Below are 222,374 nucleotides of genomic sequence, written 5' to 3' on the forward strand. Positions count from 1 at the left end.
CTCGTGCGGCACGCTCACGGGCGCACACCTCCGAGCGGATGCATACCCCGTGAACGCAGGAAGTCGTCGAAGGCCGCCGCGGTGGTGTACTTGGGCCGCCAGCCGAGCTCGGCCTCCAGGCCGGCGGTGTCGACCGCCCGGCCGTAACTCATCAGCCGCAGCTGCTCGGGCGAGTACTCGACGAGGCCCAGCCGGCGCACGGTGTTGCCGAGCGCGCGGAAGACGGGCGAGAACAGCGGCAGCGACACCCGGCCCGCCCGGCGCGCACACTGCGACAGCAGCAACACGCCTGCCCCGGCCACGTTGAACGTGCCGGGGTGGTCTTCGTTCGCCATCCTGCGCAACACCTCGACCGCGTCGTCCTCATGGACGAACTGCAACCGCGGGTCGAAGCCGAACACCGTCGGCAGGACGGGCTGGACGAAGTAACGCGTGAGCGGCGAGTCGACGCCCGGACCCATGAAGTTGGCGAAGCGCAGCAGCGACACCGTCACGTCGGGCCGGCGGCGCGCGAAACCGCGCACGTAGCCCTCGACCTCGGCCGCGTCCTTGGCGTAGCCGTGGACGGGACCGACGTGCGGCTCCAGGTCCTCGGTGAACACCGCCGGATCGCGCGGGGACGAGCCGTAGACGGCGGTGGTGGAGCGCACCACCACGCGCCGCACGGTCGACGACCGCTGGCAGGCACCGAGCAGTTGCATGGTGCCTATGACGTTGTGCTCCTTCATGGCCGCCCTGCCGTCGCTCTTGGACGGAGCGCTGACGAGGCTCATGTGCACAACGGTGTCGATGTCCGCGGCCGCGATCACCTGAGCGATGTCGGGGCTGCGTAGATCGACCCGGACGAACTCCGTCCGGCCCAGAGTGATGCCGCCGTCCCGCGTCAGCGAGGGGGGCGGCACGGTGTCCACTCCGATGACGCGGCTGATATGCGGGTCAGCCGCGAGGACGCTCGCCACCCGGGCGCCTATGTGGCGCGAGACCCCGGTGACAAGCACGGTGTGGGTCATCAGCGCCTCGCAGCTGCGTCGGTTACTTCTTGTTGCGCCGCTGGATGCGCGTCTTCTTGAGCAGCTTGCGGTGCTTCTTCTTGGCCATCCGCTTGCGGCGCTTCTTGATCACAGAGCCCACGGGACCCCCAGGTACTGATAGCAAGTCTGAATCGATGTGCGAGCGCACACCGGGTGACAGACTACCGGCGATCCGAGGTAGATCGCCCCTTGGGGGGGGTGAGAGCCCGGCCTTTTGGTGCGCAGGCCGGGCTTCTCCCGCGACCGAATTCACGGCGCGTTCGGGCGCGCCGCTACTTCAACCTGCCTCGATGTAGGCCTCCCGCAGATAGTCGTGGACCGCCTGCTCGGGCACTCTGAACGACCGGCCTACTCGGATGGCCGGCAGCTCACCTGAGTGGACGAGCCGGTACACCGTCATCTTGGACACCCTCATGACCGTCGCCACTTCAGCCACGGTCAGGAACTTCACCTCGCTGAGAGGTCTTTCGCCTGCACCCATCGGACGCCTCTTCCGCACGTGTTTCCGGGTTATCCCCACTGGTGCCATTGCTCACGCACGTGTACTGCCGTCAGCGTAAGTCGGGACTCCGGGTGCGCAAACCCCCTATTTTCTCAGTCTTCGGAGCCACCTGTCAGCCGGACCAGTAAAGTCGCTGGTTAGCAGCCGGGCCGAGCACCTCGCCTGGACCTTGGAACTGTCCAAGTTGCCACACATAAGAGTCGCCCAAGCACCATCAAAAGTTGGCAAAGGGACAGCGAGCCCCTTGGAATGCAGGCGCGAAAAGACGGTATGGGGAGGGCCGTTTTCGACTCAAAGGGCTCGTGAGACCAGAGTGACCAATCGCTCGGTCAGCGGAGTGTAATAGCGCGGTAGCACATTGTCGTCGAGTGGCACGACCACGTCGATCTTTCCCTCGGCCTCGCCGAGGAACAGGCCGGGGTCGTTGCTGTCGGCGAAGGCCACCGTCGGCACGCCCGCCTCGCCCGCCGCTCCCGCCCAGCCGTGGTCGGCGATCACCAGGTCGGGCAGCTCGCCTTCGAGCTCGTCGAGCATGTGCCGCATCGGGGCCGAGTCGTGGGTGTGCACGAAGCCGCCGCGGTCGTCGAGCATGGCGACGTCCTGGAGGTAGCGCAGGCGGCGCGGGCGGCCGAAGTCCGAGCCGGCGTACGTCCAGCCCTCGGCCGGGGTGAGCAGGGTCGCGCCGCGCTCGACGGCGAACCTGGCCAGCGGCAGGTGGACGGCGAGCAGCCCGGTCGGGTGCCCGGTGGCGAACAGCACGCGCGGGGCCGGCCGCGACAACACGGACGCGACGCGCTCGGCCATGGCGTCGATCGCGTCGATCGTCAGGTCGGGGTCGATGGTGTCCTGGCCCCGGCGGTGGCCGGGATCGGCGACCACGCCGGCCGACTTGGCCATCAGGTCGAGGACGTCCCGGAACGACCACGGCTGCTCGAACGTCAGGCCGAGCATGTAGTAGGGGTCGCGGTTGGCCAGCGAGCTGTAGTGGTCGAGGTTGTTCTCGCGCGACGTCGCGACGTCACCGGCGATGCGGCTTTGGGTCAGGTGTCGGCGGAGTTCGTCGCGGCTCAGCACAGGTCTTCCTCATCAGGGGCATCGAGGACGTCAAGCGTCGTCAGGGCATCGGGTCGAGGCCGTGCAGAGGGAACACCGCGTGCCGGGTCGCCATGACCGCACGGTCGATGGGGTCCGCTGGGTCATAACCGCCGGAGAAGTCGTGAAATTCCGGGTTTCGTCCGTCGGTCATGGTCAGCGGGGGCGCCTCGCCGGTGCGCTCCCTGACGTACTGGCGCCAGGCGTCGGGGGTGGGCGTGGCCGGATCGACCGGGTGGCCGGCGGCCTCGGCGATGAGGTGCGTCCAGATGCGCGGCACGACCTGGACGAGCTCGTAGCCGCCGCCGCCCACCGCGATCCACCGGCCGCCCGCCGTCTCGTGCGCCAGCCCGTGCAGGGCGGCGTAGGCGGCGCGCTGGCCGTCGATGCTGAGCATGAGGTTGGCGAGGGGGTCGAGCGCGTGGCTGTCGCAGCCGTGCTGGGTGACCATGATCTCGGGGCCGAACTCGCGCAGCAGCGGCGGCACGACCGCGTGGAAGGCGCGCAGCCAGCCGGAGTCGCCGCAGCCGGCCGGGAGCGCCACGTTGACGGCCGTACCGTCCGCGCCGGTCTCCTGGGGGAAGCCGGTGCCGGGGAACAGCGTGCGCGGGCTCTCGTGCAGGCTGATCGTCAGCACGCGGGGGTCGTCGTAGAAGACGGCCTGCACGCCGTCGCCGTGATGCACGTCGACGTCCACGTACGCCACCCGCGTGGCACCCTGCTCCAGCAGCCAGGCGATGGCCAGGGCCGGGTCGTTGTAGACGCAGAAGCCGCTGGCCGCGGCCGGCATGGCGTGGTGGAGCCCGCCCGCGACGTTGACCGCGTGCTCGGCCGCGCCCTCCCAGACCGCGCGCGCCGCCGCCAGGGACGCGCCGGCGATCAGCGCGGACGCCTCGTGCACGCCCTTGAAGGCGGGATTGTCGGTGGTGCCGAGCCCGGCCCGCAGGTCGGGCACGCCGGCGACCGAGACGCCCTTGACGGCCTCGATGTAGCCGCGGTCGTGCACCATGGCCAGCTCGTCGTCGCCGGCGGGCGCGCAGCCGGCCATCTCGACCTTGTCGAGCACGCCGAGAGCTCGGGCGAGCGCGATCGTCAGCTCGACCCTGATGGGGGCCAATGGATGGCTCGGGCCGAAATTGTAGGAGGTGAGAGCGTCGTCCCAGATGACCCGTGCCGTTCGGCTCATGCCCCGCCCTTCGCGCGTTCTCTCACCTTGCGCCGACGTTACCGCAGCGCCCTCTTCTCGTTGTAGCCCGGGTGATCGTCGGGGACGGCCTCGGTCGCATCGGAAATTTCGTGACTTAGTGTTTTATGGTGCGCTTGGCGCGGCCTTTCCTCAGAATCTTTAATTTCTTCCGACGTCCCCGGGTTTTCGACACCACGATCGTGGTCGTGCTCGTCGTGCTCGCGGGCCTCGGGCTGGTCCTGTCGTCCCTCCAGACGGGGGCCCACGGGGTGCTGGGGTCCGCGCACTTCCTGCTGACCAGCGTCCTGCTGCTCGTCCGCCGGAGCAGGCCGGTGCCGGTGGCCGGGGCCGTCACGGCGCTCGACGTGATAGGCATCGCGGCCGGACTGGTGACGTCGGCCAGCGCCCCGGAGGCCATCGCCTTCTACAGCCTGGCGCGCTACTCCTCCGGCCGTCCGTCACTGGTCATGACGGTCACGGGGATGGTCGCCTACGGCGTGGTGATGGAGATCAGGGGGCCGGGCATCGGCCAGTTCGCGGCCGGCGCCTTCGTCGTCGCGATCCCGGCCGGGGTCGGCGCGCTGGTCAAGGCCAGGGTCGAGCTGAACGAACGCGGCAGGCGTACGGCCGCCGACGCGGCCGTACAGGCGGAGCGGCGGCGCATCGCGAGGGAGCTGCACGACGTCGTCGCGCACCACATCACGGTGATCAACGCCCTGGTCGGCGGCGCGCGGGCCACCCTCGCGCCCGAGCAGGAGGTCACCCGCGAGGCGCTGGAGAGCGCCCAGCAGACCGCCCGCCAGGCGATGTCGGAGATGCGCAGGCTGCTCCACGTGCTGCGGGCCGACGGCAACGACGGGCCGGACGCCGCGACCGGCGTGGGGGCCGACCGGCTGCCCGCGCTCATCGGCGAGGCCAGGAGCGCCGGGCTGCCCGCGAGCCTGACCGTCACGGGCGAGCCGGTGACGCTGCCCTCCGCCGTGGACCACGCCGTCTACCGGATCGTGCAGGAGGCCCTGACCAACACCCGCAAGCACGCGGCCGGCGCCAGGGCCAGCGTGCGCCTGGCCTACGAGTCCGAGGCGGTCGAGGTCGAGGTGCTCGACGACGGCGTGCCGCAGCAGGGCGGCGCGCCGGGGTACGGGCTGGGCGGCATGGCCGAGCGGGTCGCGCTGTGCGGCGGACAGCTTTCGACCGGCCCGCGTCCCGGGGGAGGATTCCGGGTGCACGCCCGCATCCCCTTGGAGGCAACATGATCACGGTGCTGCTGGTCGACGACCACGAGCTGGTGCGTAAGGGGTTCAGGCTGATGCTCGACGCGCAGCCGGACCTGTCCGTGGTGGGCGAGGCCGCCGACGGCGAGCGGGCCGTCGACCTGAGCCGGCGGCTGCGGCCCGACGTGGTGCTGATGGACCTGCACATGCCGGGGCTCGACGGCGTGCGCGCGACCGAGCTGATCACCTCGGAGCTGCCGGGCGTGCGGGTGCTCGCGCTGAGCACGTTCGACCTGGACGAGAACGTGGTCGCGGCGCTCAGGGCGGGCGCCGACGGCTTCCTGCCCAAGGACGTCTCCCCCGAGGAGCTGATCGAGGGCGTCCGCGTGGTGCACCGGGGCGAGTCGGCGGTCGCGCCGCGCCTGCTGACCCGGCTGATCGGCACGTTCGTCCGGGCGTCGAGTCCGTCGGCCGCGCCCGCGCCGCCCGTGCTGGACGCGCTGACCGAGCGCGAGCGGGAGATCCTCGTCCTGATCGCCAGGGGCCGGTCGAACACCGAGATCGCCGAACAGCTGGCGGTCTCCCCCTCGACCGTCAAGAACCACGTGACCAGTCTGTTCGCCAAGATCAAGGTCAGGGACCGGGCGCAGGCGGTGATCGTCGCGTACGAGGCGGCGCTGATCAAACCTGGAGACTAGGACCAGGCTCCCAGGCCGCGCCCGGCAAGAACGTCCTCATGGCCGAAGAGAAACGCGGCCTGCCGACGGCACGCTTGAGTGCATGACGGCGATTCGCGCAACCAATCTGAGCAAGCGCTACGGCGGCACCCATGCCGTCGCGGACCTGTCATTCGACGTCGAGCCCGGGCTGGTGACCGGGTTCCTCGGGCCGAACGGCGCCGGCAAGTCCACGACCATGCGCATGATCCTGGGCCTCGACCGGCCCTCCGGCGGGTCCGTGCTGGTGGACGGGCGGCCGTACCAGGAGCATCGGCACCCGCTGCGCAAGGTGGGCGCGCTGCTGGACGCCAAGGCCGTGCACGGCGGCCGCAGCGCCCGCAACCACCTGCTGGCCATCGCCCAGAGCAACGGCATCCCGGCGAGCCGGGTGAACGAGGTGTTGGAGTCCGTCGGCCTGCGCGAGGTGGCGCGGCGGCGGATCGGCGGCTTCTCGCTCGGCATGTCGCAGCGCCTGGGCATCGCGGCCGCGCTGCTCGGCGACCCCGAGATCCTGCTCTTCGACGAGCCGGTCAACGGGCTCGACCCCGAGGGCATCCTGTGGATCCGCACGTTCATGCGCAAGCTGGCCGCCGAAGGGCGGACGGTGTTCGTCTCCAGCCACCTCATGAGCGAGATGGCCCAGACGGCCGACCACCTGATCGTCATCGGCCGGGGACGGCTGATCGCCGACACGAGCGTGCAGGAGTTCATCGGGCGCAGCTCCCAGGGCTACGTACGGGTGCGCTCCCCGCGCCTGGCCGAGGTCGCCGACCTGGTCAAGGTGGGCGACCTGTACGCGGACCACCTGCGCGTCACCGCGATGAGCACGCTGGAGATCGGCACCCTGACCGCGCGGGCCGGGATCCCTCTGGAGGAGCTGACGTTCGTGCAGCCCTCGCTCGAAGCGGCGTACATGGAGCTCACCAAGGACAGTGTGGAGTACTCGTCATGACAGACATCCTGCGGTCGGAATGGACCAAGATCCGTTCGGTGCCTTCGACGGTGTGGACGCTCGCCGTCACCGCCCTGCTCATGATCGGCCTGGGCGCGCTCATCTCGGTCGCGTCCAAGGCCACGGCCGACGGGCGGCCCATCCCCGGTGACCAGGCCGTCATGGCGAGCCTCACCGGCATCATGTTCGCCTCGCTGGCCATCGCCACGCTGGGCGTGCTGGTGATCTCCAGCGAGTACCGGACCGGCGGCATCCGCACGTCGCTGATGGCGGTGCCGCGGCGGATGAGCCTGCTCGGCGGCAAGGTCGTGGTGTTCACCGTGACGGCGCTGGTCGTCTGCACGGTCGCGTCGGCCGCCGCGGTGGCCGTCGGCCTGGCGATCACCCGGCCGGCCTCGGTCGACATGGGCGCGGCGGCGCGTTCGGTGCTCGGCGCGGGGCTCTACCTCACCGCCTGCGGCCTGTTCGGGCTCGGGCTCGGCACGCTGGTCCGGCACACGCCGGGCGCGCTCGTCTCGGCCATCGCGCTGATGCTGGTGCTGCCGCAGCTCGCCGGCGCGCTGCCCGGCCGGTGGGGCAAGGCCGTCTCCGACCACTTCACCACCAACGCCGGCCTGGAGGTCGTGCGGGACCAGCCCGGCAACCCGCTGGGGCCGTGGAGCGGGCTCGGCGTCTACTTCCTCTGGGTCGCCGTCGCGGTGGTGGCGGGGGCCGTCCTCATGCAGCGGCGGGACGCCTGAGCCCGGACGCGGCGCGGAGTGCGGCGACCGGGCTCCCCCGGACGCCGGTCAGCCCGAGGCGAGCTGGCGCCCCCGGTCGCGGGCGGCCTCGATGGCGGCCAGGAAGGCGGCGCGCACGCTGTGGCGCTCCAGCTCGGCGATGGCCGCGATCGTGGTGCCGCCCGGCGAGGTGACGGCCTCCCGCAGGATCACCGGGTGCTCGCCGGAGTCGCGCAGCATCACGGCCGCGCCGACGATCGACTGGGTGACCATGTCGAGCGCGGCGGACCGCGGCATGCCGAGCAGGATGCCCGCGTCGACCATGGCCTCGACCAGGTAGAAGAAGTAGGCGGGGCCACTGCCGGACAGCGCGGTCGCGGCGTCCTGCTGGGACTCGGGGATGCGCAGCACCTTGCCGACCGGCTTGAGCAGGCCCTCGGTGAGCTTCAGGTGCTCCTCGCCCGCGTGCGCGCCGGCCGAGATCACGCTCATCGCCTCGTCGAACCTGATCGGCGTGTTGGACATGACCCGGACCACCGGCACCTCGACGCCGAGCCGCTGCTCCACGAACGCGGTGGTGATGCCGGCCGCCGCCGTGATGACCAGGCGGTCGGCCGGGACGTAGGGGGCGATCTCGGCCAGCAGGGTCGCCATGTCCTGGGGCTTGACGGCCAGGATGAGGGTGTCGGCCACCTTGGCCGCCTCGGCGTTGCCGACCGTGCGCACGCCGTAGGTCTCGCGCAGCGCCTGAGCCCGCTCCGGCCTGCGGCTGGTCGCCATGATGTCGCCCGGCTCGAACCCGGCGCGCAGCAGCCCGGACAGCAGGGCCTCGCCCATCTTGCCGGTGCCCAGAATCGCGATCATCTCGACCTCTCGAAGGGGAACGGACGCCGGCCCAGCCTACTAGCCTCCCGACAGCAGCGATCTGAGGAAGAACGCCAGGTTGCGGGGGCGTTCGGCCAGGCGGCGCATGAGGTAGGCGTACCAGTCGGCGCCGTACGGGACGTACACGCGCACCTGGCCGCCGAGGCCGGCCAGGCGGCGCTGCTCGCGGGGGCGCACGCCGTACAACATCTGGTACTCGAAGCCGTTCAGGTCGCGGCCGTCGAGCACGGCCAGGGTGGAGGCGATCTGGATCATCCTCGGGTCGTGCGTGGCGATCATGGGGTAGCCGGTGCCCGCCATGAGGATCCTGAGGCAGCGGACGAACGAGCGGTCGATGTCGGCCGGCCTGCTGTACGCGCCGGGGGCGGTGTAGGCGCCCTTGCAGAGCCGTACGCGGGCGCCGACCAGCTTCTCGCAGCGTTCGAGCGCGTCCGGCAGGTACGCCTGGACCACGATCCCGACGTCGGGATGCTCCTTGCGCAGGGTGGCGTGCACGAAGTGCAGGCCACCGATCGTGTCGTGCTCCTCGGCGTCGAGCGTGACCGTGATGCCGCGGGGCGCGGCGGCCTCGCAGATGGTGGCCGCGTTGTCGAGCGCGACCTGTTCCGACAGCCGCAGCCCGAGCGCGGTCAGCTTGACCGAGGCGTCGCCGCCGGGCGGCAGCCGGTCGAGGAGCGCCAGGTACTCGCGCACGGCCGCCTCGGCCTGCCTCCTGTCGGTCACCTCCTCGCCCAGGTGGTCGACGGTCACGAGCAGGCCCTCGTGGGACAGCTCGCGGATGACCCCGCCGACGTCGTCGGCGACGTATCGCTTGACCACGTCCCTGGTCAGCGGCGATGTGGTGATGACGCGTTCGGCGCGTTCGCTCTTGGAGACGGCCAGCATTGCCTGACGAAGCACGTGACCCACACTAACCGCCCACTTCCTGGGTATATCGCTGAACCGCGGACCTGCCCTTTTCGTCTTAGGGATATGCGCACAATGACGACAGCGACTCTTCTCGCCGGTTCTCTGGTGCTCGCGACGAGTTGTGCCACATCGCCGCCGGCCGCCCGTCCGTTGCCGCAGGCGCCCGCCGAGCACGCCGTGACACCGGTCACCACCGCCCCGACCAAGGGCCCCGAGCCGGTCAAGCCCACCGGCGACGCCATCAACGTGCACAAGGCCCGCTGGACCAAGGCCACGCCCGTCTCACATGGCAAGCAGGTCAAGCTCACCTGGTGGTCGGGCGTGGAGCCGTGCACCGTGCTGGACAGGGTCAAGGTCAAGGAGACCGCCAAGAAGGTCACCATCACCCTGTACGAGGGCACCTCCCCCAAGGCCGAGAACGTCTCCTGCATCATGCTGGCCGTGGAGAAGACCACGACCGTCAAGCTCAAGCACGCCCTCGGCAAGCGCAAACTCGTGGACGGCGCGAAGCCCTAGCGTCCGAGGCGCCGGCAGTTCTCGGTGACGGCCGGGCGCGCGTCGGTCCAGCCGTTCCCCGGCAGGTACGTCACGGCGACCGGCACGTCCCCCGCAGCCCTGGCCTTCGCAGCGGCCAGGGCCTGGCCTCGCCCAGGGACGGGTCATGGCCGCCGCCCAGGGCTGTGACGAACACCTCGGCGGCCAGGTCGTCGGCCACGTCCCCGGGGAGGCGGCGGGCGATGTACCGGTGGATCTCGGCGAAGTGCAGGTCGAACAGGTCCGCCCCGCGATCGGGTGGAACCACCGGGCGTCCGCCCCCGTTACGCGTGTTGTGTGGAATCACGTTGCTTGTTGCCCGGATTGCCGGGAATGGTTTCACGCTCAGAGGGGTTGAGTCGGGTAGGCTCAAGTCGTTTGACAAAGACGACACGAATCCGTAGCTTGAGTCCGACCGACTCAACTTTGACTACAAGGACGTACTCATGGCACGTGCGGTAGGTATCGACCTTGGGACGACCAACTCCGTCGTCTCGATCCTCGAGGGCGGTGAGCCCACCGTCATCGCCAACGCGCAGGGCTCGCGGACCACGCCGTCCGTGGTCGCCTTCGCGAAGAACGGCGAGGTCCTGGTGGGCGAGGTCGCCAAGCGGCAGGCCGTCACCAACGTTGACCGGACGATCCGCTCGGTCAAGCGCGAGATGGGCACCAACTGGTCCCAGGAGATCGACGGCAAGAAGTTCTCCCCCCAGCAGATCAGCGCCTTCGTGCTGCAGAAGCTGAAGCAGGACGCCGAGGCGTACCTGGGCGAGAAGATCACCGACGCGGTGGTCACCGTCCCGGCCTACTTCAACGACGCCCAGCGCCAGGCCACCAAGGAGGCCGGCACGGTCGCGGGCCTCAACGTGCTCCGCATCATCAACGAGCCGACCGCCGCGGCCCTCGCCTACGGGCTCGACAAGGAGCAGGACCAGACGATCCTGGTCTTCGACCTCGGCGGCGGCACCTTCGACGTGTCGCTGCTCGACGTCGGCCAGGAGGACGGCCACGGCTTCGTCGAGGTCAAGGCCACCTCCGGTGACAACCACCTCGGTGGCGACGACTGGGACCAGCGCGTGGTCGACGAGCTCGTCAAGCGCTTCCAGAACGCCCACGGCGTCGACCTCGCCAAGGACAAGATGGCCCTCCAGCGCCTGCGTGAGGCCGCGGAGAAGGCCAAGATCGAGCTGTCCAGCCAGGCCGAGACCAACATCAACCTGCCCTACATCACCGCTTCCTCCGAGGGCCCGCTGCACCTCGACGAGAAGCTGACCAGGGCCGAGTTCCAGCGCCTGACGGCCGACCTGCTCGAGCGGACCAAGGGCCCGTTCCACCAGGTCATCAAGGACGCCGGCATCAAGGTCTCCGACATCGCCCACGTGGTGCTCGTCGGCGGCTCGACCCGCATGCCCGCCGTCACCGAGCTCGTCCGCGAGCTGACCGGCGGCAAGGAGCCCAACAAGGGCGTCAACCCCGACGAGGTCGTCGCCATCGGCGCCGCTCTCCAGGCCGGCGTGCTCAAGGGCGAGGTCAAGGACGTCCTCCTGCTCGACGTGACCCCGCTGTCGCTGGGCATCGAGACCAAGGGCGGCATCTTCACCAAGATCATCGAGCGCAACACGACGATCCCGACCAAGCGCTCGGAGGTCTTCACCACGGCCGAGGACAACCAGCCGTCGGTGCAGATCCAGGTCTACCAGGGCGAGCGCGAGATCGCCTCGTACAACAAGAAGCTGGCCACCTTCGAGCTGACCGGCATCGCCCCGGCGCCGCGCGGCATCCCGCAGATCGAGGTCACCTTCGACATCGACGCCAACGGCATCGTCAACGTCTCCGCCAAGGACCTGGGCACGGGCAAGGAGCAGACGATGACGATCACCGGCGGCTCCGCGCTGCCGAAGGACGACATCGCGCGCATGATGCGCGAGGCCGAGTCGTACGCCGAGGAGGACAAGAAGCGCCGCGAGGAGGCCGAGGTCCGCAACAACGCGGACGGTCTGGCCTACCAGACGGAGAAGTTCCTCCGCGAGAACGACGACAAGGTCCCCGGCGACATCAAGACCGAGGTCAACGACGCCCTGGCCGAGCTGAAGAAGGCTCTTGAGGGCACCGACACCGACGTCATCCGCACCTCCGCGGAGAAGCTCGCCACGGTCAGCCAGAAGATGGGCTCGGCCATCTACGCCGCCGGCCAGGGCCAGCAGGCCGGTCCCGAGGGCGCTCCGCAGGACGCCGCGGCCGGTCAGGGCGCCAAGGCCGACGACGACGTGGTCGAGGCCGAGATCGTCGACGAAGACCAGCCGAAGAAGGACCAGTGATGCCGGCGCGTGACAAAGGGCACGAGGAGCCGGTGATCCGCGACAAGCGCAAGATCGACCCGGAGACGGGCGAGGTTCGGGAGACCTCGGGCGAGCAGCCCGAGGCGCCCGCCGAGCAGGTGCCGGCGGCGGCCCACGACGGCGAGCTGGCGGCCCAGCTCGCCGAGCGGACCGCCGACCTCCAGCGCCTCCAGGCGGAGTACACGAACTACCGCAGAAGGGTCGAGCGCGACCGGGTCGCGGTCCGCGAGCAGGCCGTCGCCGGCGCGCTGACCGAGCTCCTCCCCGTGCTCGACGACATCGGAAGGGCCCGTGACCACGGCGAGCTGACCGGTGGCTTCGCGAAGGTGGCGGAGTCGCTGGAATCGGTGCTCACCAAGCTGGGCCTCAGCTCCTACGGCCAGAAGGGCGACCCGTTCGACCCGACGGTCCACGAGGCGCTGATGCACAGCTACTCGCCCGACGTGGCCGAGCCCACCGCGATCGAGGTGCTGCAGCCTGGATACCGGATGGGTGAGCGGGTGCTGCGCCCGGCACGGGTGGCGGTGGCCGAGCCCGAGGACGCTCCTCCCGCGTCCAATGACGACGAAGCAAACTGACAAAGGACGAAGGGCCGTAGATGAGCACCAAGGACTACCTGGAAAAGGACTACTACGCCGTCCTTGGTGTGCCCAAGACCGCCACCGCCGACGAGATCAAGAAGGCGTACCGGAAGCTGGCCAGGCAGTACCACCCGGACACCAACCAGGGCGACGCCGCCAAGGAGACCAAGTTCAAGGAGGTCTCGGAGGCGTACGACGTCCTGTCCGACGGCAAGCGCCGCAAGGAGTACGACGAGGCGCGCACGCTGTTCGGGTCCGGGGTGGGCGGTCAGCGCCCCGGCGGTGGCGGTTTCCCGTTCGACTTCGGCGACCTGTTCGGCGGCACCGCCGGCCAGCAGGGCGGGGGCGCCGGTGAGCGGCTCGGCGACCTGTTCGGCGGGCTGTTCAACCGGGGCGGGGCGGGCTCCACCCGTACGACGAGCGCGACCAGGCCGCGCCGCGGCCAGGACATCGAGTCCGAGGTCACGCTCTCGTTCACCGAGGCCGTCGAGGGCACCACGGTGTCGCTCAGGCTGACCAGCTCGGCCGCCTGCACCGCGTGCACCGGCACCGGCGCCAAGGCGGGCACGACCCCCCGGGTCTGTCCCACCTGCGAGGGCACCGGCGCGGCCAGCCGCAACCTGGGCAACTTCGCCTTCTCCGAGCCCTGCCGCGACTGCAAGGGCCGCGGGCTGCTCGTGGACGACCCCTGCCCCGTGTGCGAGGGCAGCGGCCGGGCCAAGAGCACCCGCACGATCCAGGCCAGGATCCCCGCCGGCGTGGCCGACGGGCAGCGGGTCAAGCTCAAGACCAAGGGCGCGCCGGGCGAGAACGGCGGCCCGGCCGGCGACCTCTACATCCTGACGCACGTCAAGCCGCACCACGTGTTCGGCAGGACGGGCGACAACCTCACGGTCACCGTTCCCGTGACGTTCACGGAGGCCGCGCTGGGCGCCGAGATCAAGGTGCCGATCCTCAAGGGCATGCCGGTGACCCTGCGCATCCCGGCGGGCACGCCCAACGGCCGCACGTTCCGCGTGCGGGGCAGAGGCGTCACCCGCAAGGACGGCACCAAGGGTGACCTGCTCGCCAGTGTCGAGGTGCTCGTGCCGAAGACGCTCGACGACAAGTCTCGCGAGCTCCTCACCGAGTTCAACACCGCGACCGTGGGTGACGACCCGCGCGCAGATCTCATTCAGCGAGCCAGAAGCGAGTAGCCGATGGACGCCAACTATTTCGACCTGTCCGACGACACGCCTGTTTATGTGATCTCGGTGGCCGCGCAGCTCTCCGGGCTCCACCCGCAGACGCTGCGCCAGTACGACCGGCTCGGCCTGGTCAGCCCGGGCCGCACCGCCGGGCGCGGCCGCCTCTACTCCACAAGAGACATCATCCAGCTCCGCGAGGTCCAGCGGCTCTCCCAGGAGGAGGGCATCAACCTCGCGGGCATCAAGCGGATTCTCGAGCTCGAGAACGAAGCTCTGCGGCTGCGTGAGGAGGTTCACCGCCTGCGCGCCGAGATGCGGATGGTCCGGGCGCTGATCCGCTACGAGCTGCCACCGGGGGCCTAGGTTATGGACTACAAGCTCACCCAGAAGAGCCAGGAAGCTCTCTCGGGTGCCATGCGGCGCGCCGCCGCCGAGGGCAACCCGGAGATCGCTCCGGCCCATCTGCTCTCCACGCTGCTCTCCCAGACGGGCGGCACGGCCGTCCCGCTGCTCGAAGCGGTCGGCGCCGACTGGCGCACGCTGCGGGCGCGCGTCGAGGAGCAGCTCGCGGCGCTGCCGAAGGCCCAGGGCGCGACAGTGGGCGCGCCTTCGAGCTCCCGGCAGCTCCTCACCGTCATGAACACCGCCGCCCAGCACGCCAACCGCCTCGAAGACCTCTACGTCTCCACCGAGCACCTGCTCGTCGGCCTGGCGGCCGACGGCGGCCCGATGGCCGAGCTGCTGAAGTCGCAGGGCGCGACCCCGCAGGCGCTGCTCGACGCCTTCGAGAAGGTACGCGGCCACGCCCGCGTCACCAGCGAGACGCCCGAGGACACCTACCAGGCGCTGGAGAAGTACGGCGTCGACCTGACCGAACGGGCCCGCGGGGGCGGCCTCGACCCGGTGATCGGCCGCGACTCGGAGATCCGCCGCGTGGTGCAGGTGCTCAGCCGCCGCACCAAGAACAACCCGGTGCTGATCGGCGAGCCCGGCGTCGGCAAGACGGCCGTCGTCGAGGGCCTGGCCCAGCGCATCGTGGCCGGCGACGTGCCCGAGTCGCTGCGCAACAAGCGGCTGATCTCGCTCGACCTGGGCGCGATGGTGGCCGGCGCGAAGTACCGCGGCGAGTTCGAGGAGCGGCTCAAGGCCGTGCTCTCCGAGATCAAGGAGAGCAACGGGCAGATCGTGACGTTCATCGACGAGCTGCACACCGTCGTCGGCGCGGGGGCCGCCGAGGGCGCCATGGACGCCGGCAACATGCTCAAGCCCATGCTGGCCCGTGGCGAGCTGCGCATGATCGGCGCGACCACGCTCGACGAATACCGCGAGCGCATCGAGAAGGACCCCGCGCTGGAGCGCCGCTTCCAGCAGGTCTACGTGGGCGAGCCCACGGTCGAGGACACGATCGCGATCCTGCGCGGGCTCAAGGGCCGCTACGAGGCCCACCACCAGGTGCAGATCGCCGACAGCGCCCTGGTGGCCGCCGCCGCCTTGTCCGACCGCTACATCACCAACCGCTTCCTCCCCGACAAGGCCATCGACCTGGTCGACGAGGCCGCCTCGCGGCTGCGCATGGAGATCGACTCCCGTCCCGTGGAGATCGACCAGCTCCAGCGGAACGTCGACCGGATGAAGATGGAGGAGCTGGCCCTGACGAAGGAGACCGACGAGGCGTCGGTCCAGCGGCTCGACCGCCTGCGCCAGGAGCTGGCCGACCGCCAGGAGGAGCTCAACGCCCTCGTCGGACGCTGGGAGCACGAGAAGGCCGGGCTCAACAAGGTCGGCGAGCTGAAGAAGCAGCTCGACGAGGCCAGGGGCGCCGCCGAGCGGGCCCAGCGCGACGGCGACTTCGAGGCCGCCTCCCGGCTCATGTACGCCGACGTGCCCCGGCTGGAGCAGGCGCTCCAGGCCGCCTCCGACGCCGCGCCGCCGGAGAACGCCATGGTCAAGGAGGAGGTCGGCGCCGACGACATCGCCGAGGTCATCTCCTCCTGGACGGGCATCCCCGCCGGGCGCCTGCTGGAGGCTGAGACGGCCAAGCTGCTGCGGATGGAGGAGGAGCTGGGCCGGCGGCTCATCGGCCAGCAGCGGGCCGTACAGGCCGTCTCCGACGCCGTACGCCGGAGCCGGGCCGGCATCGCCGACCCCGACCGTCCCACGGGCTCGTTCCTGTTCCTCGGGCCCACGGGTGTGGGCAAGACCGAGCTGGCCAAGGCGCTGGCGGACTTCCTGTTCGACGACGAGCGGGCGATGACCCGCATCGACATGAGCGAATACTCCGAGAAGCACAGCGTGGCCAGGCTCGTCGGCGCGCCTCCCGGCTACGTCGGCTACGAGGAGGGCGGCCAGCTCACCGAGGCCGTCCGGCGGCGGCCGTACACGGTGGTGCTGCTGGACGAGGTGGAGAAGGCGCACCCGGAGGTGTTCGACATCCTCCTCCAGGTGCTCGACGACGGACGGCTGACCGACGGCCAGGGCCGCACGGTCGACTTCCGCAACACGATCCTGATCCTGACCTCCAACATCGGCTCGCAGTTCCTGGTCGACCCGAAACTGGAGAACGACGCCAAGCGCGAGGCCGTCATGGGGGCGGTGCGCGGCTCGTTCAAGCCGGAGTTCCTCAACCGGCTCGACGACGTCATCCTCTTCGACGCGCTCGGCTCCGAAGAGCTGGCCCAGATCGTCGACCTCCAGGTCGACCGCCTGGCCCGGCGCCTGTCCGACCGCCGGCTGACCCTGGAGGTCACCCCGGCCGCCCGCGAATGGCTCTCGCTCACCGGCTACGACCCCCTGTACGGCGCCCGCCCGCTGCGCCGCCTGGTCCAGTCGGCCATCGGCGACAAGCTGGCCAAGGCCGTGCTGTCCGGCGAGATCGCCGACGGCGACAAGGTCAGGGTGGAGCTCGGCGACGACGAGCTGGTCATCCAGCGCGGCTGAGACCCCGCCACCGGAGCCCGGAGATCCCCGCGGATCCCCGGGCTCCGGCATGTCATGCCAGGGTCATATCCCGCCGCCGCGGGGTAAGGTTCCCGCCACTCTTCGCACAAGCCGCAGGCGACCTGCCGGACCCGTGACTACCTTCGGCGTTCGTCAGATCACCGATTCCGATCAGAGGGACATGCGGTGTCATCTCAGAAGATCCGAAGCATCCTCGCGGTGGCCGCTCTGACCGCCGGCGTCACCTGGCCGGTCGCCGGTCCTTCGCTGGCCGACACCTGCGGGCCGCGATCCCAGGCGGTGGCCTCGTACTGCGACGGCCGCACCAGCCTCCAGCTCAACGAGCACAGGACGAACGGCCACCGGCTCGTCACCGAGGAGGTCGGCAAGCTCGCCATGGCCGCCGGTGTCATGGCCAGGCGGCTCGGCCTGACCGGTCTGGCCGCCGCCAGGTCCGCCATGGGCCCGCTGGCCGACCTCGGCGGCGTCGGGGCGACCTGGGGCATGCCGTCGCTGACCAGCGCCTCGCCCGCGCTGTTCCCCATGGTCCCCGGCGACAGCGGCATGCGGGACCTGGCGACGACACTCCAGGTGCCCGCCCTGCCCGCGCTGCCCGCGTTGCCGCAGACGCCCATCGCGGCCCGGGTGCCCGCCGAGATGACGGTCGGCGAGAAGCCGACCGCCCCCGCGTCGGCCCGCTCGGCGCGGACCCAGGCGGAGGCCCGACAGCCGGTGCGGGAGGTCGGCGGCGACCTCATCTCGAACCTGCTGCCCAAGGCCGTGGAGGGCATCGAGGGCGCGTCCACGCTGCCCGGCGGCTACCCCGCCATCGACGGCTTCAGCCGCCTGCTGCCCAACCTCGACCTGCGCTGAGCCAAAGTGTCCGGGCGCGGGTCGTGCCCGCCGCGCCCGGCTTCCCCAGCCGGAGGGGCCGTGGCCACGCGCTGACGCGGCCCCTCCGGCCCGGCTTCGCGGGCGCGCGACAAGCAGGGCCCCGCGCGGGGCCCGCCGGTCCGGCCCCCGCGACTAGGAGACGAGCTCGTCGAGCTCGTCTTCCGGGAGGCCGAGGTCGACCCTGATCCGGTATCGCGTCCGCAGCAGCGCCACCTGCTCGGGGTCGCCCTCGTCACAGCCCAGCACCGCCTGGGTGGCCCATTCGAGGCCGCCCCGGAGATCGCCGTAGGCGACCAGGGTCTCCGCGATGGTGTGGGCGGTCGCCGTGGAGACGTCGCCCTCCGCGCGGATGGTCTCGATGAGCTCCCGGGCCTCGTCGGGCCTTTCGAGCTCGAAGAGGGTGTCGGCGATTCCGGCGCGCGGGTCGAAGCCCGCGTCGCCGCCGTCCTCCACGGCGCGCTGGAAACACTCCATCGCGCGTGCGGGCTGTCCCGCCGCCCGCCACTCCTCCGCGGCCAGGACGAGGATGGACGCCCTGGAGACGTCGCCGGACGAATAACCGAGCGCGACGTCGTAAAGCCGACTGGCCAAGGAACTGTGGTCGTCGGCCAGCAGGGCCTGCTCAAGCAGACGATCAAGGTGCTCTCGGGTCACATGCGCCACACCCGCGAGACTACCGAGCCGCCCGGCGCTTTGCCCGGTCAATGCGCATCGCCGGTCACATGCAAATTCGGCAACGTCTCGTCCAAGGCTGGTTACGCTGCGCGTGTCTGTGCAGGTCATAGGGCATATAGCCGATGCTTTGCGTCTCGCGGGCGGAGGGGGCTGTAATGGGCATGTCCAAGCAGATGACCTTCACGCTGGCTTGTGCCGTCGTCCTCTCGGCCCTCGGGCCCGGTGTGGCCGGGTATCTGTCGGCCCGCCTGGAGGCCATCCGGACGGCCGAGCGCAACCTGCACGCGCTGGAGGCCAGGCTCGACGTCAGGCAGGCCCGGGACGTCCGGCCGGTGTCCTTCCCGCTGCCGTGCCTCCGTACGCCGATGACGCCGCGCATCCAGCAGGTGCCCGCGACGGCGCTGGCCGACCGGGACCTCATGCGGCGCCGGCACCGGGAGGCTGCGGCCCTGCCGCCCGGGTCGCGGCAGTGGGCCGAGCCGGACGCTCAGCGGCCGGTCATCGCCGGGACCGCCCGGTGATCCGGTCGATCACCTGCGCGTAGATGTCGCCGCGTACCTCCTGGATGAGCGCTTCGAGCGGTGAGCGCCGCGGCGGCGTACGGGCGAGGTCCTGAGGCGCCGCCACCGACGCCCTCACCCGCTGCCTCACCGGCGCCTTCACCCGCTCCTTCACCGGTGCCTTGACCGGAGCCTTCACCTGGGCCACCACCGGAGGGCCCGCTCGGACGACGCTCAGGCGGGCGGGCCGCCGGATGCGGGCGCGCTCCCGGCGGACCCGCGCCTCGACGACGACCGCCGGACGCGCCACCGGACGCGCGGGCGCCTCGGCCTCGGCGGGTACGACCGCGGGCGGGATGGCGCGGCAGGCGACCACGGGCCGCACGGTCATCGCCGCCGCCTGCGTGTCGTCGGCGGCGTAACCGGCCGTGTAACCGATCATCCCGCCGGCGCCCACGGCCAGGACGAGCCCGAACGCGGCGTAGACCGGCCCACGCCTGCGGCGGGGATCGAAGGGAGCACTGCGGTGGAAGGCGGATGGTGGAAGATCGAACATCTTCACCTCCCGGGACCCGTGACGGACAGTGAATGAACGATCGCTCACTGCTGTCATGCCCAGATCTCGGTCAGCGTCCCACGTCGCCCTCGGTCAGTACGTGCGGCGACCATGATTTGAGCTGGCGCGACAGGAACCCGCGCACCAGATGCTTGGCCGCGTCGATGATGTCCGGCGCGCCGGCGGGGTCGCGCCGGAAGGCCAGCTTGAGCACCGCGTCGCCGGCCTCGACGGCGACCAGCACGGCCAGGTCGAGCGTCTCGCTGTCGGCCAGCCCGAACTCCTTGAGCAGCAGGCCGCGCAACCTGCCCGCGATGACCGTGTTGTTCTCGGAGTCGGAGTCGAGCAGGTTGAGGTCGACGATGTCGCCGAACTGCAGGCTCCTGAAGCCGGGGACCGTGCGGTGCATGTCGACGTACTCGTCGATGATCGCGTCGACGGCCTCCCACCAGCCGCGGTACTCCTCCTCCATGAACCGGCGGCCCACCCGCGCCACGAACTGCTCGACGTTGCGCCGGGTGAGCTCCTGGGTGATGGCCCGCTTGTCGGGGAAGAACTGGTAGACCGAGCCGATCGCGACACCTGCCCGCTCGGCTATGCGGGTGGTGGACAGGGCCTCGTAGCCGGTCTCGTCGAGAAGTTCGGCGCAGGCGTCGAGCATGCGCTCGACGCGCCGGGCGCTGCGGCGCTGGGCCGGCTGCCGCCGGAGAGCTTTGGGGTGGACGCAGTCATCATCCATTTGCGGCGAAGACACGGATTCATCTTCTCTCGTCTGCACGATCGTTACCTACTCATTTGCGGGATTTCTCGGACGGCTGTCCTGTCGCGTCGCCCATGGCGAAATCCACGGCATGGCATAACCGAATTTCCCTGCTGCTCGGCGGCCCGAAAGTGCGTGGCCACGCAGGTCGGCGCGGCAGGGCGGACGCCCGTCCGGCCCGGCGCGGCGGCTTCGGGGCGCGGCTCCGGATATCGCCCCGCGGATCGCCGCCGATGATATGTTCGAGAAAAGTCCCGCCGCCGGGACCGTCATATTGTTCGGCACAATGACCGGCACACTATATTGCGTGACGATATTTTGCGAATATTCTTCAATTTGAGCCGATATCAGTGACGTCGTGGGCCGGCGCCCGATCGGCGGGGGCGCGGCTTCGCCTCGGACGCGGCGGGTGCCGGGGTGACCGTGCGGCAGGAGAATCGCGGGAGCGCCCCCGCCGGACTCGACCTGCCGCATGGCGACCTCCTATTGGACGGATCGTCCAGAGGATGGATCGATCATGGCCGCGCGGCCAGCCCCGAGCACGAGCGCAGGGCCTTCCAGTCGTTCACGGCCTGGGTCCTGGCCGTGCCCGTCATGGGGATCGGGACGCCGCCCTGGATCGTGGCCGGGGTCCACTGGTCCTTGAGCACCTTGCGGCCGTTGATCGTCAGCGTCAGCACGCCCGTCCTGCCCGTGGTGCCCGGGGTGGAGTTGTAGAAGACGAAGTTGCCCATGCCGTAGCTGACGTAGGCGTTGTCCAGGTATCCGGCGCCGAGCAGGATGTGCGCGTGCCCGCCGACCACGACGTCGGCGCCCGCCGCGACCAGCTTGGGTGCGAGCGAACGCTGGGCCTCGTTGGGGCATTTCTGCATCTCGGTGCCCCAGTGCAGGTGCACGATGACGGTGTCGGAGTTCTTGCGCGCCTGGCGTACGGCCTTCAGCAGGCTCGCCTCGTCCTTGGCCGAGGCCAGCCCGCCCTTGTCGGCCGTGGCCGTCCACGACTGGATGAACTCGGCGTCGAGCACCTGCGTCGCGCCGATGATGGCGACCCGGTTGCCGTTCACGGTCTTGCGGAAGGGTTTGTACGCCTGCGCCGCGTTCTCCCCGATCCCCACGATCGGGAACCTGCTGCGCTTGATGGCCGCCAGGGAGTCGGTAAGGCCGCTCTCCATGTAGTCCATGCCGTGGTTGTTGGCCATGGAGGCGACGTCCACCCCGGCCGCCTTGAGCGCGGTGAACGCGGTCGCCGGCGCGCGGAAGGTGAACTGCTTGCCCGGCGCGGGCGTCCCGGCCGTGGTGATGGCGGTCTCCAGGTTGACCATCGTCAGGTCGGCCTTGCGCAGGACGTTCGCGATGGGCCCGAGGGCGGTGCCCGGGTTGGCGAGCCTGCCGCGCAGGACGCCCTCGAAGTGCACGTCACCGCCGAAGGAGATGGTGAAGGGCCGTCGCGCGGGCTTCGGCTTCCGGCTCGGCGACTCGGCCGCCTGCTGGTCGACCTGCTTGCTCTGCGGTTCTTTGTCGGGTGCCGACGAACATGCCGCGAGGGAGGCGGCGACGACCAGCACCGGTAGGACACGGGGGAGTCTCATCTACCGCCATTTCCGCTCGATCCAGACTTTTCCGGATCGAGCATTCTATGGGCGGCAGATTAGGACTTGGTATCACCACTTCCCATCAACCAGGCCAAAGCGGACCTAGTGGCGTCGTCCTTGGGGCTGTAGACGATCAGTCGCATCTCGGGCGCGGAGGAGGCGTTCAGGCTGGTCGTGCTGAAGCGGAGGGCGCCGACGACCTCGTGCTCGAAGACCTTCACCCGGGGGCCGGGCTCGGCCACGTCCTGCCTGGCCCACATGCGGGCGAACTCGGCGCTCTCGGCGCTCAGCCGCCGGACGAAGTCCTGCCAGCAGGGGTCGTCGGCATGCCTGCTGTAGGCGCCCCTGAAGACCGCGACCGCGCGCGGCAGCTCCGACTCGCGGTTGACGAGCCTGGTCGGAGGTGAGGTGTTGACGAAGGTCTGCCAGAGCGAGTTCCGCTCGCCGTCCGGGGCCGCGACGACGTGCGGGAACAGCGCGGCGTAGGCGGCGTTCCAGGCCAGCATGTCGGAACGGCTGTTGGCGACGGACGCGGGCATGTCGCCGAGCTGGTCGAGGATGCCCTGCATCTCGGGCGGCATGCGGCTGGCGTCCACGACGGCGGGGGCCTCGGCCTGGCCGGTGAGCCGGTAGAGGTGCTGGCGCTCGGCGTTGTCCAGCATGAGCGTACGGGCGACGGCGTCGAGCACCTGGCCGCTGACGTTGATCGGCCGGCCCTGCTCCAGCCACGTGTACCAGGTGACGCCCACCCCGGCGAGCTGGGCGACCTCCTCGCGGCGCAGCCCCGGCGTACGCCTGCGGGGGCCCGGCGCGAGGTCCACCATCTCGGGGGTGATGCGTGCCCGGCGGGTGCGGAGGAACGCCGCCAGATCAGTACGTCTTGCCTCGGTCACGGTCACACCTCCACTATGGGGGCATACGTGCTCACTTATCCAGGTGCCGCCAATACCAGTATAAAGGGACTCTCGTTACTGGTATCGGGTTCGCACAATAATGAAACACATGACCGAATCCGCCACTGTTTCCCCTCCTGTCCAGGTCACCCCACCGGACAGGGCCAAGGCCAGCGGTCTGCTCCTCGCAGTGATCCTCGTCGGGCAGTTCCTGGCCATCCTCAACGTCAACATCGTCAACGTGGCCACCCCGACCATCGAGGCGGACCTGCACTCCTCCGGCGCGGGGCTGCAGATGATCGTCGCCGGTTACACCATTGTCTATGCCGTCCTCTTGATCACAGGCGCCCGGATCGGCGACCTGTTCGGTTACCGCAACGCCTTCCTCGGCGGGCTGGCCCTGTTCACCGTCACCACGCTCGGCGCCGGTCTCGCGCCCTCGACGGGCTGGCTGATCGGCTTCCGCCTCGCCCAGGGCGCCGGCGCGGCCCTGATGATGCCGCAGGTGCTGACCTTGATCCAGCGCAACTACCAGGGCGCCGCCCGGGGACGGGCCATCGGCCTGTGGTCGCTGGTGATCAGCGGCGGCATCGTCGTGGGCCAGGCGCTCGGCGGCATCATGCTCGGCTTCGGCGCCGGTTGGCGGGTGGTGTTCCTGGTGCTCGTGCCGGTCGGGGCCGTGCTGCTCGGCATCGGGTTCCGCGCGTTGCCCGCCGACGAGGGCGGCGGCCGTACCGGGCTCGACCCGTGGGGCTTGGTGACCCTGTCGGCGGCCGTGCTGCTGTTCGTGGTGCCGCTGGTGCTCGGGCGTGACCTCGGCTGGCCGGTCTGGGGCTGGGTCTCGATGGGGCTCAGTGTCGTGATGTTCGTGGTGTTCGTCCGGGTCGAGCGCTGGGTGACCGGACGCGGCGGGCGTCCGCTGGTGGACGCCAAGGTGCTGGCCGCGCCGGGCATGCGTCCCGGCCTGGCGATCCTGCTGTTCGGCCCGGCGACCTGGGGCGCGTTCCTGTTCACCTCGGCCCTGCACCTCCAGGGCGACCTGCACTTCTCCCCGCTCGGCTCGGGGATGATGATGGTGCCTTGCGCGCTCGCCTTCGGCATCGTCGGGCTGCTGTGGCCGCGCCTGCCCGCCGGGCTGCAGCGCCCGCTCGTCCCGGTCGGCTACGTGGTGGCCGCGCCCGCCTACCTCGGCCTCGGACTCGCCGCCGACGGCGGCGTCGTCTACGCGGTCATGAGCGCCCTCATCGGCGCCGGGCTCGGCGTGCAGGTGGCGGTGACCAACATGGCGACCGAGCGGGTGGACGGCGCGTACGCGGCGGACGCGAGCGGCGCGCTGCTCACCGTGATGCAGCTCGGCCAGGTCATCGGCGTCTCGACCGTGGGCACGCTGTTCATCTCGCTGAGCCAGGGCCACGGCACCGTCTCGGCCTCCCTCATGGCCGCCGTCGCGATGGCCGGCCTGGCCGTACTGGCGGGCCTGAGCAGCCTCTTCCTCGTCCGCACCCGCCGCTGACCCGCTCCCCGGCAGCGTTCCCTTCCCGGGACGATGGTCTCGCCGTTCTTTCTCAAGCTGCTCGTCCCGGAGGATGCGCGGTGGCAGCAACTCAGCGCGGTCGGCGAGACCTATGGAGCCGCCTCGGCGATCCTGTCGGCTTTCGCGCTCATCGCCATCGGCTTCTCGCTCTATTTGCAGGCCAAGGAAATGCGGCTGTCACGCTCGGCCGCCGAACGCGCACCATTTCCAGCTCATGCAGCTCCAGATGACCCATCCGGTGCTTCGGCGTGGTTTGGGGCTGCCGGACAACGGCCTCGACCCGCGCCTGCACATCTATCTCAACCTCGTGCTGTCACACTGGTAAGCGGCTTATCTGCTCGGCGAGATGTCCGAGCGCACGCTCCTCACATATGCCCGCAACGAATTCTTCTCCACTCCTGCGGGCAAACGCTTCTGGGTGAGCACACGTGATTATCGACGAGCGACTGCGGACGGCAAGGCCGCTCTGCGATTCGTCGACGCGATCGACGGCGCCTGGCGAGAGAGCAAGATGTCGGCGCCGGATCATCTGGTCATCGGCCGCGCTCGGCCTGCCGCGCTGAACGCTGCGGCGGCTGCGGACCGGCTCGGGTGGATCCTGCGAGGCGGACCAGGCCGGCGAGCTCCGGCCGAGCCTCGTCATGGGCGGCCCTGAAGGTTGTGTCGTCAACTCGTCAGGGCCGCCTGTTCACCCGGCGGCGGCCAAGGTCTGCAGGTCGAACTCGCCGTCACGCACCCCGGCTGTGAAGGCGGCCCATTCGGACGGCGTGAAGACGAGCACGGGCCCGTCCTCCACCTTGCTGTCCCGCAGGGCGACGTTGCCGTCTCCCAGGGGGGCAACCTCGACACAAGAGGTCGCTCCATTGCAGAAGGTGCTCTTCCGCCAGTTCTGGATCGTACTGGTGTGCATTTTCTCCCCAAAAGGTATAAGCAGGCCCCATTGCCCGCCTACTGGGACCGCGTGCTCAGCGTCGCCACAACATGGCTTTGCGTTGGATGAGTACGCGGGATTCGTCCTCGTCGAGTGCCTCTGCCCACATGTGGTCAAAAGCGTTCTCATAACCGGCGACTCGTTCGAGATCGTCTACGAAGTGAGCAGTGTACAAGTGCTCCAGATAGACGACATCGTCGAAACCGGCGAACTTCAGATGAATGAACGCCCCGGTATTGACCGGATGGAGAGAGTCCAGCGGCAACACCCGGACGTTGACGTGCGGCAACATGGAGACCTCGATGAGATGCTCCATCTGCTCCCGCATGACCGAGGGCTCCCCGAAGCGTCGCATCAGCACCGCTTCGTCGAGCACCACGTTGAGGCGACAGGGATCGGGCCGGTGCAGAACCCGTTGCTGCCGGTCGAGGCGGGCCTCGACGCGGCTGCGCACGCCGCTGTGCGTGATCCGGACGATTCCGCGCGCGGAGAGGATGACCTCTCGCGCGTAAGCCTCGGTCTGGAGGAGACCGGACACCAACTGGGGTTCCCAGTTGCGCTGAACCGTCGCCTCCGCCTCCAGCCCGAGAAGCCTGATGTACTCCTCGGGCAGGGAGTCTTCATAATCTTCCCACCACCCACGCTGCTCCGCATCTCGCAGCAGGCCGAAGAGTTCGTCAAGTCTGTCGCTGTCAAGGCTGTAGAGCTCGCCGAGCGCCTTGATGTCGGCGGCGCTGGGCATGGTCTTCGCGGCTTCGATGCGGCTGACCTTGCTGGCCGACCAGCCGAGCTCTCTCGCCGCCCGGGCCCCGGTGAACTTCCGTCGTTCGCGAAGGAGGCGCAACTCCTGACCTAGGCGGAGCCTGCGCACTGTCGGACTGCCCTGCTGCGATGGCACCGTCCACTCTCCTTGTCGGGAATGAAGGTGTGGCGGGAACGGATCGTTTGGCAACCCGGTTTGTGGGCCGTTCACTCAATCTTACACTGCAACTTGCACGAACTATGCCGCGCGGGGTTGCTCGAAGGCTTTCACGGAGAGAGCGTAGGAGCAAGACAAGGCTTCACGTAGGTATAGAGGTATGGGCGAGGATTTTCGGCGCCCCTCACCGTCCCGAGAACCCCTGACAGAATGCGTGCAAGTTGCACAGCAACTGGAACAGCAACCTGCGAAGAAACTTAAATCTTCCCTTGCTCGATGTATTGCAGCATCACGGAACGCGGAGGACGATCGACCCAGGAGGGTTCTCGACCGACGAGGGGAGGCCGGGATGACGAAACGGCCCCGCCCGTCGGACTCTCCGCTCACGATCGGGCGCCCGCGCGAGGGCCGCCTCACCGGCAACGGAGCCGTCCCGGATACGAATGTCCGCCCCAGGGAGGCCGCTTGCCGGAAGGACCGTCCCATCGCCTGAGAAAGCGTCGCGACTGTCGCTCATCGGAGCACGAAAAAGAATGCCGGGCCGAGACCGGATCCGCGTTCGCCGCATATGGGCTGCCACCCTGCGGCGGGACGGGACCCGACCTGCGGCCCGGCGAAGAAGCCACCTCTGGAAATGCCGCGAAAGGGGTCTTCTATGTACTCACAAGGTACCAAGGGGCTCGGCCGAATCAAGTCCCGGATCCGGGAACTGATCGCCTGGACGGACCGCGAGATCTGCATGGAGCCGGACGAGTTCGCCATCTACCGGGGCTGGACCGTCACCAGCACGGGCTTCGGCGCCCGCCTCTACCGTGACCCACGCTTCGACCAGCTCACGGTGACGTCGTTGGTGCCCGAGGAGGTGTCCTGAGGTGTCGAGGAACCCGCGCAACCAGATCTACCCGGCCAACGAGGACCTCCCGGGCGCGGGCGGCGGCGGTCCGCTGGTACGGCTCTGGCGCGTCCGCAGCGAGCTCATGGTGCTCGGCCTGCTGGGGCTGTTCGTCCTGGCCCTGCTGGGGGCCACGCGGGACGGCCACTGGGTGCCCTTCGTCCTGCTGAGCAGCGCCGTCTCCGTGCCCGCCGCCACCAGGACCGGCCGCAACTGGGCCGTCGCCCACTTCTGGTGCGTGGTCTCCCGGCACCGCCTGCAACGGGTCTGCCTGGAGACCACCATGCACACCCGCGCGGGCCGGATCCCGCTGGTGCTCTGGATCACGCCGTCGGCCAGGGGCGAGAAGGCACTGGTCATGACGCGGGCGGGCATCTCGGCCGAGGAGTTCGAGGCGTACGCCGAGGAGATCGCGGCGGCCTGCTGGGCCAGGAGCGCCACCGTCCACAAGCACCGCGATCGGGCTCATCTGCTGGTCGTGGAGATCGTGCGGCGGGACGAGCTGCCCGGCGTGACCGCTCCCGGCCTGGAGCGCCTGTACGGCCGCCGCTCCTGGACGCCGCTCGGGTCCGACCTGAAGGAGCCGCCCGATCTGCGCACACCCTTGGCGTTGCCGCAGGTAGGCCGATGACCTGCCCATGACATAGGGAACCGCAGGAAGCACTCCCCGGGAACCGCGGGGGCTCCCGGGGGAGCAGGGCCTCGGCCGGGTCACCGAGCGGTACGGGCGTCAGGCGGTCGCGATCTACCTGGGCAACCCCAACGCCCACACCATGGCCGGCGCCCTCTACGCCGGGCCGCTGGTCAAGGCGCTCGGCACCCGGAACCTCTTCACCGCCGCCACCGCCGACCAGATGCCCAAGCACGTCGCCAGCGGCCTGATGTTCGGCCACCCGCTGGCCGTCCCGGTCCCCGACCTGGACAGGACCGACTTCCTGCTCATGCTGGGCGCCAACCCGCTGGAGTCGAACGGCTCGCTGTGCACCGCCCCCGACTTCCCCGGCCGGCTGAAGGCCCTGCGCGGGCGCGGTGGCCGGGTCGTCGTGGTGGACCCGCGCAGGACCAGGACGGCCGCGCTCGCCGACGAGCACGTGTTCGTCCGGCCGGGCACGGACGCGTACCTGCTGTTCGGGATGGTCCACACGTTGTTCGCCGAGGACCTGGCCAGGCCGTGGCACGAGCTCAACGGGCTGGCCGAGGTGCGCGAGGCGGCCAAGCACTTCCCGCCCGAGGCGGTCTCCCGGCGCACCGGCGTCCCGGCCGCGACGATCGTCCGGCTGGCCAGGGAGCTGGCCGACGAGATCGAGACGCCGGGCGAGGGTCAGGTCAGGATGCTGGTCACGGTCGCGGGCAACCCCGTGCTGTCCGCGCCGCACGGTGACCGGCTGGAGGCGGCCTTCGCCGGGCTCGACTTCATGGTGAGCGTCGATCCGTATCTGAACGAGACCACCCGGCACGCGCACGTCGTCCTGCCGCCGCCGCGCGTCCTGCAGTCGGGGCACTACGACTTCGCGCTGCTCGGGTTCGCCGTACGCAACTACGCCCGCTACTCGCGCCCCGCGCTGCCGCTGGACGGACGCCCCGGCGAGGCCCAGATCCTGGCTAGGCTCGCCATGATCGCGTCCGGCCTGGAAGGGCGGGAAGAGGACCTGGACGAGTTCCTGATCGGCGAGACGCTGCGCAAGGCCGTGCAGACACTCGGTTCCGGCGTGGAGGGACGCGACGTCGCCGAGCTGCGGGCCGAGCTGGACGGCGAGACGGGCGGCGAGCGCAGGCTGGACCTCATGCTCAGGCTCGGCCCGTACGGCGAGTGGGCCGGCAGGGGCGACCTGTCGCTGCGCAAGCTGCTCGACCACCCGCACGGCCTGGACCTCGGCGCGCTGGAGCCCCGGCTGCCCGAGGTGCTGAAGACCGCCTCCGGCGTGATCGAATTGGCCCCGCCGCAGCTCGTCGAGGACGTCGAGCGCCTGCGCGGCAGGCTGGAGGAGGAGCCGCCGGAGATCGTCCTGATCGGACGGCGGCACCTGCGCTCCAACAACAGCTGGCTGCACAACGTGGGCCCGCTGGTCGGCGGCACCAACACCTGCACGCTCCAGATCAACCCCGCCGACGTGGCCAGGCTCGGCCTGGCCGGCCGGGCCGTGGTCATCTCGGCGGCGGGCAGCCTCACGGTGACCCTGGAGCCCACCGACACGATCATGCCGGGCGTGGTGAGCCTGCCGCACGGCTGGGGGCACGCGGACAGCACGCAGCGGGTGGCGGCCCAACACGCCGGGGTCAACGTGAACGTGCTGACGGACGAATCCGACCTGGATATCCCAAGTGGTAACGCAGTGTTCAACGGAGTTCCGGTCACGATTTCACCAACCGGGGTGATCACCGCACATTAGGGTGTCGCGCGTGACTATCGCGCCAGAAGAGGACCGCCTGAACGCCCAGATCGCCTTCGCCGTCGAGATCGACAAGTTGAAGCGGGTCATCCGCCGCAACCATCTGATCGACGGTTCGCGGCGGGAGAACACCGCCGAGCACTCCTGGTACGTGGGCACGCTGGCGATGGTCCTCGGCGAGCACGCCCCGCCGGGAACGGACCTCCAGCGGGTGGTGGCCATGTTACTCGTGCACGACCTGGTCGAGATCGACGCCGGCGACACCTTCGTCTACGACCACGTGGCGGTCGCCGCCCAGGCCGCCGCCGAGACCGCGGCGGCCGACCGGATCTTCGGCCTGCTCCCCGGCGAGCAGGGCGCCCGGCTGCGGGAGCTCTGGGACGAGTTCGAGGCCAGGGCGACGCCGGAGGCCAGGTTCGCCAAGGCGCTCGACCGGTTCGCGCCGATCCTGGCCAACCACCACACCGAGGGCGGCACGTGGCCGCTGTTCAAGGTGACGGCCGGCGAGGTCAGGGAGAAGGTGCGGATCATCCAGGAGGGGTCGCCCTCCCTCGGCGCGTACGCGCTGGAGCTGGTAGAACTCTCCGTGGCCAGGGGACACCTCTCCGAGTGATCCCGTCGAGGCCGGGGTAGGGGACTTGTCGTGAAAGAGACAGTGCGAGCGAGACGTCGGCAATTGCGGGGTTTCGTCGGTCCGGTTGACCTCGCCGATCGACTTGAGAAGTCGAAGGCCATGGACAAACCGATCCGCGGGCTGGCCAAGGTCGTACGGGAGCGCCTGCGTCAGGGCGCCCTGCGCGATCTGCTGCACGGCGTGCCCACGGGCAAACCGCTGCACCCGCCGCTGGCCACGGTCACCCTCGGCTGCTGGCTGTCGGCCGCCGTGCTCGACCTGGCCCACGCCGATCCCAGGGCGAGCAGGCTGCTCCTGGCCACGGGCATCGGCAACGCGCTGCCCACCGCGGCGGCCGGGCTGACCGACTGGTCCTCGCTCCACCGTGAGCAGCAGCGCGTCGGGTTCGTTCACATGGCCGCGAACATGGCCGCCCTGGGCCTGATGTCCGCCTCGCTGGTGGCCCGGCTGCGCGGCGCCGAGCGGGCCGGGCGGGTCCTGTCGTACGCGGGGCTCGGGCTCGGCGGGCTGGGCGGCTACCTCGGCGGCCACATGGCCTACCGCCAGGCCGCGGGGGCCAACCACGCCCCGCAGATCACGCATCTCGTACCGCTGGGCTGGCACGACCTGTGCCCGCTCAAGGACCTGCCCGACGGCCGGCCGGTCGCCCGCCGGCTCGGCTACATCCAGCTCTTCGTGCTGCGCCAGGGCGACGGCGTGACCGTGCTGGCCGACCGCTGCCCGCACCTGGCGGGCCCGCTGCACCAGGGCCGGCTGGTCATGGAGGACGGTGAGGCGTGCGTGGTCTGCCCGTGGCACAGCAGCACGTTCCGGCTGGCCGACGGCTCGGTGAAGCACGGCCCCGCGACCGCTCCCGCGCCCATGTTCGAGACCCGCATCCGCCGCGACGGCACGATCCAGGTACGGCCGGGCTTGACCTGAAGTCGACTTGAGGTCTTATCGTCGGGCCCATGAGCAAAATTCTGGTGACCGGCGCGACCGGGAACGTCGGCAGTCATGTGGTCTCCCAGCTCGCGGACGCGGGCCTCGACGTGCGAGCGCTGGTCAGGAACCCCGACAGGGCGCGGCTGCCCGCGGGCGTGGAGGCGGTGCGCGGCGACCTGACCGTGCCCGAGTCACTTGAACCGGCGCTGCGGGACGTCGAGAGCGTCTTCCTGCTCTGGCCCGGCTACTCCGAGGCGGCGATCGCCGGCGCGGTGACGGCGATCGCCAGGCACGCCCGCCGCGTGGTCTACCTGTCCGCCGATGTGGAGGACCTGGCCGACGGCGAGGAGCCGACGCTGTTCCACCAGAGCGTCGAGCGGCTGATCCGGCATTCCACGCTCTCCTGGACGTTCCTGCGCCCCGGCGGCTTCGCCGCCAACACGCTGGGCTGGGCCGGCCAGATCAGGCAAGGGGTCGTGCGCTGGCCGTTCGGGCAGGCGGTCAGGGCGCTGATCCACGAGAAGGACATCGCCGCGGTGGCCACGCACGTGCTCACCTCCGCCGGGCACACGGGCGGCAAGTACGTGCTCTCCGGCCCCGAGCAGCTCAGCCAGGCCGAGCAGGTGCGAATCATCGGCGAGGTGGCCGGGCACGAGGTGCGCTGGGAGGAGCAGCCGCTGGACGAGGCCCGCGAGCACCTGATGGCCGCCTGGGGCGACCCGGGCTTCGTGGAGGGCGCGCTGAAGGGCTGGGGGGCGGCCGTCCACAGCCCCGAGCGGGTGACCGACACGGTGGAGCGGCTGCTCGGCCGGCCCCCGCTGACGTTCCGCCAGTGGGCCGAGGACCACGTGGCGGACTTCCGTTAGTCGTCCCCGGCGGCTTCGTCGGCCGGGTGCTCCACGAGTGCGAGGATCCGGCTGGACATGAAGCGGGCCGTGCGTACGGGCGTGCCGCTGCGGGTGACCTCGCTCACCTCCACCAGTCCGCGCCGGTTGGCCACCTCGACGCGCCGACCCGCGCGGGTGGCCGTGACCTCGTAGGTTCGCGGGGTGCCGCCCGCGTCGATGACGATCTCCACCCGATCACCCTTCATGTACTGATTTATACCCACTTAGTCCGGTATTTATCCGCACATGTGTTTGAGTCTTATCCTTCGCGATCCTTCGGGGCGGGCGGGGGCGGGGCGAACAGCCCGCCCAGCCCCTCCAGCACCTTGCCCATCTCCGAAGGCACGATCCAGAGCTTGTTGGCGTCGCCCTTGGCGATCTCGGGCAGGGTCTGCAGGTACTGGTAGGCCAGCAGCCGCTGGTCGGGGTTCCCGTCGTGGATGGCCTTGAACACCATGCCGATCGCGTCCGCCTGGCCCTTGGCCCGCATGGCCTGGGCCTCGGCGTCGGCCTGCGCCCGCAGTACGGCGGCCTCCGCCTCTCCCCTGGCACGCAGCACGGCCGCCTGCTTGTCGCCCTCGGCGGCCAGGATCGCCGCCTGGCGCTGCCCCTCGGCGGTGAGGACGGCGGCGCGCTTGTCCCGGTCGGCGCGCATCTGCTTCTCCATCGAGTCCTGGATGGAGACGGGCGGGTCGATGGCCTTCAGCTCGACCCTGTTCACCCGGATGCCCCACTTGCCGGTGGCCTCGTCGAGGCTGCCGCGCAGTTCGGTGTTGATCTCCTCGCGGGAGGTCAGCGTGCGTTCCAGGTCCATGCCGCCGACCACGTTGCGCAGCGTGGTGACCGTGAGCTGCTCGACGCCGATCAGGAAGTTGGCGATCTCGTACGTGGCCGCCTTGGGATTGGTGACCTGGAAGTAGATGACCGTGTCGATGGACACGACCAGGTTGTCGGACGTGATCACCGGCTGCGGCGGGAACGAGACCACCTGCTCCCGCAGGTCGATCATTTCCTTGATGCGGTCGACGAACGGCACCACCATGTTGAGCCCGGGCGTCAGCGTGCGGTGGTAGCGCCCCAGCCGCTCGATGACGGCGGCCGTGGCCTGCGGGATGATCCGGATGCTGCGGGCCACCACGAAGCCCATCGCCGCGACCACGACGAGGGCGACGACGAGCTGCTCGGTCGACATGGCGACGCTCCGAAGTCGAGGGGACCGACTCGGTGCATGATATTTCGTTTCACCTTTAGGCGACCGATATCCGCATAAATGGCGATCAGTGAGGTCAGTGTGCCCTGGCGTACCAGCGGCCCTCGGCACTCCTGTCGAGCGTCAGCGGCACCCCGAACGTCTGGGACAGGTGGTCGGCCGTCATCACGTGTTCCAGCGGCCCCTGCGCCACGACGGACCCGTGCCGCAGCAGCAGCCCGTGCGTGAAGCCACTCGGCACCTCCTCGACGTGATGCGTCACCAGGACCAGCGTCGGCGAGCGGTAGTCGCCCGCCAGCGCCGACAGGCGGCGTACCAGGTCTTCCCGGCCGCCCAGGTCGAGCCCGGCGGCCGGCTCGTCGAGCAGCAGCATCTCGGGGTCGGGCATGAGCGCGCGGGCGATCTGCACCCGCTTGCGCTCCCCCTCCGACAGGGTGCCGAACCGCCGCCTGATCAGGTGGGCCGCGCCCATCATGTCGATCAGCTCGACGGCCCTGGTCACGTCGTTGGAGTCGTACTCCTCCGTCCAGCGGCCCATGATGGCGTACGACGCGGTCAGGACGAGGTCGATGACCTTCTCCTCCGGCGGGATGCGCTCGGCCAGCGCGGCGCTCGCCAGCCCGATGCGCGGCCGCAGGTCGAACACGTCGGTCTGCCCCAGCCGCTCGCCCAGCACCTCGACCGCGCCCTCGGTCGGATAGAGCAACGTCGCCGCGACCTGCAACAACGTGGTCTTGCCCGCGCCGTTGGGACCGATGACGACCCAGCGCTCGTCCTCGTTGACCGTCCAGTCGATGCCGCGCAGCAGGGCCGCCCCGTCGCGCCTGACGGCGACGTCCTGGAGCCGCAGCACCTGACCACCCATCCCCGTTCCCTCCTTTGGACTCACCCTCGGGACAAACCTATTGCAGGGCGAGCGCTTATCGTGGATCGGTGCGCCCTGAATCACCTGTCTGTCCCTCACTGGTCGCCTGGGGCAACGCGTGGCTCTCCGGTCATGTCGGCCTCGACGAGGCGGCTGACCACGTGGAAGCCGTCGCGGGGCCCGTCGTGGCCGGTGACGTCCCGCTGCGTAAATACCTCGCAAACCTCCGGTCCGACGGTCTCCACGAGTTCCGGCTCGCCCTTCCCGCGCCCGGCGACCCGCTGGGCCTGTCGGGGCCGGCGGCGTTCAACTCCTCCGCGGTCGACGCCGGGCAGGCGGCGGTCGCCGTGCTCAGCGACCGGCGGCTCGGGCTGGTGCCCGTCCCCGACCTGCGCGGGTCCTCGTACGTGGGGACGCGGCTGGAGGTGCACGACGCCGGACCCGTACGCCAGGACCTGCCGTCGCTGGCCGAGGCCGAGCACGAGCTGTCGTCCGCCATGCGCGCCGCCACCGAGGCGCTGACCGGCGTCGACGGCCCCGCCCAGGCGCGGCCCGACCGGCCCCGGGACGAGAGCTCGGGCGGCGAGCTGGCCCCCGGCTACCCGGCCCGCGCCCACCGCGTCTCCACGCTGGCCACCCGGCTGGCCGCCGTCCTCGTCCTGGCCGACGACCGCGGGCTCACCTCGACCCAGATCGCGGCCAGGACCACGGCCCTGCGCGACCTCGACCGGGCCGTCCGCCGCGCCCTCGTGGCCGCCCACCACGCCATCTTCGAGCCGGTACGCCACTCGTAGGCGGCTCAGGACCCGGCGTCCCGCTTCGGCTTCCAGACGCGGATGACCTTGTCCTTGCCGGCCGACACGACGACCGGGTCACCGCCCGAGGGGACGATCCCGACCGCGTACACGCCGCGCTTGTGGGCCTTGACCGGTTTGCCCAGCGGCTTGTGGGTGTCGGGGTCCCAGAGGCGGATGGTCCCGTCGGTCGAGCCGGACAGCAGGACCGTACGGCCGCCCAGGGTGCCGAAGGACAAGGAGTAGACGATGTTCTTGTGACCCGCTAGAGGTGAGCCGATGGTCTTGCCGGTCTTCGGGTCCCAGATCCGGATCTTCCGGTCCTTGCCGCCGGACGCGACCACGATCCGGTCGCCGAGCCTGCCGGTCGTCACCGCGTACACGCCCTTCGCGTGCCCCTTGTACGCCTTTCCGTACGCCTTGTGGCGGGTGACGTCCCACAGGCGCAGGGTGGCGTCCTCGCCGGCGGACACGACGATCGCGCGGTCCCCGAGGTGCGTGGCGTTGAGCCAGTTCACGGACGTGCGGTGGGCCTTGATCGTCCTGCCGGTCGCCTTGCGCTTCTTCAGGTCCCAGAAGCGCAGCCAGCCCTTGGCGTCCCCGGTCACGGCGATCCACTTGCCGCCCGCCCTCGTCAGCGCGACCGAGTAGACGGCGTCGCCGTGCCAGCCGAGGACCTTGCCCTTGTGCGTCTTGAGGTTCCACAACCGGACGCTGCCGTCGTAGCCGCCGGACACCGCCATGGGGGTCTTGCCGATCATGACGGCGGCCACGGCGTACACCTCTTCGCTGTGGCCCTTCATGGTGGCCAGCGGCTTGTGCTTGCCGAGGTCCCACAGGCGTACGCGACCGTCCTGGCCGCCGGACACCAGCCAGGTCCTGCCGTCGCCCAGGGACAGGGCCGAGATCGTCTGGACGCCCTTGGTGTGGCCCTTGAGCGACTTGCCGTCCTGCTTGCCCAGGGCGGCGACGGCCTGCGACGGCGGGATCGTCTGGGTGGGGGTGGGGGTTGGCGTGAGCGCGGAGCTCGGGGCGAGGGTGGACGGCGGGGTGGGTTGAGTGGTGGGTTGAGTGGTCGGCTGGACGGTGGGCAGGCCGGGGCTCGGGGGGATCGTCTCGGTGGCCCCGGCCGCGTTCGGGGTCGGCGGGGTTTCCGGGCCGAACATCGTCGGGCCCAGGAACAGCACGCCCCCGGCCAGCGCGAGCGCCACGACGAGCGCGCTGGACACCATGATCGCGCGTCTGCGCCTGGCCTTGACCTCGTCGGGGCGGTCAACGGCGGGGGCGTGCCTGAAGAACGCGTCGTTGCCGCTCGCGGCCGGCTGGGGGCGCGCGCCCATGGGGTAGGGCGGCGGAAGCCGCTGCGGCGGGCCGTAGTGCGTGGGGGGCGCCTGCCGTACGTACCGCGTGTCCCCCTCCTGCTCCCGCCCCGCCTTTGGCCCAGACGACCCCACCACCGGTGCGCCGGACACCGGCGACCCCACCGACGGCACACCGGGCACGGGCGACCCCACCGGCGGCGCGCCGGGCGCAGGCGGCCTGGGCCCGCTCGGACCAGCCGCCGGCGCGCCAGGCGCAGACGGGCCGTGGCCCGGCGGGCGCCCGCCAGGGGCCACAGGAGGCGGAGCATAGGACGCCCCCGACGGATTGGCCCACCCGGTCGGCACAGGCGCCACCTGCGGCCCCGGAAGCCCAGAACCTGAGACCGGGGGGCCCGGGAGCGAGGGGCCAGGATGCCCTGGATCCGGGAGCGGGGGGCCCGGGAGCGGGGGCGTCGTAGGTGCGGGACGTGGAGGCGTGGGGGTGGGGTGGGGGTGGTTGGCGGCCAGTTGGGAGCCGGTGTTGAGGGCGACCTCGTCGTCGAGTTCGACCGCCGCCCCCTGGTTCTCCAGCAGGGCGAACAACGCGTCCGCCGCCGTCGGCCGGTCCTCGGCCCGCTTGCTCAGGCACGCCTGCACCAAGGGCCGCAGCTCGTCGGGCAGCGCCGACAGGTCCGGCTCCTCGTTCATCACCCGGTAGATGACCGCGGGCAACGTGTCCTGGCCGAACGCGGGCCGCCCGGTGGCGGCGTACAGCATGGTGAGCGCCCAGCTGAACATGTCGCTGGCGGGCCCGACGCGCTCGGCCGAGATCTGCTCCGGCGACATGTACGCCGGCGTCCCCACCACCCCGCTGCTGATCGTCACAGCCGAGTCCAGCGCCCTGGCGATGCCGAAATCGATCACGCGCGGCCCGTCGGTCCCGACCAGCACGTTGCTCGGCTTGAAGTCCCGGTGGACGATCCCGGCCCGGTGGATGGCGGCCAGCGCGGTCACGGTGCCGACGGCCAGCCGGTACAGCACCCCGCCCTCGCGCGGCCCCTCCCGCTGCACCACGACCTGCAACGACACCCCGTCGACCAGCTCGCTCACGATGTACGGCTGCTCGCCGTCCATGCTGGCCCCCAGCACCTGCGCGGTGCAGAACTGGGCGACCCGGCGCGCGGCGGCGACCTCGCGCAGGAAGCGTTCCCCGTCGAGCCCGGGCCGGTTGAGCAGCGTGTTCAGCAGCTTGATCGCGACGAGCCGCCCGTCGGGCCCCTCCGCCTTGAAGACGACCCCCTGGGCCCCCTTCCCAAGGCGCTCCAGCAGCCGGTAGACGCCCAGTGAACGCGGATCACCGGGCTGTAACGGGTGCGTCTCCGGCACCTGGTCCTCCCCTTGCGCTAAGTCCCCCGATAAGTCCCCCGATCGCAAGCGTGATGAGCCATGCGAACACCCGCAAGCCATCCCAAGTCACGAAAGATCATCGCTCTTTGCGAAAAATTTGCCCTACGCAATAATCACGGAGAAGATCGGGGATTTCCAGCACCGTAGGGGGAGCCGTCACATGCGCAAGAGCTTCAGCCTGTTCTTAGTCAGCGGCCTGGCCGCCGTGCCCTTGGTGACCCCGGCCCAGGCGGAGGCCGCGACGACCACGACCGCGACGACGACCACGACGACGACCACGCGTACGGTCGCGGCCCAGGCCAAGCCGTTCTCGAACTTCAAGATCTCCGTCAAGTACAACAACCGCACCAGACGCGGCGGAAAGATCACGTACTACCTCAAGGCGAAGAACCTGGGGCCGTACTACGCCGACTATTACTGGATCGGCGGACAGGTGCCCAAGGGCGTCGTGCCGACGCTGCGCTGGGGAGCGCCGAAGGGCACCAAGTGCACCTGGGAGGGCCGCTGGTTCTGGTGCTGGGGCAAGTTCGTCCTGCAGAAGGGCAAGACGGACTGGCTGAACTTCCAGGTCACCATGAAGAAGGGCACCAAGGGCGTGGCCGTCGCCAAGCTCGGCGTCATCGCGTACGACGTCGACCAGGGCATGGAGAACATCGACAAGGAAGAGCTCAAGCGCCTCGGCATCAAGGGCTACTACTGGCTCAAGACCGCCAAGACGACGATCGTGACCCCGCCGCGCAAGCCCACCAAGCGCTGGACGCCGCCGCCTCCCGTCAAGGAGTACAACCCGCCGGCCAGCCACGAGGAGTCGAACAAGAAGAAGGACACCTGATCGGCTGATCAGGCCAGGCCGTGCCGTACGGCGTACAGCGCGGCCTGGGTCCGGTCCTGGACGCCCAGCTTCATCAGCACATTCGACACGTGGGTCTTGACCGTCTTCTCCGCGACGGCGAGGCTCCGCGCGATCTCCCTGTTGGACCGCCCGGCCGCGATCAGCGCGAGCACCTCGCGCTCGCGCTCGGTCAGCGGCGCCGGCCCCGGCCCGGCGGCCGCGGGGGCGGACAGCATCGCCTCGGCCGCCTCCTGCGCGAGCAGCACCTGCCCGTTGTGCACCGCGCGCACGGCCTGGACCAGCGCGGACGGATCGACGTCCTTGTAGAGGAAGCCCGAAGCCCCCGCCCGCATCGCCGGGCCGACGTCGGACCGGTCGCTCACCGACGTCAGCACCACCACCCGCGTGGCCGAGCCGGTCAGGCGCTCCAGCGCGCCGAGCCCGTCGAGCATCGGCATCTTCAGGTCGAGCAGCAACACGTCGGGCGTCAGCTCACCGGCCAGCTCGACGGCCTGCGCGCCGTCGGCCGCCTCGCCGACGACCGTGATGTCGTCCTGGAGGTCGAGGAACGTCCGCAGCCCCTGCCGGACCACCGGATGATCGTCGGCGATCAGCACCCGGATCACACGCCCACCTCCACGCGTACGGTGGTCCCCTGGCCGGGGGCCGAGGAGACCGTCATGCCACCGCCGACCGACTCCGCCCGGTCGCGCATCGACACCAGGCCGAGGCCGTGCGACCCCTCCTGCTCGAAGCCCTCGCCGTCGTCGTGGACGGTCAGCGCCAGCAGCCCGCCCCCGAAGACCAGGCGTACGGAGACCCGCGAGGCCCCCGAGTGCCTGAGCGCGTTGTGCAACGCCTCCTGGGCCACCCGCAGCACGGCCACCTCCACCGGCGAGTCGAGCGGCGGCAGCTCGTCGCACTCGAACGTGACCAGCGAGGGGTGGAGCCGGTCGAGCATGCGTACGTGCTTGCGCAATGTCTCGGCGAGCCCATGGCGGTCGAGCTCGGCCGGACGCAGCTCGACGATCACCGCGCGCAGCTCCGACAGCGCCTCCCCGGCCAGCCGCTGGACGCGCTCCAGCTCGGCGCGCGCCCTCTCGGGGGCCTTGTCCAGCATGGTGGCGGCGGCCTCGGCGGTCAGCCTGAGCGAGAACAGCTTCTGGGTGACCGCGTCGTGCAGCTCGCGGGCCACCCGGTTGCGCTCCTCCAGCATGGCCAGCTCGCGCCCGCGCTCGTAGAGCCTGGCGTTGGTGAGCGCGATGGCGGCGTGCGCGGCGAAGAGCGTCAGCAGTTCCTGGTCCTCCTGCGTGAAGCCGCCGGGGGTGCGCTTGTTGGCCAGGAAGATGATGCCGATCACCTGCTCGGCGTCGCGGATCGGGACGCCGAGGAAGTCCTTCATCACCGGGTGCGCCTTCGGCCACCACTCGAACCGCGGGTCCTCCCGCAGGTCGGGCAGCCGGGCCGGGGTGCCTTCGCGGAGCATCGCGCCGAGCATGCCGTGCTGCCTGGGCAGCGGGCCGATGGCCTCCCACTGCTTGTCGGTGATGCCCTCGGCGACGAACTCGGCGAACGAGCCGTCGTCGTCGGGCACGCCGAGGGCGGCGTAGCGGGCGTCGAGGAGGCGCTGCGCCGACCGTACGATGACCTGGAGCACCTCGCGGACCGACAGATGGCGGGTGACCGCGAGCACGGCGGAGCTCACCGCCTGAAGGATCTCGTCTCGATCGGGTGAGCTCACGGACCCACTCTAGGGTCCCGCTCCAGGGGCGGAGTCCTAGGACGATGTGCCCAGGCGGAGGCGGGCCCTGCGCCCGATGCCCGCGCGGCGCGCCGATCCTAGCGTCGAGGGCATGACGAACACCGCTCTCATCACCGGCGCCTCTCGCGGCCTCGGCCTCGCCCTGGCGAGGTCCCTGTCGGAGGCGGGCTGGACCCTCGTGCTCACCGCCCGCGGCGCGGACGAGCTGCGCCGGGTCGCCGACGAGCTGGGCGCCACCGCGATCCCCGGCGACGTGACCGACCCCGAGCACGTCGCCCGGCTGGGACGGGCCGCACCCGAACTGGACCTCCTGGTCAACAACGCCGGCGACCTCGGGGTGACCCCGCTGCCGCCGCTGGCGGGCTACCCGCTGGAGGCGTTCAGGGTCCTGCTGGAGACGAACGTGACCGCGCCGCTCGCGCTGGTCCAGGCCACGCTGCCCGCCCTGCGAGCGGCCGGCGGGGCCGTGGTCAACATCACCTCCGACGCCGCCACGGGCGCCTACGAGGGCTGGGGCGGCTACGGCGCGACCAAGGCCGCCCTGGAGCAGCTGTCGAACGTGCTGTCCGCCGAGGAGCCCGGCGTGCGGGTCTGGTGGGTCGATCCCGGCGAGATGAACACCCGCATGCTCGCCGACGCCGTCGGGGCCGAGGAGGCGTCGTCGGCCACCGATCCCGCCAAGGTGGCCGCGGCCCTGCGCGACCTGGTCAGGTCCCGGCCGGCCAGCGGGAGGGTGAGTCTGCAATGACGGCGCTGCTGGACTTCGCGCTGCCCGCCGACCTGTCGGCCCACGAACCGCCCGAGGCGCGCGGGCTGGCCAGGGACGGCGTGCGCCTGATGGTCTCGCGCGGCGAGGCCGAGCCCGCCCACCACCGGTTCGGCGACCTGCCCGGACTGCTCGACCCCGGCGACCTGATCGTGGTCAACAACTCGGCGACGTTGCCCGCGGCGGTCCGGCTCGACCGGCTCGCGGTGCACTTCTCGACCGCCCGCGAGGACGGCACCTGGCTGGTCGAGCTGCGCCGCAGGACCGCCAAGGCGTCCGAGCCCTACGGGGGCGGCGAGCCGGGCGAGTGGCTGCCGCTGCCGGGAGGGGCCACGCTGCGGCTGATCGAGCGGGAGACGCCGCGGTTGTGGCGGGCGCGGCTGGACCGGGACGTGCCGGCGTACCTGCGCGAGCACGGCCGGCCGATCCGCTACTCGTACGTGCCGGCCGACTGGCCCATCGACGCCTACCAGACCGTGTTCGCCACCGTGCCGGGCAGCGCGGAGATGCCGAGCGCGGCCCGGCCGTTCACGCCCGAGCTGGTCACCGCGCTGGTCTCGCGGGGCGTGACGATCGCGCCCGTCACGCTGCACACCGGCGTGGCCTCGACCGAGAAGGACGAGCGGCCCTACGCGGAACAGTACGAGGTGCCCGCCGCCACCGCCCGCCTGGTGAACCTGGCCAGGCGGAACGGCGGCCGGGTGGTCGCCGCCGGCACGACGGTCGTACGGGCCCTGGAGACCGCCGTGGGCGTGGACGGCCAGGTCAGCGCCTCCTCCGGCTGGACCGGTCACGTCGTCACCCCGGCCGTCGGCGTACGGGCGGTCACCGGGCTCATCACCGGCCTGCACGAGCCGCGGTCCAGTCACCTGCTCATGCTGACGGCGATCGCGGGCGAGAAAGCGCTGGCGCGCGCGTACCAAGAGGCGCTGCGGAAGGGATATCTGTGGCACGAGTTTGGCGACACGCACCTGATTCTGGATAAATAAGCTTTACACGGATTTTGCCCTCGTGATAGGAACAGCCGACATTTACGGGGGCTTGTTCGTGTGCGTCCCCGTGCCACTTCCTCACCGGAGACGTTAATGCGCAACTCCCTCACTAAGGTCGCTTCGCTGGCTTTGCTGGCCGGCGCGCTGATTGTCCCGGCGGTTCCCGCCTCCGCCACGACGACGACCGCCGCCGCCCACACCGCCAAGGTCGCCGACGACCCGTTCGCGGTCTTCGACATCAACCTGAAGGCGTCCAAGACCGCCAAGGCGGGCGGCCAGATCAAGTACAGCCTCACCGCGACCAACACCGGCCCGTACTCGGCCGACGCCTGGTTCGTGGGCGGCCAGTTCCCGAAGGGCGTGGACCTGCGGAAGATCCGCTACAACGCCCCCAAGGGCACCATCTGCGCCCTCGACGGCCGCGCCCTGTACTGCAGCGTCCCCTACGTCATGGAGAAGGACGACTGGGTCCGCCTGGACTTCTACGCCAAGCTGAAGAAGAGCGCCAAGGGCACGCAGAAGGCGACGCTCGGCGTGATCACGTACGACGTCCAGCAGGGCATGTGGGACCAGGAGAAGGGCACGTGGTCGCTGGCCCAGGAGGAGCTTGAGCGCCTCGGCATCCCCGAGCACGGCTACGCCAAGACGGCCAAGACCAGGATCGTCCGCTAGTACCGCGACCGCTGCGCCCGTGTCCGAATGGCGAGCCTGCTGCGCGGGCACCGGACCGGGCGCAGTACCGTGGCTGGATGTGGACCAGCGCACCCTCCTGATCACCCTGACCGGCCCCGACCGGCCCGGTGTCACCTCCAGGCTCTTCTCCGTGCTGTCCGGGTTCCCGGTGACGGTCGCGGACATCGAACAGGTCGTCATCCGCGGCAGACTCACGCTCGGCGTGCTCGTCGCGTACGCCGGCGGCCCGTCCACCGGCACGGGCACCACCCTCGGCGCGATGTGGACCGCCGTCGAGCGGGTGGCCGAAGACCTCGGCATGGAGGTCGAGCTCTCCACCGGCTCCCAGACCAAGGAACAGCGCCGCCGCGGCCGCCTGTCGGTCAGCGTGCTGGGCGCCACCCTCCAGCCCGCCGCCATCGCGGGCATCGCCGGCCGCATCGCCGCCGCCGGCGCCAACATCGACCGCATCGAACGCCTCGCCCAGTGGCCCGTCACCTGCATCGAGCTGTCCGTCTCCGGCGCCAACCCGACCGCTCTGCGCGTCGAGCTGGCCGCCGAGGCCGCCGCGCAGGAGGTCGACGTCGCAGTCCAGCGCACCGGCCTGTCCCGCCGGGCCAAGCGGCTCATCGTCATGGACGTCGACTCCACCCTCATCCAGGGCGAGGTCATCGAGCTGCTGGCCGCGCACGCCGGCTGCCTCGACGAGGTCGCCCGGGTCACCGAGCAGGCCATGCGCGGCGAGCTCGACTTCGCCGAGTCGCTGCGCCGCCGGGTCGCGCTGCTCGAAGGGCTGCCCGCCGAGGTCTTCGAGCAGGTGCGCCAGGAGGTCGTGCTCACCCCCGGCGCCCGCACCCTCGTCCGTACGCTCAAGCGCCTCGACTACCGCTTCGCCATCGTCAGCGGCGGCTTCACGCAGATCACCGACGCCCTGGTCGAGGAGCTGGGCATCGACTACTCGGCGGCGAACGTCCTGGAGGTCATCGACGGGAAGCTCACCGGCCGCGTCGTCGGCGAGATCGTCGACCGGCCGGGCAAGGCCCGCGCCCTGGAGCGGTTCGCCAGGGAGGCCAGGCTGCCCATCTCCCAGACGGTGGCCATCGGCGACGGCGCCAACGACCTCGACATGATCGCCGCGGCCGGGCTGGGCATCGCCTTCAACGCCAAGCCCGTCGTCCGGGAGGCGGCCGACACGGCGGTCAACACGCCCTACCTCGACTCGATCCTCTACCTGCTGGGCATCTCCAGGGACGAGGTCGAGGCCGCCGACGCCGAGGACGGCGTGCTCACGTCCTGAACCGTGCGGTGACCTCGGCGGCCAGGTCGAGCGCGTCCTTGCAGAGCGACCTGAGCGCCGGGTGGGCGGTCACCGCGTGCCGCAGCCTCCTGCGCACCGCCGTGCCCTCCCCCGCCGCCGCCTCCTCCATCAGCGAGCTGACCTCCCGCGCCACCTCGTCGAGCTCCGACTCGAACGCGTCGGCCGCGGGCGGCGGCTCGCTCTCCCGTACGGCCTGCCCCACGGCGTCCAGCCGGTCGGCCACCGCGTCCAGCACGCCCGCGGTGGCGTCCGAACCCTGCTCGGCCCCGCGCAACACGGCGCCGAGCAAGATCGCGTCGTCCCTGAGCTTCCTGGCCAGCGTCAGCGCGGCGCGCAGCTCGGCCGGCGCGCTGCCGCCCGGTTCCTTGTCCAGCTTGTCCAGCGACTCGCGCAGCCGGTCGGCCGCCGTCCCGGCGCACTCCGTACGGTCGGGCAGCTGGTCCGGGTCGCGTTCGGCCAGCGTGCGGATGAGACGGGCGTGCTCGCGCAGCAGCTCGGCGGACAGGCCGCGCAGCCGTCCGGCCTGGCCGCGCGGCCACAGCAGCCGCGCCGCCGCCAGCGCCAGCACGCCGCCGCCCGCGGTGAGCGCCAGCCTGATCCCCGCCGCCTCCCAGTCGAGCCTGGTCGAGAAGTCGGTGAGCATCATGGCCAGCGGCGTCGCGAAGATCGACCAGTAGCCGTAGCTCACCTCGCGCAGCGCGAACCCGAGCGTGCCGAACACCAGCACCGTCCCCACGATCGTGTACGGCCCCGGCACCGCCGCCAGGATCAGCGCCGCCCCCGCCGCCCCCGCCACGGTGCCCGCCACCCGCAGCACCACCCGCTCGACCGTGTCCCCGTAGGTGGGCCGCACCGCCAGCAGCACGGTGAACACGAACCACTTGCCGTACTGCTCGTGCACCCCCAGCATCAGCGCCATCGCCACGGCCGCGGTGACCCCCAGCCGTCCGGCGTGCCCGGGCCCGGCGCCTCCCGTCGGCGGCTTCCACGGCAACCGCCGCCCGGAGCCTCCCGGCGGCGGCCTCCACGGCAACCGCGGCAACAGCCGGCGGCCCGCCGGAGGCTGCCAGGGCGGTCGAGGCAGCAACCCGTGGCCTGCCGGGGGCACGTGCCGGGCGGCCAGAAGGCCCACCGTGCGCACCCCCACCGCGATCCGGTCGAGGCAGCGCCGGGCCTGCCCGAGCACCGCGCCGCTGCGCAGCGCCGCCGGGTCGCCGCCCGGCTCGCGCGCGGCCAGGCGCTCGGCGTAGTCGGCGGTGACGGCCAGCGCCTCCACCACCCCGGCCCGCCGCCCGTCCGCGGCCTCCCGCAGGTCCGCGGCCAGCGTCGTGGCCACCTCGTCGATGCCGTCCTGCTCGTCCGGGGCCGCCGCGCGCAGGGCGCGCAGCGCCACCGTCTCGTGGAAGATCCGGACCAGCGCCTTGACGTACGCGTCGGCGGACCTGCCGGTCACGTCCATGCTCTCGAACGCCGCCGACGCCGTGGCCGCGGCGCCCAGGGCCTTGGACGCGCGTTCTCTGAGGCCGTCCCAGTCGTCGCCGGCCAGCCCGTCGAGCAGCCCGGCCGTGGCGTGGACGGCCTCGTCGAGCGCCGTCGTCAACGGGTCGAACCGGCGCAACGGCCACAGGGCCAGGGCGAGCACGGCGTACAGGAGGCCGCCGAGCACCATCAGCTCGGGCGGCCCGAAACCCGCGGGCACCGCCAGGTAGAAGCCGGTGACCAGGGCGAACGCGGGCGGCGTGCCCACGGTACGCCACCTGCCGCCCGCCGCGGCGACCAGCCCGAGCGCCAGCACCGCCCACCAGGGCCGGTCCGCCAGGTACAGGCCCAGCCAGCACCCGCCGGCGATCAGCACGATCTTGACGGCCATGAACCGGGCCCGCGCCGCGTACGGCTGCCCGTACGTGTCCCCGAACGCCGTCAGATACGCCCCGAGAGCCAGGAAGGCCCCCGACTGCGGCCTTCCCACCAGCACCCCGGCCAGCAGCGGCCCGGCCACCGCGAGCCCGCACAACAGCCCGTACCCCCAGGGCGGACGCGCGGGCAGCGAGAAGCCGGCACGCAGCGCTCTGGCGGCCCCCCGCATAGGCGTCGTCCCCGGTCAGTGCTCCTTGGGATCCCAGTGCGTGACCAGGCGTCCCTCCCCCGGCCACAGGTCTACCCACGCGGCCTCCACCTGGATCACCGCGAACGCCCCCGGCCGGAAGCCGTAGTCGCCGCCGCCCAGTTGCAGGGCCAGCTCGTGCACGGCGGGATTGTGCCCGCACAACACGACCGTGCCCAGCTCGGGGTCGCTCCTGCGAAGCAGTTCGAGCAGTTCCTCCGGATAAGCCTGGTAGATGTCGCGCTCGAAGCTGATCTCCACGCCGGGGAAGGCCAGCTCCGCGGTACGCCTGGTCCGCAGCGCCGGGGAGCAGAGCACCGCGTCGGGGCTCAGCCCGGCCGCCCTGATCTCGTCACCGGCCCGACCGGCGTCCCGCTCACCGCGCTCGGTCAGCGGACGGTCGCGGTCGGCGAGACCGGGCACCTGCGCGGCCTTGGCGTGGCGGAGCAGTATCAGGGTCCGCATCACGTCATCCCCTCGACGCCCAGATCCCGAGCCCCACGATCACGGCCAGGATGGCCAGCATCGCGAGCAGGATCAGGCCCAGCGTCTTCCCGCCCGAGGGCCGGTTGTCGTCTTCCACCCGCCCAGTTTCCCACCGCACCCCCAAGCCCCCACCCTCACCCCACCGCCCCCTCCCGCCTCGCGCGGTCCCGGCCTCGGAGACGTCCCCTGGGTTCCGTTTCCTCCCGCCCCCTGCACGCGAAGACGCCCGCCCCGGACCGGGGCGGGCGTCTCGTGAAGCAGCCGTTACGACGCCACGGGCTCGTGCTCGCGGTCGTTGTTGGCCGGCTCGCTCGTCACCGACCTGCGCTTGGAGATGATGATGGCCACGACCACCACCGCCACCGCCACCACCGTGATGCCGACCCGCAGCGCGGCGTTGCCCGCGTACAGGACGACGGCCGGCGCGACCAGCAGCGCGACCAGGTTCATCACCTTGATCAGCGGGTTGATGGCCGGCCCCGCGGTGTCCTTGAACGGGTCGCCGACCGTGTCGCCGATGACCGTCGCGGCGTGGGCGTCGGAGCCCTTGCCTCCGTGGTGCCCGTCCTCGACCAGCTTCTTGGCGTTGTCCCAGGCGCCACCGGAGTTGGCCAGGAAGACGGCCATCAGGGTGCCGCAGGCGATCGCGCCGGCCAGGAACGCGCCGAGCGGCGCGTACCCGAGCGCGAATCCGACCGCGATCGGCGTCATCACCGCCAGCAGGCCGGGCGTGGCCAGCTCGCGGAGCGAGTCGCGGGTGCAGATGTCCACGACGCGGCCGTACTCGGGCTTCTCGGTGCCGTCCATGATGCCCGGCTTGTTGCGGAACTGGTCGCGTACCTCGAAGACCACCCGCATGGCCGCGCGGCCGACCGCCGAGATCGCCAGGCCGGAGAACAGGAACACCACCGCCGCGCCGACGATCAGCCCCACCAGGACGTTGGGCTGGTCGATGCTGAGGCTGAAGGTCGAGAAGGCGCCCAGCGCCTCCTTGATGTCCTGTCCGGCCTTGGAGAGCTGGTCCTCCACCGCCGTACGGAACGCGCCGAACAACGCCGTCGCCGCGAGCACGGCCGTGGCGATGGCGATGCCCTTGGTGATGGCCTTGGTGGTGTTGCCGACGGCGTCGAGGCTGGTGAGCACCCGCGCGCCCTCGCCCTCGACGTCGCCGGACATCTCGGCGATGCCCTGGGCGTTGTCGGAGACCGGTCCGAAGGTGTCCATGGAGACGATGACGCCGACCGTGGTCAGCAGGCCGGTGCCGGCCAGGGCCACCGCGAACAGCGCGATCGTGACGTTCCCGAACCCGAGCAGGAACGCGCCGTAGACCGCGCCGCCGATGATCAGCGCCGAGTAGACGGCCGACTCCAGGCCGACGCTGATGCCGGCCAGGATGACGGTGGCCGGGCCGGTGGCCGAGCTCTCGACGATCTCGCGCACCGGACGCCGGGTGGTCTCGGTGAAGTAGCCGGTCAGCAGCTGGATCGCGCTGGCCAGCACCAGGCCGATCAGCACCGCGCCCACCGCGATCAGACGCGGGTCGGCGTCGGACGTGACGGTCGAGCCCGACAGGGCGCTGAAGCTGCTGGGCAGGTACCAGAAGGCCGCCGCGGCGACCAGCACCGCCGAGATGGCGGCCGAGATGAAGAAGCTGCGGTTGATCGCCGCCATGCCGCTGCGGTCGCGGTCGCGCAGCCCGGTGACGAAGATGCCGATGATCGCGGTCAGCACGCCGATCATGGGCACGATCAGCGGGAAGATCAAGCCCTGCTCGCCGAAGGCCACCTTGCCCAGGATGAGGCTGGCGACCAGCATGACCGCGTACGACTCGAACAGGTCGGCCGCCATGCCCGCGCAGTCGCCGACGTTGTCACCGACGTTGTCGGCGATCGTCGCGGCGTTGCGCGGGTCGTCCTCGGGGATGCCCTGCTCGACCTTGCCGACCAGGTCGGCGCCGACGTCCGCGGCCTTGGTGAAGATGCCGCCGCCGACTCGCATGAACATCGCCAGCAGCGCCGCCCCGAACCCGAAGCCTTCGAGAACGTGGGGCGCCTCGCCCTGGTAGATGAAGACCACCACGGCCGCACCGAGCAGCCCGAGGCCGACGGTGAACATTCCGGCGACACCGCCGGTGCGGAACGCGACGCGCATCGCGAGCTTCTCGCCCGACTCGTTGGCCGCGGCGGCGACGCGCACGTTTCCGCGCACCGCCAACCACATGCCCATGAATCCGGTCAATGCGGAGAACACCGCACCGACCACGAAGAAGATCGAGCGACCGACGCGTACGTCCATTTCGCCCGGTAGCAAGAGCAACAGGAAGGGAATGACGATCACGAAGATCGCCAATGTGCGGAATTGACGCGTGAGATAGGCGGCCGCGCCTTCCTGCACGGCTCGCGCGATGTTCTGCATGCGTTCGGTGCCCTGGCCGGCGGACAGCACCTCGCGTACGAGGCCGCCGGCGACGGCTAGCGCGATCAGCGCGACCGCGGCTACCACGATCACGATGGTGAGGTTGTTACCGCTCAGGGACAGATTGGGCGCTGGCGCCAATGCCAGCATGTGCCTGCTCATCGTTCTCCTCGGCAAGACCGGTCCTGCCCGAACGGTGCGCGGATTTCTCGGCGGGCGGGTGCGGCACCATCCGGGTTGTGGGTGCCGCTTCCGGTTGAATCCGCGGGTTCCGCCGGATCACCTTGGCCGGTGCCGGGAGTCTACGCAGGCACTGAACGGATATGAAGGCTCTCGGGGCGGCTATTTGCGCGGGCGTTCAGTAATCCCCAGACAGCAGGCCGGTTTGCGATCTGACAGGCGAAATTTCCTCGGGTTTACGGGCATGACAACCCCGCAAATCGGACCGCCCGAAACCCAGATTTAACCCAACGACACGCCGACCCCACCCCGCCAGCAACCCCACGCACCACCACGCCGCCCACAACCCGAGCCCCCAGCACGAGTCAGCAGCACCGCTTCACAGCGTCGGCTCCACAGCGCCAGTCCACAGCATCGCCCCCAGCACACGCAGCATCACGCTGCCGCGCCCGGAGCACACGCAGCACCGCTGACAGCGCAACCTCCCAACCCGGCCCGCAGCCCCGACCGCGAGCATCGCGAGCAGGCCACCCGCCAACACCACCCGCAGCACACCTCAGCGCCTCCTGGCAGCCCCGGTAGCTCCCATTAGGCGGTGTGGCGGGAACGCCAACCAGCCGGCGAGCGCCCTCACCCGCTGGATCTCGACGCCCCGCAGCACCGCGTCACGCCTCCCTCCAGCCACCGCCAACCGATCAGCTTCGGGAGCCATGCCCCATGCCGTCCCCGGCGCAGGCCACCTGCCCCCAAACCGACTATCCCCCGCCTATCCACAGCCTGTGGACAACTGTCCGCGGCCTTCCACAGGCGTCGCCGAAGCGAGCAAGGGTCCCGCGGCCCTGTCATGCCGCCCCCTCAGGCCACGCCAAAGGAGTCCAAGCAACCAGATACGACGGACCAGCATCTCAGCGCCCGGAACACCCCAGAACCACCTGGCTCACCAAACCGCGCCGAGCCCGCTACGAAGCCTGCCACGCACAGTGGGCCTCCGCACCAAGGTGCGCCTCCACCGCACTGCGCCTTCACGCCAGCCCAAGAACGGCAGCCTTGGCAACTCTCCGAGGGAGAGCCCAGGCATCTCGCCGCAGCGCGTACCGGCTGGGCGTGGCGACGGCGGGCATCTTGCCCGCCTAGAGACCCCACACCATGCGGCGCGGGCCCCTCGCACTGCTCGGCACCACGCCGGACCGCCCGCGCCGGACCCCGCAGACCCGCACACACGCTGCAGCCCCGTCGCAAGGCCAGCTCAGGCCGCCCGGGCGCGCCGACAAAACAGCCGACGCCCAACAGCCCCGGCACCCTCATAAGGGCACACAAAAGCACGACGCGACCCGACAGGGAGGAAGGCATGCCACAACCGGGCACCCCCTCATCCCCGTCTATCGCCCCTTGAACCACACCCGACCAGCTCGAACACAACCCCTCAGAATGCAAGGGACCGATCCAAGCGCCGTCAGGTCAGGAACCCGCCCCGTTGGAGGCGGGCCAGCTCATCCGGATGTTCGTCCCCTTGGGGCTGGGGAGGACCTCGACGTCATCGGCCAGACCCGAGATGACGGCGATGCCGAAGCCTGACATGAACGAGTCAGAGAGCATGCCCAGATCGAGCGGCTGCTCCTGTTTGATCTCGTCACTGGGGGCCAGATCGCTGACCGTGACCTCGAAACGCCCGGAGTCGTCACGTAGCTCGATGCGGATGGGCTCGCCCGGGCAGTGAAGTCGATGCGCCTCGACCGCCCGGGAACATGCCTCACCCACGGCAAGCCTGACTTCGTCCAGCAGCGATTCCTCGACGCCGGTACGACGGGCGATCGCCGTGGCCACCAGCCGGGCGGTCCGCACATGCGCGGGGAGAGCGCTGAACGTCAGCTCGACGGTAGCCATGCTACTTGTCTTTGCCGTGAGCTTCCTTGGCCTCGTCGACGGAAGCATAAATCCCGAAGACCTTGGTCAGACCAGTGATGCGGAAGATCTTGAGGATGCGCTCCTGGGTGCACACCAGCTCAAGCGAGCCGTCGTGCGCCCGGACCCTCTTGAGCCCTCCGACGAGCACTCCCAGCCCCGTGGAGTCGAGGAAGTCGACCTTCTCCATGTTCACCAGAAGGTGGAAGTTGCCCTTGTTCACCAGGTCGATGAGGAGCTCACGCAATCTCGGCGCCGTGTAGACATCGATCTCACCCTCGACCTCCACGATGGTGAGTCGGTCTTCGGTGCGGTGATCCAACTTCAGATCCACAGATCCTCCAGCGCCTCGCCTGCGAAAGTACTCTTGCGGGCCTGGCAATCTGGAGCGTGGCCCCAGACTGTCCGACCCTGACGCGCGGCATTCAACCACGCGTCTGGCTTGTGTCTATACGAAATCACGATTCCCGGCGACTTTGCCCATCGATGCAAGACTGGAAACAGTGACTTCCTCGGCATCCTCCCCACAACAGGCAGGTCCACTCCTCGCCCACCTGCTCGGAGTTCCCGCACGTCATGAGCGTGTCACCCATGTGGAGCATGTTCCAGCACGTCAGGCGGGTCAAGCCCGTTGGCCCGACTGGGCGCCGGAACTCCTCGTTACGCGCTTGGCGAACCGAGGAGTTACAGGACTCTGGCCCCACCAGTACGAAGCCGCCGACCTGGCTTTCCGTGGCCGAAACGTGATCATCAGTACGGGCACGGCCTCGGGCAAGTCCCTGGCGTACCTCACTCCGGCGGTCGCATCCTGCCTCGACGGCGGCACCGTCCTGTACCTGACGCCGACCAAGGCCCTGGCCGCCGACCAGCTCCGCGGCCTGCGCGAGTTGCGCATCACGCAGGTGCGCGCCGCCTGCTTCGACGGCGACACCCCCTTCGAGGAACGTACGTGGGTCCGCCAGCACGCCAACTACGTCCTGACGAATCCGGACATGCTCCACCGCGGTGTCCTGCCCCGCCACGCCCAGTGGTCCTCGTTCTTCCGCCGTCTCCGCATGGTGGTCGTGGACGAGTGCCACGGATACCGCGGCGTCTTCGGCTCGCACGTGGCCCAGATCCTGCGCCGCCTGCGCCGCGTCTGCGCCCGGTACGGCTCGCGTCCCACGTTCGTGCTCGCCTCGGCCACGGCGAGCGAGCCCGGCGTGTTCGCCATGAGGCTGACGGGGCTTGAGATGGACGAGGTGACCACGGACGCCTCTCCGAAGGGTTCAACCACCATTGCCCTCTGGGAGCCGCCCCTGACGGATCTGCGGGGCGAGGGAGGCGCTCCGGTGCGTCGGACGGCGACCGCGGAAACGGCCGACCTCCTCGCGGACCTGGTCCTGGCCAACGTACGGACGCTGGCATTCGTACGTTCGAGACGCGGCGCGGAGACGGTCGCCCTGTCCGCCCGCGCCAAGCTGGCCGACGTGGCCTTCTCCGTCACCGCCCCCTGGCCCTCTGAGGTCACCCCCCACGACTCCTCTCCCACCCGCGGTAGTGCCACCCCCAACGCCATGGCCCCGACCACCAGCACCGCGGGCGCGACCACCGACCCGGCCCACCCGGACGCCGGCGCGGCGGACCAGACAGCGGACACGACCACGCCGACCGCCAGCGCCGCGGACCCGAGTGCCAGCGCGGCGCGCCGGCCTGATGCCGGCCCCCAGGACCCGCGCCACCCCACGCCCGCAAGCCCCCTCACCTGGGCCATCCCCGACGACGTGGAGGATCTGGCCGCCCTCCCCGACAAGGTCGCCGCCTACCGCGCCGGCTATCTCGCCGAAGACCGCCGTCTCCTGGAGAAGGCCCTGCGCGCCGGCACCCTCATGGGCCTGGCCACCACGAACGCCCTCGAACTCGGCGTAGACGTCTCGGGCCTGGACGCCGTCCTGATCGCCGGCTGGCCCGGCACCCGCGCCTCCCTCTGGCAGCAGGCCGGCCGGGCGGGACGCGACGGTCAGGACGCCCTCGCCGTGCTCATCGCCAGGGACGATCCCCTGGACACCTACCTCGTCCACCACCCGCAGGCCCTGTTCGGCCGGCCGGTGGAGGCGATCGTCCTGGACCCGGACAACCCGTATGTCCTCGGCCCCCATCTGTGCGCAGCCGCCGCCGAGATCCCGCTGACCGACGACGATCTGCCCGTCTTCGGCACCACCACCCCCGACGTCCTGGAAGACCTGGTCGCCCAGAACCTCCTGAGACGCCGTCCGGCAGGCTGGTTCTGGACCCGCCGCGAACGCGCCACCGACCTCGCCGACATCAGAGGCGGCGGAGGCGCCCCGATCCAGGTCGTCGAGTCGTCGACCGGCCGCCTGCTCGGCAGCGTGGACGAGCCGTCCGCCCACACCACGGTCCACACCGGCGCGGTCTACCTCCACCAGGGCGAGACCTTCCTCGTGGAGACCCTCGACCTGGACTCCGGAGTCGCCCTGGTCGAGGCCGCCAACCCCGACTACTCGACGTTCGCCCGCGACATCACCGACATCTCCATCCTCGCCACCCAGCGCTCCCGCCCCCTCGGCCCGGGAACGCTGCACTTCGGCGAGGTGGAGGTGACCAGGCAGGTGGTCTCGTACCTGAAAAGACGCCTGCAGTCAGGCGAGATGCTCGGCGACGAACCCCTCGACCTGCCGCCCCGCACCCTGCGCACCCGCGCGGTCTGGTGGACCCTGCCCGCCACGGCGGTGGCCCCGCTCGTGGCGGCGGACATCGACCTCGGCGGCGCCGCACACGCCGCCGAGCACGCCTCGATCGGCCTGCTCCCCCTGTTCGCCACCTGCGACCGATGGGACATCGGCGGCGTCTCCACCGAACTGCACGCCGACACGGGCCTGCTCACGGTCTTCGTGTACGACGGCCACGAAGGCGGCGCGGGCTTCGCCGAACGCGGCTACGCGCGTGCCACCGACTGGCTGACGGCCACGCGTGAGGCGATCGCGTCCTGCGAGTGCGAGCGCGGCTGCCCGTCCTGCATCCAGTCCCCGAAGTGCGGCAACGGCAACGAGCCCCTGCACAAACGCGGCGCACTCCAGCTCCTCGACATCCTCCTCACCCCCGCCCCTCCGGTCTGACTCCCACCCTCCTCCGCCCGACGCCACATACGCCCGCTCGTCGTCGTCACCGGCCCGGGCAACGGGCACCCCCAGAGTCCGCTGATCTCCACGGACCATGGCGACGGGGGCAGGTAGCCGTCCCAGCGCTCCTCGACGGGGGTGGTACGACACACGCAAGCCCCGACGCACGAGCCGCCACGCCCTCCGGCTCACGCGCCACGGTTCGTGCAGCAAGACCCTTACATTCGTCGCGCGCCTGGCGACTTGTCGAAGAGAGCAAGCTCGTCATCGTCGGGGGCCTGGAAGAGCTTCCTGTACTCCTCCAGCAACTCACGGCTGATCGGGACCGTCCCCCACTCCCCCTTCGCGGCGCGGGCTTCGAGGCGGCGGCAGAGCTCGTCGATCGGCACAGCGAGGTAGTGGAGTTCGACAGGAACGCCGAGTGCACGGGCTCGGACACGTTTCTCATCCCGCTCGGAGACAGCCCAGAAGCCGAACTCCAAGATCACAGTCTGTCCCAGCCTCAGTAGTTCCTGAGCATGCTCCCAGAAGCGCTTCTCAAGCCGGTCTCGCGTTTTTTCGTCGAACAGGTCGATACCGAGATCAGCCATCCATTCGTCCGGGCACAGCCGCACCGCCGGGATCTCTTTCGCCAGGCGCTTGGCCAGTGTCGTCTTGCCTGCTCCAGGCAGGCCACACAGCAAGATCAGCCTCGGTTCCGGGTTCGCGTCCATTCAGAGGCCCTCACGACATCGCAGCAGGGTCACCCCGGCATGCTCGTCGAAGAACCCCAGCTGATGACAGTGGTTTTCTCAGTCCGAGCAACCGGTAGCCGGACTCGCGTGACATCTCCTGATGCCCACATGTGTCGCGGACATGTAGTCCCTGGCCGAGGACGGTGGCCTCGCGACCCGATCGTTCCAGCCGGTTCGATTCCGCAGGTCAACGCGGAGCCCATGCTTCAGCTCGTCACCTGGCGGGGTCTATCCACCCTCGCCAGGTGACATCTCGACCGGCCCTGCACGGGATCTCCCTGTGAGGGTGTGCGTTCCCGCGATCGGCAAGGTGATCGATAAAGAAGTCCGGACGTCCGCGACTTCTCCCGTGATCTCACAAGCAACCAGTCGGACGCCGTTCCTCCTGGCCAGCGCCAATGCCCTGCCGCAAGCGCCCTCGGGATCGACGATCGCCGACCTGGCGGCGGCCAAGGCGCTCAGATCGGCGGCGCTGTCAACACGATGGCGAGCCACACGAACCGCCCCCACGGAAGCCAGCCCGCCGGCGATCGCCATCAGGAGTCCCATGAGGGCCACACCCCATAAGGTCGCCGACCCTCGTTCCTTGCCTTTGATCATCCTTGCCCCTGGAGTGATTGAACGGCGAAAGGCCGTTATAGCTGGTGATTCATTCGCGTTCGCAAAGGTGCCGATCCTGTATTGCCATGAATTTTCGGCACGCGTTTGTGGGTTCCCTTGCCGACGCGCCCTCTTTCCGCAACAGAAGGCGTCGGTGCGGCGAAGCACCTTTTGCGTCTCGGGGTGTGTCTTCTCGCAGGCTGGTCCCTTCCGTTCGAGCAGCCGAAAGCCTCGCGCCGCTTTGGGCGGCTTCTGGCGCCTACCTCCGGCTCTGCGTTGCGCAGCCATGGCTCTCTGCCTCCGTGCGGCCGATCTCCGTGCGGTGTGGCGGAGTCGTTGTCTTCTCTTGTGGGTAGGAGACTGCGCAGGGGTTGGAGATTTCGCCCCCCGGCTGCCAGGAGGACACGAGGGCTCATGTCCTCCTGGCAGATCTCATTTCGGCAGGTAACTGCGTGATGTCATGGTTCTGTGGCGGCTGTCGCCGAGGCCGACACGCGGACGGCCGGCAGGGAAGAGCCCCAAGCTGGTCGTACATCTACTGCGATCTCTACGGTGGTGATTTCTGCGTCGCGGACGATCTCTACGTGTGCGTCTGGGTGAGTGGCTGTGCGGGCGAGGTCACGTACTTGGTCCAGCGGCTCACCTCGGGCTGCGGCGCGCGCTGCCGCTCGGGCCGCATCCACACATTCCAGTTGGACGTTCACCGCTTGTATGGCCCAGAGCGCGGCCGCCAGGACGATCATGAGGGCGGGCAGCATGGCGGCGGTCTCGGCCGTCACCGAGCCGCGTGATGTCGACCGTTGCCTGGTGGTGGCGTTCCGCGTCTGGCGGAGGGTCATCCGGTTGTCTTGAGCGCTCGGTCGATGAGGGACTTCAGCATGTCCTGGACTTCCGGGCTGCTGACCACCTTGAACAGGAGTGCGGCGAAGGCGCAGGCCGCGATGGTGCCTACTGCGTACTCGGCTGTGGACATGCCGCGCTCTCGGTTCGCGACAGCGCAGGTGATCCACTTGCTGGGATGCCAGCGAGGGTTGTGTGAGCTTGCTGAAGAGGTGGTGGAAGAAGGGAGCGGGTCTGCTGTCTCGACGTTGGTGTCCGGGGCCGGACAGGTCGTGGTGGCGGGTGGGGGCGCGGGGACTGCTTGCTCGGGTGACGGCTTGGGATAGGTGGCGGTGCGAGGTGAAGCGGCACGCGGAGTGGCTGCAGGGGGGCTGAGGGTGCCTGGCGTGGTGGCTGGACTTTGCATCGTGCCTCCAGGGGGTTCGGAGCCGGGTTTTGTCCGGCGGGAGTCCAAGGTTCGCCGAGAACGCACAGCCGCCGTCAGGCCGAATGGCGTTCTGGGGATTGTCGGCCGGACGGCCCTCAGGCTGTGGACAAAGGCATTCGTCTCCGCGTCCCTTGGGAAGACATGGGCGTTGCGTCATGAGTTGGTGCGCATCTGGATGCGGAGGTATCGATGGGCCTTCTACAGGAGTCGTGAGGGAGGAAGCCCCCCTCTGCAACATCAGTCCCGGGCGGGGTGGGGTGGTTCGCGGTGTTCTCGCGGTGGCTGTCGTTCCGTCCAAGGGTGGTCACGGCAGGATGATGGTGGACGCGAGGCCGGCGATCACCGGGATGATGCCCAGCAGGACGAAGGCCGGAAGGAAGCACAGGCCCAGGGGGGCCACTGCTTTGACGCCCACGGTTCGGGCGGCGGCCAGTGAGGCGGCTCTGGCTGTGTCTCGTGCGTCGTCCGCCAGGCGGGTCAGGACGTCCGCCAGCGGGGCGCCGGTCTGTGCGGCTCGGCTCATGGCTCTCGACAGTTGGCTCAGGGCCGGGTCTTTCGCCAGGGTTGCCCAGGTCGGTTCGGGGTCGGCACCCAGACGGAGCTGGCTGCTCACCCACGCCAAACGCTGACCGAGAGGCCCGCCGATCGTGGTTGCGGCCAGGTCTGTGGCGGCGGTCACGGGTTGTCCGGCGAGGAGGCAGGCGGTCATCAGGTCGGCGGCGAAGGGGAGGTCGGCGGTGATCTGTCCGCGTTCCCGGCGGGAGTGAGGGGGTTCCTTTCTGTGCAGGATCAGGGCGGTTGCGGGGGTCAGCAGGAGGGCTACCGCTATCCCCGGGAGGCCGCCGATGAGGAGTGTGGTGATCACGCCGGTGAGGGCGGCGGTGGTGATGGTCCTACGGGTCGGGGCGCGGTGGTGGGCGTCCTTGTTGAGCCAGTCGGGCTGGGTGGGGTTGTCCGTTGGAGAGGTGGTGGGGCTGGGCGGAGGGGGTGAGGGACTGGGCGGGGGCAGGAGGCGGGTGAGGCGGTCCGCGGGGGTGCGTGGGGCTGACCACAACCAGGTGGCGAGAGCCATGCAGAAAGCGGACAGAAGGGGGAGCATCGGGCGGAAATCCCTGCGGTTCGGGTGTGGTGAGGAGGCAGCTCGGGGGGCGGGTCAGGGTTGGGCTTTGATGGCCATGCGGTGGGTCCACCACAGACCGCAGGCGTCCAGGGCTGCGCCGGACAGGAGGCAGAGCAGGCCGGGGAGGGTGCCGAAGAGGAAGTTCAGGGGGTGCATGTCGAGGGCTCCTGCCATGAGGAGGCCGAGGATCGGCAGGGCGGCGAGCATCCGGGCCGTGGTGCGGGGGCCGGCCAGTTGGGCGGCGACGTCCTGGCGGTGGGTCTGGGCGGCGCGGAGCGTGCTGCCGACTCGTTCGACCAGCGCGGACATGCCGGCGCCCACGGTGATGCTGACGTCCCAGCAGGCCGCGAGGCGGCGCAGGCCCTCGCCGCCCTGAGCCGGAGCCGCTGCTGTGAGGGCTGCGGAGACGTCGCCGCCGTCTCTTGCGGCGGCCAGGGCGGGACGCAGGGCTTCGGGGTCGGGGAAGTCGACTCCTGCGATGGCTCGGGTCAGGGCTTCGCCTGGGGTGCGGCCTGCGGCGAGCTCGGCTGAGAGCGACTGGCACAGCTCTATGGAGGCGCGGCGCCAGGCGTCGGCGCGGCGGGCGGGGCCGGGGCGGGTGAGGGTGGTCCGGAGCAGGTGTGGCCATGGGGGCCGGTGGCGGGGGGCGGTCAGGAGCGTGTGCAGGCGGAGGGCGGGCGTGGTCGGGCCGGTCCACAACCAGATGGCGCAGGCGGTGGACAAGGCTGAGATGAGTGCGGCGGTCATCGTTCGGGGGCCTTCATGACGTCCTTCGCAGGAGGGATTCGTAGCCGGGGCCGGTGTGGGAGGTGCCGTCGGGGGCGAAGGTGAGGGCGGGGAGCGATTCGACGAGGCCGGTCGGGGTTCTGGAGAGCAGGCAGATCTCGGCGACGCGCCGTCGTCCGTCGGTACGGGTGCGGGTCAGGTGGACGACCACGTCGAGGGCCGCCGCCAGCTGGCTGTGCACGGCCTCCCTGGTCAGGCCCGCCGCGCAGCCGAGGGCTTCCAGGCGAGGTGGTACGTCGGCCGCGGCGTTGGCGTGCAACGTTCCGCAGCCGCCCTCGTGGCCGGTGTTGAGGGCGGCGAGCAGGTCGACGACCTCCGCTCCCCTGACCTCGCCCACCACGAGACGGTCGGGACGCATGCGCAGCGCCTGACGCACCAGGTCACGCAGGCCCACTCCGCCCGCTCCTTCGAGGTTGGCCGGGCGGGTCTCCAGACGGACGACGTGGGGGTGCAGAGGGCGTAGCTCGGCTGAGTCCTCCACCAGGAGGAGGCGTTCGGCCGGGTCGGCCTGGGAGAGGAGGGCCGACAGGAGGGTGGTCTTGCCCGTGCCGGTGCCCCCTGTGACGAGGAAGGCGAGCCGGGCGTCGACCATCGCCGTCAGCACCGTGACGGCCGCCGGGGCGATCGTGCCGGCCGACACCAGGTCGGACAGGGTGAAGGTGCGGCGCGGTGGCAGGCGGAGCGACACGCAGGTGCCGCCCGAGGCGATGGGCGGCAGTACGGCGTGCAAGCGGACGCCACCGGCCAGCCTCGCGTCGACGTACGGCGAGGCGTCGTCGAGCCGGCGACCGGCGGCGGCCGCGAGGCGCTGGGCCAGCCTGCGGACCGCTCCGTCGTCGGAGAACGTGACGGAGGTGCGGCGCAGGCCGCCGCCGTCGTCGATCCACACCTCACGCGGGCCGTTGACCAGGACGTCGGTGACGTCGGGACGGGCCAGGAGCGGTTCCAGCGGGCCGGCGCCGATCAGGTCGGCGCAGAGGGCGCGGGCCACCGCCAGGATCTCGGCGTCACCGTAGACCGAGCGTTCGGCTCTGAGGGCGACGGCCACCTGGGCGGCCGTCGGCTCCACGCCGGCGCGGGCCAGGCGGACGCGTACGGCCTCCACCAGCTCCGGGGAGACCTCCTCGGCGGTGCTCATACCGGGAGGAGGTCTTGGAGCAGGGACGCGCAGAGGGTGCCGAGAACCGTGCGCGGGCCGAGCCTGGGGAGCTCGCCGCGGTTGAGGGTGGCGGTGAGCCTCGGATGGTCGGGCAGGTGGGCGGCGATGGGGATGCCGAGGGACGCCGCGGCCGTCTCCTCGTCGAGGACTCCGGGGCGGAGGACGGCGCGCAGGTCGGCGGTGTGCTTGCGGAGCTCGCCCAGGACCTGGACGGTGGACAGGATGCCGCGCAGGTCGGCCGTGGTGACCGTCAGGGTCGTGGTCGCCCTGGTGAGGGCTTCGACGGCGGCCGGGTCGAGGTGGCGCGGGAGGTCGACGACGATCAGGTCGAAGCCGCGCCGGCCCGCTTCCAGGACCGAACGCATGGCCTGGGACGGGATCGCGGCCACCTCGCCGCGGTGGAAGGACAGGACCGCGAGGTCGCCGAACGACGGGAGCGCCGCCTGGAGAGCGCTGGAGCTGATCCTTCCCTCCCTCGCCACGAGGTCGCCCCAGCGCGCACCCGCCGCCTCCTCGTGGCCGAGCAGCGCGTCTATGCCGCCGCCCAGGGGGTCGGCGTCGATCAGGAGCGTACGGAGGCGGTCGCCCGAGGCGCGCAGGGCCAGGCAGGCGGACACCACGCTCGCGCCCGCTCCGCCGTGACCGCCGATCACGCAGGTCACCGCGCCGGAGCGGGGTTCGGGCTCCACGGCGTCGGCGAAGCGTTCCACGAGGTGGCGTTCGTCGCCGGGGAGGCGGACGACGGCCTGGGCGCCTACCGCCACGCATTTTCGCCAGGTGTCGGGGTCGTCGGGGGTGCGGGTCACCAGGAGGACCTGGTCGCGGGTGGGTGGTGAGGTGGCGGAGAGGGCGTCGGCCTGGTCGGGGCCTATGGCGACCATGGGGGCGAGGTTCCAGTACGGGCGGGCGTTGGCGGGGGTCTGGGCCACGTCGAGCTGGGCGCCGGCGGCGGCTGCGATTCGGACCAGGTCGTCCAGGAGGTCGTGGTCCTCGGTGATGACCAGGGGGCGGTGCACGGGGTTCTCCTCTTGCGGGGGCGTGGGAGGTCAACCCTGCTGGGGAGGAGGTGGGGCGGGAGAGGGTGAACGGGGTTCTGGGGATGGTGGCTGCGGGGGACGGCTCGCCTGTGGACAACCGGCGGGGCGGAGAGGCCGGAACCGCGGCCAGTGACGGGAGCCCTGCGTAGCGCGGAGTCTGTGGACCTGGGCGGCATCCCAGGGTCAGCGCGGCGTTCGGCGGCCGGTGTGGGCGGGGCTGGAGAGGGTGGGCCGGAGGAGCCGGCCGGGGGTGGAAAAGGGGCGACCCCCGCCGGGGGGGAGAGCGGGGGTCGCCTGATCGGTCCGGCTCCGGGGGGGTAGAGCCGGTCCCGTTTCAGAAGAAAGCTTTCATCACTTCACCAGAGCATGGCAAGAGTCTTGCAAACCAATCCCTCGCACAGTCGCTCCAGTTTCGGGCGATACCCCCGTATGCTGCCCGATCCACTCGAGTTTCGTCGAGCAGTAATCTGGCATTTCCGCCAAGTTTTTTCGCCACCCCATAACAATCACATAAAGGCGATCACTGTCCGTAATCGTCACAGGTAGGTAACGGGTCGGGGCCCGAAGGCACCGCAACGGAACTCTCCCGGCCGCTCCACGTCTGGGTAAAGGTCTTGCTCCAAGGGGTTCCCAGCAGGGGGAATCCGTCGTAGAAAGGGGTTACGGACCACTTGTCCGGGTGCATCAGCCGGGTACCCACGCGCGACCAGCCGCGGGAGGCGCGTCGTGGCGGGCTTGACCCGCTCCGACGAATTGAGGTGCACGCTTGGTAACCCGGTGTGATGCACCGGCTGACGGCGTCTCGACCGAGACGCCGTCAGCTATGTGACCAGCCCGTCCGTCAGCCCCGCTGCATCGCTTCGCAGATCGCGGTCGTCTCCCGCACCCCCAGGCTTACCGCCGAGGCACAGTGCTGTACCCACTGGCCGACGCCCTCCGGAGTCCCCGTCAGGTACGCCCGCAGCGCCTCCGCGTACGGCAGCTCCAGATGCCCGATCTCGACGACGACCAGCGACTTCGGGTCGAGCCCGTACTCGACCAGCGTCAGCCGCTCCGCGGAACGGGCCACGACGCCGTCGCACGTCCCGAACGGACGCAGCACCGCCAGCTCGGCGTGCACCACGGCGGCCAGCACGATCGCGGGCGCCTTGCCCGCCCCTTCCAGCAGCCTGAGCAGAGCCTCCATGCGCGTCGCGGCCTCCGCGGCCCCCGGCGCGGGACCGAGCCCGAGCGGGTCGGGGGCGGCGTCGTCCGTACGGGGGCGGCCCAGCGCGGGCTGGTCGGCGAGCCCCGCGGCGGCGACGGTGTGCAGGCGGGCCAGCACCTGCCTCGGCGCCTTCCGCCAGGTGGGACCGAGCCGGCCCATCTCCGCGGACGCCCGCAGCGCCCCCTGCACGAGCGGGTCGTGCACCTCGTCGCGGCGCAGCGCGTCCAGCGGCACGTCGACGCCCTCGATCGCGGCCGAGGCCCGCGCGCCGCGCAGGGACGACTCGGTGGACACCGCCGGGCTCGCCCGGCGCAGGACGCGATGCCGATAGAGCCTGTCGACGGCCTGCCGCGCCTCGTCCACTGCCTCGGACACGCCTGGGAACCGCGCGATGACGGCCAATGGGTCACTCACGGAAACCGACCTTACCGGCGGGTACGCCATGCCCCGCCATGGACCGGACCGCCGCCGTATAAGGCGCTACGGCACCCCCCGCTTTTTCCCGCCACACCGAACCGCATATTCTCCTGATTTCAGGATGACAACAGTTCAATTGCGTTTGTCATGCGAGCTGATAATCGTGCGGCCACCCACGCGAATCGGTACAGACCTGTCTAGACCTCTTGTGTGGGGAGGCCGTGAGCTGGTGAAGTGGGACACGACCTGTCCAACCTGGCCATAGAAGGAGCACGAAGTGGCCCCGGAGACCCCTGGCAACGAGACCCAGGCGCTGTCCAACCTGCTACAGGAGAACCGCCGGTTCGCACCACCGGCTGAGCTGGCCGCGGCCGCGAACGTGACCGCCGCCGCATACGCCGAGGCAGACGCCGACCGTCTCGCCTTCTGGGAGCGCGCGGCCGAGCGGCTGACCTGGGCCAGGCGGTGGGACACGACGCTGGAGTGGAACGCGCCGTTCGCCAAGTGGTTCGTCGGCGGCGAGCTCAACGTCGCCTACAACTGCGTCGACCGGCACGTCGAGGAGGGACGCGGCGACAAGGTCGCCTACCACTGGGAGGGCGAGCCCGAGGGCGACAGCCGCACGCTGACCTACAACGACCTCAAGACCGAGGTCGGCAAGGCCGCCAACGCCCTGCATGAGCTCGGCGTGCGCAAGGGCGACCGGGTGGCCATCTACATGCCGATGATCCCCGAGCTGCCGATCGCGATGCTGGCCTGCGCCCGCATCGGCGCGATCCACTCGGTGGTGTTCGGCGGCTTCTCCGCCGGCGCGCTCAAGAGCCGCATCGACGACGCCGACGCCAAGCTCGTGATCACGGCCGACGGCGGCTACCGCCGCGGCAAGCCGAGCGCGCTCAAGCCCACCGTGGACGAGGCCGTCGCCGAGTGCCCGCAGGTGGAGAACGTCCTCGTCGTCCGGCGTACCGGCCAGGACGTCGCCGTGGGCGACAAGGACGTGTGGTGGCACGACCTGGTCGAGCGCCAGAGCGACCAGCACACCGCCGAGCCCCACGGCGCCGAGGACCCGCTGTACATCCTCTACACCAGCGGCACCACCGGCAGGCCCAAGGGCATCCTGCACACGACCGGCGGCTACCTCACCCAGACCGCCTACACGCACAACGCGGTCTTCGACCTCAAGCCCGAGACCGACATCTACTGGTGCACGGCCGACATCGGCTGGGTCACCGGCCACTCCTACATCGTCTACGGCCCCCTCGCCAACGGCGCGACCAGCGTCATCTACGAGGGCACCCCGGACACCCCGCACCGCGGCCGGTTCTGGGAGATCGTGCAGAAGTACAAGGTCACGATCCTCTACACCGCCCCCACGGCGATCCGGACGTTCATGAAGTGGGGCGACGACATCCCCGCTAAGTACGACATGTCCAGCCTGCGCGTCCTGGGCTCGGTCGGCGAGCCGATCAACCCCGAGGCCTACGTCTGGTACCGGGAGCACATCGGCCACGACCGCTGCCCGGTCGTGGACACCTGGTGGCAGACGGAGACCGGCGCGATCATGATCAGCCCGCTGCCGGGCGTCACCTCGGCCAAGCCGGGCGCGGCGATGCGCCCGCTGCCGGGCATCACCGCCGACGTGGTCGACGACCAGGGCAACAGCGTCCCCAACGGCGGCGGCGGCTTCCTCGTCGTGCGCGACCCGTGGCCGGCGATGCTCCGCACGATCTGGGGCGACGACCAGCGCTACATCGACACGTACTGGTCGCGGTTCGAGGGCATGTACTTCCCCGGCGACGGCGCCAAGAAGGACGAGGACGGCGACCTGTGGCTGCTCGGCCGCGTCGACGACGTCATGCTCGTCTCCGGCCACAACATCTCCACCACCGAGGTGGAGAGCGCGCTGGTCAGCCACCCCAAGGTCGCCGAGGCGGCCGTGGTCGGCGCGACCGACCCGGTGACCGGCCAGGCCATCGTGTCGTTCGTGATCCTGCGCGGCAACGCGGAGGAGAACGACGACATCGCCGCCGAGCTGCGTGACCACGTGGCCAAGACGCTCGGCCCGATCGCCAAGCCGCGGCAGATCCTGGTCGTGCCCGAGCTGCCGAAGACCCGCTCCGGCAAGATCATGCGCCGCCTCCTGCGCGACGTGGCCGAGAACCGCAGCATCGGCGACGTCACCACGCTGGCCGACAGCACGGTGATGAACCTCATCTCCGAGAAGCTGCCCGCGGCCAAGTCCGAGGACTGACCAGCCGCTTGACCGCTGAGGCGCGTGCCCGAACCGGGCATGCGCCTCAGCCGTTTCCACCGGACGGCGTTATCGTGGGCGATCGGGTAGTTCTGGGAGTAGCAGCGTCCTCGGCGTGTTCGGTGGCGCCCAGCAGTCAGTACGGGATGTTTGACACGGCCACCAGGCCTCGATAGGAGACGTTCATGCCGCAGACTCCCGAGGAAGAATCCCTGGGCTCGCTGGTCGCCCAGGCCAGCAGCCACATCTCCGACCTCGTCCGCTCGGAGATCGAGCTGGCCAAGGCCGAGTTCAAGTTCGACGCCAAGCGGGTGGGCACGGCCGCGGGGCTGTTCGCCGCCGCCGCGTTCATGGCCCACCTGTGCCTGATCCTGGCCTCGTTCACCATCGCGTACGTGCTGGCACAGTGGCTGCCCAACTGGCTGGCCTTCCTCATCGTGACCGTCTTCTACCTGGTGGCCGCGGGCCTGCTGGTGCTGGTCGGCGTACGCAGGCTGAAGGGGCTGGCCGGGATGAAGCGCACCGCCAGGTCGATCAAGGGCCTCAAGGAGATCGCCACGCCGGAGGAGCAGGCGCTTCCCGTGCCGAGCCCCGAGAGTCAGCCGGTGAGCCGTGATGGCACCTGACGAGGCGGTCGTCCAGATCCCCGGCCCGTGGACACACCGGGCCGTGCACGCCGGCGGCACCCGCTTCCACGTCGTGGAGGCCGGAGAGGGTCCGCTGGTCCTGCTGCTGCACGGGTTCCCGCAGTTCTGGTGGACCTGGCGCAACCAGCTCACCTCCCTCGCGCAGGCCGGCTTCCGGGCGGTCGCCGCGGACCTGCGCGGCTACGGCGGCAGCGACAAACCGCCGCGCGGCTACGACCTGCCCACCCTGGCCGCCGACGCGACCGGGTTGATCCGCGCGCTCGGCGAGACCGGCGCGGTCGTCGTCGGGCACGACTGGGGCGGCCTGCTGGCCTGGACGATGGCCGTGCTCGACCCCAAGTGCGTGCGCCGCCTGGTCGTGGTCTCGGCGCCGCATCCCCTGCGGCTGCGCCACGCGCTGGTGACCGACCCCGGCCAGCTCAGGGCAGGCCGGCACGCGCTCGGCTACCAGCTCCCGCTGCTGCCCGAACGCAGGCTCATCAGGCACGACGCCGCCCTGGTCGGCAGGATCCTGGCGGACTGGTCGGCTCCCGGCTGGCCGGACGCCGAGACCGCGCGCACCTACCGGGAGGCCTTCCGGATCCCCGCCGCGGCCCATTCGGCGCTGGAGTACCACCGCTGGTTCGGCCGTTCCCAGCTCCGGCCCGACGGACGTCGCTACGCCAGGGTCATGCGTACCGAGATCGAGGCGCCGACGCTGCACCTGCACGGCGCGCTCGACCCGTGCCTGCTCCCCCGCACCGCCCAGGGCTCCAGCCGGTACGTCGCCGCCCCCTACCGCTGGCGGCTGTTCGAAGGCGCGGGCCATTTCCCCCACGAAGAGATCCCCGACGTGTTCGACACCGAGCTGCTCGGCTGGCTGGCCGACCCCGAGCCCGACCGATGAGAGAGCCCACGAGCGATGAGAGACCGCGACCCCCAGGGCAAGCCGCGCAACGCCAGGCCACGCGACGCGTACGGCAGGCCGCTCCCCTACGGCTCGCCCGGCGTCGACCGGGTCCCCGACGACTACGCCCCCACCGCCGAGCAGGCGCTCGCCGACGCGCGGCGCTTCCTGGAGGAAGGGTTGCCGTTCAACGCGCACGAGGTCTTCGAGGGCCGCTGGAAATGCGCGCCCGAGGAGGAGCGCGAGCTGTGGCAGGGGCTGGCGCAGATCTGCGTCGGGCTGACACACCTCCAGCGCGGCAACGGCCGCGGCGCGATCACCCTGTTCAGCCGCGGCGCGGCCAGGGCGCAGGCGTACGGCGGCGACTACGACGCCGTCGGCAGGGCGGCCACCGGCCTGACCCAGGACAGCGACCCCGCCGAGGCGATCGCCCTGATCCTGGCCGAGCTGCCCGTGTAGCTGCCCGCGCTAGTCGCACTCCTGGGTGCTGGCCGCGGTGGTGTCGTTCCTGCCCTGGCCGGCGTCGGGCGCGACCTCCTCGGCGGTCAGCACGTAGCCGGTGTCCTTCTCGCTGACCGCGGCGGCGAAGATCACGCCGTAGACGCGGCCGTCGACGGTGAGCAGCGGGCCGCCGGAGTTGCCCGGCAGCACCTTGCCGCGGATCGCGTAGACCTTCCGCCGGACGTTGCTGCCGTGGTAGATGTCGGGCCCCTCGGCGTCGAGACGGCCGCCGATGCGGGCCGGTTCGGCGGTGAAGCCCTTGCCCCTGGGGAAGCCGGCGATGATCGCGTTGGCGCCGCGCTTGCCGTCGGCCTCGAAGCTGAGCTGCGGCAGGTCGAGGCCGGGCACGTAGAGGATCGCGATGTCGCGCTGGGGGTTGTAGCGCACGACCTTGGCCGGGTGGCGCACGTTCTTGTAGTCGATGACCTCAAGGTCGCGGGTGACGCCGGCGACGACGTGGGCGTTCGTCATGATCCGGTCGTCGGCGTAGACGAAGCCGGTGCCCTCGATGTGCTTGTTGCAGCTCTCGGCGTTGCCCTGGACCTTGACGATGGCCCGCTGGGCCCGCCCCAGCTTGGCGCCCTGGAGGACGCTCTGGGCCGGCGGCGGCACGTCGATCAGCGTGTCGGCGCCGATCGCGTCGAAGACGGGCGGGAACTCCGACCTGTCGACGAACTTCTTGAACGGCTGCTGCCAGTTGCGCGCGGCCTGCGGGATCGCGTCGTCGACCGTAGTCAGCAGCGCGGAGTTCTTGACCTGGTCGACCAGCGGGGTGAACGTCGTCGAGACGATCAGCGACCCGATCAGCCAGGCGATCACCAGCACGGACAGCGCGCTGGCGAACGTGCCGCCCACGGCGTCGGCCATCTTGGCCGGCTCCCACGTCACGTGGCTGCGCACGACCGCGCCGACGGTGGAGGAGGCGAACTGGCCGATCGTGGCGGCCAGGAACACGATCACGATCGCGAGCAGAGCCTGCGGGGTGTCGCCGTCGACGACGGCCTTGGCGATCGGCGGCGCGATGAAGATGCCGAGCACGGCCCCGCCCACGAACCCCACGAAGCTCATCGCACCGATGATGAAGCCCTGTCGGTAGCCGGATACGCCGAAGGCGATCACGAGGCCGATCAATATGAGGTCAAGCAGATCACCGCGCACGCTTCAAAGGTAGCCAGCGATACGGTCAAGTGTGCACGTCTTCGGCCAGGACGGCGTCACCCGCCTGGCTATCTTGAGCGGTATGCCGCCGGCCGAGGGAACAGTGCGCGATCTCATCCGGGCAGCTCTCAGCGACGCCGACCCGGACGGCCCGCTGCGCTGGCACGTGATCTGTCAGCTGCGCCAGCGGGCCGACCTGGAGTCGTTCATCGAGGCACGCCGCCTGTGCGCTGCGGACAACGTGGCCGAGCGCCTGCTCGGGGTGGACATCATGGGCATGTTGCGGCCGTTCGTGGACCGTACGCTGCCGGTGCTGCGCTACCTGGCGGCCAGCGAGGACGACGCCATGGTCCTGTACTCCGTGCTGATCGCCTTCGGCCACCTGGCCGACCCCCGCTCGCTGCCTTCGGTGATCGACCTTGCCTGTCACGACGATCCCAGAGTCAGGTACGGGGCGGCGTACGCGCTGCAGCACGTGCTCGGCGACCCGCCCGACCGGGCGGGCCTGGAGATGCTGCGCACCCTGGCCGCCGACGACGACGCGGACGTGGCCGACTGGGCCTCGCTCGGCGTCTCGCTCAGGACCCCGGAGTGATCCGCTCGCGCACGGCCGGCCCTCAGGACCCCGGAGTGATCCGCTCGCGCAGGCCCAGTCTGACGACCTCGGCCGGCAGGTCCTCCAGCCGCGCCTGGTCCCAGGGGCGTTCGAGGCCGCCCTCGCGCAGCACGGCGTCGAGCACCATCGCGGTGAACCCCCACACCAGCATGCCCCGCACGTGGAAGGCCGGGCCGGCGAGCCCGCTGGGGTGCCGCAGCATGACCCGGTTGCCCGGATCGACCAGCTCGGCGATCGGCACCCGTTCCACGGACTCGACCTCGTCGGGCGAGGCGGCGTGCACCGCGGAGGGCGTGTGCCACCAGCCGAACACCGGGGTGACCCGGTTGTCGCTGTGGTTGAGGTAGAGCTCGGGCATCGTGCCGAGGACGCGTACGCCGCGCGGATCGACGCCGGTCTCCTCCTCGGCCTCGCGCAGGGCCGCGCCGACCGGGCCGCCGTCCTCGGGATCGACGCCGCCGCCGGGGAAGGCGGGCTGGCCGGCGTGCCTGCGTCCGCGTGAGCTGCGCTGGATGAGCAGTACGTCGGGGCCGAGCGAACCCTCGCCGAACAACATCAGCACGGCGGCCAGGCGCCCGCCGTCGGCCGGGGGGCGCAGGTAGCGGGGGACCGTGATCCGTGCGGCCTGCGCCGCCAGGCGTTCGAGCCAGTCGGGCACTTCTGTCACGCCAACCTCCAACACGGCACGGCCTCGATCACTTCCCCCGGCTCGCGGGTCAGGAGAACGGACCGGGCCTGACCAGCTTCTCCGCCTCCGCCTCGCCGGTGGGCCCGGTGCCGAAGGACGGGCACAGGCTCGCCAGCGGGCACACGCCGCAGGCCGGGCGGCGGGCGTGGCAGATGCGGCGGCCGTGCCAGATCACCCGGTGGGAGAAGATCGTCCACTCGCGCCGGGGCAGCAGCTCGGCCACGACGTGCTCGATCTTGACGGGGTCGGTCTCCTCGGTCCAGCCGAAGCGGCGCACGAGCCGCTGGAAGTGTGTGTCGACGGTCAGACCCGGCACGCCGAACGCGTTGCCGAGCACGACGTTCGCGGTCTTGCGGCCCACGCCGGGCAGGGTGACCAGGTCTTTGAGCCGGCCCGGCACCTCGCCGCGGTAGCGCTCGCACACGGTCTGGGCCATGCCGATGATGCTGTTGGTCTTCGCGCGGAAGAAGCCGGTCGAACGGATGATGTCTTCCATCTCGGCGCGGTCGGCGGCGGCGTAGTCCTCGACGGTGGGGTATTTGGCGAACAGGATGGGGGTCACCATGTTCACCCGCTTGTCGGTGCACTGGGCCGACAGGATGGTCGCGACCAGGAGCTCCAGCGGGTTGCGGAAGTCGAGCTCGCAGTGGGCGTCGGGGTAGGTCTCGGCGAGGACGCGGTTCATCTTGCGCGCCCGCCGTACCAGGGCGAGCTGGGTCTCCGGCTTGCGCCCCGACGCGTTCGTGGCCATGCCGCAAGACTATGGGAACGGTTGAACCTTCTACGCCGCGTTCGCGTACAACCTGGCGGCTGGGAGGGCGGCGACCATGGGCGATCAGCACAAGGGCGAGTCACTGACCGACTTCGTACGCGCGGGCGGCCCGTTGCGCGGCGCGGCACTGCACCGGGTGGCGCTCGGCAGCGCGGCGGCCATGGCCAGGATGCACGCCCACGGCGTGACCGGCCTGCGGCTCACCCCGGACAACGTCGCGCTCGGCACGCGCGGCCAGGTGCTGGTGGGGGTGCAGGGCTCGCCCGGCCGCGGCGGACCGGCCGACGACGTGCGGGACTGGGCCGAGCTGGTGAGGTTCGCGAGCGGGTCCGGCGCGCTGCCGCATCCGCTGCGCGGCGTCGTCGAGCGGTGCCGCCGTCCGGAGCCCGCCGCCCGCCCTTCGGCGGCCCATGTCGTACGCGTCCTGCTGGGCCACACGATGGCGACGGCGGTCGCCTCCGTGGACGACCTCCTGCGGAAGTAAGCAGGTCACCCGATTTGTTCATACACTTCAGTGCGCCACACAGCGGGGCAATCCCCGTCTAACCCGGGCATTCCCATAGCCTGTGTGTGCCGCCCGGAGTGGGGTGAGTCACAATGGCAGCAGAGGAGGCAGAGTGAACACCGAAGATGTGCTGGGCAAGGCCCCCCTGTTCGCCGCGCTCGACCGCGAGAGCGCCGCGGCGCTGCGGACGAGCATCACCGAGGTCCAGCTGTCCAAGGGACAGACCCTCTTCCACGAGAACGAGACCGGCGACCGGCTCTACGTCGTGCTCGAAGGCAAGATCAAGCTCTCCCGCACCTCGCCCGACGGCCGGGAGAACCTGCTGAGCGTGCTCGGCCCGAGCGAGATGTTCGGCGAGCTGTCGCTGTTCGACCCGCGACCGCGCACGGCCACCGCGACGGCGCTGACCGACGTGCGCCTGGCCGGGCTGGGCCACGACGACCTGCGCCCGTGGCTGACCGGCCGCCCGGAGGTGGCGCTGCACCTGCTGCGCGCGCTGGCCCAGCGGCTGCGCCGCACCAACGACGTGCTGGCCGACCTGGTCTTCACCGACGTGCCGGGACGGGTCGCCAAGCAGCTCCTCGACCTGGCCGAGCGGTTCGGCACCAAGACCGACGACGGCATGCGCGTGCACCACGACCTCACCCAGGAGGAGCTGGCCCAGCTCGTCGGGGCCTCACGCGAGACGGTGAACAAGGCCCTGGCCGACTTCGCCCAGCGCGGCTGGCTGCGCATCGAGGCCAAGGCCGTGGTCATCCTCGACATGGACCGGCTCTACAACCGTTCCAGGTAGTCGAGCTGGGCCCGCACGGAGACCTCCGCGGCGGGCCAGAGCGACCTGTCGACGTCGGCGTACACCATCTCGACGACCTCCCGCGGCGTGCGCGCGCCCTGCGCCCGCGCCGCCCTGATCTGGTCGAGCCGCCGCCGCCGGTGGGCGATGTAACCGTCGAGGGCCGCGATCGGGTCGGGCAGCACCGGGCCGTGGCCGGGCAGCAACGCCCGCGCGCCGAGGCCCTCGGCCGCCGCCCTCAGCCGGTCGAGGCTGCGCAGGTAGTCGCCCAGGCCGCCGTCCTGGGCGATGATCGTGGTGCCCCTGCCGAGGACCGTGTCGCCGGTCAGCATGGCCCGGTCCTGTGGCAGCCAGAAGCAGAGCGAGTCGAACGAGTGGCCGGGCGTGGCGTAGACGTGCAGCTCCAGGCCGTCGACCGTGACGACGTCGCCGTCGCCGAGCCCTTCGTCGCCCAGCCGGTGGCGGGGGTCGAGGGCGCGTACGGGGGCGTCGACCAGCTCGGCGAAGCGCTTGGCGCCGCCGCTGTGGTCGGCGTGGCCGTGCGTGAGCAGGATCTGGGTCACCCGCCGCTCGCCCAGATGGTCGCGTACGCGCAGCAGGTGCGCCTCGTCGTCGGGCCCCGGATCGACCACGATCGCGTCGCGGGTGCCGATGACCCAAGTGTTGGTGCCGTCGAGCGTCATGGCGGACGGATTGGGCGCCAGCAGGTTCTCGGCGTGCTCGGTACGGGAGCCGTCCGGCGTGCCGAGCGGGATGTGCAGGCCGCTCACGGCGTCATCAGCCTCATCTCCCCCTCGACCTCCACGGCCGTCGGCAGGATGGCGGTGATCCGCCGCTCCTCGGCCAGCCCGGAGGCCACGCTGTCGTGCCGGGCCAGCTCGGCGAGCGTGTGGGAGGTGGGCGGCATCAGGAAGATCTCACCCGCGCGCCACAGCTCGATCGCCTCGGCCGGCCGCCGCCACACCACGTGGTCGGCCTCGCCACCGACGTCGCGCGTGCGCTGCCCCTCGGGCAGCACCGCCACGAAGAACCGGGTGTCGAACCTGCGCTGCTCGATCTCCGGCGTGATCCAGTGGGCCCACGGCTTGAGCAGGTCGGACCGGAGCACCAGGCCGCGCCCGGCCAGGAAGTCGGCGAAGGCCAGGCTCCGGTCGATCAGCGCCAGCCGGTCGGCCTCCCAGTCGTCGCCCGTGGTGTCCTCGACCACGCTGTCCGGCCCCGGCCCCGCCAGCAGCACCCCGGATTCCTCGAACGTCTCCCGCACGGCCGCGCACACCAGGCCGCGGGCGACGTTCTCACTGGCGTGGAAGATCTCCCCCCACTCCTTGGGGGACGGCCCGGCCCAGGCCACCGCCTGGTCGGTGTCGCGTGGATCGACGGAGCCGCCGGGGAAGACGTAGGCGCCCGCCGCGAAGGCCATCGTGGACTTGCGCCTGAGCAGGTAGACCTCGGGCCCGCCGCGCGGCCCCGAGCCGCGCAGGATCACCACCGTGGCGGCGTCACGCGCCGGGACGGGGGCGACCCGCCCGGCGATGATCTCTCTGGCTCGCGCGGCGAGCTCGTCGGGAAGGGGAAGACCGGCCACCTGACCTCCTACTAGAACATCACTCGGTCATGGTGACACATCCTCGCGGTCAGGAGACCTCCGCGATCAGCTCCACTTCCACCGGAGCGTCCAGCGGCAGCGCGGCCACGCCCACGGCGCTGCGGGCGTGCTTGCCCGCCTCGCCGAACACCTCGGCCAGGAAGTCGCTGGCGCCGTTGGCCACCTGGGGCTGCTCGGTGAAGCTCGGCGCGCTGGCCACGAAGACCACGACCTTGACGATCCTGCGCACCCTGGACAGCTCGCCCAGCTCGGCCTTCAGCGCCGCCAGCGCGTTGAGCACGCAGATGCGGGCCTGTGCCTTGCCCTCGTCGACGCCGAGGTCGACGCCGAGCTTGCCGGTCTGGTGCAGCTTGCCCTCCAGCATGGGCACCTGGCCGGAGGTGTAGACGAGGTCGCCGGTGCGCGCGGTCGGCACGTACGCGGCCAGCGGCGTCACCGGCTGGGGCAGCTCGAACCCGAGTTCGGCGATCCGCTCCTCGGGGGTCACGGCTTCTCCCGCTTGAAGTAGGCGACGAGCTGCTCGGGCGAGGCGCCCTGGACGATCTGGACGAGCTCCCAGCCGTCCGCCCCGAAGTTGTCGAGGATCATCTTCGTGTTGTGGATCAGCACCGGAGCGGTGAGGTACTCCCATTTCTTCATGGCATGACGATCTCATGGAAAGCCGCTTCCCGGCCTGTCACCCCACCCATCCGGGCGGCGGTGACCACAATGTGAGCAATCTCAAACGGTGGCCGTCGGGTTTCGACAAGTAACCGTTCGGTAGCCTCGAAACGTGGACTCTCCGGACACGGACTGGGGCGACGTGCGGCTGCACGTCGTCACCGGCAAGGGCGGCACCGGCAAGACGACCGTCGCCGCCTCCCTCGCCCTCGCACTGGCCGCGGGCGGGCGCAAGGTGCTGCTCGTCGAGGTGGAGGGCAGGCAGGGCATCGCCCAGATCTTCGACCTGCCGCCGCTGCCCTACGAGGAGCGGAAGATCGCCGTGGCGCCCTCCGGCGGCGACGTGTACGCGCTGGCCATCGATCCCGAAGAGGCCATGCTCGAATACATGGAGATGTTCTACGGCATGCGCAGGGCCGGGCGCGCGCTGACCAAGATGGGCATCGTCGACTTCGCCACCACCGTGGCGCCCGGGTTCCGCGACGTCCTGGTCACCGGCAAGACGACCGAGGCCGTGCGCAGGCGCGGCAAGAACGGCCGCCGGGTCTACGACGCCGTCGTCCTCGACGCGCCGCCCACCGGCCGCATCACGCGCTTCCTGAACGTCACCCAGGAGGTCGCCGGCCTGGCCAAGGTCGGGCCCATCAAGAACCACTCCGAACTGGTGAACGGCGTCGTGAAGTCCAGGGAGACGATGGTCCACTTCGTCACCCTCCTGGAGGAGATGCCGGTGCAGGAGACCCTCGACGGGGTCGGCGAATTGCGCTCGGCCGGACTTCCCCCAGGTTGCGTTTTCATCAACATGGTCCGTGAATCACTGCTTCCACAGGCCGCTCTTGACATGGCTGTCAAGGGCCGATTCGACGTGGGCGAGCTCGCGCTCGGGCTCAAGGCGGCCGGGCTCGCCGACACCTCCGACGCCGCCGCCATGGCCGAGGCGCTCGCCGAGGAGGTCGTCGAGCACGCCCGCCGCACCGAGCTGGAGCACGCCGAGCGCGAGTCGCTGGCCGGGGCCGGACTGCCCCGCGTCGAGCTGCCGCTGCTGGCCGACGGCGTCGACCTGGCCGGCCTGTACGAGCTGGCCGACATCCTCCGCACCCACCGGGGAGCAGCGTGAAGAAGCCCGTCCCCCTGGACGTCGACGCGATCCTCGACGACAAGGGCACCCGGATCATCGTCTGCTGCGGCTCCGGCGGCGTCGGCAAGACCACGACCGCCGCGGCCCTCGGCCTGCGCGCCGCCGAGCGCGGCCGGTGCGCGGTCGTGCTGACCGTCGACCCGGCGCGCCGCCTGGCCCAGTCGATGGGCCTGACCGAGCTGGACAACACCCCGCGCCTGGTCAGCTCGTCCGAGGGCGGCGGCCAGCTCCACGCCATGATGCTCGACATGAAGCGCACGTTCGACGAGATCATCGAGGCGCACGCCGACCCCGAGCGGGCCCGCCAGATCCTGTCGAACCCCTTCTACCAGTCGTTGTCCTCCAGCTTCGCGGGCACGCAGGAGTACATGGCGATGGAGAAGCTCGGCCAGCTCCGCCGCTCCGACGAGTGGGACCTGATCATCGTGGACACGCCGCCCTCGCGGTCGGCGCTGGACTTCCTCGACGCGCCTGAGCGGCTCGGCCGCTTCCTCGACGGACGGTTCATCCGGCTGCTCACCGCACCCGCCAAGGCGGGCGGACGCAGCGCGTTCCGGCTGCTCAACGCCGGGTTCGGGTTGATGGCCGGGGCGATGACCAAGCTGCTCGGCGCGCAGGTGATCAAGGACCTGCAGACGTTCGTGTCCGCGCTGGACGCCGTGTTCGGCGGGTTCAGGCAGCGGGCCGAGATGACGTACAAGCTGTTGCAGGCGCCGGGCACGGCCTTCCTCGTGGTGGCCGCGCCGGAGCGCGACGCGATGAGGGAGGCGTCCTACTTCGTGGAACGGCTCGCCGAGGAGCGCATGCCCCTCGCCGGGCTCGTGGTGAACCGGGTGCACGTGTCGCCCGGGTCGGCGCTCTCAGCGGCACGCAGCGCCGCCGCGGCCGAGGACCTGGAGTCCAGGGGCGAGCACGAGCTGACGGCCGCTGTGCTGCGGCTGCACACCGGCCGGATGCAACTCGCCACCCGCGAGAGCCGCGAGCAGGAGCATTTCGTCTCGGCTCATCCCACGGTGCCCGTGGCACAGGTACGTGCGATGTCCGGAGATGTCCACGACCTGGCCGGATTGCGGCAGATCGGGAACCTGTTGGCGAGCGCGTAGAGAGAGCACGGCCGACGGGCGGCGCCGGCCGTGCTCTCCCGCCGCGGGCCCGATCAGCCCGCGATCAGCTCATTGGTCCGTTCGTACTCTTCCTTCGCGGACTCGAGCAGGTCACGCCACGAGTCCACGTCGGGCCGGCGCCTGAGCAGCGCACGGCGTTCGCGTTCGGTCATACCGCCCCACACCCCGAACTCGATGCGGTTGTCCAGCGCATCGGCGAGGCATTCGGTACGGACCGGGCATCCTCGACAGATCAGCTTCGCCCTGTTCTGTGCGGCGCCCTGGACGAACAGCGCGTCCGGGTCCGCACCCTTACAGGCGGCACGGGAGGTCCAATCCGTGATCCACATTTTTCGACCCCACTCCCCTTAGGTGGTCAGTCGTCATTTGGGGCCGACGGGCGCGGGCGCCGAGCCTCCGTATTCAGTTGCCGCAGAGGAGAACGTACGCAACTTCACGTTCGGGCCGACAGACCCCAGAGGACCAATTTCTCGCCGGACTGTTGACCGGGAATGACTAGTCACCCCTCCCAGTCAAGGCGAAATGGTGTCGTGTTACCGATAAGGACAGTGTTTCGACGTACCCTTGGGAGCGTGCAAGCGAAGGGCAAAGACCGCTCCCACCCGCTCCTCAGCGTCCTGCGTCTGATCATCGCCGGGACGGCGGCGGGTGTGCTGGCGGCAGCGGTGGCGCTGCCCGCGGTCGGCGGGGCGGGCGTGTCGGCCAAGACCGCCATGGACGGACTCGAACTCAAGCCCAGAGAACTCGACGAACCTCCCCTGCCCGAACGCACGAAGCTGGTCGACGCCAACGGCAAGCAGATCGCCCAGTTCTACTACGAGAACCGGCAGTCCGTGACCCTCGACAAGGTCGCGCCCATCATGCAGACCGCGCTGATCGCGATCGAGGACTTCCGCTTCTTCGAGCACGGTCCGATCGACGTCGAGGGCACCGCCCGCGCCCTGGTCAAGAACATCACCGGCGGCGGCGTCATGCAGGGCGGCTCCTCGATCACCCAGCAGTACGTCAAGCAGGTGCTGGTCAACAAGGCCGAGACGCCGGAGGAGCAGCAGGCGGCCATCGCCCCGACGATGTCCCGCAAGCTCCAGGAGCTGCGGTACGCCATGGCGATCGAGGGCAAGTACACCAAGCAGCAGATCCTGGAGAAGTACCTCAACATCGCCTACTTCGGCGCGGGCGCGCACGGCGTCCAGGCCGCGGCCAGGCGGTTCTTCGACAAGCCCGCCTCCGAGCTCAGCCTGTCCGAGGCCGCCACGCTGGCCGGCGCCGTCCAGAACCCGGCGCGCACCGACCCCAACGTCGGCCCCGAGTCGCGCGAACGGCTGCTGCTGCGGCGCAACACCGTGCTCGACAGGATGGCCGAGATCGGCAAGATCACGCGGGCGGAGGCCGACGCGGCCAAGGCCAAGAAGCTCGGCTACAAGGACGTCAAGTTCCCCGGCGGCTGCGAGGCCAGCAAGTTCCCGTACTTCTGCCTCTACGTGCAGTACGAGATCCTCGGCAACGACGACTTCGGCAAGAACCAGGACGAGCGCAGGAAGCTGCTCCAGCGCGGCGGTCTGACGATCAAGACCACGCTCGACCCCAAGATGCAGAAGGCCGCCGAGAAGGCCATCAAGAATTACGTCAGCCCCAAGGACAAGCCCGTGGCCGCGCAGGCCATGGTCGTGCCCGGGACCGGCGAGATCAAGGCGATGGCGGCCTCGCGCAAGTTCGGCGGCAGCAAGAAGAAGAACGAGATGAGCTACAACGTCGTCGCCGACGCGGCGCACGGCGGCGGGCGCGGGTTGCAGCAGGGCTCGACGGCCAAGGCGTACACGCTGGCCACCGCCCTTGAGGAGGGCCTCAAGTACGAGGACGGCTTCCCCGCGCCGGCCGGGTTCACCGCGAGCGGCTACAACTCGTTCAAGGACTGCAAGGGCGACAACGTCGGCGACCCCTCGCACACCGCGCACAACTCCAGCGAGGGCGGCGGCGGTTTCAAGACCCTGCAGAGCGGCACGTGGGGCTCGGTGAACACGTTCTTCCTCAAGCTGGAGCAGGAGGTCGGGCTCTGCAAGGTCGTCAAGCTCGCCAAGCGCCTCGGCGTCAAGCGGGCCGACGGCGGCAAGCTGCGCGAGGTCGAGACGTTCACGCTGGGCGTCAACGAGGTCGACCCCGTGACGATCGCCAACTCCTACGCGGTGTTCGCCTCGCGCGGCCAGTACTGCAAGCCGCTGGCCATCACCGAGATCAAGGACAGGAACGGCAACGCCAAGCAGTACAAGCCGAAGTGCTCGCAGGTCATGGAGGAGGAGGTCGCCGACGCGGTCAGCGGCATCCTGTCGGGCGTGTTCACCAAGGGCACGATGCGCGAGGTGGGCGGTATCGGACGGGACGCGGCCGGCAAGACCGGAACGACCGACGACTACATGTCCGCCTGGTTCGCCGGTTACACCCCGAACCTGGCCTCGGCCGTGAGCCTCGGCGACCCGCGCGGCGCCTCCACCCACAAGCTGATCGGCGTCACGATCGGGGGGCAGTACTTCCCGTACGTGTACGGCGCGTCCATCTCCGGGCCCATCTGGAAGCAGGCGATGATGCAGGCGCTCAAGGGGGTGGAGCCGACGGAGTTCACGCCGGTGGACCACTCGCGGTTCGGCGGCTGCTCCGACAAGTGCGCGCCGAAGCCCAAGAAGAAGAAACACGAGGAGGACGGGCGGCCTGGTGGTGGCGATCCGTTCGAGGACTTCTTCGGTGACCACAACGACCGGGGGAACGGGGGCGACGACGGGCGCGGTGGCGGGCCTGGGCCTGGTGAGTGGCAGGGGCTGGGCGACGGGCCGGGCGGCCACGCCAACACCGGCCTCACCACCCCCGCCACCCGAACCCGCCCCTGACGAGCCGGCCACCGCACCCCAGACCGACCGATCATGGCGCCCTTGACCGACCGATCATGGCGCCCTTGGACCGGCCAGCCGCCGCACCCGGGACCAGCTGGCGGGTCGGCCTCTGGGGCCGCCCCCAGGGTGCTGCTGCCCCCGGAGCCTCCCCAGCCCGCGCCGCCGCTGAGGGGCGCTACGCGGCTTCGGCTGGCCTCCGCCCGTACTGGGAGCCCCATATCGACGCCCAACCCCTCCCAGGACGCCTCCAGAGCCCGTCTCGGGGACGATCCTCGGGCGGGTCACCATAGACCACGACGAATCCTCAGGCGGACGCCATGGCCCCTCCGCGACGGATCGCATGGGCGGGACGGCCGCCGGAACCGTCGTCGGCGCCGACGCACCGAGCCTGGGCGCCGGCGCCCAGGGCTGGCGTGGCAGGGCCCTCGCCTGGGCCGGCCTCTCAGGGAGGGCCTGACAGGCTCCTCGTGGGGGCCGGCGTCCCAAGGCTGGCGGCCGACGCCGGCACCCCCAGGCCCGCGTCGTGCTGCTCAGGCCGTGAGGCGGGCGCGTACGGCGGCGGCGACGCGGCCGCCCTCGGCCTTGCCCGCCACCTTGGGGTTGACCACCTTCATGACCTGCCCCATGGCCTGCGGCCCCGACGCGCCGGTCTCGGCCACGGCCGCGTCGACGATCTGGGCCAGTTCCTCGTCGGAGAGCTGCGCCGGCAGGTACTCCTCCAGCACCGCCTGCTCGTCCAGCTCCGCCTGGGCCTGCTCGGTGCGTCCCGCGTTCTGGAACGCCTCGGCGGCCTCGCGCCGCTTCTTGGCCTCCTTGGTCAGCACCTTGATGACCTCGTCATCGCTGAGCTCCCTGGCCGCCTTGCCCGCCACCTCCTCGACGTTCACGGCCGCCAGAGCCATACGAATCGTCCGGAGACGCACCTCGTCCCGGCTCTTCATCGAGGCCGTGAGATCGGCCTTCAGCTTGTCCTTCATTGCGCTCATGCGCTCCATCTTGCCGTCTGCGGGGACGCCTCGTGCCCGTTGTCAGGCATCATGAGTACGTGAGGAAAGCCGTCGCAGTGCCCTTGTCCATGATCGGTCTCGGCCTGGCCGGGCTGGGCTACGCCTCCGTCGTGGAGCGCAACTGGTTCCGCCTGCGCCGGTTCGACGTGCCGGTGCTGGAGCGCGGCCGGCGTCCCGTACGCGTGCTGCACCTCTCCGACCTGCACCTGACCCCCAACCGCACGATGCTCATCAACTGGGTGCGCTCGCTGGGGGCCCTGGAGCCCGACCTCGTGGTCAACACCGGCGACTCGATCGCCCACCCGGAAGCGGTCCCCGCGCTCCTGCACGCCCTGGAGCCCCTGCTGTCCCGCCCCGGCCTGTTCGTCTACGGGTCCAACGACCTCTACGCCCCCCAGCCCAAGAACCCGGCCCGCTACCTCTGGCGCACCTCGAAGAACGACCGCCGCCAGCACGTCCCCAACCTCCCGTGGGAGGAGCTGGGTGCCGGCATGGCCGCCGAGGGCTGGCTGGACATGAACAACACCACCGCCCGCATCAAGATCGGCGACCTCGACGTCGCGGTGGCGGGCATCCACGACTCCCACATCTCCCGCGACCGGTACGACCTGGTCGCCGGCCCGGCCCCCGCCGACGCCGACCTCCGCCTCGGCGTCATGCACTCCCCCGAGCCGCGCAACATGACCCGCTTCGCCGAAGACGGCTACCAGCTCCTGCTCGCCGGCCACACCCACGGCGGCCAGCTCTGCGTCCCGTTCTACGGCGCCCTGGTCACCAACTGCGGCATCGACCGCGCCCGCGTGAAGGGCCTGAGCCGGCACGAAAGCGCCTGGTTGCACGTGTCCGCCGGCCTCGGCACCTCACCGTACGCACCTGCCCGTTTTGCGTGCTTCCCGGAGGCGTCGTTGCTCACGCTGGTTCCGCGACGCTGAGGCGGTCACGAGTGCCCGCGAAGTCCGCTAGACTTTCTCAAGCACGCGCAAGACGGGCGTGCACCGGGGTGTAGCGCAGCTTGGCAGCGCGCTTCGTTCGGGACGAAGAGGTCGTGGGTTCAAATCCCGCCACCCCGACAGTATCGCCACAGGTAGTAGGCCGCTTCCGAAGCTCGGAAGCGGCCTCTCTTGTCTTCTGAGTGACTAACTGCGTGACTGTTCCTCTGGTCCGTTGCTGGGTACGGCGACTTCCGAAGAGCCTGCACGCGATGTGGACAGGCGTTGCTTCCACGTCTTCTTCCACTTGCGGATGCGCTCCCTATCGTGCAGACCGAAGTCCTTCAGATCCGTTCGGAACGGATCGCGTCCACCGTCGAACTCTGGGTACCAACCTTCGCGTTCCAAGACGACGGCTTTCGACAGCCAGGTGACTTCACGGACGCGCCGCCACTGGTTGATTTCGGATCTCCATGGGAGACGCAGAGCATCCCGCAAAAGTCGGTTGCCCGCTCGATGCAGAAGGGCTGTTCGCGCATAGGCCGCAAGCATCTCGTCATGGCGCTCCATCAGATCCGAGATCTTCGCGTCAATGCCACGTTCCTCGGCAGTCACCAGCATGGATTCTCGGTACGCCTCCACAACGCGCCAGGGGATACCGACGGCCAGAGCCGCCACCTCAAGGCCATCAAGCGTCCGCAGGAGCTCCTGCATCGGTAGACGAACTTCCGTATGCCGGTCAAGGTAGAGGCGGTTGTAGTCATCAAGATCGTCCGTGTTCCGCTCCAGCTTGCTGGGGAACTTAGACAAGGCATCAGCTGCATCCTCAGCCTTGTGCATCCACTCCACGACTGCGCCTCGCGCGCTGCGGCGCTCTGGGTGCTTCGAGAGGTGATTCTGGATCACGGCGCCAACGGTCCGCCGCGATCACGACCACGCCGATCAGGACCAATCCCAGCATCGCGGGCCAGCGCCGGGCCGCGGACGCGTAGGCCAGCCGGACCACGCCGTGCCGCCGCACGTCGTTCCAGGCGTGCGTGTGACGGTCGTCGGCGACGCCGCCGTTCGAGCTCCCGTCGATCGACCATCCCGTCGCCGCATGGTCTTGGGCTGGTTTCGTGCCTGTGATCGGGATGTTCAGGGCACAGCTGAACGCGTCCCGTACTTCAACGGTGCCGTGAGGCCCGCCCCAGGCGGATACGTCCTTGTCTGCCTACTGGTTCGCGGGTCGGTAGCCGCCCGGCGGGCCGTTCTTGACGTATCTGGTCCTGCCGGTCGCCAGGTCGAGGAAGAAGTCCTTGCGCTCCTCGTCCCCCGCGTCCCGGTGGACCTGGAACGGGCCCTTGCTCGACCAGCCGGTGCCCGACTCGATCGGGTCCCCGTCGGGGAGTCGGGCGCGCACGCGGTGGATGCACTCGTGGGTGGTGAGGTCGTAGGTCTCGACGAGGGTTCCGAAATCGCTGATGATCACGAGCCGGCTTCCGTCCGGTTTGAGGAAGGCGGTGTGGGACTCCAGGCGCCCGTCCGGGATGGCGATGCTCAGAAGCTCCCGGCCGCGCTGGTCGTAGGCGATCAGGCGAGAAGCCGTCGTGACCACGACCCCCGCCGAGTTGACTTCGAGCACCTTCAGCGCGCCGGGAAGCGTGATCTCGCTCCAAGACCTGGTGTCGATGACGCGGGTGCCGTTCTTGGCCAGGGCGACGTACCTGCCGCGCTCGCTGATGCTCACTTCGGGCACGTCCGCGTCGGCGAGCGGCCCGCCGAGGTCATGCCGGTTGTCCTCGTGCTGGTGGACCATGCGGCGCGAGGTCCGATCCAGGTAGACGGCGGATCGCCGATCGGGGCTCACCACGAACGGTGCCGCCTTCGGCGCCCCGCCCTTCATGACGACATATGGCGCGGCCTGCGGGAACGGCGCGTCGTCAACCAGCCAGTAGCGGCACGGGGCGTCCAATTGATCGATCCACGGACAGGTGGGCTGCTTGACCTCGCCGATCTTCCGGAACGAGACCTGCTGCTCCTCGAACTGCATGGGCATCGTGTACTGCGGCGATTCGCTGGGTAGCGCCCGTCCGGGAGCAATGAGAACGCCGGCCAGCACAATCACGGATCCCGTCAAATAGCGGGTGCGAACGGACCATCGGCCAATGGCGGACTCCGTTTCGTCCGGCTTTTCGGGCCCAGCATTCCGCTCGGCGTACGATATCGCCGCTATCACCGCGACCACGATAACGGCATGCGCAAGCCGCGTCAGAGTGATTCCCTGCGCTGTCAGGAGGTAGCAGCCTGTTACGGCGGACGCTAATACGGCGAGCAGCCATGCCTGGCGATAGACGGCGTCAGTGACCGGCGCCCGTACGACGCGGAATACCGGAACGGCGCACCAGCCCACGACGAGATAGAACGGATCCGCGGTCAGTCCCGCCACGGGAGCCGCCAGGACGACGGCCGCCAGCCGCCACCGGCGCAGGCTGGCGAAATGGCCGACGACCCGGCGGACATCGGTCTCGACGACCGTGAGGCCCGTCAGGGTGACGAACCTGCCGAGACGCCCCTGACCGAGGGGCGCGGCTGCCGCCAGCACGGTAATCACCGCCGCCACCCAGAAGATCAATGGGGGTATCGTCATAAGGCGCCACGATATATGGTTCCGTCTCGTGAGTTCAGCGGATATATGGCAGCAATTTGGCGTCGCCCCGCGTACGCGATTACCGTTCGCGGTGTCCAGTTGTCTCGTGCTGATGTGCGTCGCGGGCGGCTTGTGGTGGTCGGGGTCGATAACGCCGCACATCCGCTGGGGAATCGAAAGCTTCTTTCTCAGCGCCGAGGTGGACGACAATGGCGTGCTGTCCACCAGCGCCTGGGTCGAGCTGGAGAACCAGGCGATTTCTCCATTCACCATCACGGATATCTCGATGGCCATACCGGGATTGCGGCTGCTCCCTCCGGAGAACACGGAGAACGATCCCGCCGAGATCACCGTTGGGGGCGACGGCTCCAGGACGGTGATCCGGCGGATCGTCATCACCGACTGCGCGGCGGTGCCGCACGAGCCGCAGCCGATCCAATTCACCTACCGGACCTGGCTGGTCTCGGGTACGTCGGAGGTGATGCTGGACCCGTGGCAGATGACCGTGAGGGAGCGTCGTGTCCCCGTGGCCTGGCAACGCGCCCTGGCAGCCACGGTGTGCAACAAGGCTGTGAGCGGCGAGCTCTGACGGCCGCCTCAGGAGAGAAGGGCACTGCACGTGCGTCCCGTCACGAAGATCACCACCGGGCTTGTCATCGCCTTCGGTGCGCTCCGATTCAATGGCCTCGACCTGCTGTTCGACCCCGTCGGCTGGGGCCTGTGCGCCGCCGGGCTGCTCTCGTTGCAGCGACCGGGCGACGCCTTCGCCAGGGCCCGGTCATGGGCGTTCTGCATGGTCCCCGTCTCGCTGGTGGGCGTCCTCGCGAGCGGCGCACCCATGGACGAGCCGGTCAGGCAGGTGATCGGTGTCGCGAACACGGCCGGCTCCCTGATCACGGTCTGGCTGATCGCGGACGCCCTCATGACCCGCATGCGCGCACGCGGCGACAACTCTCAGGCCGCCCTGCTGGACGTGTTGCGGTGGGCGGTGGCCGGTCTGGGCGCGGCCGGCCTGCTGGCCGGGTACGGCTACGCCGAGCTGTCACCTGTGCTGCTCGTCGCGTGGTTCGCCGCCCTCGTCGTTCTCATCATCGTGCTCTATCGCTCGGCCGGCCTGCCGTACTTCTCCGCGCCCCTGCCGATCTCCGACGACGAGGTCAGCTCCACGTAGCGCGAACACGGTCACCTCCGTGGTGAGAGGCGGGCGGCGGGTGAGTCAGCGGAGCTCGACCTGGACACCGTGCTCGGAGAAGCTGTCCAGAAGGTCGTCCAGTTCGATGCTCGATCCCCAGTACCGCAGGTCGTGAGTGGGCCGGTCGTACCCGGGGACGAGGTCGCCGCCGAAGTAGCCGCCGGGGCCGTTGATCGCCTCTCCGACGGCGCAGCAGAAGGCGTCGATGTCGGTGACGAAACGTCCGTCGAGGTGATGCCGGTCTGTCAGGCAGGCCCGGTCGGCCGGGGCTTCTCAGGGCGAGTGGGGTGCCCGGCCGTTCCCCCGTTGGACGGCCGGGCACCGGTTCGGCTCCCTGACGGGTCAGCCCACTGCGTAGGCGCGGGCGATGGTCAGGGTCAGGCGGGTGGTGGGGGTGTCGGTGACGGTGGTGCGGAGGGAGATGAATCCTGTTGTGCGGGGATTGGGGACCATCGCCAGCCAGCCCTTGGGTGACCGCGTCAGCGGGATCGGGTGCCAGGTGCGGCCGTCGTCGGAGGAGGTCTCAAGGCGTACCCGCGTGCTGTCCTGGCGGGGTGGGTGTTCGAGTGTCAGGGTGAGCGGGGTGCGCGTGCCGGGGTGGGCGCGGTTGTGGTCGTCCAGGGCGGCGGGGGTGAGGCGTACCGCGGCCAGGGGCAGCGGACGTCGCTCGCCGGTCCTGGAGGAACGGAACGTCCAGAGGGCCTCCACTGCGGTCGAGAGGGCGGAGTAGGGGACCTGGCGGCGGGCCGACGCCTTCAGCGTGTACGTGGCGACCTCCGGCGGCAGGGTGGCGTGGAGCACGCAGTCGCCGGGCCGCTCCGTCGCGCAGCCCGCGAGGTCGGTCTCGGCCAGGGTCCTGCCGCCCGTGGTGAGGGTGGCGGTGCCGGTGGCCGCGTCGTCGGCGCCCCTGCGGCCGGCGACGCCGTCGGCGAACAGGTCGCCCACGGGAACGGTCACGTCGTCGCCCGAGCGGCCGGCGGGGGGAGCGGACGGGCCGGTCACGGCGGCGTTCCACACCTCCGCGACGCTCCCCCGCGCCAGGCTTCGGCCGTCGTCGGCCACCACGGACGTGCCCACCTGAAACGCGCTGTCCCACACGAGCCCCGGAGTCCGGTAGTGGACGAGAATGCCCGGCAGCCGGACGCCCTGGGACAGGGTCTGCATGAACACCGAGCCGCCCGCCACGAATCTGGGGCCGAAGGAGGGGATTCCCGTCGCCGCCGTGGCGGAGGACCGGTAGGTCGCCGTCACCTTGACGAGGTCGGCGCGCCGGGCGGCGTAGGCGGGCTCGTCCGGCAGCCCGTCGGTGTGCGTGTTCACCAGGTCGTAGACGTACGGGGTCGGCGTGCGGGTCCTGCTCTCCCAGCGATTCCTGATCATGAACCGCAGGCCCGGCGCGCGTGCCGGGACGACGAACGTCCCCATGCCCGGTGCACTCCATTCCGCGTACCCGTAGAACCACGCGCCGTCGGCGAGTCCGACGTCGACCTCGTCGGTCGGTGCGGCGTCCGGGTCGTCCACGCTGAAGTCGGCGCGCCTGCCGTCGCGGGCGTCGATCGTCACCTGCCGGTCCCCGCTGAGATCGAGCAGGCTGTGGGCCATGGTCGTGCCCGAGTGGTCGATGATCTCGGCGTACATCCTCCAGTCGCGCCTGGGCAGCCTGAGCCGGGCCGTCCCGTCGGTGAAGGGCACGTCGCGGGTGGCCCCCGTACGCGGGTCGTACATCTGGGCGAAGGCCGCTTCGGCGGGCCGGCCGTCCCGGTCGATCGCCTTGACGGTCACGTTGTGGGACTCGGGCTCGACGAACGCGCCGGCGAGGGTGCGGATCTCCGTCGCGCCGGACCGGGCGGTGATCGTCGCCAGGTGTTCGCCGGTCGCCTTGTCCCTGGCGTCGATCGTCACGGTGACCGTCGCCTGCCCCTTGGCGGGCACCTGGAGACGTTGCGCGGAGAGCCGTACCACGTCCCCGTCGGAGGTCAGGTCGAGGTCCGCGGGGGTGTCACCGGCGTTGTCGTACGTGACGGTCCCGGTGGACACCCACTCCCCCGAACCGTCCGAGGGGAAGTAGGTCCACAGCCGCTCCGGCACGGCGACGACCTGCTGGGCGAGCGCGCGGACGACGTCCACCCGCCCGGTCCCCTGCCGGTACGGCGTCAAGCCGGGGGCCGGCATGGCGCTGCCGGTCAGCGCGGCCTTGAGTCGTTGCCCGGTCCAGTCCGGGTGGAGCTGGGCGAGGATCGCCGCGGCGCCCGCCACGTGCGGCGCGGCCATGGAGGTGCCGGACATCGCCACATGCGCGTCGGCCCCGGTCCCGCCCGCCTTGGCGGCCAGGATGCCCACTCCGGGCGCGGTGATGTCCGGTTTGATGGCGTGATCGCCCTCGCGGGGTCCGCTGCCGGAGAAGTGGGCGATCCGGTCCTGCCGGTCGACGGCGCCGACGGTGAGCGCGGCTTCGGCGCTGCCGGGACTGGGGACCGCGTCGGCGTCGTTGCCCGCGGCCGCGACGAACAGCGTGCCGAACCGTTCCGACAGTGTGTTCACCGCCTGCTCGACCGGGTCGAGGTCCAGGGTGTCGGGGGCGCCGAAGCTCAGGTTGACGATCTTGGCCTTGACCTCGCCCGCGGCCCACTCCATGCCCGCCAGGATGGCCGACTCGGTCAGCCCGAAGGCGGTGCCGGCCTTCGCGACGGCGAGCTTCGCTCCAGGCGCGATCCCTCGGTACTTCGCGTCGGCCCCCGCGATGATCGAGGCGACGTGGGTGCCGTGCCCAGTGTTGTCGCGGATGTCGGGGTCGTCGGTGAAGTTCTTCTCCTGGGTCACCACGCCTTTCAGGTCGGGATGGTCGGGGTCGTACCCGCTGTCCAGGACGGCCACCGTGACGCCCTTGCCCGTCATGCCCTGCTTCCAGGCTTCGGTGGCGCCGATCTGCTCGGCGCTCCGGTCGAGGCTGTAGGAGCGGCGGCCGTCCAGCCAGAGCTTGGTGGATCCAGCCGTCAGGGCGCCGGCGCCGGTGGCCAGGTCCTGCCACGTCCGCCCGGCGGACGCCTTGGGAACGCTCATCGCGCTCATCCCGAGCCCGCCGAGCCGCCGGGCCCGTTCCGCCCCCAGGAGCTGCGGGGCCGCCCCCTGGGAGGACTGAACGATCAGCGGGACGTCCGGCCGGTCGGCGTCGCCGTACCGCCAGGCCAGCAGCTGGGTGACGTCGAACAGCCGCCGGTCGAGGACGTTCGCGGCGACCAGCGGCCGGGCGTCGGACGGGATCACGTACAGGTGACCGTCCTGGACCTGGCCGCTGTACGTCATCCGCCTGCCCGGACCCGGTTGCACGCGATATCCGCGGCCGGTGACCACCACGCGGTCACCGGTGATCAGCGTGACGCCGTCCGCCTCGGCCGCGGCCGGTGGCTGCCGGAGGTCGGTCTGACGGTCATGGGCGGGCACGACGGCGACCGTCGCGGCCACCAGGACGGCGGCCAGCGCCTTGTGCGGGATCACGGGCACCCGGTCTTCTCCTTCAGCGTGCGCACGAGGTCGGCGGGCAGGTCCGAGTCGCTGACCTGGAGCGTCGCCTTGCCGGCCATCGTCAGGTAGCCGCCGACGACGTGCATGGACTCCGGGACCGACGCCTTGGTCACCGGCTCGGTCTCCTTGCCCTCCTTCGTCCAGAAGGCCGGACCCAGCACGTCGAACGCCTGGACGTCCACACCGCGGTCCTTGAGCAGGGCGCGCACCTCGCTGACGGGCCTGTTGTGGTAGGGCGCGCAGTGCATGGGCTCGCCGAGCGAGTCGAAGCCGGTAATGATCTCGTACTCCTCACCGGGGCGCGCCTCCCGGCCGAGGACGACCTCGGCCGAACCCTTGAAGTCCCGGCGGACCTTGATGCTGATCGGACAGCCGCCCGCCGACTCGCAGCCTTCCTGCCGGTCGACCACCTCGATACCGTCCGGTTCCTCCGTGCTCGGATCGACCGAGCCGACGTTGCTGGGCGTGGAGGGCAACAGCCGCAGCGTGATGTCGAGCCCGGCGTCGCGCAGCTGCTGCTGGTACACCTCCGGCTTGGCGAACATGTCCTTGACCTCGATGACGAGGTAGCCGCCTTCGTCCTTGATGTCGAGGGCCGAGGCGGAGGCGGGCCCGAGGGCGAGGAAGACGGCCATCGACGCCGCGAGGGCGCCCAGCGCGGCGGGCAGCGCGAACAGGCCGCGCCGCCTGCGGCGCGCGGGAAGGACCGGAGCCGGCTCCGCCTCCATGATCTTGCACATCGTCTCCCGGGCGCCGGGCGTCAGCCCCGGCCCGGCGGGCGGGGCGAGCCGCCTGACGATGTCGTCGAGCTGCGCGTTCATGAGGTCTCCTTGGCGAGACGGACGGCCCGCGGGCCGTACCGGGCGAGATCGGGGTCGTCGGCGGCGAGCTCGGTGGCCAGGCGCTTGCGGGCGCGGTGCAGGCGCTGCCGTACGGCGAGGCGCGAGCAGCCGAGCACCTGCGCCAGCTCGGCGTTGCCGAGCCCCTCCCAGGCGACGAGCGACAACACCTCCCTGTCGTCGGCGGACAGCCGCATGAAGGCCGCGCGGGCGGTCTCGGGCGCGGCCTCCACCAGGGGGTCGGTCCATTCCTCCAGTTCGGTACGGAGGCGCGTGGTCAAGGCCGCCCTGCGCGACTCGCCGCGGCGTTGGTTGGCCAGGGTGCGCCGGGCCACGCCGTACAACCAGAGCCGGGCGTGGTCGCCGGCCGGCACGTCGCCGAGCCGCCGCCACGCGGTCGTGAAGGTCTCGGCGATGACGTCGGCGACGTCGTGAGGGTCGTCGGTACGCCGCCGCACATAACCGGAGACGGCCTCGTAGTGCTCGGTGTAGAGCTCCTCGAAGCGTCGCCGGGGGTCCGGTGGGCCCACGTGGTCGTCCCTTCCGTAGGGGTATGTCACAACAAGCAGGTGTCCGGATGGTTCCAGGCGTGACAGGGGATCAGCCCGCCGTGGCGACGCGCCGAACACGGAAGGCCGCCTCCGGAGCCCGGAAGCGGCCTTCTCGTCGGGTCCCCTACGAGCGTTGTTCGAGGTGGTGGCGGTAGGCGTCCAGGACCAGGCCGTGGAAGTGGTGGACGGCGTGTTCCGACAGGCCCGAGCCGTCGGAGTCGTAGACGATCTTGCCCTGGGTGAACGCGGGCGTGCCCATGCCGCGCTGGACGCTCTCCACCAGGGCGATGTCCGAAGTTCCAGGCGTGGTACGGGCACACGATGCTGCGCCGGACGCCCGAACCGGACAGCAGTTCGTGCGCGCGGTGCTTGCACACGTCATAGAAGGCGCGCAGGGTGCCGGACTCGTCCCGTACGGCGACGATCGGCATGCCGGCGACCGTCCCCGTCACGTAGCTGCCCAGTGTCCGCAGTTGTTTCACGTGACACAACCATTGCCAGGTACGGGCAAAGATGGCCCGCTGGTCGATTTCGTACCATTTGGGGTCGGTATAGGCGTCGGCGTGCAGGGACATCGAGAGCGCCGGATCGGGATGGTAACCGGCGGAGATGTGAGCGAATTCGGGGGTCACCGTACCTCCGATGCAGAACAAGTGCCGTATCGAGGCTGATGATCCATTGTGTACAGGTTCAAGCGCCCAGTTCTATGCTGACGCCGTGCTCGCCAAACCCCCCGGATGGCCATTGCTGACGGCGTTTTCCCTCGGGGCCGTGGTCGCCCTGTGGTGGGCCAGCGCTCCTTATATCTACGTCGAGTTCTTCTTCTGGGTGCTCCTCGTGGGCGGCGGACTCGCTCTGGTGTGGACGGTCCGGGCCGTGGCCGCCCTCATCAGCGATGCCGGCTCACTGCGGACTCACAAGCTCCGCTGGTTCACGCCATTGCTCATCGTGTCCTTCGTCGTTGTGGCGGTCGTCCTTCATTGGCCGTTCTGGGCCAGATTCGCGTTGTCGCAGCCGACGTTGACCACGTACGCCCAGGCCGTTGCCCAGAGCGGTACCTCTTCGCACGCATGTGTGCAAGTGGGCCTCTACCCTGTCTGCTGGTCGGAGGCGACGCCCGGCGGTGGAGTGCGGTTCAGCGTCAACGACCCGGGAGTACGCACTTCGGCAGGGTTCGTGTGGAGTCCGACCGGACGGATGCCGAGGACGACGTGGAGGAAGTCGATCCCATCTTCGGGCCCTGGTACGCATGGTCCGGATGGGACGACTGGTGAGCGCGCCGGCTGATCTCGACGTCCTTCAGAGCCGAGCCCCATAGACACCGTCGCCTCCGCATCGGTCTTGGCGATTATCACCTGAGTCGTGCCTGGGGCTGGCGTGACGAATGATATTGGTGGGATGATCCGACGACTAATGGTCGATATCAGACGAAGGGGGTCGGCGAATGAGTCCGTCTTCCAGGGCGCTTCCGGTGGCGGGGTTCATGTTCTCGGCCGTCGGGGTGGGCGGCGTGGTTCTGCAGATGTTGAGCGTGGCCTATCCCGACGGCGATCCGGCCAAGGCACGGGCGGCCGCCGAGTTGTTGCGGCAGTTGGCGGGACGGGTGGACGCGAGCCTGGACGACGTCGAGGAGGTGGCGAGCAAGGTTTGGCGTCCGCCGAGTTCCGGCGCGGGCATTGACGCGTTCAGGACGTATTTCACCAAGGAGATCGCGCCCTATCCGCCGCGGGTTTCCGCCTACATCCGGGGATTGGCGGACGCGGTCGAGGATTATGCGGAGTTGCTGGAACAGACCCAGCACGCGTTGCGCACGATGGCCATGATCCAGTGGATGGAACTGCTGATGTTCTTCTGCTGGCCGGCGATCGACAAGAAGGTCCAGGTGATGATCAACTGGGCGATGCGCAGGTCGCAGGCGCGGCTGTTGATCAGGATGTTCGAGAACGCCGTGGGGAAGCGGTTCATCTACGCGGTGGGGGGCAGCCTCGCCTACACCGTTCTCGACCAGGCGGTCGTCGACGGGTTCAAGCTGGCGAGGGGCGAGGACACCGGGTCGTGGGGGGACCGCGGCGAGTACATGCTGAAGAACTTCGCGGCGGCCATGGTCTTCTACCACGTCGACCCCGCCAACTTCGGCAAGGCCGCGAACGTGCTGCCGAAGAACCCGGCGGCGCGGAACGCGGTCGTGTTCCTGACCGGATCCACCATCTTCAGCACCACCGCCAACGCGCTCAACAGGCCCGGGGACGTCGCGGACGACCCGGTCAGCCTGTTGCCCACCTGGCAGCAGATGCTCGCCAAGCTGGGGGTCGCCGCGGGCCAGGACCAGTTCAGGAGGTGGCGCCGGTACTGAGGGCCGGTCACGTCGTCACTCCCGGGTGAACCGCCGGACCTCGTCCGCGAAAGGGGCCAGACCGGTCGTCATCAGGCCGGTCATCTGGGCGGCGAGGTCCTCGGCGGCGGCGTTCGCGGCAGCGAGGACGGCCTCGGCCAGGGCGTCGGCGCCCAGTCGCATGGCCCGCGGGTCGATGCGCAGGCCGCCGAGCGCGCCGGTCGGCGTCACCTCGGCCCTGACCTGCCCGTCGGCGGCCTCACCCCGGCCGCGGACGGCGTCGAGGCTCTCCTGCAGTTCCTCCAGCGGGCGGACGTCGGCCTGGAACCGGGCGAGGAGGTGGCGCATCTCGTCGTCGAGGTAGGGGGTGGGTTCTTCGGGGGTGGTCATCGGGGACTCCAGGGGTGTCAGGTGAACTGTCCGTCCTTCGGCGACAGCTTGGGCGGGTCGGACACTTTGGGCAGGGATTCGATGGTGGCCCAGTTCGCGACGTCGAAGCTGGTCTTCATGTCGGCCAGGCGGTCGGCCACCGGCGGGTAGACGTCACAGAGGGCTTCGACGTAGGCCTTGGCCTTCTCCATGGCTGTGGAAAAGCTTTTCCTGAACGTGTTCGCGGTCTCGTCCGTACCGGCGAAGTCGCCCAGTGCGCCGATGGCGTCGATGATGCGGAGGGTGGCGGTCTCCAGTTCGGCGCGCTCGGCGAGGAAGGCGCCGGCGGCCTTGGTGAAGGTGCTGCCGTACACCTCGGTGGTCGGCGTCCCGGGGCCGCGGGGGCCTGCCGAGGGCAGGGTGGGGACCGAAGGCGAGGGGCGCGGGGGCTCGCTGGGCGACGGGCTGGTGGGGCTCGGCCTGGGGGTGCCGCTCGGGGTCGGGGTAGGAGGAACGGGGGTGGTCATGGCGGTTCTCCTGTCGGTACGTGGCCACCGGGCGGGCGGACGAGGTTGTCCACAATACCGACAGGAATACGGGGCAGGGGCTACGGTTCGTAGACCGGGGCGAGATCGGCGAATATGCGGTAGTCCGAGATCAGACCGTCGTCCCGGGTGCGCCAGATCGACACGGCCACCACCCCGGCGTCCTTGCCGTCGAGCCGCCGGTACGTCACCACGGTCTCGGCGATCGTCTCGGCCCCCACCTGCCAGTCCCTGACGATCCGGTGCCGGAGGCCGCCGATGGTCGAGTAGAACGTCCGCAGGCCGGCGGCGACGGCGTCGCGTCCCACCATGGGCTCGGCGTTGCCGAACATCAGGGTGGCGTCCTCGGCCAGCAGTTCGGCGAACTTGTCGGGGTCGAACGAGTCGACCGTGCGGAAAACGCGTCGTACCACATCGTGGGACATGTTGATCATTCCTCACGTGGACGGGGTCGCTGGTGGGGACGATACGGGACGACGCGTTCCCGTGCGACAGGCCGGCCGCGTCCGGCGCTCAGGCGGGCGAGGCGCCGGCGGGACCGGCCGGCGGCTCGAAGGTGATCGACACGATCGCGCTGATGGCGAGGTTGTGTTCCCGGGCGCCGCCCGACGCCCGGTCCGGCGATTCGACCGTGACCACCGAGTCGCCCCGGCGGGTGACGCGGCCGGTGAAGGAGTCGCCGCTCAGCAGGCGTACCGAGATGACCCGGTTCTCGTGGCGGGCGTTGTCGAGGAGGGCGATCCAGGAGGTGATGAGCCCGGTGCCGGGGGGTTCAAAGGGGTCTTGGGTCATAGTCCCTCTCCTGCCCTCAACAAGGGGAAGGGAACGGCCGGACCGGCGACCTCACCGGCAGGCAAGGGATCAGGCGAAAGAACCGGGCGGCATGTGTGACATGTCACCCATCATCATGAAATTTCGTGTGATGGCGAGTGGTGAGTTCATGTGCCCTTCAGCGGCAGGACATCAAGCGTCGATACCTTTCGACCCTTATCCATAGGTTTGCTGCCAAGGGAAGCGACATGTCTCGTTCGTTCATCGCCATGCTGGCCGTCGGCGCGGCCCTCGCCACCACCGTCGCCGCGCCCGCCGACGCCGCCACCGGACGGCAGCCGCGCGTCCTGTCCGACGTGACACTGCCCGCCCCCGACCTGGCCGCCTTCGAGCCGGGCATCGTCAAGGACTCCCGCGGCGTCAAGCTCGGCGGCCTCGGCAGCGGCCTGTTCCCGGCCCGCCGCACGGGCGAGTACTGGATGGTCACCGACCGGGGCCCGAACGGCGAGCCGAAGGTGAACGGGGAGAAGCGGCGCACGTTCCCGGTTCCGGAGTTCGCGCCCGCGATCGTCCGCGTGGCCGTACGGCACGACGCGGCCCGCATCGTGGAGAGCATCCCGCTGAAGACCTCCGACGGCACCCCGATCACCGGCCTGTCCAACCAGTCCGGCCATGACGAGACCCCCTACACCTGGGACGCCCTGACGCAGCTCCCCTACGACCCGAACGGCCTGGACACCGAGGACATCGTCACCGACGGCCGCGGCGGCTTCTGGCTGGTGGACGAGTACTCCCCCTCGCTGCTGCACGTGGCGGGCGACGGCCGCGTCCTGGCCAGGTACGTCCCCAAGGGCCTGAACCTCACCGGCACCGGATACCCGGTCCACGAGACGCTGCCCGCGATCCTCGCCACCCGGCAGCAGAACCGCGGCATCGAGGCGCTCGGCGTCTCGCAGGCCGAACGCGCGCTGTACCTGGCCGTGCAGAGCCCGCTCGCCAACCCCGACAAGAAGACCGGCAAGGCGTCGAGCACCGCCCGCATCCTGCGGGTGGACCTGCGGACCGGCCGCCCGACCGGCGAGTGGGCCTACACCATGGAGAACGTGGCCACCTTCGACCCGGCGGCCGAGCAGGGCGACATGAAGATCTCGGCCCTGAACGTGCTGAGCCCCGGCCGCCTGCTCCTCCAGGAGCGCACCGACGCCGTGGCCCGCCTCTACACCGTGGACCTGCGCCGGGCGACGAACCTCCTCGGCGGCCCGCACGACGACCCGGCCACCACGCCGTCGCTGGAGGCGTCGCCGCCGTCGAACGTCACCGTCGCCACCAAGGCGCTGTCCGTGGACCTGGCGGCGATCCCCGGCCTGCCGGGCAAGATCGAGGGCGTCGCCCTGCTCGACCCGCTGACGCTCGCCGTGGCCAACGACAACGACTTCGGCCTCGGCACCTTCGACGCCGACGGCCGCCTGGTGGACTCGGGCGTGACCAGCCGGATCCTGACGATCCGCCTGGCCAAGCCGCTCTTCTGAACCACCTCCGGCGTCAGGCCAACGTGCTCGCGTACGGGTCCCACCCGGCGGGCAGGGGCTCGGGGGCCGTCACGGCCGAGGTGACCGGACGGAACTCGGCGCGTTCGCCCGACTCGGTGATGGCCGCCATGAGCTCCAGCACGTGCAGCGTCAGCTCGCCCGAGGCCCGGTGCGGCGTGCCCGCGCGCAGCGACCGGGCCAGGTCGAGCACGCCGATGCCGCGCCCGGCCGTGCCGTCGGCGACGGGCACCTCCCGCCAGTCGGCGTCGTGCGGGCCGTGGGCCAGCAGCGGGCCGCCGAAGGTGTTGGGGTCGGGCAGGAGCAGGGCGCCTTCGGTGCCGATGACCTCGATCAGCTTGCGGCTGACGGGCGAGTCGAAGCTGAAGGTCGCGGTGGCGGTGGCCGTGCCGGGGAAGTCCAGCAGGGCGTTGACGTGGGTGGGCACGTCCACGGGGAACAGGGTGCCGGCCTTGGGGCCCGAGCCGATGACCCGTTCTGCGCGGGCCCTGCGCGTGCCGCCCGCCACCCGGGCGACCGGGCCGAGCAGGGAGACCAGCGCGGTCAGGTAGTAGGGGCCCATGTCGAACAGAGGGCCGCCGCCGGGCCGGTAGTAGAACTCGGGATCGGGGTGCCAGGACTCCGGGCCCAGGTTCTGGAACGCGGCGGTGATCCCGACCGGCTCGCCGATCAGGCCGGAGCGCAGGGCGTGCGCCGCGGCCTGGAGCCCGGGGCCGAGGAAGGTGTCGGGGGCGCCGCCCACGCGCAGGCCCAGGTTGGCGGCCTCGGCCATGACCTTGGCCGCCTGGTCCATGTCGAGGGCGAGCGGCTTCTCGCCGTACACGTGCTTGCCGGCGCGCAGGGACTCCAGCGCGACGGCCGCGTGCGCGGCCGGGACCGTCAGGTTGACCACGATCTCGACCTCGGGCAGGGCGAGGATCTCGACCAGGGTGCCCGAGGCGGGCACGCCGTGCTCGCGGGCCGCCGCGGCGGACCGGCCGGTGTCGAGGTCGGCGACGCCGAGCACCCGCACGTCGGGGAAGGCGGTGAGGTTGCGCAGGTACTGGGCACTGATCACCCCGGCGCCGACGATCGCGACACCGACGGGTCCGCTGCTCAAGAGACCTCCAGACGGGTGAGGTGGGCGAGTCCGCTGCTCACGGGCCCTCCAGGCGGGTGAGGTGGGCGTGGCTGTCGGCGAGTGCGGTGAACAGGTCGGTCGCGCACGTGTCGAGCTCGACGATCCGCCAGGCGTCCGGCGCGGCGGCCAGGATCTCCGGCACGGGCATCGCGCCCGCCCCGACCGCGGTGTGCGGCTCGTCCTTCACCACCGGCCCGTCCTTGACGTGCAGCGCGAGCGTGCGGCCGGCCAGGCGGCCGAGGAGGGCGGGCACGTCCGCGCCGCCCACGGCCGCCCAGTACGTGTCGATCTCCAGGAACACCTCGGGGGCGAGCAGGTCGGCCAGCGCCTCGATGGCGTGCCGGCCGTCGATCCTGGGCTCGATCTCCCACCAGTGGTTGTGGTAGCCGATGCGCATGCCGTGCCCGGCCGCCTGCTCGGCCAGGCCGTTCAGCAGGTCGGCGGTGCGCGAGAGGCCGTCGCGGGTGGTGAACTCGGCCTCGGGGATGCCACCGGGGATGATCACCAGGTCGGCGCCGACCGTGGCGACGGCGTCGAAGACCTCGGCGGGTTCCCGGCTGAGCAGCGCGTACGCGTGCGTGCTGCTCACCGCCAGCCCCAGATCGTCGATCAGCTGACGGAAGCCCTTGGGGTCGGCGGTCGGGTCGAAGGGCTCGACGGCGCCGTAACCGATGCCGGCGATGCGCTCAAGGGTGCCGTCGCGGTCGGCGGCGAGCTGTTCCCTGACGGTGTAGAGCTGGACGCTGAGCGGCCGGGTCATGCACGGACCCCCATGAGGTGCTCAAGGGCGAGCTGGTTGAGCCGGGTGAAGTGGAAGCCGCGCCGGGCCGCCGCCTCGGGGTCGAAGTCGTCGCCGGCGAGGTCCTGCCAGGTCTCGCCCTCGGCGAGGGTGGGCCGGGCCAGCTCGTCCACGCGGGACGCGCGCAGGGCCTCCTGAACCTCGGGGTCGGCGCGGAAGGCGCGCGACTTCTCCTTCAGGATCAGGTACGTGCGCATGTTCGCGGCGGCGGAGTCCCACACGTCGTCGGGGTCCTCGGTGCGCAGCGGCTTGTAGTCGAAGTGCCGGGGGCCGTCGTAGCCGCCGTTCTCCAGCAGGTCGACCAGGAAGAAGGCGCTCTTGAGGTCGCCGTGGCCGAAGATCAGGTCCTGGTCGTACTTGGGGCCGTGCTGGCCGTTGAGGTCGATGTGGAACAGCTTGCCGTGCCAGAGCGCCTGGGCGATGCCGTGGACGAAGTTGAGCCCCGCCATCTGCTCGTGGCCGACCTCGGGGTTGAGGCCCACCATCCCCGGGTGCTCCAGGTCGTTGATGAGCGCCAGGGCGTGGCCGATGGTCGGCAGCAGGATGTCGCCGCGCGGCTCGTTGGGCTTGGGCTCCAGGGCGAAGCGCAGGTCATAGCCGCGGTCGAGGACGTACTGGCAGAGCAGGTCCAGGCCCTCCTTGTAGCGGTCGAGGGCCGCCCTGACGTCCTTGGCCGCGTCGGACTCGGCGCCCTCGCGGCCGCCCCAGCACACGTACGTGGTCGCGCCGAGCGAGGCGGCCAGGTCGATGTTGCGCATGACCTTGCGCAGGGCGTACCGGCGCACGTCGCGGTCGTTGCTGGTGAACGCGCCGTCCTTGAACACCGGGTGGGTGAACAGGTTCGTGGTGGCCATCGGGACCTTCATCCCGGTCTCGTCCAGGGCCTTGCGGAAGGCGGCGATCGCCTTGTCCCGGTCGGGCTCGACGGCCAGCAGGTCGTCGTCGTGGAAGGTGACGCCGTACGCGCCGAGCTCGGCCAGCCTGTGCACGCTCTCGACCGGGTCGAGCGCGGGACGGCTCGCGTCGCCGAACGGGTCACGGGCCTGCCAGCCCACGGTCCAGAGTCCGAAGGTGAAACGGTCGGCGGGTGTCGGAGTGAAGGATGACATGTGTCGGCGTCCCCTACCTTTAGTCCATAATCTGCACATAATCCTGAGGAGGCATGCATGGTGGCGTCAAGGGGGGTCCGGCATGATTCCATGCGTGCCCGCAATCTGGCCGTGGTACTCCAGGCCGTCCACCGGCACGGGCCGCTCACCCGGGCGGGGCTGGCCGAGCTCAGCGGCCTGACCAAGACCACCGTGTCCAGCATGGTGGCAGCCCTGCTGGAGGCCGGGGCGGTGAGCGAGTCGGGCGCGGTGCGCGACGGCGAACGCGGGCGGCCCGGCGTGGCCGTGGGGTTGAGCGGGCACCGGGTGGCGGCGCTCGGGCTGGAGGTCAACATCGACTACCTGGCCGCCTGCGTGGTCGACCTCACCCGGTCCGTACGCCTGCGCCGCACCCGCCCGGCCGACAACCGCGGCTCCGACCCGGCCGGCGTGCTCCAACTGCTGCGCGAGCTGGTGAAGGAGGTCACCGCCGAGGCCGAGGGGGCCGGGCTGCGGATCATCGGCGCCGCCCTGGCCGTGCCCGGCACGGTCGAGGGCGACCTGCTGCGCAGCGCCCCGCACCTGGGCTGGCGTGACGTACGGGTGGCCGACCTGCTCGACCTGCCGTGCGCGGTCGACAACGAGGCGAACCTGGCGGCGCTCGGCGAGCTGTGGTTCGGCTCGGGAGCGACGGACTTCCTCTACGTCTCCGGCGAGATCGGCGTCGGCGCGGGGCTGGTCGTGGACGGGACGGTGTTCCGGGGGACGTACGGGCTGGCCGGCGAGCTCGGCCACGTCGTCGTGACCCCGGACGGCCCCGCCTGCCGCTGCGGCGGCCGCGGCTGCCTGGAGGTGTACGCGGGCCAGGACGCCCTGCTCGGCGAGCTGGACTCGGTCGCCGACCTGGTGAGCGCGCTGGCCGCGGGCGACCGGCGCGCGCTGACCGCCTGCGCGCGGGCGGGGGACGCGCTCGGGGTGGCGCTCACCTCGGCCGTGCACCTGCTCGACCCCGGCAGGATCGTGCTCGGCGGGATCTTCGCCCCGCTCTTCCCGTGGCTGGAGCCGCCGGCCCTGGACGTGCTGGGCGCCCGGCTGGGGCGGATGCGCGGCACGCCGCCCGCCCTGGTCGTCTCGGCCAACGGCGCGGACGCGGCGGTGCTGGGGGCGGCCGGGCTGATCATCCAGCGCATCATCGCCGACCCCGCGGACGTGCTGGGCCTCTGAGGGTCAGTAGTAGCCCTTGTTGCCGTCGACCAGCTCTCTGACGATGTCGAGGTGGCCGGCGTGCCTGGCGGTCTCCTCGACCATGTGGATCAGCACCCAGCGCAGCGAGGACGCCGCCGACCGGAAGTCGGGGTGCTTGCCGACGTCGTCGAGCGAGTGGGCGGCGACGATCTGGTTGGAGCGCTCGCACTGCTTGGCGTAGTCGTCGAGGAGCTGGGCCAGCGTGACGCCCTCGACCAGCATGTCGGCGTCCTCGGGCTCCTCCAGGAACTGCGGGTTGCCCTCGGATCCGCCGCCCAGGAAGAGCACCTCGAACCAGCAGTGCTCGGTCCAGCGCATGTGGGAGATCAGGCCGGCCATCGTCATCAGCGGAGAGCTGGGCAGGACGACGCGGTGGGCGTCGGCCTCGGACAGGCCTTCGCACTTCCAGTGGACGATCGCGCGCTGCATGTCGAGCCAGCCGACGAGCTGGGTACGTTCGTCGGCCACGAAGGGCGGACGTACACGGGGTGGCGTCATGCGCGGGAGGCTACTGGAGGGCTCACCGGCAACGCACCGGATTTTCGGCTGGTTCGCATATGACCCGGGCGAGCCGCGACAATGGCTCGATGGCGGAAAGTGCAGAGGCCGACTGGGTCTCCAGGTTCGCGGACGAGGTGATCTCCGAGGCGGAGCGTCGTGCCCCGGGCAAACCGATCGTCTGCGCCTCCGGGCTCAGCCCCTCGGGCCCCATCCACCTGGGCAACCTGCGCGAGGTCATGACCCCCCACCTCGTCGCCGACGAGATCCGGCGGCGCGGCCTCGACTGCGTGCACCTGCTGTCCTGGGACGACTACGACCGTTTCCGCAGGGTGCCCGCGGGCATCGACCCGGCCTGGGCCGAGCACATCGGCAAGCCGCTGACCGCGGTGCCCGCGCCGCCGGGCAGCCCGCACGCCAACTGGGCCGAGCACTTCAAGGCGCCGATGGTCGCCGCCCTGGCCGAGCTGGGGGTCGACTACCGGGGCATCAGCCAGACCGAGCAGTACACCTCGGGCGCCTACCGGGAGCAGATCCTGGTGGCCGTGCGCGAGCGGTCGCGGATCGACGCGATCCTGGCGTCGTACCGGACCAAGGACGGCGGCCGGGAGGTGGAGGACTACTTCCCGTACAAGCCGTACTGCGAGCTGTGCGAGCGCGACCTCACCAGGGTCACCGCGTACGACGACGAGACGACCGAGCTGGCCTACACCTGCGAGTGCGGGTTCGGCGAGACCGTGCGCCTGGCCGAGCACGACCGCGGCAAGCTGGTGTGGAAGGTCGACTGGCCGATGCGGTGGGCGTACGAGGGCGTGGTCTTCGAGCCGTCGGGCGTCGACCACCACTCCCCCGGCTCTGCCTGGGTCGTCGGCGGCCGGATCGTGGGCGAGGTCTACGGCGGCGAGCAGCCGATCGGCCCGATGTACGCCTTCGTCGGCATCACCGGCATGGCCAAGATGAGCAGCTCCAAGGGCGACGTGCCGACCCCCGCCGACGCGCTGGCGATCATGGAGGCGCCCGTGCTGCGCTGGCTGTACGCCCGCCGCAAGCCCGCCCAGTCCTTCAAGATCGCCTTCGACCAGGAGATCCAGCGCCTCTACGACGAGTGGGACGCCCTGGCCCGCAAGGTCGCCTCCGGCCAGGCGCAGCCCGCCGAGCTGGCCGCCCACGCCCGCGCCGTGGGCACCGCCGCCGGGCCGCTGCCGGTCACGCCGAGCCCGGTGCCCTACCGGACGCTCGCCTCGATCGTCGACATCACCACCGGCCACGACGAGCAGGCCCTGCGCATCCTGCGCGACCTCGACGCGGTCACGGACCTGGGCCAGGCCCGGCCCCGGCTCGACCGGGCGCAGCGCTGGGTGGCGGACCACCTGCCCGCCGACCAGCGCACCCGCGTGCGCGAGACGCCCGACCAGGCCCTCCTCGACTCCCTGGGCCAGACCGAGCGCGAGTCGTTGCGACTGCTGGCCGAGGGCCTCGACGACTGGACGCTCGACGGCCTCACCGCCCTGGTCTACGGCGTCCCGAAGCTCCAGGCCGGCCTGGACGCCGACGCGAGGCCCACGCCGGAGCTGAAGGCGGCCCAGCGCGCGTTCTTCGTCCTGCTCTACCGGCTGCTGGTCGGCCGCGACACCGGGCCTCGGCTGCCCACGCTGCTCATGGCCGTGGGCGCCGACCGGGTGCGGAAGCTCGTCGGCGGGTGAAGGGCGTCGTCCTGGTCACCGGGATCCCGGCCGCGGGCAAGTTCACAGTCGCCTCCGCCACCGGCTCGCGGCCCAGACGGCGGACTTGTAGTCCGGAGCCGGATTCACGTCAATTGTGCAACTGGACACCTCCGGCCAGTCGCCCGCCGAGATCGTCGCGCGGGCGGACGAGGCATTGGTCGGCGGAGATCGCATATAAGTAGGATCACTGCAAGGCAGTGTCAAGTGGGCTGCATGTGTGCAGGTGCACCTTGTACCCATGAACAAGCAGCCCTTCGCCGCCAGTGTCAGTGTCATCGTCCCCGCGATGAACGAAGCCGAGAACCTTCCCCACGTCTTCGCCACGCTGCCCGACTGGATCGACGAGGTGATCCTGGTCGACGGCAACTCGACCGACGACACCATCGCCGTCGCGCGCAGGCTGCGCCCCGACCTCCGGGTCGTCGTGCAGAGCCGGCGCGGCAAGGGCAACGCCCTCATCGAGGGCTTCCAGGCCGCCAGGGGCGACATCATCGTCATGATCGACGCTGACGGCTCCACCGACGGCAAGGAGATCCGCTCCTTCGTCGAGACCCTCATCGACGGCGCCGACTTCGCCAAGGGCTCCCGGTACGCCCCCGGCGGCGGCTCCGACGACCTGAGCCCCATCCGCTCGCTCGGCAACAAGTTCCTCACGGGCCTGACCAACGTGCTGTACGGCACCCGCTTCACCGACCTGTGCTACGGCTACAACGCCTTCTGGCGCGACCACCTGGACGTCATGGAGCTCGACTGCGACGGCTTCGAGATCGAGACCCTGATGAACGTCCGGGCCGCCCAGGCCGGCCTGGTCATCCACGAGGTGCCCAGCCACGAGCGCTCCCGGATCCACGGCGCGAGCAACCTGCACGCCGTGCGCGACGGCTGGCGCGTACTCAAGACGATCATGCGTGAGCGTACGCGCGGGACCGCCCTGGTCCCGCAGACCGAAGTGGCACTCGCGAAGTAAGAAGTGACATTCTCGGACAATGTGCTACATCGTGATCGGAGCAGGAGCAGTCGGCGGCACCATCGGCGCCCGCCTCCACCAAGGCGGGCACGAGGTTCTGCTCGTCGCGAGAGGCGCGCACCACGAGGCGCTCAAGCGTGACGGACTCCGCCTGATCACCCCCGAATCCGACGAGACCCTGCGCATCCCCGCGGCGTCCGGCCCGGTCCCCACCCGCGACGACGACGTGCTGATCCTGGCCACCAAGTCACAGGACACCCTGGCCGCCCTCGATCCCTGGCCGGTGGACCTGCCGGTCGTGTGCGCCCAGAACGGCGTGGCCAACGAGCGCACCGTCCTGCGCAGGTCCGAGCAGGTCTACGGCATGTGCGTGTGGCTGCCCTCCCAGCACCTCGAACCCGGCGTCGTGGCCGCCTACGGCCACCCGTACTCGGGCCTGCTGCACGTCGGGCGTTATCCCCACGGTGTGGACGACCTCGCCGGGCGGATCGCCGACGACCTCGGCAAGTACGGCCTGCTCGCCCGCGCCACCCCCGACGTCATGCGCTGGAAGCACGGCAAGCTCCTCAACAACCTCGGCAACGCCGTCGAAGCCCTCGTCGGGCACGCCGACGGCATGGCCGGGCTCTCCGACCGCGCCCGCGCCGAGGCCATGCGCGTGTTCGACCACGCGGGCATCCCCTACTCCACCGCCGAGGACGAGCGCAGGGTGCGCGGCCACCAGGTGGACGTCGTCCCCGTCGAAGGCGTCCGGCGCGGGGGCGGATCGTCCTGGCAGAGCCTGGCCAGGGGCAGCGGCTCGATCGAGGCCGACTACCTCAACGGCGAGATCGTCCTGCTGGGCCGCGAGCACGGTGTGCCCACGCCGGTCAACGAGGTGCTGCGCCGCGAGGCCAACAGGTACGCCCGCGAGAAGCTGCCGCCCGCCTCGATGCCCGTGGAGGAGCTGACCGCGCTCATCGACGCGCGTTGCGCAGCCTGATCCCGCTGAACTGCATGCTGCTGCCCGTCACCTCGTGCCAGAACGGCCACAGGTTGTCCAGCACGCGGAGCTGGATCCCGGCCTGCTCGTGCAGGTCGAACAGGTCGCCCACCGGCTCGGGAGGGCCGATCGGGACGACCGGCGTCCTCGACACCACGGCGTGCGGCGGGTCGCCGATCGGCACGAACCCGGCCGCGGGCAGGCGGTAGGCGTACAGCCGGACGTCCATGACGGCCTTGAGCCAGGCGTACTCGACGGCGTGCACGCGGTCGCCGCAGCCCGCGCCGACGATCCTGGCCACGTCCTCGTCGGCGGTGTCCGGCCCCCGCCAGGCCATCGCCCGCGGGCAGGCGCGCGGGAACCAGTAGTCGGGGCAGCGGTCGTGGCCCACCGCCCACACGTAGGGCTCGCCGAGCGAGGACGTCGCCGCGACATGGGGCACGAACCGCTCGATGGTCGGGTCCTCGGAGAAATGCAGCACCTGGCCTGGCTCGGGTCTCATACCCGCCATCATGCGCATACCCCGCCCGCGTCAGGGCAGAAGAAACGCGCTCTGACGACAAGGGGTGAGTTTGGATGGCTTTATTGGGTCTGATCCTGGTCCTGCTCGCCGGCGGCGCGGTCGCGTTGGTGGCGACCGAGGAGAGTTCCAGGTACATCCTGTTCGGCAACACCTACCAGCTCGACCACGTCCAGATGTTCGTCGCGGGGGCGGTCACCGCGGCCGTCCTGCTGGCGGGGTTCTGGCTGATCGGCGCCGGGTCGCGCAGGACCGCCAGGAAGCGCCGCAGGCTGCGGGCCGCACGCGCGGAGGCGTCCGACCGGGTCTCCCGGCTGGAGGGCGAGAAGCGCGACCTCGAACGGCGGCTCGACCACGACCGCGCGGCCGAGCGCACCGCCGATGACGGCGTGACCGGCCGCCACGTCGCGCACGAACCGGTGGACGGCGACCGGCTGGTGGCCGGCGGCCGTCCCGACGACACCAGGCCGTGAGCTCATGCGCGCGAGGGCAGCAGCTTGCCCTCGCGCCAGAGCGCGAACCCCGTGACCAGCGCCCCCACCCCCTCCCAGAGGCCCACGCCGAAGAACTTGCCCGGCGCCGCCCCCGTCAGCACCAGCGTCGTGAACACCGCGAACGTCACCAGCCTGAACGGCACGGTCCACCGGAAGAACGGCGTGTAGTCCGCGGATGCCGCGAAAACGTAATACACCCCCATGTTCACCGCCGCCATCGACGAAGCGGCCATGTAAACCAGCGTGTAGTCGCCGGACGGGCGTGCGTCGAGCACCTCGAAACCCAGCAGGACCAGCAGGGAGTTCGGCGACAGCAGCCCGACGAGCCCGAGTGCGAAGGCGAGCAGGCCGAAGACGCCGATGGTCCAACCGGCGGTGGAACGCGGAAGACGCACAGAAATCCTTCCAAAGGGGGGTGTAATCTGCGAGGCGATCTCATCATGCACCCGGAGGTCGCATGCCCCCCACGCGTGGCCGTCCCATTGCTCTGAAGCTCCTCATCCTCCTGCTCGTGCCGCTGCTGTCCCTGGTCGGACTGTGGGCGTTCGCGGCGGCCCTGACCGGCGGTGACGGCCTGCGCCTGCTGGAGATCAACGAGCTGGCCTCCCACCTGGCCACGCCGTCGGAGCGGGTCAACGTCGAGCTCCAGGACGAGCGGCTGGCCTCGGTCGAGTTCCTGGCCACCCGGCGCGGCGCGGACAAGCTGGCCAGACAGCGCGGGCAGACCGACCGGGCCGTGGCGGCCTTCCGCAAGCTGGCCAAGGACCAGCGCAAGATGTCACCTGAGATGCGCACGCAGCTCGACGCCCTCAACGGCAAGCTCGACCTGCTGGCCGGCATCCGCGCCGAGGTGGACGGCGCCACGGTCGCGCCGCTCGCCGTCATCGACGGCTACAGCCAGATCGTGGACGCCTCCTTCCGCATGTACGACGCGATGGTGCTGGTGCCCGACATGTCGCTGTACCGGCAGGCCAGGGCCGTCACCATGCTCGGCGAGGCCAAGGACCTGGTCTCGCGCGAGCGCGCGATGATCGTCGTGGTGCTGGCCAGAGGGCGGGTCGAGGCCGTCGAGCGCGAGGCGTTCACCGGGATGGTGGCGACCCGGCGGCTGCTGTACTCGCAGGCGCTCTCGCACCTGGACGGCGGCCTGCGCGGCCCGTACGCGGAGCTGGCCGCCTCGCCCGTCTACAAGGAGTTCCTCGACGCCGAGGACGCCATCAGAGGCCAGGCCGCGATGAACGGCCTGCCCGCCACCGCCGCCACCTGGGAGGTGGACGGCCAGAACCTGTGGGCCGTGCTCGAACGCGACCAGGGCCAGGCCGTGGAGGGCATCGTGGCCCGGGTGACGCCCGCCGCCGCGAACATCCTGATCAAGATCGGCGTGGCCGGGGGCGCGGGCCTGCTCGCCGTGCTCGCCTCGATCCTGCTGTCGCTGCGCTTCCGCAAGCGGCTGGTCCGCGAGCTGGCCGGGCTGCGCGACGCCGCCACCGAACTGGCCGAGGTACGGCTGTCCGGGCTGATCGAGCGGCTGCGGACGAACACCCGCCCGCCGACGGCCGCCGAGGTCGCGCCGCTGGAGGTCAGGACGGAGACGTCCGAGGTCGCCGACATCGTGCGGGCCTTCAACCACGTGCAGTCCACGGCCGTCGAGGCCGCCGTCGACCAGGCCAAGCTGCGGCACGGCGTCAGCCAGGTCTTCGTGAACCTGGCCCGGCGCAACCAGTCGCTGCTGCACCGCCAGTTGCTCCAGCTCGACGGCATGCAGCGGGCCACCGAGGAGCCCGAGATCCTGTCCGACCTGTTCAAGCTGGACCACCTCACCACCCGCATGCGCAGGCACGCGGAGAGCCTGATCATCCTGTCCGACCAGGCTCCCGGGCGCGGCTGGCGCAACCCGGTGGCGATCCTCGACGTCCTGCGGGCCGCGGTCGCGGAGGTCGAGGAGTACGAGCGCGTCGAGATCCTCCAGCCGCCGCGGACCGCGCTGCTCGGCGCGACCGTCACGGACGTGGCCCACCTGCTGGCCGAGCTCGTCGAGAACGCCACGCTCTTCTCGCCCCCGCAGACCAGGGTGGACGTGCGCAGCGCGATCACCCCGAACGGCCTGATGATCGAGATCGAGGACCGCGGCCTCGGCCTGCCCCGGGTCGAACTGGACGAGCTCAACGACCGGCTCTCCGAGATGCCCGAGTTCGACCTCGCGCAGAGCGACCGGCTGGGCCTGTTCGTGGTCGGCCGGCTGGCCGCCCGGCACGACATCAAGGTCACCCTCGCGCCCTCACCCTACGGCGGCCTGACCGCGATGGTCTTCCTGCCCGCGGCCCTCCTGGCCGACCAGCCGGCCCTCACCGGAAACCAGGTGTAGTCAGCCGGCCCTCGTCACGGCAGCACCTGGAGCAGGGCCTGGGTCCTGGCCTTGGCCGGCTCCTCGACCCGCTGGGTCTCCTTGCCCGCCGCGTCCAGCACGACCAGCGTGTTGTGCGCGCCGCCCGCCACGCGGACGACCAGCCGCCCGTCGGCCAGGTAGAACGCGCCGATCAGCCGGCCCTTGACGGCCGGGGTGAGCTTCTTGCCCGTCACCAGGTCGACCACGGTCGGCCTGAAGGCGCTCGGCCAGCTCCCGTCGCCGAGCGCGTCGGGGTTGGCGGGGAACTCGACGACGGCGTCGCGGCCGTTCGGCGACAGGCTCTGCACGTGGGTGACGAGCTTGACGCCCTTGGCCCTGACCGACTTGCCGGTCCTGACGTCGAGCCGGTAGACGGCGTCGGCCTCGCCGGTGTAGCCCGCGAGGTACCGGCCGCCCGCCGCCCACGCCAGATGGCACACCCCCTTGGACGTGCCGAGCCTGCGCGCCCCGGTGCCGTCGGCCTTGACGGCCATGATGGTCTCGCTCTTGCCGACGTAGGCGATCTGGGTGGAGTCGGGCGACCAGACGGGGGTCAGGCACGGCGTGCCGCCCTGGAGCTTCCTGGCCGCGGTGACGGTCTTGGCGCCGTCCTTGACCTGGAGGTTGCCGCCGTCGGTCACCCAGGCGGCCTTCCTGCCGTCCGGGGAGGCGGCGAACTGCGGCAGGGCGCCGATCCTGGCGAGGGTGCTCCACTCGCCGCCTTCGTAGCGGGCGAGCTGGTGGCCGGTGCTGGCATAGACGGCGGCGCCCGACAGCTCGGGCGCGGTGGCCGCCGACGCCGTAGCGGGGGCCACCAGGGCGGCGCCGAGGGCGACACCGGCCACAACACGAATCTTCATGAGAGCCTATGGTGCCGTAACGGATCAAAGGCGTATGAACGGCTCGCTGAAGTGCGCGGTGGCGATCGTCGCCCGCTCGGCGCGCAGCGCCGCCAGGACCTCGGTGCGGGTGCGCGCGGCCGTCTCCCGGTCGTCGTCGTAGACGTAGTGGACGCCCGGGTCGGCCAGTTGCACCGGGTGGAGCACGAGGTCGCCGGTGATGGCCAGGTCGCCGACCCTGGCGATCTGGTGGCCCGGGGTGTGCCCCGGCGTGTGCTGGACGTGAATGCCCGGCGCGACCTGGGCCTGCCCCTCGACGATGTGGAGGTGGTCCTTGAGCGGGGTCAGGAGCCGGTCGGCCGCGACTCCGGCGGCGGAGTCCACCTCGGCCCGCTGGAGCACGTAGCGCGCGTTCTCGAACACCGGGGCGCCGTCGGCGACCGCGCCACTGGCGTGGTCGCTGTGCAGGTGGGTGAGGATGACGGTGTCGATGTCGGCGGGCGTGACGCCCGCCGCCGCCAGTTCGTCCGTCAGTACGCCGGGGACGGGCGCCCAACTGGCCGCCGGGGAGTCCTCCCCGCCGATGCCGGTGTCGACGAGGGTGAGGCGGCCTGCGCCGTCACGCAGCAGGTAGCAGTGGAAGTGCAGGACCCACGGATCGTCCGCCCGGCCGGAGCCGGGGAACATCTCGGCGAGCGGGAGGCGGATCGCGGGGCCCATCGGGCCCACCGCGTCGCAGAGCGGCGTCACCTCGACGCCGGAGACGGTGATGGGGTTGTGCTTCATCCCGCCAAGGTTAGGCGGCGACGGGCTCGCGCGGCACGTACTCGTTCTCGAGGTCGGCGGCGTAGACGGCGCGGCAGCAGTGGGCGCACCGGTACATGATCGGGCCTTCGTCGAGCGTGTGGTGGCACTGCGGGCAGTGGACGGTCTTCATGGTGATCCCCCAAGGAGCTCGGATGTGCCCATGGAACCCCCATCGAGTTGCAGGGGTCCTGCATGTCGCTTGACACGATGCCGCTGCGCTGGATAGGGGTTCTGTGGCGTTCGGCGCACCGGTGGCCGGGGTTTCCTCACAGCGCGGTGCGACGAAGAACATTGTCACGCGTACGGCCGTCACGCGCGGCAGAACACACCAGAACCGTCCGGGAATAGTCCAGGAGGGCTAGGCGTTTCATGGGGCGGAACGTGTGGTATCTTCCCCACAAGCGTTGAGCTTCAGCTCCGCTGGTTTTCCTCACCAAGCCCCGCCTCGGTTTCTCCGGGCCCGGCTTCTTCATCGAACTCGCCGGGCCTCTGTCCGGCGTATCTCCCCCAAAGGGGCTCATCATGACTGTTCACACCATTCCGCAACAGCGCGCGGAAACGTCCGTACGGCAGGTGAGCGGCCTGCTCGACGTGCACGAGAAGTCCGCCTTCATCCGCGCGGAACACCTTCCGGGGCCGGGCGACGTCCGCGTGCCTCCGGAGAAGGTCAGGCAGCTCGGCCTGCGGCGCGGCGACCACGTCGTCGCCTCCGTGGCCGGGAACAGGCTGGCCGGCGTCGAGTCCGTCAACGGCCTGACCGAGTGGCGGGGCCGGCCGCGCTTCGAGGAGCTGACGCCCGTCCATCCGGACGAGCGGCTGGTCATCGAGACCGGGTCGCTCAGCACCCGGGTCATCGACCTGGTCGCGCCCATCGGCAAGGGGCAGCGCGGTCTCATCGTGGCGCCGCCCAAGGCCGGCAAGACGATGGTCCTCCAGGCGCTGGCCGCCGCGGTCAGCCGCAACCATCCCGAGGTCCACCTCATGGTCGTGCTCGTGGGCGAGCGGCCCGAGGAGGTGACCGAGATGCGCGCCTCCGTCCAGGGCGAGATCTTCGCCTCCACCTTCGACAACCCCGACCGCGACCACGCCGCCGTGGCCGAGCTGGCCGTCGAGCGCGCCAAGCGCCTGGTGGAGGCCGGCCGCGACGTCGTGCTGCTGCTCGACTCGCTGACCCGGCTCGGCCGGGCGTACAACAACCTGGCGCCCGGCGGCGGGCGCGTGCTCACCGGCGGCATCGACGCCCGCGCCCTCTACCCGCCCAAGCGTTTCTTCGGCGCGGCGCGCAACGTCGAGGACGGCGGCTCGCTGACCATCCTCGCCAGCGCCCTCGTGGACACCGGCTCCCGCATGGACAACAGCCTGTACGAGGAGTTCAAGGGCACCGGCAACATGGAGCTCCACCTCGCCCGCGACCTGGCCGAACGCCGCCTGTTCCCCGCGGTCGACCTGGACGCCTCCGGCACCAGGCGCGAGGAGATCCTCCTGCACCCCGAGGAGCAGCGGGTGATCTGGCGGCTGCGCCGCTCGCTGGCCGGGCTGGACCGGCACCAGGCCCTGGAGACGCTCATCGGCAAGCTGCGCACGACGCCGTCCAACGCCGCGTTCCTGCTGGAGGCGCTGCGCGCGGCGGCGTGAGGCCGCTGGAGAATGGGCGCATGCTGGCCGACATCGTCGAACACCTGATCTGCCCCGTCTGCCGCGCGGACGTGGAGCTCGCCGACGGCGCCCTGCGGTGCGCGCGCGGGCACTCCTTCGACGTGGCCAAGCAGGGGTACGTCAGCCTGCTCACCGGGTCACGCCCACCCGGCACCGCCGACAGCCCCGCGATGGTGGCCGCGCGGGCGGAGTTCCTGGCGGCCGGGCACTACGCGCCGTTGGCCGGGGCGCTGGCCGACACCGTGCGGGCCCGGGTGGGAGGTCCAGAAAAACGTGAATCTTCTACTGAATCGAATGACGAAACCGGGTCGGGAGCGTACGGTGGGGCGGGAGTGGAGGCCGGTCCGGAAGGTGGACCGGTGGCCGTCGAGGGTCGCGGCGCGGCGGGCAGGGTCGCACCGGTGATCGTCGACGCCGGTACGGGCACCGGGCACTATCTGGCGGCCGTGCTGAATGCGGTGGACGATGGCATCGGGATGGCGTTCGACGTGTCCAAGCACGCCGTACGGCGGGCGGCGCGGGCGCATCCGAGGCTGGGGGCGTTCGTGGCGGACGTGTGGCGGCCGCTCCCGATCCGGCATGGGGTGGCCGATGTGGTGATCGATGTGTTCGCGCCCAGGAACGGGCCGGAGTTCCGGAGGATCCTGCGTCCCGGCGGGGCCGCTGTCGTCGCGACGCCCGCGGCGGCGCACCTGAGCCCGCTGGTCGAGGAGCTGGGGCTGCTCTCGGTCGATGAGGAGAAGGACCGCCGGGTCGCCCGCAGCATGGACGGGTTCGCCCGGACCGGGCGGCGCACGATCGAGTTCGACATGGAGCTCGCACAGGACGAGCTGATCCAAGTCGTGGGAATGGGCCCGAGCGCGTGGCACACTGATTCCGCCGAGCTGGCGACCCGCATATCGGGCTATTTCCGCCGACATGCCAAGAATGGCCAGAATAAAGTTACGGTCAGAGCCGCGTTTCACCTGTCTATCTTCGAGCCTGAGCCCCGTTCAAGACCTGTTCCTTGACGGGCATCTGCGACTGGTGTTACTGATGGGGTATTTAGTCCGAAATTCCCCCACATTCACAGAGTATTTCCCCGACTCAGGCGTAATACTGGACGGCATCCCGCACCCAGAGGGCGTGGGCCATCGATGGGAGGGGGCGCGCAGGATGAAGGCGGAGGAACGCTGGCAAGCCAGGTTCCGCGCGTCACGCATGACGTTGCCGACCTGGGCCCGCCAGGCCCCGAACCGCTCCATCTACCGCTCCAACGCCACCGGGACGTGGGAGGTCTACGCCTGGGACCGGGCGACGGGCGCCGTGCGCCAGGTCACCGACCGGCCCAAGGGCACCGCGTACGCGGCGATCGACCCGGCGGGACAGTGGATCTACTGGTTCGCCGACACCGACGGCGACGAGTTCGGCACCTGGTGGCGCCAGCCCTTCACGGGCGGCCCGAGCGAGCCGGCCGCTCCCGGCCTGCCGCCGGGCCAGCCGGGCGGCATCGCGATGTCGGCGACCGGCCTGGCCGCCATCAGCCTGGCCAGCGAGGGCACGTTCAGGATCCACCTGGTACGCCCCGGCGCGCCGGCCGAGCTGCTGTACGAGCACGCCGAGGCCGCCTGGGTGACCGACATGTCCCTCGACGGCTCCCTCATCGCCATCAACCACGGCGAGTACGGCGACTTCCGCCGTCCGGCGCTGCGCGTGGTCGACCAGCACGGCGAGACCGTCGGCGAGCTCTACGACGGCCCCGACAAGGGCGTGCACGGCCTCCGCTTCGCCCCGGTGGTGGGCGACCGCCGCCTGCTCACCCTGCACGAGCGCCGCCAGCGCCACGAACCCCTGGTCTGGGACCCGGTCACCGGCGAGCAGCGCGAGATCTGGCTGAAGGACCCCGGCGACCTGGCCGCCGAATGGTTCGACGACGGCCGCGGCCTGCTGATCGTGCGCGACCACCGCGCCCGCAGCTACCTGCACCGCTACGACCTGGCGGGCGGCGTCCTGACGCTCATCGACACCCCGCACGGCGTGATCGACGAGGCCGCGCCGCGGCCCGGCGGCCACATCGAGTACTCCTGGTCCAGCGGCTCCCGGCCGCCGGTCATCCGGTCGAGCAACGGCCAGGTCGTGCTCAACCCGGGCGGCCCGCCGGCGCCGCCGAGCGTCCCCGTCGAGGACCTCGACGTCGAGGGACCCGGCGGGCGCATCCACGCGCTGGTGTCCAAGCCCGAGATCGGCGCGGCTCCCTACCCGGCGGTCTTCCTCATGCACGGCGGCCCGACCGACCACGACCGCGACGCCTTCTCCCCCGAGGTCGCGGCCTGGGTGGACGCGGGCTTCGCCGTCGTACGCGTCAACTACCGCGGCTCGACCGGCTACGGCTCGGCCTGGCGGGACGCCCTCCACGGCGACGTCGGGCACATCGAGCTGTCCGACATCGCCGCCGTACGCCAGGCGCTGGTGGACCGGGGCACGATCGACCCCTCCCGGCTGGTCCTGGCCGGCACCGCCTGGGGCGGCTATCTCGCGCTGCTCGGCCTCGGCGTCCAGCCCGGCCTGTGGGCCGCGGGCATCGCCGCGGTGCCCATCGCCTGCCACCAGACCTGCTACGAGGACGAGGCCGAGAGCCTGCGCGCCTACCAGCGGGCCCTGCTCGGCGGTTCCCCCGACAAGCAGCCCGAGCGGTACACCTTCTGCTCGCCGATCACGTACGTGGACCAGATCAAGAGCCCCCTGCTGATCCTCGCCGGCGAGAACGACACCCGCTGCCCGCTGCGCCAGATCGAGAAGTACGTGGCCAAGCTGGCCGAGCACGGGCGCGAGCACGAGCTCTACACGTACGGCGCCATCCGCGGCTCGCTCGTGGTCGCCGAACGCATCGCGCAGACCGCCCTGCAACTGGAGTTCGCCCGCAAGCACGTCCACGTCGACTGACCGTCTCGCGCACGTTGTGGGAGCGCTCCTGCGGGGGCGCTCCGGCGCGGTCAGCGCGCGCGCAGGACCACGATGGCGAGGTCGTCGGCGCTCGGCTCGGAGGCGAACTCCGCCGCGCCCCTGCGGATGCGCTCGGCCACCGCCCTGGCCGACAGCCCGGCGCACTCGGCCAGCAGCTTGGCCAGGCCGCCGTCGTCGTCGAGCAGCCGCCCGCCCGAGCGCCGCTCGGTCACGCCGTCGGTCACCGCGAGCAGCACGTCGCCGTGGTCGAGATGGATGGTGTCGGCCTCGAACACGACCTCGTGGAAGACGCCGAGCAGCGACTGGGGAGTGGTGACCCCCTCCACCTTGCCGCTCGGCTTGAGCCGCAGCGCCTCGGGATGTCCGGCGGACACCAGCCGTACCTCCAGGCCGGACTCCACGGGCGTGATGTCGCCGTGGAGCAGCGTGAGGAACCTGGCCCGCTCGCCCTCCTCCAGGATCGCCTGGTTGAGCCGGCCGAGCACCGCGGCCACGCCGTAGCCCTCGCGGGCCAGCAGGCGCAGCGTGTGGCGGGCCAGGCCGGTCACCGCGGCGGCCTCCGGGCCGGTGCCGCAGACGTCGCCGATCGCGAAGCGCCAGGAGTCGTCGCCCGCCTTGAACAGGTCGTAGAAGTCGCCGCCGACCTCGTTGGCCTCGCCGGCGGGCTCGTAGATGACGCCGTAGTCGAGGCCGGGCACCTCGGGCTCGTTGGGCGGCAGGAGGCTGCGCTGCAGCGCCCGGTTGGCCGCGGCCTGCTGGGCGTAGAGCCGGGCGTTGTCCATGGCCAGCGCGGCGCGCCTGCCGATGTCCTCGGCGAACTGGATGACCTCGTCGGGGAAGCGGTCGGACCGGCCCAGGCACATCATGCCGAGCCCGCGGCCGCGCGCGGTGAGCGGCACGGCCAGCACCTGGGAGTCGTTCAGGTGGATGATGGACGTGGCCCTCGTGTCGGCCGCGCCGACGTCCATGTCCGTGAGCTGCTCGCGCAGGCCGTCGATGCGGGCCTCGTCGGCGTGCCACAGGTAGACCAGCCGCAGCGGGCCGCCCGAGCTGCCGGCGGTGTAGACGGCGCACCAGCTCGACAGGCGCGGCACGACGATCTGGGCGATGATCGCCGGGACCATGTCGGGGTCGAGGGTGCCGGCCAGCAGGTCGCTCGCGTCGGCCAGGAACCCGAGCCAGTGAGGGCCCCTCGCGCTCTCCTCCCGCCATTCGGCGGCCACCTGGTCCACCGAGCCGGGTAGCGTGAGCCTTGCCCAATGGACACGTGAATCGCCCGCGAAGGTGACTCCCCACTCTTCCACGTTCACGGAAGGAGCTTTCGGATCACCGTGTGCGGTGATCCGCTGCCGCAGTTCGACCTGCACGGCATCCCCGTAATGCTTCCAAATCACCTCAAACGGCTCGTCAGAGACCTGCTCCGCCAGATCGCCGGCCACCTGCTCGGCGGTGTGGAGCACGCTGACGGTGGCCCACGCGGTCATCACCTCGCGCGTGAACCTCATCGCAGCCGTCACAGCGGTATCGCCGGGCGCGAAGGTCGCGGCCAGCACCGCGTGGGGAGAAGCAGTCATCCCATCGTGCCTACCACACTTCTCACTGACTTGGGGTAAATCCAAGGGCAGGACTACGAGCTACTCATCGTGACAGACTTGAATCACTCGCCGGGACCCGTCGCGAGTGAAGGAGGCCCCATGACCACGGCCAAGGCCGCATCAAGCCCGGAGGAGAGGACCTATACAGAATCGGATCTCGTTCCCGTGCTGGAGACCCTGTTCTCCTGGCGTGACGGCGATTTCCGGCGTCGGGTCCCTCACGCGCCCCCCGGCATCCTCAGCGAAGTGCGTCTGTTGCTGAACGAGGTGGCCGACCGCCGCGAACATCTCGCGAACGAGCTGGCAAGAGTTCGCAAAGAGGTCGTCAAGGAAGGGCGCTTCGGGGAGCGGCTGACGCCCGGCCCGGGCGTCGGGGCGTGGTCGGAGAGCGTCGAGTCGGTCAACATGCTGATCGACGCCCTGGTGAGCCCGGTCAGCGGCGCGGCCGACGTGATCGACGCGGTGGCCAAGGGCGACCTGTCGCGGCGCATCGACCTCGACCGGTCGGCCCGCGGCGAGGTGCGCCGCCTGGGCAAGGCCATCAACGGCATGGTCGACCAGCTCGCCCTGTTCAACTCCGAGGTCACCAGGGTCGCCCGCGAGGCGGGCACCGAGGGCCGGCTGGGCGGCAGCGCCAACCTGCGGGGCATGTCGGGAAGCTGGCGCGACCTCACCGAGGCCGTCAACACGATGTCCTCGCGCGTGGCCGCGCAGGTCCGCGACATCGCCGTGGTCACCACCGCGGTCGCCAAGGGCGACCTGAGCCGCAAGGTCACGGTCGACGCCGTGGGCGAGATGTTCGAGCTGAAGAACACCGTCAACACGATGGTCGACCAGCTCTCGGGCTTCGCCGAGGAGGTCACCCGCGTGGCCCGCGAGGTCGGCACCGAGGGCCAGCTCGGCGGCCAGGCGCAGGTGACCGGGGTGTCGGGCGTCTGGAAGGACCTCACCGACAACGTCAACTTCATGGCGAACAACCTGACGTCGCAGGTGCGCTCGATCGCGACCGTGGCGACGGCGGTCGCCCAGGGCAACCTGTCGAAGAAGATCACGGTTGACGCCGAGGGCGAGATCCTGCAGCTCAAGGACACCCTCAACACGATGGTCGACCAGCTCTCGTCCTTCGCCGACGAGGTCACCCGCGTGGCCCGCGAGGTCGGCACGGAAGGCAAGCTCGGCGGCCGGGCCGAGGTGAAGGGCGTGTCGGGCGTCTGGAAGGACCTCACCGACAACGTCAACTCGATGGCCAACAACCTGACCTACCAGGTGCGCAACATCGCCCAGGTGACCACGGCCGTGGCCAACGGCGACCTGACCCGCAAGATCGACGTCGACGCCCAGGGCGAGATCCTCGAACTCAAGTCGACCATGAACACGATGGTCGAGCAGCTGTCCTCGTTCGCCTCCGAGGTCACCCGCGTGGCCCGCGAGGTGGGCACCGAGGGCCAGCTCGGCGGCCAGGCGCAGGTGCGCGGCGTGTCCGGGGTCTGGAAGGACCTCACCGACAACGTCAACTCGATGGCCAACAACCTGACCTCGCAGGTGCGCCAGATAGCGGCCGTCTCGTCCGCGGTGGCGCAGGGCAACCTGTCGAAGAAGATCACCGTTGACGCGCAGGGCGAGATCCTGCAGCTCAAGGACACCCTCAACACGATGGTCGACCAGCTCTCGTCCTTCGCCGACGAGGTCACCCGCGTCGCCCGCGAGGTTGGCACGCAGGGGCAGCTCGGCGGCCAGGCGCGGGTGCAGGGCGTGTCGGGCGTCTGGAAGGACCTCACCGACAACGTCAACTTCATGGCGAACAACCTGACCTATCAGGTGCGCAACATCGCCGAGGTCACCACGGCCGTCGCCAACGGCGACCTGACCCGCAAGATCGACGTCGACGCCCAGGGCGAGATCCTGGCGCTGAAGACCACCATCAACCGGATGGTCGACCAGCTTTCCTCGTTCGCCTCCGAGGTCACCCGCGTGGCCCGCGAGGTGGGTTCGGAGGGCCAGCTCGGCGGCCAGGCCCGGGTCGAGGGCGTCGAGGGCACCTGGAAGCGGCTCACCGAGAGCGTCAACGAGCTGGCCGGCAACCTGACCACGCAGGTGCGCGCCATCGCGACCGTGACCAGCGCCGTGGCTCGGGGCGACCTGACGCGTTCGATCGCCGTCGAGGCGCAGGGCGAGCTGGCGGAGCTGAAGGACAACATCAACTCGATGGTGGCCAACCTCCGCGAGACCACCCAGGCCAACCAGGAGCAGGACTGGCTCAAGTCCAACCTGGCCCGCATCTCCCGGCTCATGCAGGGCCACCGCGACCTGTTCGAGGTGGCCAAGCTGACGATGAGCGAGCTGACGCCGCTGGTCTCGGCCCGCTACGGCGCCTTCTACGGCATCGACCCCGAGGGCGACCACGAGCTGACGCTGATCGGCGGCTACGGCGTACGTCCCGACCGGGGGCCGCGCCGGAGGTTCGCGATCGGCGAGGGCATCGTCGGCCAGGCGGCGGCCGAGGGCAGGCACATCATCCTCGACGACGTGCCGCCGCAGTTCATCACCATCGACAGCGGGCTCAGCCAGTCCACGCCCGCCCAGATCGTGGTGCTGCCGATCCTGTTCGAGAACCGCGTGCTCGGCGTGCTGGAGCTGGCCTCCTTCACCCCGTTCGGCGAGGTGCACCTCGACTTCCTGACGCAGCTCGTCGAGACCATCGGCGTCACGATGAACACGATCATCGCCAACTCCCGCACCGAAGACCTGCTGACCGAGTCCCAGCGGCTCACCCGTGAGCTGCAGGAGCGCTCCGACGAGCTCCAGCGGCAGCAGGAGGAGCTGCGCAGGTCCAACGCCGAGCTGGAGGACAAGGCGGCGCTGCTGGCCAAGCAGAACCGCGCGATCGAGATCCAGAACTTCCAGATCGAGCAGGCCCGCCGCACGCTGGAGGAGCGCGCCGAGCAGCTCGCGGTCTCCTCGCGGTACAAGTCCGAGTTCCTCGCGAACATGTCCCACGAACTGCGTACGCCGCTCAACAGCCTGCTGGTGCTGGCCAAGCTGCTGACCGAGAACGCCGAGGGCAACCTGACCTCCCAGCAGGTCGAGTTCGCCCGGACGATCCACAGCGCGGGGTCGGCGCTGCTCCAGCTCATCAACGACATGCTCGACCTGTCGAAGGTCGAGGCGGGCCGGATGGACATCCATCCGATCCAGGTGTCGCTGCCCAAGATTGTCGACCTGCTGGAGGCGGCCTTCGCGCCGCTGGCCCAGGACAAGGGGCTGTCGTTCAGCGTCGAGGTGGCCTCCGACGTGCCGAGCGAGCTGCGGGCCGACGAACAGCGCCTGCAGCAGGTGCTGCGCAACCTGCTGTCCAACGCGGTGAAGTTCACCCCGAAGGGCGAGGTCAAGCTGCGGGTCGCGGCGGCGCCGCGGGGCGTCGACTTCGACGACGACACCCTCCACGACGCCACCGACCTGCTGGCGTTCCAGGTGATCGACACCGGCATCGGCATCGCGCCCGACAAGCGCGAGGTCATCTTCGAGGCGTTCAGGCAGGCCGACGGCACCACCAGCCGCAAGTACGGCGGCACCGGCCTCGGCCTGGCCATCTGCCGCGACATCGCGCGGCTGCTCGGCGGCGAGATCCACGTCGACAGCGAGCTGGGCAGGGGCAGCACGTTCACCCTCTACCTGCCCGCCTCCTACACAGGCCCGCTGGCCGCCACAGACGGCAGCACGGCCCCGCGCCGGCAGCTCATGACCTCGTCCGCCGAGGAGCAGGCCGCCGCCAGGACCATGCCCGAGCCGCCCATGCCGCTCGACATGCCGATGCCCGAACTGGTCGAGGCGCCGGTGGAGACGCCCGCCCAGTGGCAGGGCGACGACCCGCTCAACGGCGCCAAGATCCTCATCGTCGACGACGACATCCGCAACGTGTTCGCCCTCACCAGCGTGCTGGAACGGCACGGCTCGACGGTCGTCTACGCTGAAAACGGCCGCGAGGGGATCGAACAGCTCGAACGGAACGAGGACGTCGCGCTCGTGCTGATGGACATCATGATGCCGGAGATGGACGGCTGGGCCACGACCTCGGCCATCCGGCGCATGCCCCAGTTCGCCGACCTGCCGATCATCGCGCTGACCGCTAAGGTCATGCGAGGTGATCGCGAGAAGAGCATCGCCTCGGGCGCGTCCGACTACGTGCCCAAGCCGGTCGACGTCGATCGCCTGCTCGAACGGCTGCGCGGCTGGCTCAGCCGTGGGCGAGGGGCCACGACCGACTCATCGCCCTCAACCGCTGAAGGGTCGTGATCGATGCCGGACCGTGCGAAGATCCTCCTGGTCGACGACCGCGAGGAGAACCTGATCGCCCTGGAGGCGATCCTCAGCTCGCTCGACCTGGTGCCCGTACGCGCCAGGTCCGGCGAGGAGGCGCTCAAGGCGCTGCTCAACACCGAGTTCGCGCTGATCCTGCTCGATGTCCGGATGCCGGGCATGGACGGGTTCGAGACGGCCGCCCACATCAAGCGGCGGGAGCGGACCAGGAACATCCCGATCATCTTCCTGACCGTGGTCGACAGCGCTCCCGACTACGCCTTCCGCGGCTACGCGGCCGGGGCGGTCGACTATCTCACCAAGCCGTTCGACCCTTGGGTGCTGCGGGCGAAGGTGTCGGTGTTCAGCGAGCTCTACAACATGAACAAGCGCCTGGCCGAGCAGGCGTCGTTGCTCCGCGAGCGGCTGACCGGCGAGTTGCCGCCGGGGGCGGGTGACCACTCCTCGATTCTGCCGGAGCTGTCGCGGCGGCTCACTGCGGTGGAGGACGAGCTGACCCGGGTGCGGGAGCTGGCCCGCAAGTCGCAGGATCCGGCGCTCGCCGTCCCGCTGGGCGACCTGGCCGACCGGCTCACCCACCTGCGCGCCGGCTTCGACGCCCTCTCCTGACCCCGTCCCACCGAACGCCCGGGCCGCCTCTCACGGCGCCCGGGCGTTCCGACACCCGGGCATGGCGGTACGCGCCGTTGGCCGGGAGGCGGGCGGGGTGGGTCAGTGGCGGGCGCGTTCGAGGGCGTCCCAGAAGCCGCGGCGCAAGGCGTGGCGGACCTCGTCGTGCAGGAGGAAGTCGATCGGCAGCGAGGAGCCCTGCAGAAGGCGGGCCTCCAGGTCGGAGGGCATGCGGGGCTTGCGGGCGAGTACGGCCTCCAGCCACAGCGCGGGAGCGTCGCGGGCCACGGACTCGCCGAAGTCGTGCCCCTCGCGGTGGGCGGCCTTCACGGCGTCGGCCAGCGTGGTGGCCCCGGCGGTCGCGGCGGACGGCGGGGAGACGGGGGCGGCCTGCGGCCCGGTGTACGGCCCGAGCTGCGCCGGCTGGTACGTGCCCCCCGACGACGGCGTCGCGAACTGCCCGGTGCTGGGCGAGGCGGACTGCGGCTGCTGCAACGGCCCGGTCGCCGGCGCGGCGGACGGCGGCACGGACGGCGGGATGGACGGCGGCTGCTCCTGGTACCCCGAGTACGACGGCAGCACCGGCGGCGTGGACGACTGCCCCCGCCCGGCCGACGACACCGGCCCGTTGGCGGACGGCTGCCCGGAGGAGGGAGCCGCGTGGCTCCCGGAGGACGGGTTGGCCGCGTGGCTGCCCGACGACGAAGCCGGCGGCAACGAGGCCGGCGGGGACGGCGGCGCCGCGGCCGGCGGGGCGGGCGGCAGCGAGTGCGCGGCGTGCCCGTTGCCGAGCGGCTGGTGGTGGCCGTTGGAGGACTCGGTGACGCCGCTCACCATGGTGACGTAGGGCCGCAGGTGGACGCTGCCCAGCTCGACCAGGTCGTCGCACTCCTGCCGCAACGACCGGGACACGGCCCACCCGCCGTCGGCGGCGATGTGGATGACGGTGATCCTGATGCCGAGGTCTTGGGCGTCGCACACCACCTGGGCGAGGTCTTCGTCGCCGCTGACGACGACGGCGTCGCAGATGGCGTTGTTGCGGGCGAGGGTCATGAGGTCGCGGTGGACCTGGGCGTCGACGCCTTCGCGGCGGCCCGGCCGGATGCGCGAGAGCCTGAGCTTGAGGCCCGGGATGTCGGCCAGCGCGTCGTGCTCCGGGGTGCGGCGGCCCTCGACGGTCGCCTCGTACCAGTAGCACCGCAGCAGCGGCAGGCCCGTGCGCTCGCGCGACAGGTTGGTCATCAGCTGGAGAAGCCCGGGATAGTCCCAGGCGACGGCTTCGCGATGGCGAGTGCCGTGCACGGCCATCGCTCCGTCTGCCAGCAGATAGCCGGCGTCCACGAACAGCGCGCAGCGATCCACTGACACCGCCCCTTTCCTGGTGGTCCGACCTTGCTGGCTCTGCACCGTCAGAGACCGGACTCGGCGGCCCTCTCTCAGGGTAATGAAAGCAGGTGATCGCGCGAGGGTGAATCCCGACGATTCGACCGTGGGCCGCCGTCCGACCGGACCATTTAGGCAGACCGTACCAGTTTGTCCTGTTCGTGGTCATGAGCGTGCCCTGACGCTCAGCGCGGCCACTCCGAACAGGACGACGTCCTTGTCGGACACGATCGTCAGCCCCGGATCGCGGCCCAGCTCGGCCTCGACCGTGTCGACGTCGACGCCGAAGGTCATCCCCCTGACGCCGTTGGAGGAGCCGTCGAAGACGTTGGCGCGGTCGCGGTCGCCGCCCTCCGGGGTGATCGCGCCGGTGCCGAGCGAGACCTTGTCGCCCTGGAGGTCGGCGTCGCCCTCCCAGGTCACCAGCTCTGCCCTGGCGGGCGCGGCGGCCGGGCCCAGGCCGCCGAGCGGCATGCGCACCTTGCCGACCGGACCGCCGATCACGGTGGCCGTGTCGAGCACCACGGCCTGGCTGTACGGCTGCCGCGGCCCGGTCACGATCACCACCAGGCTCCACCCGGCGTGACTGGAGGCCCCCTCCGCCATCGGCGGGTCGGCCGCCCACCACAGGCCGCTCGGCCGCGCCTGCCCGGCCAGCGCGGTGACGTCGGCGAACGCCTGGTAGGCCGGGCCGAGCGGCATGTCGAGGGTCGTGACGTGGTCGGGACGGACCGACACGTACGTGCGCCGGCCAGGCGCCCTGACCTTGACGGGCCCCGCCGCCGCGCCGCTCGCCGACCAGTAGAGGCCCGCCCACACGACCCGGCTGTCCTTGGGCAGGGTGAGCCGGGCCGCGCTGGAGGCGGTGGTGGCCGGGCCGGCGTCCTGGTCGAGCGCGGTCATCGGCCACAGGTCGTTGTCGCGCTGGTCGCCCTGACGGCGCCTGGCCTCGGCACAGCCGTCGTGCTCCTCGGGGCAGCTCAGCAGCGTGTTGCCGATCGCCCTGACGGCGACCCTGCCCTCGGTGGCGAACCTGGCCGACGCCCCCACCGTGCGCACGCCCTGCTCGGCCCGCGCCTTGACGTGCAGGCCGTCCGCGTCGACGCGTACGGCGGGCCCGGCGCCCTCAGGGGCCTGCCCCGACACCAGCACGCGCAGGAACACCGCCGTGCCCTGCCCGGCCGCCAGCGGCTGCCTGGCGCACCGCGCGCCCTGACCGGACTGCCGGCAGGCCCAGCCGTCGACCGCCCCCACCGGATCGAGGAGCGCCACCCCCTGGCCGCGCCTCGCGGACGGGAGGAGCGTCACGCCGGGCGGCAGCTCGACGGTCGCGGCCAGCTCGCCGCTCGGGCCGTCGCCGTCGTTGCGCAGGCGCATGCCGACGATGCCGGGCTGGGCGCGTACGAGGGCGCCGAGCGCGCCGATGGTGGCCCGCAGCCGCGGCCTGCCCGGCGGCTCCTTCCGCGGCGGCGGGACGCGCGCCGGCGGCTCGCTCGGCACGGGCAGCGGCACCGGGCGCACCGACGCCGGAGGCTGGGCCAGGGGCGTCGGCGCGGGCACCGGCGGCCTGGCCACCGGCGACTCCCCGGACACCAGCACGAACGCCGCCACCGCCGCGGACGCGACCGCCACGCCGCCCGCCGCCACGACCTGCTGCCGCGAGGGCGTCCGCCGCAGCCGGCCGAGCAGCCGCAGCAGCCAGCCCGCTCCCCCGCCGGCCGCGCCCGTCTTGGCCAGCGCCGCGGCGTAGCCGCCGAACACCGGGCCGGCGATCAACGGGCCGACGATGACGCGCAGGCCGCGGTTGACGTCGGTCAGTTCGAGCAGCACGCCGTGGCATTCCTCGCAGCCGTTGACGTGGTCGTCGACCGCTCGCGAGTCGCGCCTGGCCAGGCCGCCCCTGACGTAGGCGCCCATCTTGCCGAGCACGGGACGGCACTCGTGCTGCGGCGCGGCGCGCAGGTGCATCTGCAGGTACGCCTGCCGCAGCCCCTCGCGCGCCCGGTAGGCCAGCGCCGCCACCCCGTTGGCCGACAGCCCGAGCAGCGGCGCGACCTCGGCGGGTTTGCACTTCTCCACCTCGGTGTGCCAGAGCACCGCCCGCCAGCGCTCGGGCAGCGACAGGAACGCGCGGGAGATCATCGACCGCTCCAGGCCGACGAGCGCAGGATCGGCGAACGGCACGCCCGGGTCGTACTGCTCGATCTCGCCGGTGGTCACCTGGCGGCTCTCGACCCGGCTGCGGTCGTAGACGGTACGGCGCACGACGGTCAGCAGGTACGTGCGGAACCCCGACTCCGGCCCGCCGCCCCTGCCCACCAGGTCGAGGATCTTCGTGAACGACTCGGCCACGACGTCCTCGACCTCGGACTCGCCTCTGACCAACTGCCTGGCCAGCGCGCGGGCCGCGGCCACGTGACGCTCGTAGAGCCGTCCGTACGCGGTCGCGTCGCCGGCCCTGGCCTCCTTCAGCAGGTCCGCATCGCTACGCGGCGATTCCACACTCATTGTGACCTCACGATTACGGTGGGTTGCCCCGCGCAATCATTCCGCATTCTCCGTCATGACTAAACCGGAGCGCCGTCTTTACCTCTGAGGACTAGGGGAGGCACGCATGGACGAGGATGTGCAGGCGCGCTGGCGCGGCCGGAGCATGGCGGCGGGATGGTCGCTGGCCGACGACTGGTGGGCCCCGGCCGTGCAGTACGCGATCAAGGCCGCGACGGACGGCGGCGACCTGCCGCGCGCCTGCGAGGAACTGGGCGCGGCGCGCGCCGGGGCGGGCGTGGGGATCGCCGAGGGGCTGAGCGATCTGGCGGCGCTGTTCGCCGTCACGGACCGGGGCGAACCGTCGTTCCCCCTGGTACGGGCGTACGCGGTGGGGTGGGCCGAGCGCAGCTTCGCGCCCATGAACGACCTGCAGTGCGAGGACCCGCTGACCGGGCTGGCCACGGTGGCCTACCTGCGTACCAGGCTGGGCGAGCTCTACCGGGGGGCGGTCGCGGGCGGGCACCTGCTGGTGGTGGCCGAGCCGTACGGGCCGATCGGAGAGCTGGCCGAGCGGCTGGCGGCGGCACTGAACCTGGCCACGGCGCTGCGCAAGGTGTTCACCGGCGACGAGACGCTGGCGCTGCTCGCCCCCGTCCGCGTGGGCGCGGTGACCACGGAGGACGAGCGGCTGCCGGGCAAGGTCGCCCGCCTGCGCGCCACCGACATCCTGCACGGCCGCAACCCCCGCGTCCGGGTGCGCCGGCTCCCCCGCGCGCACGCGCAGGCCCTCGCTCTCATCAGAACGCTGACCCTGGGACCCTAAGCTTGGGCGCATGACAGACCGCGACAACCTGCTGGCCGAGATCAAGCGCAAGGCCGTCGTCCACGGCAAGGTCACGCTCTCCTCGGGCAAGGAGGCCGACTTCTACCTCGACCTGCGGCGGATCACGCTCGACGGGGTGGCCGCGCCGCTCGTCGGCAAGGTGATGCTCGACCTGACCGACGATCTCGACTTCGACGCCGTGGGCGGGCTCACGATGGGGGCCGACCCGGTGGCCTGCGCGATGCTGCACGCGGCGGCGGCGCGCGGGCGCACGCTCGACGCGTTCGTGGTGCGCAAGACGCAGAAGTCGCACGGCATGCAGCGCCGGATCGAGGGGCCCGAGGTGAAGGGGCGCCGGGTGCTGGCCGTGGAGGACACCTCGACGACCGGCGGCTCGCCGCTGACCGCCGTCGAGGCACTGCGGGAGGCGGGCGCCGAGGTGGTGGCCGTGGCCACGATCGTCGACCGGGGCGCGGGCGCGCGGATGGCGGAGGAGGGGCTCGACTACCGCACCGCCTTCAGTCTCCAGGACCTCGGACTGTGACGACCTCCCTCGCGCCCTGCTCAGCCGGGGCGCGAGGCTCGGTCGGCGTCGGGGTCAGTGCTGGGGGTCGGTGCTGGAGGGCACGCGGTGGTGCTTGCCGTTGGGCAGGGGCAGCCGCTTGCGCTCGCGGCGCTTCTTGACGACCTCGATGATGATCGGGATCAGCGAGATGAAGACGATGATGAACACGCCCGGCAGGATGTACTTGTCGATCTGCTTGGGGTCGACCTTGCTGCCCAGGAAGTAGCCGAGCAGCACCAGGCCCTCGACCCAGACCACGCCGCCGATGACGTTCCACAGGAAGAAGCGCCTGGCGGGCATCTCCAGCACGCCGGCCACCGGGTTCATGAACGTGCGGACGATCGGCACGAACCGCGCCAGCACCACCGCCCTGGCCGGCCCGAACTTCTGGAAGAACTCCTCGGCCCGCATCACGTGTTCGCGTTTGAACAGCCGGGAGTCCGGCCTGTCGAACATCTTCCTGCCGAACCTGGCCCCCAGGAAGTGGCCGAGCTGTGCGCCCGCGATGGCGCACAACGGTGTGCCGATCACCAGGACGGGGAAGGAGATCGGCGGCGCCTCGCCCACGACCAGCGACGCGGAACTGAAGATCCCCGCCGCCACCAGCAGTGAGTCGCCCGGCAGGAAGAAGCCGAGCAGCAGACCCGTCTCGGCGAAGATGATGGCCAGGACGCCGATGGTGGCGAAGGCGCCGAGGATGGTGAGCCACCACGTCGGGTCGAGGAGATTCCAGAGCCAGTCCACCCCGTGAGCCTACCTGGAGCCGAGCGGATCGGATGTGGCCATCCGGCTCGCGTTGTCACTACCAGTTGAGGTTGCGAGCCGGGATACTGGGCAGGCGCGAAGCCGTACTTCTCAGGGAGATGACTTATGCCCATCGCGACTCCAGAGGTCTACGCCGAGATGCTCGACCGTGCCAAGGCGGGCGGGTTCGCCTATCCGGCGATCAACGTGACCTCTTCTCAGACCTTGAACGCCGCGCTGCGCGGGTTCGCCGAGGCCGAGAGCGACGGCATCGTGCAGGTGTCGACGGGTGGCGCCGAGTTCCTCTCCGGCACGACGGTCAAGGACATGGTGACGGGCGCGACCGCCCTGGCCGAGTACGCGCGGGTCGTCGCCGCCAAATACCCGGTCACGGTGGCGCTGCACACCGACCACTGCCCCAAGGACAAGCTCGACGGCTACATGCGGCCGCTGATCGACATCTCGCTGGAGCGGGTGTCCAAGGGCCTCGACCCGCTCTTCCAGTCGCACATGTGGGACGGCTCCGCCGTGCCGCTGGAGGAGAACCTGGAGATCGCCAAGGAGCTCCTGGAGAAGTGCGCCCGCGCCCGGATCATCATGGAGATGGAGATCGGCGTGGTCGGCGGCGAGGAGGACGGCGTCGTCGGCGAGATCAACGAGAAGCTCTACACCACGCCCGAGGACGCGCTGGCCACCGCCGAGGCCGTCGGCGTCGGCGACCATGGCCGCTACATGCTGGCCGCCACGTTCGGCAACGTGCACGGCGTCTACAAGCCGGGCCACGTGAAGCTGCGGCCGAGCGTGCTGAAGGACATCCAGGAGGCGGTCGGTGCCAAGTACGGCAAGGACAAGCCGTTCGACCTGGTCTTCCACGGCGGCTCTGGCTCGCTGCTGGAGGAGATCCACGAGGCCATCTCCTACGGCGTCGTGAAGATGAACGTCGACACCGACACCCAGTACGCCTTCACCAGGCCGATCGCCGACCACATGTTCCGCAACTACGACGGCGTCCTGAAGGTCGACGGCGAGGTCGGCAACAAGAAGGCGTACGACCCGCGTGCCTACGGCAAGAGCGCCGAAACCGGCATGGCGGCCCGCGTGGCGGAGGCCTGCCACAACCTCAAGAGCAGTGGGACGAAGATCTCCTAGCCACTTGGGCGGCGCGGCGGGTATGACTTGTCCTATGGATAACCTTCTCGCCGGGCCGCCCCCGACTCACCTGCCGGACCTGCCCGAGGCCAGGGAGGCGCTCGAATCAGGGGCCAAGGCCGCCGACGTGGCCGCCCGCTTCCCGGCCCACCCGGCGGCCTGGGCCGCGCTCGCGGAGGAATACTTCGCGCAGGGCCATGCCGTCACCTCCTACGCCTTCGCCCGCACGGGCTACCACCGCGGCCTCGACCAGCTACGCAGGAGCGGCTGGAAGGGCCACGGTCCCATCCCTTGGGAGCACGAGCCCAACCGCGGCTTCCTGCGCTGCCTCTACGCCCTGTCCAGGGCGGCGCAGTCCATCGGCGAGAAGGACGAGGCCGAGCGTTGTCTGCAGTTCCTCAAGGACAGCACCGACACCGGATATGAGGCGCTGACCAAGGGCTAGGACCGCATTGGGGCCACGCGCCTTGGGACGAATGGGCAGACTCGGGTAGTCTCTCTACGCAAGAGCCCCTGTCGCACTTGCGCCAGGGGTTTCGTTTTGTGCTCGGGAGACTGAACAATGCCGGCTGCCGTTCTCGTTGGGGCCCAGTGGGGCGATGAGGGCAAGGGCAAGGCCACCGACCTGCTCGGTGGCGACGTCGACTACGTCGTCCGTTATCAGGGTGGCAACAACGCGGGACACACCGTCGTCATCGGTGACCAGAAATACGCTCTGCATCTCCTGCCGACGGGGATCCTGTCGCCGGACGTCGTGCCAGTGATCGGCAACGGCGTGGTGATCGACCCGGGGGTGCTGTTGAGCGAGATCGACGGGCTGGCCGCGCGGGGCATCTCCGCCGAGCGCCTGCTGATCTCCTCCAACGCTCACCTGATCATGCCGCACCACAAGGCGCTGGACAAGGTCACCGAGCGCTATCTGGGCAAGGCCAAGATCGGCACCACCGGGCGCGGCATCGGCCCCGCGTACGGTGACAAGATCGCCCGTATGGGCGTGCGGGTCCAGGACCTGCTCGACCCGGGCATCCTCGCCAAGAAGATCGAGGTCGCGCTGACCGAGAAGAACCAGGTGCTGACCAAGGTCTACAACCGGCGCGGCATCGATCCGGCCGCCGTGCTGGAGGAGTACCTGGCCTACGCCGAACGGCTCAAGCCGCACATCGCCGACACCTCGCTCGTGCTCTCCAAGGCTCTGGACGAGGGCAAGTTCGTGCTGCTGGAGGGTGGTCAGGGCACGCTGCTCGACATCGACCACGGCACGTACCCGTTCGTCACCTCCTCCTCGCCCACGTCGGGGGGCGCGTGCGCGGGGGCGGGCATCCCGCCGAACCGGCTCACGAAGATCATCGGGATCCTGAAGGCGTACACGACCCGCGTGGGCTCGGGGCCGTTCCCGACGGAGCTGACCGACGAGACGGGCGAGTGGCTGCGCAGGACCGGCGGCGAGTACGGCGTCACCACCGGCCGCAACCGGCGCTGCGGCTGGTTCGACGCGGTGATCGCCCGCTACGCGACCCGGATCAACGGCATCACCGACTACTTCCTCACCAAGCTCGACATCCTGTCGGGCCTGGAGAGCATCCCGGTGTGCGTGGCGTACGAGGTCGACGGCGTCCGGTACGACGAGATCCCGATGACCCAGACCGACTTCCACCACGCGGTCCCGGTCTACGAGGAGCTGCCGGGCTGGAAGGAGGACATCTCCAACGCCAAGTCGTTCGACGACCTGCCGCCGAACGCGCAGTCCTACGTGCGGACGCTTGAGGAGATGAGCGGGGCGCCCATCTCGGCGATCGGCGTCGGCCCGGGCCGCGACCAGACCGTGGTGGTCCGGTCGCTGGTCTGACCGGCACGTGACGAGGGGCCCGGCGCGGGAGACGCGCCGGGCCCCTCGTGCGTCGTGGGACTGTCGTGGGACTGTCGTGGGACTACGGCCTGACGGCGGCCTCCCCGGGCGCGGTGAGGACGGCGGCGGTCATCGGGGTGTGCAGGGTCCAGCCGAGGGTTTCGTACAGGGCCTGACCGGCGGCGGTGGCGACCAGGACGCCCGTGCGGGCGCCCCGGGAGACGGCGGCGGCGGCGAGCGCGCTCATGACCACCGTGCCGAGGCCGCGCCGCCGGTGCTCGGCGGCCGTCTCGACCTGGTCGACCACGGCGGCGCCGCCCGCGACGGCGAACTGGCCGCGCGCCGCCACCTCGCCGGCCGCCGTGAGCAGCCGGGCCGCGGTCACCCCCGCCCTGGTGGTGATGGCCAGGGTGTAGCCCGCAGGGGCCTTCGGGGTGGTGCGGGGCAGGGACGCGGTGGTCATCATGTACTCCTGCTCCTGCACGGACCACTCGGGGGGCAGGGAGGGGGCGACCGCCTCGGCGGGGGCGCAGAGCTTGAGCCAGGTGCCGGGGGCGGTGAGGGTGCCGGTCAGGCGGGCCAGGATCTCCGGGGTCGGGGTGGCGACGATGTGCCGCGCCACGTGGCCGGGAAGGCCGACGTCCACTCTGAGGCCCCACGGTTCGGGTACGGGCCGCGGGGCGTTGCGGGAGATCACCCAGCCGTCCACCCATGCCCGGACTGTTGCGGAATGGGCATGTTTGAGAACCTCCGTCATGAGTTCCAGCTTATTGCAAGGTAGTTGCATTTATCGTGCAATAAGCGGTGGGAGGGTCCTCTTGGCAGGCTTCAGCGTTCGACCAGGGCGTAGCAGGATAAAAAGGACACGGCGTGGCACTGCCTCAGCGGGCCTCGCGCCAGGTAGTGTCCCCCGTGTGCGCGTTGAGATTCATGGTCACCGGGGAGCGCGGGGCCTGTGGCCGGAGAACACCCTGCCAGGCCTGAGCCACACGATGGAGCTCGGCGTTCACGCGCTCGAGTTCGACGTCGCCCTCACCGCCGATCGCCGCCTCGTGCTCACGCACGACCTCACCGTGTCGGCCGTCACCAGTGCCGACCGCCGGCCGCTGCGGCAGGGCGATCCGCTCTTCCCGTACGTGGGCAAGCCGATCAACGCACTCAGCCTCGCCCAGCTCCGTACGCTCGACGTGGGCGTACGCCTGCCCCGCCACCTCGACGACCCGTTCGCGCTCACCCAGGTCGCCATGCCGGAGACCAGGATGCCCACGCTCGGCGCGGTGCTCGGGCTGGTCAACGCCTACGAGGCCGAGCACGTACGGCTGCACGTCGAGCTGAAGTCCGACCCCACCAGGCCGGAGCTGACGGCCGACCCCGAGATGTTCACCGAGCTGGTGGTCGAGGAGCTCGACCGGCACGGCAGGCTGGGCGACGCCGCCGTCCTCAGCTTCGACTGGCGGGTCATCAGGCACGCGGCCCGGCTCGCCCCGGCGGCCAGGCGGTTCGCGCTGATCGAGCTCGACACGCTCCACTGGCACGAGGGCGGGCTGGGCGACGACATCCCCGCCGCCGCCCGCGAGGCCGGCGCCACCACGCTCTCGCCCGAGCACGTGATGGTCGACGAGAAGCTGATGGCCCAGGCGGTCGCGGCGGACCTTGACGTGGCGGTCTGGACGGTCAACGACCAGGCCCTGGCCGGGCGGTTGATCGACCTCGGCGTGGCCGGGATCGTGACCGACTACCCCGACCGCATGCGGGAGCTGTGGCGCGAGCGCGGCCTTGAGCTGCCGGAGGGAGTTCGGCCGCTCAAGCCCGTGAGCGTCTGAGCGCGGCTCAGAGCCAGCCGTTGCGGCGGAAGCCGCGGTGCAGCAGCAAGCAGGCACTGATCATGACGGCCAGCACCGCCGGATAGCCCCAGACCTGCTTGGTCTCGGGCATGAAGTCGAAGTTCATGCCGTAGATGCCGGCGATCATCGTCGGCACGGCCAGGATGGCGACCCACGACGAGATCTTGCGCATGTCCTCGTTGGCCAGGGCGTTCGAGCGGGCCAGTGCGGCCTGGAGGATCGAGCTGCACAGTTCGTTGGAGGACTCGACCTGCTCGCAGACGCGCGACAGGTGGTCGCCGACGTCGCGGAAGTACTCGCGCATCTCCGAGGGGATGACGCGGCGCTGCGGCAGCGCCGACAGCGGCGACTGCAGCGGGGTCACGGCCCGCTTCATCTCCAGCATCTCCCGCTTGAGCTGGTAGATCCGGTTGATGTCGCGGGAGCTGACGTCGGCGAAGACCGTCGCCTCGACCTCTTCGAGTTCGAGCTGCATCAGGTCGGCCACCTGGAGGTACTGGTCCACGACGTGGTCGGCGATGGCGTGCAGCACGCCGGCCGGGCCGCGGTTCATCAGCTTGGGCTTGCCCTCAAGGCGCTCGCGGACCAGGGTGAGCGGGCAGTGCTCGCCGTGGCGCACGGTCACCACGAAGTCGACCCCGAGGAACACCATGATCTCGCCGGTCGCGATGATCTCACTGTTGGCGGTCAGCTCGTCGTGGTCGAGGTAGGCGACCGTCTTCAGCACCATGAACATCGACTCGCCGTAACGCTCCACCTTGGGACGCTGGTGGGCCTTGACCGCGTCCTCGACGGCCAGGGGGTGCAGCCCGAAGACCTCGGACAGCCACTCCACCTCGGGCGCCTCGGGCTCGTGCAGCCCGACCCAGACGAACGCGTTCGCGCCGTCGGCCTTCTTGTTGTGCTCGCGTACGAGTTCGAGGGATTCGACGATGCCCGGCGCGCAGACCTTCTTGCCCTGGATGTAGGCGCCGAATTCGACGATGGAGTCGACAGGAGGCACGCAGACCTCACGCACCGGCTTGGCAAGCGAGCGCGCGGCATGCGGCTGAACAGGGTGACGGTTGATGCGACGGAAAAGCGTGGACGAGCGCATGGCAGTCCCTTTCCGCCCGACCTGGCACGCTCCACGCGCGATGAAAAGTCACCTCAATCGACACAAATGCGTGGAGGCACGATCAGGCTGCCGGATTGGAGTGGTCGGGGGTAACTGGGGCGTACGTGGGAGAGCACGTACTGCTGGGATCACCAGGATTCATCCCGGACCACCTCCAATCACAAGAGACGCCGCAAAGCCGCCTTAACCTACCACAGGCGGGTGAACCCAAACGACGATACTCGCCGGAGGGCGCTCGGATCAGGTAGAACCACACAAAGATGCGGGCTTGTTCCGGCATTCGACGGCCCGGGACGTGCACGAGACCCGCGCCGGGCGAGGCGGCGGGCCTGCGACAATGGGGCACGTGCGCGTTCTAGTCATTGGTTCCGGAGGGCGTGAGCACGCCCTGTGCCGTTCGCTCAAACTCGATCCCCAGGTCAGCGAGCTCCACTGTGCTCCCGGTAACGCGGGCATCGAAGGCGTCGCGACCGTTCATCCCGTCGATCCCGTCGATCCCGCGCAGGTGGCCGAGCTGGCCGGGCGGCTGGGGGCCGACCTCGTCGTGGTGGGGCCGGAGGCGCCGCTCGTGGCGGGCGTGGCCGACGCCGTGCGCGAGGCCGGCATCGCCTGCTTCGGGCCGACCCGCGAGGCGGCCATGCTCGAAGGCTCCAAGGCGTTCGCCAAGGAGATCATGCAGGCCGCCGACGTGCCGACCGCCCGGGCGCGCACGTGCGAGACCGAGGAGGAGGCCGCCGCGGCGCTCGACGAGTTCGGCGCCCCCTACGTCGTCAAGGACGACGGCCTGGCGGCGGGCAAGGGCGTGGTCGTCACGCGCGACCGCGACCAGGCGCTGGAGCACGCGCGGGCCTGCGAGCGGGTGGTGATCGAGGAGTTCCTCGACGGGCCCGAGGTGTCGCTGTTCGCGCTCTGCGACGGCAGCACGGCGGTGCCGCTCCAGCTCGCCCAGGACTTCAAGCGGGCCTACGACGGCGACGAGGGGCCCAACACCGGCGGCATGGGCGCGTACACGCCGCTGCCCTGGGCGCCGGACGGGCTCACCGAGCAGGTCATGCGCGAGGTCGTGCATCCGACGATCGCCGAGCTGGGCCGGCGCGGGCTGCCGTACCAGGGGGTGCTCTACGTGGGGCTGGCCCTGACCGGGAAGGGGCCGAAGGTGGTCGAGTTCAACGCCCGCTTCGGCGACCCCGAGACGCAGGTGCTGCTCGACCGGCTGGAGACGCCGCTCGGCGGGCTGCTGATGGCGTGCGCGACCGGCGAGCTCGGCCTCGACCCGGTGTTCAAGGACGGCTCGGCGGTGACCGTGGTGATCGCGGCGGAGAACTATCCCGACGCGCCGGTCAAGGGCGACGTGATCACCGGCCTGGCCGAGACCGAGCACGCGTACGTGATCCACGCCGGCACCACGCGCGGCCCCGGCGGCGAGATCGTCTCCAACGGCGGGCGTGTGCTGACCGTCGTCGGCAACGGCCCCGACCGGGAGAGCGCCCGTCGCAACGCCTACGACCTCGTCGACCGCGTCGAGCTGCGCGGCTCGCACCACAGGACGGACATCGCCCGATGAAGCACCTGCACTCCGGCAAGGTACGCGACCTCTACGAGACCGACGAGGGCCTGCTGCTGATGGTCGCCTCCGACCGGATCTCGGCCTTCGACTACGTGCTGGAGCCGGACATCCCCGACAAGGGGGCCATCCTCACGCAGATGTCACTGTGGTGGTTCGACCAGCTCAAGGACGTCGTGCCCAACCACATCCTGTCCGGGGGCGACGACGCGCGCAGCGTGGTGTGCAAGCCGCTGCGCATGGTCCAGGTCGAGTGCGTGGCCCGTGGCTACCTGACCGGCGGCGGCCTGTCGGAGTACCGCGCGACCGGCACGGTCTCCGGGGTGCCGCTGCCCGCCGGCCTGGAGGACGGCTCCCGGCTGCCGGAGCCGATCTTCACCCCCTCCTCGAAGGCCCCGCAGGGAGAGCACGACGAGCCGATCTCCTTCGAGCAGGTGGTCGCCGAGGTCGGCGCGGAGACCGCCGAAGAGCTGCGGCGCATCACGATCGACGTCTACACGCGCGGCGCGGAGATCGCCCGCGAGCGCGGCATCATCCTGGCCGACACCAAGATCGAGCTGGGCTGGGACGCCGACGGCGTACTGACGCTGGGCGACGAGGTGCTGACGCCGGACTCGTCGCGGTTCTGGCCGGCCGACGAGTGGAAGCCGGGCCGGGCGCAACCTTCTTTCGATAAGCAATATGTACGCGATTGGTTGCTCTCGCCCGAATCCGGATGGGACAAATCCTCCGGAAACCCCCCGCCCCGACTTCCCGACCATGTCGTCGAGCGCACCAGGCAGCGATACCTGGAAGCATATGAGCGCGTCACGGGGGCTTCCTTTAGCGGATGATTCGGCTGGGCCACCTGGTGTTAGCCACTACTGTTGGCCCGATCGAGCCTGACCGTTGATTTCAAGGAGCCGCACGAATGGTCCGTTACCGCGTGCGCGGTGGCAACGCACTGCGTGGAACCGCGTTCATCCAGGGCGCGAAGAACGCCGTGCTTCCCATGATCGGTGCGGCTCTGCTGGCCGCCAAGGGCCGTACCGTGCTGCGGAACGTGCCGATCATCGAAGACGTCCGGCGCGCCGTCGAGCTGGCCGAGACGATCGGCGCGTACGTGGAGCTGCACGAGTCCGAGCGCACGCTGGTCATCGACGCCTCCAGGCTGAGCAGTGCGGTGCTGCCCGCCGAGATCGCCCGCCGGTTCCGCGGTTCCGTGCTGTTCACCCCCGCGCTGCTCCACCGGCTGGGCGAGGCGATCGTGGAGGGCGTCGGCGGCTGCAACCTGGGCAGCCGCAACCTCGACTTCCACTACCTGGGCTACAAGCGGCTGGGCGCGATCGTCGACGAGGGCGAGACCGTCATCCACGTCAAGGCCAGCGGCCTGACCGGCGCGACGCTCTACCTCGACACGCCCTCCCACACCGGCACCGAGAACCTGATCATGGCCGCCGCCCTGGCCAAGGGCACGACGGTGATCGAGAACGCGGCCCTTGAGCCCGAAGTGCTCGACGTCATCGACATGCTCACCAAGATGGGCGCGCGCATCAGCGGCGGCGGCACCGGGTTCATCACCGTCGAGGGCGTGGAGGAGCTGCACGCCGTCGAGCACACCGTGATGCCCGACCGGCTCGACGCGGGCGTGTTCGCGATGGCCGCGGCGATCACCGGGGGCGAGCTGAGCCTCGTGGGCACCGGCCTCGACCTGGGCGTCGTCCGCTACAAGCTGGAGCAGATGGGCGTCGACTTCGCCCGCCAGGGCGCGGTGCTGCACGTCCGGTGCGACCGCCCGCTGCGGCCCATCAACATCATCACCGACACCTATCCCGGGTTCGCGACCGACCTGCAGTCGCCGATGATGACCGTGGCCGCCCTGGCCGACGGCACCAGCTACATCCACGAGCGCATCTTCGACGGCCGTTTCGCCCTGGCCGGCGAGCTCAACAAGATGGGCGCCGACGTCGAGGTCGAGGGCAGCAGGGCCGTCGTACGCGGCCACACGCCGCTCAAGGGCACACAAGTCACGGCGCACGATCTGCGCTCCGGTATCGCGCTCGTGCTCGCCGGTCTGGCGGCCGAAGGCGAGACCGTCATCGAGTCGGGATACCTCATCGATCGCGGCCACGCACATCTCGCGGCGCGAATGCGCGCGCTCGGCGCGGACATTACACGAGAGATTTCTGAGCGCTAAAAAACATGAGAAAAACCGCGTTGAGCTGCTGAGACATCTTGTCGGGCGGTCAACTAGAACGACTTTCCGGAAAAGTCGGGCGTGACATTACGGCCCCCGCGAGCGATCGTTCCAAAAGAGAGCACTGCAACGGACGGCAGGATGGGACGAACATTGGTCGAGAGGGCCGAAGAAACTCCCCGAGTGTCACGCCCGGGCGCCATGACACCGGACCTCACCATCGGCGTGGTCGGACCCCACGACCTGGTCGAGCGAGTCATGCTGATGGGTCACGCCGCGGCACCGCTGCCGTGTCGCCTGGTCGCGGCCGCGTACCGCGACGAACAGGAGGCGCCCGACAAGGTGACGCGGCTCGGTCCCGGTGTCGACGCGTGTCTGTTCGCCAGCCCGGTCCCTTATGACCTGGCCAGGCGATCAGGCGTGCTGACGATGCCCGCGACCTACGTGCAACTCGGTGGAGCTGCATTGGTGGCGGCGCTGGCCAAGGCCGCACTGGACACTCGGATGGACCCGCAACGGGTCAGCGTCGACGTGGTCAGCAGGGCGGATGTCGAGGAGGCGTACACCGACCTCGGCATACCGGCCACGGACGTGCACAGCCGCGACGAGCCCGGCGCCACGGGCACGATCGCGGCCTACCACGAACGGCTGGCCCGTCAGGGCGCCACCTCGGGAGCACTGACGTGCCTGCCCGCGGTGGCCGAACGCCTGCATGCCGCGGGCGTACCGGTCATCAGGATCAGGCCGACCTCGGCGGCGGTCCGGACGGCGCTGCACACCGCGGCGCTGCTCGGGGCGCATCACCGGCTGGAGGAGTCACAGCTCACCGTGGTGCTGGTGGAGGTGCCGACGCTGCGCGAGCCCGTGCGGCGCGCGGCGCCACGCTACTGGCGCGACGAGCTGCGGCTGTCGCTGCACCGGCTGCTGGTCCAGGAGGCGAACCGGATCAACGCGACCGTCTGGCCGATCGACGATCACAGTTACCTGGTCACCGCGACCAGGGGCTCGATCGCCGCGGCCACCGACGGGTTCAGGGTGCTGCCCTTCGCGGCCAGGATCCGGGACGAGCTGGGGCTGGCGGTCGAGGTGGGCGTCGGGATGGGGCGTACGACACACGACGCGGAGTCGCACGCGCGGGCCGCGCTGGCCCGCACCCAGGCGGGCAAACAGGCCCAGGGATTCGCGGTGGACCGCGAGGGCCGGGCACTCATCCCGGCTCCCCGGATGCCACCCACCGGGTCGACCGCGCTCAAACCGAAGGGCGTGGAAGTACTGGCCAGGCTGGCGGCGAAGCTCGAAGGCGGCGACACGGTGGTCGACGCCGAGGGCGCGGGCAAGATGCTCGGGGTGACGCCTCGCACGGCTCGACGGTTGCTGCGCACGCTGGTTGACGAGGGACTCGCGTGGCCGCTACCGCCGAACCGCACCCCGCAGCCGGGGCGTCCGCGCCAGCTCTACCGGCTCATCGTGGAGAAGCTCGGCCCGCGATGACCGTACGGGGCCCGTCGTCCCCTTTCAGGGGCGGCGGGTGCCGAATTCTTGACCTCAGGAGTCAAAGGCACGGACAATCCCCTTGACTCTTGGGGACTTATTGGTTGACCCGAGTAGATGCGGGTATGTTCACCGACGCCCCCGATCGACGGGATTCGGACGGGGGCGCCAAACTTTCCCCTACGGTCGCCCCCCTTTGCGTGGAAGGCGTCCGGAAGGGGCTGTGGGGCCGTCTGGCGGCACTGGTCGACTGATCGGGGTGTCCGGATATAGCCGGTCACCTCGCTTGGATTGGGGACGCTCTCAGCAGGCGCACGCGATCCCGGACACCGGCGCCGTCAGCGCGTCGATCGGCCCCCGCGTGACGCCGGACGCGGTCTCGACCGGAAACCCCTCCCTGGCCCAGTACTCGAAGCCGCCGAGCATCTCCTTTACCGCGTAACCGAGCCTGGCGAACTCCAGGGCGGCCCGCGTGGCGCCGTTGCAGCCGGGACCCCAGCAGTAGGTGACGACGGTGACGTCCTTCGGGACCAGCGCGGCGGCCCGCGCGGCGATCTCGGCCGTGGGCAGGTGCACCGCCCCCTGGACGTGTCCCTGGTCCCAGCTCTCCCGGCTGCGGGAGTCGACGACCACGACGCCCGGCGATCCGGCGGTCAGGTCGGCGGCCACGTCCGAGACGTCGGTCTCGAAGGCCAGGCGGGCGGCGAAGTGGGCGAGGGCGGCGGCGTTGGGGGCGGCGGGAGTGGAGGTGCCGGCTGACATCTACGACATATCCCTTCATTGCTGGACAGTCGCGATCGTCTCAGCCGGCCCGCCCTCCTCGACAGTGGCGTGAAAGCCGCCGATCGCTAATATCCCGCCAAAGTCCGAAGTCTGATACCCGCCGGTGTCATGTCCGAGTAGCCCGGTAGGGTCATGACCCATGAGTGCGAACACCACTGACAGCCGGGCTCCGCTCCTGGTCTGGAGCGCCCTGGCGATCGTGTACGTGGTGTGGGGCTCGACCTACCTCGGCATCAGGATCGCCATCGAGACCATGCCCCCGATGCTGAGCGGCGCGCTGCGGTTCGTGACGGCCGCGCTGCTGCTGGGCGGCTTTCTGGTGATCAGGAAGGGTCTGGAGCCGTTCCGGATGTCGTGGCGGCAGTTCTGCGGGGCGGGGTTCGTCGGCCTGCTCCTGCTGACCAGCGGCAACGGCATGGTCGCCGTGGCCGAGCAGCACATCTCCAGCGGCCTGGCCGCGCTGCTCGTGGCGTCCGTGCCGCTCTGGCTGGTCGTGTTCAGGATCCTGGTCAGGGACCGGCCGGCCGTGCTGACGCTGGCGGGCGTGCTCGTCGGGTTCGGCGGCGTCGCGGCGTTGTCGCTGACCGGCGGCCAGTCGGTGGACACCGCCGGGATCGTGGTGATCCTGCTCGCGTCGTTCTCGTGGTCGGTCGGCTCGTTCCTGTCGGCGCGCATCCCCATGCCCGCCAACCCCTTCGCGGCCAGCACGATCGAGATGCTGGTCGGCGGCGCCGGCCTGGCCGTGACCGGCATGGCGCTCGGCGAACGGCTCGACCTGGCGGCGGTCTCCGGACGTTCCTGGGCGGCGCTGGCCTACCTGGTGCTGGTCGGGTCGCTGGTCGGCTTCACCGCCTACACCTGGCTGCTGGGGAACGCGCCGATCTCGCTGGTGTCCACGTACGCGTACGTCAACCCGGCCGTCGCCGTGCTCCTCGGCATGCTGGTCGTGAACGAGCACGTCACCCCGCAGATCATCGCCGGGGGCGCGGTGATCCTGGTCGGCGTCGCCCTGGTGGTCTCCACCGAGCGACGCGCCAGGACCAGGACCGCGGCCCTCGCCGAAGAGGTCAGCGCCTAACCGCGGAACTTCTTGGCCGCGGCGAGGAAGGCGTCGTTGGCCTCGGGGTCGCCGATGGACACCCGGGCACCCTCCCCCGCGAACGGCCGCACGGCCACGCCCTCCACCGCGCAGGCGGCGGCGAAGTCGAGGGTGCGCTCGCCGAGCCGCAGCCAGACGAAGTTCGCCTCGGTCGGCGGCACCGTCCAGCCCTGCTCGATCAGCGACTCGCGGACGCGGCCGCGCTCCTTGACCACCCGCTCGACCCGCTCCAGCAGCTCGTCCTCGGCCTTCAGCGAGGCGATGGCGGCGACCTGCGCGAGGTGGTTGACGGCGAACGGGATGATCGTCTTGCGGACGGTCGACGCCACGGGCTCGTGGCCGATCAGGTAGCCGACCCGCAGGCCCGCCAGCCCGTACGCCTTGGAGAACGTGCGCAGGACGCACACGTTCGGGCGGTCGCGATAGAGCGTCAGGCCGTCGGGGACGTCCTCGTCGCGGACGTACTCGCGGTAGGCCTCGTCCAGCACCACGAGCACGTTCTCCGGCACGCGGTCGAGGAAGGACACCAGCGCGTCGCGGCGGATCGCGGTGCCGGTGGGGTTGTTGGGGTTGCACACGAAGACCATGCGGGTGCGGTCGGTGATCGCCTCCGCCATGGCGTCCAGGTCGTGATCCTCGCCCGTGAGCGGCACCTGGACGGACGTGACCCCGGAGAGGTCGGCCAGCAGCGGGTACGCCTCGAACGACCGCCACGCGTAGACGACCTCGACGCCGGGCTCGCCGACCGACTCGAACAACTGCTGGGCCACCGTGACCGAGCCCGCGCCGAGCGCGATGTGCTCGAAGGGCACGTCGTACCGCTCGGCGATGGCCTCGGTCAGCTTGACCGCGCCGGGGTCGGGGTAGCGGTTGATCTGCCGGGCTCCCTCGGCGACGGCCTCGACCACGGAGGGCAGCGGGTCGTAGGGGGATTCGTTCGAGGACAGCTTGTACGACCGGCCGTCGGCGGAGACCACGGCCTTGCCCGGCTTGTAGGGGGGCATGGTGTCCAGGATGTGGCGGAAACGAGGCATAGAACTACCTTAAGAGCCCCGACCCCATGAGGCATCCGGCAGGGACGTCATCAACACCGGCACGAAACCCTCCTGGCCAACGGCGCGGGCCATGCGTGGGGGGACACGCCTGCCTGTTGATGGCGCAGGCCTTGGGGACGCGTCCTTCAGGGGTCCTTCGAGGTCGGGGTTGTGGGGTGGGAGGTTATGGGTGGGGGCGTTGCCAGCGGGTTTCGCCGTCTTGGACGAGGTCGGTGGCGTGGAGGCCGGCGTGGGCGGCGACGGCGGCGGACGCTCTGTGCTCGGGGTGGACGTGGGCGACCACTGTGCCGATGCCCTGGGTGTCGCACCAGGTGACGAGGGCGCGGGCGGCTTCGGCGGCCAGGCCGCGGCCCTGCCACGGCACTCCGATCACCCAGGCGATCTCGGCCGTGCCCTCCTCGACGGTCGCCTGCACGTAGCCGGTCAGACGGCCGTCGGCGCGCAGGCGGAGCACCCAGTTGTGCCAGCCGGGCGGGCCCGCGACCAGGCGTTCGTAGCGGGCGCGCAGCTCCTGCTCGGTGGCGGGGGCGCCGCCGATGAACTCGTGCAGGCGCGGGTCGGCGAGCACGGCCGCCATCTCCGCGGCGTGCTCCACCTGCAAGGGCACGAGGACCAGGCGAGGAGTCTCGATGACATCCACAGGAGAACGGGTCAAGTCAGGGTCTCCAACCGCGTCCACAGGCGGGACGCTCGGGTGGGGTGGGGTGGGGGTCATTCTTGGAGCATGGGGGGGTGGAGGAGTTCGGCCGGGCCGCGGCGGTAGAGCTTGGCGGGGCGGCCGCCGTCTCTGGTGGTGGTGGCGCCCGTCTCCACCAGGAAGCCCTCCGCCTTGGTGACCTTCCGGTGGAAGTTACGAGGATCCAGGGGGCGGCCCCAGACGATCTCGTACACCCGGCGCAGGTCGGCGACGGTGAACTCCGGCGGGCAGAAGGCCGCGCCCAGGGACGTGTACTCCAGCTTGGCCCGCGCCCGTTCGACCCCGTCGAGCATGATGCGGCGGTGGTCGAAGGCCATGACGGTCAGCGCCTCGACCGGCTGCCAGCTCATGTGCGCCTTCTCCGAGGCCGGCAGGTCGGGGGCCAGGCCCAGGTAGGCGACGCTCAGGACACGCTGACGCGGGTCGCGGTCGGGGTATCCGTACGTCTGGAGCTGCTCCAGGTGCACCGGGGCGCCCGGGAGGCCGGCGCGTTCGGCGAGGACGCGGTGGGCGGCGGCCGGCAGGTCCTCGTCGAGCTGGATGAAGCCGCCGGGCAGCGACCAGCGGCGCAGGAACGGCGGGTTGTCGCGCCGCCACACCAGAGCGCTGAGAGCATGGTTGCGTACGGTGAGCACGACCAGGTCGACGCTGACCGGGATGCTCGGGACCATGGACGGCACGTTACACGGAGTCCCGTCTGCCCTATGCGGATATGCGTACGTGGAGCGGCGTCGTGGCCTGCTTGCCCGACGCCCCCTTGATCCCTATTTTGACCCATTCCCCTGGCGGCACCTGGGTCCAGTCGAACGGCACCCAGGCCGTCGCCATCCGGGCCGGGTGCTCGTCCAGCGGGTCCTTGTCGAGCCAGCCGACGGCCGAGACCACCAGTTCCTTGGTGCCGCCGGACCATTCGACGAGGACCGTGCTGCCGTCGAGGTTGTAGCCGCGCACCTCGACGCCGTCCTGGGGGTCGCGGGCCCGCCTGATGGCGTCCACGGCGATCGGGCGTTGCCAGTCGCCGGCGATCTCGTCCTGGAGCGAGGGGTCGCCGCAGGTCATGAAGTCGCTCCACATGTAGGAGACGATCTTCTGGACGTACCGGCCGGCCATCGCGACGGCCTGGTCGAGACGCTTCTTGTCGGTCTGGCCGCGCGTGCCCTGCGGGGCGCACGGCTGCTTGCCGGACGGCTCGAACGCCTCCACGTTCGCCCACAGCACCACCTCGTGACCGGCCTCCAGCATCTCGTCGCGGGCCCTGGCCATCTCCCGGTAGTAGTCGCGGGTCGAGCCGTGGTACGCGGTGCCGTAGGTGGACTCGCCCACCACCGGGCGCAGCCGGTCGTCCACCTCGGTGCCGCGCTCGTCCGGCCAGAACAGGCCGACCTTGCCCGTGCCGCGGCTGTCCTGCGGGGCGATGATGCCGACACCGGTCCGCGCCAGCGCCTTGAACGCCTCGGCCACCTGCGCCGGCGTCTGGCCGAAGCCGACCCGCTTGCGGGCGTCGAGGTACGGGCTGATCAGGATCGGCTTGCCGAGCTCCTGCTCCACGATCCGGTGCTGGTCGGCGTACACCTCAAGGGTGGGGTTGGTGGCCAGCGTGGCGCCCATCTGCACCTCGAACGGCTGGTAGACGCCGCCCAGCGCCTGCCTGTCGGCGAAGCGCACGCCGTAGTCCTGGAGGATGCGCCGGGTCAGCGTGGTGAGGGTGCCGATGTGCTGCTTGTTCGCCCTGGTCGGCGTCGCGGGGTCGCGCGGGGCGAGCGGCAGCGCGGGGAACACCTGCATGCTGAACTGGTCGGCCAGGTCGAGCAGCTCCTTCAGGCTGTCCTTGGCCGAGCCGGCCACCAGGATCATGTCGTACGACATGGCCTTCTTGGTGAAGTCGCAGGTGGAGTCGTCGGAGCCGTCGGGAGGGGCGACCATGCGGTAGTAGATCCGGTCGCCGACCTTGACGCGGTGTTCCATCTTGGGGCAGCGGAACAGGTCGTCGCCGAACGCCTCGTCGGTGCGGTAGACGTACGTGCGCCCGATCCGGTTGCCGGGGTTGGCCTTCCTCAGGTCCCGCTCGGCCGCGTCGTGGCAGCTCAGGCCGTCCTCTTCGCACGCCTTGTACAGCGGGTCGAGCGTCCCGTCCTTCGACAGCACCTCGCCGGTGTCGTCGGAGACGGCGCGGTACTGCAGGCCGTACCCGATCCTGATGATCGTGTCGCCGCCGGCGCGATGGATCTCCTGGAGCTGGTGACGCCAGGTGCAGGGGTTCGACTTCGGCGTGATCCAGTAGCCGGTGACGGCGTAGAAGTTCTTGGTGGTGGTGTCGAACGTTCCACAGGGGTCGGTGAACTCCTTGACCTTCGGCGGCGGCGGCGTCGAAACGGTCCTGGACGGCTTCGGCGTGCTCGACGAGGACGCGACCGGCCGCTCGGACGACGACGGGAAAAGGATGATCACCACCGCGACCACGGCCAGGACGGCTGCGCCCACGAGCAGGAAGAGCCATCGCACGTTCAGGAACCTACCGCTCTCGTGATCCGCCGGAGATAAACCGCTATCGCGTGATCCCGGCCCATGCCTCAAGCTGGGACACGAACCGCTTGGCAGAGTTCGGCCAGTGATGGTTCGCGCGGGCCGCCGCGTACCCGCGAGCGCCCTGCGCCCGCCGCTCGCGCACGTCGTCCCGCAGCGTCAGCACCGCCTGCGCGACGGCCTTGGGGTCCGCCCAGGGCACCACGATCCCGCTGTCGTACCGCTCCACCAGTTCGACCGCGCGCGGCGACGGCGTCGTGATGACCGGGATGCCGTGCGCCATGTACTCCACGATCTTGGTGGGCATCGAGTGCCGGTAGTTGGGCTCGTCGTGCAGCAACGACAGCCCGGCCAGCGCCCCGTCGAGCCGCTTGAGCGCCTCGTCGTTGGGCATGAAGTCGCGCCACTCCAGCAGGCCGTCGGCGACGGCCTGGTTGAGCATGGGACGGCTCTGCGGATCGGCGTACCCGATCAGCTCCACCGCCACCCGGTACGGCTGCAGCAGCTTGGCCACCTCGACGGCCTCGAACACCCCGCGCGCCCGCGACAGCCACCCGAGGTAGACCACCCGGTCATCGCCCGGAGGCGTCACCGAGTCCGGCACCCAGGTCTCGTTCGGCACGATCAGATGGGCGTGCTTGAACCGGCCCGCGTAGGCGGTCTCGGCCAGCAGCAGGTTCATGTGCCGCTCGGCCGTGCCCTCCAGCATGCGGGCGAAGAAGCGCACCGGCGGGCGCAGGAACGAGGGCAGCCACGGCTTGAGCGAGAGCGTCGCCGGGGTGTCCTCGTGCACGTCCCACACCACCGGCGGGCGGTTGCGCACGCCCCAGACCGCGAACAGCAGCTCCGGGTCGTGGATCAGGACGAGGTCGACCTTGTTCCGCATGCGTTTGAACAGCCGTCGGGCGGCCCAGACGGCCGCCATGCGTTTCCGCTGGGCGGCCCTGGGCAGATCGACGCCGTTGACCCATGGACGCGGTACGACCCCGTGCGCCGTGAAAGAGGCGGCATACGTGACCTCATGACCGGCATCCACGAGGGCACGGATCTGCCGATGCAGAATTCTCGCGTCCTCGGGGTTATGCACCACCGTCATGACGAGCACGTGCACTGCGCGCAGCCCTCCGTCGCTACAGCCGCTCGACGCGTTCACCCTCGGTGAGCACACCGCGGGTGTCCAGCACGAGCTTGGCCTTCGCCTCGACCATGGCCAGATCGAACGCGGCGTGCTGCTGCAGCAGCAGCGACACGTCGGCATTGACCACGGCCTCGGTCAGGTCCTCTTCCCGTGGCACCGGAGTACCGTCGACCGACCACTCCTTGACGTACGGGTCGGCGAACGAGAGATCGGCCCCCAGCTCCAGCAGCGCACGCGCCACAGGCAGAGCCGGAGTTTCCCGTTCGTCGGCGATATCCGGTTTGTACGTGACGCCGAGCATAACCACTCGGGCGCCGTTCACGGGCTTCTTATGTCTGTTCAGCAGTCGCTGGACGCGGGCCACCACGTAGGACGGCATGCGCTCGTTGATCTCCTGGGCCAGCTCCACGAACCTGAACGGGTACCCGAGCTTGCGCACGGTGTACGACAGGTACGAGGGGTCCACAGGGATGCAGTGACCGCCGACGCCCGGCCCCGGCAGGAACTTCTGGAAGCCGAACGGCTTGGTGGCCGCGGCCTCGATCGACTCCCACAGGTTGATGCCGAGCTCGTCGCAGAAGATCGCCATCTCGTTGACGAGGGCGATGTTGACGTGCCGGTAGGTGTTCTCCAGCAGCTTGGCCATCTCGGCCTCGCGGGTGCCGCTGACCGGCACCACCTGCTCGATGAACTGCTTGTAGAACGCCGTCGCCCGGTCGCGGCAGACCGGCGTGTAGCCGCCCACGACCTTCGGGGTGTTCTTGAGCCCGAACTTCGGGTTGCCCGGGTCGATGCGCTCGGGTGAGAAGGCCAGGTGGAAGTCCACGCCGGCGACCAGGCCCGACTGCTCCAGCAGCGGGCGGGCCACCTCGTCGGTGGTGCCGGGCCAGGTGGTGGATTCGAGGACGACGAGCGTGCCCTTGCCGAGGTTGCGGGCGACGGCCTTGGTCGCGCCCTCGACCGCGGACAGGTCGGGACGGTGGTCCTCGTCCAGCGGGGTGGGAACGCAGATGACGATCGTGTTGCTTCTGGCCAGCACGGACTCGTCCAGCGTCGCGCTGAATCCGTTCGCCAGCATGTGATCGAGGTCAGCGTCGGTCAGGTCATCGATGTAGGACTGCCCGGCGTTGAGCGCGTCGACCTTCCGGGGGTCCACGTCCACGCCGACGACCCGCAGCCCGGCGGCAACCGCTTCCTTCGCAAGCGGCATACCGACGTAGCCCAGGCCGATGACAGCCAAGTCGATTTCTGTCACAGCAGTGCCTTCGAGAGCCGGAAACAACACTTCATGGTCGCAAAGGTTATCTCAAGTCCACCTAGCTCACGCCTAATGCGACCGAACCCGTCACAACGTACAGCCAACGTGGAGGTCATCTTTCGGCAAGCGATCGGTATAGAGCTTGATAAGTCTCGGCAACGCGGCTCCAAGTACGCTTCGCCGCGACTTCGGCCCGTCCGGCCTCGCCCATCTCCGCCCGCCTGGCCGGATCCTCGCGGAGGCCGGCGATCGCCTTGGCCAGCTCGGCCGGGTCGCCCGCCGGGACCAGCAGGCCGGCGCCGTCGGAGCCGACCAGCTCGGACAGCGCGGGCAGATCGCTGAGCACCACCGGCTTGCCGAGCGCCATCGCCTCGACGGGCTTCAGGGGCGTGACGAGCCGGCAGACCCGCAGGTCCTCGCGCGGGCAGGCGAAGATGTCGATGGCGTCCTGGGCCTGCAGCGCCTCGTCGGGGCCGACCCGTCCGGGCAGGACGGCGTCGCGCAGCCCGAGCTCCTCGACCAGGGCGAGCAGGTTCTCCCGCTCGGCGCCGTCGCCCACGATGAGCACCCGTACCGGCGTGCGGTCGTCGCGCAGCAGCGCGGCGGCGCGCAGCAGGGTCGCGAAGCCCTCGTAGGCCACGATGCTGGACACCGAGCCGACCACGATCTCGCCGGGGGCGATGCCGTACGCGTCACGGAAGGACGCGCCGTCGTAGTGGGCCGACAGCAGGGTGTCGTCGACGGCGTTGGGCGCCAGGTGGATGCGCTCCCTGGGCACGCCGCGCTCGACGATCTCCGTGGCCATCGTCTCGGCCAGCGTGACGACCGCGTCGGCCTCGCGCATGAGGAACGCCTCACGGTCGCGCTGGAGCACGTGCCGCTGGCTGCCGACCCGGATCGGGTCGCGCGAGGCCCACGTCTCCTCCAGGAAGCCGCGCACCTCATAGACGAAGGGCGTGCCCGTCCGGTCGCGGACGGCGTGGGCGACCGAGCCGTTGCGGTGGTCGGTGGCGGCGTGCAGGACCTGCGGCCCAAGCTGCTCGACCAGGCGGGTGACGCCCTCGGCGCCCTTGACCATGCGGCCGCGCATCTCGAACGGCACCTCGCCGTGCCCGTCGGGCAGCAGGCGGTAGTAGGGGATGCCGTCGATCTCCTCCTGCGGCGGCGCGTCGGCGTGCCCCTGGAGCATGGGCCAGCCCCAGCTCGTCACGACGTGCGGGTCGAGCCCGGCCGCCTTCTGGGAGCTGACGATCCTGTGGGTGCGCACGGTGTAACCGGCCTGCGTGTACGGCAGCGCGTTCGTGACCAGGTGCAGCACGCGGCCCTCGACGCGCTCGCCGATGGCGACCTTCGGCGCGGGCGGGATCGGGTCGGGGCTGATGGCGGCCAGCTCGCCGCGGTAGTAGGCGGCCCTGCGCTTGACGAAGGGGTACTTGGTGTGCGCGTCGAGCACTTCGGCGGCCTGGGAGACCCGGCCGGCGTCCCAGTGGGCCTTCGCCTCGTTCCACGGCGCCTTGATCATGCGCATGCCGAGCTTGCGGACCATGCGCCGGGCGCCGCGGGCGGCCGGCCAGGCCACGCTGCCGACGAACGGGCGCAGCTTGGGCGGGAGCGCGTCGGCGGCGGCCTGCGCCACGCGGACGGGGTCGGACTTGACCTTGGTCACGACGACGCGGGAAACGATGACGGGATGCTGGACGAAGCCTTTGAGAAGTCCCCCGACGCCGGCCCGGGCGGACTTCGCGGAAACCTTGGAGGAGTCTTGACGACTGGCGTCGGATGCCACGCGGTGACCGTACCATAGGCAGCGTTTTTTCCCTTCCGCTATGAAAGGCGAGGTCAATGAGGGAGAACCCCCTGGTCCTGCACGTTTTGGGTGCTCGTCCCAATTTCGTGAAAGCGGCCCCGGTGGTGCGTGCACTCGGTGAACTCGGCGTGCGGCAGGGCATCATCCACACCGGGCAGCACTACGACGCGCTGATGTCGGACGTCTTCTTCGCCGACCTCGGGCTGCCCGAGCCGGTGGCCAACCTGGCGGTGGGCTCCGGCACGCACGCCAGGCAGACCGCGGCCCTGCTCGTGGGCCTGGAGGACGTCTTCGTCGCCCAGGAGCCCGACCTCGTCGTGGTCTACGGCGACGTGAACTCGACGCTGGCCGCGATCCTGGTCGCCGCCAAGCTCGGCATCAGGACCGCGCACGTCGAGGCCGGGCTGCGCTCGTTCGACCGGGGCATGCCCGAGGAGGTCAACCGGGTCGTCACCGACGCGCTGGCCGACCTGCTGTTCGTCACCTCGCCCGAGGCCCTGGCCTATCTGGCCTCGGAGGGCGTGCCGCCCGCGAAGGTGCACCTGGTGGGCAACCCGATGATCGACAGCCTCTTCGCCGCGCTGCCCGCGCTGGACCCGGCGCCGCTGGTGGCGCGGATGGGCCTGCCGGCCCGGTACGCCGTGGCGACCCTGCACCGCCCGGCCAACGTGGACACCGCCGAGGCCGCCAGGGAGCTGGTCGAGGCCGTGCTGGAGGTGTCGCGGCGGACGCCGGTCGTGGTGCCGGTGCACCCGCGCGGCAAGGCGCGGCTGGCCGAGGCGGGTCTGGTGGACGGCGGCACGATCAAGGTCATCGAGCCGCTGGGTTATGTGGACTTCCTCTCACTCGTGCGGGGCGCGGCGCTGGTCGTCACCGACTCCGGCGGCGTGCAGGAGGAGACGACCATGCTGGGCGTCCCCTGCCTGACGCTGCGGCCCAACACCGAGCGGCCGATCACGATCACGCACGGCACGAACCGCCTGGTCACGCCCGCGCTGCTGCCCGCCGCGGCGGAGAAGGCGCTCGCCGACGGAGCCGCCACCCCGGCCGGCGAGCTGCCGGTGCTGTGGGACGGCAAGGCCGGTCCGCGCATCGCGACGGTGATCGCGGCGTGGCTGAAGGGCGACAACCTGGCTCCCGCTTCCCAGGCCAAACGCCCTGAATAGCGGCTGAATCCGCCGTACTATGACATACCTCCGCTGAGCGATAGGCGTATCACCATGGCCGAAAACCCTGAGCCCCCCGCATTCCAGCGACTGGGTCCCGTCAACTGGCTGCCCGAGGAGCGCAAGCTCGTCGAGCGGTTCGAGGCAGAGGTCAGGGAGCTGCGGCGGCGGCTGGAGATCGCCGAGGCCAAGGCCGCGTACGCCGGCTGGAAGCTGGAGGCCACCCAGGCCAAGCGCACGTTCAAGCTGGGCGAGGCCCTGGGCTCGAAGAGCCCGGGGAAGATCGTCGAGGCGGTCCGGTCGAAGGACAGGGCGCCCAAGCCGCCCATGCCGGTCGCCGAGGCCGCCCAGCTCGCCGGCCACCGCCCCCCGCTGGTCGAGGTGCCGGCGGCGAAGTGGCCGCTCGGCCCGGTCAACCGGCCCGACCTCAAGGTGGCGGTGATCCTGGACGACTTCTCCAGGATGGCCTTCAGGTACGAGTGGGACCAGATCGAGTTCGGCCTCAAGGACTGGCCGGAGATCTTCGCCGAGAAGCGCCCCGACCTGCTGTTCTGCGAGTCGGCCTGGCACGGCAACCAGGGCCGCTGGCGCTACCAGATGACCGGCACGAACGCCCCCAAGGACCCGCTGCGCGACCTGGTCGCCTGGTGCCGCTCCGAGGGCATCCCGACGGTCTTCTGGAACAAGGAGGACCCGCCGAACTTCGACTTCTTCATCGACACGGCCAAGCTGTTCGACCACGTCTTCACCTGCGACGGCGACATGGTGCCGAAGTATCGCGAGGTGCTGGGCCACGACCGCGTCGACGTGCTGCAGTTCGCCGCCCAGCCGCGCGTGCACAACCCGATCCAGCAGAAGCAGGGCCGCCTGCACGACGTCGTCTTCGCCGGCATGTACTTCCGCGACAAGCACCCCGAGCGCCGCGAGCAGATGGAGACCGTCCTCGACCCGGTGCGCGAGCTGGGCCTGCACATCTTCGCCCGCAACGGCGAGGTGGACGAGAAGTACGCCTGGCCGGAGAAGTACCGGCCGCACATCGTGGGCGAGCTGCCCTACGACCAGATGCTGGCGGCGTACCGGATGTACAAGGTCTTCCTCAACGTCAACTCCGTGCTCGACTCCCCGACCATGTGCGCGCGCCGCGTCTTCGAGCTGTCGGCGTGCGCGACCCCGGTGGTGTCGGGGTGGTCGCGGGCGATCGAGGAGACGTTCGGCGGGCTGATCCCGATCGCGCGGGAGCCGGTGGAGTCGTACAACCAGGTGCTGCACCTGATCAACAGCCCCGAGCTGCGGGCCAGGATGGGCCACCTGGCCATGCGGGAGGTCTTCGACAAGCACCTGTTCTCGCACCGGGTGGACCAGATCCTGCAGAACCTCGGCCACGCCACCGCACCCCGGTCGCGCTCGATCTCGGTCGTGCTGCCGACCAACCGGGCCTCGCAGATCGAGCACGCGATCTCGTCGGTGGCCCGGCAGCTCCACCGGCCGCTACAGTTGATCATGGTCCTGCACGGGCTGGACATCGACCCGGTGGTCGTCGCCGACAAGGCCCGCATGGCCGGCATCACGGACGTCGTCGTCCTGCCCGCCGCCCCGGAGCTCACGCTCGGCGCCTGCATGAACCTGGGCATCGCCGCCGCCGAGGGCGAACTGATCGCCAAGATGGACGACGACAACCTCTACGGCGAGCACTACCTGTCGGACCTGGTGCGCGCGTTCGACTACTCCGACGCCGAGCTGGTCGGCAAGGGGGCGCACTACGCGTACTTCGAGGGCAGCAACACCACCATGCTCCGCCTGCCCGGCCTGGAGCACCGGTACTCCTTCCTCGTCCAGGGCGGCACGTTCCTCGGCAAGGCGGACATGTTCCGCTCGTACGGCTTCGCGGACATCACGCGGGGGGAGGACACGCACCTGGTACGCCGCCTGAAGGAGGACTCCGTCAAGATCTACTCGGCGGACCGCTTCAACTTCGTCTACTGGCGCAGCGCCGACGCCTCCATGCACACCTGGCAGGCCGACCACATCAAGCTGACCCGCAACGCGCAGTTCTCCTTCGTCGGCCGCCCGGACGACCACGTGCTCATCTGAGACTCAGCGGGTGACGCGGGCCAGGTTCTGGTCGGCGAGGCGGGCGAGCTCGTACAGGCCGTCGGCCTTCACCTTCTGGCCGACGACGAGCATGCTCATGATCAGGTGTGCCCGCCTGATCACGACCGACCCGATCTGGGCGTGCTTGCCGCCGCCGGAGGCCGTCGTCAGGTACGCCCGCGACTCGTCGCCCCTGGCCGGCATGGCCAGCTTCGCGGTGCGGTAGGTCACGTCCGCGCCCTCGACGGTCGCCTTGTACCGGGCGCACTGCGGCGGCAGCGGCGCGGGCATGGACGCCGACGGCATCGACACGACGGCCTGCGTGATCGAGCCGCGCGCGGCGGAGAAGGCGATGACGGCGGCGGGCGCGCGGGCGACCTCCGGCTTGGCCGCGTCGAGCTGGGCGGCCCCGGCGCACTCCGGGCGTTCCAGCTTGGCCTGCTGGATGGCGGCCAGCCCCTCCTGGGTGGACTTGAGCGAGCCGAACGCCCCCATCTCCGGCCCGTACGCGATGCGCATGCCCTTGGGCACGGGCAGCAGGGCGGCACGCAGCCTGGCCGCCTCCACCGCCGAGGAGGACGCGGAGGGCTGCGCCGACCCGGCGGCCTGGTCACCGGCCTCGCCGGAGGAACATCCGGCCAGGACCATCATGCTCAGACATACCCCCGAAATAGCCTTAAGCACGAATTCTCCCCTTGCTCTAGCGGCTTTTTCGGAAACGCTAGAGGAAGCGGCGAGTAAGGAGCCGAGTAACGTCGCTATTCGCGGGATTCAATGGGTTCGCGAGGGATTTCAGGTTCGGCGCCGTTCTGGCTTCCGCCGTTGAGCAGCGCCCTGGCCAGGCCGAGCCCGGTGCCGCCGAGCGTGAGCGCCTTGGCCAAAAGCTCCTCCACGCCCTGGGCGCCGTTCAGCACGACCATGTGGTCCACGTTCGCGAACGCCTTCGCGCCCGCCTCGACGACCTCCGGCCAGCGTTCGGCGAGCTGCTGGGCGATGACCGCCTCCTGGTTCTCCTTCAGCGCCTCGGCCCGCGCCCTGATCGCCTCGGCCTCCGCCAGGCCCAGCGCCCTGGCCGCCTGCGCCTCGGCCAGCCCGCGCGCCTGGGCGGCCTGGGCCTCCGCCTCACCGGCGATCTTGGTGGCCGCGCCGGCCGCCTCGCCGCGCAGCCGTACGGACTCGGCCTCGGCGGCGGCGGCCAGCTTGACCTGGCTCGCCTGGGCGCCGGCGCGCAGTTCGGTCTCCTGGGCCTCGGCCTGGGCCTGGGCGATGCGGGCGTCCCGGTCGGCCTGTGCCAGCGTGACGGTCTCGTACGCCTTGGCGTCGGCGGGCTTGCGCACCTGCGACTGGAGCCGCTGCTCGGCGAGCTGGGCCTCCAGCTCGGCGGCCCTGGTCTCCTGGACGACGACCTCCTGCCGGGCGCTGGCCTCCGACAGCGGCCCCGCCTGCCTGGTCATGGCCTGGGCCCGGTCGATCTCGGCCTGGTAGGCGGCCCGCTTGATCTGCGCGTCGCGCTGGGCCGCGGCCTTGTTGGCGGCGGCGATCTGCTCGGCCTCGGTGGCCTCCTGGTCACGCTGGGCCTGGGCGATGCGGGCGACGGCGGCGACCCTGGCGGCGTGCGGCTTGCCCAGATTGGCGATGTAGCCGGTCTCGTCGTCGATCTCCTGGATCTGCAGCGAGTCGACGATCAGCCCGAGCTTGCTCATCTCGTCGGCGGCCGAGGCCCTGGTCTCGCTGGTCAGGCGCTCGCGGTTGAGTATCAGGTCCTCGATGGTGAGGTTGCCGATGATCGAGCGCAGGTGTCCGGTGAACAGCTCGTGGATCGCGCTGGTCATGAAGTCCTGCTGGTCGAGGAAGCGGCGGGCGGCGTTGGCGATCGAGGACAGGTCGTCGCCGACCTTGTAGATGACCACGCCGCGGATGTGGACGGGGATGCCCCGCTGGGTGACGCAGGAGACCTGGAGGTTGGCGGCCCTGGTGTCCAGGCGCAGCCGCCGGGCGGCCTGGAAGCCGGGCAGCACGGCCGTGCCCTTCCCCGTGATGATCTTGAAGCCGAGACTGTCGACGCCCTCGCCGCGCCGGCGCGCCCCCAGACCGGAGATGATCAGCGCCTCGTTGGGCTCGGCGACCCGCCAGACGGCTTTGAACAGCAGGATCACGACGACGACCGCGACGACCGCGACCGCGGCGACGATGAAGACCTCGGGGGACATCGGCCCTCCCTAGACGAGTGCTCTGGCCACGTAAACCGTCCGCGGGGGGAAGTACTCCACCACGACGACGATGGTTCCGAGGCCGAACTCCTCGCCGGGCACGCTGGGGTGGGCGTAGAAGGCCTCCACCCCGCCCCTGACCGCGATCATGACCTCGCCGACGAGCCCAGGGCCGATCTTTCCCGTGACCCTGCCCTGCTTGCCGACCACCGCGCTCCCCCCGCTCGCTTCCATTCCGGACGCTACTCCAAACGGGCATTCGCGGTAATAGGCCACGCAAAATGTTTCTCGAACCGCTGCGCGCCCCTGTGGGGCTTTTGGCCGAAGTGCTGATGATTGCCCTCATGAGCATGAATCCGCGCGACCTCGGGATGGATGTGCCCATTTCCCGCCGTGACTTGTTCGACGGGATAACGGTGAGCGCTCTGGGATGCTCGGCGGCGAAAGCCGTTGTCCACGCGACGGAACCGGCCGGAGGGTTGCGCGGGGACACCGCCCAGGCGGTCGCCGTGCCGCACGCGCTGCGCGACGGCCGTTTCTGGCGGCACGCGGGCCCGCCGGAGCCCACCGGCGAGAGCTACGACCTCGTGGTGGTGGGCGGCGGGCGCAGCGGCCTCGGCGCGGCCGAGGAGTGGCTGCGCGGGGATCCGAAGGCCCGCGTGCTCGTGCTGGACAACCGCGACCCCGGCGACCACGGCGGCCCGGCGGGGTTCGACGCGCGCCCGGCCGTAGGCGTGATGTGCGACAGGGAGAGCTTCGGCGCCGACACCCTCGTCCCGGCCGGCCGGCTGGAGGACCTGCCGCTGGCCGCGCGGGCCGTCGCCGACCTGCGCAGGTTGCGCGACGACCCGCCCGACTGGTTCCGCGGCCTGTCGCAGGAGGACAAGCAGGAGCGCCTGGCCGAGCTGACCTACTCCCGGTTCCTGCTGGAGGTCTGCGGCGCGCATCCCGACGCGGAACGCTTCTGCCGGACGCTGCCGTGCGCCGAGCGGGCCTACGACGGCCGGGCGCTCGGCGCGGTGGACGCCTGGGCCGCCGGATATCCGGGCTTCGGCGGCCTGTGCCTCGACAAGCCCTCGCGGTACGCCTCGGCCGCCGGGCCCCTGACCGGCAGCCTCAGGGCCGGACGGGCCACGCTGCGGCCGTCCAGCCCGGTGGTGTCGGTACGGCACGGGGACGCGTCCGTGGTCGTCGCGTACTTCGACGGGCATCGGGTCAGGACCGTCGGCGCCGAGTCGGTGATCATGGCCTGCTGGAGCGCCGTCGTGCCGCACCTCGTGCCCGACCTGCCCGAGCAGCAGCGGCGGGCGTTGGGCCAGGCGGCCCGGCTGCCGGTCCTGGAGGCGAGCGTGCGGCTGCGCGGCGGACGGGCGCGGATCGGCCGCACCCGGTGGACGGGCGCGTACTGGTGCCTGAGCGAACCCGCGCCCGAGGGGCTGCGCCTGCTGGCCACGCCCTGCCGGTCGGAGCTGGGGCCCGTGGCGGGGGCGGCGGCGGGCCGGCGGGAGATGATGGCGACGCCGTACGACCGGCTGGAGGACGGCGTGCGCGACCAGGTGGCCCGGCTGCTGGGCCCCCGGACGGGCATCGAGGCGATCACCGTCCACCGCTGGGGGCACGGGCGGCCGGTGGCGTACTGCAGACCTTGGCACCCCTTCTACCCCGACGGCCCCTTCCCCGCCGACGTCGCCCGCAGGCGGTTCGGCCGGATCGCCATCGCCGGGTCGGACACCGAACCGGCGGCCGGCGGCGACGCGGCGATGGTGGCCGCGCGCAGGGCCGTGCGGGAACTGACCGCGTGAGGCCCTGGCTGCGGGTCTTCCCGGGCGGCCTGGTCCTGTGGGCGGCCGCGGTCGCCGTCACGGCCTGGACGGCCAACTCCAACCTCGTGCCGACCGTCGTGCTGTTCGGCAGCTGATGTACGTCACCCGGCACGCGGTCAGGCGCTCGCCCCGGGACGGCGTGGTGCTCGGCGCGACGGTCGGCTTCGGCTTCGCCGCCTTCGAGAGCTCCGGATACGCCTTCAACGCCCTGTTCACCGCCGACGGCCTGTCGCTGGCGCAGCTCGTCGAGACCGAGATCCTGAGGGGCATCCTGGCCCCCGTGGGCCACGGCCTGTGGACCGCGATACTCGGCGGCGTGCTGTTCGCCGGCCGCGGACGCCTCACCGGGCACCTCGTGTGGAGCTACCTCGGCGTCTCGCTGCTGCACGCGCTCTGGGACTCGATGAGCGCCATCGCCATCGCGATCACGCTGGTCCTGACCGGGCGGCCCTGGCAGTTCGAGCTGCTGCGGATCGGCCGGGTCCCGCACGTGACCGGGTGGCAGGTGCACGTGTACACGCTGGTGAACTGGGGCGGACTCATCGTGATCTCGCTGGTCGCGCTGGTCTGGCTCTGGCGGGTGCTGCACGTGGCCCGCCGGGAGACCGAGATCATGCCCCAATAATCACGGTAATCATCCTGTTCCTCCCACTGCGCCGGAACCATAAACGATGCTAGTCTCCTGTGCGATCTTCCGGAGGTGTATTTACACAAGGTGTGGAAATGCCCCCGACTCGAGGTTGGGACATGGGCTCGCGAAACCGGTCAATTCGGTTCAAGATCTTTTTATTGCTGCTGCTACCCCTCCTGTCTCTCAGTGCGCTGTGGGGTTTCGTCCTCAACCTGACCATGGGCGACGCACAGTCACTCCTCCGGGCCGACACGCTCTACGAGACCCTCGGCGTCACCTCCACCGACCTGGGCGTACAGCTCCAGGCCGAACGGGTGCGCTCCGCGGAGGCGCTCACCACCCGTGAACTCACCGAGACCCTGGGCGCGCAGCGAGCCCGTACCGACCAGGCGGCGGCCGACTTCGAGCAGGCCGTCACCGAGGCGGGCGACGCGATCGGCGACGACCTCCGGATGCCGCTCGAAGCCCTGACCGCCCACCTCGACCGGCTCGGCGCCGTCCGCGCCGACATCGACGGCGGCCTCAGCTCCCGCCTGGCCGGCCTGGACGCCTACAACCAGGTGCTCGACACCGTCTTCGCGCTCTACGACCACCTGATCTCCGTCTCCGACCTGACCGTCTTCCAGCAGGCCTCCTCGTTGCAGGCCATGGGCGGCGCCAGGGAGTACATCGCCAGGGAGCACGCCCTCATCGTCGGCGGCCTGGTGGACAAGCGGCTGACCGAGCCCGAGCGGGCGGCCTTCACCGAGTACGCGGCCTCCAGGAAGTTCCTGCACGCCCGCGGCCTGGCCGGGCTCGACGTGCCGCTGCGCAGGCCGTACGAGCAGGTGTTCGCTTCCCAGCCGTTCCTGACCTTCGCCTCGATGGAGGCCAGGGTCGTCAAGACCGGGACGCCGCCCGCCGACGCCGAGGCGTGGAAGGGCGCGGTGGACCGGCTCACCGCCGAACTGGACCGCGACAGCGTGGCCGCCGCCAAGGCGCTGGCCGCCCGGACCTCGCGGGCCGCGACCGGCACGGTCGTCAAGATGGCCGTCGCGGGCGGCCTCGGGTTGATGGCCGTGCTCGCGTCGATCATCATCTCTGTACGCTTCGGTCGGCGCCTGGCGGGCGAGCTCTACGGGCTGCGCACCGCCGCGATCGAGCTGGCGGAGGTGCGCCTGCCCGACGTCGTGGACAGGCTGCGCAAGGGCGAGGACGTTGACGTGCGGAAGGAGGCCAGGGCCATCAGGGTGAGCGGATCGGCGGAGATCACCGACGTCGGCAGGGCCTTCGCCTCCGTGCAGCGCACGGCGGTGACGGCGGCCGTCGGGCAGGCCGCGCTGCGCCGCGGGGTCGGCCAGGTCTTCCTCAACCTCGCCAGGCGCAAGCAGGGCCTGCTGCACCGGCAGCTCGGGCTGCTCGACGGCATGCAGCGCCGTACGCACGACCCCGACCGGCTGGAGGAGCTCTTCCGCCTCGACCACCTGACCACCCGCATGCGGCGGCACGCCGAGAGCCTGATGATCCTGTCCGGGTCGGCCCCCGCGCGGGCCTGGCGCAGGCCGGTGCCCGTGATCGACATCGTCCGGGCCGCGGTCTCCGAGGTCGAGGACTACACGCGGGTCAACGTCGAGACCCTGCCGGACGGCGCGTTCGACGGCGGGTCCGCGGCCGACCTCACGCACCTCGTGGCCGAGCTGGTCGAGAACGCCACCATCTACTCACCGCCGGACACCGTGGTCCAGGTCCGCGGCGACCTGGTCAGCAACGGCTACGCCATCGAGATCGAGGACAAGGGGCTCGGGCTGTCGGCCGTCGAGTACGCCGCGATCAACAAGCTGCTGTCCGCACCGCCCGAGTTCGACCTGGCCGACAGCGACCGGCTCGGCCTGTTCGTGGTGGCCAGGCTGGCCGAACGCCACGACATCAAGGTGCAGCTCCGCCGCTCGCCCTACGGCGGCACCGCGGCCATCGTGCTCGTCCCGCGCTCGCTGGTGAGCGAGCCGGCCGCGCTGACCGTGGGGGACGGCGACGGCCGGCCGCCGGAGCTGCCGAGCCGGACGAGGAAGGCGCTCGCGGTGGTCACCTCGGGCACCCACGCCGGACTGCCCAGGCGCGTGCGCCAGGCGCACCTGGCGCCGCAGCTCAAGGACGGACCGTCGGAGCCGGAGCCGCAGACCGAACGCTCTCCCGACGAGGTACGCGACCTGTTCTCCGCGTTCCAACGGGGAACCCAACGTGCCCGAGAAGAAGCCTCCGAGGAGGAGCCCATGAGCAAGGGGGACGCATGACTGCGCAAACCACCAACACCGGTGAGCTGAACTGGCTGCTCGACGACCTGGCAAGCAGGGTCGCCGCCGTCCGCCAGGCGGTCATCCTTTCCACCGACGGCCTGGCCGTCGGGTACTCCAAGGGATTGACCCGCGAGGACGCCGAGCACCTGTCGGCCGTGGCGGCGGGCTTCCAGAGCCTGGCCCGCGGCACCGGACGCCATTTCGGCGGCGGCGACGTGCGCCAGACCATCGTGGAGATGGAGAGCGCGTTCCTGTTCGTCACCGCGGCCGGACAGGGCACCTGCCTGGCCGTGATCGCCGAGGCGAACGTCGACGTCGGGCACATCGCGTACGAGATGGCGATGCTGGTCAAGCGGGTGGGCCAGCACATCACCACCAACCCGCGCGCGGGAACGGCATGACCGACGCCCCCCGCTGGTACGACGAGGAGGCCGGGCCCGTCGTCCGGCCCTTCGCCCTCATCCGGGGTCGGACGCGCTCGTCGGGAGACGCCTTCGACCTCGTCGCGACCGTGCGCGCGCTCGCCGACCAGGCGGACGACCTCGGTCCGGAACAACAGCTCATCCTGCGGGCGGCGCGGAGCCCGATCTCGGTGGCCGATCTGGCCGTCGAGCTCGACCTGCCCGTAGGCGTCGTCCGGGTGCTGCTCGGCGACATGCGTGACCACGGCCTCATCTCGGTGACGTCGCCCTCGGCAACAGGGTCGCGTTCGAATGAGCGCATTCTCAAGGAAGTGATCAATGGACTCCGTGCTCTCTGAGGACCCCGTCGCGCTGAAGATCCTCATCGCGGGCGGGTTCGGCGTCGGCAAGACCACCCTGGTCGGGTCGATCAGCGAGATCAAGCCGCTGCGCACGGAAGAGGTGCTCTCCGACCGCGGGATCGGGGTCGACGACCTCGACGGCGTGGAGGCCAAGACGACCACCACCGTGGCGATGGACTTCGGCCGCATCACGATCCGCGACGGGCTGGTCGTCTACCTGTTCGGCACCCCCGGCCAGGAACGGTTCTGGTTCATGTGGGACGAGCTGTCCTACGGCGCGCTGGGCGCGGTCGTGATCGCCGACACCCGGCGGCTGACCGACTGCTTCCCGTCGGTGGACTACTTCGAGCAGCGCGGCACCCCGTTCGTGGTGGCCGTCAACTGCTTCGAGGGCGCGTCCCAGCACAGCGTGGACGACGTGCGCATCGCGCTCGACCTCGACGACGACGTCCCCGTGATGCTGTGCGACGTGCGGCGCAGGGCCTCGGCCAAGGAAGTGATGGTCACCCTGGTCGAGCACTCCCTGCGGACGCTCACCGCCGCGAACTAGGGCGCGCGGCCCGTCGCCGGGCTAGAGCGCGCGCAGCCCGCTGATCACCTCGCGGAGCAGGCTCTCCGTCGGGGTGGCGGTCTTGTCGCGCGGCGGGCGCACGTCGATCAGGTCGTACTCCAGCAGGTCGCCGAGCAGCACCCGGATCACGCCCACGGGCAGTCCGAGCTCCGAGGCGACCTCGGCGACGGGCCTGGACTGGCCGGACAGGCAGCCCATCAGCCGCCGGTGCTGGCCGCTCAGCTCGGCCTTGGCCGGCGCGGGCCGTCCCGTCGAGACGACGGTCGCCAGCAGATCGAGGGCCGGGGACGAGGGCCTGGTGCGCCCCCGCGCCACGGCGTACGGCCGGACGACGGGCCCGGCCTCCTCGTCAACCCACTCGTGCTCGCGGCTCACGGTCGGGAACCCCCATCCTGGTCACTGTCCTGGCGCCCCCGCTGCCATCCGGACTGGAGTGAGGAGAGCAGCGCCCTGGCCTCCTCAGGAGAACGCTCCTCGGCCACGGGAGCCGGGAACGGCGGCGCGGGAGAAGGCGCCTGCCTGAGCCGCTGCCGCTGCGGCAGGCCCGTCTGCCGTTCGCGGCGCGCCGGCTCCGGATCCTCGCCCACGGCGGGTCCCGCGCGCTTGCTCGTACGGACCCGGCGCGGCAGCTCGCCCGGCCCGGTCGTCTCCCCCGCGTCGAGCGGCCGGTCGGACCGGACGACGGAGACGGACACGGGCTCGAACTCCAGCGGGCGCATCGGGGTCGCCATCGGCTCGACCAGCGATCCGGGCACGAGCACGATGGCGGTCGTGCCGCCGTACGGGGACAGCTTCAGCGTCACCTTGATGCCGTGCCTGGCGGCCAGCATGCCGACCACCGCGAACCCCAGCCGCTCGGTCTGCGCGGGGTCGAACTCGGGCGGGCTGGCCAGCCGGTCGTTGATGGCCTTGCGGATCTCCTCGTCCATGCCGAGGCCGCGGTCCTCGATCTCGACCGCGAAGCCCCTGCCGACCATCTCGCCGCGCACCGAGACCTCGTTGGCGGGCGAGGAGAACGACGTCGCGTTCTCGATCAGCTCGGCGAACAGGTGCATGAGGTCGGCCACGGCCGAGCCGGAGACGCCGCACTCGGGCATCGGGTAGACCCGGACCCGGGTGTACTCCTCGACCTGGGCGGCGGCGCCGCTCAGCACGTCCTCGACCGGGATGACGCCGCGCCACCTGCGGCCCGCCGTGCCGCCCGAGAGCAGCACCAGGCCCTCGGCGTGGCGGCGCATGCGGGTGGTCAGGTGGTCGAGCCGGAACAGGCGCTCCAGGGCCTCGGGCTCCTCGGTCTGGCGCTGCATCTCGTCCAGCATCCGGAGCTGGCGCTGGAGCAGCGACTGGCTGCGCCTGGCCAGGTTCCGCAGCGCCTCGGCCACGCCCTCGCGCAGCCTGGCCTGCTCGACGGCGGCGTCCACGGCGGTGCTCTGCACGCTGTCGAAGGCCGCGGCGAGGTCGGCGACCTCGCTGGTGGCGTCGCCGCCGACCTTGATGGGCGGCGCCTCGGCCTCGATGTCCACCCGCTCGCCGGTACGCAGCTTCGCCACCACGTCGGGCAGCCTGACCTCGGCCAGGTCCAGCGCCGTACGGCGGAGGGTGGCCAGCTCCCTGGTGATCCTGCGGCCCACCCGGATGGAGATGAAGATCGAGAAGGCCACCGCGATGAGCCCCAGCGCGCCCGCGATCGCGGCCCTGACGATGATCACCACGCCGGCCGGCTGCATCCGGCCCAGCAGCTTGTCGCCGGTGCCCCAGATGGCCTCGCTGTAGTCCTTGAGCACCTGGTCGGCGATGCCACGCCAGAGGTCCATGTCGGCCGGCTGGCCCGCGACGAAGCTCCGTAGGAGGCTCTCCATGGTGATGTACCTGGAGGAGTAGAACAGCTTCTCGAACGGCGCCCGCAGCTCGGTGTCGAGGTTGGCCAGCGCCTTCGGGAACAGGAACGTGCGGGTGCCGTCGATGCCGGCCAGCAGGTGCACGTCGTGCATCGAGGGGCGGCCGTTGGAGGCGACGAGCAGGGCGTTCTCGCGGCTGAGCAGCTCGCGCACCTCGTCGGCCGCGATCAGGCCGTGGGCCTGGACGGAGAGTTCGAGGTCGGTGCTGACGGTCAGCCTGGAGTACAGCAGGTGGACCTCGTCGGAGACCTTGGCGTACTCGGTGACCAGGTTGCCGGGGGTGAGCCTGCGGTCGTCGACCTTGCGCCTGACCTCGGGAAGCCGGTCCATGGTCTCCAGCACGACCTGGAACTGCTTCTTCATGTCCTCGGTCATGGCCGACTGGGCGTCGTCCGCCAGGCCCTGCTCGCGCAGGGTCTTCCTGCTGGCGTCCACCTTGGCGCGGGCCTTGGACAGGGCCGCCTGCTCGGTCGCCGTGCCCGCGAGGCGTTCGGCGGAGGCCAGGCGTTCGGTCTGGAGGTTGGAGACCAGGCCGTCGGCGTTGTTGATCACACTCGACCAGATCGCGTCGATCTTGAAGAGGTTCAGCGCCTCACCCGTCGTCGTGCTCGCGGCGAAGCCCCAGAGCGCGATCAGGGAGATCAAGGGGATGACGAGCAGCGTCGAGATCTTGAATCGGATGGATCTGCCCGATGCCATGACACCTGCTCCCGCATAGAAGATCGCGGGAGAGAATAGCACCGAAACAGACGGGATTAAGATCGACTAGCGATAAATCTGTGATATGTCGGGAAATTTGCGTCTACTGGGTGCTTCGGGGCGCGGGCCGGAGCCCACGCCAGCCACAGCGCCCAGGCCGCCAGCAGGCCGAGCAACGACACCTCCGCGCCCAGCAGCAGCCGCTCGACCAGCCCGATCATGACCCGCTCCCCCGGCAGGGCCACGTACGTGATCGCCAGCAGCCCGAACCCGCCCGCCAGCGCCACCCACTCCACGGCCCGCGCGACGGGCTTCCAGTGGGCGTCCGCGGTCAGCCTGGGCACCAGCAGGGCCCCGGCGGCCGGGAGGCTCACGAACGCGGCGATCGACACGTACCGGTGGACCTGGGCCGCGAGGTCGAGATCGAGGCCGAGGGGGACGGTCGGGATGACCGCCACCACGACCAGCGCCGCCGACCACACGATGAGCAACTTCTCCGGCAACCCCCGGATCGGCGCCCCCATCCTCCTCAGCGCGGCCAGCAGCGCGAGCGACCCGATCCCGAGCACCGCCATCGCGACCTCCGTGACGCCCCCGCGGTCGGTCACGGCGTACTCGCTGATGGTCACGTTCATGGGGTCGAGGTAGGGGTCGGGCCCGAAGTGACCGACCAGGATCGCGACCACCGAGAACACGATCGATGCACAGGCGATCAGGGGGTAGAGCCTCGCCGGGGTCATGAGGGCCCTCGGGCTCACGCTCCAGGGCGCTCTCGCGACTCTCACTCTGCTGTTCGGCACTGCGGTCATGTGCCCAACTCTCGCGTGCCCAGGCGTGGCGGCACATCCGGCGCCGCCCCCTACACGTCCCTGACTCCGACCCTGAGTCCCCCTCGGCGTCACCCCGGGGTCGTAGGGCGTCGCCGCTAGTCGAGCACCTGGGCGGTGGCCCTGGCGTAGCGGGCGCGGATCTCGGGGACGGCCGGCGCGTCGTAGGCCGCGGTGTCCTCGGTCCGCCAGTCGGGGGTCGTGAGGAGGGCGGCGGCGGCCTGGCGGGCGGCGCCGTCGGCGACGTACTCGCCGGGCGGCGGCACCGCGATCGGCACGCCGAAGACGGTCGGCGCGACGCGGCGTACGGCCTCGGAGCGGGCCGCGCCGCCGATCAGCAGCACCCGCTCCGGCCGCGTGCCGAGCGCGTCGAGGGCGTCGGCCAGGCCGCACAGCATGCCCTCCACGGCCGCGCGGGCCAGGTGGGCCGGGGTCGAGGTGGCCAGTGTGAGCCCCAGGATCGAGCCCGTGGCCGTGGGCCGGTTGGGGGTGCGCTCCCCCTCCAGGTACGGCACCAGCGTCAGCCCGCCGGCCCCCGCCGGGGCCTGGAGCGCCAGGTCGCTCAGCTCGTCGAGGCCGACCCCGGCCAGCCCGGCGGCGGCGTCGAGGACCCTGGCGGCGTTGAGCGTGCACACCAGCGGCAGGAAACGCCCGGTGGCGTCGGCGAACCCGGCGACCGCGCCGCTGGGGTCGGCGCTCGGCGTCTCCGCGACCGCGAACACCGTGCCGGACGTGCCGAGCGAGACCACCACGTCGCCCGGCCCGGCCCCGACGCCCAGCGCGGCCGCCATGTTGTCGCCGGTGCCCGGCGCGAGCAGCGGCCCTGCGGACGCCGGGTCGCCCGCCCGGTCGCTGGGCCCCAGCACGCGGGGCAGCAGCGGGACCGCGCCGAAGGCGGCCTTGAGCAGGTCGGTGCGGTAGGCGCCGGTCGCCGGGGACCAGTAGCCGGTGCCCGAGGCGTCACCCCGGTCGGTGGCGAGCAGGTCGAGCGGCGGCGGGGGCGCGTCGTGCCAGGCCGCCGGGTCGGCGCCCAGGGCGAGCGCGCCCGCCAGCCGCCAGGTCAGCCAGTCGTGCGGCAGGCAGACCGCCGCCGTGCGGCGGGCGTTGTCCGGCTCGTGCTCGGCCAGCCAGCGCAGCTTGGTCACGGTGAACGAGGCGACCGGCACCGAGCCGACCGCCTCGGCCCAGGCCCCCGGCCCGCCCAGCTCCGCCACCAGGTCGGCGGCGGCTCGGGCGGAGCGGGTGTCGTTCCAGAGCAGGGCGTCGCGCACGACGCCTCCCGCCTCGTCGAGGCAGACCATGCCGTGCTGCTGCCCGGCCACGCTGACGGCCGCGACGTCGGCGAGCCCGCCGGCCTCCTCGACGCCCCGCAGCAGCGCGGCCCACCAGTGGGAGGGGTGGATCTCGGTGCCGGCCGGATGGGCGGCGCGGCCCTGCCTGACCAGCGCGCCCGTCTCGGCGTCACGAATGACGACCTTGCAGCTCTGCGTGGAGGAATCAACCCCAGCGACCAGCGTCACCCGAACTCCTTATGCCTGCTCCAGCGCGAGATGGTTGAGATGGTATCCGCGTCCGGGAGCGACATTCAGTAGCAATTCGGGGTGAATCACAGCCCCGAGGGGTCGCGGCCGACGCTGATCTCCTCTGCGATCTTGCGGATCTCCGTCACCTCGAGACCTGGAGCCTTGGGCAGGTGGCGCAGCAACGCCTCCATGACGACGGGCACGGGCTGGCCCGCCATCAGCCCGGCGATGCCGTGGACCGTCCGGAACAGCGCCTCTTCGGTGTCGTGCATCGGCAATCCCCTCGTTCGGCTACCGGGAGAGGTTACGGCCTGGCCACGACAGTTCGCTCGCTACCGCTCCAGCGTGTCCCGTACGGCCGAGCAGATCGCGCCGAGTTCGCGCACCTGCTCGGGGGTGAGGACGTCGAACAGGCTCCGGCGCACCTCCTCGACATGGCCGGGCGCGGCGGCGGCCAGCGTGGCGAACCCCTCGTCCGTCAGGACGGCGACATTGCCCCTGCCGTCGGCCGGGCAGCGCTCACGGCGCACCCAGCCGCGCTCCTCCAGCCGGGCGACGGCGTGCGAGAGACGGCTCTGGGAACTCTGGGCCCTGGCGGCCAGCTCACTCATGCGCATCGACCGCTCCGGCGCCTCCGAGAGCGCCACCAGGATCATGTAGTAGGTGTGCGGCATGCCCGCCTCGCGCTGGAGCTGCCGGTCCAGCGCCTCGTTGATGAGCTGGCCGGCGGCCAGGAAGTCGCGCCAGGTCTGCTGCTCGTCCGGATCCAGCCATCGGGTCACTCTCTCAGTTTAGTTGAACTCTCATATACTCTGACCCGGGAGAAACAGGTGAAAGGGGACGACCATGCCGGTCCACAGGCTCAATCACGCGGTCCTCTACGTCCGTGACGTGGAGCGCAGCGTGGCCTTCTACCGGGAGGCGCTCGGATTCGAGGTGGTCATGGGCATGCGCGGCGCCGCGTTCCTCCAGGCCCCGGGCTCCAGCAACGATCACGACCTCGGGCTGTTCGAGATCGGCGAGGCCGCCGGGCCCTCGACCGCCGGCCGTACCGCCGTCGGGCTCTACCACCTGGCGTGGGAGGTCGACACGCTCGACGAGCTGGAGCGCATCGCGGTCACGCTGAGCGAGCTGGGCTCCCTCGTCGGCGCCTCCGACCACGGGACCACCAAGGCCCTGTACGCCAAGGACCCCGACGGGCTGGAGTTCGAGGTCTCCTGGCTGGTGCCCGCCTCGCTCATCACGGACGAGACGCTGGCCGCCCGGTCCGCCATCCGCCCGCTCGACCTGGCCGCCGACAAGGAGCGGTACGGCGCGCAGACCCGGGGCGGGGTCGGGGTGTCGATCCCGGCCTGACGGTACCGTGGCAGGTATCCGACCGATTTGTTCCGGAGAGAGTCATGCCAAACGATCCGGATCACGTCCTCGATGCCATCGACGGCGTCGTGGACGAATGGGAGACGCTGAGCGCGGACGCCATGCGCTGGGCGCCTCCCGAGCACACGTCACCCGACCTGCTCGATGAGGTGACGGAGATCCTGACCCCGCTCGCCGAGGCGCTCTCCGAGGTGCTGCGGCCGCTCGGCGACTCCATCAACCGCGCGCTCGACCGGCTCACCGACGACGACTGACGGGTCGCGTCCCACGCCCGCCCGGGCCGTCCGGGGCCCCGCGTCAGTCCGTTCTGCGGCGGCGGGTGCGGCGCGGGTAGGCCTTGGCCGTCTCGGCCAGCCGGGCGGAGTGCTCGGCCTGCCGGCGCCAGTGGCCGTACGCGTCGCCGCGCTGGGCCAGCCTGTCGAGCTCGCGCATGGTCGTGAGCGGGATGAACGCCGGCTCGGCGTCCCGCCAGGGCGTGCCGGGCAACGGCATGAACGTGTGCGTGTGGATGCGGGCGCCCAGCTCGGCCAGGTCGCCGGCCAGCACGAGCGACTGGCGCTGGTCCTCCTCCGACTCCCCCGGCATGCCGAAGATGAAGTCGACGTTCGGCCTGAAGCCGTGCTCGACGGCGATCCTGACGGCGTCGCGTACCGGCGAGGTGTCGTGCCCCCGGCCCGAGGCGGCCAGCACCCGGTCGGACCCCGACTGGGCGCCGATGATCAGGTTGTCGTTGGCCACGTACCGCTTGAGCAGCCGCATCGCCTCGGGCGTGACGTGCTCGGGCCGCACCTCGGACGGGAAGCTGCCGAAGAACACCCGGCCGTGCGGCGGCAGCTCCTCCTTGACCCCCGCCAGCAGCTCCTCCACCGCCGCGAGATCCGGGTCGGGGCCCGGCGAGCCGTAGGAGAGCGAGGTCGGCGTGATGAACCGCACGTCCCGCAGCCCCTGCTCGACCATGCTTTTGACGTGCTCGCGCACGCTCGCCACCGACCGGTGGCGGAACTGCCCGCCGAACATGAACGGCGTCTGGCAGAACCGGCACGTGTACCGGCACCCCCGCGTGATCTCGATCGGCCCCTTGCGCCCCAGGAACGACGGGAACGCGTCGAGCGGGAGCTGCGGGGCCGGGCGCGTCCTGAGCGCGACGCCGTCGCCGTCCTTGACCGCGAGGCCGGGCACGGTCGTCAGCGGCTCGTCCCGCCGCAGCGCCTCGACCAGGGCGATGATCGTGGACTCGCCCTCGCCGATCGCGGCCAGGTCCCAGCCGGCGTCGATGACCTGCTGCGGCTCGGCGGTGGCGTGCACCCCGCCGGCGATGTGCAGCCCCCGGCCGTCGCTGAGCGACCTGACGGTGGCGAGCTCGGCGGCCATGGCCTCGGCGTCGGGCGAGTAGAACGACCAGAGCACGAGCACCCGGTCGGCCCGGCTCGCCGCGATGTGGGCCGCCGTCTCCTCCGGGGTGACGCCCAGCAGCTGCCGGTGCTCCACGCCCGAGGTCTCCAGGGCGGCGAGCACCGCGTGCACGCCGTACGTCACCGCCTTGCGGTAACGGACCACCACATCGACTGCCAGCGCCACGACCGGCAGCGTAGCTCAGGCGGAGGCCAGCCGCATGGGACGCAGCGCGCCGGTGAGCTTGGCCAGCTCGGCCAGCATGGCGTCGGCGGCGGCGGTCATCACGTCGTTGGGCGCCACGGTGCCGTCCTCGGCGATGAACTGCTGGTAGAAGGGGATGTTGACGGCCTCGACCACGGGGATCATCTTCAGCGTGCTGACGACCTGGCGCAGGCCGTTCACCGCCCGGGTGCCGCCGGAGATCCCGCCGTAGCTGACGAACCCCGCCGCCTTGTGCTGCCACTCGTGGTGCAGGTAGTCCAGGGCGTTCTTCAGCACGGCCGTGAAGCTGTGGTTGTACTCGGGGGTCACGAACACGAAGGCGTCGCCCCGGTCCACGGTGGCGCTCCACTCCTTGGTGTGGGCGTTGACGTACTGCTTGAGCTTGGGGTGGTTCGGCTCGTCGAGGAACGGCAGGCCCACCTCGGCCAGGTCGACCAGCTCGACGTCGAAGTGACCGGAGGCGACGGCACGGCCCCTGAACCACTCGGCGACCTCGCGTCCGGCGCGGCCTGGACGGGTGCTGGCGACGATGATCTGCAGGACTGGCTTGTCCATGGGGTCCTCCTCAGGTAGTTGATACCTCAACATTATTGAGTAGCTAAACATTTCTTAGCAAATGCTAGGATCATCCCCGTGAGCCCCCATTCCGTCTGCGTCCGGTTCCACGTCGCACTCGAACTGATCGGTGCCCGCTGGTCGGGCGCCGTGATCCACATGATCTTCAAGGGCGCCCACCGCTACGCCGACCTCAAGGCGGCCATCCCGGGCATCAACGACACGATGCTGGCCCGCCGGCTGCGCGAGCTGGAGTCCGCCGGGCTCGTCGAGCGGCGTGTGCTGCCCACCTCGCCGGTGCGGGTCGAGTACCACCTGACGGAGATGAGCCAGGAGCTGCGCCCGGTGCTCGACGAGCTGGTCACCTGGGCGCACAAATGGATCCCGCTGCCCGAGGAGCCAGCCAGGTCCGCCTAGCCGATACGGGCGAGCGCGGGAGGCGGGCCGGAGGTTAGACTCCGGGCATGCACTGGCGACATTGATGAACCACCAGCGGCCGACGCGGAAGACGCGCGCGCGGGCCTCCGAGGTGCCGAGCACCAGACGGAGTCCCTGTCCGCCTCTTCCGAGAGGGCCGCATGTTCGTCCCCAAGCTTTACGTCTATACGTTTCTCGGCGAGTTTGTCCTGCTCTACCCGGTGTACACGCTGTTGTTCACCGATGCCGGGCTCTCGGTGGCCGAGACGTCCTCGCTGTTCGTCATCTGGTCCGTGACCGGCATGGTGCTGGAGATCCCCTCCGGCGCCTGGGCCGACGCGGTGTCCCGCCGTCTGCTGCTGTGCCTGGGCCCGTTGCTGGCCGGGGCCGGCTTCGCGCTGTGGGTGCTCTTCCCGTCCTACTGGGCCTTCGCGCTGGGCTTCGTGTTGTGGGGGGCCGAGGGCGCGCTCGTCTCGGGCGCCTTCGAGGCGCTCGCGTACGAGGAGCTCGAACGCCGGGGCCTCCAGGGGCGGTACGCCTTGATCATGGGCAGGGCCCATTCGGTCGGCATCGTCGCCGCCGCGTCGGCGATCGCCCTGGCCACACCCGTCTTCGCGGTCGGTGGTTATCCCGCGGTGGGGGTGGCCAGTGTGGTGGCCTGCCTGTTGTGCGCGGGTACGGCGTTGACGCTGCCGGAGCGTCGTCCGCCGGTCGCTGATCCGTCCGTGGGTTCGTCCGTGGATTCGTCTGTGGATTCGGGTGGGCGGTATCTCGCGGTTCTGCGGGCCGGTGTCGCGGAGGCCCGTACCGATCGGAACGTGCTCGAAGCGATCGTCCTGATCTCCGTCGTCACGGCGATCTGGGGTGCGCTGGAGGAGTACGTCCCCTTCCTGGCCGCCGAGACCGGCGCGCCCAGGACGGCCGTGCCCCTGCTCGTCCTGGCCGTCTGGGTCGGGGCCGCGGTGGGCGGTCTGCTGGCGGGGCCCGCCCAGCGCCTGACCGAGCGCTCGTTCGCGCTGGTCCTGGCGCTGGCGGCGCTGGCCATGGCGGCGGGCGCGCTCGTCCCGCATCCGGCCGGGTTCGCGCTGGTCGCCGTCTCCTTCGGGGCGTTCCAGATGGCCGGCGTGGTGGCCGACGCGCGACTGCAGGAGCGCGTCTCGGGCGACCAGCGGGCCACCGTGACGTCGGTGGCCGGGCTCGGGACGAACGTCGTCACCCTGGCCGTCTACACGGCCTACGGCGCGGGCTCGCCGTTCCTCTCCCACGGCACGACGTTCGCCCTCCTGGTCCTGCCGTACGTGGTCATCGCCCTGTGGCTGGCCCGGGAGCGGGTCGCGCCGATGTGATCCTCTTCGACGCGAACGGGACGCGCTTGGGCAGCGGCGGCGGCTCCTCCTCCTCCTTCTCGGGAGTCGCCGCCCCGCCCCGGCGCGCCCGCCAACGGGACGGGAACACCGACGCGGTCAGCAGAATGCCGCCGATCACCAATGACCAGGTATTCAGCAAGGCCGCGTACGCGTCCAGATAATCGGCGGGCACCAGGCCGAATCCCATTCTCCGGTCGCCTCCCGTGGCGGCCCGTACGACCACCGTCCCGGCCAATGCCGTGAAAGCCAGGCCGGGCAGCAGCGAGGCGACCGGGGAAATCCGGGAACCGGCCAGGACGCCGATGAGGAGCGCGGTTCCCGCCAGCGCCGCGGCCGCCGTCCAGTCGAGGCCGGACGTGGTCGCGCGGGGTCCGTACAGAAGACCGGCCGCGATCAACGGGATCGCGGCCACCCCCACCGCGGCCCCGGCGAAATGACGAACACCATTACCCATAGAGAACACCTCCAGGCCCAATACGATACCGACATACCACCGGTTACAACTTTAGGTCGAAAAATCTCCATTTGTGGCCGGTGGCCGGAACGTCGGGTATATCGCCTTAATAGGAAATATTTGGTATCTCCTCATTTGCCTGTCAGCCGTTACCGTGACAGCACCCCCCATCGAGGAGCGGCGGCATGTTTCGCTGTGCAGTGGCGGGCGCCACCATCGTGGCCGCCTGCCTGGCCACCCCAGGCCCCCCGGCGCCCGACCCCGTGATCGAGGCACTCTCGCGCGACCTCGGCCTCTCGGAGCCGCAGGTGGTCGCCCGGCTGGCGAGCGAACGACATGCCGCCGCCCTGGAGTCCGAACTGGCCACCTCGCTGGGCGACTCCTACGGCGGGTCATGGCTGACCGAGGACGCCTCCGCCCTCGTCGTCGCCACCACCGATCCCGCCCGGACCGCCGCGATCTCGGCCCGGGGAGCGCGCCCCGTCGTCGTGCGTCACTCGCTGGCGGAGCTGAACGCCGTCGTCCACCGCCTGGACCAGGCCGCCCACCGCCTCCGGACCAGCCCCGCCCTCTGGTACGCCGACGTACGCGCGAACCGCGTCATCCTCCAGATCCCCTCCCCCCGACCGGGGACCCCACCCGCCGAGGGCCCGACCTCATCCCCACCCGCCGAGGGCCCGACCCCGTCCTCACCGGCCGAGGGCCGGTCCTCGTCCCCGCCCGCGGAGGTGTCGTCGGCCGCCGGGGCCCTGGTCTCGGCGGCCCGCAGCACGGCCGTCACGATGTCGCCGACTCCCGAACTCCCCCGCACCTACGCCGGCATCATCGGCGGCGACCCCTTCTACGTCGGCTCGATGCGCTGCACGATCGGCTTCTCGGTCACCAAGGGCACCGTTCCCGGCTTCGTCACCGCGGGCCACTGCGGTCATGCCGGCGACCTGGTGACGTCCCCGCCAGGCACCTTCCAGGGCTCGTCCTTCCCCGTCGACGACTACGGGTGGGGCGCGACTCCCGGGCACACCGCGCAGCCGTACGTCCGCGGGTCCGGCGGCTCGCTGGTGCCCGTGCGCGGCTCGCTCCAGGCGACAGTGGGCGCGTCCGTCTGCCGGGCCGGCCCGGCCACCGGCTGGCACTGCGGCACCGTCCAGCAGCACAACGCCACCGTCACGTACGCCCAGGGCACCGTCTACGGCCTGACCCGCACCAACGTGTGCGCCGAACCCGGCGACTCCGGCGGGCCGTTCATCTCGGGCGGCCAGGCCCAGGGCGTGACCTCGGGCGGCTCCGGCAACTGCAGCTCCGGCGGCACGACGTACTTCCAGCCCGTCAACGAGATCCTCAGCGCGTACGGCCTGACCCTCCGCACCGTCTGACCTTCCCCACCGCCCGCGCCGGGCACCGCCCGAGAAGCTGTTCACACGGCACCGATGAGTTTCCCTCCCCGGTCGAGTCTGCCCTCCAGAAAGCGGATACCTCCGCCGTACCCGACCGCAGGAAGGCAGCGATGACGCGCCCCAATCTGAACAGCCTGCTCCTGGCCAGCACCGACCCGGCCCGACTACGCGCCTGGTACGCCACGGTCCTCGCCCCCGAGTCCGACACCGACGTCACCCATTACGGCGTGCTGAGGTTCGGCGACTTCCACCTGATCATCGACACGCGGGCCGACGTGGCGGACAAGAATCCCGAGCCCGGACGGGTGATACTCAACTTCGACGTCCCCGACGCGCGCGCGACCGCCGCCCGGATGGACGAGGCGGGCGTGTCATGGCTGGCCGAGCTCGAGGACCGCGACGGCAGCCTGTTCGCCACGGCGATCGACCCCGACGGCAACTACGTCCAGATCATCCAGCTCAGCGAAGAACACCGGAAGGCGATGTGACGATGTCCGACGAGAGGTCCGACGAGAGGTCCGACGAGAGGTCCGACGAGAGGTCCGACGAGAGGTCCGACGGGATGTTCGGCAAGACGAAGGCGTTCAGCGGATTCTCCGTCGACGACCTGGCCGCCGCGAAGGCGTTCTACGGCGAGACCCTGGGGCTGGAGGTTTCGGAGTCGAACGGCCTGCTGAACCTGCACATCACCGGCGGCACCGACATCCTGATCTACCCCAAACCCGACCACGTCCCCGCCACCTTCACCATCCTCAACTTCCCCGTCGAGAACATCGAGCAGGCCGTCGACGACCTCACGGCCCGAGGCGTGCGATTCCAGCGCTACGACAACCTGAAGACCGACGAGAAGGGCATCTTCCGCGGCGGCGGCCCGCTGATCGCCTGGTTCACCGACCCGGCAGGAAACGTCCTGTCCGTCCTCCAGGACTGACACCGGGGCCGGGCCGCGGTTCGGCGCCGCAGCCCCCCTGCGGCGCCCGCCCCTCTTCACAGCGTGATGCGGACGGCGAGCCTATTCGACTCGACCACGAGCTTCTCGGGAGGGGCGACAGTGCGGGCAGGCTTTCTCCAGCCGCTGTAGAGAACGTTCATCCTCTCGGCGTCGGCTCTTTCCTCCTGGCCGTAGGGCTCGTCGACGATCTCGGCCTGAAAGCGTCTGGGCAGGCGGTCCGGGCCCAGCCAGAGCTTCCACGTCATACGGCCTCCCGCCGAAGCCCCTTTCCGCTCGCTGTAGTAAACGCCGGCCTGGCGGGTGCCGAGGCCGCCGACCTCGATCGAGCCGTCGTACCTGGTGGTGCGGACGCCGTCGTACCGGTCCTCGGTGGGCACCTTCCTGGCGCCGGGGGATATCAGTCGCAGGAACTCAGGATTGAGAGCGTCCACGAGATTGCTGGACCAGAGGAACCCTTTCGCGTCCCGCCGGTGACTCCATTTCTTACCCTCGGGCAGCGCGTCCGCCTGGTTCCGGGTGTAGCTGTCGCGACCGATATTGATGAGACGGAACGGTATGGGGTCCACGCCGCCCACCGTGAAAACCTCGGCGATGTCGCCGGCATGCACGCCCGCCTTGCCGAATCGGTGTTTGCCGTGGGTGACCGTCAGAGCAGCGTCCGGGCCCAGGCCACTGCTGGTTCTCTGCTAGAAGGTCACGCCACTCTTGTCCGCGAACTCGTGCTCCAGCGAGGAGCTCACCGGCTCAAGGTCCAGCGATACGAGGAGCAGGCGATCCGGCTCGTCCGAGCCGAACTGGGCATGCCGGCGAAAGCGGTCCGCTCCTGGGTCAGGTCCATTTGACGTCCTCCCACCGAGCTACGTGACAGGCTCCCGGAGCCTGCGACATGTCGCCCCCGCCTGAAGTCCGGTTGACGGGAAGCGAGGCGACGTGTGATTCTCGGGTCAGCTTTCTGGACGCTGGGTTCTGTTTTGTGGGTGCGCGGTCGTCGCGCATGATGCGTTGCAGGCTCCAGCGACAGACACCGATTACGAGAGGTGGCCCTGTCGTGTCATTGCCTTTTGCCGCCCTGATCACCGTCCTGCCCTGGCTGGTGCTCGGCCTGGTCGCACTCGTGCGTGCGCGCCGCGAGGACATCCCCACCGTCATCCGTGCCCTCGCCCGATGGGGACGCCGCTGACCGGCACGGCCTCCAGCCCTGCTCAGAGCAGTTGCATGGGTTGCCGCAAGGGATCCCAGTCCATGGTGACGAGACCGCCATAACGCCTGGCCAGCCGGCGGCGCAGCTCCTGGCTGAACGTGTTCGTCTCGACGACGATCCGGTTGAGCTCAGCTTCGACGTGCATCCCCAAGACCTCGGGTTCGTCGATCGGCCGGCCGTGTTCCCTGTCCTCCAGCAAGGCTGTCAGCGCCGCTTGGCTGTTCCTCGCCCGCCGGACCTGGGGCACGATCCGGTACGGGTCGGGTTTCCCGTATGACCGGTCCGCTCCCGAGATCGGCGAGGCGGCCAGCTCATGTCCTCGGGGCGTGACGTAGGGGACGACGAGCCGATAGGGCGCGTACAGGAGGTAGGGCGGGGCGAGATCGTACGGATAGGTCTCGGCCCGCCGCTGAGCGACTTGGATGGCCTGGCTGTACGGCCCGATGCTCACGTACGACCGAGGCATCGGCGGCCTGAGTCTGTAGTACACCTCCACAGCGTCACCTGCGGCCGGCTGCACGATCACTCGCCATTCGCCCGGCACGTACACAGGCACCGCCGTCACAGCGTAGACAGCGAACAGCGTCAAGATCACCTTCAGCCGCATGCGGCGAGAGTGTACGGCACGATTCCGCCCGTGATCGGTTGCGAGCCTTCCGCCAGGTAGAGCCGAAGTGCACCCCGACCTGCAAGGACGCCCATGCTGATCAAGGCCACTCAGAGCAGGGAGCACACTGATCGCGTCCCGTGCCTCCCTTGCCCTCAACCGCCTCGGGCACGCGACGGCACGGCCGCCGGGCGGTTCACCAGCACATCCAGCAGTAGAGCAACTGACCGTTCTCTCTCGCTCGACGTGCCAGACCGACAAGATCCTTGGTGAGCGACAACATGTACCCGTCGTTCTCATCGGTGAAGCTGGAGAACTCCTCTATGGCCGCCCACTGCTTCGCCAACGTCGGCAGGCGGGCGTCATCCACACCGGCGAGCGTGTCCCGAGCCTCCGCCGACAGTTCCACGATTCTGGGCCCCTCCAGGTACGGGGAGTCTTCCGGTAGGGCGGCCCACTCGTCAGCACTTCGAGGCACATCCTCCGGAGGTGGATACAAATTCACCGTTCCGACCAGCCCCAGAGAATGGTCAACCTGCCCGGCGAACGCGACGAGCTGCCCCAGGACCACTTCGGGATCGATCCATTTGGTCACCACCACGTCCCACTCCGGACGTCCGGGAGAGGCATCGGCGATCTCACGGGACTGCTCAGGTCGGACGGTCGCGGCGACACGGTCCGCGGCGCGGTAGTACTCGTAGTAGACACCCACGTACGCGCTCCTGCCCGGGGTCCATGGCGACCTGGTCGCCTCGCAGATGGACACGCTAGGACATACGACCGACAGAACGAGCGGTCGCGTGAGGCGAACGCACCTTCACGGTATCGGCCGAACCAGTGCTGCCCCCGTCGAAAGGGCGGGGGCCTGATCGCCGGGCAACACGGGGGCCTCCGTGCCGTCCAAGGGATCCTCCGGCCACACCCGCGAGCCTCACCGAACACCTGATCCTGGACGCCTGACACCCGGCACCGCGGGAACCGTCCCATCCCGCGGTTGCGGTGAAACTCGTGTTTCCGCAGCCAGACCGCGTCTCGCGTGTCCCACCCTGTCCCACGGACGGTGCGCGCGACCTCGCCCCCGTGCTCCGATGTGCCCGTCACCACGTACTGATCACCACGTGCTGACGAAGGCACGCAGAGCCGGCGAGTCCCCCCGTGAATCCGATCAGAAAAGGCAGTGACAGGACATGAGCCATCACGTCAGCGAGACCGTCGTCAGCGTCAAGGACATCGAGCAGCAGCCCAAGGCGCGCGGAACGCGATTCACGCTCAACGGCGTACTCTGGTCCCTTCAAGCGTTGTGGGGCTTCTTCTTCGCCGGCAGCGGCTTCGGCAAGGTGCTGCTGTACGACGACATTCTGTATGCGACAGCACCCCGGGCCGTGGCCTGGTACGCGGCGGTGCCGCAGTCCCTCATCGTCTTCATCGGGATCGTCGAGGTGCTCGGCGGCGTCGGCCTGATCCTGCCGGCGATGACGAGGGTCAAGCCGATGCTGACGCCGCTCGCCGCCGCCGGCCTGACGCTGACGATGATCCTCGCGGCCGGTTTTCACATCATCCGCGGCGAATACGAACTGGTGCCCGCCAATCTCCTGCTGGGAGGCGTCGCGGCGTTCATCGCGGCCGGACGATGGAAGCTGCGGCCCATCTCCCCCGCCGCCGTCACCACCTCACGCGTACTCGGCGCGATCGCGGTCCTGGTCGCACTGACCCTGCTGACATTCGCCCCGACGTGGTACACGATGACCAACGTCCAGTTCTGATCACCGGCGCCGGTAAGCCGAGGGCACCGGTGGCGAAACGCCGTACTGCACGCCCCTGTCCGGCGCGTGCTCGGCTCACAACCTGGTGTCCGCCACCAAGCACAGCACACCGATCGAGCGCATCGAAGACTGGAAAGCCTGGAGGGTCATCCTCAAGCAGGCCGGCGTCCGCGACGTACGGATCCACGACGCCCGCCACACCGCCGCGACATTCCTCATCGAGCAGGATGTGAACATCCGTGTCGTTCAACAGGTTCTCGGCCACACCCGCGTGACGACGACCGAGCGCTACACCCACGTATCCACACCGCTGATGCGCGATGCCGGGGAACGCCTCGCCTCGGCTCTCTGGGGATAGCCGTTGCAACTAGCACTGCAACTATGACGCCCCAGAAGATCAAAAGGCCCTCCCCCGGAACTCGGGGAGAGGGCCTTTCAGCTGCGGAGGATCGGGGATTTGAACCCCGGATGGTGTTGCCACCAAACCGCATTAGCAGTGCGGCGCCATAGACCTGACTAGGCGAATCCTCCTGGAAGCCATCGCGGCTCAGCACAGCGTACCGGCCTTCTGCCGAGGCGGCAAAGCGGTTGCGCGTCGTGCCTTCACCAAGAGTTATCAACAGCCTGTGGGTAACCGCCTGTGGATGAAGCCCGCCCCATGCTAGGGCGGGCTTCAGGGCTGTGGACAACCCTGTTCAGGCGGGGTTCGCCTCGCCCTCGATCTCGATCTTGACCTTCTTGCCCACGAGCACACCGCCGGCCTCCAGGGTCTGGTTCCAGGTCAGGCCGAACTCCTCGCGGTCGAACTCGGTGTTGATGGAGAAGCCCCATACCGCGTGGCCCCACGGGTTGGTGCCGGCGCCACCGTACTCGACGGTGAGCTCGACCTCCTTGGTGACGTCGCGGATCGTCAGGTCGCCGGCGACGGTGAACTCGTCGCCCGAGTGGCCGACCACGCGGGTGCTCCGGAAGGTGATCTCGGGGAACTTGTCCGTGGCGAGGAAGTCGTCGCTGCGCAGGTGGCCGTCGCGGTCGCCCACGCCGGTGTCGATGCTGGCGGTCTTGATCGTCAGCTCGGCCGTGGACTCCAGCGGGTTCTCCGCGATCGTGACGGAGCCGCTGAAGTCACCGAAGCTACCGCGGACCTTGCTCACCATCATGTGCTTGACCACGAACCCGATGCGGGTGTGGGCCACGTCGAGGTTGTACGTGCCGGCGGCGGGAATGGTCAGGGACTCCCAGGTACGGGTGCTCATCGGGTTCTCCTAGGGAACGTTGCTGTGCGGATGTCTGCGGCAACAAATGTCTACACGAGGAATATTCCGCAAGTCAACTAACGTCGGTTAAGGTATGGACGTGAAGCACATCGATGACCCCAGGCTGACGGCGATGGGCCTGCTCGCCGAGGTTCACGCAGGTCTGACGGCCCGGATGCAACCCGTCTTCAGCACGGCGGGGTTGTCGGGCATCGACTTCGAGACCGTCATCCGCCTGGCACGATCACCGCGACAGGCGCTGCGGATGACCGACCTGGCCGCCCAGACGGGTCTGTCCACGAGCGGCGTGACCAGGGTCGTCGACCGGCTCGAACGGGAGGGCCTGGTGACCAGGCAGGCGTGCGCCACCGATCGCAGAGCCTCCTACGCCGCGCTCACGGACGAGGGGCGCGAGCGGCTGGCGAGCGTCCTGCCCCAGCATCTCCAGGACATCGAGGACAGCTTCACCAGCCTCCTGAGCGAGGACGAACTCGCCGCGTTCCTGTGCACACTCCGCAAGATCAGAGACGTCGTACGCCCCTGCGCGACGGCCGGCGCGGAGGAGACCACCCCCTCGCTCAACTGAGCCACGCGGCGACCGCGAAGAGCGCCCCGACCGCCCAGCTACGAGGACGCCTCCGGGACCCCCGAACCGCCCGCCTCCGCGGAGATGCCCAAGGCGCCCCTGAGCTTGGCCATCGCCCGCGACACCGTGCTCTTGACCGTGCCGACGCTGATCCCGAGCGTCCTGGCGATCTCCGGCTCGGTCATGTCCTCGTAGTAACGCAGCACGATCGCGGCCCGCATGCGTTCGGGCAGCCCCTCCAGCGCCTGCTCCAGCAGCTCGTGCACCTCCCCGCAGGCCGGCGGGTCCGCCGTGGCCATCTCGGGCAGGTCGTCCGACGGGTACTCCTCCAGCTTGCGCCGCCGCCACTGCGAGATGTTGATGTTGACCATGGCCCGGCGGACGTACCCGTCCAGCGCCCCCCTGTCCTCGATCTTCCCCCACGCCAGGTACGTCTTGGCCAGAGCGCTCTGCAACAGGTCCTCCGCGTCCAGCGGATGCCCGGTGAGCTGACGGGCGGCGCGCAGCAGCGCGGGACCGCGGGCCATGACGTACTCGCGGAACTCCTCTTCCCACCCGGTGGTCTGCATCGTGGCCAGAATCGCAGCCTGATGCCCTTTTGCGACTGAACCACAATTCAGGTTTCGGCCCGACGAAGACAAAGGTCAGTCAAGGTCGGTGGCAGATTGTTCGAAGGCGGGTGTCAACTACCTTCCCCGGGGATGCGTATTTTGCTCCCATCTGTTCGCCGCGGCACGAGCCGCTCCGGAGTCATGTGAACCTAGTACCTGACGAGGGAGGGCGGATGGGCTATCCAAACGTCGAGCGCCGCAGACTGCTCGCGGCCGCCGCGCTGGGCCGCGCCCCGGGCATCGCCGGCCCCGACCCGGCCGGCGGCGAGCCTTTACGCGCCGTCGCCGGCGAGATCCTTGACGTCAGCCCGCATCTCATCGTCATCGAGACCCCCGAAGGCGCCGAGGAGCGGCTCGTGATCGCCCCCTGGGCCACGGCCTGGCACGGCGCGGAGATCGCGCCCGCCGACCTCCCGGTGGGCTCCATGGTGCTCATGCGCACGCTGCGCGAAGGCCGCGTCGTCGAGCGGATCTGGGCCGACACCACCCGCCTCACCGGCACGATCCTGTCGGTCGAGGGACGCAAGGAGCTGACGGTCGAGCTCGACTGCGGCCCCCACCGGGGTCCCCGGACGGTCGTCATCCCCTATCCGGCCACCGGGCGGCTGCAGGTGCGGCATCCGAAGTTCGAGCCGGGCTATCTGTTCGACGCGATCGGGATCAGGCGCGACGGCTCCGCCCTGGCGCTGCTGCCGGCGACCTCGCAGCCCGCCCACCGGTCGGGCAGCGTGCCGGCCCCGCCGCCCGCGTACGCCGGGGCGCAGGCGCGCATCTCCGGCACCGCCACCTGGTCCGACACGTTCGACGAGGAGGAGCGCGGCGCGGCGTACCCGATGCTGGAACGCGTGGACACCGGCTGCCCCGATGCCGGGCTCTCCTGCGCCGGCCTGCCCTACCTCGCCATCGGCTCGCTGCTGCAGGTCAGGAACACGTGCGCCGACCGCGCGGCCAGCCTGCCGGTGGTCGCCTGCGGCTGCCTGGCCGGGCGGTTCTGCGACCGCTGCGTCGAGTGCGACACCTCGCCGCGCGGCCGCGTCGCCGAGTTGTCGCCCGCCTCGTTCGTCGAGCTGGGCGGCGAATTGATCAAAGGCTGCTTCAACGCTCAGATCGGATTGGGGTGACGGGCGTGCTGGAATCGCAGATGCCGATCCTGATCGTGCTGCTGGTCATGGGCACCGTCGCGAAGGTGGTCACGGTCCACAAGGGGGGAGAGCCGGGCGCCCTGTCCAGGCTGGGCCCGGCCGTGCTCATGCCCGGCCGCATGCGGGCGCCCTCGCTGCTGGTCTGCGCGGGCGGCGAGCTGGTGCTCGCCGGGGGGCTGCTGCTCACCACCGCGCCGATCTTCAGGTGGGGGACGGTCTGCTTCTTCGCCTTGTCCACGTACGTGCTGGTCGAGCTGCGCAGGCGGCGTCCCGACGCGGGCTGCGGCTGCTTCGGCGAGGTCAGCTCGGCGCCGGTCGGCATGCGTTCGATCGGCCGGACGGTCGTGCTGACCGGGATGTCCGCGTTGTCGGTGGCCGCGCCGGTGCCGGGCTGGGCGGCGATGGCCCATCCGACCTGGCTCGCGGCCGCGGGGGTGGCGGCGATCGCGCTGCTCTCCCCCGAGATCGAGGAGCTGGTCGATCGGGTACGGTACCGCGCCCCCTGCGAGCAGCGCCCCGGTCCCGCCGAGCAGGTGATGCTCTCCAGGCTGAGGTCCAGCGGCCCGTGGCGGACGTACCAGGAGGTGCTGACCTCGGCGGAGCCGTACGACAGCTGGCGGGAGCTGTGCTGGCGCTTCTTCGTCTTCACCGGCCGCGACCGCGACGACGTGGTCTTCGCGGTCTACCTGAGCGGACGGCGTCCGGCGGTGCGCGTGGCGGTGGTCAGCAGCGACGACAGCGACTCTCTGCCGGAATATACGTCAGTATCAGCGTGACGCTAGAGAGCCCTAGATTTCGGTATCCAGGCATGGCGATACAGCTCTATTGGGCTGTCTAGCTTCCCCACTAGACAGCCCAATAGAGGTCTAGGGGCGGCGCTCAAACGGGTTGAGCCCGCAGGAACCTTCCGAAGTGCGGCACCGTGAACGCGATCAGACCGCGCTCGGCGCTGTAGATGAGCCCCTTCTTGATGAGACTGTCGCGAGCGGGCGAGAGGCTGGACGGCTTACGCCCGAGGGCGTCGGCCACCTCGGCGGTGGCGACCGGCTCGTCGCCGATCTGCGCCATGGCGTGCATGTAGTCGCGCTCGGCCGGGGTGGCCCGCTCGTAGCGGCTGCCGAAGAAGCCCACCGCGAGCTCCTCCTCGGCCTCGGGCGCGGAGACCTTGACGTCGTCGAGGGTGATCGGGCTGCGGAGCGCGAGGTCCCAGGCGACCTTGCCGTACGCCTGGACGAAGTAGGGATAGCCGTCGGCGGCCTCGTAGAGCGCGTCGAGGGCTTCCTGGGTGAACTCGACCTTCTCCTCCCGCGCGGGCAGGATCAGCGCCATGTCGGCCGCCTCGCGGTCGAGCTTGTCGATGCGCGCGTAGCGGAAGAGCCGTTCGGAATAGCTCTTGCTGGCCGACAGCACGCTCGGCAGGTGCGGCAGCCCCGCGCCCACCACGATCAGCGGCCCGCCCGACTGCGACAGCTCATGACAGGCGGCACAGAGCGCGGACACGTCGGCGGGCTGCACGTCCTGCATCTCGTCGATGAACAGCGCGATGCCCACGCCGAGGTCGGTCGCCACGCCGGCGGCGTCGACGAACAGCTCGGTGAGGTCGATCTCCAGGTCGCCCGAGTCGGCGCGCCCGCGGCTGGCGGGCACCTCGATGCCGGGCGACCAGTGGGACGTGCCCTTGGCCGCGGACGGATCGCGCATCGCGAACGCCTTCAGCACCCCGAGGAACTCCTCGATGCGCTCGGGCGCGCGGTGGCGCGGAGCCAGCTCGCGGATGGCCATGTGCAGGGCGGCCGCCACAGGACGCCTGATCGACTGGTCGGGCCGGGCCTCGATCTTGCCCGTGCCCCACAACCGCTGCATGGCCATGGACTTGAAGGTGTTGAGCAGGACGGTCTTGCCGACGCCGCGCAGGCCGGTGACGACCATGCTGCGCTCGGGGCGCCCTCGGGCCACCCGCTCCAGCACCACCTCGAACTGCTGCAGCTCACGGTCGCGCCCGGCCAGCTCCGGCGGACGCTGCCCGGCGCCGGGGGCGTAAGGATTGCGCACAGGGTCCACGCTCTCGGACTTTATTGCCGGATATAGCGGCCGTCTTAGATTTGGGAAGAAAGTGCTACGGCGTGTCCGAGCAGGGGCCGTGGCGAGCATCGTCATCGGACACACCCCCTCTCACCAGGCCGAACCCTTGTTCGATTTCGATACCCAGAACTGTAGCGCGGACTCGAACATGCATGCGATGGTTTCGAGTAAAAGATCTTTGCAACAGTGCGGGGACGCCCGTGCGCCCGGTGTTGTGGCGTTCGAGAAGTTCGTACAAGCGCGTGGCGCCGCGGAAGATCCGGCGCGCCCGCCGAGCCACTCCCGGGCCGCTCCCGGGCCGCTCCCGGGCCGCTCCCGGGCCGCTTCGGGGCCGCTTCGGGGCGCTCAACTTGGCAGCCGTCCCGCCCGCGCAATAGCGTTCGGGGCCATGCGGACCTTCGCGAACGTACAGGAACTCAAGGCGGCCGTGGGCGAGACGTTCGGCCCGACCGAGTGGCGCACGGTCACTCAGGAGCAGGTCAACCTCTTCGCCGACGCCACCGACGACCACCAGTGGATCCACGTGGACGTGGAGCGCGCCAAGGAGGGGCCCTTCGGCGGCACGATCGCCCACGGCTACCTGACCCTGTCGCTGCTGCCGACGTTCATGTTCGAGATGGTGCGCGTCGAGGGCATCGCGATGGGCGTCAACTACGGGCTGAACAAGGTCCGCTTCCCCAGGCCGGTGCCGGTGGGCGCGCGGGTCAGGGCCGTGGGCGAGCTCACCGACGTCAAGGGCACCCCGGCCGGCTACCTGGCCAACCTGAAGATGACGATCGAGATCGAGGGCGAGCGCCGGCCCGCCTGCATCGCCGAGTCGCTCAGCCTGTACGTCCCCGCGAGCTGATCACCGCAACGACAGGACGATCCCCACCACCGCGGCGAGCCCGATCAGCCCGAGATAGGCCAGTACGAGCCGGGTGTCCCTGAGCAGGCATTTGCTCCGGGTCAGCCCGGCCCGCCGCGCCTTCCAGTACCCCGCGAACCCCAGCGCCGCGAACCCGGCCACCGCCCACGGCCCGAGCAGCCAGGCCAGCAGCGCCACGGTGGCGTACACGCACAACCGCAGCGGATCGTACGGCTGGGCCTTCACAGGATCACCAGCCCCGGCTTCGAGGCCACCGCGGACAGCCGCTGCCGCGAGAGCTGCGGCCAGGCCTGCACGGCGCAGAACGGCGCGCACTGGTCCTGCTCGGCCCGCGTGCCCACGTGCACGCAGCACTGCGTGAGCCGCTCCTCGATCATCGTCGAGATGTCCATGAACGGCTTGATCGTGATCCGCACCACCCGCTCGCCCAGCATCCTTCGCAGCTTCCTGCGCCGGCCGGGCAGCGCCGAGGAGGCGAGGGTGAGCAGCGTGGCGACGCCGAGGTCGCAGTTCTCGCAGATGTCCCGCCACAGGTCGCCGATCTGCGGGTGGGACAACGACGACTGCTCCGACAGCAGCCCGAGCAGCGACTCCTGGACGGCCAGCCGCAGCTCGCGCGGCAGTTCGGTGTCGGCGATGCGGTTGGAGACCAGGCCCAGGTTCGCCTTGAGGCGGTCGTGGCCCATCAGGGCGACCAGCGAGCGCCACTGCTGCGAGTCGTCGCGGATCAGGTAGCCCACCGAGCAGCAGTGGGGGTGCGAGCAGGGCAGGGCGGTCAGGTCGCGCCAGGTCACCAGGCCGTCGGTCTGCGGCCCGAGCCGCTTGAGCACGCCCGTGTGGGTGAGCCGGTCGGACGGGTCGATGACGCCCGACCTGCCCGACCCGAACTGGGGTTGCAGCGACACGCCGCCGACGAAGGGCGTGTCGAGCGCGAGGCGTACGACGTCGCCGATCTCCCCGTCGTTGACGCCCAGGGCCGCGGTCATGACCAGGGTCGTGAAGATCTCCCGCTCCGACAGCCGCCGTACGGCCTCCGCCTTGATCCGGCGCAGGTCGCCGCCGCGGTGGTGCCTGGACGCCTCGGCCGACGAGCCGTCGTACTGAAGGTAGACCTCCACCCGGTCCCGGTGTTCGGTGAGCAGGTCGAGCAGCGCGTCGTCCCTGGCGATGAGCACGCCGTTGGTGTTGATCAGGATGCGGGTGACCGGCCGGAGCGTCAGCTCGGCGAGCAGGGTCTTCAGCTCGGGGTGCAGCGTGGGCTCGCCGCCGCTCAGCATCAGGACGTCGAGCTTGCCGTTCTCCCTGGCCAGCCGCTGGTCCACGTTCGCCAGCACGTCGGCCACCGGGACGACGCCGGTCAGGTCGGGCGAGCTGTCGGCGAAACAGGTGGGGCAGCGCAGGTTGCACGCCTCGGCGATGTCCTCCAGCAGGATGCAGGTGTGCTGGGTCTGCATCTCGGGCAGGCCGTCGAGGTACGCGGCGGGGATCGGGGCGAAATTCCCGGACACGTCAGGGACGTGCTGCTTCGTGGGAGCGGTCCACTCCTCCAGGTAGGAGAGGATCTCCGGGTCCTCGTCGTACAACGTGCGGATCAGGCCGTGTTCGCGGCAGCCGCGTTCCAGCCACACCTTGCCGTCGCGTTCGGCCAGGTAGCCGCTCAGCCGTTCGACCTGGTCGAGGTCCTGGCCGTGGCATTTCGGGCAGAACGCGTTGACGTACCGGAGGATGCGGTCGCCCCGTAGCCCCATCCCTGCGCTCATGTCATGACCTTCCGCTTGAAAAGGGCATCGTAATGGCCTCGACGCCAGCCGTACGCGAGCCTGAGCGTGAGCAGTGTCAGGCCCGGGACCAGGAAGCACTGCGGTCCGGTCAGGCCGAGCCACAGCGTCTCGTTCGCCCTGGTGAACTCGACCAGGAAGCGGAAGACCGCATATCCGGCGAGATAGAGCGTGAACAGCTCACCCGGCCGGGTCAGCCGCTTGCGCGCCCACCGCAGCGCGACGAACGCGGCGAGCTGGAAGACGATCTCGTACACGAACGACGGGTGCATGGCCTGGCCGGCCAGGCATCCCGGACATTCCGGGGTGGACGGCGGCGCGTGCACCCCCCAGGGCAGGTCCGTGGGCCTGCCGGGGGCCTCGGTCAGGTGACAGCCGATGCGGCCGATCGCCATGCCGAGCGCCACCGCCGGGGCGAACAGGTCGCCGGTGCGCTCCTTGTAGCCGATGACCTTCTTGGCGACCAGGACGCCGACGTACGCGCCGGTCAGGCCGCCGAGGATGCTGCGGGAGCCGTACAGCCAGAGGTCGGCGAGGTCGAGCGTCTCCAGCCAGCCCGCCAGGCGCATGCCGATGGCGCCTCCGACCAGGGCTCCCGTGACGGCGACGAGCGACTGCTCGTTGAGCGCGCCCCTGGCCCTGGCCTCGCGGACGAAGACCACCGCGGCCACCAGGACGCCCAGGCCGACGAATATCTCGTGAAGGGGCATGCTTCAGCCGTACAGGCTGGGGTTGAGACCGGTGCAGATTCCGGCCGTCAGCATCGACCACAACGCCCAGCCGATCGCGAGCCCCAGCCCGAGCCCCCGCGACCACGGCCTGCGGACCAGCCCGAACCCCAGACCGCCCCCCAGGCCGACGACGGCGAGCAGCACCGCGCCGCCGATCACGACCCCCTTGTTCGCGCCGCCGATGGCGGAGAAGAAGATGAAGAAGCCCACGATGCCGTTGACGACGCTGTAGGCGAACACGCCGGCGACCAGCATCGCGATGAGGATGATCGTGGCGTCGCGGCTGCCGGGCGGTGGCGGTGGCGGTGGCGGCTGCCAGCCTTGGTAGGGCCCCCACGGGCCCTGCGGCGGTGGGGTCGTCATCCCGCCGGCCCCTGGTCGGTGGGGCACTTCTGATCGCTCATGCTTCACCTATGCGTACATGCCGGGGTTCAGCCCCGTGCAGTATCCGGCCGAGACGATCGACGCCAGCGACCATCCGATCATCAACCCGAGCCCGAGGCCGAACGACCACTGCTTGCGCAGGACGACCAGCGTGATGCCCAGGCCGAGGCCCAGGAGCGCCAGGAACCCGGCCGCGACGCCGAGCGCCGCCGTGGACTGCACGCTCACCGCGAGCAGCCCGACCATCAGGTTGATCACCAGGTAGGCGAAGCTTCCCGCCAGCGCCAGCGCGACGGTCAGCCCGGGCTGGCGCCGCGGCTGCTGTGGCGGCTGCCCCTGGGGAGGCGGTCCCTGGGGAGGCGGTCCCTGAGGAGGCGGTCCCTGAGGAGGCGGTCCCTGAGGAGGCGGTCCCTGAGGAGGCGGTCCCTGAGGAGGCGGTCCCTGAGGAGGCGGTCCGAACGGGGGCCGCCCCGAAGGAGGGGGTCCGGGTGGAGGCTGCCCCGGCGGAGGTGGCGGCGGCATGGTCACGGCGTTCACCCTACGGGGCTAAAGCGACTCTGAGTAGTAAATCGCTGCCTGGACGCGGCTCTTCAGTCCCAGTTTGTTCAGAAGGCGGCTGACGTGCGTCTTCGTGGTGGCTTCGGCCATGTCGAGCTCTTTGGCGATCTCGGCGTTGGACAGGCCGCGGCCGATGCAGGCCAGCACCTCGCGTTCGCGCGGGGTCAGGGCCTCCGGGTCCGGGGGCACGCGGCGAGGCGACTGGTCGGCGAAGGCGGCGATCAGGCGTCTGGTGACGCCCGGCGCGATCATCCCCTCGCCGCCCGCCACCAGCCTTACCGCTTCCACCAAGGCGTCGGCCTCGGTGTTCTTGAGCAGGAAACCGGCCGCGCCCGCCCGGAGGGCGCCGAAGACGTACTCGTCGACGTCGAACGTCGTGAGGATCAGGACGTCGCTCACCCCTGCCAGTTCCCTGGTGGCGGAGATGCCGTCGAGGCGGGGCATGCGGATGTCCATGAGGACGACGTCAGGGCGCAGGTCGTGGGCCAGCCGGACCGCCTGCTCGCCGTCGGCGGCCTCACCGACGACCTCGATGTCGTCGGCGCCGTCCAGGATCATCACGATCCCGGCACGTACGGCCGCGTGATCGTCGGCCACCAACACCCTGATGCTCATACCTCACCCATCCCACCGCCACCACTCCTGAGACCCCATCCGTCACCGCTCCCGGAGCCCCCGCCATCACCATCCCTGACGCGCCCGCCGTCGCCGTTTCCAGGGCACTCGCCCTCGCCACTCCTGAGGTGTTCCCCGTCGCCGTTCCTGAAGCGTTCGCCATCACCATCTCTAGAGCGTCCACCGTCACCGTTTCCACGGCGCCCGCTGTCGCCGCTTCTAAGGCACTCGCCCTCGCCGTTCCTGGAGCGTCCGCCGTCTCCGCTCCTGGGCCGCTCGCCATCGTCACGCGCGCCCCCGTCCGCTGGCGCCAACGGCCCTCCGACCGCCAACCAACGCACCGCCCGCCCCTCCACGCCCCCTGCCCCTGTCGCCTGCACATCCGGACCCCGCCCGCTCGAAGCCCGCCCATCTGAAACCAGCTCACCCGAAGCACGGTCCGAAGCCCGCTCACTCAATGGACCGTCCCCCGAAGGACGCTCACCCGAAGCGCCACCACTCCAAGGGCGGCCACTCGAAGGACGTTCACTTGAAGGGCGGCCGTTTGAAGCGTGGCCGTTTGAAGCGTGGCCATTTGTAGTGTGGCCGTCAGGAGGACGGGCGTGGAGTGGCTGGGCGTCGAGCGACGTCGGGAAGGCCGCCGCGACCCGCCACCCGTCCCCCGACGGCCCTGCCTCGAAGAACCCTCCGACCAGCGAAGCCCGTTCACGCATGCCGATCAGCCCCGCCCCCGACCCCGGCAGCCGAGCGCCACGCCGGCCGGCCCGGTTCTCGATCGTCAAGAGGACCTCCCCCGGTTCGTACGCCAGCGAGACCACAACCGGCGCCTCCCCATGCTTGAGCGCGTTCGTCAGCCCTTCCTGAAGGATCCGATAACCAGCCAGATCCACCGAAGCCGGCACCTCACGCAACTCCCCGTCGACCCGCAGCTCAACCGCCATCCCAGCCCGCCGCGTACGCTCGACCAGGCTCTCCGCGTCAGCCAACCGCGGCCGGGTCGCCTCAAGCTCAGGCCCGTCCCCCTCGTGCCCGCCGTTGGCCTCCCGCAGCAGCCCGATCATGTCGCGCATCTCGGCCATCCCCTTGACGCTGTTCTCCCGTACGGACTCCATGACCTTGCGAACCGTCTCCCGATCCAGGTCCTTACGGGACAAAGCGGCCGTCGACTGGATGGCGATGGCACTGAAGTGGTTCGCGATCATGTCATGCAGCTCACGAGCCATCCGCGTACGCTCGGCCGCGATCGCCGCCTGCCGGTCGAGCTCGGCCAGATGCGCGACCTGCTCCGCCCGCGCCCGTTCCGCCGCCGCCCGGTCCCGCTGTTCCCGCAGCACCCAAGCCGTGGTGACCGGCGTGACCAGCACCAGCCCCGCCTGGATGCCCATGACGGCCAACAGCCTCCAGTCCGCCGCGATGAACGCCGCCACCGCCCCGCCCACCACGGCCAGCACCGTCGTGATCCCGAGCAGCCACCGAGCGAACCGCGCCGGCCCATAGAGCGCCGCGGCGTACAGATTGTCGGTGAACACCAGCACAGTCGCCAGCGACGGCCCGACCACCCCGTCGATCGTGACGCCCACCACGCCCAGCGCCAACGACCACAGCGGAGCCCGCTGCCGCAACAACACGGCCGAACAGGTGATCGCCAACGGCACCAGCAGGGCCCACACCGGCACGCCGCGCCGCACGTACGCACCGGCCAGGATCAGCAGCGCCCCCAGAACGAAGGCCAGCCCGGCCGCCACCTCGGGCCGCACCCGGCCCTTCTGCTGGCCGCCGGCCTCCCCGCGCGCCTCGAACGGCCTCAACCACCGCGAAATCGCCCGCGCCCCGGCGCCACCGCCCTTCACCGCCGCCCGTGTCATGTCCTCATCTCACCACTCCCGAAGGCCGCCGCCGTCCTCCGAGGGTCCGCCTGTGGATACACCTTTCGATGTATCCACAGGCTCGTTTTCGCCGACGATGTGCCAGGCCACGAACCCCGCCAAGCTGGAACATGTGATTGTCGCCATCCTCATCGGCTGCGAAATCGGCTTCTGGCTCCTCCTGGGTCTCGGCCTGGCCTGCCGCTACCTCTGGAAGCGCCGCCAGCTCAGCACGGCCCTCCTGCTCTGCGTCCCGCTCCTCGACGTGGTCCTCCTGGCCGCGGCGGTCGTGGACATGCGCGGCGGCGCCACGGCGGACCTGCGCCACGGCCTGGCGGCGGCCTACCTCGCCTACTCGATCGTCTTCGGCCACCGGACCATGCGCTGGGCCGACGCCCGCTTCCACCACCGCTTCGCCGGCGGCCCCCCACCCTGGAAGCCTCCGGCGGGCGGCATGGCCCGTACCCGCTACGAGTGGGTGTTCTGGCTGAAAACGGTCCTTGCGTACGGAATCTCCTGCCTTATCCTCTTCGGCCTCATCCTGCTCGTGAACGACCCCTCCCGCACACAAGCCCTGCTGGACTTCATGCTCAACCTGCTCAAGGTCCCCCTGATCGCCCTCCTCTGGCCGGTGAGCTACACGCTCTGGCCGAAGAAGGAGCAGTCGGCTCGCCAGTGATCGCGGTATTCGGTTCGATGCACCGCCCAGAACCCGCTATGCTTGCTTACGCAGCGAGCGGCCGTAGCTCAATGGATAGAGCATCTGACTACGGATCAGAAGGTTGGGGTTTCGAGTACCTCCGGCCGCACACATGCGAAAGGCCCGCAACCAGGGGTTCCTGGGAGCGGGCCTTTCTGTTTGTCAGGACAATCTCCGGATCTTGCTAACACCTCTGCTAACAGCGTGGCTCCCGCTGCTGCTTGATGTCCCTACAGAGGAAGCCGATCCGGCCGCCCGGCCCAGCAATCGCCCCGGGTCGCGAGAGCCACTGCGCGGCGTCGATCATGGACTGTCGGGGCAGCCGCTTGAGTCGCCTCGTGAGCGAGCGTTGAACGAGCAAGGGGCAGGAATGCGGCGGTCTGAGCGTCTTTGGCATCTCGTCCGGTCCTACGACATGGGCGAGTGGTTCATGTCCGCGTGGGTCGAGGGTCTCGAGGTGTGGGAGGCCGCTCGACGCCTGGGGTCATCGGTCGCGGAGGTGGATCACTCGATCCAGTGCACCTGGGCGAATGTCCTGCGTGGGCTGCCCTCTGATGATGATGCGGGGGTTGTCTGGGCAGGCCCGGTCACGGCGGATTGGACGCAGATCATTCAGGTGCGGGGGTTCCATTGCGACCAGGCTCTGCGAGATCTCTCCTACGGCGGGCGGGCGCTGAAGATCAGTTGGGACCTGAACGGGCCGCGCGATCTGGAGTACGCGGTCAACGGTGAATACGTTACGGGCCTCAGCGTCACCGTCCCCGGAGAGCGCTGGGGTAGCGATCCCCAGGCGCTCGACCACCACGCTCAGGGGTTGCAGTTCGACCTCGACGACTCCAGCTGGCAGAGCGATTCCGACCTGCGGCCGGGCTGGCTGGAGTACTGCGCGTGGGAGGAGGCCCGGCTTGAGAGAGGGCAGGACTACGGAGATGAAGACATCCCCGAGGGGTGGCAAGACTTCATTGCCCTGGCTCACAGCGGATACAGCCCGCCGATGGCGACCTGCCTCACGTCGGCCTTGACGCTTGTCGGCAGAGTGACGGGCAGGGAGATTGACAGGGAGTGGATGAACGGGACTCACACCCGCTACGTGATCCGCGACAAGCACAACGGCTGAGGGTCGATAGCCCGGCTCAGCAGAAGGCCCCTGGACAGGCATGCCGTCTCAGGGGCTCTTATGGACGGGCGCGTCTGCTACTCGTCCATTGCCTTGGTGAAGACTTCGGCGGCCGAGGCCTCCGCCGCACGGATCACGTGGGCGTAGACCCGGAGAGTGATCGATGGGTCAGCGTGGCCAAGGCGGGCCGCGACAACATGGACGGGGACGCCGGCCAAGAGCAGGGTCGTGGCATGGATGTGGCGTAGGTCGTGAAGCCGCGCGTGTGGCAACGGCGTACCGGGGTTCGCTTGGTTGTATCGCTTGATCAGGATCGGGAAGAGCGAGCTGAGCGTGTCGGGATGAACAGGCTCGCCCCATCCCGTGGTGAACACGTAGTCGCCGCCACCCCGCCACTCGGGGCCGAGTTGGAGCTTGTCCGCAGCTTGCTGGGAACGCTGCGCACGGAAGACCTGGACCGTCCGCGCGTCGAGGCTGACGACGCGCTTACGACCGCTCTTGGTGGTGCCCTCGACACGCTTGCCGTCGATGAACGAGGCCGAGCCGCGGATAGTGATCTGCTTGCCCTCAAGGTCGACATCGGACCAGCGCAGATGAAGTAGCTCGCCGCGCCGGGCACCCGTGTAGGCCGCGACGTGGAAGAAGGGCCAGAGGCGGTGGTCACGGGCAGCGAGGAGGAACGCCTTGAGCTGGTCCGTGGTCCAGACCGTGCCGGGCTCGCTGATCTCCCGTCGTGGGCGCTTGGCCTTTTCGACGGGGCTGGACGCCAGGATCTCATCGACGTTCACAGCGTCGCGGAAGGCCTTCCGAAGCACGGCGTGGACGTAATCGACCGTGCGTGCGGAGAGCGGCCTCCCATTCTTGCCGCCGCCGGCCCTCAGATCCCGGTACAGCTTGGTGATCGCGGTAGCCCGAACGGCCTGCAACCGCAGGGTGCCGATGTTGGGCTTGATGTATCGCTCGATGATGTGCCGGTAGTCGGCGAGGGTCTTGGGCTTGATCTCGACGGCGTGGGCCTCGATCCACTCATCGAGGTACTCGCGGACGGTGATCGTATTGCGGTCGACATACTCGCCACGGCGGGCCTTGACCCGTGCTTCGTCACGAGCGGCCTTGGCATCGTCCTCGCAGGTGAAGCCGCCAACCCATCGCGGCTTGCTCTCCCCTGTCTCAGGGTCGCGGACCCTGATCACGTACGACCAGGTGGTGCCGCGCTTCATGACGCCGTCACGAAGCTTGGGTGCCTTCTTCTTGCGCGGCTGCTCGTCCGGCGTGCCGATGAAGGTCTTGGTCATACGGCAACCTCCTCCCTGGTCAGGCGGGTGATGTAGTCGTTAAGGGCCGTGATGGGGATGCGGCGAGAGCCGTCGATGCGGATGGAAGCGACGGCGCCGGTAGCGAGCAGTTGGTAGAGCTTGCTTCGTGAGATGGCCAGGGCTTCGGCGGCTTCGGGAACAGTGAGAAGGAGTCGGGTCATGAATGGCCTCCCGAAGAGGTGCCGGTGATGGCTGCGGCGAGAAGCGCGTCGCCGGCCGATTGGCCCTGCCCGGCGTACTCCCAGTGGGCGACGACGAGGATGGTGTCCTCGTCGAACAGGGGCAGGCGTCCGTGCGTGACCTCTTCGGTGAGAACGAAGCGTTCTCTCGCTGCCCGGAGTTCGCCGAGGGTGGTGGAGTAGTGGCGGCTCTTGGTGGAGAAGTGGCCGCGGAAGCCGAGCATGTGGGCCCAGTGGGTGAGCCGTAGGTCGGCCAGGTCGGCGTTCTCGCCAAGGCGCATGCAGGCGGCGATCAGCCGGCGGGCGTGGTCTCGAACGGGGAGGGCGTCGAGATTGTCGAGTGGCTGGATACGCCGGTCCAGAGTGCCGACGCACTCGGCGGCCTTGGTGGCGTACTTGGCGATGTAGGCGGCGACGGCCTGTTCGGTGAGGTCGCCGTCCATGGTGATGCGGCGGACGTCGAGTTGCGTGCCCCATCGGAACGTCCGGCCCAATGGCTTGATCTCGGCGGTCACGACGGCTGCCGCGTGCTGGACAGCTTCGGCCAGGGTGTCGGCGGTGGCCCATGCCGGTGGCGGCGAGTTGGGGCCGTCGGGTCCGTCGAGGCGGATGACGGCGTGGAAGTGGACGACGCCGCGACGCTGATACTCGGCGACCTTGGCGAAGGCGATGGTCACCTGTTCGCGTAGGGCTTTGATGGTCAGGCCGTTGAGGCGGGCGAAGCGGCGGCGTAGGGCGAGGGTGAAGCGGCGCCAGAGTTCGGGGCTGATGGCGTTGAACAGGACTGAGCCGTCGTAGTCGTAGCAGTCGGGGCACAGCGGTTCGCCGAGGCGCGGGTCGTCGGTGCTGTGCCGGTCGGTGCAGGACAGGACGCGTCCGTGCGGGCAGGTCTGGGCGTTGCGGCGGGCATGGCAGGGCTGGACCTTGCCGTTCTTCTCCCGGCGGGTGTGGACACTCCCGAAGGAGGGTGCGGTGAGGGTGACGAACAGGCACGGGTGCGAGCTGACCGTCTCGGGGACGCCCTTGCCGCCGATGAGGCCGGCGCGGACGAGCTGGTAGGTGTCGGCGCGGTAGACCTCGGCGCAGGCCGGGCAGCGGGAGGCGCGGCGAGTCTTGCACGGCACGCGCAGGACACCACCCGGTTCGCGGTTGGTGCTGTAGCGGTGGAGCAGCTGGCCGGTGGCCTGGTCGAAGTGCTCGACCTTGCCACGCAGATGGATGGGCTGGCGGCAGCCGCCAGTGCGCTTAATCTGGTGCGCCCAGCGGTCGTAGTCGGGTTGGTGGAGCCGGTCGATCATTCCGGCGAGGGCGTGGCTGTGGGCAAGGTGGGGCAAGATGGGTTCCGTCCTATCCAGTGACGCTGGTGTGGATGGCCCCCGGCCTGGCGCGGATCTTGGCGGATGTGTGGCCAGGCGGGGGGCGCTGCGCGTTTATGCGCCGTGGTTGTCGATGCCGCTGCCGTGGCAGTCGGCGCAGGTCTGGTCGTCGGTGATGCCGGTGCCGTTGCAGGTGCAGCAGCAATAGCGCGGGATCGGGATGGTCACCGGTTGTCCCGAGGGACGATGCGGACGTACACGCGGTACTTACGTGGGTGAGCGCGGTCCGGGTAAGCCCGGGACATCGCGGTGACCGTGAAGACCTCACGCAGATGGATCAGACCGAGGGTGATCTCCGCGCGGTTTCCTTCGAGGCGGATACGCATGTTGGTGAGCTCCTAGGTCTCGTCGTGCTGGATGGATTCGCGGTAGCTGTTCACGGCGTCGTGGCGCGCTTGGGCGGCGGCGAGGATGGCCACGGCCCGGTATTCGACCGGGCCGAAGTGCACGGAGGTCGCGTAGTGGCCGTACGGCGAGTTGTCGAATTCGATGGGTGAGCCGATCCGGGCGGCGATCTGGTCGATCTCGGCGCGCATGTCCTCGTCGGCCTCGTGGCCTGAGAAGTAGTGAAGGGTCGGGTCGGGCGGGGCCGGTACGTCGGGGTGGGTCTCCAGGAAGATGGCCAGGTTGAGCAGGCCGTTGATCAGTTCTCGGCGGTAGTCGCGCATGACGTTCCTCTCAAGGGATCTCTGGTGTGGTCCGCAGGGTGCGGAGCAGGGCTGAGGCGAGTTGGTCGGACACGCCCAGGCGGGCGCGCAGCAGGTCACAGGTGATGGGCTTGCCGTGCTTGGCCTGGTGTTCTGCGGCCACGCGACGGGCGTAGTCGACGAGGGCTGGTGCGGGAGCGGGACCGTCGTCGTCAGCGGGGACGAGCGCGGGACGGTTCTCGTACGAGACGGCTTGGGACATCTCGGGGACGGACGGGGACGCTTCTGCCCAGGACGAGGACGGCTGTAGGACGTCCTGGGACGGTTCGGTACGGGCAGTAGTGGCGCGACGCTCGAGCATGGAGACCGCGACGAGGAAGGCGCCGGCCGGAGTGGCCGCAGTGATCCAGCCCCAGACGGTCGGGGCAGCTTGTTGCAGGTTCGCGGCCAGGGACAGAACGACGCCACCGGACAGGACGAGGACGGGCCAGGAGACGAGACCGCGCCGAGCCTTACCTGTCTTCTTGTCGCGCTGGCGTTCCCGGGCAGCCATGACACAGGTGAGGTCGATGCAGACCGCGATGGCCCACGCCATCCAGCCCTGCTGGCCGTTCTCGGTGGCGGTGTCGCGGATGTGGGTGAAGGATCCAGCTCCGGCGATGAGGGCCAGGACGACGACGGGGCCGGTGTCGAGCAGCCAGGCGGCGAAGCGTCGCATCTTGTTCCTCCTCTCCGGCGAGTCACGCGGTTCGGGAGTCGGGTGTCTGGTGAGGTTGTGCGGCCAGGACCTCCGCCCACGTCGGTGCTCTGTCGGCGTAAGTACGTGCGGCGTGTTCGGCGGCTTGCTCGCTGACGTAGAAGGACCGGGCCCGGTACCACTGGCCGTCCTGACCGGCGACGATGGCGACGCCCGGCGTCTCGGCGGCGATGGCGCGAGCCGAGTCGAGCGCCGCCGGGTCGAGATCGCCGAGGGTCATGGTGGCGGTCTCGGGATCGTTCACCCGGTGGCAGATCCGTCCGGAGCACTGAGCCCGAAGGGCGGTGACACCGGGACCGAGGTCAGAGCCGATGCGCTGACCGCAGCAGAACAGATAAATGCCGAACGCTCGCCCGAGCTGCGCAACCCGGAGCAGCGCGGTCGAGGTCTTGGCGATCTCGTCCTTCTCCGACTTGTCGGCCATCAGGTAGAGCTCGGCCAACTCGTCGACCAGGACCACGACTGGGACCGGACGCATGCCCGGCGGGAGCTGCCAGATGTTGCGGGCCGAGGCCATCCGGCACAAGCCCATCCGGTCGGTCATGAGCTCCACCAGGTCATCGAGCAGCCCGCCGCACTCGGCGCGGCTCGTAGCCAGCGCGGACAACCGCGGCGCGTACGGCGTGAACTCGACTCCGCCTTTGAGATCGAAACCGACCAGGGCGACCGGTTGCGGTGCCAGGCCGACGATGAGCGCGTTGGCCAGGTTGGACTTGCCGGACTGGGTGGCGCCGGCGTTCAGCCAGTGCGGGACCGTCCGGAAATCGACGGTCCAGGGCTTGCCGGTTTCCAGCCGACCGACGGTGACCTTGAGCAGTTCCGTCGAGGGCGGCAGGTCATCAACCTGGACCAGCGGATCGCGCAGGGTGACGGCGATCCGTACTCGCCCCGGTTTGTCAGAGGAGACGCGCACGGCGTGCACGCCCCAGGAGTGCGCCAGCCGTTCGGCGGCGTCGGAGTAGTCGGCCGGGATCTGGCCTTCCAGGGTGTGCAGCGTGACCCGCCAGCCGTAACGAGTCGGCAGCGGCAGCCACATGAACGGCTTGGTGTCCACGGCGACGCGCTGGAACTTGCGCCGGACGCGGACGACGCCGGTCGAGGCCACCATCCCGGGAACGGTGGTGAACCAGAACCGCTGCCGCTTCTTGGTCAGCCCGCAGCCGAGGGCGACCTTGCGCCAGGACGCCCGAATGCTGATCGCGGTCAGCGGATAGCCGACGACGAGCCAGAACGACGGGTGGTGCCAGCGGCGCCAGGCCCAGAGCCCGGCCGCGCCAGCGGCCAGGACTCCGAGCAGGGTGTAGAGCTGATCAGACACTGGCGGCCTCCTGCTGCGGGAGCAGGGCGGCGGCCCGGTAGGCGATCCCCCAACGGCCGGCGATCTCCCAGACGTAACCGAGAAGGCCGACCGCGTTGACGGCGTCGCCGGCCTTGATGGGCGGTTCACCGCTGATACCGATCTTCACGAGTTCGATCCGGCCGAACTCGTCCTCTACCGACACGGTCACCTCGTAGACGGTGTTGCCGTTCTTGTCGGTCTTGATCTCTCCGGTGTCCTTGTTGAGCAGCCGCGGGCGCGGCGCCTTCACGCAGGTGATCGCGAGCTTGCTGGTGTCCACAGGGATGGGGACGGTGCGCATGGCGTGAGTTCCTTACGTAGTGGCGTTGTGACTCTTAGTATTCATGGAACACTTGGCGTTCTAAGTTGTCAAGGGATTCCACGAAGACTTGGTTGGCATGTCGTGCGGGGTGTGCTGAAGTAGAGGCCAGACGACCTCACGGAAGGCGCGGCATGGTCGAGAAGAGCGGTCGCCCCGGCTACCTCCAGATAGCGGACGACCTTCGTACGCAGATCAGAACGGGCTCACTCGCGCCCGGCGCTGCGCTGCCTTCGACCGCGCAGCTCGGCCAGCGCTACGACGTGTCCGCCAGCGTGGTCAAGGCCGCGATCAGCGTGCTCCGCACCGAGGGGCTGATCGTCGGCCAGCAGGGCAAGGGCGTGTTCGTACGGGAGGGCGCGGCGGAGTCGCTCCAAGAGCCGGCCTCGTCGGACGTCATGGACCAGCTCTCTCAGATGCGGAGCACTCTGGAGACTCTCGGCGAGCGGATCGCCGACCTGGAGAAGGCCGTGTTCCAAGAGCGGAAGCGATCTCGCTGACCCGACAGGCCAACTCCTCCATCTCCGACCGAATGGCCTGAAGTTCGGCCAGAATTCGCTCGTTTGCGGTCACTCTCGGCACCCCATTTCTGGTGGTTCGTAATCCCCTGCGGGATGCCGTTAGTTCATCGCGTATCGCCGCTGTTGAGTATCACGGAGCGTTAGCTAAGCTTCTGCATTACTGCCTGCACGGCGGTTACACATGCGCTTACACACGCCCGCCCTCCAAGCGCGCAAAAGGATGCGATGAAGACAATTCACCGCCCCGGATGGCAACCTCTGCTGCTGCGCCAGTACCGCGAAGCACACGGACTCACCCTCGAAGCCGCAGGTGACCAGCTACGCCAGGTCGCCGCACGGCACGGGCTCACCGCGCCGGCCGCGAATTTCCAGACACTCTGGGCACACGAACAGGGATCGGTATATCCCGGGCCTCACTACCGACGAGCCTATTGCCTCCTATACCAGGCAAACGAACCCACACTGGGTTTCCGGCTGCCGCTTCCCGGCGAAATACCCGGAGTGGAAAATTCCATCTCGGATTTGCCCCAGCCCACCGACCCCGCCGTGGACAACGCCGCCGCCGAGGTGATCGAACAGGCCCTCGTCAAAGTTTCGGGTGCTCCCACCAACGGCGAGCAGAACGCCCTCCTCAACCGAGTCGTGGATGCCTGGCGACGCCGCCACGGCCAGGGCAGCCCCAAGCCCATCCTCACCCTTGTCGGCGGCTACGCCGGATCCGGGAAGACAGAGTTCTCCCGCTTCCTGTCCGACATCACCGGCTGGGCCTTCCTGGACAAGGACTCCCTGACCCGCCCCATGGTCGAGCGCCTTCTGATCTCCCTCGGCGGCGACCCCCACGACCGGCACACAGAGCTGTACCTGCGCGAGGTCCGCCCACTGGAGTACCGGTGCCTGATGGAGACCGCGTTCGACAACCTCAAAGTCGGCACCTCAGCCATCCTCGCGGCACCGTTCATCGCCGAACTCCAAGACCCCGACTGGATCTCCCGCCTCACCAACCGGTGCGCGGCCAAGGGCATCGACGTGGCCGCGGTCTGGGTGCGCTGCGACGCCGACTCCATGCGCGAGTACATCGAGTTCCGCGGTGCGCCCCGAGACTCCTGGAAACTCGCCAACTGGCAGACGTACGTCAACGGCCTCAACTCCGAGACCAGCCCGCCCACCGCCCACATCACCGTCGACAACCGCCTCGGCGCCGCCATCAGCCTTGCCGACCAGACCCGCGAGACGCTGAAGCGGATCCTCACATGAGGGGCATCGTCCTGTACGGGCCACCCGCCAGCGGCAAGAGCACGATCACCGCCGCCCTCAGCCGACTCGACCCGCGGTTCGCCCTGGTACGCAAGCTCAAGGCCGGCAACCAGCGCGGCACAGAGTACGACTTCGTCACCGTCGAGGAGCTGGCCAGGCTGCGAGCCGCCGGCCGCCTCCTCCTGGAGACGCGCCGCTACGGCAACACCTACGCCATCGACCGCCACCAGATCGACGTACTGGTTTCCACCGGCCAGGTACCGATCGTCCATCTGGGCACCATCGCCGACATCCGCCGGCTGACCGAGGCAATAGCCTGGCTGGTCGTCCTGCTGTGGGTACCGCGGGCGGTCTGCGAAGAACGCTCGCGACAGCGCCTCGACGTCGACACACCACAGCGCTTGGCAGCATGGGACGAGGCATTCGCCGACCTGCACACCCACGGCGAGATCACGTTCCATCACCGATACCGAACCGAGCTGATCGCGCCGGAGGAGATAGCGCAGCAAATCGCAAGCGCCTACTACGGCCGCGAAGTGGTGCCGATGGATCAACGCGCGTAACCAGTGAGGATCTGCATCCACAGCTGCCGGGCAGCCCGAGCAGACATCCATTCAGTCTGAACGACGCGCGGACGGCCGTCCCGTGACAAGCGTCGGATGAAAGACAACCCGCCGGCCGAGCACAGCTCGTACATCGGAGGCATGCAGGTGCACGTGTGCTCATGGACCCTGATCCGATCGCATCGCCGCACAACGTCTTGCCAGGCCACTTGAAGCACATCCTCCTGAGGAACTGCCAAGTGATGGCTGTGATGGTCGAAGCGCCACGACGGTACGGTCATACCTCGGCCCCCGACTGCGCCTGCGCGAGAAGCAGCCTGACGAAGGTCTCCAGGTCATCCGCGCTCACCGTCTGCTGCATCCCAGCGTCAACCTCTTTGTCGCTGAGCCGTACGCCGCTCCGGCTCCCATAGAAGGCGCCTGCGTCGCTCTGGAAGAAGGACCAGCCGGGAAAGCAGGCGCGAAGCGCTACAAGGCAGTAACTCTTGGTTGCCATGCCATGAGCGTAGAAGTCACAGGCGGAGCCTGTCTACCCCTAGGGATACCGAGGGATAGCGATAGGTCCCTATAGGCGAGTGACGACCCTTGAAGTCCCCTTTCTACGCTTGGGCCTCGTGATCGAATTCGAGCCGGATCGCCCTCGCTGGCAGCAGGTCGCCGATGTCCTCCGCGGACGCATCAGCAGCGGCGAATACCCGCCAAAGTACCTCGTCTCGGAAGTCCGCCTCGTCCAAGAGTTCGGCGTTGCCCGCGACACCATCCGCAAGGCCATCCGCCAGCTACGCGACGAAGGGCTGATCTACACCGTGCCGAACCTCGGCAGCTTCGTCAGCCCACCCGGCGAAGCCGAATCCGCGAAGAGCTGAGTCACAAGACCCGGATGAAGTAGTCTCCCGAGCCGTGACCAGCAGGATCGACTACTACAACGACCCCGACGCGCCGCCGCCCAACAGCCTCGTTCCCTCAGTCAACGTGGTCGTCACCGACGAGGCCGGCGCCCTCCTGCTGATCCACCGCAGCGACAACGACAACTGGGCTCTTCCCGGGGGCGCCATAGACCTCGGCGAGTCCATCCCAGCCGCAGCCGTACGCGAGACGCTGGAAGAGACCGGCGTGACCTGCGAGATCACCGGGATCGTCGGCACGTACAGCGACCCCAGGCACGTCATCCTCTACACCAGCAACGGGGAAGCGCGGCAAGAGTTCTCCATCGTGCTCACGGCACGCCCGACTGGTGGCGAACCGACTCCGAGCTCAGAGTCCCGCGAGGTCCGATGGGTAGCACCGCGAGACATCGAGAGCTACCGGATGGATCGGTCAATGCGCATGCGCATCAACCACTACCTACAAGCAGCCGGCCCACACATCGGTTGAGAGCCGGGCAGCTCAGCAAGCAGCCATAAGAGCCCCAGGTCACACCATGATTGCCGTGTCAGATCTCAGGACCCGTGCGACAGATCCGGCTCGGGAGGTGGGTGACACTCCGGCTAGATGATCTATCGTTCTTCTGCGGCTGAGAGTAAGGCCAACCGCCATTGCTTTCCAGAGGGGGATGATCGTGACGGAAGACGAGGTGGAGTCGCTCACCACGGCGTGGCGAACGCGGTGGGGCAGAAGCCCGATCGCCTACCAGCTCCGCGGCTGGCATGCCGACCGCTGGGTCCGCTTCCACAGTCTTCCCGAGTCCAAGCGGTATGCCGATACCGAAGACGAGTACGAGATCATCCTTGATCGTCATCACCGGGTGATTGACGAGCTCGGGGCGCAGGAAGGTCTCTACGTGATCGCCGTCTACTTCGAGGACGAGGAGGGGAGGATCTCACCCGATCCGCGTCATCCGGGCGCCGTCCCATGGCTGACGATCGAGCCTGGCGGCGACTCGCCATTCGACGTCGCAGCGAGGCTCTATGTCAGCATGACCTCCTTCGACCGGCAGACTTTGGATCCGCTGCTGCGGGGCGTGGCCGACGAGGAACTGATCGACGTGATCATCGCTCCTTTGGATCTCCGGTGGCTCTACCACCCCTACGACGGCGGAGCCGACATCATCGCCCCCACCGCCCACGACCGTGACGTCTTGAAGAGCCGCCACGCAGACTGGCTGTCAACGCACTCAGCCGGACTGTAGAGGCAAGCCGCGGTCGCATTCACGATCCCGCAAGCACCTCGGCACGTCTGGTGTGATCTTCTGTCAGCGCTGGGGCTTGCGGACTTTGAATCGGGCGATTGGCTTGGTGGTGGTGCGAGCGACCTCGGCGATGATCTGACCGGCGTAGGTGATGCGGAAGGTTCCGCCGGTATCCTCGATGGTCACCGTTGCTCCGGCGTGGCCGATGCCGACGCGAATGCGCTGTCCGGCGATGGAGAGCTGGCCGCGGCTGCTGACGCGCCGCTGCACGCGGATCGGTTCGACCGCCGGTTGGAGTTCGGGCCCGGCAGGGCGGGCGTCCCGGAGGCGGGCCATCTCGTTGCTGGTGAGGGGATTGGGCAGGGTGCGCAGCAGCGTGTTTCCCTCGGTCAGGGGCAGCACGGCACCGTCGATGCGGACGGACAGCCGGCGTCCCGCGAACTGGTAGCCGACCGAGTACTGCCGGCCGCCGAGGGCGACCAGGCCGCTGGCGTTGATGGTCCGGTCGAGCTCGACTACCTCACCGGTGCCGGGGCGGGACGGTTTGGCTGCTGGCCGGATAGGGGTGCCGCCCTCTGCGATCAGCTGCCGCAGGTGCCGAGGGTGAGCCGGGACGGGACTTTCTTGATCCTGACCCCGGCAGCCAGCAGTTCAACGGTGCCTGCATCGGCCCGCAGCGTGATCGTCAGTCCGGCCCGGTGGGTGCCTGCTGTCCGCAGACGGCCAAGTTGCCCGAGGCGGGCACGACGCGGGTGAATTCCACGGCCAGGTCGACCACGTCGGTCCCGTCAGCCGACAGCACCAGCTGTGCTGCCTCGGCCTGCGCCGGCGGCATCACCACTGGCTCAGTCTGAGGTTCGGGCTCGGGATCGGATGGCGGATCGGGGAGGGCGTGCAGGGCCGATGGCAGCCGCAGCGGCAAGTGGGCACCATGGCGAGGCTGGAACCGGTCGGCGGGGCGGTCCATGTCGAGCGACTGGTGGGGTCGGCGGGTGTTGTAGTCGTCGACGAAGGCGTCCAGGACCTGCTGGGCATGCTCGATGCTGGTGAACGGGCCGTGGTCATCCAGCAGTTCCCGCCTCAGCGTCTGATGGAAGCGCTCCACCTTGCCGGTGGTGGTGGGCGAGTGGGGGCGGGTCAGCCGGTGCGTGATGCCGTTCTCACGGCAGATCCGATCGAACATCACCTCCCCGCCGCGACCGAACCGGGCGGTGAACTGCTTGCCATTGTCCGTGAGCAGCTCATCCAGGATTCCGTATCGGCTCAACGCCGCGGCGAGGGCCAGGCACACGGCCCGGCCGGTGGGGCGGGCCACCACGGTGGCGGCGACGTAGTAGCGGGAATGGTCGTCGACCCCGGTGACGACCTTGCACTCGGTGCCATCGGCTAGCGTGATCCCGCCGACGATGTCCATCTGCCACAGCTGCATCGACTCGGAGCGCTGCCAGCGTTTGTAGTCCTCCCTCCGCCGGCCTCTTGGGGTGACCTGCATCAGGCCGTGGCGCACCAGCACCCGGTGCACCGTCGCCCGGGACGGCACCGGCCCGGGGCAGCCTCGGCGGGTCAGTTCCCATACCAGCCGGCGGGCGCCCCAGCGAGGGTGGTTACGCCGCAGCTCGCAGATCAGCGCCTCCACCTCGGCCGGAGTCCGGGTCGGTGACGTGCGAGGGCGGGATGAACAGTCCGACAGCCCGGCCAGGCCCTGATCGCGGTATCGGCCCAGCCATCGATGCACCGCTTGACGTGAGACACCGAACCTGCGGGCGACGTCGGTGACACTCGCCCCGGATAACACCTGCAGCACGGCTTGGTACCGCTGCTCAACCACGCTCAACTCCACCAACACTCGGCGAAGTGTTACGCACGTCCTGAGCACGATGTGTCACGCAGGTCATGAGACCCGACACACCATGATTGCCGGTGGATGAGAACTTTCTCCACGGTTTTAAAGGCGGTCCGCTTCGCGTCCCGCCGCGCGTGGACGGTCGTCGGCCGCGCTGCGGCTCTTCGGCCGGTCGCGACCGCCGCCGCCCACGCGCTGAGGGTCACCAAGCAGCAGCTCCAGGGCAAGAAAGCTTCCGGCAGCCATTGTGATCTGTCCGTATGGCTGCCGCGCGGCTTCCGTTCCTCGGGCCTGGCGGCCCTGCGGTACGGGTCCACTTGCCATCGAATGAAGGGGTGAACCGCGACTCACACTCCCGTGGGACGGAAGCTCTGCGCGAACGCTCCGGCAACTCGTGGTAGGTCCGGGATACGCCCAGACACCCGAGCCCGCTCGAAATCGTCGCTAACGGCAGAGTCGAGACGTCAAGAGACTCAGCGGCCGGAGACATATGGGCAGCGGCGGGAACGAGGATCACCTCCCCCGCCCCCGGTTGGCCACGGTAACGAATGGACCCGCACAAATCGCTCTAGGGGCCGACCTCTATCGTCCTAAAGAGCATGACGCTGCTGGCGACCTACTCGTCATAGCCTGCTTCGCGTTGCGCGAGGACATCGAGCGCCAGTTGCCAGAGGGTGCCTTCCCCCTTAATCGCCCAACGAGAAGGTCCTTGAACCGCAACCGGCCGCACCTCGGGATCCCAGCCCGCTCTGTTCCAGATCTCCGTCACCAGGCCTGTCGGCGAATACTTCTTGCCATCAACGGCCCAGACGAGTGGCTTGGAGCGATCGTTGGTCCATGCCGCCTGGCCTCGGCGAGAATCTTCAGCCAGCCAACGCTCAATAGCCTCACGCTCAGGCTTGGTGGCACACTCGAACGACAGGATGGTGCCTTCTTGGATTCGTCCAGCATCCACGAGGGTGGGGACCGCGTTCGGTCGTCTCGGGCGCTTCGGGCGGGGTGCGGGCTTGTAGTCGGCCGGCAGGTCGGGGACGAGTGCGGTATCCGCCACATGGGCTACAACTAGATCGACGAGCTGTACGCAGCGCGAAGGGTTCATGATCGTGCTGCTGATAAAGGACGTGACTCCAAACTCGGAGTCGATCGCAGCGATCAACCAGGTCAGAATGGCAGCAACCAGGTCCGGGATTCTCGCGAGAACCGACGTGAGGTCATAGTCGGGCGTCTCGATGCCTTCTAGATCAATGCATCTGAACACGATGTGAGTGACCAGAAAATCTGCCTGATCAGCCACAGACCGGGCGCGTCCTGTCCATTGGATCTTGGCATCTTGGAGTGCCGCGCCTACAGCCCTCATGATGACGGCGGAGTGCCAGATCTGGAAGGCGCTGGGCGCCGGCTTGAACAGGAGCGCGTATGTTTCGGCTTCCCACAGGAGATCCGTGCTTCGCTTCGCTCGAATGGCTAGGTCGACCTTGCGGTGTGCGCACGCCAGCGCGGTCGCCGCCTGCACGACAGAACAGCCGGCCTCGGGGAGCGGATCAGGCTCACCCCGCCGGAATGTATAGGTCTTGTCAAGCGAGAGGGCGAAGTCCTCGCGGATCTCGACCTGCGCTGGATCCAGCGCGACGACAAGGTCCCTCTGCTCAACACGATTCTGAACATTCGTCGCCCGTGTGACGGAGTTGTCGAAACCCTCTGGGCAGTTACCCGTGCTGACGACCTTGACGGCGACATACGCCTCCGCGACCTGGTCAGGATTCCTACGCGCGGCCTCTGCGATGGCCGCCACAGTTTGGGCACCGTTGACCACACTCGCGCCATCCATGAGCACCTCGGCAGGACCCTTGTGACTCAGGCTCCACGCCTTCCGGTCGACACGATCGCACAGGACAGTGATCCCGTTGTTGAAGTACCAGAAGTCGTCAGGGCTGGTGAGGAGAGTGTTCACCAGTTCGTAATTCACCGCGGTGAGACCCAGCGAGCGCCGGATGTTCTTCGAGAAGAGCCGATCTCCATTCGCCTCGTACCACTGCGCGATTTCGACAGCCGACACCCGCCCCTGGTATGCGTCGTAGGGCTCGCCGATGCGGAGCCATTCGTCCATGTGAGCGCTCAGATGGATCGGCGGCTCCGCGAGCCCGTCTCGCACGGCTTCCCAAACGCGCTGGAGCGACCAAACCTCATGGCCGAGCTTCTTGTCGAAGCCGACGTTGAACTCATCCTCTAGGGCGTGGAAGCGTTCCAACACCGCTGCGGACAGAGCCCCCTCACCCATGAGCACGACCACAAGCGTGATACGGCCTCGCGGATCTGCGAGAACCGCCTTGACCTGCTCCGCATGTGCCTCAAACCGCTCGTTGAACCGCTCGAACTTCTGCTGGTCGATCGAGGTGAGCCCATCCCAGAACGCACGGGCGTCGTCGATGCCGAAGCCTGCGGTTCCCTTGTCCTTCCACTTGCTCTGGATCAGGAGCAAATGCAGGCCGTTGTCCGTGAAGGCGATCGCGTCGATGCCAACATCGTTTGCGCCGTCAATGACGGCTTCAGCGGCTTGCTCTGGCGTGAGATCGGCACGTCGCCGGGCAACGAAGGCCGCCAAAGCCCGGCTGAGGAACTTCCGCTCGAACTCCTCGGGCGCCATCTTCGTCGAGTCGGCCATGTGGATCAGGCCATCGAACTCCTTGTGCAGCGCGTCTGCGACGTGCCGGACTCGTAATGGCATCCCGCCTGGCTTGGCCATGATTCCCCCTCGTCGGAACGTGACAAAGAGATCATGCCATCGGCGGGGCACATATCCAGACCATCCGGATGTTTATCCCCAGACATCTCGACCCATAGCCGCGAGGGCGGCTACCAACCCTTCCCAGCAGGTATCGACAAGGATTCGGCTATTTTCCGGATCTGCTCCAGAGCAGTCTCAAGGTCAGCGGCAATGGAGTTGGCGATCTCGTGTGGCGACAACTCCTCCTCGAGGTCAGCCGACGTGTCCTTGAGCCAGGAGATGTCGAGGTTGACTTTGTCCCGCGCCAAGAGCTGTTCGTACGTGAACGGCTTGAAGCGCTCGGTTTCGACACGCTCCTCACGGTCCTTGCCTGGCAGGTAGGCGTTGACGAACTCCTGAAGGTGCTCGCGACGGAGTGGGCGCTGCTTGAGCGTGAAGCGTTCGCCGGTGCGGAAGTCGTACACCCAGAGCTTCTTGGTCCACGGCTCAGCCGCCGGGCGCTTCCGCTCGAAGAACAGCACGTTGGCCTTGACGCCGCCTGCGTAGAAGATCCCGGTGGGGAGACGCAGCATGGTGTGCATGTCGTAGTCCTTGAGCAGTTCCCGGCGAATCTTCTCCCCGGCGCCCCCCTCGAACAGGACGTTGTCAGGCAGGACCACCGCCGCCCGGCCGCCGATCTTCATTAGCTTGGCGATGTGCTGGACGAAGTTGAGTTGCTTGTTCTTCGTCTTCACCCAGAAGTCGCGATCAGAGTAGATCGCCTCGTCCTTGATGATCTTGCCGTTCTCATCTACCACGTTGATGGCCGTCTTCTGCCCGAATGGCGGATTGGCCAGAACCAAAGTCGCGTGGACTGTCGGCTCGTTAACTAGAGCATCGCCGACCTTGATGATCTCGTAGTGCTCGTCTGGCACCACCCCATGCGTCAGCATGTTCATCGCCGCGAGACGGGCGGTCGCCCGCACCAACTCAACCCCGTGGAACGCCAGCCCCTTCGTTACCCGATTCCGCTGGTCCGGGTTGAGCGCTTCCATCCGGAACTCTCGGCGGATGTACTCGTTGGCCAGCAGCAGGAAGCCGCCTGTTCCGCACGAAGGATCAACGATCATGTCGTCCGGGGTAGGCTGCATGACGTCCACCATGGCCTGGATCAACGGCCTCGGCGTGAAGTACTGGCCGGCACCAGATTTGACGTCGCTCGCGCTGCGCGACAAGAGCTCCTCGTACGCGTCGCCCTTGACGTCTACGCCTTCCCGGGACCAGTGAATCTTACCGATCAGCTCCTTGATCAGGCGCTCCAGCAGCGAGGTCGTCTGGATCCTGTTCTGCGCACCCGCGAAGATCAGGCCGAACATCCCCTTGCGCTTACCGAGTTCGCGCAGCAGATGCTCGTAGTACTCCTTGAGGTCTGGACCCTTCTTGCTAGCCAAGAGGTCCCAGCTGATCCCCACGGGGAGAATCGGCGGTGGTGTGGGCAGCTTACGCCGCTCCGCCTTCTCTTTGGCCTTCTTCTCCTTCTCGTCCATCATCTTGAGGAAGAGAAGGAATGTGAGCTGTTCGACATAGTCGATCGCGGGCACTCCGGCATCCCTGAGGACATCGCAGTAGCTCCACAGCTTGTCCACCAGCGCTCGGGTATGCGCCGCCGCTTCCGCAGAATTCGGATCGACCACATCCACCTGCGTCACGACGACACCTCTTCCTGCTCGAACAGACTCTCTTGTGCCCCGGCCGGTACAACCCCTCCAGAACCAGGCGGGAGTGAAACTCTCTTAGCTTCGATACGGCTTGCGCCATGCCTTCGACGGCTGCCGGCCTTCGCCGCTGCAGCGCGCTCCGCCCGAATCCGATCAAGTAACACATCGGCTGGCTCGTCGTCGGCGGCTTGCTCAACCAATCGACCTTCAAATGCATCAGTGACCAATCTCTGACGCAAACTCGTCAGCTGAATCCGTGTCCTCTCGACCAATGCTTCTGAGGTCTCGATCATGCCGAGGAGCAACTCAGCCCTCTCTACAAGAGCTTCCTGAAGCTCTGAAGGGGGCACTGGGACAGGAAACAGTTTCAACTTGGACAAGCTGATGGAGGCTAGGTTCACGCTCTGCTTGCCATTACGCTCGAACCAGCCTCGGCCGAAGCTGTTGGCGTGCCAGGCCAGCAGTTTCGGATGCAGGATGCCGTCAAGGACACGTGCTCGGAATACGTGGTTCTGGTGGATGCAGTGGTCAATCTGTTCTTCCCAGATCCAGCCGCGGCCCAGCTTGTCTCGATCGCCACCCTCGTTGAGAAGGACGTCGCCAGCCTGGAGAGCAAGCTGTTCCGCCTTCGCGGCGGGGACCCTGATACAGGCAATGTCTCGAAGATCAAGCTTCATTCGCTGAACATTGGCTACTCGCAGATAGGGCACCAAGGGCAACGCCACGTCCATCTGCTTCTTGGTGTCCTTTGTCACCCCGCCGACAAGATCGGCAATAGTCCCTAGTCGTACCCAGCGCCAGTCTTGGGGGATGGAAGGAAGGTCGCCATCGACGACGCCTGCGGAATCAGGCTCAATTGCCTCGTCGACGACCTCGATGCCAAGAAGACGCCCTGTGCACACCGCCCCCAACACAAATTCGCGCAAACCAGCAAGGCGAATCGCGGCTGAGCTGAGTAGAGCAGCCACTTCCTCAAGCTCGACAAGCCGAGCCTTCAGGTCCAAGACGATGCGCTTCTGCTCTGCCAGCGGCGGAACAAGCATCTCGACGGCGCTAAGCGCCTGCTGCGAGATATTTCGAAGCGAGTTTGTGCCTGATGCCTCAGCCGAGATTTGTGCCCTTACTTCGGGAGAAGCAAGCGCTTGCAGTAGCCAATGTCGATCCACCCACGTAGAGGGGATCAAGCGAAGACTCTTGTCGCTCAGCAGCAGCCGAGGGCGACAATCTCCAACCATGACGGGCGCACCAACGTATTCTCGTGTGCCGCTTGCCCGGCTAACCAGAATGTCGCCAGGCTTGATCTCATTGGCCGGATCGACCGATTGGTGGGCTGGTACCGCCTTATTCTCCTCTTCGCGGAACGCCCCGTACGTCATCGCGCTGACCTTGATTACGCCCCACTCATTCTTCTCAGCGGGTCGTGGTTCGCAGGTGAAAGATTTTCCCGCCTCGATGCGGAGCAGGAGATCGCCCAAGGTGGCGCAAGCCCAGCCGGAAGGCAGGTCTGTCATGCGGTGAGTTCCTTCGTCAGGTCGTCCAGAAGTGCTGTGGCGCGGTCGCCGAACGCATCGTAGAAGGCGTCCTCACCCCCGCGTGAGTCGAACGGCGCACAATCCAGCGTGTCATCGGCAATCTCGGCGCTACCAATGACGATCTCGCACAGTCGGTCCAAGAACCACTTCTGCATCGGCGAGAACTTCCCCTCAGCCGACTCGTGACGAGTCAGCCAAGCAGCATAGCGCTCCTCAACGACCGTACGGAACGGCTTCAGCTCGGAGTCCAGTCCAAGCTCGTAGCGCAGGATCGAGACCAGGTCCGTGGGCTTCGCCTCATGCCCACGCGTTCCCATCGGAGTGCCTGACGCCTCGTAACAAGTCCACAGTCGAGTCACGTTGCCGACCTTGGGAAGCCGCTCGATCCGATTGGTCAGGTCCGTCACTTCCGCCCAGGACAACTTGGCAGAGCCGCCACCCTCGACGGCTCGAATAAGCGTGATCGAATCATGGTGCTCCGCCAGATAGGCGCGGAACGACTCAACCGTCTGCTGCGCCAGCTGCTCCCTGGTGAAGATTACGGTGTGCGTGACCTCGTCCTGGCTGATCTCGTCAATCGTCTGATCATGCTTGGTCCGGATCTCCGCGATACGCTCGCGCAGCTCAGGGTTGTCGGCCAGGGGCTGAACAGCCTGGCGTAGCCGTTCACTCACGGCGCCCTGCCCGCCCTCATCAGCCAACAGGGTGAGCGTCTGGGTGTCCACCGCCGAGGCGAGGCGCCGTACCAGGTCGCGTAGCGAAGTCCCCTGTCCAACAGCAGCCAGCTCGTCACGCTCAACGTCGCTGATCTGCCGATCCAGAGCATCCAGCCGAGATGCCAAGGTTGCGGTCTGGTTCTCGTCCAGACCCATGCGGGCGGCGCGTGCCAACAGTTGGCGAAGGCTGAGCCGGTTATCGGGGTCGCGGTTGAGCGGGGTGGCATCGACCAGCGGGTGATCGGTGACGCCGACCGCGTCCACAATGACGAACCGGTCCTTACGGAGCACCTTTTCGTCAGGAGTGACCGCCTGGAAGTCATCCGGGTCGATCGTCCGGCTGCCGCGGCCTTTCATCTGCTCGAAATAGATCGGGCTCTTCACGCTGCGCATGAAGAACACGCACTCCAAGGGCTTAACGTCAGTCCCCGTCGCGATCATGTCCACGGTGACCGCGATGCGCATCTCCGAGGTGGTCCGAAAGCGACGCAGGAGCTCCTTTGGGTCGTTGCCGGCCGCCTTGGAGCGATAGGTGATCTTCGCGCAGAAGTCGTTGCCCTTACCGAAGACCTCACGCACCATCTGCACGATGTCATCAGCGTGGGAGTCGTCCTTGGCGAAGATCAGCGTCTTAGGCACCGAGGTGGTGTACTGCTCAAAGAGTGCGGGCAACACGCGATCCCGGTAGGCGGTGATCACCGTGCGGATCTGATCACGGGCGACAACAGACCGGCCGATCTCCTCGGCCCCGTACGTGAGGTCCTCATCGAGCTCTTCGTACCACTGCTGCCTCGTACGGCGGTCGCGGCGCGGCACCACCGTACGGGTGCCCTCCTCATCCAGCCCCGGAATGGTCGAGCCCGACTCGCCGATCTTCGTCTTAACCCGAAACACCGCGAAGTCGACGTTGACCTTGTCTTGCACCGACTCGTCGTAGGTGTACTCGCTGACCGGCTCGCCGAAGAAGGCTCGCGATTGCACGCTCGGCGTGGCGGTCAGGCCGATCACCGGGGCGTCGAAGTAGGACAGGACCGCCCGCCAGCGGCCGAAGATCGAGCGGTGGCACTCGTCTACCACAATCAGGTCGAAAGCCTCTGGTGGAAGCCCCTCGTTGTAGACGGCGTCGACCGGGGCCGGCGGCTCGAACTCGTCGATAGCCTCATCATCGGCATCCCCCGCGGGGAGCGGCTGGCCGGACAGCGCCCGGTACAGCCGCTGAATCGTCGTGACGACCACGCTTGCCGAATCCAGCACCGTGCCTGAGGACAGGCGCTGAACGGTGTAGTCCTCGCCCAGGGTCTGCCCGCTGTTGGTGACATAGCGGGCGAATTCTCCTGCTGCCTGATCGCCTAGGTTGTTACGATCCACGAGGAACAAGACACGCTGGGCTCCACCGTACTCAAAGAGCCGGTAGGCCAGCGAAACCGCTGTGAAGGTCTTGCCAGCGCCCGTAGCCATCTGCACCATCGCCCGGCGGTGGCCGCTGCTCAGATGGCCTTCCGTGTTTTGAATTGCCGTCGCCTGGGCGGGACGCAGACTCGACTCATCCAGCGTGGGCATGGCCTGAAGCCGAGCGCGGAAGGTCGGAGCCTCAGGATTGTCGTCGGCCTCGGCCATCCAACGGGCGAGTGTCTCAGGCCGGTGGAAGGAGAACACTTCGCGCGAGGCGGCGTCCGGGTCGAGCCTGAAGGTGAAGCGGGTCTCGATGCCGGTGCTTTCGTAGCGGAATGGCAGCGGCTCGTCGCGCCGCCACACTGCCATCCGGTAATCACCAGGAATCGCGCCAGCGTAGTCGCCCGACTGCCATTCCACGCCGATGAGCGAGGTGCCCTCACGCTTGGCCTCGATAACGCCGACAAGCTTGCGGTCGACGAACAGGACGTAGTCTGCGCGCTTGCGCCCAACAGGGAACTCACGCACCGCGATCCCGCGCCCGGCGGAGTGGTCGATCTGGTCCAGGTCCTGGACGACCCAGCCGGATTCAGCGAGAGCCTGGTCGATCTTCGTACGGGTCTGAGCCTCGGTCAGCGGCGCGGCCCGCCGTGCCCGCTGAGCAATGACCTCCCGCTGGCTAGGCCGTACCTTGACCGGCTCGCGCCCCTCGAACTCCTTGCGGAGGTCTTGGAGCTGCTTCTCCAGCGCCAACACCTGATCCGCCGCCGTCTGGCGCTCCGCGCGTGCCTTGGCGAGCCCGGCCTCGGCTTGCTGACGTGCCTCAGCCTCGGCCTGCTGACGCGTTAGGGTGCCGTCCATCGCGAGCTTGGCGTCAGCCAGCTCGTTCTTCAGCCGCTCCAGTTCGGCGGCGAGGTCTGGGGTGGTGATGGCGGCCGGCGGTTGGGGTGGTACGAACGCGACCAGTTCGCGTTCACCACTGATGGCGCGGTGTAGTAGCAATCCAAGTTTGAAGCAGCGCTCCAGACAGCGCAGGGCGCTGGCGGCCTCTGCCATGTGCCGGTGCACCGCGGCGTTGCCGGTCTTGCGGATCTCGTGCAGGGTGGAAGCGACACCTGGGGTGATCACATCTGCGCGGCTCAGCGCCCGGATCTGATCGACCAGGTCAGTTCCCTCAACGGGGATCCCCGTTGCCCGCACCAGCACCGAGGCGAAGACTTCGATGAACTGCCGGCACTTAACCAGCGCGCCGTTCGGGTCGCTGAAAACGATCGACTCCGCGCCAGCGCCATAGGCCACAAGCAGCGATTCATGCTGCAGGAGGAAGCCAAAGTTCGCCGAATGCTCCGCGAGAACCCGCAAGCGGGGATCAACCGCCACCCGTACACCCTCCGTCCGGCCCATCTCCATAAGTGTGCCCGACACACATCGGGCGACTAGCAATAAAACGCGCATCTCGTGCCCGCAAGATAGGGCACAATCTGATCACGGGTTCTCCCGTGTCGCCATGGGCATAACTGCCCAGCTGGAGCAGCCACCCCCGAAGGAAGCCGCGTGCCCCAATACCCGCAGAAGACTCAGGCCTTTGTTGATTTTGAGCGCAACCTGGCCTATGCCAAGCAGCTCATCCACGCGGGCAGTCACTTGGCGGCCATGGGAGTCACATCCTGCGATGTCGATGACCTGCACAGGGCTGCTTGGGTTCAGGGCGTGGCCGCGCTCGACCACTGGGTGCACCAGGAGGTCTACCATCGCACGATCCTGCTCGCTCAACAGCCCGGCATCACCAAGCCACGCAAGTTCCTCGAATTCAGCATCCCCATGGAGCTGTTCGAGAAGGTGCACCACTCGGATCTCCCCCTGGACGTCGCCCTCCGCCGCCATCTGCGCACGGTCATCGGGCGGAAGACCTACCAGGGCCCTGACGACATCAAGGACGGCTTCGCCATCGTCAGCGACGTCTCCCTCTGGGCTACGGTCACCCGAATCGTCAACGATGAGCGCGAGGCAGGTGCCGAGAAGCTGAGCGTCAATCAGGTTCGCAAGTTGCTCGGCTCAATCGTCTGGCGGCGAAACAAGATCGCTCACGAGTCAGATCGCGATCACGACAACAACGACGAGAAGCGTCCCATCAACGCCACACAGGCCATGGAGGCCGTCGAGACGCTCGAAATGATCGCCGCCGCAATACTCGTGGCCATCGACGGGGCACCTTCATAGCAGCTGAGCAGGGGTTTCTTCCAGGGATGGAAATCTCTAGCTGGCTACGGATCACAAGGCGGAACGGTGGCCGAGGCCGTGACAATCGCGGACATCGGTGCCCGACGTAGGGGCTGGGGCAATCGCCGGCAAGGCCCTCCTCCGTCAGGTCTGCTACCGGCTGACCACGCCTGAGGTCGTAGCTTGAGGCGAACCAGCAGCGGATCGGATGCGCAACGGGCCTGACTCCACTCGTTTCGCACATGGACAGCCTCTCGGATGGCAACAGCCAGCGCGGTGGTGCGGTGAATCGAGGACTTGCAAGACTCAGGAGAGTCCGTACTTCTGTCTAACTCCGATGGCTTCATCCTCGGTCACCTCGCTTGGCGTGCCGGCCAACGCCTGCCGCAACTCGTCTACGATCGCTTGCCCTGCAGTTCGCGCTCGGATGCTGAACTGGGTGAGTTGGGCGTCGAACTGCTTGGCGCTGGATCCAGTCCACACCTTGCCAGAGTGGAACATGCGGCAGGGACGATCGATATCGGCTTCGATCTGCTCGATCAGGGGGCCGATCGTGCGTATGGCCTGTTGGAGCGCCTCGTGCAGTGGATTGCTGACCATCGCGTTCAGCCCCCGGGCTTCTGGAGGGTGGGAGTGGCGTCCAGGATGAGTTTCGGTGCGACCAGCTTCATCAGAGCCAGTACATCGGCGGCGTTATCCCGTCCCTTGACCCCATGCACGAGTTCCACGATCACCTGGTCCAGGCCGTGTACCAGGATGGCGGCCGCGTGGGGATCGTCAGCGGTGCTGTCCTGTCCGTAATAGCCGACCGCGCCGGGGACGATCTCCGGTAGGCGCCGGGCCCCTTGATTGACCTCGGCCTCAACTTCCTCCTTTGACCCTGCCGGAGAGAGGGAAACCTGCAGCACCTTTGGCTTGTTCTCTGTCGGTTCGTAGACGTAGCACCCTCCTGTGCCGTAGTTCTTCCCATCCAGCCGCTTGCCCACCGTCATATCGAATTTGCCGCTGACGATAGGGTCTTGAATTCCTGTCATCAGACGCACCGCCTGAAGTGGAATATGGTCGCAGATGTACGGCGGCGCTGCCACGGACGGAAGAGGCGTCCTGTCAACTGGAGCGCTCTGGTCTTGTTGGCATGCGGCCAGTAGGAGTAGCACGCTAAATATAGCCGCCGGAAAGAATCGCTGGATCCTCATTATTTGAACTCCGACTTCCCGTCGTCTAAGCCATCATCCGCCGACTCGGACACGGGTTTCCACTGCTTTCCCGCGAGACCTTCATAAAGCCATCGGTTGTAGGCGTCAAGCCGCGGCTGGGTAACGTCTTCGTAGCGCGCCATCTCCTTCAGGGTCATCAGCGACTCCCCGTCGTCCTTGAGGAAGTTTTTCGGCGACTGGCGAGGATCTTCGCCAGGCTTCAGCCCTTCGAGTGATCCCCACGGATGTGAGGGGGCAGCCGGGTCGGCGCTTCCGAAGAGTCCGTGTCGCAACATAGCGTCGGCGGCCAGCTGATCGAGCAGGAACTTGGCCTTGCCGTTTGCCGTATTGGCGTCGTACGTAGCTGCGTCCGCGTTCTTCTCGGTCTTGGCGGAATCTTCGATCATGCCTGTCCAGGCACCGACCGTACCAGCGGTTATGGCTGCGGCTGCTGTCTGAGGGATGGCGAGCCCGGTGTTGACGATCGCCATGAATATCTTCATGTTCCGCTCTTGGGCCTCGTCCAACTCTTTGCCTTGCTGAATCTTGGCGAGTCCGGTGGCATCAGTAATCAAGCCGAAGCCTGCTCCGGCTTCTCGTACGTTCGTCAAAAGCGTTTCGGCTCCTTTCCCGGATGCTGCCTGTGCGGCGCCGAAGTCAATTAGCTTTCGAGACCAAGCGGTTTGAGCCGATGCCACGGCTGCTAGTGCTTTGGGATCGTTCTTGAAGATGTCCTGCATGACCTTGCGAAGGTCTTCTTTGTTAAACTGTGCGCCCCATACCTGGTCCAATGTCGACTGATGTACGCGTGTGGCGACGAACACTTTTGAATTGCTGGTGTGAGGGAGCCTGGCGACCCGATTTATGTCGTTTATATAGGCAGCGAGGATGCGTGCCGTGGTACCGCTGGTGGCGGATGAGGGGCCATCAGTGCCGGCCAGGATGCGTCGGGCCTCCCAATGGATGAAATCGTAAGCGATTTCCGCTGAGGCGAAGCCAGGCGACGGCGCCTCGGGACTGCCGTCGCGGTCGCGATAAGTCATGGTCGCCGCCTCCAACGCCTTGCCGAACGCTGCCCCCTCGTCATCCATGCGGCGTTGAGTGACGTAGCGTTCCATCACGCTGGGGTCACCGATGAAGAAGTCCTGGGCGGCCTTCGGATGGTTGGCCAGGGCTTTCATCACACCGATCATCGGGTCGTGCGGGATGCTTCCCGACTCCTTCCACGTCTTGCGGTCCAGGGCCTCCAGCGCTTTGGCCGCGCCGACCAGGAAGTCGCGGTCGAAGCGGCCGTAGGGCAGCAGTTCCGCGAGCGCATGCTGGTCGACGGGTACGCGCAGATTGGTGAGAAGTTCCTTCCGCCAGGACGTGCTCAACCGTGTGCTTGCCGCACCCAGAGCCTTGCCGAGGGCGGCCTGCATGCGCTGCTTCCGGGAGTCCTTGGTGTAGGTGAGTGCCGCCGTGAGGTGGCGGAATCGCTCGGTTCCGAGCGCGTACATGAGCGAAGTGGCGAAGTCCGCGTCTCCTGCGCGCTTCTCCAACTCGGCAACGGTCTTCTCGTCCACCGTGGTGTTGCGGTCGAGTCCAGTCAGTGCGCTTGCGGCGGCATAAGCGTCCGCGTTTCCTGAGGCGCGGGTGTAGAGGGCCTCGTCGAAGGGTTGCATGGCGCCGGATGCCTCAGCGCCCCAGGTGGTGGTCACCGCCTGAATGGTGTCGTTGCGGCGGCGTAGTTCCGAGCGCTTGGCGTTGATCCAGTTGCCGAGTTCGCGTATGACGTTCAGGCGGGAGGTGTCGAGGTTCAGGTCCTGCAAGGTCCGGCGGATGTGGGGCTCGCTCCGGGCGATGGTGAATTCAGCTTGGCCGAGGTCGCGCTCGAAGTCGCGCATCAGTTTCGGGTCAATCCCCGAATATCCCCAGTCGGGTGGCTGCGCGACCGCCGGCGGAGTCAGCGACGGCGGTGCCGGTGTGGTGTCCGCGCGGACGGGAGGATCCGCTGGCGGGCGCGCAGGAGAAGGTTGAGGGACCGGGTGAGGTGGGGTTGTCATGACGGGTCTCCGGCGCAGGGGAGAACAACCCCATGGTTCCACGGCCTGATCTTCTCGGTAAGGGGCGCATAACCTAACGGCATGGTCATTCCCGGCGGTGAGACGCGCAGACACCCAGACGTACGCAGAGGACGCCATCTGGGTTCACGTCTATAGAAGCGGGATTCATGCTTGGAGGCATGTCGGGGCTGAATCGCCCACGATCGTCTCGTCTAGAGGTCTCTCTTCAATGACCGTCCATCGGGGGCCACGGCCGATGTGCCTGCGGTTCCTAGAGAAGTGCTGTACAGCAGCGCGTACAGCAACACCGCCTCACGCGATCACATGTCATCAAAGCATACCCGCCGTTTCAGCAGGGTAGGAGGCCACGGATGAGCCGCATGCCCTTCCCTACGGATCAGATGGTGGGTGTGGATCAAGGCGCGGGAGTTCGCCTGCGAAGGAAGAATGAACGCCTCTACGATCAAGGAAAGTCAGGCTGCCGCGAGCGCCGATGACGGCTGACGATCTGCCGCGTCCAGCGTGTGTACCAGTCCAGGAACGGCACCGGTTCGCTCCAGCCCCCATGCAGACGGCCCGACGGCTCAACATCCCTCCAGGGAGCCGACGGCCACCAGTACATGTCCTTCCCCCATCCCATCTCGGTGAGCCAGACCGTGCCGGCGTACTCGCCGTTCATGGCGAGCATGCTGATCCACGAGCACCCGTGGCTGCACAGGAACATGGTCCCGGATGAGGGTTTGTCCATCCACAGGGTGGGGTCTGCTTCCTCGGCAGCGAGGCGCCGCAGTTGCCGCACATCATCCCGGGTCATCGGGAAGGGCTCCCAAGGGTAGGCGGCGACCTCGGGTTCCTCCTGGAAGTCCTCACGCTCCCGTTGGGTCTCTTCCGTGATCCAATGCAGGTCGAGCAAGGGGCCTGGATGGACTCCCCGGCCGAATCGCAGCAGGAACGACCGGAACTCGTCAGGCAGCGGCGCGCCGATCACTCCCTCAAGAGCCACAACCTCGGATTCCGGCAGAGGCACAGCCGTTGAGGGATCAGCAAGCCGGGAGAGTTCGGCAGCCATCTCATCCAGGCTGATGTCTGATCGCATGGATTCTCCCGGTTGAGACGTCAACGCGCACAGGCTAACGGCGTCGAAGAGCGGGTGACTAAGAGCGGCTTTGGACGGCGTGCCCCAGCATCCGGCCACAGGCAGGGTGGTGCGATACTCACCGAATGCCGCTCTACATTCCTCGCGAGGACGCCGGTTACCTCGCCGGCGCCGTACCGGTACTGGTTCTCGTCTCGACCGAACAGATCGAGCGGCTTCCCGGCTTCCGGCTCGATGCAGGCAGGCCGTTGCCCTGTGAGGGCTGGCAGTTCCTTGCCGGCCTGACCGCCTCAGTGGTCGATGGCCCCGGTGGTTCCGGGATCTTCGTCGAAGGCATCGCCCGTCCCGAGGAGGCCGAAGAGCGCTTCGCATGGCTGGAAGCCGTCGATCGTTCCGGCGGTGCGGTCGTGCTGGTCGTCGACTCGCACAGTGCGGTGGACGACTGGGCGGCACTGGCCGATGGCCGGAAGGCCCGGGGCGGGTTCGTACCCGCGGTGCAGCGGACCGATTGACCGCCGAGCGGCAGGACCAGCAGCCGTCTTGGGACAACCGAGGTCTGGCCGATCTTGCTAACAATGTTGCTAACAACGTCCCTGGACGTCGGTGTACGCCCGTGGAACCAGATCAAGCTGAAGAGGTCGTTGAGCAGGCGCTTCTGACGGCGGTGGACGCCCATGGACGATCTCGAACTGGCTACGGATCAGAAGGTTGGGGTTTCGAGTACCTCCGGCCGCACAGCAGGTCAAAGGCCCTTCGGGATTATCCCGGAGGGCCTCTTTCGTGGGCGTACAGCAGCGTTGTACAGCAACGCCGCCGAGCTAACCGTCTGATTCGGCGGTCAGACGCTCGTTCAGCCGGTCGAGCGCCCGCTCACCTGCCGGGCCGGTGCGCCGGGCGGTGCGGGCTGTTCCAGGCGCAGGAACGTCTCCACCGCCTCCGCGCCGAACGGCACCAGCGACACCTCCAGATCGCCGTGCGGCGTCCGGTTCGCCAAGCAGGACCGGACGGCGTCGCGATCTGTGACAGCTCGTCCCGGTGGTTGTCACAAGCCGGGAGGCCGTTCCTCGACCCTCGTCCAGGGTGAAGCCGCCGATCACGGCGGGCTTGAGCGCGGGAGTGCTTCAGAAGGTCGTCAGCCTGCGACTACCCGATTCGCGGCAGCTCGACGCCGTTGTCCGGACCATGATCTCTGACGCATGGACGACCTCCGGGAAGCAGTGAGGCGTGGCGACCCGTTGAGGGTTACCCTGCGGCCGGGCCGTTTCGAGTTCCGAACGCGCTCTCGTGCCGCCGACCGCGTGTTCATGCCGCCGTAGCGGTGCGGAAGTCCTCGTTGGTTGTGTTCCTGGATGGTCGGTCAGGTGATCCTCTGCACGGTCGTACCCTGTCGGATGGCGCGGGGGATCTCGGCGACGGAGTCCACGACGTCGATCAGGTGGGCGATGCTCTCGGCTGGAGCAGTGGAGCTGACGTCGACGGTGTAGGTGATCCCGGTCGACCGCCAGCTCTCGGTGTCGAAGCCGCCGGCCGCGGAAACGCGCACTCCCAGGAGTTCGATTCCCAGTGCGGCGGCCTCCCGGTAGAGGTCGTTGAGGACGCATCCCGCCGCTGCGAGGTGCAGGAGATGTCCTCCGGTGAAGTCCGCCCTGACGCTCACGCCCTCGGGCGTCCACCGATGAGGGAAATGGACCGCGTGCTCGTCCGTCACCTTCAGCGATCCTGCGCTCACGATCACGTTGAAACGATCATCCATGATTCAGCTCCCGGCACCTCGGGCGTACGGACGTGACGACAAGAGCCGTCCTACACGTCGCAGCCGCCAACCGGCAACACGGCACTGCCCCACGGGGACAGCCGCTCATGCCGCTGGGCCGTCTCTGGTGGAGGACGCGTCCGTTCGGCTCGGAGTCCGCTCGTGTAATACGCGTGGCATCCGCACAGCGGAGCGACGCGGACAATGTCGGGACGAATCGCGCGTGGCCGGTGACATTGGCCATCACCGGAGATGTTTGATGGGATTGTCATATGAAGACACGAGGACATGACATCGAGATCACGCCTGCGTCGGACCATGTCGTGGTACGGGTCAAGGACTCGGTCGTCGCGATCTCCTCCCGGCCGCTCGTACTCACCGAGACAGGCTGCCCACCGCGGTACTACCTGCCGCCGGACGATGTGAAGATGGATCTGCTCCGGTCGTCGACGACGACGTCGCACTGCCCGTTCAAGGGTGATGCCGTCTACTGGTCGGTGGACACTGGTGACGGTCTGGCCGAAGACGTGGTCTGGTCCTACCCGGAGCCGTTTGCGCGGGTCGAGCAGATCGCGGGCCGGCTCGCCTTCTGGGCGGAGAAGCCAGGCGTCACCCTTGAGGTGAACGGGCAGGGTGCGTAAGCGTCGCCTGCGGATCGGGCAGGCCACCGACGTTGTCGAGGGCTTTGCGCAGGCGGGTCTGGGAGTCGAGGAACCAGTCAAGAGGTGAAGGCCGTCTGAGCACAACCCGTCGAGACGTCGCGGCGGGCCGCGCGCCGGAGGCGGCGCAGGCTGGTGAATCGTCCGTAAGCTGAGGATGTGTCTCCCGCACTGGTCCTCCTGGACGGCGTCCGCTGGCGCGGCGCGCACGTGGTGAGCGACCGCGCGCACACCCTGCTGGCCGTGCTGGCCCTGCAAGGCCGTGCGGGGGTGGGCGACGAGCGGCTGGCCGAGGAGCTGTGGCCCGACGGGGCGCCGGCCAACCCGACCAAGGCGCTGCAGGTGGTCGTCTCCCGTACCAGGGCGGTGACCTGCCCCGACGTCGTCGTGCGCGTCCCGCGCGGCTACCGGCTCGGGCTCCCCGCCGCACAGGTCGACGTGCTGCTGCTCGGGACGCTGGTGGAGCAGGCGCGGGCGGCGCTGGGCGAGGGCGACACCGCGCTGGCGCGCCGCCGTGCCGAGGAGGCCATGGACCTCGTCGTGGCCGGCCCCGACGGCGCCACGGGCGCGCTCGCCGACCTGCGCGCCGTCGCGGCGCGGCAGGGGGCCGAGGCCCGGCGGGTGGCCGCGATCGCGGGCAGCCGCAGCGGCGCGCACGAGAGCGCGCTGCCGCTGCTGGAGCAGGTCGCGGCCGAACGGCCGCAGGACGAGGAGCTGCTCACCTGCCTGCTGCGCAGCGAGGCCGCGGTACGCGGCGCCGCCGCCGCGCTGGAGCGCTACGAACGCCACCGCTCGGCCCTGATCGCCCGTCTCGGCACCGAACCGGGCCCCGGCCTGGCCCGCGTGTACGCCGAACTCCTCGCCGCCGACCGGCCGGTACGCGTGGGCGTGCAGTTCGACGGTTCCTCCCTGCTCGGCCGCGAAGGCGACATCCGTGCGATCCACTCCCTGTTGCCGACCAGCCGGGTGGTCTCCGTCATCGGCCCCGGCGGCCTGGGCAAGACGAGGCTGGCTCATGTCGTCGGCAGGAACGCCGCGCAGCCCGTCGTCCACTTCATCGAGCTGGTCGGCGTCTCCTCGCCGGAGGGCGTGGTGGGCGAGGTGGGGTCGGCGCTCGGGGTCCGCGACTCGGTCGGCGGGCGTCGTACCCTGAGCGCCGAGCAGCGCGCCGACGTACGGGCCCGGATCGCCCAGCATCTCGACCAGGCTCCGGCGTTGCTGATCCTGGACAACTGCGAGCACGTGATCGAGGCCGTCGCCGACCTGGTGGCGTTCCTCACCGTGACGGCCCGCGACCTGCGGGTGCTCACCACCTCGCGCGCTCCCCTGTCGATCCCCGCCGAACGCGTCTACCTGCTCGGCGAGCTGCTCGCGGACGACGCCGCGGAGCTGTTCCGCCAGCGCGCCACGGCCGCCCGTCCGGGGGTGCGGCTCGACGGGCGGGCGGTCGGGGAGGTCGTCGCCCGCCTCGACGGGCTGCCGCTCGCGATCGAGCTGGCCGCGGCCAAGGTGCGGGTGATGTCGGTGGAGGAGATCGCGCGGCGGCTGGCCGACCGGTTCGCCCTGCTGCGCGGCGGCAACCGTACGGCCCCCGACCGCCACCAGACGCTGCTCGCGGTGATCGACTGGTCGTGGAACCTGCTGGACGAGCCCCAACGGCAGGCGTGGCGCTGGTTGTCGCTGTTCGGCGACGGGTTCACACTGGCCGCGGCCGAGCACGTCCTCGGCCAGGACGCCCTGCACGTCGTGGACGCGCTCACCGAGCAGTCGATCATCAGCGTCCGCGAGACGGCGTACGGCCTGCGCTACCGCATGCTGGAGACCGTCAGGGAGTTCGGCCGGATGCGGCTGAAGGAGGCCGGCGAGGAGGCCGCGGCACGGACGGCGCAACGGGAGTGGGCGACGGCGTACGCCCTCGAACACGCCCACAAGCTGTTCAGCCCGCAGCAGTACGCGGCGGCCGACGCGCTGCGCGCGGAGGAGGGCAACCTCGCCGACCTGCTCCGGCAGGCGCTCGCCGAGCCCGATCCGGTCACGACGGTCCAGTTGCTGGCCGGTGTGGGCGCGCTGTGGTCGGTCCGCGGCGACCACACCCGGATCTTCGTCCACCGGGAGGCGATCGGCCAGGCCGTCAAGGGCTGGGCCCCGCCGCCCCACCTCGTCGAGGTGACCAGAGCCGCCCTGCTGATCGCGCTGATGAACGCCATCGCCGTGTCCGACCGCGCCCACGATCCCCTGCGCCTGCTCCTCTGCGAGCTGCCGGAGACCGACGAGACCGATCCCCGCCTGAGGGCGATGAGCACGGTGGCGCTCTCGTGGGACCGGGACGACGCCTTCCGCAAGCTGATGGCGCTGCGCCGGAGCACCAACCGCGACGTGGCGCTGGCGGCGGCGCAGGCGAGCATCCACATCCTGGAGAACGTGGGAGCGGTGGACGAGGCGATCGAGGCCGCCGAGCAGACCCTGTCGTTGCTCCGCGACGACGAGGGGCCGTGGATCTCCGCGATCACGCACACCGTGCTGGCCCATCTGGTCATGCAGCTCGGCGACCGCGGCCGGGCGGTCGGACACGCGCGGACCGCCATCCCGATCCTGCACCGGCTCGGCGCCGCCGACGACGAGGCCCAGCTCCGCTCGGTCCTGCTGGTCTCGGCGCTGGCCGACGGCGATCTCGACGCCGCCGAGGCCGAGCTCGCCGGCATCACCCGGATCAACGACGGTGACGCGGTGCTCGGCGGGGCGGCGATCGACCTGCTGTGCGCGGCCGAGATCGCTCTGGCCCGCGGGCAGGCGGCCGCGGCGCTGGCGGAGTACCGCAGGGCGGTCGAGCGAGCGCGCGACCTGCGTCCGCCGGGGGTGCCGCGCGAGGCGGCCACGCCCTGGTCGATCATCGCGGAGGCGATCACGCTGACGGCGTACGCGCACCACGCCGGACCTGCGGACGTCCGGTTCGGCGAGGAGCTGTATGCCACCGCGCAGCGCTACGACCTGCTGGTCGTGGAGAACCCGGTCCTCGACTTCCCGGTGTGCGGCGCGATGTTGTTCGCGCTCGGGACCTGGGGGCTGCTGCGGGAGGTCATGGCGCCGCGCGACGCGATCAGGCTGCTGGTGCTGGCCGAACGGTTCACGTACAACGGCACGATGCCGAGCATGAGCTTCGAGCGGATCGAGCCGTACGCCGAACGGGCCGCGCCCGGCATGCTCGCCGCCGTCCGCGCGGAGTACGGCGACCGGCGCGGACCGGACCTGCTCGACGAGGCGCGGCGGCACGTCGAGCAGCTCTTCGGCCCTGACCGGCCGCGCTCACATGTGCCGCTTGTAGCTGCGCACCGACAGGGGCGCGAAGATCGCGATGACCGCCGCGCAGGCCACGAGCGTCCAGGCCACCTCGCCGCTGACGAGGGCGCTGTTGGCGAGGTCCCGGGCGGCCGTGACCAGGTGTGAGACCGGATTGACCCGGACGAACGCGGCCAGCCAGCCGGGCAGGGTCTCCACGGGGACGAACGCGTTCGACAGGAACGTCAGCGGGAACAGGATCATCATCGAGATGCCCTGCACGGCCTGGGCGCTCCGGGCGATCGTGCCGACCCAGGTGAAGATCCACGCCAGCGACCAGCCCGTGAAGATGGCCAGCAGGATCGCGGCCAGCACGCCCACCGCGCCACCGCCCGGCCGGTAGCCCATCACCAGGCCCATGCCGAAGGTCAGCGTGGCCGCGATCGTGTAACGCAGCAGGTCGGCCACCATCGGGCCGGCGAGCGGCGCGATGCGGGCGATCGGCAACGACTTGAACCGGTCGAAGACGCCC

217 protein-coding genes, 3 tRNA genes and 6 pseudogenes (1 of these 226 only partly in view) are annotated in these 222,374 nt (G+C 69.7%); 101 read left to right on the forward strand and 125 right to left on the reverse strand.

Annotated features, from left to right (window positions below; genetic code table 11):
* Positions 1–14: 14 nt before the first annotated feature.
* The 5 genes from ACIHAD_RS24025 to ACIHAD_RS24045 form a co-directional block, all read right to left on the reverse strand.
* Entirely contained in the window at positions 15–1,010 is a 996-nt protein-coding gene (locus ACIHAD_RS24025; RefSeq protein WP_397356836.1) for an NAD-dependent epimerase/dehydratase family protein, read from the reverse strand.
* A 22-nt stretch (positions 1,011–1,032) separates the two neighbouring features.
* On the reverse strand, positions 1,033–1,131 hold the full coding sequence (locus ACIHAD_RS24030) for a 30S ribosomal protein bS22 (RefSeq protein WP_018654693.1): 99 nt from the start codon (positions 1,129–1,131) through the stop codon (positions 1,033–1,035).
* Positions 1,132–1,308: 177 nt separating this feature from the next.
* On the reverse strand, positions 1,309–1,512 hold the full coding sequence (locus ACIHAD_RS24035; protein WP_026214222.1) for a helix-turn-helix domain-containing protein: 204 nt from the start codon (positions 1,510–1,512) through the stop codon (positions 1,309–1,311).
* Between the two features lie 312 nt (positions 1,513–1,824).
* Positions 1,825–2,607, reverse strand: coding sequence for a phosphatase (locus ACIHAD_RS24040; protein ID WP_397356837.1), 783 nt, complete (start codon positions 2,605–2,607; stop codon positions 1,825–1,827).
* Positions 2,608–2,647: 40 nt separating this feature from the next.
* Complete coding sequence (locus tag ACIHAD_RS24045) at positions 2,648–3,811, reverse strand: acetoin utilization protein AcuC (protein ID WP_397356839.1); 1,164 nt, start codon at positions 3,809–3,811, stop codon at positions 2,648–2,650.
* A gap of 206 nt (positions 3,812–4,017) precedes the next feature.
* On the opposite strand from ACIHAD_RS24045, the gene ACIHAD_RS24050 reads away from it, so the two are divergent.
* From ACIHAD_RS24050 to ACIHAD_RS24065, 4 genes are all read left to right on the forward strand, one after another.
* The gene (locus ACIHAD_RS24050; protein ID WP_397356840.1) at positions 4,018–5,067 is read left to right on the forward strand and encodes a sensor histidine kinase; all 1,050 of its coding nucleotides are present in this window, start codon (positions 4,018–4,020) and stop codon (positions 5,065–5,067) included.
* Positions 5,064–5,723: a response regulator gene (locus ACIHAD_RS24055; RefSeq protein ID WP_397356841.1), complete on the forward strand. Its 660-nt coding sequence runs from the start codon at positions 5,064–5,066 to the stop codon at positions 5,721–5,723. The genes ACIHAD_RS24050 and ACIHAD_RS24055 overlap by 4 nt, the downstream gene beginning before the upstream one ends.
* 82 nt (positions 5,724–5,805) lie before the next feature.
* The gene (locus ACIHAD_RS24060) at positions 5,806–6,696 is read left to right on the forward strand and encodes an ABC transporter ATP-binding protein (protein ID WP_397356843.1); all 891 of its coding nucleotides are present in this window, start codon (positions 5,806–5,808) and stop codon (positions 6,694–6,696) included.
* Entirely contained in the window at positions 6,693–7,436 is a 744-nt protein-coding gene (locus ACIHAD_RS24065; RefSeq protein ID WP_397356844.1) for an ABC transporter permease, read from the forward strand. Before ACIHAD_RS24060 ends, ACIHAD_RS24065 begins: the two co-directional genes overlap by 4 nt.
* Before the next feature lie 48 nt (positions 7,437–7,484).
* Here the strand turns inward: ACIHAD_RS24065 and proC are convergent, their stop codons facing one another.
* A complete protein-coding gene (gene proC / locus ACIHAD_RS24070; protein ID WP_397356845.1) occupies positions 7,485–8,279 on the reverse strand; it encodes a pyrroline-5-carboxylate reductase in 795 nt (264 codons plus the stop codon).
* A 39-nt stretch (positions 8,280–8,318) separates the two neighbouring features.
* On the reverse strand, positions 8,319–9,200 hold the full coding sequence (locus ACIHAD_RS24075) for a proline dehydrogenase family protein (RefSeq protein WP_397356847.1): 882 nt from the start codon (positions 9,198–9,200) through the stop codon (positions 8,319–8,321).
* An 81-nt stretch (positions 9,201–9,281) separates the two neighbouring features.
* Between ACIHAD_RS24075 and ACIHAD_RS24080 the strand changes: the two genes are divergently transcribed.
* Positions 9,282–9,725, forward strand: a complete 444-nt coding sequence (locus ACIHAD_RS24080) for a hypothetical protein (protein ID WP_397356849.1) — start codon at positions 9,282–9,284, stop codon at positions 9,723–9,725.
* Between the two features lie 70 nt (positions 9,726–9,795).
* Here the strand turns inward: ACIHAD_RS24080 and ACIHAD_RS24085 are convergent, their stop codons facing one another.
* Complete coding sequence (locus ACIHAD_RS24085) at positions 9,796–10,011, reverse strand: hypothetical protein (RefSeq protein WP_397356850.1); 216 nt, start codon at positions 10,009–10,011, stop codon at positions 9,796–9,798.
* Positions 10,012–10,189: 178 nt separating this feature from the next.
* Between ACIHAD_RS24085 and dnaK the strand changes: the two genes are divergently transcribed.
* From dnaK to ACIHAD_RS24115, 6 genes and pseudogenes are all read left to right on the forward strand, one after another.
* The gene (gene dnaK, locus ACIHAD_RS24090; protein ID WP_397356851.1) at positions 10,190–12,061 is read left to right on the forward strand and encodes a molecular chaperone DnaK; all 1,872 of its coding nucleotides are present in this window, start codon (positions 10,190–10,192) and stop codon (positions 12,059–12,061) included.
* Positions 12,061–12,660 (forward strand): nucleotide exchange factor GrpE, encoded by a 600-nt coding sequence (grpE, locus tag ACIHAD_RS24095; protein ID WP_397356852.1) that lies wholly within the window; start codon positions 12,061–12,063, stop codon positions 12,658–12,660. Before dnaK ends, grpE begins: the two co-directional genes overlap by 1 nt.
* Before the next feature lie 20 nt (positions 12,661–12,680).
* Entirely contained in the window at positions 12,681–13,859 is a 1,179-nt protein-coding gene (gene dnaJ / locus ACIHAD_RS24100; RefSeq protein WP_397356853.1) for a molecular chaperone DnaJ, read from the forward strand.
* 3 nt (positions 13,860–13,862) lie between these two features.
* Positions 13,863–14,186 (forward strand): annotated as a pseudogene (locus ACIHAD_RS24105) (heat shock protein transcriptional repressor HspR); the annotation flags it as partial.
* A gap of 30 nt (positions 14,187–14,216) precedes the next feature.
* Positions 14,217–16,787, forward strand: coding sequence for an ATP-dependent chaperone ClpB (gene clpB / locus ACIHAD_RS24110; protein WP_397356854.1), 2,571 nt, complete (start codon positions 14,217–14,219; stop codon positions 16,785–16,787).
* Between the two features lie 219 nt (positions 16,788–17,006).
* Entirely contained in the window at positions 17,007–17,660 is a 654-nt protein-coding gene (locus tag ACIHAD_RS24115; RefSeq protein ID WP_397356855.1) for a hypothetical protein, read from the forward strand.
* Between the two features lie 153 nt (positions 17,661–17,813).
* Here ACIHAD_RS24115 and ACIHAD_RS24120 read toward each other — a convergent pair whose 3' ends face one another.
* Complete coding sequence (locus ACIHAD_RS24120; RefSeq protein ID WP_352319079.1) at positions 17,814–18,344, reverse strand: tetratricopeptide repeat protein; 531 nt, start codon at positions 18,342–18,344, stop codon at positions 17,814–17,816.
* A 173-nt stretch (positions 18,345–18,517) separates the two neighbouring features.
* Between ACIHAD_RS24120 and ACIHAD_RS24125 the strand changes: the two genes are divergently transcribed.
* Entirely contained in the window at positions 18,518–18,877 is a 360-nt protein-coding gene (locus ACIHAD_RS24125; RefSeq protein WP_397356856.1) for a hypothetical protein, read from the forward strand.
* Here the strand turns inward: ACIHAD_RS24125 and ACIHAD_RS24130 are convergent.
* The 4 genes from ACIHAD_RS24130 to ACIHAD_RS24145 all read right to left on the reverse strand — a co-directional run bounded on the left by ACIHAD_RS24130 (position 18,855) and on the right by ACIHAD_RS24145 (position 22,657).
* Positions 18,855–19,412, reverse strand: a complete 558-nt coding sequence (locus ACIHAD_RS24130; RefSeq protein WP_397356857.1) for a hypothetical protein — start codon at positions 19,410–19,412, stop codon at positions 18,855–18,857. The genes ACIHAD_RS24125 and ACIHAD_RS24130 overlap by 23 nt on opposite strands.
* A 70-nt stretch (positions 19,413–19,482) precedes the next feature.
* Positions 19,483–20,151, reverse strand: a complete 669-nt coding sequence (locus ACIHAD_RS24135) for a TetR family transcriptional regulator (RefSeq protein ID WP_397356859.1) — start codon at positions 20,149–20,151, stop codon at positions 19,483–19,485.
* A gap of 536 nt (positions 20,152–20,687) precedes the next feature.
* Positions 20,688–21,761, reverse strand: coding sequence for a CapA family protein (locus ACIHAD_RS24140; RefSeq protein ID WP_397356860.1), 1,074 nt, complete (start codon positions 21,759–21,761; stop codon positions 20,688–20,690).
* A 59-nt stretch (positions 21,762–21,820) separates the two neighbouring features.
* Positions 21,821–22,657, reverse strand: a complete 837-nt coding sequence (locus ACIHAD_RS24145) for a helix-turn-helix transcriptional regulator (RefSeq protein WP_397356861.1) — start codon at positions 22,655–22,657, stop codon at positions 21,821–21,823.
* A 109-nt stretch (positions 22,658–22,766) separates the two neighbouring features.
* Between ACIHAD_RS24145 and ACIHAD_RS24150 the strand changes: the two genes are divergently transcribed.
* The 3 genes and pseudogenes from ACIHAD_RS24150 to ACIHAD_RS24160 all read left to right on the forward strand — a co-directional run bounded on the left by ACIHAD_RS24150 (position 22,767) and on the right by ACIHAD_RS24160 (position 24,846).
* Positions 22,767–24,170, forward strand: a complete 1,404-nt coding sequence (locus ACIHAD_RS24150) for an MFS transporter (protein WP_397356862.1) — start codon at positions 22,767–22,769, stop codon at positions 24,168–24,170.
* A 33-nt stretch (positions 24,171–24,203) separates the two neighbouring features.
* Positions 24,204–24,377: pseudogene (locus tag ACIHAD_RS24155) on the forward strand (DUF6082 family protein); the annotation flags it as partial.
* A 148-nt stretch (positions 24,378–24,525) separates the two neighbouring features.
* Positions 24,526–24,846, forward strand: a complete 321-nt coding sequence (locus tag ACIHAD_RS24160) for a DUF6082 family protein (protein ID WP_397357156.1) — start codon at positions 24,526–24,528, stop codon at positions 24,844–24,846.
* A 33-nt stretch (positions 24,847–24,879) separates the two neighbouring features.
* On the opposite strand, the gene ACIHAD_RS24165 is transcribed toward ACIHAD_RS24160, so the two are convergent.
* Positions 24,880–25,101, reverse strand: coding sequence for a DUF397 domain-containing protein (locus ACIHAD_RS24165; RefSeq protein WP_397356863.1), 222 nt, complete (start codon positions 25,099–25,101; stop codon positions 24,880–24,882).
* A gap of 55 nt (positions 25,102–25,156) precedes the next feature.
* Positions 25,157–26,020 (reverse strand): helix-turn-helix domain-containing protein, encoded by an 864-nt coding sequence (locus ACIHAD_RS24170; RefSeq protein WP_397356864.1) that lies wholly within the window; start codon positions 26,018–26,020, stop codon positions 25,157–25,159.
* Between the two features lie 676 nt (positions 26,021–26,696).
* On the opposite strand from ACIHAD_RS24170, the gene ACIHAD_RS24175 reads away from it, so the two are divergent.
* From ACIHAD_RS24175 to ACIHAD_RS24200, 6 genes and pseudogenes are all read left to right on the forward strand, one after another.
* A complete protein-coding gene (locus ACIHAD_RS24175; RefSeq protein ID WP_397356865.1) occupies positions 26,697–26,912 on the forward strand; it encodes a hypothetical protein in 216 nt (71 codons plus the stop codon).
* Position 26,913: 1 nt separating this feature from the next.
* Positions 26,914–27,564, forward strand: a complete 651-nt coding sequence (locus ACIHAD_RS24180; protein WP_397356867.1) for a hypothetical protein — start codon at positions 26,914–26,916, stop codon at positions 27,562–27,564.
* A gap of 61 nt (positions 27,565–27,625) precedes the next feature.
* A pseudogene (locus ACIHAD_RS24185) lies at positions 27,626–29,323 on the forward strand (molybdopterin dinucleotide binding domain-containing protein); the annotation flags it as partial.
* Between the two features lies 1 nt (position 29,324).
* Complete coding sequence (locus ACIHAD_RS24190; protein WP_397356868.1) at positions 29,325–29,936, forward strand: HD family hydrolase; 612 nt, start codon at positions 29,325–29,327, stop codon at positions 29,934–29,936.
* Between the two features lie 120 nt (positions 29,937–30,056).
* A complete protein-coding gene (locus ACIHAD_RS24195) occupies positions 30,057–30,878 on the forward strand; it encodes a Rieske 2Fe-2S domain-containing protein (protein WP_397356869.1) in 822 nt (273 codons plus the stop codon).
* A gap of 29 nt (positions 30,879–30,907) precedes the next feature.
* Positions 30,908–31,747: an NmrA family NAD(P)-binding protein gene (locus ACIHAD_RS24200; RefSeq protein WP_397356871.1), complete on the forward strand. Its 840-nt coding sequence runs from the start codon at positions 30,908–30,910 to the stop codon at positions 31,745–31,747.
* Here ACIHAD_RS24200 and ACIHAD_RS24205 read toward each other — a convergent pair.
* The 3 genes from ACIHAD_RS24205 to ACIHAD_RS24215 all read right to left on the reverse strand — a co-directional run bounded on the left by ACIHAD_RS24205 (position 31,744) and on the right by ACIHAD_RS24215 (position 33,843).
* Positions 31,744–31,974, reverse strand: a complete 231-nt coding sequence (locus tag ACIHAD_RS24205; protein ID WP_397356872.1) for a hypothetical protein — start codon at positions 31,972–31,974, stop codon at positions 31,744–31,746. The genes ACIHAD_RS24200 and ACIHAD_RS24205 overlap by 4 nt on opposite strands.
* Before the next feature lie 53 nt (positions 31,975–32,027).
* Positions 32,028–32,960 carry an SPFH domain-containing protein gene (locus tag ACIHAD_RS24210; protein ID WP_397356873.1) on the reverse strand — a complete coding sequence of 311 codons (933 nt, stop codon included), beginning with the start codon at positions 32,958–32,960 and terminating at the stop codon, positions 32,028–32,030.
* Positions 32,961–33,054: 94 nt separating this feature from the next.
* Positions 33,055–33,843, reverse strand: coding sequence for an ABC transporter ATP-binding protein (locus ACIHAD_RS24215; RefSeq protein ID WP_397356874.1), 789 nt, complete (start codon positions 33,841–33,843; stop codon positions 33,055–33,057).
* 68 nt (positions 33,844–33,911) lie between these two features.
* On the opposite strand from ACIHAD_RS24215, the gene ACIHAD_RS24220 reads away from it, so the two are divergent.
* A complete protein-coding gene (locus tag ACIHAD_RS24220) occupies positions 33,912–34,637 on the forward strand; it encodes a hypothetical protein (RefSeq protein ID WP_397356875.1) in 726 nt (241 codons plus the stop codon).
* A 5-nt stretch (positions 34,638–34,642) separates the two neighbouring features.
* Here the strand turns inward: ACIHAD_RS24220 and ACIHAD_RS24225 are convergent, their stop codons facing one another.
* On the reverse strand, positions 34,643–37,324 hold the full coding sequence (locus ACIHAD_RS24225; protein WP_397356876.1) for a protein kinase: 2,682 nt from the start codon (positions 37,322–37,324) through the stop codon (positions 34,643–34,645).
* 181 nt (positions 37,325–37,505) lie between these two features.
* Here ACIHAD_RS24225 and ACIHAD_RS24230 point away from each other — a divergent pair, with 181 nt between their 5' ends.
* Positions 37,506–38,177, forward strand: a complete 672-nt coding sequence (locus ACIHAD_RS24230) for a hypothetical protein (protein ID WP_397356877.1) — start codon at positions 37,506–37,508, stop codon at positions 38,175–38,177.
* Between the two features lie 8 nt (positions 38,178–38,185).
* On the opposite strand, the gene ACIHAD_RS24235 is transcribed toward ACIHAD_RS24230, so the two are convergent.
* Positions 38,186–38,803: a response regulator gene (locus ACIHAD_RS24235; protein ID WP_397356878.1), complete on the reverse strand. Its 618-nt coding sequence runs from the start codon at positions 38,801–38,803 to the stop codon at positions 38,186–38,188.
* Positions 38,800–39,918 (reverse strand): GAF domain-containing protein, encoded by a 1,119-nt coding sequence (locus tag ACIHAD_RS24240; protein ID WP_397356879.1) that lies wholly within the window; start codon positions 39,916–39,918, stop codon positions 38,800–38,802. Before ACIHAD_RS24240 ends, ACIHAD_RS24235 begins: the two co-directional genes overlap by 4 nt.
* A gap of 112 nt (positions 39,919–40,030) precedes the next feature.
* On the opposite strand from ACIHAD_RS24240, the gene ACIHAD_RS24245 reads away from it, so the two are divergent.
* The 4 genes from ACIHAD_RS24245 to serB all read left to right on the forward strand — a co-directional run bounded on the left by ACIHAD_RS24245 (position 40,031) and on the right by serB (position 43,666).
* Complete coding sequence (locus tag ACIHAD_RS24245) at positions 40,031–40,687, forward strand: SDR family NAD(P)-dependent oxidoreductase (RefSeq protein ID WP_397356880.1); 657 nt, start codon at positions 40,031–40,033, stop codon at positions 40,685–40,687.
* A complete protein-coding gene (locus ACIHAD_RS24250) occupies positions 40,684–41,694 on the forward strand; it encodes an S-adenosylmethionine:tRNA ribosyltransferase-isomerase (RefSeq protein ID WP_397356881.1) in 1,011 nt (336 codons plus the stop codon). Before ACIHAD_RS24245 ends, ACIHAD_RS24250 begins: the two co-directional genes overlap by 4 nt.
* Before the next feature lie 96 nt (positions 41,695–41,790).
* Entirely contained in the window at positions 41,791–42,369 is a 579-nt protein-coding gene (locus ACIHAD_RS24255) for a hypothetical protein (protein ID WP_397356882.1), read from the forward strand.
* A gap of 79 nt (positions 42,370–42,448) precedes the next feature.
* The gene (serB, locus tag ACIHAD_RS24260) at positions 42,449–43,666 is read left to right on the forward strand and encodes a phosphoserine phosphatase SerB (protein ID WP_397356883.1); all 1,218 of its coding nucleotides are present in this window, start codon (positions 42,449–42,451) and stop codon (positions 43,664–43,666) included.
* Here serB and ACIHAD_RS24265 read toward each other — a convergent pair.
* The 5 genes from ACIHAD_RS24265 to ACIHAD_RS24285 all read right to left on the reverse strand — a co-directional run bounded on the left by ACIHAD_RS24265 (position 43,656) and on the right by ACIHAD_RS24285 (position 51,108).
* On the reverse strand, positions 43,656–45,773 hold the full coding sequence (locus tag ACIHAD_RS24265) for an FUSC family protein (RefSeq protein WP_397356884.1): 2,118 nt from the start codon (positions 45,771–45,773) through the stop codon (positions 43,656–43,658). The genes serB and ACIHAD_RS24265 overlap by 11 nt on opposite strands.
* A 15-nt stretch (positions 45,774–45,788) precedes the next feature.
* Positions 45,789–46,256 (reverse strand): SixA phosphatase family protein, encoded by a 468-nt coding sequence (locus ACIHAD_RS24270; protein WP_397356885.1) that lies wholly within the window; start codon positions 46,254–46,256, stop codon positions 45,789–45,791.
* 285 nt (positions 46,257–46,541) lie between these two features.
* Complete coding sequence (locus tag ACIHAD_RS24275; RefSeq protein WP_397356886.1) at positions 46,542–48,854, reverse strand: sodium-translocating pyrophosphatase; 2,313 nt, start codon at positions 48,852–48,854, stop codon at positions 46,542–46,544.
* Between the two features lie 1,476 nt (positions 48,855–50,330).
* The gene (locus ACIHAD_RS24280) at positions 50,331–50,756 is read right to left on the reverse strand and encodes an ATP-binding protein (RefSeq protein WP_397356887.1); all 426 of its coding nucleotides are present in this window, start codon (positions 50,754–50,756) and stop codon (positions 50,331–50,333) included.
* 1 nt (position 50,757) lies between these two features.
* Complete coding sequence (locus tag ACIHAD_RS24285; protein ID WP_043629845.1) at positions 50,758–51,108, reverse strand: STAS domain-containing protein; 351 nt, start codon at positions 51,106–51,108, stop codon at positions 50,758–50,760.
* Between the two features lie 409 nt (positions 51,109–51,517).
* On the opposite strand from ACIHAD_RS24285, the gene ACIHAD_RS24290 reads away from it, so the two are divergent.
* Entirely contained in the window at positions 51,518–53,890 is a 2,373-nt protein-coding gene (locus ACIHAD_RS24290; protein ID WP_397356888.1) for a DEAD/DEAH box helicase, read from the forward strand.
* 221 nt (positions 53,891–54,111) lie between these two features.
* On the opposite strand, the gene ACIHAD_RS24295 is transcribed toward ACIHAD_RS24290, so the two are convergent.
* The 9 genes from ACIHAD_RS24295 to ACIHAD_RS24335 form a co-directional block, all read right to left on the reverse strand.
* A complete protein-coding gene (locus ACIHAD_RS24295; RefSeq protein ID WP_397356889.1) occupies positions 54,112–54,606 on the reverse strand; it encodes an AAA family ATPase in 495 nt (164 codons plus the stop codon).
* Positions 54,607–54,855: 249 nt separating this feature from the next.
* Positions 54,856–55,515, reverse strand: a complete 660-nt coding sequence (locus ACIHAD_RS24300) for an Rv3654c family TadE-like protein (protein ID WP_397356890.1) — start codon at positions 55,513–55,515, stop codon at positions 54,856–54,858.
* A gap of 170 nt (positions 55,516–55,685) precedes the next feature.
* Positions 55,686–56,066, reverse strand: coding sequence for a TadE family type IV pilus minor pilin (locus ACIHAD_RS24305; RefSeq protein ID WP_397356891.1), 381 nt, complete (start codon positions 56,064–56,066; stop codon positions 55,686–55,688).
* Entirely contained in the window at positions 56,063–56,473 is a 411-nt protein-coding gene (locus ACIHAD_RS24310; protein WP_397356893.1) for a DUF4244 domain-containing protein, read from the reverse strand. Before ACIHAD_RS24310 ends, ACIHAD_RS24305 begins: the two co-directional genes overlap by 4 nt.
* Before the next feature lie 325 nt (positions 56,474–56,798).
* Positions 56,799–57,359, reverse strand: a complete 561-nt coding sequence (locus ACIHAD_RS24315; RefSeq protein ID WP_397356894.1) for a type II secretion system F family protein — start codon at positions 57,357–57,359, stop codon at positions 56,799–56,801.
* 288 nt (positions 57,360–57,647) lie between these two features.
* The gene (locus tag ACIHAD_RS24320) at positions 57,648–58,361 is read right to left on the reverse strand and encodes a type II secretion system F family protein (protein WP_397356895.1); all 714 of its coding nucleotides are present in this window, start codon (positions 58,359–58,361) and stop codon (positions 57,648–57,650) included.
* Positions 58,362–58,374: 13 nt separating this feature from the next.
* Positions 58,375–59,538, reverse strand: coding sequence for a TadA family conjugal transfer-associated ATPase (locus ACIHAD_RS24325; protein WP_397356896.1), 1,164 nt, complete (start codon positions 59,536–59,538; stop codon positions 58,375–58,377).
* The gene (gene ssd / locus ACIHAD_RS24330) at positions 59,535–60,575 is read right to left on the reverse strand and encodes a septum site-determining protein Ssd (RefSeq protein WP_397356897.1); all 1,041 of its coding nucleotides are present in this window, start codon (positions 60,573–60,575) and stop codon (positions 59,535–59,537) included. Before ssd ends, ACIHAD_RS24325 begins: the two co-directional genes overlap by 4 nt.
* A gap of 862 nt (positions 60,576–61,437) precedes the next feature.
* Positions 61,438–62,217: an oxidoreductase gene (locus ACIHAD_RS24335; protein WP_397356898.1), complete on the reverse strand. Its 780-nt coding sequence runs from the start codon at positions 62,215–62,217 to the stop codon at positions 61,438–61,440.
* A gap of 280 nt (positions 62,218–62,497) precedes the next feature.
* Here ACIHAD_RS24335 and acs point away from each other — a divergent pair, with 280 nt between their 5' ends.
* From acs to ACIHAD_RS24355, 4 genes are all read left to right on the forward strand, one after another.
* Positions 62,498–64,471: an acetate--CoA ligase gene (gene acs, locus ACIHAD_RS24340; RefSeq protein ID WP_397356899.1), complete on the forward strand. Its 1,974-nt coding sequence runs from the start codon at positions 62,498–62,500 to the stop codon at positions 64,469–64,471.
* Positions 64,472–64,656: 185 nt separating this feature from the next.
* A complete protein-coding gene (locus ACIHAD_RS24345) occupies positions 64,657–65,097 on the forward strand; it encodes a phage holin family protein (RefSeq protein WP_397356900.1) in 441 nt (146 codons plus the stop codon).
* Positions 65,087–66,004, forward strand: a complete 918-nt coding sequence (locus ACIHAD_RS24350; protein WP_397356902.1) for an alpha/beta fold hydrolase — start codon at positions 65,087–65,089, stop codon at positions 66,002–66,004. Before ACIHAD_RS24345 ends, ACIHAD_RS24350 begins: the two co-directional genes overlap by 11 nt.
* A gap of 15 nt (positions 66,005–66,019) precedes the next feature.
* Positions 66,020–66,463, forward strand: coding sequence for a DUF309 domain-containing protein (locus ACIHAD_RS24355; RefSeq protein ID WP_397356903.1), 444 nt, complete (start codon positions 66,020–66,022; stop codon positions 66,461–66,463).
* A gap of 9 nt (positions 66,464–66,472) precedes the next feature.
* On the opposite strand, the gene ACIHAD_RS24360 is transcribed toward ACIHAD_RS24355, so the two are convergent.
* On the reverse strand, positions 66,473–67,663 hold the full coding sequence (locus ACIHAD_RS24360; protein ID WP_397356904.1) for a MarP family serine protease: 1,191 nt from the start codon (positions 67,661–67,663) through the stop codon (positions 66,473–66,475).
* Positions 67,664–67,766: 103 nt separating this feature from the next.
* On the opposite strand from ACIHAD_RS24360, the gene ACIHAD_RS24365 reads away from it, so the two are divergent.
* On the forward strand, positions 67,767–68,258 hold the full coding sequence (locus tag ACIHAD_RS24365; RefSeq protein ID WP_397356905.1) for a HEAT repeat domain-containing protein: 492 nt from the start codon (positions 67,767–67,769) through the stop codon (positions 68,256–68,258).
* A gap of 22 nt (positions 68,259–68,280) precedes the next feature.
* Here the strand turns inward: ACIHAD_RS24365 and ACIHAD_RS24370 are convergent, their stop codons facing one another.
* Positions 68,281–68,946, reverse strand: coding sequence for an NUDIX hydrolase (locus ACIHAD_RS24370; RefSeq protein ID WP_397356906.1), 666 nt, complete (start codon positions 68,944–68,946; stop codon positions 68,281–68,283).
* Between the two features lie 49 nt (positions 68,947–68,995).
* Positions 68,996–69,718 carry an endonuclease III gene (gene nth / locus ACIHAD_RS24375; protein WP_397356907.1) on the reverse strand — a complete coding sequence of 241 codons (723 nt, stop codon included), beginning with the start codon at positions 69,716–69,718 and terminating at the stop codon, positions 68,996–68,998.
* Between the two features lie 76 nt (positions 69,719–69,794).
* Here nth and ACIHAD_RS24380 point away from each other — a divergent pair, with 76 nt between their 5' ends.
* Positions 69,795–70,223 (forward strand): hypothetical protein, encoded by a 429-nt coding sequence (locus tag ACIHAD_RS24380; protein ID WP_397356908.1) that lies wholly within the window; start codon positions 69,795–69,797, stop codon positions 70,221–70,223.
* Positions 70,224–70,356: 133 nt separating this feature from the next.
* The gene (locus ACIHAD_RS24385; protein ID WP_125644033.1) at positions 70,357–71,037 is read left to right on the forward strand and encodes a Crp/Fnr family transcriptional regulator; all 681 of its coding nucleotides are present in this window, start codon (positions 70,357–70,359) and stop codon (positions 71,035–71,037) included.
* Here the strand turns inward: ACIHAD_RS24385 and ACIHAD_RS24390 are convergent.
* The 4 genes from ACIHAD_RS24390 to ACIHAD_RS24405 are packed head-to-tail and all read right to left on the reverse strand — an operon-like array spanning position 71,019 to position 73,282.
* Complete coding sequence (locus ACIHAD_RS24390) at positions 71,019–71,807, reverse strand: MBL fold metallo-hydrolase (RefSeq protein ID WP_397356909.1); 789 nt, start codon at positions 71,805–71,807, stop codon at positions 71,019–71,021. The two genes, ACIHAD_RS24385 and ACIHAD_RS24390, sit on opposite strands and share 19 nt — an antisense overlap.
* Entirely contained in the window at positions 71,804–72,622 is an 819-nt protein-coding gene (locus tag ACIHAD_RS24395) for an NUDIX hydrolase (RefSeq protein ID WP_397356910.1), read from the reverse strand. The genes ACIHAD_RS24390 and ACIHAD_RS24395 overlap by 4 nt, the downstream gene beginning before the upstream one ends.
* A gap of 49 nt (positions 72,623–72,671) precedes the next feature.
* On the reverse strand, positions 72,672–73,130 hold the full coding sequence (locus ACIHAD_RS24400) for a RidA family protein (RefSeq protein ID WP_397356911.1): 459 nt from the start codon (positions 73,128–73,130) through the stop codon (positions 72,672–72,674).
* Positions 73,127–73,282: a hypothetical protein gene (locus tag ACIHAD_RS24405; RefSeq protein ID WP_193318817.1), complete on the reverse strand. Its 156-nt coding sequence runs from the start codon at positions 73,280–73,282 to the stop codon at positions 73,127–73,129. The genes ACIHAD_RS24400 and ACIHAD_RS24405 overlap by 4 nt, the downstream gene beginning before the upstream one ends.
* A gap of 133 nt (positions 73,283–73,415) precedes the next feature.
* Here ACIHAD_RS24405 and ACIHAD_RS24410 point away from each other — a divergent pair, with 133 nt between their 5' ends.
* Positions 73,416–74,420, forward strand: coding sequence for an ArsA-related P-loop ATPase (locus ACIHAD_RS24410; protein WP_397356912.1), 1,005 nt, complete (start codon positions 73,416–73,418; stop codon positions 74,418–74,420).
* Complete coding sequence (locus ACIHAD_RS24415; RefSeq protein WP_397356913.1) at positions 74,417–75,544, forward strand: ArsA family ATPase; 1,128 nt, start codon at positions 74,417–74,419, stop codon at positions 75,542–75,544. The genes ACIHAD_RS24410 and ACIHAD_RS24415 overlap by 4 nt, the downstream gene beginning before the upstream one ends.
* A 53-nt stretch (positions 75,545–75,597) precedes the next feature.
* Here the strand turns inward: ACIHAD_RS24415 and ACIHAD_RS24420 are convergent, their stop codons facing one another.
* Positions 75,598–75,894 (reverse strand): WhiB family transcriptional regulator, encoded by a 297-nt coding sequence (locus ACIHAD_RS24420; protein ID WP_090771382.1) that lies wholly within the window; start codon positions 75,892–75,894, stop codon positions 75,598–75,600.
* A 243-nt stretch (positions 75,895–76,137) separates the two neighbouring features.
* Between ACIHAD_RS24420 and ACIHAD_RS24425 the strand changes: the two genes are divergently transcribed.
* Complete coding sequence (locus tag ACIHAD_RS24425; RefSeq protein ID WP_397356915.1) at positions 76,138–78,444, forward strand: transglycosylase domain-containing protein; 2,307 nt, start codon at positions 76,138–76,140, stop codon at positions 78,442–78,444.
* Between the two features lie 533 nt (positions 78,445–78,977).
* Here the strand turns inward: ACIHAD_RS24425 and ACIHAD_RS24430 are convergent.
* On the reverse strand, positions 78,978–79,433 hold the full coding sequence (locus tag ACIHAD_RS24430; protein WP_397356916.1) for a GatB/YqeY domain-containing protein: 456 nt from the start codon (positions 79,431–79,433) through the stop codon (positions 78,978–78,980).
* 89 nt (positions 79,434–79,522) lie between these two features.
* On the opposite strand from ACIHAD_RS24430, the gene ACIHAD_RS24435 reads away from it, so the two are divergent.
* Together ACIHAD_RS24435 and ACIHAD_RS24440 are read left to right on the forward strand one after the other, a co-directional pair.
* The gene (locus tag ACIHAD_RS24435; protein WP_397357157.1) at positions 79,523–80,386 is read left to right on the forward strand and encodes a metallophosphoesterase; all 864 of its coding nucleotides are present in this window, start codon (positions 79,523–79,525) and stop codon (positions 80,384–80,386) included.
* Between the two features lie 64 nt (positions 80,387–80,450).
* Positions 80,451–80,524, forward strand: a tRNA-Pro gene (locus tag ACIHAD_RS24440).
* A 66-nt stretch (positions 80,525–80,590) separates the two neighbouring features.
* Here the strand turns inward: ACIHAD_RS24440 and ACIHAD_RS24445 are convergent.
* Together ACIHAD_RS24445 and ACIHAD_RS24450 are read right to left on the reverse strand one after the other, a co-directional pair.
* Complete coding sequence (locus ACIHAD_RS24445; protein WP_397356917.1) at positions 80,591–81,289, reverse strand: hypothetical protein; 699 nt, start codon at positions 81,287–81,289, stop codon at positions 80,591–80,593.
* A gap of 307 nt (positions 81,290–81,596) precedes the next feature.
* Complete coding sequence (locus tag ACIHAD_RS24450) at positions 81,597–82,997, reverse strand: hypothetical protein (protein ID WP_397356918.1); 1,401 nt, start codon at positions 82,995–82,997, stop codon at positions 81,597–81,599.
* A 121-nt stretch (positions 82,998–83,118) separates the two neighbouring features.
* Between ACIHAD_RS24450 and ACIHAD_RS24455 the strand changes: the two genes are divergently transcribed.
* Positions 83,119–83,601 (forward strand): hypothetical protein, encoded by a 483-nt coding sequence (locus ACIHAD_RS24455; RefSeq protein WP_397356919.1) that lies wholly within the window; start codon positions 83,119–83,121, stop codon positions 83,599–83,601.
* 30 nt (positions 83,602–83,631) lie between these two features.
* A complete protein-coding gene (locus tag ACIHAD_RS24460) occupies positions 83,632–84,183 on the forward strand; it encodes a hypothetical protein (protein WP_397356920.1) in 552 nt (183 codons plus the stop codon).
* A gap of 363 nt (positions 84,184–84,546) precedes the next feature.
* On the opposite strand, the gene ACIHAD_RS24465 is transcribed toward ACIHAD_RS24460, so the two are convergent.
* From ACIHAD_RS24465 to ACIHAD_RS24485, 5 genes and pseudogenes are all read right to left on the reverse strand, one after another.
* A complete protein-coding gene (locus tag ACIHAD_RS24465) occupies positions 84,547–87,705 on the reverse strand; it encodes a S8 family serine peptidase (protein ID WP_397356921.1) in 3,159 nt (1,052 codons plus the stop codon).
* Positions 87,696–88,547: a hypothetical protein gene (locus ACIHAD_RS24470; protein ID WP_397356922.1), complete on the reverse strand. Its 852-nt coding sequence runs from the start codon at positions 88,545–88,547 to the stop codon at positions 87,696–87,698. The genes ACIHAD_RS24465 and ACIHAD_RS24470 overlap by 10 nt, the downstream gene beginning before the upstream one ends.
* The gene (locus ACIHAD_RS24475) at positions 88,544–89,095 is read right to left on the reverse strand and encodes an RNA polymerase sigma factor (protein ID WP_397356923.1); all 552 of its coding nucleotides are present in this window, start codon (positions 89,093–89,095) and stop codon (positions 88,544–88,546) included. Before ACIHAD_RS24475 ends, ACIHAD_RS24470 begins: the two co-directional genes overlap by 4 nt.
* 145 nt (positions 89,096–89,240) lie before the next feature.
* Positions 89,241–89,396, reverse strand: a complete 156-nt coding sequence (locus tag ACIHAD_RS24480; protein ID WP_397357162.1) for a hypothetical protein — start codon at positions 89,394–89,396, stop codon at positions 89,241–89,243.
* A gap of 16 nt (positions 89,397–89,412) precedes the next feature.
* Positions 89,413–89,691, reverse strand: a pseudogene (locus ACIHAD_RS24485) (aromatic ring-hydroxylating dioxygenase subunit alpha); the annotation flags it as partial.
* Between the two features lie 869 nt (positions 89,692–90,560).
* Between ACIHAD_RS24485 and ACIHAD_RS24490 the strand changes: the two are divergent.
* Complete coding sequence (locus tag ACIHAD_RS24490; protein WP_397356924.1) at positions 90,561–91,469, forward strand: hypothetical protein; 909 nt, start codon at positions 90,561–90,563, stop codon at positions 91,467–91,469.
* Positions 91,470–91,484: 15 nt separating this feature from the next.
* Here ACIHAD_RS24490 and ACIHAD_RS24495 read toward each other — a convergent pair whose 3' ends face one another.
* The 4 genes from ACIHAD_RS24495 to ACIHAD_RS24510 all read right to left on the reverse strand — a co-directional run bounded on the left by ACIHAD_RS24495 (position 91,485) and on the right by ACIHAD_RS24510 (position 93,154).
* Positions 91,485–91,838: a YbaB/EbfC family nucleoid-associated protein gene (locus tag ACIHAD_RS24495; protein ID WP_397356925.1), complete on the reverse strand. Its 354-nt coding sequence runs from the start codon at positions 91,836–91,838 to the stop codon at positions 91,485–91,487.
* Between the two features lie 17 nt (positions 91,839–91,855).
* Positions 91,856–92,344, reverse strand: a complete 489-nt coding sequence (locus ACIHAD_RS24500) for a hypothetical protein (protein WP_397356926.1) — start codon at positions 92,342–92,344, stop codon at positions 91,856–91,858.
* 80 nt (positions 92,345–92,424) lie between these two features.
* Positions 92,425–92,787, reverse strand: a complete 363-nt coding sequence (locus tag ACIHAD_RS24505) for a nuclear transport factor 2 family protein (protein WP_397356927.1) — start codon at positions 92,785–92,787, stop codon at positions 92,425–92,427.
* Positions 92,788–92,875: 88 nt separating this feature from the next.
* A complete protein-coding gene (locus ACIHAD_RS24510) occupies positions 92,876–93,154 on the reverse strand; it encodes a hypothetical protein (protein ID WP_397356928.1) in 279 nt (92 codons plus the stop codon).
* Between the two features lie 227 nt (positions 93,155–93,381).
* On the opposite strand from ACIHAD_RS24510, the gene ACIHAD_RS24515 reads away from it, so the two are divergent.
* Entirely contained in the window at positions 93,382–94,662 is a 1,281-nt protein-coding gene (locus ACIHAD_RS24515; protein WP_397356929.1) for an esterase-like activity of phytase family protein, read from the forward strand.
* Positions 94,663–94,675: 13 nt separating this feature from the next.
* On the opposite strand, the gene ACIHAD_RS24520 is transcribed toward ACIHAD_RS24515, so the two are convergent.
* The 3 genes from ACIHAD_RS24520 to xylA are packed head-to-tail and all read right to left on the reverse strand — an operon-like array spanning position 94,676 to position 97,708.
* Positions 94,676–95,779: a Gfo/Idh/MocA family protein gene (locus ACIHAD_RS24520; RefSeq protein ID WP_397356930.1), complete on the reverse strand. Its 1,104-nt coding sequence runs from the start codon at positions 95,777–95,779 to the stop codon at positions 94,676–94,678.
* 37 nt (positions 95,780–95,816) lie between these two features.
* Positions 95,817–96,560, reverse strand: coding sequence for a sugar phosphate isomerase/epimerase family protein (locus ACIHAD_RS24525; protein ID WP_397356932.1), 744 nt, complete (start codon positions 96,558–96,560; stop codon positions 95,817–95,819).
* Positions 96,557–97,708 (reverse strand): xylose isomerase, encoded by a 1,152-nt coding sequence (xylA, locus tag ACIHAD_RS24530; protein WP_397356933.1) that lies wholly within the window; start codon positions 97,706–97,708, stop codon positions 96,557–96,559. The genes ACIHAD_RS24525 and xylA overlap by 4 nt, the downstream gene beginning before the upstream one ends.
* 90 nt (positions 97,709–97,798) lie before the next feature.
* Between xylA and ACIHAD_RS24535 the strand changes: the two genes are divergently transcribed.
* Positions 97,799–98,911: an ROK family protein gene (locus tag ACIHAD_RS24535; RefSeq protein ID WP_397356934.1), complete on the forward strand. Its 1,113-nt coding sequence runs from the start codon at positions 97,799–97,801 to the stop codon at positions 98,909–98,911.
* Positions 98,912–98,914: 3 nt separating this feature from the next.
* Here ACIHAD_RS24535 and ACIHAD_RS24540 read toward each other — a convergent pair whose 3' ends face one another.
* Positions 98,915–99,430, reverse strand: coding sequence for a DinB family protein (locus ACIHAD_RS24540; RefSeq protein ID WP_397356935.1), 516 nt, complete (start codon positions 99,428–99,430; stop codon positions 98,915–98,917).
* Positions 99,431–99,519: 89 nt separating this feature from the next.
* Between ACIHAD_RS24540 and lysS the strand changes: the two genes are divergently transcribed.
* The 3 genes from lysS (at position 99,520) to ACIHAD_RS24555 (ending at position 103,103) form a co-directional block, all read left to right on the forward strand.
* Complete coding sequence (gene lysS / locus ACIHAD_RS24545; RefSeq protein WP_397356936.1) at positions 99,520–101,133, forward strand: lysine--tRNA ligase; 1,614 nt, start codon at positions 99,520–99,522, stop codon at positions 101,131–101,133.
* 259 nt (positions 101,134–101,392) lie between these two features.
* Entirely contained in the window at positions 101,393–102,121 is a 729-nt protein-coding gene (locus tag ACIHAD_RS24550) for a glycosyltransferase family 2 protein (protein WP_397356937.1), read from the forward strand.
* Positions 102,122–102,140: 19 nt separating this feature from the next.
* Positions 102,141–103,103, forward strand: coding sequence for a ketopantoate reductase family protein (locus tag ACIHAD_RS24555; RefSeq protein WP_397356938.1), 963 nt, complete (start codon positions 102,141–102,143; stop codon positions 103,101–103,103).
* Here ACIHAD_RS24555 and ACIHAD_RS24560 read toward each other — a convergent pair.
* Positions 103,078–103,605, reverse strand: a complete 528-nt coding sequence (locus ACIHAD_RS24560) for a DUF6886 family protein (protein WP_397356939.1) — start codon at positions 103,603–103,605, stop codon at positions 103,078–103,080. The two genes, ACIHAD_RS24555 and ACIHAD_RS24560, sit on opposite strands and share 26 nt — an antisense overlap.
* 74 nt (positions 103,606–103,679) lie before the next feature.
* Here ACIHAD_RS24560 and ACIHAD_RS24565 point away from each other — a divergent pair, with 74 nt between their 5' ends.
* The gene (locus tag ACIHAD_RS24565) at positions 103,680–104,096 is read left to right on the forward strand and encodes a hypothetical protein (RefSeq protein WP_397356940.1); all 417 of its coding nucleotides are present in this window, start codon (positions 103,680–103,682) and stop codon (positions 104,094–104,096) included.
* A gap of 2 nt (positions 104,097–104,098) precedes the next feature.
* On the opposite strand, the gene ACIHAD_RS24570 is transcribed toward ACIHAD_RS24565, so the two are convergent.
* Positions 104,099–104,512: a hypothetical protein gene (locus ACIHAD_RS24570; protein ID WP_397356941.1), complete on the reverse strand. Its 414-nt coding sequence runs from the start codon at positions 104,510–104,512 to the stop codon at positions 104,099–104,101.
* A gap of 62 nt (positions 104,513–104,574) precedes the next feature.
* Between ACIHAD_RS24570 and ACIHAD_RS24575 the strand changes: the two genes are divergently transcribed.
* On the forward strand, positions 104,575–106,482 hold the full coding sequence (locus tag ACIHAD_RS24575; RefSeq protein ID WP_397356942.1) for a nitrate- and nitrite sensing domain-containing protein: 1,908 nt from the start codon (positions 104,575–104,577) through the stop codon (positions 106,480–106,482).
* A 14-nt stretch (positions 106,483–106,496) separates the two neighbouring features.
* On the opposite strand, the gene ACIHAD_RS24580 is transcribed toward ACIHAD_RS24575, so the two are convergent.
* The 3 genes from ACIHAD_RS24580 to ACIHAD_RS24590 are packed head-to-tail and all read right to left on the reverse strand — an operon-like array spanning position 106,497 to position 108,279.
* Entirely contained in the window at positions 106,497–107,363 is an 867-nt protein-coding gene (locus ACIHAD_RS24580; protein WP_397356943.1) for a TolB family protein, read from the reverse strand.
* Between the two features lie 24 nt (positions 107,364–107,387).
* Positions 107,388–108,128, reverse strand: coding sequence for an MBL fold metallo-hydrolase (locus tag ACIHAD_RS24585; RefSeq protein ID WP_397356944.1), 741 nt, complete (start codon positions 108,126–108,128; stop codon positions 107,388–107,390).
* A gap of 10 nt (positions 108,129–108,138) precedes the next feature.
* Positions 108,139–108,279: a hypothetical protein gene (locus tag ACIHAD_RS24590; RefSeq protein ID WP_397356945.1), complete on the reverse strand. Its 141-nt coding sequence runs from the start codon at positions 108,277–108,279 to the stop codon at positions 108,139–108,141.
* A gap of 392 nt (positions 108,280–108,671) precedes the next feature.
* On the opposite strand from ACIHAD_RS24590, the gene rho reads away from it, so the two are divergent.
* The 3 genes from rho (at position 108,672) to ACIHAD_RS24605 (ending at position 112,727) form a co-directional block, all read left to right on the forward strand.
* Positions 108,672–109,784, forward strand: a complete 1,113-nt coding sequence (rho, locus tag ACIHAD_RS24595; protein WP_397356946.1) for a transcription termination factor Rho — start codon at positions 108,672–108,674, stop codon at positions 109,782–109,784.
* 20 nt (positions 109,785–109,804) lie between these two features.
* On the forward strand, positions 109,805–110,815 hold the full coding sequence (locus ACIHAD_RS24600; protein WP_397356947.1) for a putative RNA methyltransferase: 1,011 nt from the start codon (positions 109,805–109,807) through the stop codon (positions 110,813–110,815).
* Positions 110,816–110,960: 145 nt separating this feature from the next.
* Positions 110,961–112,727: a S9 family peptidase gene (locus tag ACIHAD_RS24605; RefSeq protein ID WP_397357158.1), complete on the forward strand. Its 1,767-nt coding sequence runs from the start codon at positions 110,961–110,963 to the stop codon at positions 112,725–112,727.
* 50 nt (positions 112,728–112,777) lie between these two features.
* Here ACIHAD_RS24605 and ACIHAD_RS24610 read toward each other — a convergent pair whose 3' ends face one another.
* Positions 112,778–114,322 (reverse strand): PP2C family protein-serine/threonine phosphatase, encoded by a 1,545-nt coding sequence (locus ACIHAD_RS24610; RefSeq protein WP_397356948.1) that lies wholly within the window; start codon positions 114,320–114,322, stop codon positions 112,778–112,780.
* A gap of 120 nt (positions 114,323–114,442) precedes the next feature.
* On the opposite strand from ACIHAD_RS24610, the gene ACIHAD_RS24615 reads away from it, so the two are divergent.
* Both ACIHAD_RS24615 and ACIHAD_RS24620 read left to right on the forward strand, forming a co-directional pair.
* The gene (locus tag ACIHAD_RS24615; protein ID WP_397356949.1) at positions 114,443–118,636 is read left to right on the forward strand and encodes a HAMP domain-containing protein; all 4,194 of its coding nucleotides are present in this window, start codon (positions 114,443–114,445) and stop codon (positions 118,634–118,636) included.
* A gap of 3 nt (positions 118,637–118,639) precedes the next feature.
* On the forward strand, positions 118,640–119,269 hold the full coding sequence (locus tag ACIHAD_RS24620) for a two-component system response regulator (protein ID WP_397356950.1): 630 nt from the start codon (positions 118,640–118,642) through the stop codon (positions 119,267–119,269).
* Positions 119,270–119,371: 102 nt separating this feature from the next.
* On the opposite strand, the gene ACIHAD_RS24625 is transcribed toward ACIHAD_RS24620, so the two are convergent.
* Both ACIHAD_RS24625 and ACIHAD_RS24630 read right to left on the reverse strand, forming a co-directional pair.
* A complete protein-coding gene (locus ACIHAD_RS24625; RefSeq protein ID WP_397357159.1) occupies positions 119,372–120,631 on the reverse strand; it encodes an NYN domain-containing protein in 1,260 nt (419 codons plus the stop codon).
* A 186-nt stretch (positions 120,632–120,817) separates the two neighbouring features.
* Positions 120,818–123,154: a sigma-70 family RNA polymerase sigma factor gene (locus tag ACIHAD_RS24630; RefSeq protein ID WP_397356951.1), complete on the reverse strand. Its 2,337-nt coding sequence runs from the start codon at positions 123,152–123,154 to the stop codon at positions 120,818–120,820.
* 112 nt (positions 123,155–123,266) lie between these two features.
* On the opposite strand from ACIHAD_RS24630, the gene ACIHAD_RS24635 reads away from it, so the two are divergent.
* Positions 123,267–123,965 (forward strand): hypothetical protein, encoded by a 699-nt coding sequence (locus ACIHAD_RS24635; RefSeq protein WP_397356952.1) that lies wholly within the window; start codon positions 123,267–123,269, stop codon positions 123,963–123,965.
* A 10-nt stretch (positions 123,966–123,975) separates the two neighbouring features.
* A complete protein-coding gene (gene pyrE / locus ACIHAD_RS24640) occupies positions 123,976–124,509 on the forward strand; it encodes an orotate phosphoribosyltransferase (protein ID WP_357966018.1) in 534 nt (177 codons plus the stop codon).
* A gap of 54 nt (positions 124,510–124,563) precedes the next feature.
* On the opposite strand, the gene ACIHAD_RS24645 is transcribed toward pyrE, so the two are convergent.
* Positions 124,564–125,274: a DedA family protein gene (locus ACIHAD_RS24645; RefSeq protein ID WP_397356953.1), complete on the reverse strand. Its 711-nt coding sequence runs from the start codon at positions 125,272–125,274 to the stop codon at positions 124,564–124,566.
* A 126-nt stretch (positions 125,275–125,400) separates the two neighbouring features.
* Here ACIHAD_RS24645 and fbaA point away from each other — a divergent pair, with 126 nt between their 5' ends.
* The 3 genes from fbaA (at position 125,401) to ACIHAD_RS24660 (ending at position 128,269) form a co-directional block, all read left to right on the forward strand.
* Positions 125,401–126,423, forward strand: a complete 1,023-nt coding sequence (fbaA, locus tag ACIHAD_RS24650) for a class II fructose-bisphosphate aldolase (protein ID WP_397356954.1) — start codon at positions 125,401–125,403, stop codon at positions 126,421–126,423.
* A gap of 34 nt (positions 126,424–126,457) precedes the next feature.
* A complete protein-coding gene (locus tag ACIHAD_RS24655; RefSeq protein WP_397356955.1) occupies positions 126,458–126,868 on the forward strand; it encodes a DUF3151 domain-containing protein in 411 nt (136 codons plus the stop codon).
* A 117-nt stretch (positions 126,869–126,985) separates the two neighbouring features.
* Entirely contained in the window at positions 126,986–128,269 is a 1,284-nt protein-coding gene (locus tag ACIHAD_RS24660; RefSeq protein ID WP_397356956.1) for an adenylosuccinate synthase, read from the forward strand.
* 82 nt (positions 128,270–128,351) lie between these two features.
* Here ACIHAD_RS24660 and ACIHAD_RS24665 read toward each other — a convergent pair whose 3' ends face one another.
* Entirely contained in the window at positions 128,352–129,026 is a 675-nt protein-coding gene (locus ACIHAD_RS24665) for a GNAT family N-acetyltransferase (RefSeq protein ID WP_397356957.1), read from the reverse strand.
* A gap of 157 nt (positions 129,027–129,183) precedes the next feature.
* On the opposite strand from ACIHAD_RS24665, the gene ACIHAD_RS24670 reads away from it, so the two are divergent.
* Entirely contained in the window at positions 129,184–130,092 is a 909-nt protein-coding gene (locus tag ACIHAD_RS24670; RefSeq protein ID WP_397356958.1) for a glycerophosphodiester phosphodiesterase family protein, read from the forward strand.
* 7 nt (positions 130,093–130,099) lie between these two features.
* Here ACIHAD_RS24670 and corA read toward each other — a convergent pair whose 3' ends face one another.
* Positions 130,100–131,116, reverse strand: coding sequence for a magnesium/cobalt transporter CorA (gene corA / locus ACIHAD_RS24675; RefSeq protein ID WP_397356959.1), 1,017 nt, complete (start codon positions 131,114–131,116; stop codon positions 130,100–130,102).
* A 460-nt stretch (positions 131,117–131,576) separates the two neighbouring features.
* Here corA and purD point away from each other — a divergent pair, with 460 nt between their 5' ends.
* The 4 genes from purD to ACIHAD_RS24695 all read left to right on the forward strand — a co-directional run bounded on the left by purD (position 131,577) and on the right by ACIHAD_RS24695 (position 136,461).
* Entirely contained in the window at positions 131,577–132,794 is a 1,218-nt protein-coding gene (purD, locus tag ACIHAD_RS24680) for a phosphoribosylamine--glycine ligase (protein ID WP_397356960.1), read from the forward strand.
* Positions 132,791–133,627 carry a phosphoribosylaminoimidazolesuccinocarboxamide synthase gene (locus tag ACIHAD_RS24685; RefSeq protein ID WP_397356962.1) on the forward strand — a complete coding sequence of 279 codons (837 nt, stop codon included), beginning with the start codon at positions 132,791–132,793 and terminating at the stop codon, positions 133,625–133,627. The genes purD and ACIHAD_RS24685 overlap by 4 nt, the downstream gene beginning before the upstream one ends.
* Before the next feature lie 77 nt (positions 133,628–133,704).
* Positions 133,705–134,970 carry a UDP-N-acetylglucosamine 1-carboxyvinyltransferase gene (murA, locus tag ACIHAD_RS24690; RefSeq protein ID WP_397356963.1) on the forward strand — a complete coding sequence of 422 codons (1,266 nt, stop codon included), beginning with the start codon at positions 133,705–133,707 and terminating at the stop codon, positions 134,968–134,970.
* Positions 134,971–135,171: 201 nt separating this feature from the next.
* Positions 135,172–136,461 (forward strand): GTP cyclohydrolase IIa, encoded by a 1,290-nt coding sequence (locus ACIHAD_RS24695; protein WP_125644142.1) that lies wholly within the window; start codon positions 135,172–135,174, stop codon positions 136,459–136,461.
* A 303-nt stretch (positions 136,462–136,764) separates the two neighbouring features.
* Here ACIHAD_RS24695 and ACIHAD_RS24700 read toward each other — a convergent pair whose 3' ends face one another.
* Positions 136,765–137,223: a rhodanese-like domain-containing protein gene (locus tag ACIHAD_RS24700; RefSeq protein WP_397356965.1), complete on the reverse strand. Its 459-nt coding sequence runs from the start codon at positions 137,221–137,223 to the stop codon at positions 136,765–136,767.
* A gap of 160 nt (positions 137,224–137,383) precedes the next feature.
* Here ACIHAD_RS24700 and ACIHAD_RS24705 point away from each other — a divergent pair, with 160 nt between their 5' ends.
* The gene (locus ACIHAD_RS24705; RefSeq protein ID WP_397356966.1) at positions 137,384–138,322 is read left to right on the forward strand and encodes an EamA family transporter; all 939 of its coding nucleotides are present in this window, start codon (positions 137,384–137,386) and stop codon (positions 138,320–138,322) included.
* On the opposite strand, the gene hisC is transcribed toward ACIHAD_RS24705, so the two are convergent.
* The 7 genes from hisC to ACIHAD_RS24740 all read right to left on the reverse strand — a co-directional run bounded on the left by hisC (position 138,319) and on the right by ACIHAD_RS24740 (position 146,800).
* Positions 138,319–139,377, reverse strand: a complete 1,059-nt coding sequence (gene hisC / locus ACIHAD_RS24710) for a histidinol-phosphate transaminase (protein WP_397356967.1) — start codon at positions 139,375–139,377, stop codon at positions 138,319–138,321. The genes ACIHAD_RS24705 and hisC overlap by 4 nt on opposite strands.
* 184 nt (positions 139,378–139,561) lie before the next feature.
* Positions 139,562–140,005 carry a GNAT family N-acetyltransferase gene (locus ACIHAD_RS24715; protein ID WP_397356969.1) on the reverse strand — a complete coding sequence of 148 codons (444 nt, stop codon included), beginning with the start codon at positions 140,003–140,005 and terminating at the stop codon, positions 139,562–139,564.
* A 104-nt stretch (positions 140,006–140,109) separates the two neighbouring features.
* On the reverse strand, positions 140,110–140,766 hold the full coding sequence (locus ACIHAD_RS24720) for an NUDIX hydrolase (protein ID WP_397356970.1): 657 nt from the start codon (positions 140,764–140,766) through the stop codon (positions 140,110–140,112).
* Positions 140,767–140,797: 31 nt separating this feature from the next.
* Entirely contained in the window at positions 140,798–142,597 is a 1,800-nt protein-coding gene (locus ACIHAD_RS24725) for a DUF4434 domain-containing protein (RefSeq protein WP_397356972.1), read from the reverse strand.
* Between the two features lie 43 nt (positions 142,598–142,640).
* Positions 142,641–143,729 (reverse strand): glycosyltransferase, encoded by a 1,089-nt coding sequence (locus ACIHAD_RS24730; RefSeq protein WP_397356973.1) that lies wholly within the window; start codon positions 143,727–143,729, stop codon positions 142,641–142,643.
* Positions 143,730–143,748: 19 nt separating this feature from the next.
* The gene (locus tag ACIHAD_RS24735) at positions 143,749–145,011 is read right to left on the reverse strand and encodes a nucleotide sugar dehydrogenase (RefSeq protein WP_397356974.1); all 1,263 of its coding nucleotides are present in this window, start codon (positions 145,009–145,011) and stop codon (positions 143,749–143,751) included.
* A gap of 115 nt (positions 145,012–145,126) precedes the next feature.
* On the reverse strand, positions 145,127–146,800 hold the full coding sequence (locus ACIHAD_RS24740; protein ID WP_397356975.1) for a glycosyltransferase family 4 protein: 1,674 nt from the start codon (positions 146,798–146,800) through the stop codon (positions 145,127–145,129).
* Positions 146,801–146,856: 56 nt separating this feature from the next.
* On the opposite strand from ACIHAD_RS24740, the gene wecB reads away from it, so the two are divergent.
* The gene (wecB, locus tag ACIHAD_RS24745; RefSeq protein WP_397356976.1) at positions 146,857–147,987 is read left to right on the forward strand and encodes a non-hydrolyzing UDP-N-acetylglucosamine 2-epimerase; all 1,131 of its coding nucleotides are present in this window, start codon (positions 146,857–146,859) and stop codon (positions 147,985–147,987) included.
* A gap of 54 nt (positions 147,988–148,041) precedes the next feature.
* The gene (locus ACIHAD_RS24750; protein WP_397356977.1) at positions 148,042–150,078 is read left to right on the forward strand and encodes a glycosyltransferase; all 2,037 of its coding nucleotides are present in this window, start codon (positions 148,042–148,044) and stop codon (positions 150,076–150,078) included.
* 3 nt (positions 150,079–150,081) lie between these two features.
* Here the strand turns inward: ACIHAD_RS24750 and ACIHAD_RS24755 are convergent, their stop codons facing one another.
* The 3 genes from ACIHAD_RS24755 to ACIHAD_RS24765 all read right to left on the reverse strand — a co-directional run bounded on the left by ACIHAD_RS24755 (position 150,082) and on the right by ACIHAD_RS24765 (position 152,522).
* Positions 150,082–150,729 carry a hypothetical protein gene (locus ACIHAD_RS24755; protein ID WP_397356979.1) on the reverse strand — a complete coding sequence of 216 codons (648 nt, stop codon included), beginning with the start codon at positions 150,727–150,729 and terminating at the stop codon, positions 150,082–150,084.
* Between the two features lie 107 nt (positions 150,730–150,836).
* The gene (locus ACIHAD_RS24760) at positions 150,837–152,288 is read right to left on the reverse strand and encodes an SPFH domain-containing protein (RefSeq protein ID WP_397356980.1); all 1,452 of its coding nucleotides are present in this window, start codon (positions 152,286–152,288) and stop codon (positions 150,837–150,839) included.
* A 9-nt stretch (positions 152,289–152,297) separates the two neighbouring features.
* Complete coding sequence (locus ACIHAD_RS24765; RefSeq protein ID WP_397356981.1) at positions 152,298–152,522, reverse strand: hypothetical protein; 225 nt, start codon at positions 152,520–152,522, stop codon at positions 152,298–152,300.
* A gap of 245 nt (positions 152,523–152,767) precedes the next feature.
* Here ACIHAD_RS24765 and ACIHAD_RS24770 point away from each other — a divergent pair, with 245 nt between their 5' ends.
* The 6 genes from ACIHAD_RS24770 (at position 152,768) to ACIHAD_RS24795 (ending at position 158,328) form a co-directional block, all read left to right on the forward strand.
* A complete protein-coding gene (locus ACIHAD_RS24770; protein ID WP_397356982.1) occupies positions 152,768–154,090 on the forward strand; it encodes a hypothetical protein in 1,323 nt (440 codons plus the stop codon).
* 115 nt (positions 154,091–154,205) lie between these two features.
* A complete protein-coding gene (locus ACIHAD_RS24775; RefSeq protein WP_397356983.1) occupies positions 154,206–154,736 on the forward strand; it encodes a PrsW family glutamic-type intramembrane protease in 531 nt (176 codons plus the stop codon).
* A gap of 164 nt (positions 154,737–154,900) precedes the next feature.
* Positions 154,901–157,012: a nitrate- and nitrite sensing domain-containing protein gene (locus ACIHAD_RS24780; protein ID WP_397356984.1), complete on the forward strand. Its 2,112-nt coding sequence runs from the start codon at positions 154,901–154,903 to the stop codon at positions 157,010–157,012.
* Positions 157,009–157,416, forward strand: coding sequence for a roadblock/LC7 domain-containing protein (locus ACIHAD_RS24785; protein ID WP_397356985.1), 408 nt, complete (start codon positions 157,009–157,011; stop codon positions 157,414–157,416). Before ACIHAD_RS24780 ends, ACIHAD_RS24785 begins: the two co-directional genes overlap by 4 nt.
* Positions 157,413–157,775 (forward strand): DUF742 domain-containing protein, encoded by a 363-nt coding sequence (locus tag ACIHAD_RS24790; protein ID WP_397356987.1) that lies wholly within the window; start codon positions 157,413–157,415, stop codon positions 157,773–157,775. The genes ACIHAD_RS24785 and ACIHAD_RS24790 overlap by 4 nt, the downstream gene beginning before the upstream one ends.
* A complete protein-coding gene (locus tag ACIHAD_RS24795; protein WP_397356988.1) occupies positions 157,756–158,328 on the forward strand; it encodes a GTP-binding protein in 573 nt (190 codons plus the stop codon). Before ACIHAD_RS24790 ends, ACIHAD_RS24795 begins: the two co-directional genes overlap by 20 nt.
* Positions 158,329–158,349: 21 nt before the next feature.
* Here the strand turns inward: ACIHAD_RS24795 and ACIHAD_RS24800 are convergent, their stop codons facing one another.
* The 6 genes from ACIHAD_RS24800 to ACIHAD_RS24825 form a co-directional block, all read right to left on the reverse strand.
* Complete coding sequence (locus ACIHAD_RS24800; RefSeq protein WP_397356989.1) at positions 158,350–158,724, reverse strand: DUF742 domain-containing protein; 375 nt, start codon at positions 158,722–158,724, stop codon at positions 158,350–158,352.
* Entirely contained in the window at positions 158,721–160,946 is a 2,226-nt protein-coding gene (locus ACIHAD_RS24805) for a nitrate- and nitrite sensing domain-containing protein (protein WP_397356990.1), read from the reverse strand. The genes ACIHAD_RS24800 and ACIHAD_RS24805 overlap by 4 nt, the downstream gene beginning before the upstream one ends.
* A gap of 56 nt (positions 160,947–161,002) precedes the next feature.
* Positions 161,003–161,686 carry a DUF998 domain-containing protein gene (locus tag ACIHAD_RS24810; RefSeq protein ID WP_397356991.1) on the reverse strand — a complete coding sequence of 228 codons (684 nt, stop codon included), beginning with the start codon at positions 161,684–161,686 and terminating at the stop codon, positions 161,003–161,005.
* Between the two features lie 185 nt (positions 161,687–161,871).
* Complete coding sequence (locus tag ACIHAD_RS24815; protein WP_397356992.1) at positions 161,872–163,293, reverse strand: xylulokinase; 1,422 nt, start codon at positions 163,291–163,293, stop codon at positions 161,872–161,874.
* Between the two features lie 86 nt (positions 163,294–163,379).
* Positions 163,380–163,568, reverse strand: coding sequence for a hypothetical protein (locus ACIHAD_RS24820; protein WP_352318071.1), 189 nt, complete (start codon positions 163,566–163,568; stop codon positions 163,380–163,382).
* A gap of 60 nt (positions 163,569–163,628) precedes the next feature.
* Complete coding sequence (locus tag ACIHAD_RS24825) at positions 163,629–164,078, reverse strand: MarR family winged helix-turn-helix transcriptional regulator (protein WP_397356993.1); 450 nt, start codon at positions 164,076–164,078, stop codon at positions 163,629–163,631.
* A gap of 64 nt (positions 164,079–164,142) precedes the next feature.
* On the opposite strand from ACIHAD_RS24825, the gene ACIHAD_RS24830 reads away from it, so the two are divergent.
* Together ACIHAD_RS24830 and ACIHAD_RS24835 are read left to right on the forward strand one after the other, a co-directional pair.
* Entirely contained in the window at positions 164,143–164,652 is a 510-nt protein-coding gene (locus ACIHAD_RS24830; RefSeq protein ID WP_397356994.1) for a VOC family protein, read from the forward strand.
* 44 nt (positions 164,653–164,696) lie between these two features.
* On the forward strand, positions 164,697–164,927 hold the full coding sequence (locus tag ACIHAD_RS24835; protein WP_397356995.1) for a hypothetical protein: 231 nt from the start codon (positions 164,697–164,699) through the stop codon (positions 164,925–164,927).
* A gap of 43 nt (positions 164,928–164,970) precedes the next feature.
* Here ACIHAD_RS24835 and ACIHAD_RS24840 read toward each other — a convergent pair whose 3' ends face one another.
* Positions 164,971–166,251: a TIGR04013 family B12-binding domain/radical SAM domain-containing protein gene (locus ACIHAD_RS24840; RefSeq protein ID WP_397356996.1), complete on the reverse strand. Its 1,281-nt coding sequence runs from the start codon at positions 166,249–166,251 to the stop codon at positions 164,971–164,973.
* 15 nt (positions 166,252–166,266) lie between these two features.
* On the reverse strand, positions 166,267–166,845 hold the full coding sequence (locus tag ACIHAD_RS24845) for an NADPH-dependent FMN reductase (RefSeq protein ID WP_397356997.1): 579 nt from the start codon (positions 166,843–166,845) through the stop codon (positions 166,267–166,269).
* A 78-nt stretch (positions 166,846–166,923) separates the two neighbouring features.
* Here ACIHAD_RS24845 and ACIHAD_RS24850 point away from each other — a divergent pair, with 78 nt between their 5' ends.
* Entirely contained in the window at positions 166,924–167,262 is a 339-nt protein-coding gene (locus tag ACIHAD_RS24850; RefSeq protein WP_221762554.1) for a helix-turn-helix domain-containing protein, read from the forward strand.
* Between the two features lie 161 nt (positions 167,263–167,423).
* A complete protein-coding gene (locus tag ACIHAD_RS24855) occupies positions 167,424–168,608 on the forward strand; it encodes an MFS transporter (protein ID WP_397356998.1) in 1,185 nt (394 codons plus the stop codon).
* Here ACIHAD_RS24855 and ACIHAD_RS24860 read toward each other — a convergent pair.
* On the reverse strand, positions 168,565–169,104 hold the full coding sequence (locus tag ACIHAD_RS24860; RefSeq protein WP_397357000.1) for a hypothetical protein: 540 nt from the start codon (positions 169,102–169,104) through the stop codon (positions 168,565–168,567). The genes ACIHAD_RS24855 and ACIHAD_RS24860 overlap by 44 nt on opposite strands.
* A 164-nt stretch (positions 169,105–169,268) precedes the next feature.
* Between ACIHAD_RS24860 and ACIHAD_RS24865 the strand changes: the two genes are divergently transcribed.
* The 3 genes from ACIHAD_RS24865 (at position 169,269) to ACIHAD_RS24875 (ending at position 171,408) form a co-directional block, all read left to right on the forward strand.
* The gene (locus ACIHAD_RS24865; protein ID WP_397357001.1) at positions 169,269–170,456 is read left to right on the forward strand and encodes a trypsin-like serine protease; all 1,188 of its coding nucleotides are present in this window, start codon (positions 169,269–169,271) and stop codon (positions 170,454–170,456) included.
* Positions 170,457–170,587: 131 nt separating this feature from the next.
* Positions 170,588–170,965 (forward strand): VOC family protein, encoded by a 378-nt coding sequence (locus ACIHAD_RS24870; protein ID WP_397357002.1) that lies wholly within the window; start codon positions 170,588–170,590, stop codon positions 170,963–170,965.
* Between the two features lie 2 nt (positions 170,966–170,967).
* On the forward strand, positions 170,968–171,408 hold the full coding sequence (locus tag ACIHAD_RS24875; RefSeq protein ID WP_397357003.1) for a VOC family protein: 441 nt from the start codon (positions 170,968–170,970) through the stop codon (positions 171,406–171,408).
* A 56-nt stretch (positions 171,409–171,464) separates the two neighbouring features.
* On the opposite strand, the gene ACIHAD_RS24880 is transcribed toward ACIHAD_RS24875, so the two are convergent.
* Positions 171,465–172,037, reverse strand: a complete 573-nt coding sequence (locus ACIHAD_RS24880; RefSeq protein WP_397357004.1) for a hypothetical protein — start codon at positions 172,035–172,037, stop codon at positions 171,465–171,467.
* Positions 172,038–172,477: 440 nt separating this feature from the next.
* Between ACIHAD_RS24880 and ACIHAD_RS24885 the strand changes: the two genes are divergently transcribed.
* Positions 172,478–172,609: a hypothetical protein gene (locus ACIHAD_RS24885; protein WP_397357005.1), complete on the forward strand. Its 132-nt coding sequence runs from the start codon at positions 172,478–172,480 to the stop codon at positions 172,607–172,609.
* A gap of 22 nt (positions 172,610–172,631) precedes the next feature.
* Here the strand turns inward: ACIHAD_RS24885 and ACIHAD_RS24890 are convergent, their stop codons facing one another.
* Together ACIHAD_RS24890 and ACIHAD_RS24895 are read right to left on the reverse strand one after the other, a co-directional pair.
* The gene (locus tag ACIHAD_RS24890; RefSeq protein ID WP_397357006.1) at positions 172,632–173,237 is read right to left on the reverse strand and encodes a hypothetical protein; all 606 of its coding nucleotides are present in this window, start codon (positions 173,235–173,237) and stop codon (positions 172,632–172,634) included.
* Positions 173,238–173,433: 196 nt separating this feature from the next.
* Positions 173,434–173,949, reverse strand: coding sequence for a hypothetical protein (locus tag ACIHAD_RS24895; protein WP_397357007.1), 516 nt, complete (start codon positions 173,947–173,949; stop codon positions 173,434–173,436).
* A 475-nt stretch (positions 173,950–174,424) separates the two neighbouring features.
* Here ACIHAD_RS24895 and ACIHAD_RS24900 point away from each other — a divergent pair, with 475 nt between their 5' ends.
* Both ACIHAD_RS24900 and ACIHAD_RS24905 read left to right on the forward strand, forming a co-directional pair.
* Positions 174,425–175,000 carry a DoxX family protein gene (locus tag ACIHAD_RS24900; protein WP_397357008.1) on the forward strand — a complete coding sequence of 192 codons (576 nt, stop codon included), beginning with the start codon at positions 174,425–174,427 and terminating at the stop codon, positions 174,998–175,000.
* A gap of 82 nt (positions 175,001–175,082) precedes the next feature.
* A complete protein-coding gene (locus ACIHAD_RS24905; RefSeq protein WP_397357160.1) occupies positions 175,083–175,358 on the forward strand; it encodes a tyrosine-type recombinase/integrase in 276 nt (91 codons plus the stop codon).
* A gap of 84 nt (positions 175,359–175,442) precedes the next feature.
* Here ACIHAD_RS24905 and ACIHAD_RS24910 read toward each other — a convergent pair.
* Both ACIHAD_RS24910 and ACIHAD_RS24915 read right to left on the reverse strand, forming a co-directional pair.
* Positions 175,443–175,531, reverse strand: a tRNA-Ser gene (locus tag ACIHAD_RS24910).
* Between the two features lie 164 nt (positions 175,532–175,695).
* The gene (locus tag ACIHAD_RS24915) at positions 175,696–176,256 is read right to left on the reverse strand and encodes a YceI family protein (protein WP_397357009.1); all 561 of its coding nucleotides are present in this window, start codon (positions 176,254–176,256) and stop codon (positions 175,696–175,698) included.
* Positions 176,257–176,350: 94 nt separating this feature from the next.
* On the opposite strand from ACIHAD_RS24915, the gene ACIHAD_RS24920 reads away from it, so the two are divergent.
* Positions 176,351–176,842 carry a MarR family winged helix-turn-helix transcriptional regulator gene (locus tag ACIHAD_RS24920; RefSeq protein WP_397357010.1) on the forward strand — a complete coding sequence of 164 codons (492 nt, stop codon included), beginning with the start codon at positions 176,351–176,353 and terminating at the stop codon, positions 176,840–176,842.
* Between the two features lie 38 nt (positions 176,843–176,880).
* Here the strand turns inward: ACIHAD_RS24920 and ACIHAD_RS24925 are convergent, their stop codons facing one another.
* The gene (locus ACIHAD_RS24925; RefSeq protein ID WP_397357011.1) at positions 176,881–177,411 is read right to left on the reverse strand and encodes a SigE family RNA polymerase sigma factor; all 531 of its coding nucleotides are present in this window, start codon (positions 177,409–177,411) and stop codon (positions 176,881–176,883) included.
* Positions 177,412–177,626: 215 nt separating this feature from the next.
* Between ACIHAD_RS24925 and ACIHAD_RS24930 the strand changes: the two genes are divergently transcribed.
* Together ACIHAD_RS24930 and ACIHAD_RS24935 are read left to right on the forward strand one after the other, a co-directional pair.
* Positions 177,627–178,574: a hypothetical protein gene (locus ACIHAD_RS24930; protein WP_397357012.1), complete on the forward strand. Its 948-nt coding sequence runs from the start codon at positions 177,627–177,629 to the stop codon at positions 178,572–178,574.
* A 5-nt stretch (positions 178,575–178,579) separates the two neighbouring features.
* The gene (locus tag ACIHAD_RS24935) at positions 178,580–179,371 is read left to right on the forward strand and encodes a MauE/DoxX family redox-associated membrane protein (RefSeq protein WP_397357013.1); all 792 of its coding nucleotides are present in this window, start codon (positions 178,580–178,582) and stop codon (positions 179,369–179,371) included.
* A gap of 103 nt (positions 179,372–179,474) precedes the next feature.
* On the opposite strand, the gene ACIHAD_RS24940 is transcribed toward ACIHAD_RS24935, so the two are convergent.
* The gene (locus ACIHAD_RS24940; protein ID WP_397357014.1) at positions 179,475–180,656 is read right to left on the reverse strand and encodes an AAA family ATPase; all 1,182 of its coding nucleotides are present in this window, start codon (positions 180,654–180,656) and stop codon (positions 179,475–179,477) included.
* Positions 180,657–181,065: 409 nt separating this feature from the next.
* On the opposite strand from ACIHAD_RS24940, the gene ACIHAD_RS24945 reads away from it, so the two are divergent.
* Positions 181,066–181,524, forward strand: a complete 459-nt coding sequence (locus ACIHAD_RS24945; RefSeq protein WP_397357015.1) for a MaoC family dehydratase — start codon at positions 181,066–181,068, stop codon at positions 181,522–181,524.
* Here the strand turns inward: ACIHAD_RS24945 and ACIHAD_RS24950 are convergent, their stop codons facing one another.
* The 7 genes from ACIHAD_RS24950 to ACIHAD_RS24980 all read right to left on the reverse strand — a co-directional run bounded on the left by ACIHAD_RS24950 (position 181,525) and on the right by ACIHAD_RS24980 (position 187,476).
* Complete coding sequence (locus ACIHAD_RS24950) at positions 181,525–181,770, reverse strand: hypothetical protein (RefSeq protein WP_397357016.1); 246 nt, start codon at positions 181,768–181,770, stop codon at positions 181,525–181,527.
* Complete coding sequence (locus ACIHAD_RS24955) at positions 181,767–183,305, reverse strand: radical SAM protein (protein WP_397357017.1); 1,539 nt, start codon at positions 183,303–183,305, stop codon at positions 181,767–181,769. Before ACIHAD_RS24955 ends, ACIHAD_RS24950 begins: the two co-directional genes overlap by 4 nt.
* A complete protein-coding gene (locus tag ACIHAD_RS24960; protein WP_397357018.1) occupies positions 183,302–184,033 on the reverse strand; it encodes a prolipoprotein diacylglyceryl transferase in 732 nt (243 codons plus the stop codon). Before ACIHAD_RS24960 ends, ACIHAD_RS24955 begins: the two co-directional genes overlap by 4 nt.
* A gap of 3 nt (positions 184,034–184,036) precedes the next feature.
* Positions 184,037–184,417, reverse strand: a complete 381-nt coding sequence (locus tag ACIHAD_RS24965) for a hypothetical protein (protein ID WP_397357019.1) — start codon at positions 184,415–184,417, stop codon at positions 184,037–184,039.
* A 48-nt stretch (positions 184,418–184,465) separates the two neighbouring features.
* A complete protein-coding gene (locus tag ACIHAD_RS24970) occupies positions 184,466–184,696 on the reverse strand; it encodes a hypothetical protein (protein WP_397357020.1) in 231 nt (76 codons plus the stop codon).
* 288 nt (positions 184,697–184,984) lie between these two features.
* Positions 184,985–185,611 (reverse strand): response regulator, encoded by a 627-nt coding sequence (locus tag ACIHAD_RS24975; protein ID WP_397357021.1) that lies wholly within the window; start codon positions 185,609–185,611, stop codon positions 184,985–184,987.
* Positions 185,608–187,476, reverse strand: coding sequence for a histidine kinase (locus ACIHAD_RS24980; protein WP_397357022.1), 1,869 nt, complete (start codon positions 187,474–187,476; stop codon positions 185,608–185,610). Before ACIHAD_RS24980 ends, ACIHAD_RS24975 begins: the two co-directional genes overlap by 4 nt.
* 133 nt (positions 187,477–187,609) lie before the next feature.
* Between ACIHAD_RS24980 and ACIHAD_RS24985 the strand changes: the two genes are divergently transcribed.
* The 3 genes from ACIHAD_RS24985 (at position 187,610) to ACIHAD_RS24995 (ending at position 189,293) form a co-directional block, all read left to right on the forward strand.
* The gene (locus tag ACIHAD_RS24985; protein WP_397357023.1) at positions 187,610–188,155 is read left to right on the forward strand and encodes a hypothetical protein; all 546 of its coding nucleotides are present in this window, start codon (positions 187,610–187,612) and stop codon (positions 188,153–188,155) included.
* Between the two features lie 57 nt (positions 188,156–188,212).
* Positions 188,213–188,285 (forward strand) — tRNA-Arg (locus ACIHAD_RS24990).
* Positions 188,286–188,591: 306 nt separating this feature from the next.
* Positions 188,592–189,293, forward strand: a complete 702-nt coding sequence (locus ACIHAD_RS24995) for a DUF6461 domain-containing protein (protein ID WP_397357024.1) — start codon at positions 188,592–188,594, stop codon at positions 189,291–189,293.
* A gap of 77 nt (positions 189,294–189,370) precedes the next feature.
* Here the strand turns inward: ACIHAD_RS24995 and ACIHAD_RS25000 are convergent, their stop codons facing one another.
* From ACIHAD_RS25000 to ACIHAD_RS25035, 8 genes are all read right to left on the reverse strand, one after another.
* Positions 189,371–190,588 (reverse strand): tyrosine-type recombinase/integrase, encoded by a 1,218-nt coding sequence (locus tag ACIHAD_RS25000; RefSeq protein WP_397357025.1) that lies wholly within the window; start codon positions 190,586–190,588, stop codon positions 189,371–189,373.
* Positions 190,585–190,770 (reverse strand): helix-turn-helix domain-containing protein, encoded by a 186-nt coding sequence (locus tag ACIHAD_RS25005; RefSeq protein ID WP_397357026.1) that lies wholly within the window; start codon positions 190,768–190,770, stop codon positions 190,585–190,587. The genes ACIHAD_RS25000 and ACIHAD_RS25005 overlap by 4 nt, the downstream gene beginning before the upstream one ends.
* Positions 190,767–192,086, reverse strand: coding sequence for a replication initiator (locus ACIHAD_RS25010; protein WP_397357027.1), 1,320 nt, complete (start codon positions 192,084–192,086; stop codon positions 190,767–190,769). Before ACIHAD_RS25010 ends, ACIHAD_RS25005 begins: the two co-directional genes overlap by 4 nt.
* A gap of 242 nt (positions 192,087–192,328) precedes the next feature.
* The gene (locus ACIHAD_RS25015; RefSeq protein WP_357696279.1) at positions 192,329–192,490 is read right to left on the reverse strand and encodes a hypothetical protein; all 162 of its coding nucleotides are present in this window, start codon (positions 192,488–192,490) and stop codon (positions 192,329–192,331) included.
* 12 nt (positions 192,491–192,502) lie between these two features.
* On the reverse strand, positions 192,503–192,832 hold the full coding sequence (locus ACIHAD_RS25020; protein ID WP_397357028.1) for a hypothetical protein: 330 nt from the start codon (positions 192,830–192,832) through the stop codon (positions 192,503–192,505).
* 10 nt (positions 192,833–192,842) lie between these two features.
* A complete protein-coding gene (locus tag ACIHAD_RS25025) occupies positions 192,843–193,529 on the reverse strand; it encodes a DUF2637 domain-containing protein (protein WP_397357029.1) in 687 nt (228 codons plus the stop codon).
* A 22-nt stretch (positions 193,530–193,551) separates the two neighbouring features.
* The gene (locus ACIHAD_RS25030; protein WP_397357030.1) at positions 193,552–194,886 is read right to left on the reverse strand and encodes an FtsK/SpoIIIE domain-containing protein; all 1,335 of its coding nucleotides are present in this window, start codon (positions 194,884–194,886) and stop codon (positions 193,552–193,554) included.
* Positions 194,879–195,208 carry a hypothetical protein gene (locus tag ACIHAD_RS25035; RefSeq protein WP_357696286.1) on the reverse strand — a complete coding sequence of 110 codons (330 nt, stop codon included), beginning with the start codon at positions 195,206–195,208 and terminating at the stop codon, positions 194,879–194,881. The genes ACIHAD_RS25030 and ACIHAD_RS25035 overlap by 8 nt, the downstream gene beginning before the upstream one ends.
* A 152-nt stretch (positions 195,209–195,360) precedes the next feature.
* Here ACIHAD_RS25035 and ACIHAD_RS25040 point away from each other — a divergent pair, with 152 nt between their 5' ends.
* The 3 genes from ACIHAD_RS25040 to ACIHAD_RS25050 all read left to right on the forward strand — a co-directional run bounded on the left by ACIHAD_RS25040 (position 195,361) and on the right by ACIHAD_RS25050 (position 197,564).
* On the forward strand, positions 195,361–195,726 hold the full coding sequence (locus ACIHAD_RS25040; protein ID WP_397357031.1) for a GntR family transcriptional regulator: 366 nt from the start codon (positions 195,361–195,363) through the stop codon (positions 195,724–195,726).
* Between the two features lie 543 nt (positions 195,727–196,269).
* Complete coding sequence (locus tag ACIHAD_RS25045) at positions 196,270–197,001, forward strand: AAA family ATPase (RefSeq protein WP_397357032.1); 732 nt, start codon at positions 196,270–196,272, stop codon at positions 196,999–197,001.
* Entirely contained in the window at positions 196,998–197,564 is a 567-nt protein-coding gene (locus ACIHAD_RS25050) for a guanylate kinase (RefSeq protein WP_397357033.1), read from the forward strand. Before ACIHAD_RS25045 ends, ACIHAD_RS25050 begins: the two co-directional genes overlap by 4 nt.
* Positions 197,565–197,841: 277 nt before the next feature.
* Here ACIHAD_RS25050 and ACIHAD_RS25055 read toward each other — a convergent pair whose 3' ends face one another.
* On the reverse strand, positions 197,842–198,060 hold the full coding sequence (locus tag ACIHAD_RS25055) for a hypothetical protein (protein WP_397357034.1): 219 nt from the start codon (positions 198,058–198,060) through the stop codon (positions 197,842–197,844).
* Between the two features lie 118 nt (positions 198,061–198,178).
* On the opposite strand from ACIHAD_RS25055, the gene ACIHAD_RS25060 reads away from it, so the two are divergent.
* The 3 genes from ACIHAD_RS25060 to ACIHAD_RS25070 all read left to right on the forward strand — a co-directional run bounded on the left by ACIHAD_RS25060 (position 198,179) and on the right by ACIHAD_RS25070 (position 199,692).
* Complete coding sequence (locus ACIHAD_RS25060; RefSeq protein WP_397357035.1) at positions 198,179–198,430, forward strand: GntR family transcriptional regulator; 252 nt, start codon at positions 198,179–198,181, stop codon at positions 198,428–198,430.
* Positions 198,431–198,464: 34 nt separating this feature from the next.
* A complete protein-coding gene (locus ACIHAD_RS25065) occupies positions 198,465–198,938 on the forward strand; it encodes an NUDIX hydrolase (RefSeq protein ID WP_397357036.1) in 474 nt (157 codons plus the stop codon).
* A gap of 184 nt (positions 198,939–199,122) precedes the next feature.
* Positions 199,123–199,692 (forward strand): hypothetical protein, encoded by a 570-nt coding sequence (locus ACIHAD_RS25070; protein WP_397357037.1) that lies wholly within the window; start codon positions 199,123–199,125, stop codon positions 199,690–199,692.
* A 63-nt stretch (positions 199,693–199,755) separates the two neighbouring features.
* On the opposite strand, the pseudogene ACIHAD_RS25075 reads toward ACIHAD_RS25070, so the two are convergent.
* The 5 genes and pseudogenes from ACIHAD_RS25075 to ACIHAD_RS25095 form a co-directional block, all read right to left on the reverse strand.
* Positions 199,756–201,526: pseudogene (locus ACIHAD_RS25075) on the reverse strand (IS481 family transposase).
* 625 nt (positions 201,527–202,151) lie between these two features.
* The gene (locus ACIHAD_RS25080; protein ID WP_397357038.1) at positions 202,152–204,278 is read right to left on the reverse strand and encodes an AIPR family protein; all 2,127 of its coding nucleotides are present in this window, start codon (positions 204,276–204,278) and stop codon (positions 202,152–202,154) included.
* A 110-nt stretch (positions 204,279–204,388) separates the two neighbouring features.
* Positions 204,389–205,948: an N-6 DNA methylase gene (locus ACIHAD_RS25085; RefSeq protein ID WP_397357039.1), complete on the reverse strand. Its 1,560-nt coding sequence runs from the start codon at positions 205,946–205,948 to the stop codon at positions 204,389–204,391.
* Positions 205,945–207,468 (reverse strand): hypothetical protein, encoded by a 1,524-nt coding sequence (locus ACIHAD_RS25090; RefSeq protein WP_397357040.1) that lies wholly within the window; start codon positions 207,466–207,468, stop codon positions 205,945–205,947. The genes ACIHAD_RS25085 and ACIHAD_RS25090 overlap by 4 nt, the downstream gene beginning before the upstream one ends.
* Positions 207,465–210,977 (reverse strand): DEAD/DEAH box helicase family protein, encoded by a 3,513-nt coding sequence (locus ACIHAD_RS25095; protein WP_397357041.1) that lies wholly within the window; start codon positions 210,975–210,977, stop codon positions 207,465–207,467. Before ACIHAD_RS25095 ends, ACIHAD_RS25090 begins: the two co-directional genes overlap by 4 nt.
* A 174-nt stretch (positions 210,978–211,151) precedes the next feature.
* Here ACIHAD_RS25095 and ACIHAD_RS25100 point away from each other — a divergent pair, with 174 nt between their 5' ends.
* Positions 211,152–211,817, forward strand: coding sequence for a hypothetical protein (locus ACIHAD_RS25100; RefSeq protein WP_357983139.1), 666 nt, complete (start codon positions 211,152–211,154; stop codon positions 211,815–211,817).
* A 306-nt stretch (positions 211,818–212,123) separates the two neighbouring features.
* Here ACIHAD_RS25100 and ACIHAD_RS25105 read toward each other — a convergent pair whose 3' ends face one another.
* From ACIHAD_RS25105 to ACIHAD_RS25120, 4 genes are all read right to left on the reverse strand, one after another.
* On the reverse strand, positions 212,124–212,417 hold the full coding sequence (locus ACIHAD_RS25105; protein WP_397357042.1) for a hypothetical protein: 294 nt from the start codon (positions 212,415–212,417) through the stop codon (positions 212,124–212,126).
* Positions 212,418–212,422: 5 nt separating this feature from the next.
* Positions 212,423–212,905: a hypothetical protein gene (locus ACIHAD_RS25110; RefSeq protein ID WP_397357043.1), complete on the reverse strand. Its 483-nt coding sequence runs from the start codon at positions 212,903–212,905 to the stop codon at positions 212,423–212,425.
* Positions 212,906–213,012: 107 nt separating this feature from the next.
* Complete coding sequence (locus ACIHAD_RS25115) at positions 213,013–214,899, reverse strand: hypothetical protein (protein WP_397357044.1); 1,887 nt, start codon at positions 214,897–214,899, stop codon at positions 213,013–213,015.
* 622 nt (positions 214,900–215,521) lie between these two features.
* Entirely contained in the window at positions 215,522–216,154 is a 633-nt protein-coding gene (locus ACIHAD_RS25120) for an SMI1/KNR4 family protein (protein ID WP_397357045.1), read from the reverse strand.
* A gap of 125 nt (positions 216,155–216,279) precedes the next feature.
* Here ACIHAD_RS25120 and ACIHAD_RS25125 point away from each other — a divergent pair, with 125 nt between their 5' ends.
* Complete coding sequence (locus ACIHAD_RS25125; protein WP_397357046.1) at positions 216,280–216,666, forward strand: hypothetical protein; 387 nt, start codon at positions 216,280–216,282, stop codon at positions 216,664–216,666.
* Between the two features lie 338 nt (positions 216,667–217,004).
* Here the strand turns inward: ACIHAD_RS25125 and ACIHAD_RS25130 are convergent, their stop codons facing one another.
* A complete protein-coding gene (locus tag ACIHAD_RS25130) occupies positions 217,005–217,148 on the reverse strand; it encodes a hypothetical protein (protein ID WP_397357047.1) in 144 nt (47 codons plus the stop codon).
* A 363-nt stretch (positions 217,149–217,511) separates the two neighbouring features.
* Positions 217,512–217,907 carry an OsmC family protein gene (locus tag ACIHAD_RS25135; protein WP_397357048.1) on the reverse strand — a complete coding sequence of 132 codons (396 nt, stop codon included), beginning with the start codon at positions 217,905–217,907 and terminating at the stop codon, positions 217,512–217,514.
* Positions 217,908–218,179: 272 nt separating this feature from the next.
* On the opposite strand from ACIHAD_RS25135, the gene ACIHAD_RS25140 reads away from it, so the two are divergent.
* Together ACIHAD_RS25140 and ACIHAD_RS25145 are read left to right on the forward strand one after the other, a co-directional pair.
* Positions 218,180–218,548, forward strand: a complete 369-nt coding sequence (locus tag ACIHAD_RS25140; RefSeq protein WP_397357049.1) for a DUF427 domain-containing protein — start codon at positions 218,180–218,182, stop codon at positions 218,546–218,548.
* A 456-nt stretch (positions 218,549–219,004) separates the two neighbouring features.
* Positions 219,005–220,189: pseudogene (locus ACIHAD_RS25145) on the forward strand (ATP-binding protein); the annotation flags it as partial.
* A 1,680-nt stretch (positions 220,190–221,869) separates the two neighbouring features.
* Here ACIHAD_RS25145 and ACIHAD_RS25150 read toward each other — a convergent pair.
* Positions 221,870–222,374, reverse strand: the 3' portion of a protein-coding gene (locus ACIHAD_RS25150) for an ABC transporter permease (RefSeq protein ID WP_397357051.1). 332 nt of this gene lie beyond the right edge of the window; only the last 505 of its 837 coding nucleotides appear in the window; its start codon lies off the right edge, out of view; the stop codon is at positions 221,870–221,872.

It is taken from the genome of Nonomuraea sp. NPDC052265, assembly GCF_044547985.1.
GTDB lineage: Bacteria > Actinomycetota > Actinomycetes > Streptosporangiales > Streptosporangiaceae > Nonomuraea.

Bases quoted from the DNA above. Each gene is read 5' to 3' on its own strand.
- ACIHAD_RS24025 (WP_397356836.1), bottom strand. From the start codon at position 1,010: ATGACCCACACCGTGCTTGTCACCGGGGTCTCGCGCCACATAGGCGCC.
- ACIHAD_RS24035 (WP_026214222.1), bottom strand. From the start codon at position 1,512: ATGGGTGCAGGCGAAAGACCTCTCAGCGAGGTGAAGTTCCTGACCGTG.
- ACIHAD_RS24045 (WP_397356839.1), bottom strand. From the start codon at position 3,811: ATGAGCCGAACGGCACGGGTCATCTGGGACGACGCTCTCACCTCCTAC.
- ACIHAD_RS24055 (WP_397356841.1), top strand. From the start codon at position 5,064: ATGATCACGGTGCTGCTGGTCGACGACCACGAGCTGGTGCGTAAGGGG.
- ACIHAD_RS24060 (WP_397356843.1), top strand. From the start codon at position 5,806: ATGACGGCGATTCGCGCAACCAATCTGAGCAAGCGCTACGGCGGCACC.
- ACIHAD_RS24065 (WP_397356844.1), top strand. From the start codon at position 6,693: ATGACAGACATCCTGCGGTCGGAATGGACCAAGATCCGTTCGGTGCCT.
- proC (WP_397356845.1), bottom strand. From the start codon at position 8,279: ATGATCGCGATTCTGGGCACCGGCAAGATGGGCGAGGCCCTGCTGTCC.
- ACIHAD_RS24080 (WP_397356849.1), top strand. From the start codon at position 9,282: ATGACGACAGCGACTCTTCTCGCCGGTTCTCTGGTGCTCGCGACGAGT.
- dnaK (WP_397356851.1), top strand. From the start codon at position 10,190: ATGGCACGTGCGGTAGGTATCGACCTTGGGACGACCAACTCCGTCGTC.
- grpE (WP_397356852.1), top strand. From the start codon at position 12,061: ATGCCGGCGCGTGACAAAGGGCACGAGGAGCCGGTGATCCGCGACAAG.
- dnaJ (WP_397356853.1), top strand. From the start codon at position 12,681: ATGAGCACCAAGGACTACCTGGAAAAGGACTACTACGCCGTCCTTGGT.
- clpB (WP_397356854.1), top strand. From the start codon at position 14,217: ATGGACTACAAGCTCACCCAGAAGAGCCAGGAAGCTCTCTCGGGTGCC.
- ACIHAD_RS24125 (WP_397356856.1), top strand. From the start codon at position 18,518: ATGTCCAAGCAGATGACCTTCACGCTGGCTTGTGCCGTCGTCCTCTCG.
- ACIHAD_RS24130 (WP_397356857.1), bottom strand. From the start codon at position 19,412: ATGTTCGATCTTCCACCATCCGCCTTCCACCGCAGTGCTCCCTTCGAT.
- ACIHAD_RS24135 (WP_397356859.1), bottom strand. From the start codon at position 20,151: ATGGATGATGACTGCGTCCACCCCAAAGCTCTCCGGCGGCAGCCGGCC.
- ACIHAD_RS24140 (WP_397356860.1), bottom strand. From the start codon at position 21,761: ATGAGACTCCCCCGTGTCCTACCGGTGCTGGTCGTCGCCGCCTCCCTC.
- ACIHAD_RS24150 (WP_397356862.1), top strand. From the start codon at position 22,767: ATGACCGAATCCGCCACTGTTTCCCCTCCTGTCCAGGTCACCCCACCG.
- ACIHAD_RS24165 (WP_397356863.1), bottom strand. From the start codon at position 25,101: ATGCACACCAGTACGATCCAGAACTGGCGGAAGAGCACCTTCTGCAAT.
- ACIHAD_RS24175 (WP_397356865.1), top strand. From the start codon at position 26,697: ATGTACTCACAAGGTACCAAGGGGCTCGGCCGAATCAAGTCCCGGATC.
- ACIHAD_RS24195 (WP_397356869.1), top strand. From the start codon at position 30,057: ATGGACAAACCGATCCGCGGGCTGGCCAAGGTCGTACGGGAGCGCCTG.
- ACIHAD_RS24200 (WP_397356871.1), top strand. From the start codon at position 30,908: ATGAGCAAAATTCTGGTGACCGGCGCGACCGGGAACGTCGGCAGTCAT.
- ACIHAD_RS24205 (WP_397356872.1), bottom strand. From the start codon at position 31,974: ATGAAGGGTGATCGGGTGGAGATCGTCATCGACGCGGGCGGCACCCCG.
- ACIHAD_RS24210 (WP_397356873.1), bottom strand. From the start codon at position 32,960: ATGTCGACCGAGCAGCTCGTCGTCGCCCTCGTCGTGGTCGCGGCGATG.
- ACIHAD_RS24215 (WP_397356874.1), bottom strand. From the start codon at position 33,843: ATGGGTGGTCAGGTGCTGCGGCTCCAGGACGTCGCCGTCAGGCGCGAC.
- ACIHAD_RS24230 (WP_397356877.1), top strand. From the start codon at position 37,506: ATGCGCAAGAGCTTCAGCCTGTTCTTAGTCAGCGGCCTGGCCGCCGTG.
- ACIHAD_RS24245 (WP_397356880.1), top strand. From the start codon at position 40,031: ATGACGAACACCGCTCTCATCACCGGCGCCTCTCGCGGCCTCGGCCTC.
- ACIHAD_RS24250 (WP_397356881.1), top strand. From the start codon at position 40,684: ATGACGGCGCTGCTGGACTTCGCGCTGCCCGCCGACCTGTCGGCCCAC.
- ACIHAD_RS24255 (WP_397356882.1), top strand. From the start codon at position 41,791: ATGCGCAACTCCCTCACTAAGGTCGCTTCGCTGGCTTTGCTGGCCGGC.
- ACIHAD_RS24265 (WP_397356884.1), bottom strand. From the start codon at position 45,773: ATGCGGGGGGCCGCCAGAGCGCTGCGTGCCGGCTTCTCGCTGCCCGCG.
- ACIHAD_RS24270 (WP_397356885.1), bottom strand. From the start codon at position 46,256: ATGCGGACCCTGATACTGCTCCGCCACGCCAAGGCCGCGCAGGTGCCC.
- ACIHAD_RS24275 (WP_397356886.1), bottom strand. From the start codon at position 48,854: ATGAGCAGGCACATGCTGGCATTGGCGCCAGCGCCCAATCTGTCCCTG.
- ACIHAD_RS24280 (WP_397356887.1), bottom strand. From the start codon at position 50,756: ATGGCTACCGTCGAGCTGACGTTCAGCGCTCTCCCCGCGCATGTGCGG.
- ACIHAD_RS24295 (WP_397356889.1), bottom strand. From the start codon at position 54,606: ATGGACGCGAACCCGGAACCGAGGCTGATCTTGCTGTGTGGCCTGCCT.
- ACIHAD_RS24300 (WP_397356890.1), bottom strand. From the start codon at position 55,515: ATGGCTGCGCAACGCAGAGCCGGAGGTAGGCGCCAGAAGCCGCCCAAA.
- ACIHAD_RS24305 (WP_397356891.1), bottom strand. From the start codon at position 56,066: ATGACCCTCCGCCAGACGCGGAACGCCACCACCAGGCAACGGTCGACA.
- ACIHAD_RS24310 (WP_397356893.1), bottom strand. From the start codon at position 56,473: ATGCAAAGTCCAGCCACCACGCCAGGCACCCTCAGCCCCCCTGCAGCC.
- ACIHAD_RS24320 (WP_397356895.1), bottom strand. From the start codon at position 58,361: ATGACCGCCGCACTCATCTCAGCCTTGTCCACCGCCTGCGCCATCTGG.
- ACIHAD_RS24325 (WP_397356896.1), bottom strand. From the start codon at position 59,538: ATGAGCACCGCCGAGGAGGTCTCCCCGGAGCTGGTGGAGGCCGTACGC.
- ACIHAD_RS24345 (WP_397356900.1), top strand. From the start codon at position 64,657: ATGCCGCAGACTCCCGAGGAAGAATCCCTGGGCTCGCTGGTCGCCCAG.
- ACIHAD_RS24350 (WP_397356902.1), top strand. From the start codon at position 65,087: ATGGCACCTGACGAGGCGGTCGTCCAGATCCCCGGCCCGTGGACACAC.
- ACIHAD_RS24355 (WP_397356903.1), top strand. From the start codon at position 66,020: ATGAGAGACCGCGACCCCCAGGGCAAGCCGCGCAACGCCAGGCCACGC.
- nth (WP_397356907.1), bottom strand. From the start codon at position 69,718: ATGGCCACGAACGCGTCGGGGCGCAAGCCGGAGACCCAGCTCGCCCTG.
- ACIHAD_RS24380 (WP_397356908.1), top strand. From the start codon at position 69,795: ATGGGCGATCAGCACAAGGGCGAGTCACTGACCGACTTCGTACGCGCG.
- ACIHAD_RS24405 (WP_193318817.1), bottom strand. From the start codon at position 73,282: ATGAAGAAATGGGAGTACCTCACCGCTCCGGTGCTGATCCACAACACG.
- ACIHAD_RS24420 (WP_090771382.1), bottom strand. From the start codon at position 75,894: ATGTGGATCACGGATTGGACCTCCCGTGCCGCCTGTAAGGGTGCGGAC.
- ACIHAD_RS24430 (WP_397356916.1), bottom strand. From the start codon at position 79,433: ATGAGCGCAATGAAGGACAAGCTGAAGGCCGATCTCACGGCCTCGATG.
- ACIHAD_RS24435 (WP_397357157.1), top strand. From the start codon at position 79,523: ATGATCGGTCTCGGCCTGGCCGGGCTGGGCTACGCCTCCGTCGTGGAG.
- ACIHAD_RS24470 (WP_397356922.1), bottom strand. From the start codon at position 88,547: ATGAACGCGCAGCTCGACGACATCGTCAGGCGGCTCGCCCCGCCCGCC.
- ACIHAD_RS24490 (WP_397356924.1), top strand. From the start codon at position 90,561: ATGAGTCCGTCTTCCAGGGCGCTTCCGGTGGCGGGGTTCATGTTCTCG.
- ACIHAD_RS24495 (WP_397356925.1), bottom strand. From the start codon at position 91,838: ATGACCACCCCCGAAGAACCCACCCCCTACCTCGACGACGAGATGCGC.
- ACIHAD_RS24500 (WP_397356926.1), bottom strand. From the start codon at position 92,344: ATGACCACCCCCGTTCCTCCTACCCCGACCCCGAGCGGCACCCCCAGG.
- ACIHAD_RS24505 (WP_397356927.1), bottom strand. From the start codon at position 92,787: ATGTCCCACGATGTGGTACGACGCGTTTTCCGCACGGTCGACTCGTTC.
- ACIHAD_RS24510 (WP_397356928.1), bottom strand. From the start codon at position 93,154: ATGACCCAAGACCCCTTTGAACCCCCCGGCACCGGGCTCATCACCTCC.
- ACIHAD_RS24515 (WP_397356929.1), top strand. From the start codon at position 93,382: ATGTCTCGTTCGTTCATCGCCATGCTGGCCGTCGGCGCGGCCCTCGCC.
- ACIHAD_RS24525 (WP_397356932.1), bottom strand. From the start codon at position 96,560: ATGACCCGGCCGCTCAGCGTCCAGCTCTACACCGTCAGGGAACAGCTC.
- xylA (WP_397356933.1), bottom strand. From the start codon at position 97,708: ATGTCATCCTTCACTCCGACACCCGCCGACCGTTTCACCTTCGGACTC.
- ACIHAD_RS24535 (WP_397356934.1), top strand. From the start codon at position 97,799: ATGCGTGCCCGCAATCTGGCCGTGGTACTCCAGGCCGTCCACCGGCAC.
- ACIHAD_RS24540 (WP_397356935.1), bottom strand. From the start codon at position 99,430: ATGACGCCACCCCGTGTACGTCCGCCCTTCGTGGCCGACGAACGTACC.
- lysS (WP_397356936.1), top strand. From the start codon at position 99,520: ATGGCGGAAAGTGCAGAGGCCGACTGGGTCTCCAGGTTCGCGGACGAG.
- ACIHAD_RS24550 (WP_397356937.1), top strand. From the start codon at position 101,393: ATGAACAAGCAGCCCTTCGCCGCCAGTGTCAGTGTCATCGTCCCCGCG.
- ACIHAD_RS24555 (WP_397356938.1), top strand. From the start codon at position 102,141: ATGTGCTACATCGTGATCGGAGCAGGAGCAGTCGGCGGCACCATCGGC.
- ACIHAD_RS24560 (WP_397356939.1), bottom strand. From the start codon at position 103,605: ATGAGACCCGAGCCAGGCCAGGTGCTGCATTTCTCCGAGGACCCGACC.
- ACIHAD_RS24565 (WP_397356940.1), top strand. From the start codon at position 103,680: ATGGCTTTATTGGGTCTGATCCTGGTCCTGCTCGCCGGCGGCGCGGTC.
- ACIHAD_RS24575 (WP_397356942.1), top strand. From the start codon at position 104,575: ATGCCCCCCACGCGTGGCCGTCCCATTGCTCTGAAGCTCCTCATCCTC.
- ACIHAD_RS24580 (WP_397356943.1), bottom strand. From the start codon at position 107,363: ATGAAGATTCGTGTTGTGGCCGGTGTCGCCCTCGGCGCCGCCCTGGTG.
- ACIHAD_RS24585 (WP_397356944.1), bottom strand. From the start codon at position 108,128: ATGAAGCACAACCCCATCACCGTCTCCGGCGTCGAGGTGACGCCGCTC.
- ACIHAD_RS24590 (WP_397356945.1), bottom strand. From the start codon at position 108,279: ATGAAGACCGTCCACTGCCCGCAGTGCCACCACACGCTCGACGAAGGC.
- rho (WP_397356946.1), top strand. From the start codon at position 108,672: ATGACTGTTCACACCATTCCGCAACAGCGCGCGGAAACGTCCGTACGG.
- ACIHAD_RS24600 (WP_397356947.1), top strand. From the start codon at position 109,805: ATGCTGGCCGACATCGTCGAACACCTGATCTGCCCCGTCTGCCGCGCG.
- ACIHAD_RS24605 (WP_397357158.1), top strand. From the start codon at position 110,961: ATGAAGGCGGAGGAACGCTGGCAAGCCAGGTTCCGCGCGTCACGCATG.
- ACIHAD_RS24610 (WP_397356948.1), bottom strand. From the start codon at position 114,322: ATGACTGCTTCTCCCCACGCGGTGCTGGCCGCGACCTTCGCGCCCGGC.
- ACIHAD_RS24615 (WP_397356949.1), top strand. From the start codon at position 114,443: ATGACCACGGCCAAGGCCGCATCAAGCCCGGAGGAGAGGACCTATACA.
- ACIHAD_RS24620 (WP_397356950.1), top strand. From the start codon at position 118,640: ATGCCGGACCGTGCGAAGATCCTCCTGGTCGACGACCGCGAGGAGAAC.
- ACIHAD_RS24635 (WP_397356952.1), top strand. From the start codon at position 123,267: ATGGACGAGGATGTGCAGGCGCGCTGGCGCGGCCGGAGCATGGCGGCG.
- pyrE (WP_357966018.1), top strand. From the start codon at position 123,976: ATGACAGACCGCGACAACCTGCTGGCCGAGATCAAGCGCAAGGCCGTC.
- fbaA (WP_397356954.1), top strand. From the start codon at position 125,401: ATGCCCATCGCGACTCCAGAGGTCTACGCCGAGATGCTCGACCGTGCC.
- ACIHAD_RS24655 (WP_397356955.1), top strand. From the start codon at position 126,458: ATGGATAACCTTCTCGCCGGGCCGCCCCCGACTCACCTGCCGGACCTG.
- ACIHAD_RS24660 (WP_397356956.1), top strand. From the start codon at position 126,986: ATGCCGGCTGCCGTTCTCGTTGGGGCCCAGTGGGGCGATGAGGGCAAG.
- ACIHAD_RS24665 (WP_397356957.1), bottom strand. From the start codon at position 129,026: ATGACGGAGGTTCTCAAACATGCCCATTCCGCAACAGTCCGGGCATGG.
- ACIHAD_RS24685 (WP_397356962.1), top strand. From the start codon at position 132,791: ATGAAGCACCTGCACTCCGGCAAGGTACGCGACCTCTACGAGACCGAC.
- murA (WP_397356963.1), top strand. From the start codon at position 133,705: ATGGTCCGTTACCGCGTGCGCGGTGGCAACGCACTGCGTGGAACCGCG.
- ACIHAD_RS24695 (WP_125644142.1), top strand. From the start codon at position 135,172: ATGACACCGGACCTCACCATCGGCGTGGTCGGACCCCACGACCTGGTC.
- ACIHAD_RS24700 (WP_397356965.1), bottom strand. From the start codon at position 137,223: ATGTCAGCCGGCACCTCCACTCCCGCCGCCCCCAACGCCGCCGCCCTC.
- ACIHAD_RS24705 (WP_397356966.1), top strand. From the start codon at position 137,384: ATGAGTGCGAACACCACTGACAGCCGGGCTCCGCTCCTGGTCTGGAGC.
- hisC (WP_397356967.1), bottom strand. From the start codon at position 139,377: ATGCCTCGTTTCCGCCACATCCTGGACACCATGCCCCCCTACAAGCCG.
- ACIHAD_RS24720 (WP_397356970.1), bottom strand. From the start codon at position 140,766: ATGGTCCCGAGCATCCCGGTCAGCGTCGACCTGGTCGTGCTCACCGTA.
- wecB (WP_397356976.1), top strand. From the start codon at position 146,857: ATGAGGGAGAACCCCCTGGTCCTGCACGTTTTGGGTGCTCGTCCCAAT.
- ACIHAD_RS24750 (WP_397356977.1), top strand. From the start codon at position 148,042: ATGGCCGAAAACCCTGAGCCCCCCGCATTCCAGCGACTGGGTCCCGTC.
- ACIHAD_RS24755 (WP_397356979.1), bottom strand. From the start codon at position 150,729: ATGATGGTCCTGGCCGGATGTTCCTCCGGCGAGGCCGGTGACCAGGCC.
- ACIHAD_RS24760 (WP_397356980.1), bottom strand. From the start codon at position 152,288: ATGTCCCCCGAGGTCTTCATCGTCGCCGCGGTCGCGGTCGTCGCGGTC.
- ACIHAD_RS24765 (WP_397356981.1), bottom strand. From the start codon at position 152,522: ATGGAAGCGAGCGGGGGGAGCGCGGTGGTCGGCAAGCAGGGCAGGGTC.
- ACIHAD_RS24775 (WP_397356983.1), top strand. From the start codon at position 154,206: ATGTACGTCACCCGGCACGCGGTCAGGCGCTCGCCCCGGGACGGCGTG.
- ACIHAD_RS24785 (WP_397356985.1), top strand. From the start codon at position 157,009: ATGACTGCGCAAACCACCAACACCGGTGAGCTGAACTGGCTGCTCGAC.
- ACIHAD_RS24790 (WP_397356987.1), top strand. From the start codon at position 157,413: ATGACCGACGCCCCCCGCTGGTACGACGAGGAGGCCGGGCCCGTCGTC.
- ACIHAD_RS24795 (WP_397356988.1), top strand. From the start codon at position 157,756: ATGGACTCCGTGCTCTCTGAGGACCCCGTCGCGCTGAAGATCCTCATC.
- ACIHAD_RS24805 (WP_397356990.1), bottom strand. From the start codon at position 160,946: ATGGCATCGGGCAGATCCATCCGATTCAAGATCTCGACGCTGCTCGTC.
- ACIHAD_RS24810 (WP_397356991.1), bottom strand. From the start codon at position 161,686: ATGACCCCGGCGAGGCTCTACCCCCTGATCGCCTGTGCATCGATCGTG.
- ACIHAD_RS24820 (WP_352318071.1), bottom strand. From the start codon at position 163,568: ATGCACGACACCGAAGAGGCGCTGTTCCGGACGGTCCACGGCATCGCC.
- ACIHAD_RS24830 (WP_397356994.1), top strand. From the start codon at position 164,143: ATGCCGGTCCACAGGCTCAATCACGCGGTCCTCTACGTCCGTGACGTG.
- ACIHAD_RS24835 (WP_397356995.1), top strand. From the start codon at position 164,697: ATGCCAAACGATCCGGATCACGTCCTCGATGCCATCGACGGCGTCGTG.
- ACIHAD_RS24845 (WP_397356997.1), bottom strand. From the start codon at position 166,845: ATGGACAAGCCAGTCCTGCAGATCATCGTCGCCAGCACCCGTCCAGGC.
- ACIHAD_RS24855 (WP_397356998.1), top strand. From the start codon at position 167,424: ATGTTCGTCCCCAAGCTTTACGTCTATACGTTTCTCGGCGAGTTTGTC.
- ACIHAD_RS24865 (WP_397357001.1), top strand. From the start codon at position 169,269: ATGTTTCGCTGTGCAGTGGCGGGCGCCACCATCGTGGCCGCCTGCCTG.
- ACIHAD_RS24870 (WP_397357002.1), top strand. From the start codon at position 170,588: ATGACGCGCCCCAATCTGAACAGCCTGCTCCTGGCCAGCACCGACCCG.
- ACIHAD_RS24875 (WP_397357003.1), top strand. From the start codon at position 170,968: ATGTCCGACGAGAGGTCCGACGAGAGGTCCGACGAGAGGTCCGACGAG.
- ACIHAD_RS24890 (WP_397357006.1), bottom strand. From the start codon at position 173,237: ATGCGGCTGAAGGTGATCTTGACGCTGTTCGCTGTCTACGCTGTGACG.
- ACIHAD_RS24900 (WP_397357008.1), top strand. From the start codon at position 174,425: ATGAGCCATCACGTCAGCGAGACCGTCGTCAGCGTCAAGGACATCGAG.
- ACIHAD_RS24915 (WP_397357009.1), bottom strand. From the start codon at position 176,256: ATGAGCACCCGTACCTGGGAGTCCCTGACCATTCCCGCCGCCGGCACG.
- ACIHAD_RS24920 (WP_397357010.1), top strand. From the start codon at position 176,351: ATGGACGTGAAGCACATCGATGACCCCAGGCTGACGGCGATGGGCCTG.
- ACIHAD_RS24925 (WP_397357011.1), bottom strand. From the start codon at position 177,411: ATGCAGACCACCGGGTGGGAAGAGGAGTTCCGCGAGTACGTCATGGCC.
- ACIHAD_RS24930 (WP_397357012.1), top strand. From the start codon at position 177,627: ATGGGCTATCCAAACGTCGAGCGCCGCAGACTGCTCGCGGCCGCCGCG.
- ACIHAD_RS24945 (WP_397357015.1), top strand. From the start codon at position 181,066: ATGCGGACCTTCGCGAACGTACAGGAACTCAAGGCGGCCGTGGGCGAG.
- ACIHAD_RS24955 (WP_397357017.1), bottom strand. From the start codon at position 183,305: ATGAGCGCAGGGATGGGGCTACGGGGCGACCGCATCCTCCGGTACGTC.
- ACIHAD_RS24960 (WP_397357018.1), bottom strand. From the start codon at position 184,033: ATGCCCCTTCACGAGATATTCGTCGGCCTGGGCGTCCTGGTGGCCGCG.
- ACIHAD_RS24965 (WP_397357019.1), bottom strand. From the start codon at position 184,417: ATGACGACCCCACCGCCGCAGGGCCCGTGGGGGCCCTACCAAGGCTGG.
- ACIHAD_RS24975 (WP_397357021.1), bottom strand. From the start codon at position 185,611: ATGAGCATCAGGGTGTTGGTGGCCGACGATCACGCGGCCGTACGTGCC.
- ACIHAD_RS24980 (WP_397357022.1), bottom strand. From the start codon at position 187,476: ATGACACGGGCGGCGGTGAAGGGCGGTGGCGCCGGGGCGCGGGCGATT.
- ACIHAD_RS24995 (WP_397357024.1), top strand. From the start codon at position 188,592: ATGGGCGAGTGGTTCATGTCCGCGTGGGTCGAGGGTCTCGAGGTGTGG.
- ACIHAD_RS25000 (WP_397357025.1), bottom strand. From the start codon at position 190,588: ATGACCAAGACCTTCATCGGCACGCCGGACGAGCAGCCGCGCAAGAAG.
- ACIHAD_RS25005 (WP_397357026.1), bottom strand. From the start codon at position 190,770: ATGACCCGACTCCTTCTCACTGTTCCCGAAGCCGCCGAAGCCCTGGCC.
- ACIHAD_RS25010 (WP_397357027.1), bottom strand. From the start codon at position 192,086: ATGATCGACCGGCTCCACCAACCCGACTACGACCGCTGGGCGCACCAG.
- ACIHAD_RS25015 (WP_357696279.1), bottom strand. From the start codon at position 192,490: ATGCGTATCCGCCTCGAAGGAAACCGCGCGGAGATCACCCTCGGTCTG.
- ACIHAD_RS25020 (WP_397357028.1), bottom strand. From the start codon at position 192,832: ATGCGCGACTACCGCCGAGAACTGATCAACGGCCTGCTCAACCTGGCC.
- ACIHAD_RS25025 (WP_397357029.1), bottom strand. From the start codon at position 193,529: ATGCGACGCTTCGCCGCCTGGCTGCTCGACACCGGCCCCGTCGTCGTC.
- ACIHAD_RS25035 (WP_357696286.1), bottom strand. From the start codon at position 195,208: ATGCGCACCGTCCCCATCCCTGTGGACACCAGCAAGCTCGCGATCACC.
- ACIHAD_RS25040 (WP_397357031.1), top strand. From the start codon at position 195,361: ATGGTCGAGAAGAGCGGTCGCCCCGGCTACCTCCAGATAGCGGACGAC.
- ACIHAD_RS25050 (WP_397357033.1), top strand. From the start codon at position 196,998: ATGAGGGGCATCGTCCTGTACGGGCCACCCGCCAGCGGCAAGAGCACG.
- ACIHAD_RS25055 (WP_397357034.1), bottom strand. From the start codon at position 198,060: ATGGCAACCAAGAGTTACTGCCTTGTAGCGCTTCGCGCCTGCTTTCCC.
- ACIHAD_RS25080 (WP_397357038.1), bottom strand. From the start codon at position 204,278: ATGGCCAAGCCAGGCGGGATGCCATTACGAGTCCGGCACGTCGCAGAC.
- ACIHAD_RS25090 (WP_397357040.1), bottom strand. From the start codon at position 207,468: ATGACAGACCTGCCTTCCGGCTGGGCTTGCGCCACCTTGGGCGATCTC.
- ACIHAD_RS25105 (WP_397357042.1), bottom strand. From the start codon at position 212,417: ATGGTCAGCAATCCACTGCACGAGGCGCTCCAACAGGCCATACGCACG.
- ACIHAD_RS25115 (WP_397357044.1), bottom strand. From the start codon at position 214,899: ATGCGCGACTTCGAGCGCGACCTCGGCCAAGCTGAATTCACCATCGCC.
- ACIHAD_RS25120 (WP_397357045.1), bottom strand. From the start codon at position 216,154: ATGCGATCAGACATCAGCCTGGATGAGATGGCTGCCGAACTCTCCCGG.
- ACIHAD_RS25125 (WP_397357046.1), top strand. From the start codon at position 216,280: ATGCCGCTCTACATTCCTCGCGAGGACGCCGGTTACCTCGCCGGCGCC.
- ACIHAD_RS25135 (WP_397357048.1), bottom strand. From the start codon at position 217,907: ATGGATGATCGTTTCAACGTGATCGTGAGCGCAGGATCGCTGAAGGTG.
- ACIHAD_RS25140 (WP_397357049.1), top strand. From the start codon at position 218,180: ATGAAGACACGAGGACATGACATCGAGATCACGCCTGCGTCGGACCAT.